The organism is Prauserella flavalba (genome assembly GCF_003202235.1).
Classification (GTDB): Bacteria; Actinomycetota; Actinomycetes; order Mycobacteriales; family Pseudonocardiaceae; genus Prauserella_A; species Prauserella_A flavalba.
The window spans coordinates 1-224,830 of sequence record NZ_MASU01000013.1; the positions used below are offsets into that span (position 1 = coordinate 1).

Below are 224,830 nucleotides of genomic sequence, written 5' to 3' on the forward strand. Positions count from 1 at the left end.
GGTGGTCGAGCCGAACTCGCGGGCCGCCGCCTTAGCGCGCTCGTAGTGCCCCCCTTCTGTGGGCGTTCCGGTCGAGCGACATCCAGCCGGCCAGCGTGGACGCTTCCACGAGGACCTGCGCCAGCGCCTCCCGCTGACCTCGGGCCGTGCTGTAGCTGAGGAGGCCCTCGAGCTACTTGATCAGGCTGTGGAGCTGATCCAGCAGAGTGATCCCTCCGACCTGCCGGTCGCCGCGTCGGACGTAGTCGACCTGCTGACGAAACGCCTCTACAGCGCCCGCGTCGACGCTGCGCCAGCGCCAGCCGTGACCGCAGCTTGGCGACCTCGTCGGCTTCGTCGTCATCCGGGAAGCCGAGCTCACCGTTCGTCCGGCCGTACACGTCGCGAAACAGCCGTCGGTATGGCTCGCTGACCTGCTCGTGGCTCACCCAGCGCGTCGGCCCGCCGAATCAGCAGCGTGATGACGTCCGCGGCTTTGTACTCGATCAGGTCCCGAAATGAATACGATCTTGCATTCAAATTCGCTGCGGACTGTTGACTCGCTCGGAGAGCGTATGCAACTCTGCATGCAAAATTTGGACGGGAGCACGGCATGAAGGTTCGAAGGATCAGCGTTGTCCTGGCCGCCGGTGCGCTACTGGCGAGTATGACCGCGTGCGGAGGCGGTAACGCGGGCAACAACAACCTCTGGCTCATGGGCACCGCGCCCACCGGTGGCACCTTCTACGCGGTCGGTGCCGCGATGGCGGAGGTGTCCAACAAGGCCGTTGACGACCTGCGGATCACCGCGCAGGTGTCTGCAGGGTCGTCCGAGGAAAACATCGAGCTGTTGAACCGAGGCGAAATCGAGCTCGGCTTCGTCGACGCCGGGACACTCGCGGAGTACGCGGAAAGCGGCGCGGACACCAGCAAGCTGCGGGTTCTGTTCAACGCCTATCCGAGTGTCATGCACTGGGTGGTCAGCGGCGATTCGGCGGTCAAGAGCCCCGCCGACCTCAAGGGACAGTCGGTCGCGACCGGCAACCCGAAGTCCGGTATGGAGGCCAACAACCGCGACCTGCTGCAGGCGGGCTGGGACCTGACGTTCGACGACATTGAGCCCAAGCCGATGCACGTCGAGCCGGGCCTTCAGGCACTGGTCGACGGAAACGTCGAGGCGGTCAACATCCCCTCCGCGGTTCCGCTGTCGTCGGTCGCGCAGTTCGCGAACCAGCATGCCGTCCGACTGCTCGACCTGTCCGAAGCCGACATCGCCAAGATCCACGAGAAGCGGCCGTTCTGGACGCCGTACACGATCCCGGGCGGCACGTACAAGGGAACCGACAAGGACAGCCACACGCTCGCGCTGGGTTCCTATCTCGTTACCCGCAACGACGTCGACGAGCAGAAGCTGCGCGCGTTCGTGAACGCCGTCTTCGCGGGGAGGGACACAATCACCCACACCGTTCCGATCGACCGGCTGCTCGCCCCGGGTGATGCCAGGACCGGGTTCGACTTCCTGCGCTCGATCGGTGTGGAGCCCTCGCCCGCCGCAGACGTGATCCCCCAATGACCGGCACGGACACCGCCGACGTGGCGGCGGGGGAGCTGGACGCGAACTCGCTCCCCAGGATCCGGCAGGGCGGCATCGCCTCCGTGGTGGCCGTGCTCGCCCTAGCCATGTCGGTCTTCCAGTTGGTGACCGTGGACTACCGGTTCGTCAGCCAGCACGGCAAGTTCATCATCCACGTCGGATTCGCGCTCGCCATCGTCCTGATCTGGAAGGGTATCGGGCTCACCCGCTCGGGTCGGACCAGACCTGCGCGGTGGTCGGTGATCGCCGGCGTCGGGGCAGCGGTCGTCGTCGCGGCGATCTCGGCCGTCGCGGTCGGCTCCTACTACGAGCAGTCCGCGCTCGCCGGTACCGACAAGCCGCTGTGGGTACTGGCCGCCAGCGCGTTCATGCTGTTGGCGCTCTACATCGCCAGTGCGCGGATCGTCGGGATCCTGATGCCGACGATCGCGCTGATCTTCTTCCTGTACGCGCACTTCGCCTACGCGTTCCCCGGCTTCCTGCAGGCCCGCGGGATCGACTTCGACCGCCTCCTCGACCGGCTGTTCCTCACCGCGGAGGGCATCTACAGCCCGGTCACCGGCGTGTCCGCCACGTTCATCTTCATCTTCATCTTGTTCGGGGCGGTCCTGAAACATTCCGGCGCCACCGACTTCTACGCGCGGCTCGCGAGCGCGGCGTTCGGGCGCACCCGCGGGGGCGCGGCCAAGGTCGCGGTCGTCGCCAGCGCCGCCTTCGCCATGGTGCCCGGGTCCTCGATCGCGAACACCGCGTCGACCGGCCAGTTCACCATCCCGATGATGAAGCGGTCCGGCTTCAAGCCCAAGTTCGCCGCGGGCGTCGAGTCGGTGGCGGCGATGGGCGGCGAGGTCACCCCGCCGTTCATGGCCGGCCTGGTCTTCATCGTGGCGTCGATGCTCGGTGTCGGGTGGGGCGAGATCGTGATCGCGGCCATCCCGATCGCCATCCTGCTGTACCTGTCGCTGTTCATGTCCGTGCACCTCGAGGCGCTACGGTCCGGCATCGGCGGAGCCGAGGAGGGCGACCGGGTGCGGGTGCGGGACGTGGCGAAGACCGGCTGGTTCTACCTGCTTCCGCCGCTGGTTCTGCTCGCCCTGCTCCTCCTGCAGTTCCCGCCGGAGCGCGCCGGGCTGCTCTCGGTGCTGTCGGTGCCGGTCATCCTGTTCTTCACCAAGCGCCGGATGTCCTGGAAGTCGTTGCTGTCCGCGGGGGTCGACGGCGGTCTGATGGGCGGGTCGATCGCCGTCATCATCGTCGTCGCGTCGGTCATCGGCGGCATCATCAACTTCACCGGGCTCGGGCTCACGTTCTCCAGCGGCCTGATCGACCTGGCGGGCGGCAGCCTCATCGCGATGATCTTCATCGGACTCGCCGCGGCGATCATCCTGGGTATCGGTCTTCCGGTCGTCACCTCGTACGTGATCATGGCCGTGATGGTCGCGCCCGCGCTCGTGGAGCTGGGCGCCCCGGAGCTCGGCGCGCATCTGTTCGTGCTGTACGGCGCGATGCTCTCGCAGATCTCACCACCGGTCGCACCGACGGTCGTGGTGGCGTCGACCATCGCCGGCTCAGGCTTCTGGGAGTCGTCGTGGGTGGCGATGCGGCTCGCGGTGTCGAAGTTCCTGCTGCCGATCATGCTCATCACGGTCCCGGGCATGCTGATGGACGGCAGCTTCCTGGACGTCACCACGGCGATCCTGCGGGCGATCCCCGTGGTGGGCCTTGCCGTCATCGCGATTCAGGGCTTCGGCCGCAAGAACGACAACAGCGGTGCGGCGCTGCTGTGGCGGGTGGTCGCCGGGGTCGGCAGCGTCCTGCTGATGTTCCCGAACACCGTCACCGACATTCTCGGCGTCGCTTGCACGGTCGCCGTCGTCCTCGCCTGGGTCGCATTGGCGCGCGCGGCACGGAAGGCGCGTCTGGCGGCCGTGACCCTCGAAGAGGAGACCGTATGACGCCCGCCAACGACACCGTGCGGCTCCTCGCCGCCTCCGGGCAGCTCGGCTACGGCATTCCGGTGCCCGCCTTCGAGGCGGGGGTCGCCGAACGGCCGGACATGATCGGCGCCGACATGGGCTCGATCGACCCTGGCCCGCACTACCTCGGGTCGGGCAAGGTCGCGGCCGGAGAGTCTGGCATCGTCCACGACCTCGCCCTCGTGCTCGGCGCCGCCCGGTCGGCCGGTGTTCCGGCGCTCATCGGCAACGCCGGCACGGCTGGACGCGACGACCAGCTCGCCCACGTCCTTGACCTGGCCGACCGTGTCCTCGCCGACCAGGGCCGGACCGCCCGGGTCGTCACGATGCGGACACAGGTCGACCGGGAACTGCTGCGGGAGCGCCTTCGGGCCGGACGGGTGCGGAGCCTGCCGCACGTACCGCCGCTCACCGAGGAGGTCCTTGACGCCACCGAGGTCGTCGTCGGTCAGGTAGGCCCCGAGCGGTGGCTGGACGCGCTCGAGTTCGAGCCCGACGTCGTCCTTTCCGGACGCAGCCTCGACACGGCGATCTTCTCGGCCTACGCGATGCGGCACGGGATCGACCGGGCGACGGCTACGCATGCCGCGAAGATCCTGGAGTGCACGTCACTCGCGGCAGCGCGGCCAGGGCGGGACGCCTCGCTCGGGGTGCTCCGGCCGGGCGCGTTCGACTTCCGCTCCTGTGGAGAGAACCGGCCATGCACACCACGCAGCGTCGCCGCACACGCCTTCTACGAGCAGTCCGATCCCAGCCGCATCGTCGAGCCGGGCGGGCATGTGGATCTCCGCGATGCGCGCTACGAGCAGCTTCCTGACGACGCTGTGCGGGTGTCAGGGTCGACGTGGGTGCCGGCTGACGGCTACGCGGTGAAGATCGAAGGCGCGCGCCGTCGCGGCTGGCGGGCTCTTTCGGTCGCCGGCGTGCTGGACCCGTGCGTTTTCGCCCGCCGCGCCGAGATCGACGAGGAGGTGCGTGCGGCCGTGCGGCGGGTGACCTCGGGCGCGCAGCTGCGCATCGTCTGGAGTGGAGGGACGGCCGCGCAGGACGGTGTGGCCTACCCGGCTTCGGTGCTGCTCGACGTTGTCGCATCCACTGAGGACGAGGCGATGTCGGCCGCTGGTGCCGCGAAGCAGTATCTCCTGCACGCCTCGTATGAGGGGTTGCTGAACAACGGGGGCAACGTGGCCTTCCCGTTCTCGCCGGAGGTCGTGTCCGTCGGACCGGCCTACGAGTTCAGCGTCTATCACCTGCTGGAGCTGAACCACGTGTCCGAGGTCGGGGTCCTCGACACCGTGACAATCGGAAAGGGACAGTCCACATGACCAACGAATTGGACGAGATCGGGCTGGGTATCGCCTGGACCAGGCTCGTCTCGGTTGTCGACGAGGCCGCGACCGTACTCAAGCGCTCGTCGTTCTCCACCGTCGTGCGTGAGTCCAACGACTTCGCCTGCGCGCTGTTGTCGCCGTCCGGGGACGCGATCGCCGAGAACACCATCGGCGTCCCGTCGTTCTCCGGGATCATGGGAAGGGTCACCAAGGGCCTGATCGAGTACGTCGGCGACGAGCCGTTCCGGCCCGGCGACCTCTTCCTCACCAACGACCCGTGGATGAACACCGGCCATCTGCCGGACACGACGGTCCTCATGCCACTGTTCCGCGACGGGCGCCACATTGGGTTCGCCGTGAACGCCGCACACAAGACCGATATCGGCGGCGCCGGTTACGTCGCCACCGGGCGGGACGTCTTCGAGGAGGGACTGCGCCTTCCCTACGTGCGGATCGCGACCGCGGGCGTGCGCAACCCCGACATCCGCGCGATCGTCGAGGCGAACACCCGCCTGCCTGAGCAGGTCTGGGGCGACATCGAGGCACAGATCGCGGCGTGCGTACGCACGAGCGAGGGCGTCAACGGGCTGCTGTCGGACCTGGACCTCGATTCGCTCGACCACATCGGCCGCCGCATCCAAGCCCGCGCGCGGGCGCGGATGATCGAGGCGATGCGGGTGGTGCCGGAGGGCGTCGTGTCCCGTGGCGAGGTCACCGCCGACGGCTACGGCGACGACCCGGTGCGCATCGTGGCGACGATTGAGCGGGTTGGGGACGCCTTGCGGATCGATCTCACGGAAAGCTCGCCGCAGAGCCCCATCGGCATCAACTCCACCTACGGTTACTGCTTCGCCTTCGCTTGCTACGCCGTGAAGTGCGCCGTCGACCCCGAGACGCCGAAGAACGAGGGTTCGTACACGCCCATCGAGGTCGTCACCCGGCCAGGCACGATCGTCGACGCCACGTTCCCGGCCGCGGTGAACGCGCGCTCGATGAGCGGGCATCTCGTTGCCGCCGCCGTGATGAACGCGCTCGCCGGCGTTGTCCCGGACCTCGTGATCGCCGAGGCGGGGTCGTGCCCGGGGCTGCGCGCGACGGTCAGTGGCACCAGCGCCGAGGGCGAGCCGTACGTGCAAATGCTGTTCCACAACGGCGGGATGGGGGCGACAGCCCGTGAGGACGGGCTGCCGACGACCGGCTTCCCGACCAACGCGGGCGGCACGTCCACCGAGACCATCGAGGCGAACGCGCCGGTTCTCTATCACGTGCGGGAGCTCCTGCCCGACAGCGGCGGGGCCGGCGCGCGGCGCGGTGGCCTCGGCCAGCAGGTGGAGCTCGAGGTGCTCGACGAGAACGGCGTCGAGCTGCGCACGCAGTTCGACCGGGTCGCCCACCCCGCGCAGGGCCTCCTCGGAGGGGCGCCGGGCGCGCAGTCGCGGCTCCGTCTCAATGGGACGGACGAGATTCCGGCGAAGGGCCGGATGCGGCTGGTGAAAGGCGACCGGGTGAGCCTGACGTTCGCGGGCGGCGGCGGCTTCGGCAGCCCCAGTGACCGCGACCCCGCCGATATCGCTCGCGACGTCGAGCTGGGTTACGTGACCCCCGCGAGCGCCGCGAAGGATTACGGATTCGAGACCGCTGCGGCGGGACAGGAGAATTGACATGCTGCTCGCGGGTGTTGACATCGGTGGCACGTTCACAGACGTAGTCCTCCTCGACACGGAGACCGGCACCGTCGTCACGGCCAAGGTGCTCAGCACCCCTGACGATCTCGTCCGGGGTGTTGTCGAGGGCGTGTTGTCGGCGTGTGAGACAGCTGGGCGCGCACCGGGTGATGTCGACTCGATCCTGCATGGGACGACCGTGATCACCAACGCGCTCATCGAGCGCCGTGGTCGGCCTACGGCGCTGCTCACGAACACGGGTTTCCGTGATGTCGCCGAGATGGGGACGGAGATCCGTTACGACGTGTTCGACCTGCACCTGCGGACGCCTGAGCCGCTGACGCCGCGTAACCGGCGGCTCGGAATCGGCGGTCGCTTGCTGGCCGACGGTACCGAGCTCACCCCCGTCGACGAGGCCGAGATCGCCCGCAAGGCACGCGAGGCGGTCGACGCCGGTGCCGAGGCGATCGCCGTGAGTCTGCTGCACTCCTACGCCAACGGCGCCCACGAGGAAACCGTCAGCGAGGTCGTCCGCCGCGAGCTCGGTACTGACTTCCCGGTGACCACGTCGCACGACGTCGCGCCGGAGATCGGTGAGTTCGAGCGCACCAGCACCGTCAGCGCGAACGCCTACGTGATGCCGCTCGCGTCGGACTACCTCGGCCGCCTCGCGGGCGAGCTGGCCGCGACCGGCCTCACGCCGGAACCGCACATCATGACGTCCAACGGTGGGTTCGTCGACGTCCCGGAGGCCTGCCGTCGCCCCGTCGCACTCGTCGAGTCGGGGCCGGCGGGAGGCGCGATCGCCGCGGGTTATCTCGCCAATCTGTCTGAAGTGGACAACGTGTTGTCCTTCGACATGGGTGGTACCACAGCCAAGCTGTGCTTCCTGCAGGAGCGCCGGCCGCGGATGGCGTACACGTTCGAGGCCGCCCGATTGGAGCGGTTCAAGCCCGGGTCCGGGTTGCCCCTGTCGATCACGGTGCTTGAGATGATCGAGATTGGCGCGGGCGGCGGCTCGATCGCGCACGTCGACGCGATGGGCCTGCTGGCGGTGGGCCCTCAGAGCGCGGGCGCGCAGCCCGGGCCGGCCTGCTACGGGCGGGGAGGCGAGGAACCGACGGTCACCGATGCCGACGTGTTCACCGGGCTCATCGGCGCCGACGCGAAGCTCGGCGGTCACCTCAGCCTCGATCGAGAGCTCTCCCGGGCCGCGATCGACCGGCTGGCGAGCGAGGTCGGCGGCGACCTGGATGCCGCGCGGACGGCCGAGGGGATCCTCAACCAGGTCATCGAGTCCATGGCGCAGGCGGCGCGACTGCACGCGGCGGAGCGCAACATCGATCTGCGCGCGTTCGACATGGTCGCATTCGGCGGCGCGGGGCCGACGCACGCGTACTTCCTCGCCAAGCGCCTCGGCGTGCCGCGCGTGCACTTCCCGGCCGGCGCGGGCGTGTTGTCGGCGTACGGGTTCACCGTCGCGGAGTCGCGAGTGGACCTCGTGCGCACATCTACCGGCCAGCTGTCCACACTGGACTGGGAGCGGCAGCGCCAGGTGCTCGCGGAACTGCGCGAGGAGGCCGAGAGCCGGCTCTCCCGGCTCGCCACCGGCCTCGGGCCGCACGAGCAGGTCATCGAACTCGTCGCCGACATGAAGCTTCGCGGGCAGGGCTTCGTGCTGAACGTTCCGGTGTCGTTGTCGGCTGTCGCCGACGGCGACAGCGAGCGGGTGAGGGCTTCGTTCGGAGAGACCTACGCCGCGGCCTACGGTGTTGCCGCCCCGGACGGGGAGATCGAGCTGGTCAGCTGGCGGCTCACGCTGCGCACCCGGTCCAAGTCGAACGGCGCCCAGCACGGCTGGGAGGTGCGGCTCGACGAGGCGGCCCCGAACCGGACCCGACGGGTCACCATGCCGTCGTTCGACATGGACGGGGAGATCCCGGTCGTGCGGCGCGACGACCTGCCAGACGGTGACGGGATGGCTGGCCCCTTGCTGGTCGAGGACCAGAACACCTCGATCGTCGTCGGTCCCGACGCGACCGTCGCTCGCCGCTCGTCCGGCGACCTCGTGATGACGATCCGCTCATGAGCACACCGTGCAGAACAATCCAGCCTGCACTGGGCGACGACGACCGGCCCGGTCGATCCTGCGAGGGGGATTCGTGAGTCAAGTGGACATTCCGGTGGACAACACGAGCAGCGTCGATCTCGCCGGGTTCGTGCGGCCGGCGTCGGTGCGGCTCGTCGGCCGGTTTGACCGGGGTGACAAGCCGCTGGTGAAGATGGCGCGTTATCTGCGCCAACATGGTTTCACCGGACCGGTCGAGGTTGTCACGGACCGCCGCGACGACGCACTGGCCGGCCACCTGAGTGTGATCGCGACAGACCTCGTCACCTCGCCCGCCGCTGAGCTCGCGGTCGTCGCCGTGCGTGCGCCGCTGGTGGCCGAGACCATCGACCAGCTCGGGTCGGCCGGCCACCGCCGCGCGGTCATCCTCTCGTCGGGCTTCGGCGAGTCCGGGGGCGCCGATCTGGAGGCCGAGGTGCTGGTCGCGGCCCGCCGATGGGGGATGCGCGTCGTCGGCCCGAACTGCCAGGGGATCTGGAGTCGGGTCGACGGGTTCGCCGGGTCGTTCAGCGACTACCTCGAGGCTGCATCGTCCGAACGGTACGGTCGGACGGCGGTCGTGTCACAGAGCGGGGCGGTGGCGTACTCGCTGGCGTCCCTGCTGGACCGAACAGGCAATCCGGCGGCGATGGTGATCAGCACAGGCAACGAGGCCGACCTCGACTGGGCCGAACTCACCGCGCACGCGATCTCCCACCCGCAGGTCGACACGGTGCTCGCCTACCTGGAGCAGATCGAGTCGATCGACCAACTACGCCGTGCCAACGACGCCGTCCTCGCCGCCGGTGGCCGATTCGCGCTGCTGAAGGGCGGTCGGACACAGCTCGGGACGAAGGCGGCGGCGTCGCACACCGCCGCGCTCGCGTCGAACGGCGCGGTCCTCGAGCACATCTGCCGGGACCTCGGCATCGACCTGGCCCGCGACCTGCACGAGCTGGTGGCGGTCGCGTCACTGCCGCCCGCGGCGGACCGGCGCCGGGTCGCCGTGTTGTCGACGTCCGGCGGTACCGGGGTCGTCGCCGCCGATCTTCTCGGCGACGAACGGATTACGGTGCCGGAGTTCTCCCTCGCCACCCGGCAGGCGCTCGACGGTCTCCTCGGCCCGACGGCGGCGACGGCCAACCCGGTCGACGTCACCGCTGCGGCCGCGACGGACCCGGGCCTCATTCCCCGGGCGTGGGGCCTGCTCATGGATTCCGGCGAGGTCGACGTGGTCCTCGTGATCATCACGATGGTCACCGGCGCGAAGCTGGAGGAAACCGTCACGGGCCTCACCCGCGCGATGGCGGCTCGGCCGGACGCGGCGGCGCCGATGGTGGTGCTCTTCGCCCCGCCGCCACTGCGCGGAACGGCCGGTGAGCTGTTGCGTGAGGCGGCGATCGTCACGTTCGACACGCTCGCCTCCGCCGTCTCGGCGCTGGCCACGCCGCGCCTTGGCGACCCGCGCCCCGCCGCGGAGCTGGCCTCCTCGGCCACCCCGCACGAGGGTGGCCCGACGGCCGAGGTGCTCACCGACGTCGCGCTGCTGGCGGACTTCGCGGCGCTGGGGCTCCCGGTCGTACCGCGTGCCGAGGTGCCGGCCGAGTCGTTGCCGGGCCCGGACATCGGGCCGGGGCCGTTCGTGCTCAAGCTCATCACCGACGATCTGCACAAGGCGGCCGCCGGAAACATCGATGTCGGTCCGATCGTGCGGGACGACCTCGCCGCGGCGGCGGGCCGGCTCATCGGTGACCGGTTCGGCGACCACCCACCGCGGGTGCAGGTTCAGCGATACCTGCACGCGGCACTGGAGGTGTTCGTCGGATTCCACCGCGACCGCACGTTCGGCGCGGTCGCGACGATCGGCCTCGGCGGGCGACTCGCTGAACCGCTGAAAGCGGTCCGCCACTGGACCCTGCCGATCGCGCCGGACGACTTGGCGCGGGGGCTGCGTGCGACCCTGCTCGGCGAGCTGCTCGACACGCTGCCCGGGGACGCGACCGGCGAGCTGGTACGGGTGGTGTCGGCCCTGGCCGGGTACTTCCTCGACCGGCCGGGTCTCACCGAGCTCGACGTCAACCCGGTGCTGTTCGACGTCCGCGGCGAGCCGTGGCTCATCGACGCCGCTGGGCTGGAGATCGCGTCGGAAGGGAAGAACTGATGGGAACCGTGGTCACGGGTGCGGCCGGTGACGACGTCCACGTCATCGGGATCCGGCTCGTCGAGATGGGGTTGCGGCACGCTGGGCATGACGTCGTGAGCCTGGGCGCGCTGGTTGCTCCAGCCGAGTTCGTCGACGCGGCGCGGGAGTCGAAAGCCGACGCTGTCTTCGCCTCATCGCTCAACGGGCATGCGCAGTTCTCGCTCGCGGGACTGCGCGACGCGCTGGTCGAGGCCGGTATGGGGCACGTCCTGCTGTACGGGGGCGGGCAGCTCACGATCGGCCGTCCGCCCTGGGAGGAAGTCGTGGCGCTGTTCGTCGACCGCCTCGGGTTCGACCGCATCTACGACTCCGATGTCCCGATCGAGCAGGTCCTCAGCGACCTGGAGCAGGACCTCGCTCTGCGGGGTGAGTCCAGGTGACCGCCACACCAGAAGGGCTGTCCGACCGCGCCACCGTACTTGCCCAGTATCCGCCGGCCGCCGAGCAGCTGGACCTTGCAGAGATAGCCGATTTCGTCGTGGCGGAGCCGGCGCACCGCAGGGTGGCCCAGGTCCGCGCCGAGGCCAGGCGCTCTGGCCGGGTGCTTCTTGAGCCACTCGCCGGATTCGGCGGGGTGAAGCAGCACACCGATGCGCTGACCGTGCTGCGGGACAAGGGAACCGCCGACATACTCCCGACGCAGGTGGACAGTCAGACGCGCAACCTCAAGTTCGACGAGGTGGCCACCATGCTCGCCGAGCACGGCGACGGACCGCTACCGCTCAACGGCTATCCGATCGTCAACCACCCACTCACCGTGACCCGGGACCTCGTATCCACTGTGGATAGGCCGATCGAGCTGCGGATCGGGTCGACGGACCCTCGGCTTGCCGCCGAGATGGCGTTCGCGGCCGGCATTTCAAGTATCACGGCCGGGCCGCTGTACTACCTTGTCCACTACTCCTCGGCGGTGACCGTCGAGCAGTCGGTCGCCAACTGGGGCTACGTGTTCTCGCTGGCGTCCTGGTATGCGCGTCAGGGTGCGCCCGTCGGCCTGCAGGTCCACGGCCTGGGCAACTCCACGCCGTTCCCCGCGTCGCTGCTGGGCGCGGGTGCCGTGCTGGAATGCCTGATCGCGGCCGCGCGCGGCTGTCGGCATTTCGCCGTCGACTCCCGGCTGATGGGTAACCTCCGCCAGGACGTTGCGAGCCTGCGCGCCATCCGGGACGCCGTCGAGCACTACCTCGCCCAGGCCGGTGTGGACGACGCGGTGGTGACGATGGTGCGCAAGACGTGGGCAGGCCGCTACCCGGCCGACGAGGCCCGCGCCTTCGGGCTGATCTCCTACACCGCCGTGTCGGGCATGCTCTCCGGTGCTGACGAGTTCATCAGCAACTCAGTGCAGGAGGGCGTCGGGATCCCCGATCCCGAGGCGAACGCCGCCTCGCTGCGGGCGATTCGCCACGTGGTGGACCTGCTCGGCCCTCAGCCGGAGCTGACTCGCGAGGACGAGGGGGTGGAGCGCGAGTACGCGCTGATCACCGCCGAGCTACACGCGATCGTCGACGCGGTTCTCGATCTCGGCGAGGGAAACCCGGGCCGCGGTTCGGCGCGGGCGCTGGAGCTGGGCGTACTCGACGTGCCGTTCGCGGCGAGCCGGACCTGCCGCGGCGAGGTCGTCACCGCGCGCGATTCCGAGGGCGCCGTGCGGTTCGTCGACTTTGGCCGGCTGCCGATCCCCGACTGGTGCCGGAAGTTCCACAGCGACGCGATGGAGCGGCGGCTCGCACGCACGGCCAAGTCGGTCTACGACGTCGTCGTCAGCGACATCTTCTCGATCAGCAACGGCCCTCTCGTGGAGGTGGCGGAGTGACCACGGTGCCCAGCACGACCTACCGGCCGATCATGGTGCGCAGCAAGAACGCCGGGCCGTTCACGCTCACGATCGACGTGATGTTCGACGACCCCGCCGACGCCGTCCGCCTCCACGCCGACCTGACGTCCGGGACGCTCGAGCCCGCGCTCGGCCCCGTCGCGGGCGAGGACGTGCGGGTGTATCTGGACGAGACGGCCGCGGCCGTGAAGCTCTCCGTCGGGCGCGCGCTCCCGGCCGGTTCGGCGGGTGACCTCGACCTCTACGGCTGCCAGCAACATGTCGGGGTCCTCGCCGCGTTGGGTGTCCCGCTGCCATGACCGTGGTTCTCGCGGATATCGGCAGCACGTTCACCAAGGTCCGCGCCTACGACACCGGCGGCGACCTGGTGTGGGGCGATCAGGTGCCGACCGCCGCGCCGGACCTCGGCCTGAGGCTGGGCGACCTCGCGTCCTCGGCCGGCATCGACATCCGCGGCCGCGTCCCGGCGTGCTCAAGCGCGGCCGGCGGTCTGCGGATCGTGGCGCTGGGCCTCACCCAGACGTTCACCCGAAAAGCCGCGCGCACCGCTGCCCTCGGCGCGGGCGGGCGGATCGTCGGCGACTACAGCTTTCCGCTGACCGACACCGATGTCGTGGATCTGGAGGAGTGCGCAGCCGATGTCATCCTGCTCACCGGCGGGAGCGACGGCGGGGACGCCGACGCGGCGGTGGGTTTCGCCGAGGCGCTGGCGGAGGTCCGCCGCCCGCTGGCGGTGGTGGTGGCGTGTAACCGGCAGGTCGCCCGCCGTTGCTCCGAGACGCTCACCCGCGCCGGCCACCGCGCCGAGGTGGTCGACAACATCATGCCTGACGTCGGCACGCTCAACGCCGAACCGGTGCGCGCGGCTGTCCGCCGGATCTTCCTGGACACCGTGATCGGGCGGGTGACCGGGGAGAAGACCCGCGCGTTCGAGGTGCGCCAGCCGACCCCGGCAGCCGTGCTCGGCGCGGCGCGGCTGCTGTCCCACACCGACGACCGAGGCGCGCTCGTGGTTGACGTCGGCGGTGCGACGACCGACGTCCACTCCGTCCTCGCGCCCGGGCAGGTCGCGACCCCGTCGGCGGGAATGAGGATGGCTGAGCAGTCGACCCGCACGGTCGAGGCCGACCTGGGCATGCGGGAGAGCGCCGAAGCGGCGCGGGAGGCGGCGCGTCGTGCGGGCCTCGACGAGCCCACCGGCCTGGATGAGCACCTCGCCCAGCGGGTGCGCGACGTCACGCTCATCGACCCGCGCGGCCAGGTCGACCGGTGGCTGGCCACGACCTGCGCCACACTCGCGCTCCAGCGTCACGTCGGGCACCTGGTCCTGCTGCCGTCGGTCGGCGGCGGCGTCGAGGCCCACGCCGTCGGTCGCGACCTGCGCGATGCCGGCCGGGTCGTGGCGACCGGCGGAGTGCTCAGCCGCGACGACGGCACCACGATGGCGGCTGCGCTTGCGGGCCCACCGGACCTACTGCTGCCTCGCCGTGCGGTCGTGTCAACCGACGCGAACTACGAACTGGCGACGATCGGCGTACTCGCCAGCGTCGACGCGGCACTGGCCGCCAAAGCGATGACCCGGCTCGTGCGCGATTGGGACGCGCAGATTTGACCACTGAACAGAGAGAGGCGTTCGATGAGTCACCTGACCGCGGAACAGATGCAGCTGAGGGAAAGTGCAGGCGCGGTGGCTGACCGCTACTACGCCGACAAGGCGCTGGAATGGGACGCGGCCGCCACCCACCTGCCCGATGAGGAACGCCGCCGACTCGGTGAGCTCGGTTACCTCGGCATCGCCATCGGCGAGCAGTGGGGCGGCAGCGGCGGCAGCCTGATGGACGCGCTGGTAGTCGTCGAGGAGGTCGCCAAGCGGTGCTCACTCCCGGCGTTCCAGATCTTCGAGGCCAACACCGGACCCGCGCGCGTCGTCGAGCTGTACGGCACCGAGGAACAGCGTGCGCGCTACCTGCCCGAGATCGTCGCCGGCCAGGCCACCATGGCCATCTCGATCAGCGAACCCAACGCGGGCAGCGCCGCGACCGACATGCTGACCCGCGGCAAGGTCGACGGCGACACGATCGTCATCAACGGGCAGAAGAGGTGGTGCTCCGGCGCGGGCGCCGCGGAGTACTACCTCGTGTACCTCCGCCTGTCCGACGAGCGCGGCGCGGCCGGCATCGGCGCGGTGATCGTCCCGAAGGACGCGCCAGGCCTGACGTTCGGACCGCGGGAACAGCTGATGGGCTTCCGCGGCGTGCCATCCGCGGACATGTTCTTCGACAACGTGCGCGTGCCGGCATCCGATGTGGTGGTGCCCGCGGGCGGGTTCTCCCGGCTGTTCGGCGCGTTCTCGATCGAGCGGCTCGGCAACGCGACGATGAGCCTGTCGCTCGCGCAGGCCGCGCTCGACCGGACGGCCGCCTACGTCCAGGAGCGACAGCAGTTCGGCCGGGATATCGTGGAGTTCCAGGCGGTACAGACCCAGCTGGCGGACATGGTGATGCAGGTCGAGGCGGCGCGGCTGTTGATCTGGCGGGCGGCGATGTCGGCGAATCCGCTGCCGGACGTCGGGCAGGTGTCGGTCGCGAAGTGCTTCGCCAACGAGATGGCCAAGCGCGTGACCGCGACCGCGATGGAGCTCCACGGTGGCTACGGCTACCACCGCGAATATCACGTCGAGCGGTACATGCGTGACGCGGCCGGCTGGGCGATCGCTGGCGGGACGCCGGCGATCCAGCGGACGAGGATCGCGTCGGAGTACCTGGGCCGACGGTTCGGGCAACGCCGATGAGGCCGGGTATGCCATCGTGTATGCGGTTCGCTGTGTGCGGTGGCGGATGAGGGAGTGAACATGAGGTCCGACGGAGTGGCTGCGGCACTCGGGTACCTGCGCGACGGGATCGTCGCGGGACGGTTCACGCCCGGCGAGAAGCTCAACCAGGAGGACATCGCTCAGGCGCTGGGCATGAGCCGCATCCCGGTCCGCGAGGCGCTCGGGATCCTCGCCGCCGAGGGTGCGGTCGAGTACGTCAAGAACCGCGGCTACACGGTCCCGAAGATCAGCGTCGAGCTGCTCGACGAGATCTACCGCATGCGCACCCTCCTCGAGAGCGACCTGTTACGTCACATCCACCAGCCATCCCCGGAGGAGATCCGGGACCTCAACGACATCAACGACCGCATGCGCGAGGCCGCGGACTCGGGGAATCTGGCGGACTTCGTACCCCTGAACCGCCGATTCCACTTCGCGGTCTTCGAACTCGGCGACGCGCCCCTGATGACCAAGATGATCGACCGTTTGTGGACGCTGTCGGAGTCCTATCGCGCTCTGTACCTCTACGACTCTCGCAACGCCGCCCGCTCATGGCACGAGCACCGCGAACTGATCGAGGCCCTCGAGTCGATGGACCTCGAGCGCTGCGTCAGCATCTCGGACGCCCACCGCCGCTCCGCCCAGGATCACGTTCGCGGCTTCCTCCTTGCCCGCCAGTCCCCGGCGCACTCCATTCCCTGACCGCCGCGAGGCAGGGCTCTCGGGCATCCGGCTCCGATGTGGATGGTAGGGCCGGCGCGACGGGGGTCGCCGCCATGGCAGAACGTTTGCTGGTCCAGCGTAGGCGCTCGACTTCTCCCCGTTCTGGTGGTGTCCTGCTCGCCGCGAACGCGCCGTCGGCGGTCGCGATCGCGTCCGCGAGCAGGTCCTGTCGTTCTGCGACGCGATGGTCGGTGCCCTGCTGGTCGCCCGAGTGACTGCTCACACCAGAAACGGCCCGAGATCCTCGAGGTGCGGTTCGCCCCGGCCACGATCGGCGCGGTATTCGTGCCCTCCTACGTGGCCAACACGCGTAAACCTGGTTCAGGAAGCGTCGTGGGCTGCCCGGACGTGCAGCGGGTCATTGTCACTGGGGCCGAACCGATCGGGGACGCGGCCGCGGTGCGCGGCAAACCCTGCATCCCTGACCTCCGCACGTAGTTCCAGGCGCAGGGCCGGGGTCTCGAGGCCCAGAACCAGGCAGCACCGTCGCATGCGGGCGTAGCTGAGGGGAGCGCGGGGCCGAGGCGTTGGCGGGCGACCATCGGCAAGGACCACGAGGTGCGGACGGCCGTGAAGCCACCCGTTCCGCCTCCGGTTCAGGCGCCTCGATCAGCTCGGTACGGGCGTGCTCGCGCAGCCCTGACATGCATCGCGTACCGGCTGCGCATCTCGTTCGTTATGAGCGGCTAATGGGGGAACCATTGACAGGCTTTGTGGCGGGGGTTACGTTCGGAACAAATTTCTGGACTACGAAAATTCGAAGGACGACATGGCCGAAGCACTAGTTGACGCACTGATGCAGGTGCTCACACCGATGTCGCTGTTGATGATGGTCATCGGCGTCGCTCTTGGGTTCGTTGTCGGCATCCTGCCCGGGTTGGGCGGTGCGGTGACGCTGGCGCTGCTGTTGCCGTTCACGTTCGACATGGACCCGGTGCCGGCCTTCGCGCTCCTGCTCGGAATGTACGTTGTGGCCGCGACGGCAGGAGACATCACCTCGGTACTCTTCGGAATCCCGGGAGAGGCGTCATCGGCAGCGGTCGTGCTCGACGGGTACCCGATGACCCGGCGCGGCCGGGCAGGTCGTGCCCTGGGCGCCGTGCTGACCAGCTCTGGAATGGGCGCACTGTTCGGCGCGCTGGTGCTGGTACTGCTGATCCCGGTCATCCGGCCGGTCATCATGAACATCGCGGAGCCGGAGTTCTTCGCTCTTGCCGTGTTGGGCCTGACCTTCGTGGTGACCCTGTCGTCGGGCAAGATGCTCAAAGGAGCCCTCGCCTGCATCGTGGGGCTGCTGGTTTCGCTGGTCGGGCTGGATCCGTTCACCAGTCAGCAGCGATTCACCTTCGGGTCGATGGATCTCTGGGACGGCATCAGCATCGTGCCGGTCGTGATCGGGCTCTTCGGTGGCGCCGAGGTGCTGCAGCTCATGATGCAGAAGAGGAGCGTCGCCTCGAGGCAGGCGGGAACCCCGGCTGTCTCCGGCGTCGGGGCAGGGATCCGCGACGCGCTGAAGCGGTGGCCGTTGGCGACACGTTCCGGAGCCATCGGCAGTGGGCTGAGCCTGGTGCCCGGGATGGGTGGCTCGGTGGCTCAGTTCGTGGCCTACGGTCACGCCAAGTCCGTGTCGAAGAAGCCTGAGGAGTTCGGCAAGGGATCGGTCGAGGGAGTCATCGCCGCCGGTGCGACCGGGGTGGCCAAAGACTGCGGTTCGCTGATCCCGACTGTCGCGTTCGGCATCCCTGGATCGGCGTCGAGTGCCGTACTTCTGAGCGCATTCCTGATCCTCGGGCTCGATCCGGGCAAAGAGATGCTCACCACCGAACTCGACGTGACGATGTCGTTCGTCTGGATCGCTTTGTTCGCGACCGTGATCGCGATTGGAGTAGCGCTCGCCTTGGTTCGCCCGCTGGCGAAGCTGACCCACATCTCCGGACCGTTGCTGGTCCCGTTCCTGATGCTGTTGCTCTCGATCGGTGCCTTCGCGGAGAACAACGCCTGGACCGATGTCTTCCTGATGCTCGTCTTCGTCGCTATTGGTGTCGCCTGCATTCGATGGGACTGGCCGCGAGTGCCCCTGCTGCTCGGGTTCGTACTCGGCGCGGTCTTGGAGAGCAACCTGTTTCTCTCCGGCCAGCTCTTCGGCGCCGGCTGGATCACCCGGCCGGTGGTGATCGGAGTCGGTGTCGTGATCGCCGCGGTGCTCGTGATGCATTTCGTTCGTGAAGCGCGCACTCGGCAGCGGAAGACCTCCGTGAAGAAGGCAGTGGCCGAGACAGCAGAGCGCGATCCGGCAGACCCCGTGCTGACCACGACCGCGCCCGGGGAGAGCCCGGACGTGTCCGAGGGAGACAAGCGATGAGGACGAACCCGGTTACTCCGACCGTCACCGCCGCGCGGCCTCGACGCGTTCTGGTCGCCGATCTGGTCGGTGGCCTGCTGATGGTGGGCATCATGGTGGGCGCCTATGTGATGACCCGCTCGCTCTCGCCGCAGGCGGCCGAGTTCCCGGCCGCGATCAGCATCGCCGGTGCCGCACTGGGGGTGGTGCTTGTCATCCGGGCGCTGATCGGTACCCGGGAGGCTCCGCACGACCACTCCGAGACGGAAGACGACGACCTCGACTACGTCTTCCACACTGCGAGCACAATGCAATGGCTGGCGACGCTCGCATGGTTCATCGCCTTCTTCGCGTCGCTCTACGTCCTTGGCCTGTACGCCACCTCGATGCTGTTCACCGTGCTCTACCTGCGCTTCCAAGACAAACGTTCCTGGGTCTTCTCGGGTATCTACGCAGTCATCCTCACCGGCGTGCTGTACCTCGCCTTCAATGTCCTGCTCGTCCAGCCGGTCCCGGCCGGTTACTTCGGGCTGGCCTGACCCGTCCGCGGCCCCACGGGCCTACCTACCGAGAGATGATGAGATGAACAAACTCCGCATCGCGGCGTTCGCCGTTGCCGTCGCATTGGCATTGACGGGCTGTCAGGGCCCGGGTATCAGCGGTGGCGAGAGCCAGGCCTCTGGCAACTTCGAAGGCGAGACCATTGATCTCGTCGTGCCTTTCGAGACAGGCGGCGGCTACGACCAGTACGCTCGGCAGCTCGCGCCTGCATTGGAGAAGGAACTCGGCGCTACCGTCAACGTGATCAACAAGCCCGGCGCTGGCGGGCTGCTCGCGATCAATGAGCTGATGCGGGCGAAGCCGGACGGGACCACGATCGAGATCCTGAACATGACGGGCGTCGTGGGTAGCGCACTCGCCGAGGCCGAGGGTGTGGAATTTGACCCGGCCAAGTTCAGCTACATCGGCCGACTCGCCTCCGAGCCGGATGTCGTGATCACGGCGGCGGACGGCGACATCAAGTCGTACGAGGACCTGAAGGCGGCTGCCGACGATGGCGGTGTGAAGTTCGGCGCCACCGGGCCGGGTTCGAACGAGTACGTCGATCCGGTCGTGTTGGAGACCGGATTCGGGATCAAGAACGAAATCGTCACCGGCTTCAATGGCTCTGGTGCGGCAGCGCTCTCGCTGGTCCAGGGGAACTTCGACGCCTACTCGCGCTCGTTGAGCAGTCAGCAGCCGACGATCGACGCCGGTGATGGCCGACCGATCCTGGTACTGGGCCGTCAGCCGGTCAAGGCGTTCCCGGAGGTGCCGACCCTGATCGACGTCGCCGACGACGCGAAGAGCAAGAAGCTCGCGGAGTTCCACGCCGACGTGCTCGAGAGCGGACGGACGCTGGCTGCTCCGCCGAACATGGATGAGAACCGCCTGGCGGAGCTGCGCAAGGCCTTCGACGCGGTGGTCCAGAACAAGGACTACATAGCTGCGGCCGAGAAGGCTGGGCGTCCGATCGCCTACACCGCTGGTGTCGATGTCCAGAAGTCCGTCGAGGGTCTGATGGACGCGCCGCAGGACTACATCAACATCATCAAGAAGGCCTACGAAGGCTGATCAAGCTGGATCGAGCCGGCTGGCACCCCCTGCACGCAAGGTGGCCCAGGCAGGTACCTGGGCCACCTTGCGTTCGCTGGGGCGAGATCTACCCGTCGTGGAGGGCGTTCCCGAGGTCCTCGGCGGTCTTGCGCAGCACCGAGACCGTGTAGTCCCGGCGTTCGGGTGGCATGCGGTTTTCTGGGGCGGAGGCGTTGATGGCCGCGACTGTGAAGCCGCGCTGGTTGCGTACCTCTGTAGCGAGCGAGATGACGCCGTCGTCACGATGGTTGAACGCGTAGCCGGAGGAGCGCACGGCTGTGAGCTGGTGTTCGAGATCTTCGAGGTCGATCTCCGGTATTTCCTCATCCTTGGCGAGTGTGGCTCCGGTCAGCGCTGCCCGGAGTTGGTCGGCGGTGAGGCCGGCCAGGATGGCCTTGCCGGTGGCGGTCTGGTGAGCCGGAAAGAGCTGACCGGTGCGATCGGCGACGCGCAGTGGCTGGCTCGACTCCACGCCGGCGATATATCGGATGTGCCCGCCTTCGAGTTGGGCGAGCTGGACGGTCTCGTCCAGGGTGCGTGCCAACTGGTGCAGGAACGGCTGTGCCAATGAGCGCAGGTCGAGACTGCGTACGGCGCCGTAGCCGATCTCGAGCAGAGCTGGGCCGGCGGTGTAGGCGCCGTGGCCGCCGGGGTGGCGGACGAAGTCGTAGTGCGTCAGCATCGCGAGCAGGCGGTGTGCGGTGGAGTGGGCGACACCGAGTTCGCTGGACACGTCGGAGAGTCGCACTTGCTGTCGATCTCGAAACATCAAGAGCAGACGGAGTGCGTTGTCGACCGAGGAGATCGGATACGACGGCTTCTTCTTCCGGTCGGATCCGCGCGCACTGGCTGCGCTCGACGCTGCTGCATCCGGGCTGCTCGTTTCGTTCATAGGAAAGTCTTTCTGCTGTGCGACCGAGCTATCATAACGCCAGATGCGACGAAAGCCCCGGTGCACCGAGTGTCGGTGCACCGGGGCTGGTCGTTTGCCCGGCTGGGTCAGATGAAGATCGAGAGGTTCTTGGCCAGCAGAACCGACTGGTCGAGGAGAAGCGTGCGACGCACGACCTTCCAGTCGTCGCCGGCTCGGCGCAGGACGTCGCGTCGGCGACCGACGAGAATGTCGGTCTCGTCGGAGACTCGGTTTCGATAGACCAGGAATCGCCCGGAGATCTCGACCTCGGGTAGGTCCACGCGGGTGAGGCGGAGGTTGGTCAGCAGGTGGGAGACGCGGGAGACGGGTTCCTCGGCCCAGTGCACACCGGTCATCAGCTGCGTCACCCGGAACTCGACGGTTGATTTGGGCTCGTCGAACCAGCAGACCTCGGCGCCGAGCTTGGTGTTCTCGTTGTCCGCGACATCAGCGAACGGGACGTTCATCCGCAGGGGCACGGAGTAGCGGTAGTCGTCGTCGAGCAGTTCGAGCCACTCGGTGTAGCGCCGCTCGTCGAGCAGGTCGGCCTCGCGGTAGAGGAAGTCGCTGACGTCGGCCAGTAGCTCACGCAGTTGCGGCTTGGAGAGCCCGGACTCGTTGACGAGTTGCGGCTTCCCCTGCTCATGGGTCAGCGTGCTCATGCCTGCCCTTCCAGCTCCGCGGCGCTCTTGGCCTGCCGCTCCTTGATCCGGTCGATGCGCTCGTCCACCTGGGCGCGTTCTGTGAGCTCTTGCTGGCTCAGGTTGTCGACGTACTCCGCCCAGCGTCGGTAGAACGCTCGGGCGTTGACCTCGCCGGCGATGGCGTGGTCGGAGTGCACGGCCCGGTCGAGTTCGCTGGGCTGCTCGCGGTCCAGCCCCTGCTGGTAGTTGTACGGGTAGCGCCGGGCGACCACGCCGCGGCTGGCGTTGGTGGCGTAATCCCAGTTCTCCATGTCGTCCTGTTCGGTCATGCCCGCGGGGCCGCCGTAGCGCATGTAGTACTGCCGCAGCCATTCGCGGACGAAGTCCGGGGCGTCCTTGTCGACGAGGAACCAGCGCCAGACCTCGGTCTCGGTCGGGCTGATTGGATGCGCGACCAGGATCGACCGTGGGAAGCCTGCCGCGAACGACATGTTCGGGAACATCGTGGCCGGACCACGTCCACCCAGCGGGCGACCTTCGGCTCGGAGCTTCTCGGCACGCTTGTTCCACGCGTGCTCGAAGTATTCGGTCAGCTCAGGCTCGGCGAACTCCGGATAGGGGAGCTCGTAGTCGAGGTTGTCCGACGCGCCGTGGCCGAGACGGAAGGACGTCTTCATCCGGCCCTTGGAGAAGCCGCCCTGGTTCTGCCGCTCGCCGTGGCGCCGCTTGCCCTTCCCGCCGGGGCCGATGCCGACGGCCTCAACCGACGCATGCGTGGACGCGCCGTGGTAGGTGTCGCCGAGGAAGTTCTCGGATACGAACTTCCAATTCGACTTGATCCTCCACTTGAGGACGCCGTGGAAGACCTCGGTGCCTCCCTCAGTACCGTCGAAGGCGTCGGCGAGGTTGTCCAGCCACCAGTGAAAGTCGCCGACGTAATCGAGGAAGTCGGGGGCTTGCTCGTCCCAGGTAGCGAAGACCAGGCCCTTGTAGTTGTGCACCCGCGGGCAGCGGACCAGGCCCCACTTGGCCTTCTCCAGCTGCCCCTGGTAGGCGGACTTCAGGTGCGGGACGCCGTGGAGGTCGCCCGGGACGTCGACCAGTGAGCCGTCGATGCTGTACGACCAGGCGTGGTACGGGCAGGTGAACTGCATCGTGTTGCCCTCGTCGTACCGGCACACCTTCATGCCACGGTGGCGGCACGAGTTGAGCAGGACGTAGATCTCGCCCCTGTCGTCGCGGGTCAGCAGAACCGGGTCCGAGCCCATCCACGAGCTGAAGTAGTCGCCCGGGTTGGGAACTTGCGAGGCGTGTCCGACGAAGAGCCAGGCGCGTGGGAAGAGGTTTTCCAGTTCCTGCTTGTGGATGGCTTCGTCGACGAAGATCTCACGGCTGATCTCACCGGCGGTGATGTCGATCAGGTCACTGACCCGTTGTGACGGGAGGGACTGGTCGATCGTCATGGAAGTCCTTTCTTGGGTGTCCGCGCGAGGGGATGGCGACTCAGGCGGAAACGGGTTTGGCGCGGTCGGCGAGATCACGGAGCTTGGTGAGGACCTCGGCTACCGGGGTGCCGGTCCGCCAGGCGGACCGGCAGGCCGCGATCGCCCTCGGCCAGCCGAACGTGACGGCTGCGGCAAGTCGACCTTCGTACGCATAAAGAGCTGCCGTCCGCTCGATACCCCCGGCTTCGAAGTGGTGGAGCGACACGGAGGTGCTCTCATGGGGGCGGCCGACCATCTGGATCTTCGTGCCGAACTGGTCGGACCAGAAGTACGGTGCCTTGAGTGGCTCGGGCGTCGCCACCGGGTCGACGATCTGGCGAGCTACCACGTGAGCCTGTTCGACCGCATTGGTCCAGTGCTCGACGCGGTAATGCTTGTTAGTTCCTGGGTCGACCTGACGTGCCACGTCACCGATGGCGTAAACGCCTTCGGCGTGCGGGCCGAACCCGCTCGCGAGGACGGCACAGCCGGCGTCGACGAAGACGCCGTCGCCGATCTTGAGGCCCGAATTCTCCAGCCACTCGCTGTTGGGAGTCGCCCCGATGCCGAGGACAACGGTCGCTGCCTCGAGTACACGCCCGTCGACCAGCCGGACCAGCGTCTGATCGCCGGACTTCTCGATCGCGTTCACACTGGCTTGTGTGACCAGGTCAACGCCGTTGGAGCGGTGCAGATCGGTGACCAGGCCGCCGACCTCGCGGCCAAACACCCGTGCGAACGGCGAGGCCAACGCCTCGGTCATGGTGACCTCGGCACCGAGGTTGCGGAGCGAGGAGGCGACCTCAGCACCGATGAAGCCGGCGCCGACGACCACGACCGGGCCGAGGGCTGCCCGGGCCGCAAGTGCACGGGAGTCACGCATCTCGCGGACGGTGTAGACACTGTCGAGGTCAGTGAGGCCCGGAGCCAATGATCGCGGGCGAACGCCTGTCGCGATGACCAGCGCGTCGTAGTCCAACTCGTCGCCGTCGGAGAGGCTCACCACCATCGAGTCGATGTCGATGCTCTCCGCGCGGGTCCCGAGCTTCGCCCGGGTGTTGATGGCTTCCCATCCGCCGTCGCCAAGGAGGGAGATCTCTTCCTCGGTCTGGGTCCCGAGCAGCAGTTGCTTCGACAGCGGCGGCTTGTCGTAAGGCTGCTCACTCTCCTCGCCGACGACCGTGACGTCGCCCTCAAAGCCGAGTCGGCGTAGCTCCTGGGCCGTCCGGACGCCACCGACCGAGGCCCCGACGATGACGACGTGGTCGCTCAACGCACGTCCTCCAGCCAGATGGCGGCTACCGGGCAGCTGCGGATCGCCTCGTCCGCGGTGTCCCGCTCTTCCTGGGTGACGTGCTCCTCGCGAACCACGACCAGCCCGTCGTCGTCCAGGTCGAAATGCCTCTCGTCGATGGCAACGCAGTTGCCGTACCCCTGACATTTGGCCAGGTCACTCGCCACTCTCATCGGTTCTTGCTCCCATATCGTGTAATGGAGGTACCATTACACTATGAGTGCCGACCGGGAGCGTCAACCGTCGCGATTCGAGAACGCGTATGTCGGCCTCGCAGGGGCGCTCTTCACCTTCGCGATGGGGTTGTCGGCCGTGGCGATCCCGCTCTTCGCTCTGTCCGCCGGCTACAGCGCTGGTCAGGTTGGGCTTCTCGTTGCCCTGTCGGCCTGCGCGCAGCTGGGCATCAGGGCGGGCATGGGCGCACTGATGCGCCATGTCGCTCCCAAGCACTTCGTCAGTGCCGCAGGCGTGCTCATATCGCTCTCGTGTCTGGTGCTCGTGGTCTCGACAGGGTGGTGGGCTTTTGCCTGCTCCCAGCTCGCCCAGGGTGCGGCTCGGGGCTTCTTCTGGACGGGGGCGCAGACACATGTCGTGCGCACCAGCCATTCGTCGGTGGCCGCGATCGCGCGGATCAACCTGACCTCCGGGATCGGACAGATTCTCGGTCCGCTGCTTGCGGGGCCCGCGATTCAGCACCTTTCAGTCGCGTGGACCCTGTCGTGCGCGGGAATCGCCGGCGCGCTCGCGGTGCTGCCTTCGTCGCTCATGGTCTGCCTGCCGCCCCTTCGCCCGGCAAAGAAACGCCGGGCGGCGCGGAGCGCGTGGCGACGGTCGGGGGTCGGGCTCGCGAGCTGGGCCGGTGCCTCCGCGGGCGGTTGGCGCGCGATGATGAACTCCTACGTACCCGTCGTCCTCGCAGAGGCCGGGCATGCCGCTTCCGCGATCGGCGTCGTAGTGGCGGTGGCCAACAGCATGTCGATCGCGGGTGGCGCGGGTGCTGGGTGGATCAGGGCTCGCAGGCTGAGGCTCGCGCTCGTTGCCGGCATGATGACAACCGGGGTCGGCCTCGCGATGTTCGGTCTCCTCGGCGGCGATCTGGTGGCTGCTGCCACCGCGCTTGCGGTATCGGGGATTGGTGCTGGTCTCCTGCAAACCGTCGGTCCTGCCCTCGCGAGTGAGACGGTGAACCCCGAGGAGCGCGGCGAGGCGATCGCGACGGCAGGTACCTACCGTGCTGCCGCGCTGTTGATCACACCCCTGGGCGTCGCCGCGCTGCTCACCATGATGGCGACCTCCGCCGCGGTCGCGCTCACAGGGCTCGTCATGGTGAGCGCGACGGTCCTCAATCGCAGGGGCAACGAGACATCCGATTAGAATCGACCGAGACTGAAGGAGTGGCGTGCCAGTAGAGTTCGACGTCACCGACGAGGGTGGTTCGATCGTGTTCGAGCCGGTGGCTAACGTGCGCATGTCCGCGACCATCGTGGAGCAGATTCGCAGCCGGATCCGATCTGGGGACCTACCTGTCGGTGCTCGTCTTCCATCGGAGCGCGCCCTGTGTGATCAGTTCGAAGTGAGCCGGAGAACCATCCGCGAGGCGCTCCGAATGCTCGAGGCCACCGGCCACATCACGATCAAGCTCGGCAAGGACGGCGGCGCCTTCGTCAAGGCGCCGTCGACCTCGTTGATTGGCGAAGGGCTCACCGACCTGATCAACAGGGCGGCGATCACCTCCTCGGAAGTCACCGAGGTCCGTACCATCATGGAACTGGCCTTCCTGCCCGTGATCTGCGAGCGCGCGTCGGACGCCGACATTGCGGAGCTCCGTGCCATGTGCGACGAGCACGAGGCCGCACGCAAGGACGGGTCCTACACGGTGGAGATGTCGCTCCAGTTCCACCGCGCCCTGGCCGGATGCGCCCACAACTCGGCCACCACCCTGCTGCTCGACGCGCTGCGCGACCCGATCCTGCAGTCCCTGCAGGAGGCCCATCACGTGGGCACCTCGGGTGTCGAGGAGCACCGGCGCATCGTCGACGCCATCGCGGCCCGCGATCTCGACCGTGCGGTCGCTGAGTTGCGCCAGCATCTGGACCGCACGGTCCGGGCCACAGCACCGTCCGAACGGTAAGAGATCGATCAGGTGTGCCTTGCTACCTGCATGGCCCACGTGTACCTTCCGAGGTAGAAAATTTTTCTGCAGAGCAGGACGGTGCTGTGGAGTTTACGATCGTCGGTCTTGGCCGGATGGGGTCGTCGCTGGCACGCGCCCTTGTACAGGCCGGTGTGAGTGTCAACGGCTTCGACACGCTGCCCAGCGTTCGTGAGCACGCTCATCGGCTCGGCGTCAAGGTCTTCGATCAGCTCGCCGAAGCGGCCGCGCGGAGCGATGTCGTCGTCACCTCGCTTCCCACCGTGGCGGCCGTCCGCGAGGTGGTTCTCGAGCTCGGACGGCTGTTGCCTGCCGGAGCGTGTGTCATAGAGACATCCACGTGTGCGCCGGCCTTCGCCCAGGAGGCGACCGCCAGCTTGGGGCAGCGGGGAGTCCGTTTCGTCGACTGCCCGGTCAGCGGCAAACCTCCGGCCATGACGATGCTCGTAGGCGGTGCGCCCGGTGCCCTTGGGGACGCGGAGAACGTGCTCTCGGCCGCCGCCGGCACGATCGTCCACCTCGGCACGTCAGGCGCTGGCTATGGTGCCAAACTCCTGCAGCAGTACATCAAGTACGCACGGTTCCTCGTTGCGGCCGAGGCACTGACCTTTGCCGCGCACCAAGGTCTCGATGTTCCCGAGACGATTCGAGCTCTCGCCGCAAGTACCGGCGCCCGTTCCGGTCTCGCCACTGCCGAGGAGTACTTCCTTGACGACGCGGAAGCCATCGCATCCCACGCTCCTGTGGCGACCATCGCCAAGGACATGGAACTGACCCGAGGCATGTTCCGTGATGCGGGCTTTGACAGTCCCTCCTTCGCCGCGCTCGCGGAGTTCTTCCTTGCGGCCAACACCAGTGCCGTGAGCGATCGTCCGTATCCCGAGGTGATCGAGCTTCTGTCCGGATTCCGTTTCGTAGAGGGGGATTGATGCCGAGCAAGGCTGAACTGACGGTCGACCGGAGCGCGCAGCTCCGTTCAAAGCAGCATGAGATTGCGACCGCCTGCCGGATCGCGGCGTACCGAGGCCTGTGTGAAGACGTGCTCGGTCACATCAGTAGTCGTCACGACGGTGGGCTCTTGGTGCGATGCCGCGGCCGGGAGGAAAGCGGGCTGCTCTTCACGCGGCCTGACGACGTCCTCATGACTGACGGCGACGGCCGCCTCGCTGAGGCCGACGACGGCTACTCCGTGCCTAACGAGATCCACATTCACACCGAGATCCTGAATGCACGCCCTGATGTCGATGTCGTCCTGCATGCCCACCCCCCAGCAGTTGTCGCGCTGGACCTGGCAGGCCTCGAGCTCGCTCCCGTGGTAGGGGCATACAACATCCCGGCGAGCCGAATGGCACGGGACGGGATTCCCGTCTATCCGCGCAGCGTCTTGGTCAACACACCTGAACTCGGCCGCGAACTCGTGGCCGCACTGGGACAGAAGAGCGTCTGTGTGCTCCGCGGGCACGGCCTGGTCACGACCGGTGGGACCGTTGCGGAAGCCCTGAGTCGTGCGCTCAACGTCGATGCACTGGCACGGATGATCTTGAAGGCGGCGAGCACTGGCGATGCCCCGGTGAGCTTGCCCGAAGCCGACCTCACACAGCTGCCGAACCTGGGCTCCGGGTTCAACGACGAGCAGATCTGGCGGTTCCAGGCCGCCTGTCTCGCCGCAGCTGGATTGGCCATCCCAGATCCGGACTAGCCTCAGTCCGAGTTCGGGAGTGTCAACGACAGCACGATCTCATCGATCCCAGACAGCCGCCGCTGCCGCTTATCGTATTAGCGAGATGAAATCGAGACCCTGCCGCTGGCCGCGCGCGCCCAACGTCCAAGGCGTCGTCGACGTTCACTATCGCGATCACGGGAGCCACCGGGGGCATAACCTCCGGACTGGTCACCGCGGCCACCAGTTGCCCCGTGTGTGCCCTGCCCGTACTGCCGTTGATCGCCACGGAACGCTGACGCGCAACGGGAGGTTCGCCGCGTCCTCGCTCCCGGTGGCTGATTGCGGCTCTTCCAACACGTCCGCGCCGACACCTCCGGAATCGCCCGTATCCAGCGGCTCCTTGGACGGGACCGTCTGGCCACGCCCGGCCGGCGGCTGCCGCACCGGCCGGTGCCCGCGGATTGAGCTGGTGTGGCTGTCTGCCCGGATTACGCGCCCGAAGCCAGCTCGGTGAACCGCTGCAGGTAGAGCGGCCAGCCACCCTCGGAGGCCACGCCGTCGCGCCCGCGCTCCCAGCCCGGGCCGTGGCGGTCCAGGTGGCGGTGCTCGAGTTCGACCCGGGTCCGGTCCGGTCCTGTGGCGATGAAGCGCACCTCGACCTCGCTGCACCGGTCAGGGTCGGTCTCGATCTGCCAGTGGGGATCGATGTCCCAGCTGATCACAAACCGGTGCGGCGGCTCGAACTCGAGGACCCGCGCCCAGCGGCACACCGACCCGTCTTCGCCGCGGTCGTAGACCGAGCCGCCCACGCGGGTCTCGAACACGGTTTCGGCGATCGGCACCGCCAGCAGGTTGTGCTCACGGGGCTTGATCCCGTCGAACTTCTCGGTGAACACCGCGAAGGCGCGCTCGACCGGGACGGCGACCTCGGTCTCGCGCCGTACGGAGGTTTCAGTGGACGTGCTGGTCATGGTTGCTCCGTTTCCTCTTCCACTAAGCGCTTGAAGTTCTCCAGGGCCTTGCCCCAGAACTGGTCCAGTTCCTCGCGCAGTGTGGCGAGGCCCTGGAGATCGACCTCGTAGATCCGCCGCGTGCCCTGCGGGCGGACCAGCACCAGGCGCGCCTCCTTGAGCACCCGCAGGTGCTGCGACACCGCCGGCCGGCTGATGGGCAGCTCCTCGGCGATCTCGGTGACCGAACAGGGCCGCTCGGCGAGGCGCCGCAGGATCTGCCGCCGACTCGGGTCGCCGAGGGCCGTCCACGCGTCATCTACGTAAGTGGCCACTAACGTAAGTTACGCCTTACGGAATCTGAGAGTCAAGGACACTCTCCAAATCTGCGGGTGCAGCCTTCTCCGAGGTGCAACGCATAGATCAGCGTGTTGTCGATCGCGTGGAGCCCGTCGAACGATCGGGTCAGCTCAACCGGATGCGGCAGAGCGAACATGATCACCATCGTGGTGAGCGAGGCACCCAGCAGAGCGGCTCGCCGGATGGCCTTCGCTCGCGCGATCGGCAGATTCGCCCGCCGTCGCCGCAGGCCTGGGTTAGCGCCCTGCGGCCCGGCTCCCGGCGAGCCGGGCCGCGGAGGACGGTGCTCAGTCCACCGGGACGACGACGTCCAGTAGCGGCGGATACTGCTGGCACCCGAAGACGTCTCCTTCCCCGGGGCTGCCGCTGGGTTGCGGGCGGGCGAAGGTGAACTTGATCGCGTAGGCGGGGTCGAAGTTGACGAAGTCGACGATCCGCTCATCGTCCACGTTGAACAGGGCGCGCACCGTCTCCCTGGTCAGCACGCCGCTGTTCTTCACGTGCTCGTAGTCCTCGCGGGTGTGGAAGATGACGTCGAAGGTGATGCGGTCCGTGCCCGCGTTCTTGCTGCGGATCGTCTTGGCCAGTTCGGCCAGCGTCTTGGTCGGCATGGTCGCTCCTATCGGTGGAGGGCAGGGGCCGGGGCGCCGACCTCGCACAGGTTGAGCTCGAACAGTTCCATCGGGTCCTTCACGGGCACCGTGTGGTTCATCGACCAGATGTACGCGGTGCCGGCCGGAAGCACGTCGTCGACCACGAAGGACGCGGTGCCCGCCGTGCCCGTCACCTCCGGCAGCCGCGCGTAGAAGATCTGCCGGGTCCCCATCAGCGTCACGCTCTCGGCGAGTTCGCTGGTCTCGGCGACGCCCTCGACGACGACGCACAGCTCGTGGGAACGGATCTCGGTGACCGGCTCCAGTTCACCCATCACGCCGTCCTTGCCGAAGACGCGGAAGTTCAGGTGGTAGCTGATGTCCTTGAACTGTGCGGCCACCTCGGCGCGCACGAGGTCGAGAACCGTGTCGATGTTGGCGATGGTGTACGGGTCGCGGATTCCCGCGATGCCGAGGTACTTCTCGCCGAGGCGGCGCGAGCCCTCGATCTTGACCTTCACGTCGCCCTCGATGGGCACGTACCTCTGCCCGGTGATCCGCGTGGTCCTCTCGTCGTACTGCTCGTACACGCAGTTCGACATGTCGAGCAGGCCGCCGGCGAAGTACTCGAAGTACGGGTTCGAGCGCTCGTACATCGCATGCCCGGCGACGCTGGCGACGGTGCAACGCTGATGTGGCGCCATCGCCGTGACCTTGACGTCGTCGTGGGTGATCGTGCCGATGACGCTCTCCTTCGCGCCGTATGGCTCGGCGCAGAACGAGGCGCACTCGAGGACCTTGCCCGCGTAGTAGGCGTGCTCGGGCGGGAATCCCTCGTGGATCGCCGGTGCGGCGAACACGGCGACATCACTGGAACGGCCGCCGATGATGACGTCGGCTCCGGCGGCGAGAGCTTCGAGGAACGGGTGCACACCGGCGACGGCGACCGCGCGCGTGGTGTTCGCCAGTTCCTCGGCCGTGAGGTTCTCCCGGCTGTCCAGACCCTCGAAAACGTCACCGTTGTCCATTCTGGACTTCAGGTCGGCCTTGTCGAGCTCGGAGTAGAAGTAGGCGAGCTTGAACGGTGGGAGCTCGTGTTCGGCCGCGAGATCCTTGATGATTCGCACGAACATGTCCACCCGGCTGTTCGTTCCGCAGTCGCCGGAGGAACCGATGAGCATGGGCACGTTCTGCTCACGCGCGGCGAGCAGCATCAGTTCGAGGTCGTGCTTCTGCCATTCGTACATGCTCACCGAACGGTCCGAGCCGAGCGCCGCGGGGCCGATGTCGTCGCTGCCGGAGTCGCAGCAGTAGTAGTCGGGTCGGGTCGCGGCCGCGAGGCGGAAGCTCTCCTCCTTGGTCGGTGCGAAACCGAGGTGACCGTTGGGGCTGACGATGCGAAGTTCGGACTTCATATGACCTCACTGGATACTGGTTATAACCACTTCGGCCAGCCTGGCACCTGCCTGTGGCGGCTGTCAACCGCGGCGGGTCAGTGGAGGCCGCTCAGGCTGCGATCGACGGCGAACTTGTACCGGTCGCCACGGTAGGAGGCGGTGCGGTACTCGACCGGGCGCTGTTCCTGGGACAGCACGGAGGTCACCCGGAGGATCGGCCAACCCTCGTCGACGCCGAGCAGCTCGCCGAGCTCCCGGTCGGCGACGATCGCCTCGAACGTCTGCGCCAGGCGGTCCGGTTTGGTCCGCTCGGTGTTCCGGTAGAGGTCGAGTGTGGAGAACGGCAACCCGGCCTGCTCGGCCCGCTTCGCCGCCGTGGTCATCTCCTCGCCGACATCGGGCGGGAAGTAGCTGTCGTAGACAACGATCGGCTGGTCGTTGCCCCGGCCGACGAGGCGCAGATGTGCCACGGGCGCGGTCGCGTCGAGCCGCAGGATGCTCGAGAGGGCGAGGTCGCTGACCGTCAGCTCAGCGGTGTGCACGACCGTCGACGCGACCAGGCCGCGCTGGGCGAGCGTCTGCTCGAAGCTGTTCAGGCGATCCAGCGGCTGTTCCATGGTCGGTTGCGCGACGAACGTACCCACGCCGTGGACCCGGTCGAGCAGCCCGGCCTGCTCGGCGATGCCGATCGCGTGCCGGACGGTGATCCGGCTCACGCCGAAGAGCTCGCACAGCTCCCGCTCGGAGGGAAGCTGGCTGCCCGCCGGCCACTCCCGCGAGTCGATCCGCTCGCGGAACATCGCCGCGAGCTGCTCGTACAGGGGCAGGGCACCTCGGCGATCGAGCACGGCGCATCACCAATCCGATGACCAGTAGAGACAATAGGCTCGGCTCAGTCTACCGGCGGGGATGCCGCAACCGCTGGAAATCAGGGCTTCTCAGGACTGGATCCGGCTGCTAGCGTATCCGGCCATCGACATAACCAGTTAATACCACTGGTCACTTTACCCTGTCTCCTCGGAGGCGCTATGCCGGGAGTGTCATGTTCGGACTACCTGTAGCGCTCGTGGTGCTGGTCGCCCTCGTCGCGTTCATCGCCGTGATGTTCCTCGTGTTCAAACGCCCGATGTACGAGAACATGGCCCTAGGGCTGATCCTGCTCGTCGCGCTGACCGGGCAGTGGGCAGAACTGGGCGAGTACCTGATCTTTCCCACCGAGAACAGCCTGTTCTACGTCATCTTCACGTTCATGCTGATCGCCGTGATCTTCGATGCCACCGACGCCGTCGGCCGGATCGTCTACATCATGCTCGCGCTCATCGGCCGGTTCCGGGGCGGTTCCGGCTACGTCGCGACCTTGGCGAGCGCGTTCATGGCCTCACTGTCCGGCAGTGGCCCTGGTAACGCGGCCGCGGTCGGGTCGTTCACGATCCCGATGATGAAGCGGTCGGGGTTCAAGCCGCACACCGCCGCGTCCATCGAGATGTCCGCGAGCATGCTGGGCAACATCATCCCTCCCGCCGGGATCATCTTCCTGTCCTTCGGCGTCGTCGATGGGCTCTTCCCAGGGACGATCAGCCTCAGCGGCTTCCTGCTGGCCTCCTACGCCATCGGCTTCTGGTTCGTGGTGCAGAAGTTCGTCCTGCTGTTTTTCATCTGCAAGGTCACGAAGGTGGAGCCGATCCCGATCGAGGAACGGCCCAAGTTCGCCGAGGCGTGGAAACAGGGCTGGCCCGCCCTGCTCCTGCCGGTGGTGCTGTTCGTCCCGCTGATGATCGACTTCCTGGCGGAGGACTTTCTCATCGCGCGGCTCGGCGAGGACGGCGCCGAGACCTTTTCCGACTCGGTACTGATGTTCACCCCCGGCCTGGCCGCGGCCTACGCACTGATCATCGGCCGGAAGTCCTTGCCGGGCCGGAGGCTACGCCTCGCCCCGATCATGGAGATGTGCCGTGGTTCGCTGCGCACGGTCGTGCCCATCGCCGCGACGGTGTACTTCGCCTACGCGATCTCGGCCGCCTTCAACGGCCTGAAGGCGGAGAAGGAGATCGAGGCCTGGTTTACCGGGCTCGATCTCTCGCTGACCGCGGTGGTCTTGATCGTGCCGTTGGTCTTCGCGGTCCTGGGCATGGTGTTGCCGGGCACGGCGCAGGTGGCGATCCTCGGCGGCTCGCTCGTCACGGTGTTCGCCGCGCTGGGTGGAGATCCGGTCCTGCTGGCCGTGTTGCTGCCCGCGCTGACGGGGGCGCTGGAAGGGATGACACCGCCGCTCGCGCTCGGGCTGTTCGTGACGATGGGCATCGCGAACTCCGAGTTCGGCAAGACGGCCCGGGCGGCGACCGTCTGGATCGTCTGCCACCTACTGATGTCAATGGCACTGCTCGGGGGCCTGTTGCCCATCGCCGGGCTCTGAGAGGAGATCGTCGTGCGGAAGGTACTGAAGAACGGCTACGGAGTGCTCGCGATCGTCGCGCTGAGCATGGCGGTGGTGCTCGCGATCGTTTTCCTGGTGGCGCTGATTGTGGGTGGCGGCGCGGGAACCACTCTCAGCGAGTTCGGAGGCACGCTCGCCGAGTGGAGTATCTACATCGCGGCGCTGGCGATGGTGCCCGGCTTGATCTACGTCTATGTCACCCGTGAGCATTCGCTGACCAGCAGGAAGAAAGAGCCTGCGGTGGAGAGCTGAACTCGGCTCATCGGACCGTCCCGAGCACCGGGACCGGTTCCGATACAGCGCGGATGGACACGGCCCGTGCGGGTCCCTGGTGATCGAGGTGGTCGCGGGGTCGCCGCCACCGCAGCCGCTACATGCTCGTCACCACGGTGTTCGGCTTGATCCTCGCCGTGCTGGACGTTGTGGCTTTGGCGATCACGGGCATCCCTTGCCGGTGCTGTGGCGTGCTCGCGTTCCTGACGAACCACATCCCGAACGTCGGTTTCCTGCTCGGCCTCGTGCCACCCGCAGTGCCGGCGCTGCTCGAGGGAGGCTGGCAGCACGAACACGGTGGTGACGAAGCCGACGACGGGCCGCATCAGCGCGATCACCGCGTGTGCCCCATCGTCGCGAGGGCGCTCGGAACGGGGGTCGCGGTGGTCGTAGCCGGTCCATGGCAACGCCAGTTTCCGGGTAACAGGGAACGGCCACGCTCTCGGTCAATGGTCACGCACACTCCGTGACTGTGTGTAACGAATCGCGGCGTTGACTCTCGGATCGGGGTCACTGACAGCTAGACTTGTGCGCTGCGCTCCCTTCGGGGAGGAGGTCGACGATGACCAACGGATTCGGGACCCGCCGCAGCCGGCGCGAGGTACTCCGCACCGCCGCGATCGCAGCGCTCGGTGCCGCCGTTGCCGGTGCGTGCGCCGCGGAGGAGGAGGCCCCTGGCCCGGGCACCAGGTCCGGTCAGGCCCCCAGGGAGACCTTCCAGCAGCCGAGATCGAAGCTCTCCGGCGAGCTGACGATCTTGCTGTGGAGCCATTTCATCCCCAGCCACGACGTGTGGTTCGACAAGTTCGCGCGAGCCTGGGGCAATCGGGTCGGCGTCAAGGTGAGCGTCGATCACATCGACCTGGCTCAGATCCCCACCCGGATCGCCGCGGAGATGCAGGCGCGTCAGGGACACGACCTCATCCAGTACATCGCGACGCTGTCGCAGTTCGAGCCGAGCGTGCTCGACCAGCGCGACGTCGTCGAGGAGGCCAACAGCCGTTGGGGCGAGCAGCTGGCACTGTGCCGCAAGTCCAGCTACAACCCCGCGACCGACAAGTTCTACGCCTACTCGCCGGGCTGGGTCCCCGACCCCGGCAACTACCGCCGATCGCTGTGGCGGTCGGCCGGGATGGCGGACGGACCCCGGACGTGGGACGACCTGCTCACCGGCGCGGCCGAGATCAAGCGGAGCCAGCAGATCCCGCTGGGCCTCGGCATGTCGCAGGAGATCGACTCCAACATGGTGCTGCGCGCGCTCATGTGGTCCTACGGCGCGTCGGAGCAGGACGAGAACGAGCAGGTCGTGATCAACTCCCCGGAGACTGTGGCCGCCGTGGAGTACATGACCAGGCTCTACAAGCAGGCGATGACGCCCGAGATCTTCTCCTGGAACGCCGCGAGCAACAACCAGGGCCTGGTCGCGGGCAAGCTCTCCTACATCGTGAACTCGATCTCCGCCTGGCGTACCGCACAGGAGTCCAACCCGGCGGTTGCCGACGACACGTTCTTCGTGCCGGCACTGCGTGGGCCGAAGGACGCGCTGGCCGCCCAGCACGTGCTCTACAACTGGATCATCCCCCAGCATGCGAAGGGCGTTGACGCGGCGAAGGAGTTCCTGCTGCACTACACCGCGAACTTCGCCTCCGCGAGCTTCCAGTCCAAGCTCTACGACCTGCCTGCCTGGTCCAAGCTCACGCCCGAGCTGCCGAACTGGCTCGCGAGCGATCCGTTCGGCGCCCAACCCGCCGACAAGCTGAAGCTGCTGAACGAGGCCATCCCGTGGAGCACGAACATCGGCCATCCCGGGCCCGCGAGCACGGCCATCGGCGAGGTGTTCAGCACCTTCGTCATCCCGAACATGTTCGCCAAGGCCGCCCGCGGCGACGCCACGCCTGAGCAGGCGGTCGCCGAGGCGGATCGCCAGATCAAGGCGATCTTCGACAAGTGGCGGGCCGCTGGGCTCGTCGGCGGCTGAGTGCGATGGCGGTCGTCGAGGTCCGCGAGCTGGTGAAGCACTTCGACGGAGGGCGGGTGCACGCCATCGACGGGGTGAGCCTGGCCGCGGCCGGTGGCGAGTACCTCGTGCTGCTCGGTCCTTCCGGTTGCGGGAAGACCACCTTGCTGCGCACCATCGCGGGTCTCGAACAGCCGACGAGCGGCGACGTGCTGATCGGCGGAGACGTGGTGACCGGGTTGCCACCACGTGCGCGACGGATCGCGATGGTGTTCCAGAGCTACGCCCTTTACCCGCACAAAACGGTGCTCGCCAACATCGTCTTCCCGCTCAAGGCCGCGGGAATGGGCAGGCAGGACCGCGACCGTAAGGCTCTCTGGGCTGCCGAGTTGCTGGGCATCGCGCCGCTGCTGGATCGCAAGCCGCGGCAGCTCTCCGGCGGGGAACGGCAACGCGTGGCGCTGGCCAGGGCGATGGTCCGTGACCCTCAGGTTTTCCTGCTCGACGAACCCCTGTCCAATTTGGACGCCAAGCTGCGCGCGAGCGCCCGCGACGAGCTGAAGAGCTTCCAGCAGGAGGTCGGCACCACCACCATCTACGTGACCCACGACCAGGCCGAGGCGATGGGTCTCGGCGACCGGATCGCGGTGCTCACCGACGGAACGGTCCGCCAGGTGGGCCCGCCCAAGGAGATCTATGACGAACCCGCCGACAAGTTCGTCGCGACGTTCATCGGGTCGCCGCCGATGAACCTCGTCGAGCACGACGGGAGCCTGGTGGGGTTCCGGCCCGAGCATCTGCTTCCCGCGGAGAGCCTGCCCGCGACCGGTGTGGTCGAAGTGCCGCTCGCCGTCGACCGCATCGAGTACCTCTCCGGCGACCGCCACGTCTACGGAACCGTCTGGCGAATCGGCGAGCGGTCCAGGGTCGTGGCGCGGATACCGGCCACTGTGGACACGCCGATCGTCTCGGGGGAGACCTACGCGTTCGCCGTGCCGGAGCGCAGGCTTCGCTTCTTCGATGCCGAGTCCGGGCGGCGGCGCGCGCCCGTCGCGCTCGGTGGCTGACATGGCCACCACCGCTGAACAGCCGACCACGCGACCGATCGCGGCGGCGCGGCGGCGCCTCGCCGATCGCGACGGCGTGCTCTCGTGGGCGTTCGTCGTGCCGAGCGTCGTCTACATCGTCGCGCTGGTGGGTCTTCCGTTCGGTCTGGCGATCGCGTTCGCGTTCTCGGACGTGTCGGCGGGCGACCCGTCCTACGATTTCGTCGGCCTGCGCAACTTCCGCAGGGTCGTCGACGATCCGGTGTTCTGGCGGTCCGTGGGCAACACGTTCGTTTTCACCCTGATCTCCATGGCCCTGATCGTGTTGCTGGGCAAGGTGCTCGCGAACATCCTCGTCGCGGATTTCCGGGGGAAGTGGGTGGTCCGGTTCCTCGTGCTGCTGCCCTGGACCACACCGGTGGCACTGTCGTCGATCTCCTGGCTGTGGTTGCTGGACTCGATCTACTCGCCGATCGACTGGGTGCTGCGCCAGTTCGGCGCGCTCGGTCCGGTCGAGAACATGTACTGGCTCGGCCAGCCGGGGCTGTCGATGACCTCGGTGATCGCGGTGCACGTCTGGCGGCTCACGCCACTCGCCGCGGTGATCATGATGGCCGGGCTCATGTCGATCCCGAAGGAGATCGACGAGGCCGCCAGGGTCGACGGCGCCGGGTACTGGCGCAGGATGTTCGAGATCACCATCCCACTCGTCCTGCCCGTCGCGGCGATCGCGGCCCTCTTCGGCGCGATCTTCACGTTCACCGACATGGCGGTGGTCCGCGTGCTCACCCGGGGCGGCCCGAACGATTCGACCCAGGTACTCGCGAGCTGGGCGTTCTATCGCGGCATCGACGGTGGTGACGTCGCGCAGGGGGCCGTGATCGCGCTGTTCCTGTTCCCGCTCCTGCTCGCGGCAGCCGTGCTCATCCTGCGCGCCGTGCGCAAGATCGAGGTGCGCTGATGGCCGCGGCGACGTCGGGACGGCGGTATGCGAGGCGCCACCTCGCCGCCAGGACCGGCTTGTACCTGGCGGCGATCCTTGCCGCCCTGCTCTGTGCCGCGCCGTTCTTGTGGAGCCTGATCACCGCGTTCAAGCAGAACCGCGACCTGTACAACCCCCAGAACAACCCGTTCCTGTTCAACCGGCCTGCCACCTCGGACCACGTGCTGTACCTGTTCACGGACACGGCGTTCCTCACGTTCGTGTGGAACACGGTGCTGGTCGGCGGGCTGGTCGTGCTGATCACGCTCGCGTTGAGCCTGCCCGCCGCGTACTCGCTGGCGAGGCTCGACCGGCCGTGGTCAGGCCGGATGGCGATCGGCATCTTCCTGGTGTACCTGGTGCCGCCGAGCCTGCTGTTCCTGGCGTTGTCGCGCATGGTGGTCGCGGTGGGCCTGCAGGACTCGACGTGGTCGTTGGTGCTGGTCTACCCGACGATCACCATTCCGGTGTCGGTCTGGCTGCTGATGGGCTTCCTCAAGGGCATCCCGAAGGACATCGAAGAGCAGGCGATGGTCGACGGCTACAGCCGCCTGGGCGCGTTCCTGCGCGCGGTGGTCCCGCTGGCGTTCCCCGGCATCGTCGCCGTGATAGTCTTCGCGTTCACGCTCACCGCGAGTGAGTTCATCTACGCGCTCGCGTTCGTCGCGCCGACGGAGGAGATGACGGTGAGTACCGGGGTGCCCACGCAGCTGGTGCGCGGCGATGTCTTCTTCTGGCAGTCCCTGCAAGCGGCGGCCGTGCTGGTCGCCGTCCCGATCGCGCTGGTGTTCAACTGGTTCCTGGACAAGTTCGTCGCCGGTTTCACCATGGGCGCGGTCAAGGAGTGACCCGCCGACGGGAATCGCGAGGTCAGGCGGCGGCGCAGCGGGGGCAGTGCTGTTCCGAGGCCGGTGCCAAGTGGTCGCAGCTCGGGTGGTGGTAGCTCTTCGCGACCCACCGGATTGGCTCGACGGCGCCGAATGCGAGCACGACGAGGCCGACCAGCACCTACCGGCTACGAGTAGGCCCACGCCCACGACGGCGGCGGCGAGGATGCCCAGCGTCAGGAACGTCGACGTGGAGTCCTCCGGCGGGGTCACCCGGCGCAGCGACTTGTCGAGCCGAGCGTCCTCGGCGCGGAGGCTGTGTTCGAGCTCGGCCAGTGCGTGTTGTCCTGCTCACTCAGTGGCATGGCCGGCCGCGCGAGAATGGTGCGCTGAATTGATGTGCTTGAGTTCGGCCTGGTCCGCAGCGGTCGCGGAGGTCCTCAATCAGGACTGCCTTCGCGCCTGGTGCCGCGCGCGCACTTGGTCGACAGCATCTATGTCGCGCAGGCCGCCTATCGCCACATGAAAGAATCCGGCTACGGACGACTCGTCCACACGACGAGTGGCTCCGGGCTCTTCGGGAGTTTCGCCCAACTGAACTATGCCGCCGCCAAGGCCGGTATCGCCGGGATGTCGTGCACCGTCGCGATCGAGGGAGCACGCTACGGCATCCTCTCCAACTGCATCGCGCCGTTGGCCGCTCGTACCGGGACGACGGGCGGCGTCTTCGGAAAGCTGACCGACCGGCTGGCTGGCTCCGGAGAGGTCTTCAGCGCGGGCGGCGGCCGGTTCGCGCGGGTCTTCACCGCCTACACGCCCGGATGGACCGCGCCCTCCGACAACGGGCACACGACTCCCTCGGAGATGGCCGCACACCTGGAGCGCATCCGGGACGGCAGCCGGTTCACCATCCCGGTCAGCGGGGCCGAGGAGGTACACCACCTTGCCCGACTGCTGCGAACAGATTCCTGAGAGGTCAGGCGGACAGACTGGTTCGGCACCGACGGCCGTGGCCTGGCCGGCGAGTGACGCATTGCCTCTGCACGTCCGTGACCGGGCGCGCCGAGCAGCGGCCGTTCGTCGGAGATTCTCGTTCCTGATTGCGGCAGGTCAGTTTCTCCCTTCGCGGACGTCCTTCCCCTGCTCGGCGAACGCCTTGAAATCCTCCATGTGCTGTTGCGACTGCTTGTGGAAGGCGCCGGGCATGAGAAGCCCCATCAGCCGCATCAGCAGGCTGCTGAACCGGTATTCGCTTGCTTGCTCCCAGAGCGTCGTCTCCGGACTGGTTTCGGTCAGCCGATCGCGCACGACGCTCCACATGCCCGCGCCGACGATCTCGCGGTCGAAGTGAACGACGGTCTCTTTCGGGATCCCGTGCAGGTCTGCCGGATCGCGACGTGTGATCGTCTCGGTGCATTCGATCTGCCGCTTCCCCGACTGCATCACGACCCGCGACTTCGTACCGAGCTGCCCGTGCATCCCATGCACCGGCTCATGCAGCACTATGCCTCGCAGCCACTTCGGCAGGTGTGCCGGGTCGGCGAGCAGCTGGGCCACTTGCTCTCGCGGCAGGGCGATCTCGATCGAGTTGGTGTACTTCATGGCGCGCATTCCTTCTAGGGGTGGGACAACATGCTGTTGTGCTGCTTGGCGGCGCAGGCCCCAGGAATGCCGGTCAGCGCACCGCAGCGGGGATGTCAGGCCGGATCGGGTGCGTAGAACTTGGTGGTGGCCTCGACCGCGGCCGCGACGTGCTCAGGTTCGCCACCGGCGGCCAGGTGAGCCTCGCCCCAGGCCGCGGCGCTGCGCCGGATGAACTCGCGCCCTTCGGGCGACTTCTCGACCGCCTCGTGGTCGGTGGTCTCGCCACCGGCCAACAGCCGGGACAGGGCGAGGAGATGCAGGTCCCAGCCAACGCCGCCGGCACCGGGGCCGTAGGTCGGGAAGAGGGGCTCCTCGACGACCGCTGCGTGGATCAGCTCGAATTCGGTATCGCCGGTCGGGCCCGGGACCAGACGCACTTCCACCTCGCTCGTGCCGGGCCACGCGTCGGCGTCCGGCCCGTAGAGCCAGGACACCTTGAGCAGACGCGGCGGCTCGCACCGGAGGATCTCGCCGTGCTCGCCACCCTCCAATTCGAACTTCCCGCCAATCCGCAGCTCCCCGGTGACCGGTTTCAACCAGCGACGCAGCCGCTCAGGGCTGGTAACGGCGTCCCAGACGTCCTCGACCTGCGCTTCGTATCGACGCCGCACCTCGATGGTGTACGCCTCGCCGGCGGGCACCTTGCCCTTGCCCATTGCCCGGCGTGCGGTGGCCAGTTCATCCAAGATGTCTTTCATGTCATGTTCCCTTCGCTGATGGATCGGTCTTGCCCGCATCGGTGCCGGGCTCAGCCGGTCGGCTGGGCTTCCCGCCAGCCGACCTCCGAGCTGCTCGCCTGCCCCGGGCCAGCTCGGTTCCCAGAGCGTCGAGGCGTTGTTCCCACAACCGGCGAAAGCGGTCCAACCACGCGTCAACCTCGCTCAGCGGCGCGGGCTCGACGGCGTAGAACCGGCGAGCGCCCTCAGCCCGCACCGACGCGAACCCGCCGTCACGCAGCACGCGCAGATGCTGTGAGACACCCGGCTGGGAGAGTCCGAACTCGGCCCGGATCACATCCGTAATCGCGCCAGAGGTCTGCTCACCGTCCGCGAGCAGCTCCAGAATGCGCCGGCGTACCGGGTCGCCAAGGATGTCGAACGCGTGCACAAGCCTGGATCATACCAGTCTACACTTATATAAGGCAGTGCTGTAATCCTGTGCTACGTTCGGCTTGGAGTTCGGCTTCGTGCGGAGGATGTGGCGAAGGAGGAAGACTGTCCTAGCTCCGCGAGGGATCGGCACCGGGCGGATTCGGATCCCCGCGTTGTTCACTCGTCGGCGAGCGCGCGCTTCGACCGTGCGGCGACCCGGACGCCATCGCACGGCGACTCGGGTCAACGTGCTGGATGTCGGGTAGGTGGGCGTTTGGGTTCCCGCGGTTGATCCGGTGCCGTAGTTGGCTGGCAAGGGCGTGTTCGTGGAGCGAGACGAGGCGATACACCGAGCGCTGGTTCCCGAGGTGTTGGGCGGCGGCGATCCCGAGTCCGATGGACAGGTGGGTCTTGCCGGTTCCGGCCGGGCCGAGCCTCACCAGTGCTACAGACACGTAGCCGGTTACCGCACAAGGGGGACAGGGGCAGCCGGACCCTGCCACGGTCCGCGTTGGTCAGTTGTAGCTGACCCCGTAGCGGATGTGGATGATGTTCTTTCCCTCGACCACCTGTAACTGAGTGAGCTCGATACCCCGGCGCGTGATGTCGTCCAGGTAGCGGGTACCACTGTGGAGCAGCACAGGGGCGAGGTCGATGCGGATCTCATCAAGGACGCCCAGGTCGAGGCACTGGCGAACGATGTCGGCTCCGGCGACGTTGATGTCTCCCTCGCCCGCGATATCCCGCGCGGCGCGCAACGCGTCGTCGAGGTTGTCGACGAAGGTGAAGGGTGCATCGGGGATCGGCGGCCAGTCCTCGGGCGGCGGGCGGTGGGTTACGACGATCGTCGGTGAGTCGCCGGGCGGCCTCCCGCCCCATCCCTTGGCATCGTCAAAGATTCCTCGTCCGGCGATGAACGCGCCTTCGGTGTCGTTCTGCTGCCAGTAGTCGGCGCTGGCCTGCGACATGTGGAAGGTGAGGCCGTAACCGCGCAGGGGCACCTCGACCTCCCCGTTGTTGTACCAGTCGAACAAGAAACCGACTTGTCCGTTCTCATCGGCAATGAAGCCGTCGAGCGAGGTGGTGAAACTGGAGAAGATCGTGCCCATGTCGAGTCCTTCCCTCAATCATCATAACTTCATATAGTGAAGCACGCTTGATCTAGTGAAGTAAATTGCTAGTCTTGAACCATGTCGAAGCGGGAGTATGGACAGTTCTGCGGGCTGGCGCGTGCGTCCGAGATGCTCGGTCAGCGATGGACGCTGCTGATCCTGCGTGATCTGCTGGTCGGGCCGCGGACGTATTCAGAGCTGGTGGCGGGTCTTCCCGGCATCCCGTCGAATCTGCTTGCTACCCGCCTCAAAGAGCTGGAGGAGAGCGGACTGATCGTCCGTGAGGCGCGCAGCGGCATGGATCGTTCCATCGTCTACGCCGTGACAGGACGCGGCTCCGAGCTCCAACCTGCTCTCGACGCTCTCTCGCGCTGGGGAGCGGCCGACATGCATGAGCCGCGTGAGGGTGAGATCGTCACCGAGGCGTCTCTCGTGTCCGCGCTGCGCTCGGGCATCGAGAACGGCACGACGCCCGAGGGAACGACAATCCGCTACACGATCAGGGCGGGTGCCGCCGTCGCGCAGGCGTCCGTCGGCGATGGGTCGATCGCGGTCGCTCCCGGTGAGAATCCAGACGCCGATCTGGTCATCACGGCGGGACCCGGCTTTCGTGATCTGCTCGCTGGGGCTCTCGACCCGCAGGCAGCCGTCGACCAGGGTTTGGTCACGGTCGAGGGTGACCCTGGCCTGCTTGTCCCGTTCGTCAACGCCTTCGTCGTGCCGTACACGGCCGATACGGCCAGTCGGTGACGCGAGAATCCCACGCTGGCGAGCGGATCAGCGACTGGATTGAGCGTCCCGGCGTGTCCGGTGACGGCCGCCGGTGGCCGAACTCTCGTCCGACTGCGGGGCCGAGTGGATCCGACCGCGACCGAAGCCTGGCAGCTGGCCCGCAAGATACCAGGAGGCTGATCGGAAGAAGCCTCGCAGTCCCTCGCCGACGCCTGGCATGAGATTTGCGGACGGAAACTCGATCCCAGTGCCGGGTATGAGGCTGCCGTCGAGCCCGCCGCAAGCCCTCTGGCGTTCCCGGGCAGGAAGACGACGATCCACCGGGTTCGCGATGAACCCTCCGGCCCGAAGAAGAGCCATCCGCAGCGCTGGCGCTTCACTTTGGTGGAGAAGGACATTCCGACAGGATCGGGCACGTTGTCTTGCCGATGACCAGCCTGCTGCCCGCGACCCGCGACGAGGTGTTGCGGATGCCGACGTCGACGCGCCGCCCAGATGACGAGGTGCCGTGGGGACAGTACGGGATGCTCGCCCCTTCGGCGCATCTGACGCTGCTCGCGGTCGACGACGCAAGTGCAGGGTCCCCGAGGCGATCGCCGATCCGCTAGCCGATGGGCGTGCGCCGTGGGAGCCTGGCGCGCTGGTGATCGATGCTGATGTCGTGCGTGGTTGGCGAGCAAGCTTCCCCAGACATCGGGTCAGGTCGCCGCGTGCTGGGCGACGTCGCGGTTGGTGTGGTCGACCGGACAGGAACGCAGCTGAGAGACGTCCGCCCTGTCTCGCCGGGTGAGATGGCGCCTTGGGCTACACCCGCCTCAGGTGACCAGCAGAAGGTAGGGGCTGCGGCCGGCGTTTGGCGTTCTGAACGACGCCAGGCAAGGCAGCATGTACTGGCCGGGGTCGACCCAGCGGCGTCGGACCCTGAGCGGCCGCTCCACTACGGGCACGTCGCCAGAGGTCGCGGAGCTCCGCTCGGGGAAGGTCATGGCGTGATCTCACTTCTATCCACAGTCGACGGTCGCCATTGCCGGGGTGGATCACAGGCATCCGTTTGGTCATTTGCTCGGGTGTCTTCGGGGACGAGTTCGAGGCCGCCGGTCGCGGCAGCGGTTGGCGCCGGGCCGGAGGTGCCTGATCCCGAGCAGGACGGCGGCCCCGGAGCAGCTGTCACCAGGGTGTTGCGCGCAGATCGGCTATCAGGTCGTCCAATATGGCCTCCTCATGGACAGGCTCGCCGTATCGCGCGTACGCCTCGCGCAGGGACTCCGTCGGCTCTCTACCCGGATCTTGTCCGAGTGTGATGAGATAGGTCGCAGCGTCGAACCGCCAGGGCGTTGCGCTCGGTGCGACGCTGAGAACCTGGTCGGTGATCACGAAACCCGCCTGATCGATGTCCGCGCGATAGTGCAGTTCACAGCCACCGGTGGCGAGCGCTGTCATCAGGTCCAGCGCCGCGCCGGAGGGCATGCCATCCGTGCACACCATCGCGGGGCACCGCGCACCGAGCGCATCCGCGGCAGTCTCGACCACTGTGACGTTCTCGCATACGTACACGGGACCGGGCCGCACGCGCAGTCCACCGGACAGTGACCGGAGGGTGAGCCACAGCGGCTCGCCCGGGACCGCCGCGCACAGCTCGGCGGCGGGCGCCGGTCCGTGCAACGGCAGATTCAGCACGAGCACACGCGACGACACCCCGTCGCACCGAACACCGATCGCCGCCCATGCGGCACGCCACGCCGCCCCCGCGCGCCGCGGCCGGTCGAGGCCGTGGACCGCGGCCGCGAGCCGGGCGACGGCGCGGCCGAGTGGCTGGTCGGCATCGAGGGCGTGCGCGTCGCGCCTGACCGTCGCGGCCAGCTGGGCGAGACGTGTCGCACCATCCGGCCGCGGAAGCGCACGCCACACTGCGGCCACCTGCTCGGCCAGTTCCGCGACCTCGCCAGTTCCCCGAACGGAAAGATCGGCAAGCCACGAGGCGGCATGCTCCTCTCCGATTCCGCACTTTGCCAGCGTCGCGACGACCCGCTGCCGTTCCTGGCCGATCGCGGTGGCACGCGCACGCCGCCGCTCGCTGTCGGGTTCGATCGGGCCGCCGTCCAGTAACTCCACGAAGCCGAGCACGGTGAGGTCGTGCTCCGCGAGTCTGGACGCGAGGTCTTGCAGGCGTGGCGGGCGTCCGGAAACCTCCCACCGCGTACCGAGCATCCGTCCGATCTCACGTCGCTGTTCGGGCGTCAGCCGCAGCGCCGTCAGGCTGCCGGTTTCCGTGTGACGGCCACGGCGGGCCCTGATCCGAACCGCGTCGAGCAGCTTCGCGGGGCCCGGTTCCGCTGCCCAAGACGCGAGTCCTTCAGGAACGGCTGTCATGGCCGCGCGCCCGAGATTCCGAACAGGCCGTCGTCCGCGTCGAGGCCGAAGGAGGGCGCGGGCTCGGCCATCGCGATATCGGTCAGCTCGCCGCCGCACCACAGATGCGGCTGCGCGTCCACCCCTGGCAGGTGCGGCGACCTGGCGAGGTCGTATACGGCGACGGCGGGAACCGTCGGATAGGTGCACCATTCGTCGTGCGCGGTCAGCATGATGTCGAGATCGAAACCGACGGTGAGTCCCATGAAGGACGCCTTGTACTGCGCGTCGACGCCCGTCATCGCCTCATCCAGCCACACCCACCGTGGCGCCTGGGGCCCGGCAGCGTCGAACGCGACCACCGTCGCGGCAAAGAGCGGTTGGGACAGCAGCACGACCTTCTCGCCGCCCGACTTCGCGCCGTGCTGTGCGCGGTCGAACGGACGCCACTGCGCCTGCATTCCCGGCCGGTACTCGAGCGAGATGCGCAACCAGCGACGGTAGTCCAGCGCGATTGAGAGCTGCTCCTTCCAGTCCGTGGCCTGATCGGCCGCGGCTTCGGCGCGTGCCTCGTCGATCCTGCGAGCCAGGAAGTCGCGCACCAGGTCCTGGCGAGCCTGGCTGAGTTGCGCGTAGCCCTGGTTGAGAGCGGTGACCACGTCGCGAGCGTCGGGATCCGCGGGATCGGGCTCGTGGGTGAGCCGCACGGCGTGGCCGTGGCGGGTCGCGTGCGAGCGAAGCCGGTCGTTGATGCCCGCGAACGTTCGTTCGGTGTAGTCGAGGCGGTCTTTGAGGTGCTCGATGAACGTCGAGCCGAGCAGCGTGGCCAGTACCTCCCGCTGCTCGGAGTCGAAGCGATCCTCTTGTCGCCGGACCTGTTCGGCGAGCGAATCGGCCGCGGGGCCGGGTAGCTGCCATCCGGTGTCGCCGTGCGCCATCACGAGGAACCGAGGAATGGTCGCGTCTTCGTCGATGCGCGCGTCGCGGTTTGGCAGTAGCTGTTGTTTCAGCTCGAGCAGTCGTTGGGTGCATTTGCGGGCGGCACGCTCCTCGGCGTGTTCGTCATCGACGGCGGCAACTGCCTTGCGCGCGTCGACCACGGCGTTCCGGCCCGTTTCCACGTTCCGGCGATCCGGTTCGGGCAGGCCGATGGCCGGTGCGAGCCCGGCTTCGTAGACCTCCCACCACGCACCGAGGGCGGCGTCGCGGACCGCTTCCGCTTCGGCGCGGCGCTGTTCGTGCGATTCGAGGATCGACTCCGCCTTGACGGCGGCCTTCTCGGCCTCGCGGACGCTGTCGGTCAGCTTCTCGACGGTATCGGCCAGCTCGTTGCTGGTCGTGTCGAGCCGTTCCTTGCGGGCGAGTAGCTCGGCCGGTCCTTCATCGAGCGCCTCACGTGCCGTCCGGACCTGAACCTCCGCCGCCCGCACCTGGGTGCGCAGCACCTCTGCCCGCCCCTGCGCGGCAGTGACCTTCGCTGCCTGCCGTTCCACCTCTTCGGCCGCGACCTCGGCTTCGTCCCTGCAGCGGCGAGCCGTGTCGACGCGTGCCGCGAGCTCGCGAAGCACGTCCGCGTAGCGGTCCAACGCTTCGCGCAGCTCGTCGAGGCCACGAAGCGGGAACCCATATTCGCCCGCGAACGTGGACAACTCCGTCCAGGCGACGTCCCGTTTCGATTCCTCGCGCTGGTGTTCGCGTTGCGCCTCGGCCAGCCGCAGCACGGCGGCCTCGTGTGCGCGTTGCCGCTCGGTCCACGTCGTCACCGCGGTAGTCACCGGCGCGTCGCGCGGCACCGTTCTCGCTTCCCTGGCCGTCGCATCGATCTGTTCGTCGAGTGAGGCGATCCTCGCCGACAGCTGCTCGATCCGCTCGGCCAGCGCGGCCAGCTCGGCCTCCAGCGCGGCGATCTCCCTGCGCCGAGCCTCGGCGCGTGCGGTGGCGCCGAGAAATGACGCCGGCCTGCTCGGCTCTGCGCGGCCGGCGAGCACACCGATGCTCCACGAGCCGTCGTCGGCGAGCCAGTTGCCGCTGGATGCGGCGGAGCCGCGTCGCCGCCAATCGATCCCGGCCAGCAGTGTGGCGACGACGTCACCACTGATGCCGCCGGTCGGCGTCGGTTCCAGTACGGTCGCGAGTGTGTTTCCGGACGCCGGAGGACCGGCGACCAGCGTGGTGTCGGCGACGACCGTGCCGTCCTGGGTGCGCAGCGTTCCCTCCGGCGACAGCCACGCGTCGAGGAGGCCGGACGCCGCGAGCGCCGCTTCGATCCGATCGAGCTGTGCCGAGGGCAGTTCGTCGCGTGGCTGCACGCAGCGCCACAGCGGCGCACCGCTGTCCGCGTCATCGCCGGGCCGCTCCGTGCGCTGCCACAACGTCGGTTCGGGAGGTGGAAGTTCCTTGCGTGCCTTGACCTTCTCCAGTTCCGCCGTTGTCTTTTCGTGCAGAGCCACGAGTGGGTCACGGGCACGTAGAGCCTCGACCCTGCTCGCTTCGAGGGCCGCCTTGGCGGCCGCGACGTGGTCGCGGATGGCCTGCTCCGGCGAGGCAACTGACGTCGTGAGGTCGGCAACCAGGTCGCACCATTGTTCGGACAGTTCGTCCGAGACCTCCACGACGGTCGTCGTCGCCCATTCCCGAATCCGCTGTCTGAGCGAGTCGACGGCCTCCTCGACGTCCTCGTGCGCGGTTCGCTCGTCGAGACGCGCGCGTTCGGCGCCTTCCTCGCACACACTGACCTTCCGCGCGGTCAACTCCGTGGAATGTAACGCCCTTTGGTGATTGTCGTGCAACGAGCGCATCCTGCCGAAGCGTTCCATGCGGCGCTGCAGATCGGCGCGCAGTGAGGGCACGTCTCGCGCCGGCAGGAACCGTTCGGCGGAGGCGCCGAGCCCGGCGGGCTTCGCAGCCGCCTCGACTGACCCGATGTGCTGATCGATGGCTTCGGCGGCGCGGGTGGCTGCCGCCGAAGCGGCCTCGAACTTCGCCTGCCTACGTTCGAGCTCATCGCGCTCGCTGGCCTCGGTCCGGCCAGCCTCGGTGAGCCGCTCACCGAGCGAATTCAGCTCACGTTGCAACATACCGACCCGGTCGGTCAGTCTTGCGGCGTCTTGGTACGCGGTCGACTCGAGCAGTTCGCGCAGGGCTGTCTCGACGTCATTCCGCTCGGTCGAAGACCTCTTCAGCTCCGCTTCGAGCCGGGCCACGTCGTCCTTGGCGGAGCCGAGTTGCTCGACTGCGGCGTTCTTGTCCTTTGTGGTTCTCTCCAGCCGGCTCCGTGCGGTCGCGAAAGCGTCGGCACGTCTCCGCACGACGATCTTCGCCCACGGCCGCCAAGCGGTTCTGTCGAACGCCGCAACCTGCTTGGCGGCTTCTTTCGTCGCCTCGACGGCCATTCGGAGCCGCTCGAGCCGGTCCCAGCCGTCGGCAAGCTGCTCGACCTCGTTCGTGGCCAGCGGAGGCAGCGCCTCACGGAGCGTCTCGGCGAGCGTGGCCGGATTGAGCCGTTCCCCAAGCTTCGGTTTACGCAGCTGCTTGAGCAGCTCCGTGAGGTTGTCGTACGACGCGGTGTCGAGGTCGAAAAGATCGGCGGCGATGCGGGCACGGTAGGCGGCGGCGCTCTCCGCCACCGTCACGCCCGGGATCTTCTTCAGCTCCTTCTGCTCCATCGGCCGTCCCGCGCGCGTGAGCAGGAGGTCCTTGCCCGGTCGCAGCCTGGTGGTGAACTGCCAGGTGCTGACCGGGCTCGTCCCCGACCCACGCCTGGCCGAAGCGCCGAGCCCGCAGACGTAGAACTCCTGCCCGCCGGTTTCGTCGCGGCGACCGAACTCCACCCACGCGTAACCGAGGCCCGAGTCGGACGGCGGGCGGGGATCGTCGGCGTCACCGGTGGGCAGGAGGTTGAACCTCATCGTGCGGTGCTGAGATCCGAAGGGGTCGAGCACCGACGGCGTGACCTCGCCGCGAAGCAGCATCAGGGTGGTGAGTTCGAGGACCTTCGTCTTGCCCGCGCCGTTGCCGCCTCGCAGCACCAGCCGACCGTCCGCGAACCAGAACTCGGCCGTGTCGTACTCCCAGAGATTCACGATGCCCACTCGCAGGGGCTGCCACCGTTGTCTCACGGGCTCGGGCAGCCCTCCCGTCGCCGCCTGTGCGAGCCAGTCCTGGCCATCCATTGTCGAGGTCATCCCCCGTCCTCGTCGGTCAGTTTCTGCGCGACCGCCTCGATCTTCGGATCGCGGAAACGCGCGGCCGCGGGCATGATGCGCCATCCGCCCCGTCCGGTCGGGCGGATCAGGTCCAGCGCGGCGAGTAGTCGTTCCGCGCGGTCCCGCACGGCCCCCGGTTCCTTCAGCTCTTTTGTCAGCGCCTTCGGGTAGCGAGCACGAAACTCGGCCGCCGCGGCGGACACGGCATCCGCGGACACCTCAGTGCCTGCGCCGTGCTCGCGCAGAAGTATGTCCACAGTGATCAGTGTGGCGAAGTCGGTTGCCCGCAGCTGCGGGAAAGGCAGATCTGTCTGCCGTTCGTCTTGTGCCACCAAGGCGATTCCCTCGGCCCGTTGCTCGGCGACCCAGCCCGTCATCTCCGTGCACCAGGCCAGCACGCGGGAACGTTGGCCGGTCAGGTAGAGCCGCTCTGCGTCGTTGAGATCCTCGTAGAGGCACACGGGCAGCTCGAGCAGGCGCCGGAGCAGACCGAACCGTGCGGCGGCCTCGGGTAGTTCCCCCATGCCGGGCCGGGGATCGACCGCCGCGCGCAGCGCGCGAGGGTCGACCATCCGCAGCAGCAGCTCCCGCTGTACCTCGAAGGCGCCGCCGATCGAGTCCCTACGGTGCGCCCAGCCTTCTCCCTGCTCCTGGCTGGTCGACGACGTGGGCCGCAGCGTCCCGGCCTCCGCCAGCAGCTGCACGGCCTTGACGAACAGCAAGCGGTGCGCGAAGCGGTCGTTGTCGTAGGGCTCCAGTTCGACGTCGGGGTGGTTGCTCAGCGCCTGGACACGCTGTGCGAGGTCGTGGGTTGTCGTGATGTCCTCGGCGTCCTCCGCCGCGGCTGCCGCGAGGATCGCCAGCACGATGACCCGGCGTGTCATTGGCCGGTGCCGGTTGGGCGCCACGACGGTGTCGTCGAGCGGGAGCCGGTAGACGCGTGCGGTGGTGTCGGTGAGGAACAGCCGGTAGTCGAGCCGGGTGGTCAGCCATTCGGCGAGCACGACGCGGTGTCGTCGCACGAGCGGCCACAGGTCCGGGTGCCGTCGCCGGTCGAGCACGGGGTGGCGCAGCAGCCCGACGAATGCCCGTTGCCGCTCGGCTGCCGCCTGCGAGGTCATGCCGGCTCCATCGCGAACAGCCAGTCGGCGGTCACCAGCGTGCCCCCCGGACTGCGAATGGATGCCGTGTCCTCGGCCGATGCCGGAGCTGCCAGCCGGACGCGCCATCGTCCGTCGGCCGTCGTCGACTCCCAGCCCTGTGGACTCGCCGTGCCGCGGCGTGCCGTGCCGACGAGTTCCAGCAGCAGGCTCAGTTCGGCATCGGATACTTCCTGCCAGCTCGCCAGGCGGGTGCCCGACCGCTGCCGCAATGTGGCCTCGGCCTCACGTCGGATGGCCAGCGCTGCGGCCCGTTCGCGGCGGGCCGCGTCCTTGCCCGCGCCGTAGTTGGGGGTCTGGGCGCGCCTGCCGACAGCCGCGCGTGTCCCCTGTTCACGGAATCGCGCGGTCACCGGAGCGGGCGGAGCCACATGCCACGGCACCGCGTGCTCGTCGGCGGCGGCCGCGGGCAGCAGCAGATGCCGCGCGGAGAACACGCCCACTGCGGTATCCCAGATCCGCCACGCCGTCTCGTCGTCCGGAGCGCGTTCGACCGCGGTCGCGAGGCCCAGGAGCTCGGCCTTCCGGGTGATGGCGCCGCCGGTGTCCATCAGGATGCTCATGTTGCGAGCCCATGGTGCGACGAGATCGCGGAGTTGGCGGCGAAGCCGCTTGGCCTGTGCGTCCGGCCCGCGGAACCATGCGCCGAGCGCCTCCCACGTGTGCCGCGCGCGCCGTACTCCCGCCAGGACGATGTCGTTGTCGGCGTCGTCCGCCATCGACGTTCTGACGATCACTGCCCACCCGCTGTCGGTGAGTTCGTTCGCCAGTCGGTCGATCGCGTCGGCGATGGCGGGGCTGTGCACGTCGACCTGTTCGCCCCATGCGCGAACGTAGGCTTGCAGCGTGGTCCAGAGCAGTTCCTGTTTGGCGGGGTCGGGACTACCGGAGAGCGCGTGTGCGAGGGTCCGCTGCCAGGTGCGTGCGGCCTTCGCCATGGCCTGGTGCAGGGTGGAGACCACCTGGAACTCGGTCGCTGCCTTCGAGTAGTCGTCGGTGTGGAGCGCCTGCTCAAGTGCGACGAGGCGCTCGTGGATGGCCCGCGGCGCGAGCGTCAGGTCTCCCGCGTCGTCGTCGGCCTCGCCGATCGCCGCCCAGAACGTGTGCAGATTGGCCGCGAGTGGGGTCAGCTGGTAGCGGTCGCGACGGCGGAGGAAGTCCTCGCCGGTGCGGGCAGGCTGCTGCCAGCGCGTGACGATCTTCCAGCGTTCGAGCTGTTCGAGGCGGTTGTCGAAGTGGATATCGTCGAGGAGTCTGTCACAGACCGCCGGGTCCAGCCGTTCGCGCAGGTGGGCGCGCACCCCGTTCGCGACATCGTCGTAGGAGAGCCCGGTAAGACTGCTGTCCTGCTCGGCGACGAGCACGTCGACGATGACCCTGTACTGGGCGGCGAACCGGGAGGTCAGATACGCGGGCACGAGCTCCTGCCCGGGGAGGTGAGCCGCCCAGGAGTCGTTGCCGGCGCCCTCTGGCAGTTCCGATTCGTCTCCCATGTGTCGCGAGACTACGGTCTATTCCCCTACTGTGGCGATGAGCCGAAAGCGTGTCGGCGGTACCTGAAATCTGATCACGACGTGACACTGGATTTCCAGGTCTCATCGCCACACTCCGTGATCGGATGCGGGGGCGGCTGCTGGCCCCGCTGTCTGACCGGTGGCGCCGCAACCTGAAGCCGCGTCCTCGTTCGTGGTCTGAAACGGCCCTGTCTCGGTGACCAGACGCTTTCCGGTCACGCACCGGCGCCAGGCGGTCACGGTCCCCGGTACAAACGCGGGCATGGCTTCGCGGGATGTGGTGCTCGACGGCCGATCGCTGACCGGTGACCAGGTGATCCAGGTGGCGAGGGGGCGCGCGCCGGTGGTGATCGACGACGCCGGGCGGCACGCCGCCGAGGCGGCGTGGTCCACCGCCGAGCGGCTCGTCACCCGCGGGCCCGTCTACGGGCGTACCACCGGCGTCGGCGCCAACCGTGTCGAGGCCGTCGGTACCGGCGACAGGGAGGGCCACGGTGTCCGGCTGCTGCGCAGCCACGCCGGCGGGGTCGGTGACCTGCTCGCCGAGGAGGAGGTGCGCGCGATGCTCGTCGTGCGCCTCAACCAGCTGCTCGCGGGCGGAGCCGGACTGCGGCCCGGTGTCGCCGACGCGCTCGCGGATGCGCTCAACTCGGGCAGCTATCCGGCTGTGCACGAGTTCGGCGCGATCGGCACCGGCGATCTCACCGCGCTGTCCGAGACCGGGCTGGCGCTGCTTGGCGAACTGCCGTGGCTCGGGCCGCTGCCCGGACCGGAGCCCATCGGCCTCGACTCCGGCGACGCGCTAGCCCTGATCAGCAGCAACGCGCTGACGATCGGGATCGCCGCGCTCGCCTGGCACGAGGCGCGACGGCTGCTGGAGGCAACGCACGCGGTGGCGGCGCTGTCCTTTCTCGCCGTCGACGGCTCACCCGAGGCCTACGCCGAGCGTGTGCACGCGAGCAGGCCGCACGCGGGGCAGGTCGAGGCCGCGGCCCGGATGCGGGCCCTGCTCGGCGCGCCGACGCGCCCGCCCGCGCGCCTGCAGGACCCGTTCGGTTTCCGGTGCTTCCCGCAGATCCACGGACCCGCGCTCGACGCAGCGGCACAACTGTCCACAGTGGTCGGTGTCGAGATCAACGCGGCGGCGGAGAACCCGCTCATCTCCGCCGAGGACGACACCGCCTACCACCACGGTGGGTTCCACTGCGCGTACCTTCGGCACACGCTCGACGGTTTGCGCCTGGCACTGCTGGACACCGCACATCTGTCGACGGCCAGGCTCGCGGCGCTCCTTGACCCCAGGTTCACCGGGCTGCGCCCGTTCCTCGCTCACGGTGAGAGCGGCAGCTCCGGCGTGATGATCCTCGAGTACAGCGCCAACTCCGCGCTCGCGGAGGTGCGGGCGCTCGCCGCGCCCGCCGGGCTCGGCAACGCCGTGGTGTCGCGCGGGCTCGAGGAGCACTCCAGCTTCGCGTTCCAGTCCGCGAGGCAGTCGCTGCGCTCACTGACGGCACTGCGACTCGTGCTCGCGTGTGAGCTGGTCACGGCGGTGCGGGCACTGCGTCAGCGTGATGTCGTCCCGTCGGCCGCCACAACGTTGCGCACCGCCTACGACCTCGCCGCGGGGAAGCTGAGCGCCGAGATGAGCGATCGCAGGCTGAGCGCGGACGTGGAGCTCGCCGCGACGCTGCTGGAAGACCTCGCCGGGCTCTGAGAACCGCGGTTGCTCGCCCCGCCTGCGCGAGAACTCCCGGCAGCCGGTCCCTAAACGGTCAGGCCGTCGAGAATGGCGGCCACCTCCGCTGCCCGGAACACGAACCCGACGTGGGAGGTGTCCAAGGTGTGCACGTCGTAGGGATTGTCCGGCGTGAGCGCGTCGGCTTCGGCGATCAGCCGATCCTGCATGGCGATCGGCAGGGTTCGGTCTTCCGTGAGCCGGATGTAGCTGCGGGCGATCGTGCCCCACGTGTCCGCCTCGACGCGGGCATCGCCGGTCATCACCGCCAACGACTCGTCGGGCTGCAGGATGTTGAGGAAGGCCCGGAATCGCTCATCGGTGATGTCGGCGGCAATCGCCGCCTTCAGGGCGGTGAGCAGTCCAGGGTCGGCCGTGCGGTAATTGGCCCGGCCAACGCCGAGTTCCGCCGGGTCGCCGACGTTCAGCGCGGACAGCGGGCCCATCAGGTTGGTGGCGAACTCGGGTTCTCCGAAGTACTCGATGGGGTTGGCATGCTTGACGCAGGACCAGGCGGAGACGTACACGAGCCGGTCCACCAGGTGCGGGACCACGTTGCCGGCGACGCTGATGGCCGTTCCGCCGAGGCTGGCGCCCACCAGTACCACCGGTCCGTGCTCGGCGACCCGGCGGACGACGTCGACGACTAGGTCGGCGTTGTCCCGCAGGGTGACCGTGGCCAGGGTCGAGGGCTCTGCCGCCCACGCGTCGAGGTCCTGCGGCGCCTGGTAGGCGACCGGGTACTGCGCGTCCAAGCCGTGTCCGGGGAGGTCGACCGCGAGACTGCGGTGACCGAGCAGCGCGAGTTCACGCTGGATCGGGGCCCACATGAACGAACTGGAGCCGGAACCGTGCACCAGCACGAATGTTGGTGCCGAGCCGGTGCGTGAGGTGTTCGAAGACATGAGAAGTCGTCCTGTCGAATCGAACGCGCCGACCGTAGCCGGTGCTGGAAACGGGTGCCGGGAACCGCAGCCCGACCCCGGCTGGTGACACCGGCCGGGGATCGCGCGGGTCTCAGACGTTCTGCGGAAGACGAACCGGGTGCACCATGATCACGACCGTAGCCGAAGCCGGGACTCCACCGCGAGCGGATTGCGGAGCGGTCCACGGGCTTTCCGGGCCGGTCTCCCACCTTGGGCCAGGTCGGAGGGGCGCCGTGCCGGGGAGATCACGCATCACGAACGTGCTGCTCCGTCGAGAAACAGCGAGACGACCGACGCGGCGACGGGTTCGGCGCCGGCGTCCTCGCGGAGGCTGTACCGCAGACCGTTCTCCAGCAATGCGGCGAACGTCCCGAACAACAGCGCGGGATCGACGTCGGCGCGCAGCTGCCCGTCGGCCACCGCGCGGTCCAGCACGGCGCGCACCGGTTGTGCGATGCGCCGTTCGTGCTCGGCCTGTTCCTCCGCGTCCTTGGCGTAGCCGCGGACCAGCGCCGGATAGGAGCCGCCCGCGGCGAGGAAGGCCCGCGCGATTCGGGCGAGCGCCTCCCTCGCGGGAACGCCGTCCAGGCCGGCGTTCCCGAGCCGCCGGCCCAGATCGCCGATCGCGGCCCGTGCGATCGCGCGCTGGAGGTCGTCACGGGTCGGGAAGTGGCGGTAGAGCGTCGCGCGGCTGACCCCGGCTCCGGCTGCTACCTCGGCCATGCTCACGCCTTCGCCGCGGTCGGCGTACAGCCGCGCGGCGAACGCGACGATCGCGGCCGTCGTGTTGTCCGCGCCCCGTGAGGTTCCAGGTGGCATGGCGACACCGTACGGGCGGCCAGGGCGAGTTGACAACAACGTCTCATTAGCGAGACATTTATGTCTCACAGGTGACGACGGACGGAGAGACATGGAGCGTCGAGAACTTGGCCGTACCGGAATCGAGGTCAGCCCCGTGGGGCTCGGCACGCTGCAGTTCGGCTCCCGCGGCCTGACGACCGGCTTCTACCCGGCACTGCCGCCCGAGCGGATCGCCGAGATCGTCCGGGCAGCCGTGGAGGGCGGCATCGACTGGTTCGACACGGCGGAGATGTACGGGCGCGGTGAGTCGGAGCGGCTGCTCGCCTCGTCCCTCACCGAGGCGGGCGTCCGCCCCGGCGACGTGGTGATCGCGTCGAAGTGGACCCCGTGGCTGCGGACGGCGCGGTCGATCTCCCGGACGATCGACGCGCGCCTGCGGGCGCTCGCGCCGTTCCCACTCGACCTGCACCAGATCCACATGCCGCACGGCAGCTTCTCGCGCATCGAGTCCCAGGTGGAGCAGCTGGCCCAGTTGCGGGAGGCGGGGCAGATCGGCGCGGTCGGCGTCAGCAACTTCTCCGCCGCGCACATGGAGCGCGCACACGACGTGCTGCGCAGGCACGGCCTGCGGCTGGCCGCCAACCAGGTGCAGATCAACCTGCTGGCCCGTGACATCGAGACGGACGGGGTGCTCGAGACCGCCGAGCGGCTCGGCGTCACCCTGATCGCGCTCGCACCGCTGCGCACCGGGCTGCTGACGGGGAAGTTCCACAAGCGCCCGGAACTGCTCCGCAACGTGCCGAGGGTGCGACGGCTGATGGCCGCCTACACGCCGAAGACGTTCGCCGCGACGACCCCGCTGATCGACACGATGCGGGAGATCGCGTCCGCACACGGCGCGACCGTCAGCCAGGTCGCGATCGCGTGGATCCTCCAGCGCTACGGCACGCGGGTCGTCGTGATCCCCGGCGCGTCGAAGGTCCACCACGCCCAGGAGAGCGCGGCGGCGATGAGCCTCGAGCTCACCGCAAGGGAGATGACCGCGCTCGATGAACGGTCCAGCGCGGCCATCGCCCGCCTCTGACGGCTCGTCAGCACGCGGGTTCGACGAGCCAGCCCCGGTCGGCGGCCTTGGCGCCCGCCTGGAACCGGCTGCGCGCGCCGAGCCGGCTCATCAGGCCGGACACCAGGCGGCGCACCGTCCGTACCGAGACGCCGAGGCTCGCCGCGGCGGCCTCGTCGGTGTAGCCGGCCGAGAGCAGTGTCAGCATCGCCCGCTCGCGCTCGGTCAGCTCCGCCTCGTCCGGAAGGCCGCCGGGCACGAACGGGACCGCCGAGGGCCAGACCCGCTCGAACAGGGCGACGATCGTGCTCACCACGCTCGGCAGCCGGAACAGCGCGAGGTCCGAGGGCTCACCGGGCAGCACGGCCAGCTCGCCGTCGATCACCACCGCGTCGGCGGGTGCGTCGGCCACCGTGCGCACGTCGGCCCCGGCCAGCGCGAGGGACCCCAGCCGCATGGCCATCGCGGGAATCGTGCGCGCCTCGTCAGGAACGAGCACGCGGTAGCGCACCCCGGGGCGAGGGCTGCCCTTGCCCAGCAGGGGAAGCCGGCCGTGCACCGAGTCGGCGAGGCCGGAGACGACCAGCACCTCGCGCTTCGCCGAGGCCAGCGTCGCCTCGACCCTGGCGCGGGTGGACAGCGGCAGCGTGTTGCGGTGCAGCACGGCGACCCTGGTCGGCTGAGTGGCGATCATGGCGGTTCCTCCCCGTCTGTGGCTCGCCTCCGACCTTCTCGCCACCCGCATGAGGATTCGATGACAAGCCGTCTCGTGGCTCGGGCCCGACCGCAGTGAGGGCCACCTTCACTGCGTTGAGCGCAGGCATGGTGGCCTTCACTGCAGTTGCGGTGGGGCGGGTGCCCCTGTTCTGTCAGGAGGGGGTTGGGCTTGCCTCGATCGCGTTCAGCACGTCGTCGGCGCGCAGCTCTCTCAGCTCGGCGGCGTCCGGGATGCGGCCCAGCCTGCGCAGCCGTCCTGACTGGGCCTTGCGCATCACCTCGAACAGCCGCCGCGCGTCGCGGGCGTTGCCGAAGCCGGGAGCGGCCGAGATCCGCCGGAAGTGCTCGGCGAGCGCGGGGCCGGACTGCGGGTCCAGCTCGTAGTCGCCGGCAGTCACCATCCGGCCGATGATGCCCACCAGCTCGTCCGGCGTGTAGTTCTCGAACTCGATGGTCTTGGCGAACCGCGACGACAGCCCGGGGTTCGCGGCGAGGAACTGCCGCATCTCCGCGGTGTAGCCCGCGACGATCACCGCGATCTCCTCGCGATGGTCCTCCATCAGCTTCACCAGCGTGTCGATGGCTTCCTGGCCGAAGTCGCCGCCGCTGCCGGACTGCCGGGACAGCGTGTACGCCTCGTCGATGAACAGCACCCCGCCGAGGGACTCCTCGAACACCACGGCCGTCTTCTCCGCGGTGTGGCCGATGTACTGGCCGACCAGGTCCCTTCGCGACACCTCGCGGAACCCGCCCTTCGGCAGCACGCCCAGTTCGCGCAGGAGCTTGCCGTAGGTACGCGCGACGGTGGTCTTTCCGGTTCCCGGCGCGCCCGCGAAGATCAGATGGTGGCTCAGCGCGCCGGTGGACAGACCCGCGCGCGAACGCCACGAGTTGACCTGTATCTCGTCGACCAGTGAACGCACCTCGGCCTTGACGCCGGGCAACCCCACCATGCCGTCGAGGTCGGTGAGCAGAGCGTCGAGCGGACTCGATCCACTGAGGACGCTCGCAGGCTCCGTCACGACCTCAGCGGTCGCCGCGGCGTCGAGCCGGATCGCGGGCTCGGCGGTGTTGCCGACGTCGCACGCCTCGATCAGGCCGCCGCAGTTCGGTCCCACGTCGATGCCCACGCCCCGCGCGTCACGCACGGAGGTGCGGCGCAGCACGGGCTCGCTGCGGTGGGCCACCACGATGCCCGCCTGGCCCGTGCGGGAGATCCGGCAGTTCTCCACGGTCGGCCGTGCGTGCTGGTAGACGTAGAGCCCACGTTGCCCGCACCCGCTCACCGTGCACGACCGCAACACGGGGTCGGCGCCGAGGCCGACGATCAGCCCGTCGGCGGCGACGTTGTCGATGGTGACGTTCTCCACCACGCCCGACGTGCCCTCCAGCACGAGCCCGTGCTCGGCCCCGGTGATGGTGACGTCCCTGATCGTCAGCGGGCCGGGTCCCCGCACCGTGACGGCGGGCCCTCGTTCCGCCGTCACGGTGGATCCGGTGAGGGTCAGCTCGGCGTTCTCGGCCTGCACGGCCGCCGTGTCCCCCGCGCGCACGGTGAGCCCGTGCACGGCGAGCCCGCCGCCGCGCGCGAGCAGCACCGGCACGTCGGCGCCGGTGCCGTCGAGCACCACCTCGGCGTCGTCGGCCGCGCGGAGGGTGAGCTCACGGCCCACGAACTCCAGCGTCTCCGCGTAGGTGCCCTCGGCAATGGAGACACACGCGCCGTCGGGTGCGTCGAGCACGGCGTCGCCGATCGTGGCGTAGGCACCATGCCTGCCCGGAGCCACGAGAACGGTGCGCCCGGTCGTGGTCGTCATCGGCCCGCCTCCTCCCTCAGCCAGCCTCGGTCGGCGGCCTTCACACCGGCCTGGAACCGGCTGCGTGCGCCCAGGCGGTTCATCAGGCTCGACACCATGCGGCGCACCGTGCGCACGGAAACGCCGAGTGCGGCGGCCGCCGACTCGTCGGTGCAGCCGTCGGCGAGCAGCGCGAGCAGTTCGCGGTCGCGGGCCGCCGGTGCTCCCGGCTCGGGCGGGTCGCCTGGGATCACCGGCACCGCCGAGGGCCAGAGCCGCTCGATCAGCTCGGTGACCGCCTCGACCACGCTCGGCAGGCCGAGCACGGCGATGTCGCCGGGACCGCCCGGCAGGATCGCGACCGCGCGGTCCACCACCAGCGCCTCGACGGGCACCGCGGGCAGCGTGCGGACCTCCGCGCCCGCCTGGGCGAGCCTTCCGAGCCGCCGTGCGGGCTCGGCCACGGTGCGCGCGTGGTCGGGGAACAACATGCGGTAGCGCACCCCTCGCCGCAGGCCTGTGTGGTCGATCCGGCGGAACGTGGTGACCGGGTCGTCCGACAGTGAGCTGACGACCAGCACCTCCCGCTGCGCCGAGGCGAGCTTCGCCGCCACCCGTGCGTGCCGCGATACCGGCCGGCACGCCGAGTGTCCACGAAGGACGGTGAGGCGGGGCTGCGTCTCGTGACGGTCGAGCGGGGACTGGGTGATCACGGGTTTCCTCCGATCGGCAACGACGCGGCCACGGCCGGGGCGTGCTGGTTGTCCATGCGTTCGAGCCGCAGGCCGGGCAGGTGCATCCGCAGCAGCCGCTCGGCTGCGGCGTCGACCCCGGCGTCGGTGGTGGCCGCGACCCGCAGCACGGCGGCGTGCTCGGGAGCGGTGATCGCGATCGTGCACGCGGTGCCCGGCACGGCGGCCAGCAGCCGGTGCAGCACCTGGATCCTGGCCTGAACGGGGCGGTCTCCGAGCCCGGTCAGCCGGAGACCGACCTGCGTGATCGGCCCGGCCCGCCAGTGGCGGCGCTCCTCGCGGATCATGCCCCGGCCGGGACCGGTGTGGGTGAGCGCCACGAGCGTCGAGAGCAGCTCGGGCTCGGTGAGCGCGGTCGCGCCGAGCCCGGCTCTGCGGAGCTTGCGGTGGAGCCTGCGAACAGTGTTGTTGAGCGCGACGAGCAGGTCGGCGTCGTCGGCGAAGTTCGGCTCCCGCAGCGCCCGCACGGCCAGCCACGCACGGGTGTGGTCGGTCTGCTGTGGACCGCGGTGCAGCACGAGCTGCAGCCGGATCGCGGGCAGCGCGGGGGAGGGCTCGCCGTTGTCCGCGAGCAGCGCACCCGACAGCGCGAGCTGGGCGAGCACGGCCGGTCCGGTGTCGACGGGGCGCAGCACGGCGACGAGTTCCCCGGTGCGGCTCACCACGCCCGCCGACGTCCCAGCGAGCTCGACGGTGCGCGCGCCCGAGCCGGGTGCCAGCGCCCGCAGCAGCAGGTGACCCGCTTCCGTGTCGGGCAGGTCGCGTTGACGCCGCCGCAGCAGCAGCCGCGCCCGCTCGGTCAGCTCGTCGGAGAGCCAGCGCCCCCGGTACCGCAGCCCGGTCCACGCCAGCAGCGTCGCCGAGGTCAGCAGGAGTGCCGTCACCACCGGCCACGGCCTGCCGATCGCGAGGAACGCCAGCACGAGCGCCAGCTGCCAGCACACGATGCGCAGCACCGGCAGGTCGAGCGGCTCCCGTTGCCGTGGACGGTCCTGTGGTGGCTCGGCGGGCAGTCCCGTGTGGACGGGCGACGGTACCGGTGCGGCGGGCCGGGTGTGGTTCCGCTGCCCGGTCTTCGGCCGCGTGGCGGGGCGCGGATGCGCCGCGACGGCCCGTGCGGCGGCGGCGACCGTCGCGACAGGCCGCGCGGCGGCACCCGGTGCGGCCACCGGGCGGGCCTCCGGGGCGACGGACTGCCGTTGCTGCTGCGCGGTCATGGCCGGTGCCCTCACGCCACCCGCACGGCGGGGGTCCCGAGGCCGGGTGCGCAGGTGCGGCAGCGTGCGTAGTGGCGCACGAGCCGGTGACCGGCGTAGCGCTCGCCCGGCAGCGCGTCGAGCAGGCTCACGTCCACGAGTGCCTCCAGGGCGGGTCGCACGGCTTCTGGCGTGCTGCCGAGCGCGCGGGCCGCGGTGGTCAGCTCGAACTCGCCGGGCAGCTCGCCGAGTGCCGACAGCGCCCCGCGCAGGGCCGGGGGCAGTTCCGCGAAGGCGCTCGCCAGCGCGTGCCGGTGCCCGAAGGACAACACCCCGCACGGGCCCGTGCGGAGTTCGCGGGTCAACGCGTGCGGTGTCCACTCGGGACGCGTGTGCAGCTTCGCCGCCACGTCCCGCAGCGCTGCCGGTATCCCGCCGCACCGCCGCACGACGGACGCGGTCACGTCCTCGCGGGCGAACGCGTCCGGTGCCGCCGCGCGGAAGAACGCCGCCGCATCCCGGTCGGCGAGCGGGCGCAGGCCGATCCGGACCGCACCGTCGACGTGCCAGTCCCGGTGCCGGGTGGTGACGAGCGTCAGGCTGGAGTCACCCGAGGGCAGCAGCGGCTCGATCTGGTCGCCGCTTTCGACGTGGTCGAGCACCAGCAGCACGCGGCGTCCGGCCAGCTCGGAGCGCCACAGCGCGGCCAGCTCCTCCGTTGAGCTCCCGGTGCCGGGGGTGCCGATGCCGCGCAGCAGCCGGGCGAGCACGCCGGTCACGTCGCGATAGGCGCGCAGGTCCACGAAGAACTGGCCGTCCGGGAACTCCTCGGCGAGCCCGTGCGCCGCGTGCACCGCGAGCGCGGTCTTGCCGACGCCGGGCAGGCCGTCCACCAGCACCACGCCGCCGCGTGCCCGGCGGATGGTGGCCAGCTCGGCCGAGCGGGCCGTGAAGTGCGCCGGGTCGCGGGGCAGCTCCCGCCGCGGCGCGCACGGCTCGCCGCTCGCCTCCCGGTACGCGGCCGTGAGCGCCCGGCCAGGACGCACTCTCAGCTCGGCGGCGAGCACGTGCCGGGCGCGGTCGTACGCGCGCAACGCCTCCGCGCGCCTGCCCAGCGCGTGCAGCGCGCGCACCAGGCTCGCCCACGGCCCCTCGCGCAGCGGATCGTCCTCGGTGAGCGCCTTCAGGGTGTGCACCGCCTCAGCGGTGCGGCCGAGCGCGAGCTGCGCCTCGGCGAGCTCCTCGCGCAGCTGATGCCGCAGCTCGACGAGCCTGGCAGCCTCGTAGTCGGCGCCCGCCACTCCCTCGAACGGCTGCCCGCGCCACAACCCCAGCGCGGCCTCGAACGCGCCGACCGCGGTGGTCAGCTCGCCCGCTTCCACCGCTGACCGTGCGGCGGCGGCGTGCCCGGCCGCCTGGTGCGCGTCGAGCTCTCCCGGTGCGAGCCGTAGCCGGTAGCGGCCCGGCGCGCTCTCGATCCTCGGCTCGCCGTCGTCGGAGACCAGCACGGGCAGCAGGCGCCGCAGCCGCCACACGTACGTCTTCAGGTTCGCCTCTGCGGAGGCGGGCGGCGCGGCCGCTTCGTGCCATGTCGCGTCGATCAGCTCGGCACCGCTGACCCACGCGTTAGGGTGCAGCAACAGCGTCGCCAGCACGGTCGCGGCCTTGCCGTGGCCGAGCCGGTGTACCTCGCCGTCGCGGCCGTGCACCTCCAACGGCCCCAGAACACGGAAGAGCATGGCAGCAACGATCGCGGCACGAACATGAGGTTCCGATGACAGCGACAGCACGAGTGCTGGTGGTCGAGGACAACGAGGACCTGCGCGTGGCGGTGACCACCGAGCTCGCCGCACACGGGTTCCGGGTCGACGAGGCCGGGGACCTGGCGACGGCCGACGCCGTGCTGACCGGTGCCCACCACGACTGCGTGGTGTTCGACCGGATGCTGCCCGACGGCGACGCGGCGACCTACGTCTACGAGCGCAGGCAGCGGGGCTGGGCGGTGCCCGTCTTGTTCCTGACCGCCCGCGACACCGTCGCCGACCGGGTGGCCGGCTTCGAGCACGGCGGCGACGACTACCTGGTGAAACCGTTCGCGGTCGCCGAGATGACGGCCAGGGTCCTCGTGCTGTGCCGCCGCTCGCAGGACCGGCGGCCGCCGGTCCTGCACCACGCCGACCTCGAGCTCGACAGCGCGCGCAGGCAGGTCCGCAGGGCCGGCGTGCTGCTCACGTTGAGCGACAAGGAGTTCGCCGTCCTGGAGTACCTGATGGTCCGCCCGGAGCAGGCCGTCACCCGCACCGAGCTGATCGAGCACTGCTGGGACACCAGCACCGACCCGATGTCCAACGTGGTCGACGTCGTCGTGCGCAGGCTCAGGGCGAAACTGCGGGAACCGGAGCTGATCCACACGGTGCGCGGTGTCGGGTACCGCCTCGACGGTGGCCGGAGCGGTTCGTGAACGGCTCGGCCGCGGCCCGGCTGCACCGGTTGCGCTGGCTGCTCACCGTGCTGTTCACGGTGCTCAACGCCACCGGGTTGATCGTGCTGGCATGGCTGCTCGTCGACCAGGACCGGGAGCAGGGCGAGCTGCGGATGGACGCCTCGCTGAAGGAGGTCACCGCGGCGGTGTCGCGGCTGGTCCAGTCCAGCGGCGACGGCACCGTCGTCACGGCGTTCATCGGCCAGGACCAGATCGACACGAGCTGCCCCGAGTTCGCCGTGCTGCCAGCCGGGGCCGGTGAGTTCGAGCCGCACTTCAGCAGGCGGGACTGCGCCCCGGTCGACCGCGGTCGCCTCTACGGGCTCGCGGAGGACTCCACCGCGAGCGGGAGGGTGATCCAGGGCTACGTGCCCAGTACCGAGGACGGCCTCGTGCGGGTGGTCACCAAGCCGTTCCTCAACGCCGCGGGTCAGTACGCGGGCGCGATCGTCGCCGTGAGCGACCCGACGGAGGAACTGGACCGGCACAGCGCGTTCGTGTGGTGGGTGATCGGCGGCTGCGCGCTCGCGGTGGCCGCGGTCGGCCTGGCGGGCCACCTGCTGTCCGGTCGCGCGATCCGGCCCGCCGCCACGGCACTCGAACAACAGGAGGTGCTGCTCGCCGAGACCGCCCACGACCTGCGCACCCCCGTCGCGGCACTGCGGGCGCTGGCGGAGACGGCCATGCGCAACCCGGCGGACCGGCCCGACCTGCTGCCGCGCACCGTCCGGCTGGCCGCGCGGATGGGCTCGATCATCGACGACCTGCTCGTGCGCGCCCGGCTCGCCGCCGGGGTGGAGACGCTCGCGATCCAGCCCGTGTGGCTGGACCAGCTCGTCACCGGCGTCGTGCAGGAGACCCCGTCCAACGGGGCACAGGTCACGGTCACCACGGCCCCGTCCGCCGTGTACGCCGACCCGAACCTCGTGCAGCGTGCGGTGGGCAACCTCCTCGACAACGCGCTGCGCTACGGCCGCCAGCCGGGCTCTCCGGCGATCGTGCACATCACCGTCGCGGGCGGCCGGGTGACGGTGGCCGACCACGGTCCCGGGATCGACGCCTCGGTGGCCGAGGAGAGCTTCGACCGGTTCACCAGCGGCGCGGGGTCCAGCGGCCTCGGGCTGTCCATCGTGCGCTGGACGGCGCAGGCACACGGCGGTTACCTGCGGGTTTACAACGCCGAGGAGGGCGGCGCGATCTTCGAGCTGTCCTTCCCGCTCGCCCGCTAGCGGGGGCTGCGCCGTCCGGGTCCGTTGTACCTGATGTTGACCCCGCGTGTACCGGCGTGTCCTATGCTCCCCTCTGTGACTGGGAGGAAGCTGTGGCATCGCCTGCCGATGGCACTGCTGGTCGCCGCCTGCGCCGCCACCGTGACGATCGCGATCTCCGGGGCGGCCCAGTCACCGCGCGGTCTGGACTTCGCGCCCGCGGGGCACTGGGTCGTGAACCCCGAGCTGGACGTGGTGTTCCACGTCAACGGCGCGGCCAAGTCCGTGGACGCGCAGGCGAACCTGCCGATCGATCCCGGTGACCTCGTCTACCAGGGGGAAACCAGCGCGTACGTCGTCGGGCAGGCGCGCATCAGGGAGTTCGGCAAGTCCACTCTGGAGGTCGAGCGCACCATCAACGCGCCGACGGGCGAGCAGCCGGTCGGCGTCGAGGCGCCCGGCGGTCCCTACCTCGTCTACCGCGAGGCGGGCAGCGTGGTGCGCCTCGGCGAGCGGCCCGCCACGATCCGCGCGGGGGAGGGCCTCGGCGACCCGGTGGTGACGCCCGACGGCACGCTATGGCTGCACCGGCAGTCCTCCGGGGTGCTGTGCATGCTGCCCAGGGACGCCGACCAGGTGTCGTGCCCCACCGTGACGCCGCCGGGTCACAGTGGAGAGCTGACCGTCGTGGGCGAGCAGGCCGCGTTCGTCGACACCACGCAGGACACGGTGCGGGCCGTGTCGGACGGGCGGCTCGGCGACCCCGTGAACGTCGGCGTGGACCTGCCCGGCACGGCCCAGGTCGCCACGGCGGACGCGGGCGGGCGCATCCCCATCCTCGACCCCGCCGAGAACAAGCTGCACCTGCTGGACGGCCGCGGCCTCACCACGCCGGGAGCGGACCCGAGGCCCGTGACGGTCGAGCTGCCCGACGGCGAGTACGCCGCCCCTGAGTCGAGCGGTTCCTCGGTGGTGCTGCTCGACCTCGAGGGCAACACCGTGCGGACCTACGGCAACGACGGCAGGCCGCGGGAGGTCACGCCCGTCGCGCCGGAGACCGGGGAGCCGAGGCTGACCCGTGGGCAGGACGCCCGCGTCTACGTCGACGGCGACAAGGGCGGGCACGTCATGGTCGTCGACGACGGCGGCTCGGTGAGCCAGGTGCCGCTCGTCGGCGAGGAGGACCGGGGCGACCGGCCGCCGCAGGGCCCGCCGCCCGAGCGGACCCCCGAGCCCCCGCCCGCGCAGCCGGACCGGCCGAGCCCGCCGCCGTCCCCGCCCGAGGCTCCGGATCCGGGCCCCGTGCTGGCCGAGCCACAACCGCAGGGCGGGCAGGTGGAGCCGCCGCCCGCGCAGCCGCCTGCCGAGCCGCCGCCCCCACCGCCTTCGCCGCCACCATCGCCGCCTCCGGCCCCGGCGACCCCGCCGGGCATCGCGCCCAACGTGACGGCGACCCTGCAGGGCGACGCCGTGCAGGTCACCTGGGGTGCCGCGGCCGACAACGGCGCTCCCGTGACGGCGTACCACGTGTCGTGGCAGCCGGGCGCGGGCGCACAGACCGTGCCGGGCGGCGCGCGCTCGACCGTCCTCACCGGACTGCGGAAGGGCACGAGCCACACGATCACGGTCGTGGCCGAGAACAGCGCAGGGCGCGGACCCGGGGCGAGCACGACGATCGCCATCCCGGGACCGTCGATCACGATCTCGCGCGGCGAGCCCAGCGAGTACGACGGCTGCGGCCCGCCGTGCTACAAGATCCGGGTGGAGGCGACCGGGCTGGAGCCCAACACGTTCTACGACTTCGAGGTCGACTCCAACCATCCAACGTGGAACAACCCCGGCTCCGGCTGGGAAACCGACGAGAACGGCAACGCTGTGTTCGAAAACATCGACTTCGGTGAGCCCGGCTACGAGGTCTGGGTGTTCATCTCGGAGCTGAACGTCGTGTCCAACCGCCTGCTCTGGCCCGAAGGATGAGCGCAAGGGCGGGAGAGGTCGCCAGGCTGATCACCGACAACGTGCAGCAGGTGATCCGCGGCAAGCCGGAGCTGGTGCGCCTCGCCGTGGCCGCGCTGCTCGCCGAGGGGCACCTGCTGATCGAGGACGTGCCCGGCCTCGGCAAGACGACGCTGGCGCGTTGCCTCGCGCGCAGCATCGGCGGTGAGTGGAACCGCATCCAGTTCACGCCCGACCTGCTGCCGGGCGACATCACCGGCGTCACGGTGTACCACCAGAAAGAGGAACGGTTCACGTTCCACCGCGGCGCCGTGTTCGCCAACATCGTGGTGGCCGACGAGGTCAACCGCGGTACGCCGAAGACACAGTCGGCGCTGCTGGAGGTGATGTCGGAGCGGCAGGTGACCGTCGACGCCGTCACGCACGAGGTGCCGCGCCCGTTCCTGGTCGTCGCCACGCAGAACCCGATCGAGATGGAGGGCACCTACCGGCTGCCCGAGGCGCAGCTCGACCGGTTCCTGATGCGGCTGTCGGTGGGCTACCCCGACGTCGCGTCCGAGGTGCTGGTGGTGATGAGCGACTGCGCCGGGGTCAGCGCGGAGGACCTGCCCACGGTGGTCGACATGGCGACACTGCGCACGGCGATCGAGGAGGTCCGCCGTTCGCACATCGACCGCGCCGTCGTGGAATACGCGGCCCGGCTCGCCGCGGCGACGCGCGACCACGCGGCCGTGCGGTTCGGCGCGAGCCCACGGGGCAGCATCGCGCTGGTCCGCACCGGGCAGGCGCTCGCCGCGATGGCCGGGCGCGGGTTCGTCACGCCGGACGACATCAAGGACGTCGCGAAGCCGGTGCTCGCCCACCGCCTGATCCTCACCGCGGAGGCCGAGCTCAACCAGCGTGGCGCCGACGAGATCATCGACGAGGTGCTGGCAGCCACCCCGGCGCCCGCGATCAACGTGGCCGCCAGGTAGCAGCCCGTGCGTCCTACCCGGCGCGGAAGCGTGGTGTTCGTCCTCGCGGTGCTGCTGGTCGCGTTCGGACAGTGGGCGGGCCAGCCGCTGCTGCGCGCGCTGGGCGCGGTGCTGCTGGCCGCGGTGCTCGCCGCCGTCGCGGTGACCGCGCGGCCCGTGCGCGTGGTGGTGACCCGCTCGGTGTACCCGGACCGCGTCGAGCGCGGCAGGCCCGTGCTGGCGCGGCTGCGTGTGCGCAACCCGGCGACCAGACGGCAGGCGCCGTTCCTCGCCACGGACCGGGCGGGCGGTACGGCGCAGACCGTGCGGATCCGCGCGCTCCCCGCGTCGGCGGAGGCGACGTACCACTACGAGCTGACGATCTCCACGCGAGGCAAGGCGACCGTCGGGCCGCTGCTGCTGCACCGCGCCGACCCGTTCGGGCTCGCCACCAACCGGCTGCCCACCGGGGAGACGGCGACGCTGTGGGTACACCCCCGCCAGTACCCCGCGAGGGCACTCGTGGGCGCGCATCCCCGGCACCACCACGAGGGCGCCATCACCGACGACCCGCTGCGCGGCTCGATGGACCTGCGCGACGTGCGCGAGTACGTGCCCGGCGACGAGGTGCGCCACCTGCACTGGAAGGCCACCGCCCGCACGGGACGGCTCATGGTGCGCGACCTGGCCGACCCGCAGCAGCCGAGGTTCACGGTGCTGCTGGACACGCGCCCGGACTCGATGCGCCCGTCCGCGTTCGAGGAGGCCGTCGACCTCACGGCGTCCCTGCTCGGCGCGTCGACGCGGGAGGGCCAGCACAGCAGGCTCGTCACCTCCTCGGGGCTGGACGTGCCGACGCCGGGCGGGAGCCACGCGGCCCGCACGCTGCTCGACGAGCTGTGCCTGGTCCGCCAACGCGGTGACGACGAGTCACTGGTGCCGGCCGCGCTCGCCGCGAGCCGCGGGTTCGGTGGGTGCCTTGTGGTGGTGACGGCGGCGGACGCCGAGGTGACGTCGCTGGCCTGGTTGCGGCGCCGGTACTCCACGATCTTCGTGTTCGCGATCGGCGAGGGAGGCGGGGCCGGGGCGGTCGCCGGTGCGCGCGTGCTCGTCGCCGACGGTGCCGAGCACGGGGTACGGCGGTGGAACGAGGTGATCGGATGAGGCGGGAGCGGGTGCTGCCGACGGCCTGCGCGGTGCTGGCCGCCGTGGTCGCCGGGCTGCTGTTCGCGCCCGTCTTCGGCGTGCCCGCGCTGCTGTCGCCGCTGCTGGTGCCCGCCGCGGCGGTGTTCGCGGTCGCCGTGCTCGCCTCCCGCAGGGAGGCGCTGGTGCCGTGGCGGCCGGTGCTGACGCTGCTCGCGGGCCTGCTCGCGATCGTGGAGACCCTGCTCTTTCCCACCACGGCGGCAGGCATCCCGACCGGCGAGACCGTCCGCGCGCTGGCCTCCGGCGCGACGGACTCGTGGCGGCTCGCGCTGCAGTCGACGTGGCCCGCGCAGCCGGACCCCGCGCTGATGCTGTTCGTGCCGCTGCTGACGCTGCTCGCGGGCGTGCTGGGGGTCGAGCTGCTGCACCGGTGGGGCGCGCTGCCCGCGCTCGTGCCGAGTTTCGCGGTGGTGGTGCTGAGCCAGTTCTACAGCGCGCTGAGCGGGTTCGCGGCGACGGTCGCCGCGCTCGCCTACGCGGCGGCGGCCGGGGCGCTGCTCGCGGCCACGCGGGCCGATCGGGTCGCCGACGACCGGCGCAGGCCCTCCGCCGTGCTGCTCGCGGCACCGGCGGTGACGCTCGCGCTCGCCGGTGCGCTCGTCGGCGGCCTGCTGCTGCCCTCCGCGGAGCCCAGGTACACGTTCCAGGACGAGGAGTTCGCCCCGCTCGCCGAGAGCAGTCTCACCAACCCGCTGGACGAGCTGTCCGCGCGGCTGACGCACCCGGACACGCCGGTGTTCACAGTGGACGGTGACGATGGCGTCGACCGGTGGCCGGTGGTGGTGCTGTCCGAGTTCGACGGCGTCAACTGGACTCCCGGCAACCGGTACCGCAGGCTCGGCGAGACCCTGCCGCCCGGCGAGGAGATCGCCGTGGACGTCGAGCGCAGGAGCGCCGAGATCCGCGACGTGCGGCTCGACGGACCGTGGCTGCCGAGCCAGACGCTGCCAGCGGGCGTCGACGGTGCCGACCCGCTCGTCGAGGAACGACAGGGATCGCTGCTCGTGCCGAGAGCCGGGACACCGGGGGAGTACCGGCTCAGCTGGTGGGAGCCGCAGGTTCCGCGCGACGCCTTCCGGGGCGCCGCCGTCGACCGGTCGCTGGCCGCCGAGCTGGGCGGGGTCGGGCAGGTGCCGCAGGGCATCGTCGAGCTGGCCGACCGGGCCGTCCCGGCGCGGCCGACGTTCCAGACCGCGCTGGCGCTCGAGCGGTTCCTGCGCGAGGAGTACCGCCTGGCCACGGGACAGAACCTGCCGACGGGTCACTCGTGGCCGCAGCTGGAGGAGTTCCTGCTGGACACCCGGCGCGGCACCAGCGAGCAGTTCGCCGCCGCGTACGTCGCGCTGGCCCGCATCAAGGGCATCCCCGCGCGGCTCGTCGTCGGGTTCCGCACCCCCGCCGAGCGCGAGCCCGACGGGAGCTACACCGTGCGCAACGGTGACGCGCTGGCCTGGCCGGAGGTCGCCGTCGAGGGCGTCGGCTGGGTGCGGCTGGACCCGAGCGGCACGGCAGCCGCCCAGGGCGCCGGACCGGGCCGGGGCGTGGCGGCCGCCGCCGACGAGGCACGGGAGGAGCTGCCGCCGTCGGACGACCTGCGCGACGCACCGGTCGCGCCGGAGCCCGCCGCGCTGGAGACCGGCACGACGAGCGGCTGGGCGTCGTTCCCGTTCTGGACCCTGCTCGCGGTACCCGCACTCGCCGCCCTGCTGTGGGTGGTGGGCGTGCCGCTCGCGAAGGCGTTGCGCGCGCGGCGGCGCAGGCGACGGCCCGGCGCGGGAGCCGTGGTCGGCGCCTGGGAAGAGGCGCGCGACCGGCTGCGTGCCTACGGCGTTCCCGTGTCCGCGGGCATGACGGTGCGGGACCTGACGGGCGCCGTGGCGAGCACCGACGGCGCGACGGCGGAGGGTCTGCGCGCGCTCGGGACCACAGTGGACTTCGCGCTGTGGTCCGGAGCCGACCCCGGTCAGGACAGCGGGCGGCACGCGTGGGCAGCCGTCAAGACCGTGCGCAGGGGGCTCGCCCGGCGTGGCCTGCGTGCCCGCATCCGGGCCGCGCTGAACCCGCGCCCGCTCCGCGCGCCGCGCTAGCCGGTGCAGGTGGCCTTGCGGAGCGGTTTGGCCTGTGTCTCGTAGAAGCCGGCGCTGTTCGCGCCCTGGACGCGGAAGCAGTACTTGAGCACCGGGTCGATCTTCAGGCGGTACTCGGTCTGCCGCTGCACGAAGATCGTCTGGTTCTCCTGCCCCTCGGGGGCGACGATCAGCGCGTAGTCGAGCGGCTCGCTGCTGCGCCAGGACAGCTCGACGTAGTCGCCCTTGTCCACGGGGTCGTCGAGCTCGATGCGCACGGGTGGTGCGCTGGGCTCCGCGGGCGCGGTTTCCTCCGCCCGCGGCGGCGCCTCGGGGACGTCGAGCTCCTTCGGCTGGTTCAGCAGCAGGATCACCACCGCGACGGCGAGCACCGACAGCGCCCCGACCACGGCGACGATCAGGCCGGCCCGCGGTCTGCTCGCGGGCCGGTCCTGCGGGCCGTACTGCACGAGCAGCTGACCCCTCGGTAACGGTGGGGGCGGCACGGGCGGCTGCGCGGTGGCGTGGGGCCGGGGATACGGCTGCGCGGTGGGAGGTGCCGGTATCGCGGGGCCGAAGTCGTCGAACGCGGGCTGTGCCTGCGCGGGCCCGATCATGCCGCCGATGCGGGCGGCGACGGTCGCCGCGTCGAGCGGGCGCGCGTCCGGGTTCTTCGCCAGCAGCGCCGAGACGAGCTGGGCGAGCCCTGGCGGCAGGTCACCGCGCTCCAGCGGGGGCACCTCGCTGCTGAGCGCGCGCAGCAGCCGCTCGTCCACCTGCTCGCCGGGCCGCCCCTCGTGCGGCGACGAGCCCGACAGCGCGAAGTACAACACCGCGCCGAGCCCGTACAGGTCGGTCCGCTCGTCCCTCGTGCCGTCCCGCACCGTTTCGGGAGCCAGGAAGCCGACGCCGGCGGTGACGTCGCCGGGGAACGCGCGGCGCAACGTCAGGCCGAAGTCGGCCAGCACCGGCTCCCCCGAGGGCCGGAAGAGCACGTTGCCGGGCGTGACGCCGCCGTGCGCGAGCCCGGCCGCGTGTGCGGTGGCGAGCGCGTTCGCCAGCGCGCCGCCGAGGGCGAGCGCGTCGGGGATGGTGAGTGGTCCGAACGACGCGACGAGCTCAGGCAGCGACTGGGCGCACAGCTCCATCCGCAGTGCGGCGCGGCCGTCGGGCAGCTCCTCGACGCCGTCGGCGACCAGCACGCTCGCCCTGCCGCGCAGCTCCCGCAGCTTGCGCAGCTCGGTCTCCAACTCGCCACGGGTGCGCCGGTCGATGGGCCCGGGGTAGGCCTTCAACGCGAACGCGACACTGCCCTCCGGGTCGACCCCGGCCAGCACCGTGGCGACCGGACCCTCGCCGAGGGGAACCAGGTCGTCGTATCCGGAAAGTGTCGTCATCGCGGTAGTCATTCTGGCGCCATCCCGTCGTGTCCGGTAGCTGCCGGTCCCGTTCCCCTGTCTCGGTCGCGCGCCCATCGTAGGTAGCGACAGATCGAGGACGGGGCACGACGGCCGCATGCTGCCGTCCGCAGGGCAGGGCCGAAGGGACACGCGGATGACGACGACGAACCTCGTGCGGGTGACCATCGACGCACCGGCTCGCCGCATCGACCTGGCGTTGCCGGAGCGCTCGCCGGTCGCCGAGATCCTGCCGGGGTTGCTGCGGCGCGCTGGCGAGAGCCTGCCCGACGACGGCGTCACCGAGGGCGGCTGGCTGCTGCGCCGCGGCGACGGCACGGCGCTGGAGCTGGGGCGTTCGCTCGGCACGTATGGCATCAGGGACGGCGAGGTGCTGCACCTGGTGTCCCGCCGCCTGCACTGGCCCGAGCTGGAGTACGACGACCTCGCCGACACCATCGCGAAGGGCGCTGGGCGTACCGGCCGCCCGTGGGGTCCCGCGCACACGCGGGCCGCGGGGCTGCTGACCGGTGCGTTCGCCGCCCTGCTCGCGCTGCTTGCGGTGGTGCGGGCCGGGCCGCCGTGGTCGACGCCGGCGTGGGCCGCGCTGGGGTTCTGCGCCTTGCTGCTCGCGGCGGGCACGGTGCTGGCTCGTGCGCTGGGCGACGCGGGCGCGGGGGCGGTCGTCGCCGCGCTGGCGCTGCCGTTCGGTTTCTCCGGCGGTGCGCTGCTGCTCGCGGGCGGGCCGCCGCCCGCCGGGTTCGGCGCACCGCACGTGCTCGCGGGCTCCTCGGCGCTGCTCGTGGCCTCGGCCCTCGGCTACCTCGGGGTCGTGGAGCGGGCCGAGGTGTTCATCGGCGGGGTCACCGCGGGCCTGCTGGGGGCGCTCGCGTCGTGGCTCGCGACGCTGGACTCGCTCGACGGCGTGGACGGAGCCGCGGTGGCGGCGGTGGTGGTGCTGCTGTTCTCACCGCTGCTCGGCCCGCTGACGATCCGGCTCGGCCGGGTGCCGATGCCCGTGCTGCCGCGCAGCACCGCCGACCTCGTGCGGGATGACCCGCAGCCGCCGCGGCACGCGGTCTACGCCGCCGTGCTGCGCGCGGACCAACTGCTCACCGGCATGATCGGGGGCGCCACGACCGTCGCCGTGCTGTGCCTGTTCCTCGTGGCGAGCGAGGCGAGCACGTCGGTGATCGTGCTGCTGTCCGTGCTGGCTGTGGGCTTCTGCCTGCGGGCCCGGATCTACCCGGCGCTGCGGCAGCGGGCCCCGCTACTGCTCACCGGGGTGGCGAGCGCGGGCGCGCTCGCGGTGGGGCCCGTGATGGCGGACGCGGGCGGGCTGCTCGCGATCACCGCGCCCGTGCTGCTCGCCGTGGGCGCACTGGCCGTGGCGGCCGGGCTCGGCCACAGCAGGAGGCCGCCCAGCCCGTTCTTCGGCAGGGCGGCCGAGCTGCTGGAGGTGGCGATCGTGCTGGCGTGCGTGCCGGTGCTGTGCGCCCTGCTCGGCCTCTACGGGCTCGTGCGCGGACTCGGGGGCTGACACCGTGGCGTCCAAACGCGACCTGCTGCAGGCGCACCAGTTCCTCGCCCAGCGGGCGATCTCGGCGCTCGTGACGAGGGAGCCCGACCCGGAGCAGCCGCCGTTTCGCCGTCCCGGCGGCGCCGCGATCGGCAGCATCGTGGTGGCCGTGCTGGTGCTGGCCGGGTTCTGGGTGTACGGGCTGATCAACCCCGGCGGCAACACGTCGTGGCGGGACCGGCCCTCGGTGATCGTCGCGAAGGAGACCGGCACGCAGTACGTCTACCTGGACGGCGTGCTGCACCCGGTGGAGAACTACACCTCCGCGCTGCTCGCGCTCGGCGAGCACGCCCAGACCGTGTCGGTGTCGAGCGACTCGCTGGCGGGTGTCCCCCGCGGACCCCGGATCGGCATCGACGACGCGCCCGACACGCTCGTGGCCGAGGACAAGCTGCTCACCGGTGGCTGGAGCCTGTGTTCCCGGCCCGTGCCCGATGCGGCCGGATCCACTGTGGACGAATCGGTGCTGCTGGTGGGCACGGGTGCACAGGGTGGCACGCCGCTCGCCGGTTCCGCGCTGCTCGTCGAGGTGCCTGCCAGCGGTGACCAGTACCTGATCGCGGACGGCTACCGGCACCTGATCCGGCAGTCGGACACGGTCGCCGTCGGTCTCGCGCTGCAGTCGGAACCCAAGGCCAGGACCGGAATGCCGCTGGTGGACGTGCTGCCGTCGGGGGAGCCGATCGCGCCAATCCGGCTCGGCGGCATGGGCGCGCCGTCGTCCGCGGTGCCGGGGCGCGGCGACATCCGTGTGGGTCAGCTGCTCGTCATGGAGACCTCCGGTGGCAGCGAACACTACCTCGCCGAGGCCGATCGGCTCCGGCCCATTTCCCCGCTGCAGTACGACATCCAGCGCGCCGACCCGGAGAGCAGGCGGGCGTACGGTGGCGGGCAGCCGACCGGGATCGCGCTCGGCCCCGCCGAGGTCGCCGAGTCCCGCGTGGCGCCCGCCGAGGAGCCCGGCCCCGGAGCGGCACCCGGCGAGCGGCCCCGGTTCGCCGAAGGAGGCACGATCTGCGCGACGTACGAACCGGGCGCCGTCACCCCCGCGGTGCACGTGGACCCCCGCATCCCCGACCTGCCGACCGTGGCCACGCCCCTGCGCTCGGAGGCCGGGATGCCGCTCGCGGACCGCGTGCACGTCGAGCCGGGCCGGGCCGCGCTGGTGGAGGTGATGCCGAGCGCGGAGGCGTACGCGGGCACGCTCGTGCTGGTGACCGACCAGGGCAGGGCTTACCCGCTCGCGGGCGCCGCGGTGCTGGACGTGCTGGGCTACGGCGGCGCCCAACCCGTGCGGCTGCCGGCGGGGATCGTCAGCCGGGTGCCGATGGGCAGTGGCCTGGACCCCGCCACGGCGCTCGGCGGCTGACCGAAGCCTGGCACCGCGCGCGGTTGGCGGCCATCGGCTCGTCGACCTTGGCCCGGCTCGGCGGATCGGCCATGTGCGTGAGGACACCACGGAGACGCGGCCGACCGTGCCCGCCAGCGTGCTGGAGCCGGTGCTGCCGCAGCGGGCCCGCTTCGACCTGGCCTACGTCGATCTCGAGGCCAGCCCGGACGAGGACGTGCTGCTCGATCTGCGCAGGGGCCGACGCGTTCAGTCGCCGAGGTGCCGGTTGAGGACGTCGGCCTCGGCGCGGAGCCGGTGGGCGTGGTCGTCGCGGCCGAGTCGCTCGTACTCCGCGGCGGCCGTCAGGCGCTCGCTCACATCCCGCTCCAGTGCCGCGCGCACGTCGGCGTCGGTCAGCTCGCGGCGCTGCGCCTCGGCGGCGCCCAGTCCGGCGGCCGCCCCGGCGACGTGCTCGCCGCCGGTGAGCGGTCGGCACGCAAAGCCTGCACGCATGGGCGGGAGCCTGGGCCGGACAGCTGACGTGCGGCAAACGGACTTCCCGTCAGCTCTCGGCCGGTGGGGGCGGCACGAGGAACATCTCGTCGGGCAGGTCGTCGCGGACGGGCTCGGCGGGCGGCAGCACCGCCCGGCGGGGCCGCCAGCGCGTGCGGCGACCGCGGACCAGCACGATCGCGGCCAGCGCGCCCAGTACCGCCGTGGCCACGGTGAGAATCGCGACCAGCCGTGCGTCGGCGGTGCTGCCCTCCCACCAGGCCGCCAGCCGCATCTCACCGGGGTCCGGCACGGGTCGTCGCACCGGCGGCAGCGCGGCGGGCTCCTCAGTGGACAGTCCGTCGGTCAGCGCGCGGTACGGGTTGACCATCCCGGCCCCGTAGGCGGCGCTGCCCCGGCCGCCCGGTGCCGGGGTCGCGGTGGCGAGTATGCGCCGGGTGACCTCCTCGGCGGACAGCTCCGGCCATTTCGAGCGCACCAGCGCGGCGGTCGCCGACACGAACGGCGCCGCGAAGCTCGTGCCGTCGCGGTAGCCGTGCCCGCCCGCGCGCATCGTGGAGAGGACCCCGCCGCCCGGCGCCACCAGGTCCACCTGCGGTCCGATCTGCGAGCTGGGCAGGCGGTTGCCCGCCATGTCCACGGCGCCGACGCCGAGCACCCCGTCGTAGCCCGCCGGGTAGGCGGGGCCGCCGGGCACCGGGCCCTCCTGTGCGTTGCCCGCGGCGGCCACCACGACCACGTCCCTGTTCACGGCGTGCCGGATCGCGTCGCGCACGTAGTGGTTGTCGAGCCCACCCGCGACGGACAGGTTGATCACGTCGGCGCCGTGGTCGGCCGCATACCAGATGCCCCTGGCGAGCACCTCGGGGTCGATGGCCTGCGCGGCGCCGTCGGTGGTGTCGGTCTCGCTGACGCGCACCGGCAGGATCGTGGCGTCCGGCGCGAGCCCGGCGAAGCCGACGCCGGGAGTGGGTGCGGCGGCGATGATCCCGGCGACGCCCGTGCCGTGGGACACGCAGTCGAAGCTGCCCGGCAGGTCGCCGACGAGGAAGAAGTCCTGGCCACGCTGGACCTTCCCCGGCTGCCGCAGCTGCGGATGGTCGGAGTCCACCCCGGAGTCGATCACCGCCACCACCACTCCTGCGCCCGTGCCGTGCCGCCGCACCGCCTGCGCGTCGAGCGTCCGCTGCGCCCACGGCAGCTCGGTGACCACCGGGCTCGCGGGCTCGGTGCGGCCACACGCGCCGGGCGGTGGCGCGGCCGTGGCCACGCCGGGGTTCACGACGACGACGGCCGCCGTGAGCGTGACGGCCGCCAGGATCCTGGCTTTCATGGTGCTACGCGGGCGTTTCCCGGTGATCGGTGCCGGTCAGCCGGTTCACCGAGGTGGTGCCCTGGCTCTCGGCCGCGAGGTAGTCGTGCACGCACCCCATCGCGTCGTCGCACAGCCCGCCGTACGCGCCGGGGATGGCGTCGGCCCTGGCCGTCAGCTGCTCCGCGAGTGGCAGGTACCTCTCCAGGAACGCCTGCGCCAGCGAGTCACCGCCGATCCCGGCCTGCCCCGCCTGGATGGCCCGCTTGTGGTTCTCCCACGCGCTGCCGAAGTCCTCGCCCGCGGCGCGTAGCCGGTTGATGCCCCTCGTCACGGCGTCGGGATCCATGTCGTAGTCGGCCATCACAACTCTCCCTTGATCTTCCTGTCGAGCTGGTGCAAGAAGGGTCCGGTGTGGACGTCGGTCTCCTCGAACTTCGCGTTCGGCGGCAGGAACTGCCGGGTGATGTCGAAAAGCTGCTCCTGCGACCGCGTCACCGCGTCCCTGATCGTGTCCACGATGGAGGCGGCGAGCGCCTTGGAATCGGTGGTGCGGTAGATTCTCGGGTCGAGATACAGCTCGCTCAGCTCGCCGCGCCCCACCACCGTGGCGCTGACGAGACCGTCGGGCGAGTCGGCGGTCGCCTCGATGTCCGCGATGCGCTGCCTGATCTCGAGCAGGTCGTCGCGCAGCCGTTCGTAGTCCGCCTTGCGCGCGGCCGGGTCGATCATCGGCCGAACCATGTGGCCTCCTTCTTCCGCTGTGACTCAGGTGTTCTCGCCGGGCGCCGCTGCCCGGGTGTGCCTGGGGGCCGGGCGCTCGACCGGACCGGGCCGCTCCTCGTCACCGGTCGCGAGCCGGATCGTGCCGAGGAATCGCTGGAAGTCGCCCACGAGTGCCTCGACGTGGTCCTTCGGCGTGGTCAGCACGATCCGCAGCACCGCGCGTGTGTTGCCGTCGCCGATGTCGACCATCGCGAGGAATGCCTGGCAGCGCACGGTTTCCGGGCCGACGAGCAGGATCTGGGCGAGCCCCGGCGAGTCCGGCGTGCCGACCTCGGTCCGGTTCAGCACCTCGACGCTCGCGCCGGACCGGCGCAGCTCGGCGACGGCCTCGTCGGCGAGCTCGGGCAACCCGGTCTCGTCCGCACGGAGCTCACCCGCGGCCGTGATGGTCGCGGCCGACTCGGGGTGCACCGCGGAGACCACGCCGTCGGGCACCTCGGCCTCCCTCGCAGACGGGGCCCGCCAGCCGTCCGGTATCCGGAACTCGAGGGGAAAGGGCATGGTCATGGTGGTCTCCGTCAGAAGTAGTTGGCGTAGGGCGACACGGGGCCCGGGCTGCGGAAGCCCTCCGCGATGGCCGAACCGAGGTCCTTCAGGGTCTGGGTGGCCTTCTGCGGGTCGATCACGAGCTGTCCCTCCAGCTTCCCTCCGATCCCGAGTGCGGCGCCGACCTTGCCGCCGATCACCCACTTGTCGCCCTGTTTGCCCGCGGTGAAGCCGCCTTCGAGCCCGATCCCGGCTCGCGCCTCGGCCTTGCCGCCCGCCCCGAAGCCGCCGTAGTCGGCGAACCCGCCGACGTTCGCCTTGACTCCGGCGAAGGCACCGGCCTCGGCGCCGACGAACCGCCCACCGACATCGAGCGACGCCTCGGCCTCGCCTCCAGCCAGCGCCTCCGCCCTGATTCGTGCGGAGGCGTCGCCGACATCGGTGCGCGTGGCCACCGAGCCTCCTGCGCCCCAGGCCGCCTTGCCCTCGAACCTGCCTGCCTGCGGGGTCGGCGTGTCCAGCCATTCGGTGTACAGCGAACCGTCCTGCGGCAAACCCGTGCTGTGCCAGCCCGTGACCTCGGCCTCGAACTTGGCGGGCATGTCCTTGCCCGCGATCTCGAGGTTGTGCATGCCGGAGTCGACCTTGAACGAGGCGTCCCGCACGGCGTCGTAGTTGCGTTCCAGCTGTCCGTCGCTCAGCCTGCTGCGGTCGATCTGGCTGTCGGTCTTGTTGGCGCCGAAGAGCTTCTCGGGGTTTCGCCCGAACTTCTTGTCGCCCAGCTCGAGGTCGAGCCGGTGGGGCGTCTCCTGTGGCGGTCGCTCGTGCTGGACCGGGCTGACGGTCCAGCCGTCGAAGGCGCCGCGGACCTGTTCCTTCGCCTGCTCGGTCATCGCCTGACCGCGGGCGACGAGGTCGCGCACCACCCGCTCCTCGGCGAAGGCGGCCTCGCCGGGCGGCATTGTCTTGCCCAGGTCGAAGATCGGGCGGCCGTCCTCGATCTCGGCCAGCCGGCCCTCCTTGAGCGCGTCCACCGTCTCCGCGCCCTGCGCGAGGCCGTCACCGAGCTTGGTCATCTCCTCGCCGACCGCCCTGGTTCGTTCTGCCTCGGCGGTCGCCTGCTCGCCGAACTGCTGCCCTGGCTGCCCGCGCCAGTCCGGCTCGGCGGCGTGGGCGACCTTCAGCGCCTCGTCGGCGGCCTGTTGTCCCTGCGTTCCGGTCTGCTTCAGCCCGTCGGCCGCGGCGAGGAGCGCCCTCGGGTCCGTCTCGGGCAACGGCGCCTCGGCGAGCACGCGGTCCTTGAGCTCGTCCCCGCTGGGCTGGCTGCCGTCCTGCGGCGCGGGCCGGTCCTGCTCGTCGGTCGCGGGCTCCGCCGGTGCGGGGGCCTCGCCGTCCCTGGGCGCGGGCTCCCCGGGCCCGGCCTCCGCGGGTGGGGACGCGGCGGGAGGCTCCTCGGCCGGGATCTCCTCCGCCGGTGGCTGCTCGGCGGGAGGCTCCTCGGCGGCTGGTTGCTCCGCCGGGGGCTCCTCGGCCGGTGGTTGCTCGGCCGGTGGTTGCTCGGCCGGTGGCTGTTCCGCGGGAGCCGGTTCGGCCGGTGCCGGTTCCTCCGCCGGGGGCGGCGGGGCGCCACCGGCGTCTCCTGCTTCCTCGGCCATCTCGGTACTCCCTGGACAGTCGATCACCTGAGCCGAACACCAGTGTTGTGGCGGCACACGCGATGCAGCGGCCGGTGACCTGTTCCGGCCAGCGCGCGCTCAGCGCCCGGAATCATCCGGGAACGGGGAAATCCTCGGCGCCCCCGCTGGGCACGAGCCTGCTGTAGTCCCCGTTGAACACCACGAGCTTCCCCTCGCGCACCGCCCGCTCGATCGCCCCTCGGAGGACCTGGTCCGAGACATCGGGACCCAGGCTCTCGGCGAGCTGCCTGCCGATCTGGTTGTTGTACATGTCCATCGCCTCCGCGCGCGCCTCGAACATCGGGTCCTGCCCGGGTTCGTCGGGACGCCGCTCGTGCCCGGTCCCGACCCTCGCGGCCGACTGCTCGCCGAACGCGTTGGTCATCAGCGCGTTCCAGTAGGCGTGCCGGAACGCGTCGCGGTGGTTGTTGCCGGTGCCGCCGCGGCCGCCGAGCGGTCCCTCCTCGCCGTCCGGGTCGGGGAAGACCTGCAGGGGCGCCTTGGAGGCCGTGTCCTCCATCAGCAGGTGCCGCGCCGGGTCGCCGCCCTCCAGGCTCGCCAGCGCTTCGCTCCACGTGAACGTGTGGCCGCCGGCCCGGATCGGCGGGAGCCAGTCGTCCTCCACCTGGTAGTCGCGCAGCAGGTCCTCATCGGACGGTGGGGCCGGGAGGCTCGCGACGGGATCCTCCTGTCCGGCCCGTTCCAGTGCGTGCTGGGCCTCGGTCAGGTTCCCCGCCGCCTGGTGGACGGGATCGCCGATCCCTTCCCACGCCTGCCGGATGTTCGCCTGCGCGGCGGCGTGGTTGCGCCGGGTCGCCTCCGCGGTCGACGCGGTGACCTGCGTTTCGGCGACCTCCCTTTCCCCTTCGGGCAGCAACGCGCGCGCGAGCCGCCAGTCGCCCTCTCCCTGTGTGAGCAGCTCCTCGTCGGCGGCCCTGGCCTGGTCGGCGTAGCCCGCGCTCGCCCTCGCCGCGTCCGCCACCGACGTGGCGAGCTCACCCGCCGCCCTGCCGTCCTCGGCCAGCCCGGCCGCGCGGCGCCCCGCCTCGTCCGCCGGTGCGCCCCTCCAGTCCTGTCCGGTCTCCGCCCACGCCCGCGTGCCCTCCTCGGTGGTGGCGGTGACGCGCTCGCCCGCCTTGTCCAGCTCGTCGGCCACCCCTCGCATCGCCTCGCCCGGCGCGACGGGCGGCTCCTGCGCGTGAACGGCCTCGCGGAACTCGCTCGGCGCATCCTCCTCTGGCGTGGCCTTCCGCTCGGCCGGTTCGCCTTCGGTCCCGGCCTCCGCGGGCGGCGGTGCCGCGTCGCCTTCCGGCTCCGGCTCGCCCTGCGCGGCGTCGCCGGAGGGAGCCTCCTGCTCGGTGGGCGCCTCGGCTGCGGACTGCTCCGAGGGCGCCTCGGGTGCGGGCTGCTCGGCGGGCGCTTCCTGCTCGGCGGGTGCGGCCTCGGGCGCCGGTGCGGCGCCGCCGGGTGCTTCTTCGGCCATCTCGATGCTCCTCGGACACTCAGCCGGTGGTGAACGAGATCGGGGTGCCCTCGGGCAGCTCGTTCAGCTGCCGGGCGATCGGACCACGGATGCGCATGGCGGTCACCGCGTCGCGGACGACGAGGTTGCCGGGCCCGTACTCGCCGCCCAGCACGAACGGCGTGAGCGGCAGCAGCCGCTCGTCGTGACCGAGCGCGCCGTGGGTGTCCTGCCACAGCCTCGCGAGCGGTCCCGCGCCACGCGGGTCCGGATCCTCCAGCAACCACGCGGCCCAGTCGCCGAGACCGGCGCCGATCGGGGTGCGCTCGCCGGTCTCCGGGTCGAAGGACACCACCCGCCGGTCGTCCTCGATGGCGAACTGCACGCCGAGGACGTCCTGCGCGAAGCACAGCAGCCCGTCGGCGAGGTCGCCGTAGGTGTCCTTCCACGTCCCGTGGGCGTTCCACTCCGCCAGCTCAGGGCCGAGCCCGGAGGGTCCGGCGTGAAAGACCTGGACGCCGTAGTCGAACAACGCGAACCCGTTCAACGCCGACAGCAGCTCGGCGAGTTCGCGCGAGAGCCCGTCGCCGAGCTCCACGTCCACGGGTGAGCCGAGCGGGCCCCTGGCACGCTGGAGAAGCCTGGTCAGTGCAGTCCTCATCGGAACGTCCTCAGTTCGATCAGGTCGCCGTTGTCGACGCGGCCGTCGCCGAAGAACGGCAACCCGGTCCCGTCGAGCTGGCGTTGGATGGCGGCGTCACGCCCGTTGATCTGGTTGCCCATCGCCGAACCGGCTGCCCGGTTGTCGGAGAAGGGAATGTACTTCACGCTCTTCTCGCCGGTGGTCTTCGCGACGGCGGGCGGGTACTCGTCGCGGTCGTGGGTCGAGCTTCGCGGAAGCGAGTCGATGGCCTCCTTCCGGCGGCCCGCGGCGCCGTCGCGGTCGACCTCGAACACGCGTCCCATCGGCGTGTGGTTGCTCTGCGGTTGGTGCCCGTGCCAGATGGTCCCGCTCTGTGCCTCGTCGATGTGCTGCGCGGAATGCGGATAGAGCTTGTGAGGGATGTAGACCGTCCGTGCCCGGTCGGTTCCGTCCAGGCCCTGCGCGGCGTCGTACACGCTGTTCCGGAACCCCGCGCCGCTCGTCAGCGCCGCCTGGCCGACGGCATCGCCTGCCGCATCGGCGGTGCCTGCCACTGCGAGGCCCGCCTCCGCCTGTCCCAGCGCCGCGAGCCCGGCACCGACGGCGGAGCCGGCACCATCGATGACGTCGTTGCCGGCTTCGCCGAGGTGCAGAGCGGACTCCACGACGACGTCACCGGCGTCGCGCAGCTGGTCCGTCGCGCTGTCGAGCTCGCCGAACGCCTCGCCGATCTCCGCCCCGGTCTCGGCGAGGTTCTCGACGTCGGTGCCGACGCCTTCCCCGATCGCCGCGCCGATGTCGTTGCCGGTCTCCACCCAGTGGTCGACGTTCTCGGCGACACCCTCGCCGATCTCGGCCCCCACTTCGCCGGGTATCTGCCAGGGGTCGCCCTCGCGGATTCCGTCGCCGATCTCGTCGGAGACCTCGCCGAGCATCTCCGCACCGTTGCCGACCGTGCCGAGCACGCCGTCGACGTACTCGCCGAGGATGTCCCCGCCCGTCTTCAGCTCGCCGCCGAGGGCGTCGCCGACGCCCTCGCCGACCGCCCGCCCGACCGGCCCGCCGATCAGCTCACCCGCCGACTCGGCGACGTCGCTGACGAAGTTCCCCGCGTGCTCGCCGGCCTCGTCGATCAGCTCGTCCGTCTTGTTGCCGATGTCCTTGACGGCGCCGGCCGCGTCGCCGAGCACATCACCGGCGCCGTCGAAGATCCCGTCCCAGATTCCCCGCATGCCCGCCTCCGCGGCGGCGTGCCGCTCCCGGGTCTCCGCCACGGTCGACGAGACGGTCTGCGCCTCGGCGACCTGTCGTTCGCCCTCCGGCAGCAACGCGCGGGCGGTCAGCCAGTCGCCTTCGCCGGTCGCGAGCGACTGCTCGTCGGCCTGCCTGGTCTCGGTGACCAGCTGCGCGCTCTTACCGGCCGCCTCGGACACCGAGTTCGCCAGCTCGCCGGTCGCGCGGTCGCTCTCGGCCAGCTCGGCCGCCCGTTTGCCCGCCTCCGCGGCGGCCGGGTCGTTCCACCCGCTTTCGGTTTCGGCCCAGGCGCGTTCGCTCTCCTCGGCGGCCTTCGTGGCCGTCTCCCCTGTCCTTGCCGCCTCGTCGGCCACGGTGTTCATGCCCTCGGGCGAGCCGACCGGCGGTTCCTGTTCGTGAACCGCGTCCCGGAACTCGTTCGGCGGTCCGTCGCCGCCCTGTTCCTGCTTTGCGGGCTCGGTGGGTTCGGCGGGTTGCTTCGCCTCCTCGCCTCCGGGCTCCGGCTCGCCCGGTGGGGACTCCTCGGCGGGCGGCGCCTCCTCCGGCGCCGCGTCGGGTTCCGGCCCGGCTTCGGGCGCGGACTCCTCGGCGGGTGCGGACTCCCCGGCGGGTGCGGGGTCTGCTGGTGCGGGATCTGCGGCGGGCTCGGCCGCCCCAGGCTCGGCCATCACGGTCTCCTTCGCGCAGCACGCGAATCGCATGTAGACATCCACAATGGCCGAGGAAACGACCCCGGCCCGGTCGTTGTCCCTTTCCTGCCAAGAAAAATGTCCCGGCACGCTCACGCGCACCGGGACATCTCGTGACCGTGGTGGTCACATGCTCGAACCGAGCCGCCCGCAGGATCGCTGCACCGCGGCCATGTTCTCGTGGTTGCAGGTCTGCACGCCCTGGTTCATGGCCTGCATCAGTTCCTGCCCCGCGGCCATCACCTGCTGGCACGCCCTGCTGATCTCGGCGAACTGGCCGCCCGCCTGGTCGAGCCAGTCGGCCTGGGTCATGCCCGATGCCTGGCCCCAGTTGTCGATCGACTGCTGAACGCCGTTGACGCAGCCGTTCATGTTCATCGACAGGCCGTCCAGCGCGCCGAACATCGCGAGTTTACGCATGTTTCAACTCCTTTCCGTCAGCTCAGGAAGTGCGCAGCACCCCGGCGAAGGCGTACGTCGAGCCGGAGGTCGCGCCGCCACTGCCGCCGTCACCGCCGTCGTCGCAGTGCTCGCCGGCGTCGCCGCCGCCCTTGCCGGACGCACCGCCACCGCCACCGGAGTCACCGTCGCCGGAGTCGCCGGAGTCGCCGGAGTCCCCTCCGGAATCGCCGCCACCGAGGTCGCCCAGGTCGCCGAGGTCACCGGCGAGGCCGAGGTCACCCCCGAGCGCACCGCCGAATCCGCCACCGCCACCGAAGCCGCCACCGAACCCGGAGTCACCACCGAATCCGCCGCCGAACCCGAAGCCACCGCCGAAGCCGGAGGCCCCACCGCCCTGCGCGCCGTTGAAGCACGCGGCGCCCTGCTGGTCGGTGTCGATGTAGTCGTTCATGGCGAACTGGGTGTCGCCACCCAGTTTCTCCAGCTTCTGCAGGAGGTTGCGGATCGCCATGTCCCACTTCTTGTGCGCCACGAGCAGCGCCTGGGACTGATCCATGTTCCACTGCGCGGGGATGACGGTGTTGACCTCACCCTCGAGCTTGCTGCGGTGACCCTCGATCTCCTGCACCACCACAGCCGCCATCTGGACCACTCGCGCGAGTGTGTCCGTATTGGCGTCCATCAGACCGCTACCGGTCACAGGATTCTCCTTCCATCCATCCGGCTCGCGCCGGTGAGCGTCCCCGCGAGCCGCCACGACGGATCGACGCCGAACCGGCACACGGGCACGAGCGGACGCTAGCCCGGCGGCAGTGCCCGCCAGGGGTGCGCGGCACGTTCCTGCCAGGTCAGCCCACCGGCGCCGCGACGCCGCGAGAATCGCCGACAGCAGTGCCGGCCGGGAAGGGGATCGTGATGGCCACCGTCGTGGTGCGCAGGCCCGTTCGCAGGCCCGCGCCGGAACAACCGTCCGGGGAGCTGATCCTGGACCCGCCGCCCGAGATCCCGCAGCCCGGCGGTCGACAGTGGACACAGGTGCTGATGGTGATCCCGATGATCGCCATGATGGCCGCGATGATGCTGCTGTTCTCCAGCAGCTTCGGGCAGGGCTCGGGCGTGTTGCGCCTCGTGGTCTTCGGCCTGTTCGGCGTCGGGATGCTGGGGATGCTCGTGGTCTCGCTGATCAACTCCTCGGGGCCGGGCAAACGGGAGATGGGGCAGGAGCGCCGCAGCTACCTCCGCCACCTGGGCAGGTACCGGCTGCGGCTCATCCGGGCGATCCACAAGCAGCGCGACGCACTGGTGTACCTGCATCCTGAGCCCGCCGCGCTGCTGTCGCTCGTCGCGAGCCACCGGCTGTGGGAACGGCGCCCCGTCGACGCCGACTTCGGTGTCGCCCGCATCGGCACCGGGCCGCAGCGGCCCGCGATGACGCTCGTCCCGCCGGAGGCGAAGCCGCTGGAACAGCTGGAGCCGCTGTCCGCGCTCGCGCTGCGGCGGTTCCTCACCACCTACACGGCGATTCCCGGGCTGCCGCTCGCGATGGCGGTCAACGGGTTCAGCCGCGTCTACGTCCGCGGCGACCGCGACCGCTCGGCCGCGCTGGTGCGCGCTCTGCTCGTCCAGCTCGCGTCGCTGCAGTCGCCCGACGACCTGCGCATCACCGCCTGCCCCATGCGCGAAACCCAGGGCGACTGGGAATGGCTCAAGTGGCTGCCCCACGCACTGCACCCGGAGCGGACCGACGCCGTGGGGCCGCTGCGGCTCGTGGCAGGCTCGATCGTTTCGATCGAGGCGATGATCGACGACCTGCTGGGGGAGCGGCGCCGGTTCGACCCCGCCGTGGACCACCGGGACTCGCTGCCGCACGTCGTCGTGGTGCTGGACGGAGGCTCCACCGCGGGTTCGGACACGCTCATGGTGGACGGCGGGCTGGAGGGCGTCACCGTGATCGACCTGCGCACCCCGCCGCCGCGCGCGCTCGACCCGGCGGCGATCGTGCTGGACGTCGGCCCCGACGGCGCGCTCACGAGCGAGACCATCGAGGGCGCCGTGGAACTGGGCTGGGCCGACGAGCTGGACGTGACCTCGGCGGAGGGCATCGCCCGGCAGCTCGCCCCGCTGCGCGCGACAGCGGGCAGGCGCGGCGAGCAGCCGCTGAGCACCGATCTGGATCTCGCCGAGCTGCTGGAGATCGGCGACCCGCGGACGTTCGATCCCGCCGAGACCTGGGTGCGGCGGCCGACCAAGGACCGGCTGCGGATCCGGTTCGGGATGCGGACCGACGGCACGCCCGTCGAGCTGGACCTCAAGGAGTCCGCGCAGGACGGGATGGGCCCGCACGGCCTGCTGATCGGTGCCACCGGGTCCGGCAAGAGCGAGCTGCTGCGCACCATCGTGCTGGCGCTGGCCGTCTCCCACCCGCCGAGCTCGCTGAACTTCGCGCTCATCGACTTCAAGGGCGGCGCCACGTTCGCGACCCTCGACAAGCTCCCGCACACCAGCGCCGTCATCACCAACCTCGCCGACGAGCTGCCGCTGGTGGACCGGATGACCGACGCGATCAACGGCGAACTGTTGCGCAGGCAGGAACTGCTGCGCGCGGCGGGCAACTTCGCGTCGCTGCGCGAGTACGACCGGGCTCGCGCGACCGGCGCCCCGCTGCCCGAGGTGCCCACGCTGCTGGTGATCTGCGACGAGTTCAGCGAGCTACTCTCCGCCAAACCCGACTTCATCGACATGTTCGTGCAGATCGGCCGCGTGGGCCGATCGCTGGGCGTGCACCTGCTGCTGGCGAGCCAGCGCCTCGAGGAGGGCAGGCTGCGCGGACTGGAGACCCACCTGTCGTACCGCATCGGCCTGCGCACGTTCTCGGAGATGGAGAGCCGGACCGTGCTCGGCGTCGGTGACGCCTTCAAGCTCCCGCGCGCACCGGGACACGGATTCCTCAAGACCGACAACGAGTCCATGCTCCGGTTCCGCTCGGCCTACGTCTCCGGCACCTATCACCTGCCGGACGTGCGGCGAGCCGAGCAGGGCGGGGACGGCGCCGTGGAGCTGCTGGAGTACACGACGCGGTACGAGGCGCCCGCCGTCGAGGACGACGACGCGGTCGCGGAGAAGCCCGGCGACGAGGACACGGTGGGGGAGAGCCTGCTCGACATCATCGTGGACCGGATGAAGGGCCGCGGCACCCCCGCCCACCAGGTGTGGCTGCCTCCGCTGGCCGAGCCGCCCACGCTCGACGCGCTGCTGCCGGGCCTGGCCCGCGACGACGAGCGGGGATACGGCTGCGTAGACAAGCGGCTCGCCGGGGCACTGCGCGCCGTGATCGGCGTGCTCGACCGGCCGCTGGACCAGCGCCGCGACCCGCTCGTGCTGGACCTCTCCGGTGGGGCCGGCCACGTGCTCGTGATCGGCGGGCCGCGCTCGGGCAAGAGCACCGCGCTGCGGTCGATCATCACGAGCCTCGCACTGACCCACACGCCGAGAGAGGCGCAGTTCTACTGCCTCGACTTCGGCGGCGGCGCGCTCAGTTCGCTGCGGGGGCTGCCGCACGTCGGCGGTGTCGCGGGCAGGCAGAACGTCGGCGCTGTGCGAAGGACCGTCGCCGAGCTGCGCACCCTGATCGCCCAGCGGGAACGGGCGTTCGCGGAGCGGGAGGTCGACGGCATGCAGTCGTACCGGCGGCTGCGCCGCGAGCACGCGAACGACGATCCGTGGGGCGACGTGTTCCTGGTGATCGACGGCTGGAGCACGCTGCGCAACGAGTTCGAGGACCTGGAGCCGGTGGTCGCCGACATCGCCGCGCGCGGGCTCGCCTACGGCGTGCACGTGGTCGCGTCCGCGTCCCGCATGTTCGACCTGCGCATGAACATCAGGGACCTCTTCGGCAGCAAGCTCGAGCTGCGCATCGGCGACCCGATCGACAGCATGGTCGACCGCGCTTCGGCGATCAAGGTGCCCGAGAACGCACCGGGCCGGGGCGTGACGATGAGCAAGCACCAGCTGCTCATCGCGCTGCCCCGCATCGACGGCGTCGACGATCCCGGCGACCTCGGGCGCGGGGTCCGCGGACTGGTGGACACCGTGTCCACGGCGTGGGAGGGCCCGCCCGCGCCCGCCGTGCGGCTGCTGCCCGCGAAGCTGCCCTACGCACAGCTGGCGCGCGCGCACGACTCCGCGTCGCACCGGCTCGCGGTGGGCATCGCCGAACAGGACTTCGGCCCCGTGCACCTGGACTTCGCCTCCGACGCCCACGTCGTGCTGCTCGGCGACACCGAGGCGGGCAAGACGACGTTCCTCCGCGCGGTCGCACGGGGCATCACCGACAGCTACGAGCCCCGGCAGGCACGGCTGATCATCATCGACCACCGGCGCGGCCTGCTCGGCGACGTCCGCTCGGAGCACCTCATCGGCTACGGCACCGACCGCGACTCGACCACCCGCCTGATGCAGCAGGTCGCCGAGGAGATGAGGGTGCGTCTGCCAGGCCCGAACGTGACACCGGAGCAACTGCGCGAGCGCAGCTGGTGGCGCGGCCCGGAGCTGTTCATCCTCATCGACGACTACGACCTCGTGGTGAGCCAGCTGGACAACCCGTTCCTGCCGATCCTCGACTTCCTGCCGCAGGGACGCGACATCGGCATGCACGTCGTGGTGGCCCGCCGCACCGGGGGCGCGAGCCGAGCGCTGTTCGAACCGTTCATCTCCCGGCTGCGCGACATCGGCTCGCCCGGCCTGCTGATGTCCGGCGACAAGGACGAGGGCCCGCTGCTCGGCGGGCTGAAACCGGAACTCCTGCCACCGGGCAGGGCGTGGCTGGTCGGCAGGCGCAACGCCCCCCGGCTGGTTCAGCTCGCGTGGCTGCCCAAGGACGACGCGTGAACGGAGAGGGCATGTGCGAGACACGACGGGAGCTGCACGGGGACCCGGAGGCGATGCGGCGCTTCGCCGAGCGGCTGCACGCACCCGAGGTGGACGTCGAACCCGCCGGCGTGCCCGCCTGCCAGGGTGGCACGCCGGCGTGCGCGGCGTTCACCACCGCCGACGCACTGTCCACTGTGGCGCTTGCCGATTTCCTGCGTGACACCGCGGAGGCCATCGCGACACTGAAGGCGGCCGCCGCCACCGCCGCCGAGGACTACGAGGCGACCGACCTGGCGGGCGCGCAGGCCGTGCTCGGCGTCGTGATCAGGGAGGTGTGAGCGTGGAGTACGGGAACCTGCCCGGCATGGTGCAGTTCGCGGTCGCCGACGTGGAGGCACACGCGCACCTGCCGAGGGTCGAGCGGGCGAGCCGGATGTGGCGGGCGGTCGCGGACGAGCTGCGGCAGCTCTCCGACGCGCTGCACCACGAGCTCGACTGCCTGCGTCCACAGTGGAAGGACACGACGGGTGCCGGATTCCTCCGTGAGGCCACCCGGCTCAAGGCCGAGGTCGACGAGCTGCTCACGCGGATCACCGAGCACAGGCCGTGGCAGGCACTCGACGACCTCGCCAGGCAGCTGCTGCTCACCCGCGCCAGGGTCACCGACAGCGTGGAGCGGGCGACCGACGCGAGCCACGACGACGCGGCGGCGCACCTCACCGAGCTGGACCGGTACTTCCACGCCGCCGCCGAGGCCGTGCTCCTCGCGGCGAGTGGTGGCTCGTCACCGGCCGCGGACTGCTGCTCGGGGGAGGGCGCTCCAGTGCTCGCGGGCGGGCCCGCTCTGGCGTCGGCGCCCGTTCCGGGCGGCGGTGCGGCGCTGCCGCCCGGCAGCGTGTCGATCCCGGGACTCGTTGCCGTGCCGCCGGGCGCCGGGTACGGCTCGGCCCGCTTGCCTGCGCGAGGATCGCGCTCGCCGGGTGGCCGATCGCTCGACCCGAGCGACATCGCCGGTGGTTCCCTTGGCGACGGCGGAGCGCGCCCCGCCGGGTCCCTTCCGGACACCGGCGGCCCGGACACGCCGTCCCGGATCGAACAGGCCGCGAACCCGGTGCCCATGACGGAGGACCGCGGAACTCCCCAGCCTCCGCAACCGCCCGAGTCGCCCCGTGGCGCGGGTTCCGGGGCACAGGGCGCGGCCGGGCGCATGGTCCCGCCCATGATGATGATGCCGCCGATGATGCCCGGCGCGGGCCGCTCGACGACGGGCAGGCGCTCGGCGCGGTCGCTCGAGGACGGTGAACGGCGCACGCGCACCCCGCAGGCCACGCCCGGTGTCCCGCCCCGGCTGCGTGGCCGTTCGGCGCTGGGCGACCCTGCGGCGATCGGGTTCCGGCCGGTCGCGATGTCCGGGCGCACGACGGCCAAGCCGGAGCCCTCGGTGGCCGAGGCGCTGGACCACGAGGTGTGGCAGGTGGCGAACCCGGGCGCCGCATCGCCGTTGAAGCCGGAAGTGGCGGAGGAACCGAAGCGGGTACGCCGCCCCCGCTTGTGACGGCGAGCGTTTTGCGGTGTCACCGAGCGGGAACCCCGACATGGTCGTCGAAGGAGTCGACCATGAAGCACCGTCAGAACGACTACGAGAGCACCCCGGCCGGTGTGCCAGAGCCCGATCCGCCCGAGGGCGGGCCGAACGAGGACGAGAACACCATCGACCCCGCGGACGTCGCACCGGGGTTCGGAGGCACCGGCAAGACCAGGCCGCGGAGCACGGACAAGGAGGAGCCGGACCGCTGAGCCCGGCTCAGTCCCACCACCTCGCAACCGCCAGTCGCCCGCGCGCGGCACGCAACGCTTCGGCGATCCGGCCGAGCGGGTCTGCGGCGTGCGCACATTCGTCCGGCGCCTCGGCTGCCGTGCGGCAGGCGCCCGGCTGCTGCACGGCCATGCGGCGCGGTATGCCGAGGTTCAGCTGACGGGCTCGGGCTCCGGCAGTGCTTCGCCGGTCTCCAGCAGCGTCTTGAGGCTCGCCACGATCGCGGGCCAGCCCTGGCTGATGCTCTCCAGCACCGTGCTGCCCTCGTCGAAGCCGTCGTGCACGACCGTCAGCCGCACCAGCGGCCCCTGCTGTTCGAGCTCGAAGGTCACCGTGGAGCGGCGTTCGGCGGCGAGGGCCGCCACCTTGTCCTCGGGCATGTCGAAGGTCTTGCCGAACTCGGGCGTGAACGTGTGCCACGTGTAGGAAAGGCGCTCGTACGGCTTCGCCTCCAGCACCACCTGGGCGGGATCGTCGCTGCGCCAGCCGTTCTGCTCCCACGTCATGGGGGAGCCCTCCTGCCAGTCGGTCTCGAAGGTGGCTCCCCAGTAGCGGCGGGTGAAGGCCGGTTCGGTCAGCGCCTGCCACAGGCGTTCCGGCGTGGTGTTGATGTAGGTGGTGTAGACGAACTCGGGCTTGCTCATCGGCTCGGACTCCAATGCGGTCTTGAGGTCCGCGAGCGCCTGCACGCGCCCGCGGTCGAAGCGGTTGATCCAGCGGTCGGCGATGGCGTTGATGGGCTCGGCGTTGAGGTAGTGGCACTTCTCGCGGCCGCGCCACACCGTGGTGACCAGGTTGGCGGCCTCCAGCACGGCCAGGTGCTTGCTGACGGACTGGCGCGCCATCTCCAGCCCCGCGCACAGCTCGCGCAGGGTCTGCCCGTTGCGGGTGTTCAGGCTGTCCAGCAGCAGCCGGCGGCTGGGGTCGGCCAGTGCCTTGAATACCTCGTCCATCGCCGTCCTCGGATATGCAGCCGGTTGGCTGCCTGAAAATATAGGCAGCCAATCGGCTGCATGTCAACGGGGCGTCAGCCGACGAGCGCGTGCGCCGCTTCGGCGCCGGTCGCCGGTTCGGTGTGCACGACGGCGGCCGTCAGTCTCGGCACGGTGTGCACGAGCCGGTGTTCCACCTGGTGTGCGATGCGGTGTGCCTCGGTCACGGTCAGGTCCGGGTCGACGGTGACCGACAGCTCGGCCCGCAGGCTGTGGCCGATCCAGCGCATCCGCACGTCGCCGGCGCCCTGGACGCCGGGAACCTCGGCGGCGGAGTGCTCGACGAGGTCGATGGCCGCCGGGTCGACGGCGTCCAGCAGCCGCCGGAACACCTCCTTCGCCGCGTCCCGCAGGACGAACAGGATCGCGACGGTGATGCACAGGCCGATGATCGGGTCGGCCAGCGGGAAACCGAGCGCGACCCCGGCCGCGCCGAGCACCACGGCGAGTGAGGTGAACCCGTCGGTGCGGGCGTGCAGGCCGTCGGCGACCAGCGCCGCCGAGCCGATCCGCCTGCCGACCGTGATGCGCCAGCGTGCCACGAGTTCGTTGCCGGCGAAGCCGATCACGCCTGCGGCGGCCACCACCCACAGCCCGGTCACCGGCTGCGGATCGACCAGCCGCCGGACCGCTTCGTACCCGGCCAGCACCGCCGACGCGGCGATGATCACCACGACCACCACCCCGGCGAGGTCCTCCGCCCGCCCGAGCCCATAGGTGAACCGCCGGGTCGCCGCCCTGCGTCCGAGCGCGAGGGCGATCCCCACCGGCAGCGCCGTGAGCGCGTCGGCGAAGTTGTGGATCGTGTCGCCGAACAGGGCGACGGAGCCGGTGAACAGCACCACCACGAGCTGTGCGACCGCGGTGCCGAGCAGGGCGAGGAACGACCAGGCCAGGGTGCGGATGCCCTGCGTGCTGGTCTCCAGCGCGTCGTCGAACCGGTCGGCGCTGTCGTGGCTGTGGGGCGTGAGGGCGTGCCGCAACCGTGCCCAGCGTCGCCGGGGAGCGTGGTCGGGGCCATGTCCGTGGCCGGTGGGGTGGTGCGGAGTCGTCATGAGCGCCGCCTTCCTGCTCTGCTTGCCAAACGCCCTGCTGGGCACCATTATGCAAGCATGCGCGCGCATGACAACGCAGTCGACCCCGGAATCGAGGAGGCCCGGCTGCGCGTGGCGGCCGAGGTGCTCGGTCACCTCGCCGACCCGACCCGGCTGCACCTGCTGCGGCTGCTGTCCAGTGAGCAGGACGTCACGAGCCTGACCGCGCAGGTCGCGGCGTCCCGGTCGTCGGTGTCCCAGCATCTCGGCCGGCTCCGGCTCGCCGGGCTCGTGCAGGCGCGCCGGGACGGCCGCCGCATGCTCTACCGGATCACCAGCGACCACCTCGCCGACCTGGTCGCCGAAGCGCTCGGCTTCGCCGACCACGCCGTGCACGGCATCCCGCACCACCACGCCGAGCCGCCGAGTCGGAAGCCGTCGGAGGCAGGGTGACCGCCGGGGCCCCGTCCGCGAGTCGTGCGTTCCCGTTCGCGAGTCGTGCGTTCCGGACCGCGAGTCGTGCGTTCCGGACGGCGAGTCGTGCGTTCCGGACGGCGAGTCGTGCGTTCCGGACGGCGAGTCGTGCGTTCCGGACGGCGAGTCGTGCGTTCCCGACGGCGAGTTGTGCGTTCCCGACGGCGAGTTGTGCGTTCCCGGTCGCGAGTTGTGCGTTCCCGGCTCGGCTCAGCCGCAGCGTTCGCGCAGGGTGACGACGCCGTCGCCCTCCAGTTCCGCGAAGTACGCCGACCGCCCGGCCATCGCCATCGTCAGCGCGAGGGTGGAGCCCGCCACGCGGGGCCCGGTGCCCGTCGTGAACGGTCCGTCGGTCGCCACGAGGTGGAGGCCCCGCACCCGAGTCCTGCCGGGCAGCATCAGGTCGGACCCGCTGTAGAACTCGGCCACCGGCGTCACCGTCGAGACGGCGTACTCGCGCCGGATGCCCAGCGGCCGCCGGATGTCCTCGCCGTGCACGAGGGCCTCGCCGAGCATCGCGACCGCCGGCAGCGGCGGTTTCGTGGTGCTTGCGGTGACCCGCCGGAAACGGGTGAGCGTCTCGGCCGCGTTAGCGCCCAGTTGCTCAGCCAGCCGCATCGCGACCTGGCGGTCGAAGTCGAATCGGCAGCGGACCACACCGGTCAGCCAGCGAAGCGGCCCGAGGCTGGCCCCGGCGGTGAGGTGCGCCAGCACCTCCCGCACCGACAGCCCGGTGCACAGCGACGGTGTCGCCCACCGCTGTTCCGGCAACTCGGCGAGGTCGGCGGCCAAGGCCGAGCGTTCGGCGTGGATGATCGGCCAGAGTGCGGTCATGTCGTCGGATCTCCTCTCGCGGCGGGAATGCCCGGGAGTAGGACTCCACGACCGCGCCAGGATCATCGCACCGGCACGTCCCTCGTCCGCGAGTCCCCCGCTCTGGTTCGCGAGCTGCCCGTTCGCGCGCCGGAGAGTGCGCAACTCACCGTCCGGAACGCAGAACTCGCAGCCGGGAGTGCACGACTCGCGCGCGGGAACGCACGACTCGCGAACGGGAACGCACGACTCGCGGCCGGGAATGCACGACTCGCGAACGGGAGTGCACGACTCGCGCGCCGGCCTGTCCGGGTGGAGGGGGTGGGCGCCCTCCACCCGGCCGGAGAGCGGTTCCGGGCGAGGGGTTTCCGCCCGCGACCCCTTGGAGCGCCGTGATGCCGGTCATACCTTCGGCCCCAGTACGTGCCATCACGGAAAGGGTCAGCCAATGCAGGTCGACGAACTACTCAAGCCGTTTCCCCTCAAGGAGTTCCACCCGATCCCGCGCGCGCTGCTCGGCCCGGGCTCCCACGAGATGATCGGCCCGGAGGCACTGAAGATCGGCATGCGCCGTCCGCTGGTGATGACCTCGGGGCTGCGGGGCACCGAGATCGTGCACAAGATCGTCGAGTCGCTGAAGTACCACGGCCTCGAACCCACCGTGTACGACAAGGTGGAGTCCAACCCCAAGGACTACAACGTGATGGACTCCGTCGCGCTGTACCAGGAGTCGGGCTGCGACGGCTTCGTCTCGATCGGCGGCGGTTCCTCGCACGACGCGTGCAAGGGCGCCCGCATCTCCGTGGCCCACGACGGCCGCAACGTCAACGAGTTCGAGGGCTTCAACAAGTCGGAGAACCCGAAGAACCCGCCGCACATCGCGGTGTCCACCACGGCGGGCACGGGTTCGGAGACGTCGTGGGCCTACGTCATCACCGACACCACCACCGACCCCGCCAACCCGCACAAGTACGTCGCGTTCGACGACCACTCGGTGGTCACGCTCGCGATCGACGATCCCGTGCTCTACTACGACTGCCCCTCGCACTTCACGGCCCAGTGCGGGTTCGACGTGCTGGCGCACGCCTCCGAGCCGTACGTGTCCAGGTTGGACTTCACGCCCTCGCTCGGCAGCGCGCTGTACTCGGCCGAACTGGTGGGCGAGCACCTGCGCACCGCCACGTGGCATGGCGACAACCTGCGCGCCCGCGAGGGCATGATGTACGCGCAGTACACGGCCGCGCAGGCGTTCAACTCCGGCGGGCTCGGCGTGATCCACTCGATCTCCCACGCCGTGAGCGCCTTCTACGACACCCACCACGGCCTGAACAACGCGATCGCGCTGCCGCGCGTGTGGGCGTGGAACCTGCCGGTCGCCTACCAGCGCTACGCGAAGCTCGCTGAGGCGCTGGGCGTGGACACCTCCGGCATGACCGAGGTGCGCGCGGCCGACGCCGCCGTGGCCGCGGCGATCCGGCTGCTGCGCGACGTGGGCATCCCCGAGCGGTTCGTCGACGTCACCCAGGACACGCACCCGAAGAACCGCCTCGGCACGGGACCCACGGAGTTCTACGCCAAGGCCAAGACCATCAAGGGCGACAAGGCCGACGTCGATCGCGTGTCCAACCACGTCCTCGGCGACGCCTGCACACCGGGCAACCCCAAGGAGACGACGTTCGAGACCGTGCGGCCGGTGGTGGACCACTGCTTCAACGGCGACCTCGACGACCTCATCTCCTGATCTCCTCCCAGCCCGTGGGTGTTCCGCGGCGGGTCCGGCCGCCGCGGAACACCCACGTCCCACGATCGAAGGGATTGCCGCGCGTGAGCTCTCGAAACGGGCACCGTCCCCAGCCGTTCGCCTCCGTGGAGGAGGTCACGTCCCGCCTCGGCGACGTCGGCTACCTCGCCGACCGCGCGCTGGCCACCACGGTCTTCCTGCAGGCGCGGCTGGGCAAGCCGCTGCTGCTGGAGGGACCCGCAGGGGTCGGCAAGACCCAGCTCGCCAAGGCGCTGGCCGCCGCGACGGGACGCCCGTTGCTGCGCCTGCAGTGCTACGAGGGCCAGGACGAGACCAAGGCCCTCTACGAGTGGGACTACGGCAAGCAGATGCTCTACACGCAGATCCTGCGGGAGAAGATCGCCCAGATCGTGGCCGACGCCGACGACCTCGCCGGTGCGGTGGAGGCGATCGGCGCGCACGACTCGGTGTTCTTCTCCGAGCGGTTCCTCGCCGAACGGCCGCTGCTGCGCGCGATCCGCTCGCCCGAGCCCGTGGTGCTGCTCGTGGACGAGGTGGACCGGGCCGACGAGGCGCTGGAGGCGGTGCTGCTGGAGATGCTCGCCGAGTACCAGGTGTCGGTGCCCGAGCTCGGCACGTTCACCGCGGAGCACGTGCCCCTGGTGGTGCTGACGTCCAACAACACCAGGGACCTCTCGGCCGCTCTCAAACGCCGCTGCCTGCATCTGTTCCTCGGCTACCCGTCGGCGGAACGGGAGCTGGAGATCATCCGCTCGAAGAGCACGGGGCTGCCCGACGCCGTTTCCGGTCACCTCGTCGACGTGGTGCGCGGCCTGCGGGAGCAGGGGTTGCGCAAGCCGCCGGGCATCTCCGAGGCGATCGACTGGGCCCGCACGCTCGCGCTGCTCGGTGCCACCGAGCCCGATGCCGGGCTGCTGGAGGACACGATCTCGGTGGTGGCCAAGTACGACCGCGACGTGGAGCGCGCCCTGCGCGTGCTGCCCGCGCTCGCGGAGGGGGAGCGGCCCGCGCCCGCACCCGAACCCGGTGGTGCCGACAGCGCCGACGACCCCGGAACGGGTGCGGCGCTGAGGGCCGCGCGGGACACGCCGGGCAGGCACGGCGCCGGCTACTACGGCGAGCGCACCGGCAGCCCGGCGGAGCCTCGGCGGGTGAGCGGCAGCCAGGGGGAGCGCTCGTTCGTCGCCAACCACGGCCGTCGCACGCGGTAGGCGCGGCGATGCTGAGGAGCCTGCACCGGTTCGCGCGGCTGCTGCGGCACGCCGGCCTGCGGGTGTCGTCGCCCGAGATCGTCGACGCCGCCCGGTGCGTCGCCGCGAACGGGATCGTCGCCGACCGCGAACTGTTCCGCGAGGGCCTGCGCTGCTCACTGGTGAAGGACCACCGCGACGGGGAGCTCTTCGACAAGCTGTTCGCCGCCTTCTTCGCGCTGGTGCGCTTCGGTGCCGAGCAGCGGGACGGCGAGGAGCCGAGCGGCCCCGGCGGGAAGCTGCTGGAGGACTTCACGCTCGCGGAAGAGGTGGGCCAGCGCCCGCCGAGGGCCGACATGGAGAGCCCCGACGCCGAGCTCGGTGAGCTGTTCGAGAGGGACAACCTCGTCGAGCGCTACAGCCCGCACCCCGAACTGAACCCGATCGTGCTCGACAACGAGACCGAGGACGAGGTGGTGTTCTCCCAGCAGGACGTGTCCACGATGGACGGTTCCAACGAGGTGCTGCTGGAGATCGACCGCAGCCACGGCGTCGCGCCGGGGAAGCTCGGCAAGGCGCGCGGCACGCCGGTCGACGCGTCGCTGAGCCTCGCCGAGCAGGACGCGCTGCTCGGCTGGCTGGAGGGCTCGGGAGAGGACGAGGGCGACGAGCGGGAGGCAGTCGCGCTGGGCGGGGAACTCGACGAGCGCCTGCTCGAACGGCTGCCCGAGGCGCTGCGCAAGCATCTCGAGCACCTGCTGCGGCTGGAGTACGAGGTCGAGCGGGGTGAGTGGCGTGGTGACGAGACCGGGCACGAGGAGCTGGAGGAGGCACTGCACCGCATCGTGGCCACGCTGCGCGGAGCCGTGACCCACCGCAAGCGGCCCTCGCCGCGCGGGCGCATCGACTCGGCGAGGACCATGCGCCGCAACCTCCGCTACGACGGCGTGCCGTTCCGCCCGGTCACCGTCAGCCAGACCGAGGACAAGCCGAGGCTCGTGGTGCTCGCCGACGTGAGCCTCTCGGTGCGGGCGACGGCCGGGTTCACGCTGCGGCTGCTCTACGGGCTGCACGACCTCTTCGCCAAGGTCCGCTCGTACGCGTTCGTCGCCGAGATCGCCGAGATCAGTGGCCTGTTCGCGGGGCAGCGGATCGAGGACGCGCTCGGCACGCTGTTCCGGGGCGAGGTGATCGACGTCGATGCCAACTCCGACTACGGCGCGGTGTTCGGCACGTTCCTCGCCGAGCACGCGGGTGCCGTGAACCGCAGGACGACCGTGCTGGTGCTCGGCGACGGGCGCGGCAACGGCAACGACTCGAACCTCGGCGCGTTCGCCGAGATCGCGCGCCGGGCTCGGGACGTGCTGTGGCTGACACCGGAGCCGAGGCACTCGTGGGGCCTCGGCGCGTGCGACCTGCCCGCCTACGCCGAGCACTGCGGGCGCGTGCGCGTGGTCCGGGACCTGGCGGGGCTGGAGCGGGCCGCGCGGGACCTGCCGATGGCGGCGCGATGACAGGCGTGCTGCCCGTGCTCGACCCGCTGGCACCGGGCGAGCCGGGGGAGTACCGCGACGAACTGGTGCGCGTGGTGCGCCTCGGTGACGGGCAGCCGAGGACGTCGCTGGGGCCGGTGCTCGCGCGTACCCGCAATTTCCGGTTGCACGACGGGGGATCGCGCGTGGAGGTGAGCCACGTGCTGCGTCGCCCCGACCTCGGCAACGATCTCACCGAGCTGCTCGCGGGCGAGCTGTTCCGGCCGGGCGTGCTCGCGGGGTCCGCGCTGTTCGAACGGATCTTCGTCGGCGTGGTGCGCTCGACCGTGCCCGGGGCGCTGCCCGCGTGGCGGGCCTTCTACGGCAACACGCTGGCGCGCCTGCGTTCCCGTCCGCGCGGGCGCTCGTGGACGGCCGACCTCGCGCCCGTCTACGATCGCGCGGCGGCGCTCGTGCCGCCGGGACGCGTGCTCGATCTGGGTTCCTGCTTCGGGTTCTTCCCGCTGTTGCTGGCCGGTCGCGACGGCTACGAGGTGACCGCGTCGGACCTCGTTCCCGGCAGCATGCGGCTGCTGTCGGCGGTCGCCGCGAGCGAGGGCGTGCCGCTGCGCACGATCGCGTGCGACGCCGCCGCCGTGCCCCTGCCCGACGGCGCGGCCGACACGGTGACCGTGCTGCACCTGCTGGAACACCTCGCGCCCGCCGAGGGTGCGCTGGTGCTCGCCGAGGCGCTGCGGCTCGCCGCGCGGCGGGTGGTGGTGGCGGTGCCGTTCGAGGACGAGCCGAGCACGTGGTACGGCCACGTCCGCCGGTTCGGGCGCGAGGAGCTCGCCGCACTGGGCGAGGGCACCGGCCTGCCGTTCACGGTGAGCGAGCACCACGGCGGCTGGCTCACCGTCCACGTTGCCTAGATGAGCCCCATCTTGCTGGCCTCGTAGACGGCCTCGGCGCGGGTCGAGGCGCCGAGCTTGCGCATGATGTTGCGGACGTGGAACTTCACCGTGGTCTCGGAGATGAACAGCCGCTCGCCCACGACGCGGTTGCTCAGGCCCGTCGCGAGCAGTTCGAGCACACCCTGTTCCCGTTCGGTGAGCGCGGGCTCGTCGGGCGCGGTGCGGATCGAGCGCGCCATCACCGACGCCGAACGCGAGTCGAACGCGCTCTCGTCGCGCGCGACCGTCCGGATCGCCGACACGAGCGCGCTCGTGTCCACGTCCTTGATCACGTAGCCCTTCGCGCCGCGGTGCACGGCCTCCAGCACGTAGGCGTCGTCGAGGAACGTCGTCAGCACGAGCACGCCGATCCCGGGGTGGTTCGCCGTGATCTCGGAGCACAGTTCGAGGCCCTCGGTGTCGGATCCGGTGCCCAGCTTCAGGTCCAGCAACACGATGTCGGGGCGGAGCCGGTCGAGCACCACCCTCGCCTCGGCCGCCGTGGTGGCCTCGCCGACCACGCGCATGTCGTCCTCGCGGTCGAGAATGGACCGCAGGCCCTGCCGCACGATCGCGTGGTCGTCCACCAGCACGATGCTCAGCTGCCCCTGCTCCGCGCGCGGACGCGTCGCCTGCCGGTTCATGGTGCCGCCTTTCCGTTGCGCCGCAAGGGAAGCGGGATGTCGAGCAGGAGCATGATCCCACCCAGCTCGGAGCGCCGGATCGACATCGTGCCGCCCAGTTCCTTCGCCCTGGCCTGCATGTTCGCCAGCCCGCGGTGCACGCCTGCCAGGTCGGTGGCGGCGGTGAGCTTGAGCGTCTTGCGCAGCTGGGCCGGGTCGCCGTCGCCGTCGTCGGAGATCGTGAGCACGATCCGCTCTGGCCGGTAGCGCAGCCGCACGAGCGCCTGCTCGGCCGTGGTGTGCATGACCGTGTTGAACAGCGCCTCCCCGGCCAGGCGCAGCAGCGAGTGCTCCACCTCGCCCGGCAACGGCACCGGCGTGCCGACCACGCGCACCCGCACCTTGAGGTCGCTCGGCAGGTGCACCGACGACAGCCGTTCCAGCAGCACCGGCAGCGAGCCCGGCGGCTCCTCCGACCCGTTGTGCAGCGCGTAGATCGCGGCCCGCAGCCGCTCGACCGCGTGCCTGGTGAGGTCCTTCGCCGCGGTCAGCTGCTCGACCACCTGCTCGTGCCCGCCCTCCGCGGCCAGCTCGGCGCGGCACACCTCCACCGTCATGCCCGCCGAGAGCACGTCCTGCGTGACGCTGTCGTGCAGCTCGCGCGCGATGCGGTGCCGCTCGTCGTCCAGCGCCTGCCGCTGCATGGCCTCGATCAGCCGCTGCTGCGTCTCCGCCAGCTCCCGCGCCTGCCGCTGCGCGGCCTCGGAGAGCATCTCGGTCTTGCCGCGCAGCTTCGTGGCCGCGTGCAGCAGGAACGAGTTGTGCAGCGCCACCGCGGCCTGGTTGGCGAGCACCCGCAGAATCGCCAGGTCCGTGTCGGCCACGTCCACGCCGAAGCCCGGCAGCCCGGCGATGCCGCCCACCGGCTCGCAGTCCAGCGTCATCGGCACCCGCACGATCGGTCCGCCGCCCGCGTCCTCGGCCTCCCACGGCCGCGACCGCAGCACGTGCAGGTGCGGCAGCGCCTCGGCGGGCAGCAGCCGTTCGTCGTCGATCAGCTCGGCGCCGCGCAGCAGCAGGAACCTCGGCCGCGCGGCCTGCAGCGCGCCGTCGGCGACGGCGACCAGCAGCCAGTCGGCATGCAGGTGCTCGGCGGCGGCGTGCACCACGGCCTCGACGAGCCCGCGCGGGCCCTCGGCCGTGCGCACGAGCGCGCGGGAGATCCGGTCCAGCGCGCGCACGGCGTTCTCCAGTCGCTCCGCCGAGCGCACGTACTCGGGATAGAACGAGCGCTTGCCGGAGCGCACGCCGGTGAGCGCACCGAGATCGGCCTCGTTGCGGCCGAAGCCGGTGTGCGGTGAGGACGTCATGGGTTCCTCACAGTGCCTGCCGGAACAGCGTGGTCACGTCCTCGGCGTCGACCTCGCGCGGGTTGGTGGCCAGGCAGGCGTCGTCGAGCGTGGTGCGGGCGAGGGTGGGGATGTCGGCGTCGGTGACGCCCAGGTCCGACAGGCCCCGTGGCACGCCCACGTCGTCGGCGAGCGTGCGGATGAACGAGGCCAGTTCGTCGGCGACCTCGTCGGCGGGCCGGCCCGTGACATCGATGCCGACGGCCGCGGCGAGCGGCACGTAGCGGTGCGGGTCCGCGGCGGCGTTGAACCGGATCGCGTGCGGCAGCAGCACCCCGTTGAGCACGCCGTGCGGGGCGTCGAGCAGCCCGCCGACCTGGTGGCTCATGGCGTGCGTGATGCCGAGGATCGCGTTGGTGAAGGCCATGCCCGCCTCCAGTGCGCCCTGCGCCATCGCGATCCTCGGCTCGGCCCGCTTCGGCTGCACCGTGGTGCCGCGCAGGTTGCTGGTGATGAGGTGCGCGGCGTGCAGCGCGTGGTGGTCGGTGAGCCGGTTGTGCGCGCGGGAGACGTAGGCCTCGACCGCGTGGGTCAGCGCGTCGAGCCCGGTGGCCGCGTTCAGCTCCTCCGGCATCGTGGTGAGCAGGCGGGGGTCGATCACCGAGATGTCGGGCACCAGCGTGCGGCTGATGATGGTGATCTTGGTGTGCCGCGTGGTGTCGGTGACCACGGCGAACTGCGAGACGTCGGCGCCCGTTCCCGACGTCGAGGGCGCCATGACCAGCGGCGGGATGGGCTGCACGACCTTGTCGACACCCGCGAAGCCGAGGATGGTGCCGCCGTTGCCGGACAGGATCGCGACGCCCTTGGCCGCGTCGATGCACGAGCCGCCGCCGACGGCGAGGATCACGTCGCCGCCGCTCTCGGCGTAGTGCTCGTAGGCCGCCGTGATCTCGTGGTCCTTGGGGTTGGGCGTGAGGTCGGAGAACACCACGGGCCGCAGCCCGGCGAGCCGCAGGTGACCCACCGCCTCGGCGGTCCAGCCCGCCTCGACGATCCCGGGGTCGGTGACCAGGAACGGCCTGCGCGCGCCTACGCGCAGCGCGCAGTGACCCAGTTCGGCCAGCGCGTGCGGGCCGAACACGACCTCGGGGACGTGGAACTTCGCGAGCCCGCCGGCGGTGCCGGAGGGGGCGGGTGCGGCGCCGGGGCCTTCCAGTTCGGCGCCGGTGTTCGGTCCGGTGTCCGGCAGCGCCGCCGCCTGCTGTGGCAGCCGGGCCCACTGCCCGAGGTCGTCGGCCAGCCCCGGTGCGGGTCGGGTCAGATGCACGTGAACGCCTCCTCGCATCCAGCCACGCTGCTGAACGCTGACCAGGTTAGTGCCGTTCAGAGGGCGGGCACACCCTCCGACCGCGGTAGGGGTGCCCGTCCGATCGGGTAGGTGCGGGCGCGAGGGAACCTCGCCCCGGGCGAGGGGCGTCGTAACGGGCCGAGATCAACTCCAGAAAGGCTTCTCCGATGACGTACCCACCGCAACCGGGTCAGCCCTACGGTCAGCAGCCGGGTCCCTACGGGCAGGGCGGCTACCCGCGGCAACAGGGCTTCCCGCCGGGTGGAGGCTTCCCACCGCAGCAGCCGTTCCCGCCGCAGGGCCCTCGGCCGCCGAAGCGGAAGACCGGGCTGTGGGTGGGCCTTTCGGCCGCGGTGGTCGTGGTCGCCGCGTTCGTGATCACGGCGTTCGTGGCGCCGGGCTTCCTCGTCGGCGACGACGGCGAGGAGAGTGGCGGTGGCGGGGTCGACGCCGGTTCCAGCCCTGCCGCCAACCTGGTCGAGCAGATCGCGCAGGGCTTCCAGAACAAGGACGAGGACGCGCTCAACCAGCTCGTCTGCTCCGGTTCGGAGACCTCGATCGAGGGCTACACCCGTGAGGCCTCGCTGGTCACGCGGTTCGACCTCACGGGCGCCGTCCAGGAGTCGGGTGACAGCGCCACCGCGAAGGCGCACGTGGTGCTGGAGCACCGGGGCGAGCGCGTGGAGGGCGACGTGTCGCTCGAGGTCGCGCAGGTGAGCGGGTCGTGGTGCTGGCAGGGCATCGAGGAGCTCTAGCTAGGCTCGAATTCGTGACCGACACCTGGGAGCCCGAGACCGCGGGCGTGCTGCGGCTGCCCTCCGGCAGGCTGGTGCGGGGCCGGGGCCTGCGCAGGCCGTTGCCGGCCGGGCCGGAACCCGAGTACGGCGTGTACCTGCTCGGCAAACGGCCGCCCGACGTCACGTGGGAGAGCCGCTGGCTGCGCTGGCCCGACTTCCGGCTGCCCAGCGACCGGGCGCAGGCGCGCGAGGTGCTGCGGGACGCCTGGGAGCGGGCCGAGACCGAGCGTGTGGAGCTGGCGTGCGCGGGCGGCAAGGGCCGCACCGGAACCGCGCTGGCGTGCCTCGCGGTGCTCGACGGCATCCCGGCCGCCGAGGCCGTCGCCTACGTGCGCGCCCACTACGACCCGCACGCCGTCGAGACCCCGTGGCAGAAGCGCTACGTCGCCCGCTTCACCCCGTAGGCCTTCACTGCGGACGGTGGCGGTGGCGATGACTTCTCCGGGTGCCTGTGGTCTACCCGGTAACGGATCCACCACCTCGGAGGTAGGCACATGGCCAAGCTGCTGTACTCGGTGTCGATGTCGCTCGACGGGTTCATCGCCGGGCCCAAGGGCGACATGTCGTGGCTGACCGGGCACCTCGGCCCGAACCCGGAGATCGACGCGCTCATCGGCGACATCGGCGCGCTGCTCGTGGGCAACCGGACGTTCGGCGGCGACGACCCACACCGCGGCGACGCCGAGAAGGAGGGCAAGGCGTTCGGCGGCGGCTGGGACGGCCCCCAGTTCGTGCTCACCCACAACCCGCCCGCTGAGCCGGTGCCGGGCGTGACCTTCGTCAGTGACCTCGACAGCGCCGTGGCGCAGGCCAAGGCCGCCGCCGGGGAGAGGTACGTGAACGTGCTCGGCGCCGACGTCGCCAGGCAGTGCCTCGACGCGGGCGTGCTCGACGAGATCCTCACGATCATCGTCCCCGTGCTGCTCGGCGACGGTGTGCGCCTGTTCGACCGGCCCGGCGGCGACAACGTGCGGCTCGAGCGGATCCACCTCGGTGAGGTGCCGCACGCGACGAACCTGTGGCTACGCGTGGTGCGCTGAGGCTCCGTGCGCGAACGACGCCGACTCCGCGCCCCGTAACGGTTTCGCCTGCCGCGAGAGCCGCTCGACGGCCAGGCGCAGGTCGTCGAGGAACAGGTCGGCGAGGTCGTGGGTCATGCCGTTGCGCACCACCACGCGCAGCACCGCGAGGTCCGTGCGGTGGGCGGGAAACGTGTAGGCGGGCACCAGCCAGCCCGACTCCCTCAGGTGCGCCGAGACGTCGAACACCGAGTAGCCCGTGACGTCGTCGCGCAGCGCGAACACGAACACCGGCAGCTCGTCGCCCTTCGTGAGCAGCCGAAACGGTCCGAGCTCGCCGATGCGCTCCGCGAGCGACGTCGCGACGTCGCGGCAGGTCTGCTGCACCCTGCGGAAACCCTCGAACCCCAGTCGCAGGAACGTGTAGTACTGCGCCACCACCTGCGCGCCTGGCCGGGAGAAGTTCAGCGCGAACGTGGGCATGTCGCCGCCGAGGTAGTTCACGCGGAACACCAGGTCCTCCGGCAGGGCCGCCGCATCGCGCCACACCACCCAGCCGACGCCGGGATACACGAGCCCGTACTTGTGGCCGGAGGTGTTGATCGACGCGACGCGCGGCAGGCGGAAGTCCCACACCAGGCCCGGGTCGCAGAACGGGGCGACCATCGCGCCGGAGGCGCCGTCGACGTGCACGGGAACGTTCCAGCCGCGTTCGGCCTCCAGCCGGTCGAGCGCGGCGCAGATGTCGGCAACGGGCTCGTAACTGCCGTCGAACGTGGAGCCGAGCACGGCGACGACACCGATCGTGTTCTCGTCGCAGTGGGCGGCGGCCTGCTCGGCGTCGAGGTGGAACCGCTCGCCCTGCATCGGCACGAGCCTGGGCTCGACGTCGAAGTAGTTCGCGAACTTCTCCCAGCACACCTGGACGTTGATGCCCATGACGAGGTTCGGCCGGTCGGCAGGTAGCCCGGCCGCGCGCCGCGCATGCTGCCAGCGCCGCTTGAGCGCCAGCCCCGCGAGCATGCACGCCTCGCTGGAGCCCGTGGTGGAGCAGCCGGTCACGTCGTCGGCGGGCGGCGCGTGCCACAGGTCGCCGAGCATGCGCGTGCACCGGTGCTCCAGCGTCGCCGTGCGCGGGTACTCGTCCTTGTCGATCATGTTCTTGTCGAAGCACTCCGCCATCAGCTTCTCGGCGGTGGGCTCCATCCACGTGGTGACGAACGTGGCCAGGTTGAGCCTGGCGTTGCCGTCGAGCATCAGCTCGTCGTGCACGACCTGGTAGGCGACGTCGGGAGCGAGCCCGTCGCCCGGCAGCGTGTTCCTCGGGATGTGCGCGGGCTCGGCCGTGAAGACCGGGTTGACCGCCAGGTGGTTCCTCGTGGAGTCGCCGTTCGCGGAGGGCATGGTCATGTCCGGAAGCTAGGTCCGGAAAGCCCCGCACGCCATCACCCGGCCCGGGGGAACAGTGCGGTTGACCGCACCCAAGGCCACCTCTGTTGCGTTGAGCGCAACAAAGGTGGCCTTGGGGAGCGTTGACTCAGCTGGCTTGGCTGTCGATCGCCCACTGGCCGTTCTGGTCGACGAGGGTGTAGATGTGCTGCTCGGTGGTGGTGCCGCCGCTCGCGTACGTGTAGGTGATCGTGGCGGTGACGGCGTTACCACCCGCCGGGCTCAGGTTCGTGACCTGCACCGAGCTCATCTGCCCCCAGAAGGCCGCGTAGTCGTCGAAGCTCGGGGAGCGCGTGCTCTTGAACCGGTCGGAGAGCCGTGCGTACGCGGCCTCCAGGTTGCCCGGCAGCAGCGCGTAGTAGTCGCGCACGGCGGCCATCCGCTGCTCGTCGGGGTTGCCCTGCGGGGTCGGGGTGGGCGTGGGGGAGCTGGTGCCCGGCGGGGGTGACGACGTCGTCGTGGTCGTGTCCTCGGCCGACGTCGCGGGGTTCGTCGGCGCCGATGTCGCCGGGACCGACGGGCGAGGGGTGTCGCCGCCGGCCTGCTGGTCGTCGCCGCTGAGGAGGAACCACAGCCCGGCGCCGAGCACGGCGAGCACGAGCAAGGCGGCCACGACGACCGCGGCGAGGCGGCGCCGCCGCGGATCGGCGGCGGGAGCGGGCGCGGCGGGCGCGGCCGTGGTGCCCGTGGCGACGGCCGCGAGCGCCTGCCCGGCCTCGGTCATGCCGGGCCGCTCGTCGGGATCGGGGTGCAGCAGCCGCAGCAGCACCGGCGTGAGCGGGCCCGCGTGCCGGGGCGGGTCGATCTCGCCCTGGGACACCCGGTGCAGCAGCGCGATCGCGTTGTCGGGCCTGCCGAACGGCGGGTTGCCCTCCACCGCGTGGTAGAGCGTGGAGCCGAGGGAGAACACGTCGGAGCGCTCGTCGGCGTCGCTGCCCCTGGCCACCTCGGGCGCGAAGTAGGCGGGTGTGCCCGCGACGAGGCCCGTCGCCGTGAGCGTCACGTCCCCGGCCGCGCGGGAGATGCCGAAGTCGGAGATCTTGGCGACGCCGTTGTCGGCGAGCAGCACGTTCGCGGGCTTGACGTCGCGGTGGATGATGCCCGAGCGGTGCGCCGCGGCCAGCGCCTCCGCGACCTGCCTGCCGATCTCGGCGACCTCGGCGGGCGGGAGGCTGCCGCGGGTCGCGAGCAGGTCGGCGAGGCTGGTGGAGGGCAGGTACTCCATCACCAGCCAGGGGTAGCCCTCCTCCTCGACCACGTCGAAGATCGCGATCGCGTTGGGGTGCATGAGCCGCGCGGCGATGCGGCCCTCGCGCATCGCGCGGGCCCGCAGGTCCCCGGCGCCCGCCGCGTCGAGCGCGGTGCGCAGATGCAGCTGTTTGAGCGCGACCGTGCGGTTCAGGCGTTCGTCCTCGCCCTTCCACACCTCACCCATCGCTCCCGCACCGAGGCGTTCCGCCAACCGGTACCGGCCTGCGATCAGTCTTCTGTCGTCGTCACTCAAGGGGCTGCTCCACGACTTCTTCACCGGAGGGGGACGAGACCGCACATCGTATGGCGCGAGATCGTCCGTGCTCCCTTCGGCCCGTTCAGCCCAGCACGACTCCTCCGTCCACGAACAGCGTGTGCCCGGTGACCATCTTCGCGGCCGGGGAGGCGAGGAACGCGACGCCGTCGGCGACCTCCCCGGGTTCGACCATTCGGCCCAACGGGATCGACGCGAGCTTGTCCGTCAGGTACTCCGCGTCGGCGCGGACCTCGGCGTTCATCGCGGTCGGCACGATCGTCGGGCCAACGGCGTTGACGCGGATGCCCTTCGCGGCCCACTCCAGCGCGAGGACGCGTGTGAGGTGCAGGATCCCGGCCTTGCTCACCGCGTAGCCCGCGCAGCCGGGCACGGCGACCTGCCCAGCGGTGGAGGTGAGGTTCACGATGCACGGCGCAGGCGACGCCGTGAGCAGCGGGTAGGCCGCCTGGCACATCCGGAACGTGCCGGAGAGGTTGACCTCGAGCGGATCGTTCCAGTCCTGTTCGGACAGTTCCTCGGCTGGCCCGCGCCCGTTGACCCCGGCGTTGTTGACCAGCACGTCGAGCCCGCCGTGCCGCGCCTCGACCTCCCGCACGAGCGCGCGGCAGCTTTCGGCCGAGCGCACGTCCACGCGGTGCGTGCTCGGCGCGGTGCCCGACTTGCCCGACTCGCCCGCGGCGGCGACCTGGTCGCGGGTGGTGGTCCACGCCGCCGGGTCGGCGAGGTCGGCCATCGCCACGGTCATCCCCGCGGCGGCCAGCCGCTCGGCGATCGCGGCGCCGATGCCCTGCGCGGCCCCGGTGACCAGGGCGATCCGGCCGGTACTCACGCGATCTCGATCGTCACGGGCGCGCCCTCGCGCAGGGCGTTGGAGTACGGGCACAGCGTGTCGGCGGTGGCGACCACCGTGCGCAGCCCGGCGGGGTCGCAGTCGGGCGCCGAGACCTCCAGGCGCACCGCGATGGCGTACCGGCCGTCGGGCTGTTCGCCCAGCGTCACCGAACCGGTCACCGTGCACGCGCCGAGCCGTACGCGTTCGCGCCGGGCCGCGACGGTCATGGCGCTCGCGAAGCACGCCGCGTAGCCCGCGGCGAACAGCTCCTCGGGGTCGGTTCCCGCGCCGGTGCCGCGCTCGGCGGGCCGGGCGAGGGTCAGCTCCAGCGAGCCGGTGCTCGAGCGGGCGGTGCCCGCGCGGCCGCCGGTCGCCTCGACCGTCGCGGTGTAGAGGGGCTTCAGTGACATCGAGGACATGGCTCTCCTTCAGCGGGACAATGCGAGCAGGACGGGTTCCGGGTCGGGCTCGGCGGCCAGTACGGCACCGGCGACCCGGCCCTCGTAGACGGCTTCGAGCGCGGTGCGCGGCGCGTTGGCGTCGCCCGCCACGTGCACGCGGGCCACGTCGGCCAGCTCGTGCAGCAGCGCGTCGGCGGAGGTGGCCGCGCCCGCGTCGACGACGGCGCCGACGCCGGTGATCGGCTCGGTGCCACCCGAGACCGGGTCGGTGAGCACCACCGTGTCGCTGTCCTTCGCGCGCACGGTGCGCAGGAGGTGCACGCGCACGCCGTGGTCGGTGAACCGCTTCGTCAGCGCCAGCCGGGAGTAGGTGGTCACCTGCGCGCTGTACGACGCCGAGGGCGACACCAGGTGCACCCGCGCGCCCCGCGCCGCGAACGCCTCGGCGAGTGAGGCGGCGGCCCAGCTGCCGCAGTCGTCGCGGATCACCACGACGTTCGGCACCGCCTCCTCGCCGCACACGGTCTCCACCGCCTGCCACGTGTCCAGCACCGGTGGCCCGCCGGGCAGCTCGCGGCGGACGGGCACCGAGCCGGTGGCGAGCACGACGTCGTCGGCGCACTCGGCCCGCACCAGCCGGGCGTCGGCGCGCACGCCGGTGCGCACGGTGATCCCGGCCGCCAGCACGTCCCGTTCGAGCTCCCGGGTGAGCAGCCCGAACCGCTCCCGGCCCGGCACCCGGGCGGCGAGCGCGACCTGTCCGCCGAGCCGGTCGGCGGCCTCGACGAGTGTCACGCGCTTGCCCCTGCGGTGCGCCGCGAGCGCCGCCTCCAGCCCGGCGGGACCACCGCCCACGACGAGGACGCTGCCCGCTCGCCGTCTACTGTGGACTCCCGCCCACACGCGCTCGGCGCCGACCTCCGGGTTCACCACGCACGAGATCGGCAGGTTCAGCTCCACCCGCCCGATGCAGCCCTGGTTGCACGCCACGCACGAGCGCGTCTCGTGCTCGCGGCCCTCGGCGGCCTTGCGCACCAGGTGCGGGTCGGCGATGTGCGGGCGCGCGAGCCCCACGAGGTCGGCTTCGCCGGAGGCGATCAGCTCGGCCGCCTCGCCCACGCTGTCGAGGCGGCACACGGCGAGCACGGGCAGTCCCGGCAGCGCGCGGCGGAACATCCCGGCGTGGTGGCGGAACGGCGCGTGCCCGAAGCTCATGTCCGCCATCTGCGTGGCCAGCGACCAGCTGCCGTGGTAGGCGGAATGGCTCACGTGCACGTACGCGAGCGGGAACTCCTCCCGCAGCGCCGCCACGATCTCGATGACGTCGCCGGGTTCGAGGCCGCCGGGCAGGAACTCGTCGGCGCTCACCCGCAGGCCCACGGGCAGCTCCGGCGCGGTCTCGCGCACCGCCGTGAGCACCTCGCGCGTGAGCCGCAGGCGGTTGGCCGCGCTGCCGCCGTAGCCGTCGGTGCGGTGGTTGGTGACGGGGGAGAGGAACTGCTGGAGCAGGTGCCCGTGCCCGGCGTGCACCTCCAGTCCGTCGTAGCCCGCGCGCGACATCCGCGCCGCCGCCGCGCCGAACGCCCGCACCACCGTGCCGATGTCGCGGGTGCTCATGGCGTGCGGGGTGTGCGCGCCGGTCGCCCACGGCAGCGCCGACGCCGACCACGCCGCCGTGCGCGTCGCGTCCCCGTTCGCCTGCCTGCCCGCGTGCATGATCTGCGCGAAGATCGCCGCGCCCTCGGCGTGCACGGCGTCGGCGATCGCCGCGTACGCCGGGATGCTCGCGTCGTCGAAGCAGCCGAGGCTGATGTGCCTGCCCGCGCTGGTCGGGTGCACGCGGATGGCCTCGGTGATGATGAGGCCGACACCGCCGCGGGCTCGTTCGGCGTGGTAGTCGGCGTGCCTCGCGGTGGGCCGGTTCTCGTGGCCGAAGTTGGTGGTATGGCCCGGCACGAAGACCCGGTTGCGCAGCGGCACCCCGCCCAGTTCCACCGGGGAGAGTGCCGCGCGCAGCGGGCCGGTCACGAGTGCTCCGCCGCCACGGCCGGTGCCGCCGGCTCGTTCTTACGCGGATCGGTGGACACGAACAGCAACAGCAGTGCGCTCACCGCCACCAGGCAGCTCATCAGCACGAAGCCACTGGTGAACGTGCCCGTGCGGTCGACGACGAAGCCCATGATCGACGGCGCGATGATGCCGGCGAGCGCGAACGCCGCATCCACGAAACCGGCCGCGCTCGCGGGCTGGTTGGGCGCCGCGTCGATCGAGGCCACGAACCAGATGCCACCGGTGATGAACCCGCAGCCCACGCCGAGCGAGATGAAGATCAGCGCGACGGTGAGGCTCGTCGTGAGGAACACCGGCACCAGCGCGGCGCCGGCCAGCAGCAGCGCGCAGCCGATGATCGTGAGCCTGGTGCGGGCGTTGCCGGTGCGCCGGTAGAGCCGGTCCACCAGCACACCACCCACCAGCGCGCCCACCACACCGGCGGCCCACGGTGCGATGGAGAACGCGCCGACGCTCTCGATGCTCAGGCCGTGTGCGCGCTGCAGGTACTCGGGCAGCCAGTACATGAAGCCCCAGAACATGAAGCCCCACGAGAAGAAGCCGATCGCGACGAGCCACAGGTTGCGGTTGGTGAACAGCCCCCGCCAGTCGACGGCGGCCTTGCTCGCGGGTGCCTCGTCGGCGGCGGTGTGGCCCTGGGCGATGTAGGCCTTCTCGGCGTCGTTGGGGTAGGGGCTCTCGTCCGGCGTGTTGCGCAGCAACCACAGTGCGAGCACCGCCCACACCACGCCGACACCGGCCATCACCCAGAACATGCCGCGCCAGCCCGTGAGCCCGATCAGCTGCGTCAGCAGCGGGCTCGCGATCAGCAGGCTGCCCGACACCGCGACGCCGCCGATGAGCGCGAGCGCGATGCCCTGCTCCTTCTGCGGCAGCCACCGGCTCACCACCCGCGTCGCACCGGGGAACGCCGGAGACTCGCCCGCGCCGAGGATGATGCGCACGAGCAGCAGCCCGGCGAACCCGCCCGCCAGCGGGATCAGCGCCGTGGCGAGCGAGAAGATCACGATCGCCGTCAGCAGCACGCGGCGTGGACCGAACCGGTCGACCAGGAATCCCGACAGGAACGTGAACACCATGTACCCGATGGCGAACGCGCTGGAGATCGCGCCGTACTGGGTTGCCGTGATGCCGAACTCGTCCTGCAGCGGGCGTACGGCGAAGGACACCGCGCTGCGATCGATGTAGTTGATGACGATCAGCGATACGACCAGGCCGATCGTGATCCAGCGGAATCGGGTGGTTGTCATGGGCTCACCTCGTTGTGGTCAGGGTTCTTACGCGCTCACGAGCTGGTCGGTCAGCGCCGAGACGTCCGCCAGTCCGGCGACGCCGTAGGTCAGCTCGGTGATCCGCCGCGCCCGGTCCTCGCTGACCGCGCGCGTGGCGTTGAGCCGGAACTTGGTCGCCAGCTCGTCGGCGGACAGCGGGTTGCCGTTGCCGCCCCGGTTCTCGTCCACCCGCTCCTCGATCTCGGTGCCGTCGTGCAGGCGAACCCGCAGGACGGCGGGGAACTGGTGCGGGAAGATCTCGTCGCAGCGGGCGTCGGGCACGCACGTGACCTTGGCCGCGAGCGCGAGCCGCTCCGGGTCGGCCGCCGCCGCGTCGGTGAAGTCCTCGTGGAACACGCCGAGCCCGCCGCCGCCGAGCAGCGCCGCCGCCACGGTGTAGGGGCCGGAGAACGCCGCGTGGTAGCCGGACTTGGGCAGGATCTTCTCCTCGCGCGGCTCGCCGATCGTGCGCAGCACGGCGGTGGGCGCGCCCAGCTCGATGCTCTCGATCTCGCCGGGCGTCACGCCCCGTTCCCGCAGCCGCAGCGCGGCGTCGATGCCGGCGTGCGTGAAGTGGTTGCAGGGGTAGGGCTTGAAGAAGATGCCGGGCAGCTCCCAGTGCTCGCCGAGCGCGTCGGTGAGCGCGTCGAGGTCCACCTGGTCGCCGCAGAACGCCTGCAGCAGCCCGAACCGGCCCTCCAGCACGGTCGGCGGCCCGGTGATGCCGGTGCGGGCGAGGCCGGCGGCGGTGACGGCCGCGTGTGCCGCCCAGCCGCAGTGCACGCGCTTGACCGTGCCGCCGGTGCGGTTGGCCTCCAGCAGTCCGGCGCCCATGCTCGCGGCGATGCCGAGCGCGTCGGCGATGCCCTCGGAGTCCACATCGGACAGCATCGCGGCGGCGACCGCGCCGCCGAGCGCCCCGCAGATGGCCGTGGCGTGCAGGCCACGCTCGAAGAACACGGAGTTGCCCAGTTCCCGGTCGTAGCCTGCCATGCCCACGCGCACGGCGACCTCCACGCCGACGCCGATCGCGTCGAGCAGTGCTGCGCCGCTCTTGCCGCGGGACTCGGCGACCGCGAGCGCCGCGGGCACCACGGAGGCCGAGGGGTGCAGCACCGAGGGCAGGTGCGTGTCGTCGAAGTCGAGCGAGTGCGCGAGCGTTCCGTTCAGCAGCGCGGCGCTCGGTTCGGGGAGCCTGCCGCCGCCGATCGCGGTCGCGCGGCCCTGCCCGCCCCATTCGGCGACGAGCGTGCCGACCGCCTTCGCGGGCGGCTCGGCGGTGGCGGCGAGGCTGTTGCCGAGCACGTCGAGGACCCGGCGCGCGGCGTCGTCGCGCAGCTCGGCGGGAAGTCCCTTGGCGCGCACCGAGTCCGCCAGCTCGGCGAGGCGCTGGACGAGCGTCGTCATGCGCTCACCGCCGCGAGCGGGCGGATGGGCGAGCCGGTGCCGCCGGTGATGCGCAGGGGAGCGAGCAGGAACGTGAACTCGCCGAGGCCCGCCTCCGCGACGGCCTCCAGGTTGAGGTGCTCCATGATGAAGATCCCGGACTCCACGAGCAGTACCCGGTGCACGGGCAGCACGGCGTGTCCGGCGCCCGCGGGGATCTGCTCGTACGCCGTCGTGTCGGCTCCGGTCGCGACGATCTTGCGTTCGGCCAGCCACTCCGCGGCCTCCACGGTCGCGCCGGGAACGCCGGACTCCTTGCCCATGTACGTGGCCGGGTCGCCGAAGTTGCGCGCCCAGCCGGTGCGGATCAGCGCGACGTCACCCTCGCCGGGCTCGGCGTCGGCGAGCTTCGCGGCGGCCGCCAGGTCGTCGGCCGTCACGCCGTAGCCGGCGGGCAGCGTCGGCACGCCGTGCACGGCGGCGACGTCGAGCAGCACACCGCGCCGCAGCAGGCCGGGCAGGTTCTCGGCGCCGTGCGTGGTGAACACGCCGCCCCGCTGCGCCTCGGCGGCGTCGACCCCGCCGTGCAGCTCACCGCAGTGGCTCACGTGCGACAGCGCGTCGATGTGGGTGCCCACATGCCCGCCGGTGACGATGATCTCGTTGGCGGCCGAGCCGCCGTCGGGACGCTCCATGTCGCCGTGGCGGCGGATGAGCGTCATCCGGAACCCGGGGTGGTTCGGGGAGCACGGCATGCCGGTGAAGAACGGCTGGCCGAGCTCGATCAGCCGGACCCCGCCGGAGACGGCGGCGAGCAGCGGATCCTGAGTGCGTGTCATGACGGGTGGCCTTCCTTGACGTGCTGGTTCTCCCCCGCGATCGCGAGCAGCCACAGCGCCCGCTCCACGATCGCCTTGTCGACAAAGCGTCCGGACGCATCGATCCAGGCCGCCTCGTCGTTCTCGCTCACCGCGTCCACAAGGGACCGTGCCCACGCGACGTCCTCGGCGTCGGGGGCACAGGCCTCGTGGACAACGGGAATCTGTGCCGGATGAATCACGGAGCGCCCGAAGAAGCCCGCGCGCCGCCCCAGCTCGGTGTCGGTGCGCAGGCCGTCGAGGTCGCGCACCGCGGTCCACACGCTCTGCACCGGGCTCGGCAGCCCGGCCGCGCGCGCGGCGACCACGACCCGCGAGCGTGGCCACGCGAGCCCTTCGCCGCCGGTCACCCGCAGGTCCGCGGCGAGGTCGGCCTCGCCCAGCGAGATCCCGGCGACGAGCGGGTGCGCCGTGGCCAGTGCGAAGGCGTTCTCGACGCCGAGTGCCGACTCCAGCACCGGGTAGACGGGCACGCCCAGCGTGTCGGCGACGCGGCGCAGCTCGCCAGGGTCCTCACACTTGGGCAGTCGCACCCCGGCGAGCGCACCCGGCTCGGCGGCGAGCGCGGCGAGATCGGCCGTCCCGTGTGGACTGTTCGTGGCGTTGACCCGGACGTAGGCGCGCCGCCCCTCGGCGAGTGTCGCGACGACGGTGCGCCGTGCCTCGGCCTTCGCGGCAGGCGCGACGGCGTCCTCGAGGTCGAGGATCACGGCGTCGGCGTCGGACGCGAGCGCCTTGGCGATGCGCTCCGGCCGGTCGCCCGGCACGTAGAGCCAGCTCCTGGCGGGGGCCGTCACCGGATCACACCCTTCGCGCGCAGCTCGGCGAGCTGCTCGCCGGTGACGTCGTAGCGGCCGAGCACCTCTTCGGTGTGCGCGCCCACCTTGGCGCCGGTGGAGGTGATGCGGCCGGGGGTCTCGGAAAGCCGGAACAGCACGTTCTGCATCTTCACCGGGCCTAGCTCGTCGTCCATCAGCGTCGCGATCGTGCCGAGCGCGTCGAACTGCGGGTCGACCATGATGTCGGCGGCCGTGTAGATCGGCGCGACGGCGGCCTGCGCCTCCTCGAACGCCTTGATCACCTCGTCGCGGTCGCGCTCGGCGATCCACGAGCCCACGGCCTCGTCGAGCACGTCGGCGTGCCGCGCACGCTCGGCGCCGGTGGCGAACCACGGCTCCTCGATCAGCTCGGGCCGCCCGACCAGGCGCATCACGCGTTCGGCGATCGACTGCGCGCTCGTGGAGATCGCGACCCAGCCGCCGTCGCGCGTGCGGTAGGTGTTGCGCGGAGCGTTGTTGGTCGAGCGGTTCCCGGTGCGCTCCTGCAGCTCGCCGAGCTGGTCGTAGGCGATGATCTGCGGCCCGAGGAGCGTGAGGATCGGCTCGATGATGGCGAGGTCCACCACCTGACCGTGGCCGGTGTGCTCCCTGGCGCGCAGGGCTGTCATCACGGCGAACGCCGTGGTCAGCGCCGCGATGCCGTCGGCGAGGCCGAACGGCGGCAGCGTCGGCGGCCCGTCCGGCTCGCCGGTGATGGCCGCGAAACCGCTCATCGCCTCGGCGAGCGTGCCGAAGCCGGGACGCTTCGAGTACGGGCCGATCTGCCCGAAGCCGGTGACCCGCGCGAGGACGATTCCGGGGTTGATCTTCCGCAGTTCGTCGTAGCCGAGCCCCCAGCGTTCCAGCGTGCCTGGCCGGAAGTTCTCGATCACCACGTCGGCGTCGGCGACCATCCTGCGGAAGATCTCCTGGCCCTCGGGCGAGCCGAGGTAGAGCGTGATCGCCTTCTTGCCCCGGCCGAGCATCTTCCACCAGAGGCCGACGCCGTCGCGTTGCGCGCCGTGGCTGCGCACCGGATCGCCCTTCGGGTGCTCGATCTTGATCACGTCGGCGCCGTAGTCGGCGAGCAGCGTCGCGGCGAGCGGACCGGCGAACAGCGTCGCGGTGTCGAGTACCCGGATCCCGGACAGCGCGTCCGTCATGGGGCGTACCTCCCGTTCCTGGTGTTTCTTCTAGGGGAACAACATTACCGTTGTGTTTCGCCCCTTCGCGCTGGCGCTGGTGTATCAAGTTCGCACTGCTCCCTGCCTCACGTCAAGAGAACAGGGTCGTTGACTCCCGTGGGTGCCGGATGCCACGATGGCCGCAAGCGTTCCGCTCGTTCCTCTGGGAGGAACGACATTCAGAGAGGAAGTTCGCGGGGCATGAGCGAGGCGGTCGATCTGGTCGTCGCGGGTGCGGGCGGCGGGCTCGCCGGTGCGCTGCGCGCCGCCGGGCACGGGCTGAGTGTGCTCGTGGTGGAGGCCAGCGAGCACTTCCGCCGGGGCAACAACACCTCGATGTCCACGGCGATGTTCCCCGGCGCGGGCTCCCGCTGGCAGGCCGAGGCGGGGGTCGAGGACTCCCCGGAACGGTTCGTCGCCGACATCATGGCCAAGACCCGCGGGCAGGCCGACGCGCGGCTCGCACGCACGCTCGCCGACGTGAGCGCTCCGCTCGTGGAGTGGCTGGCCGACTCCGTGGAGCTGCCGCTCACGCTCGTCACCGACTTCACCTACCCCGGTCACGCCGTGCCGCGCTGCCATTCGGTACCGGGACGGCACGGCTCGCTCGTCGTCGACCACCTGGCCCGCCGCGTCACCGAGCACCCGGACATCGAGCTGCTCGCGCCCGCCCGGCTCGTCGAGGTGCCGACCGACGACGAAGGGCACGTCCGTGCCGCCGTCGTGCGCTACCCCGACGGCGCCGAGGAGGAGATCCCCACGCGCGCGGTGCTGCTCGCCACCAACGGCTTCGGGGCCAATGCGGAGCTCGTGCGAACGTACCTGCCGGAGATCGCCGACGCGCTGTACCAGGGCAGCGACCGGTCACTCGGCGACGCGCTGCGGATCGGCGAGAAGCTCGGCGCCGCAGCGGGTTTCCTCGACGCCTACCAGGGCCACGGCGCGGTCGCCGCCGGTGCGGGCACGCTCGTCGGCTGGGCCACGATCGTGCACGGCGGGATCCTCGTCGACCTCGGCGGCCGCCGGTTCGGCAACGAGACGCGCGGCTACTCCGAGTACGCCGCCGAGCTGGCCGCGCGCCCCAGCGGCACCGGCTGGATCGTGCTCGACGAGGTGATCTTCGCCCAGTGCGAGCCCTTCCAGGACTTCCGCGACACCGTCGACTCGGGTGTGGTCGTGTGGGCCGACGACGCGCCCGCGCTCGCCCGCGCGACCGGACTGCCCGAGCGGGAACTGGCCGAGGAGCTGGCGAACGCCGCCGCGATCGCGCGGGGCGAGCGGGCCGACGAGTTCGGCCGCACGAGCTGGGAGCGCCCGCTGACACCGAGATACGCGGCCGTGCGCGTGGTGCCCGCGCTGTTCCACACACAGGGCGGGCTGCTCGTCGACGAGCACGCCGCCGTGGTCGACCACACCGACCGGCCCATCCCCGGCCTCTACGCGGCCGGCGGAGCGGCGGCCGGGATCTCCGGCCACGGCGCCGCGGGTTACCTTGCGGGCAACGGCCTGCTGCCCGCCTTCGGACTGTCCTACCTGGCCGCGGACGACGTGGCCCGCCGGCTGAAGAACACGCAGTGAGGAGCACGCATGGCGACGACTGAACTACTGGTCACCGACGTCCGGGTGGTGCGCCCGGACGACCCCGACAACGCGCGGCCCGAGCTCACCGACATCGCGGTGAACGACGGCAGGATCGTGCGCATCGCACCGGGTCTGCCGCGCGACGACGCGGCCAGTGTCGTCGACGGTCGCGGGCTCCTCGCCTTCCCCGGTGTGGTGGACGCCCACCAGCACTGGGGCATCTACAACGAGCTCGCCACCGACACCGGCACCGAGAGCAGGGCGAGCGCACAGGGCGGCGTCACTACCGCGCTGACCTACATGCGCACCGGGCAGTACTACCTGAACAAGGGCGGCAGCTACCGCGAGTTCTTCCCCGAGGTGCTCTCCGCGGCCCAGGGCAACGCCTACATCGACTACGCGTTCCACCTCGCGCCCATGATGGCCCAGCACATCGAGGAGATCCCGTACCTCGTCGAGGAGCACGGGGTCACGTCGTTCAAGATCTTCATGTTCTACGGCAGCCACGGCCTGCACGGCCGCTCGGCGAGCCAGAGCGACTTCCTGATGATCCCGCCGGACGAGCGCTACGACCTCGCGCACTTCGAGTTCGTCATGCGCGGCGTGCAGAAGGCGCGCGAGGTGCTCACCGAGTACGCGCCGTACCTCTCGCTGTCGCTGCACTGCGAGACCGCGGAGATCATGACCGCGTACACGAAGCTCGTGGAGCAGGACGGTTCACTCTCCGGCCTGCGCGCCTACAGCGCGTCGCGGCCGCCGCACTCCGAGGGGCTCGCGGTGACCATCGCGTCGTACCTCGCGCACGAGACCGGGCTGCCGAACATCAACCTGCTGCACCTGTCGTCGGAGAAGGCGCTCGACGCGGCATTGCGCATGGCGAAGACGTTCCCGCACGTGGACTTCCGGCGCGAGGTCACCGTCGGCCACCTGCTGGCCGATGTGGACACCGCGAGCGGCATCGGCGGCAAGGTGAACCCGCCGCTGCGCGAGCGCGAGGACGTCGAGGCGCTGTGGCGGCACGTGCTCGCGGGCGAGGTCGACTGGATCGTCAGCGACCACGCGTGCTGCCGCGACGAGCTGAAGTTCGGCTCCGACCGCGACGACGTGTTCCTCGCCAAGTCCGGCTTCGGCGGCGCGGAGTACCTGCTGCCCGGCCTGGTCGGTGAGGGCGTGAAGCGGGGCCTGTCGCTGCAGAAGATCGCCAAGCTCACGTCGTGGAACCCGGCGCAGCGCTACGGCCTGCTGGGCAAGGGCACGATCGCGGAGGGCTACGACGCCGACTTCGCGCTCGTCGACCCGGACGCGTCGTGGACGGTGCGCGCGGCCGACTCGGAGTCCACTCAGGAGTACACGCCGTTCGAGGGCTTCGCGATGTCGGCGAAGGTCACCGACACCTTCGTGCGCGGCAACCACGTGTACGCCGACGGCAAGGTCCAGGGCGACCCGGTGGGCAAGTACCTCCACCGAGGCCGTTAGCCGGGTCCGCCCCATGCAGTGAAGGCCACCATGCCTGCGTTGGGCGCAGTGAAGGTGGCCTTCACTGCATGCGGGGGCGCGGGCCCTCAGCGGGTGGCTTCGGCGGCTTGCGGGCCTGCCCAGTTGCGGGCGATCTCCTCGGTGGCGTCGTGCACGAGGCGGCGGTACCGCTCGATCTTCTCGGGCGTGAACCGGTACTCCGGGCCGCAGATGCTGATCGCGCCGTGGACCTCGCCGTCGGGGCCGATGAGCGGGGCCGCGACCGAGCCCGCGCCCGCCTGCCGCTCGCCGAGGGACACGGCGACGCCCTCGGCGGCGATCGTGGTCAGCTCGTCGCGCAGCGCGGCCTCGTCGGTGATGGTCCGCTCGGTGAGCGCGGCCAGCTCGCCCGCGAGCACGGCGTCCCGCCGCCACGGGGGCAGGTTCGCGAGCATCGCCTTGCCCGACGACCCGGCGTGCAGCGGGAACCGCTTCCCGATGTCGACGGTCATCTTGATCTCGGCGCGGCTCTCGAACTGCTCCAGGTACACGCGCTCGTCGCCGACCAGGCCGGAGAGCGTGGTGGTCTCGCCGGTCTCGTCGCGCAGGCGCCGCAGTACGGGAGCGGCGGCGGTCCTGGCGTCGAACCGGCGCAGCGCGCTCGCGCCCAGCGCGACCGCCGCGGGACCGAGCCGGTAGCCGACCACGCCGGGGTCGGTCGCGAGCACCTCGCGTGAGACGAGCGACTGGAGGATGCGGTACACGACGGCCTTGGAGAGCCCGAGTTCACGGCTGATGGTGCTGACGCCGAGGTACTCTGGCCCGCCGGTGAAGAGCAGGAGCACGTCGGCGACCCGCGCGGCCGCCTCGGTTCCGGTGCTGGCCGGCAGTGCGGTGGTCTTGTTCGGCACGGTAGGCGTTTCTGTCAAGGGAATCGGTACCCTCAGTGTTTCAGCTCGTGAGAAAGCCGGTCAAGCTGGCTCACCGGGCTTCCCGGGCATAATGTTCCTCTGGCCGATACGAGGGTGCCGAACGGGCCTCCGCCGATGCGAGGAGAGCCAGCCATCGGATGGAGTCGGCCGGCCAGAGTGGCCAGCGCTCGTCGGGAGAATGGCGTCGAGAGGCCGATGGGGTGCGGCGGTTTCGTGATACTTGATCTTGACCCAGTCACTGTGTGCGTGCGGGCGGAACTGTTGCCGGCCGAACGGCCCGCATGGCGGCAAGGCGCCAAGCGGGTTGGCGACCCCGGTGGTCCTCTTTTGAGGGACGTGTGGACTGGGTGGGGGAGGTCGGCTGACCAGTCCTCTCCGCGGTAAGGGGCGCCCGCCGTGGTGCCTCAGCAGAGCAAGCACAACTTCTCGTGCTCGAGCGGGTTCTCAGTGTGCTGGCGCATGGGGGGAGGGCTCGCCGTGGTGCACGGTGTTGGCGCCGTGCACGATCCAGCGCGGACTTGCGGGGGAAGTGTCAGAGTCAGCCACGACGGGCGGTGCCAAACTGGTAGGCGGACCGGGCACAGCTCGGCGTCGTGCGCTCGAGGAGTGAGAGCTGCGGTCGGCCGGAAACGCGGAAGCCGTCGTCGCGCCCCACGCGGGCCCACGTTCAACCCTCGCGAGCGCCCGGACCTGCCAAGACCGGGCAACTGGTGGCCGCGCACGAGAACCCAGGACCTGCGGTGCGTCAGTAGCTACTCGACAGAACGACGTTTACTACAACTAGACGTAGCAAACGTCGTTCTAAGATGTAGTATTTGACGTATGGACCGAATAGGTGCCCTAGCGCTGCTGGGCGAGTACACCGCACAGCAGTGGGGTCTGGTGACGACGGCCCAGGCTGTCGCGGCAGGGGTGAACACGGTGACTCTGACCCGCCTCGCTGACGCCGGGCATCTCCAGCCAGTTCGGCGTGGGGTCTATGCGCTCGATGCGGCGCCCGAGTCCCGGCTGCGTGAGGAGCAGGCCGTGTGGCTCTGGCTGAACCCGACCGTACCCGCCTGGGAGCGCCCGAAGCTGGATCCGGACGGTGGCGTGCTCTCCCACACTTCCGCGACCATCGCACATGACGTGGGGGACCTGGTGGCCGATGCCGTGGAGCTGACGGTGCCGCGCCGGCGTGGCACACGCGATCCTGCGGTAAAGCTGCATCGCGACGGAGACCTTGCCGAAGACGATGTGGTTCTCGTTGACGGTCTGCCGGTCACGAGCGTGAGTAGAACCGTCATCGATCTTCTCTCGCGGCGTACCGACGCCAGTCACGTCGCGCAGGTCATTCGCGACGGCGTGGAGAAGAACCGGCTCGACCTGGATGAGCTTGCCGCCCGGATGGGTCCGTACGCCCGTCGTTACGGGCTCAAGACCCGGGACGGTGAACGACTCCTCGATCATCTCCTGGCCACGATCGCTACGACCCGTGATCAGGTCACGCAGCGACCGGCAAGACCGGCGGTGGTGTCGTCTGCGGTTCTCGATAGCGGTGTTCAGCGCGCCATCGCGGAGGCTGTGCAGCGGCCCGAGTTCCTGAAGGCGTTCGAGGATGGTCCGCTGACCAGGCAGCTACGGGAGCTCAATCGCAACCTCGTTGAGGCACTGGGACAGACGTCCGTTGCCGGACACTCGTGGGAACTGAGCGACGACGTCGACGACGATGGGTCTCGCCGGCGTTCCGAGCGCCGCGACTCCGACGAGAATGCCTAGATGCCGTACTCGAACCCGAAGGCGCTACAGAGTGCCCTGAACGCCCGTGCCCGCAGCGCGGCCCGCGAGCAGGGTATCCCGGCCAGTCAGCTGGTCAACCGCTTCCTGCTAGCGCGGTTGATGGCGCGCGTGTTCGTGCACGATCCGCAGGGCTGGGTACTCAAAGGCGGCCAGGCACTGCTGGTCCGGTGGCCTGACGCCCGATACTCGCGGGACGTCGATCTCTACCGCACGCACGACAACGGCCTCGACGACGCGGTTCGAGCTCTGCGTGAGGCAGCCAGGGTCGACCTGGACGACTTTCTCCGGTTCGAGTTTCGCGATGTCGAGCGCCAGTGGGAGGAAGCGGCGACCTGCAGGACCCGATTCGATGTCTACTCCGGCACGAAGTCCAGCGGCGCCGTCGCCGTGGACATCGTCGCGAACCTCCGGCCACAGGGGGAGCCGTACCGCAGCCAGCTCGAGCTGCCTTTCGTGATCGATCTCGGTGACCACAGTGCCCCCGAGATCCGGATGTGGCCGCTGGAGGACCACGTGGCGGACAAGATCGCGGCGATGTACGAGCGGCACCGAGGCTACCCGTCCAGCCGGGTCAAGGACCTCGTCGACCTGGTCCTGGTGGCGCTCCGCGCCGAACTCGACGGCGCCACGACACACGCGGCGCTACACGCCGAGGTAGACCGCAGACGCGCGGCTGACGTCGACATCACGCTGCCGCCACAGTTCGAGATCCCCGAGCGTGCAAGCTGGGCGAGCGGATACCAGGCCGCGGTGCGCAGTACGCCGGCGCTCACGAAGCAGTACCCGACGCTCCAGGACTGCGAACCCCTGATGGCCGAACTGGTGACGCCCCTGCTCGGCCCGCGGGCACCGGGCCGGTGGAACCCGGACGAGGGCCGCTGGACCGAGCTGGATGATCGGTGATGGCACTCTCGATGTCGGCGCGACGGTGTCCGCGGTGGAGTCCCAGTGCTCGATTAACGGGATGGTCATAGCCTTCTGTAGGTGTCCTTACGCGGACGAAATGTACGGAGGCGCTGCGCGCCGCTGTGTTGATTCAACGCAGTGAAGGTGGCCTTCACTGCGTGGGCGCGGCTGTGAGGACCCGGCCGGTCCCGGAGCGTGCCGACGCTAGGGTCGCCCCTATGACCGAGTCCTCCCACCTCGACCAGACCAGGACCTTCTACGACGCCCTCGCGGTGGACTACGCCGCGATGTTCAAGGAGGAGCTGGCGGCGAAGCCCTTCCTCAGGGCGATGCTCAACGCGTTCGCCGAACTGGTGCTCGCCGGTGGTGGGGGACGGGTCGCCGACGTCGGCTGCGGGCCCGGTCGCAGCACCGCACACCTGCATGGGCTCGGGCTCGACGTGTTCGGCCTTGACCTCTCCCCGGAGATGATCGCCGTGGCCCGTGCGGAGAACCCGGGGCTGCGCTACGAGGTCGGCTCGATGACCGAACTGGACCTCGCCGACGGCTCGCTCGCCGGTGTCGTCGCCATGTACTCGCTCATCCACACGCCGCTGGAGCGGCTGCCCTCGGTCTTCGCCGAGTTCCACCGCGTGCTCGCGCCGGGAGGGCAGCTGCTGCTGGCGTTCCAGGTCGGCGACGACGTCCGGCTGCTGGAGCGCCCGTTCGGCCGGCCCGTGTCGCTGGGCTTCCAGCGCCTGCGCCCCGAACAGATCGCCGAGCTGCTCGGCGAGGCCGGGTTCGAGGTGCGCGCGCGTTTCCTGCGGGAGCCGGACGAGGACGAGAAGAGCCCGCACGCTCACCTCCTCGCCCGTCGCGCCTGAGGCTGAGGCCGGGCGGTCTCGGCACGCGCCGGGGCACCGGCTCGCGGCCAGGCTCACCGAGCTGCTCACCGAGCTGCTCGCCGCGCCCAAGCTCGTCCGTCGCGGGTGAGGCGGCTCGGCCCCTGACCGGGCAGGGTTCGGTCACGGGCGGTGGCGAGGAGGCGAGCGGCGATGCGCGATGCTCGGCGGCCGTCCTGGAGGAGGCGGATCGCGGCGGCGGTCGCCCTGCTCGCCCTCGTCGCCGTCGTGGTGCTCCCGGTCGTCGCGCTGCTGGACCACCCGTGGCAGCTCGTGGCCGCGGTCGCCCTGTTCGCGCTCACCGTCATGGCCGCCTGGGCCGCGCTCGTGCGCAGGGGAGCGGGCCGGGTGCTGGCCGCGTGCGTCGCCGTGCTCGCGCTGGTCGCCGCGGTGCTGTTGCCGGACGCGTGGTCGTTCGCGCTGCTGGTGGTGGTCGCCGGGCTCGCGGTGCTCTCGACGGCCGCCGCGCGGGTCGCGATCGAGCCTGCCGGTGTCCGGGGCCTGCTCGTGCCCCCGGCCCGGCACGGGGTGCTGCTGATGAACCCGTGGTCCGGGGGCGGCAAGGTCGCGCGGTTCGCCCTCGAAGCCGAGGCGCGGCGACGCGGGATCGTGCCCGTGCTCCTGCGGCGCAGCGACGACCTGAGGGAGCTCGCCGAGCAGGCGGTTCGTGACGGCGCGGACGTGCTCGGCATGGCGGGCGGCGACGGGTCGCAGGCGCTCGTCGCCGACGTCGCGCGGCGGCACGGCCTGCCGTTCGTGTGCGTCCCCGCGGGCACCCGCAACCATTTCGCGCTCGACCTCGGGCTCGACCGCGACGACGTGGCGGGTGCGCTCGACGCCTTCGGCGCCGCCGTCGAGCGGCGGATCGATCTGGCGCTGATCGGCGACCGCGTGTTCGTCAACAACGCCTCGCTCGGCGTGTACGCGGCCGTGGTGCGCTCCGGTGAGTACCGCTCCGCCAAGCTCGGCACCGCGGCGCGGCTGTTGCCCGACCTGATGGGGCCCGGCAAGGAGCCGCCCGACCTGCGGTTCACGATGCCGGACGGGCGGCGGGCCCCGGCCGCGGACGTCGTGCTGGTGTCCAACGGTGCCTACCGCCTCGACCGGCTGGACGGCTTCGGCACCCGAGCCGGGCTCGACGGGGGCGTGCTCGGCGTCGTGACGCTGTCCGTCGACCGCGCGCGTGACCTTCCGGCGCTGCTCGCGGCCGAGGCCGCGGGGCGCCTCGGCGGCTTCCGCGGCTACCGGGCGTGGACGGTGCCCCGGTTCGAGGTCGGCTCCGCCGATCCGCTCGTCGACGTCGGCATCGACGGCGAGGCGGTGCGCCTGGCCCCGCCGCTGGTGTTCCGTTCGCTGCCGGGGGCACTGCGCGTCCGGGTTCCGCGCACCGCACACGGGACCGCCTCCGCGTCGTTGCCGGAGGGCTGGGGCTTCGTCACCGTGCTGGCGCGGATCCTGCTGGCCCGCTGAGCGGGTCTCACGTGCTCGCCGGTGCGGCCTTCTTGGCCCTGCCGCGAGCCGGTTTGTGCTCGGGCTCGGGGGCGGTGGACCACTTGAGCTCCACCTCCAGCTCCACCTCGTCGCCGTCGACCTCCACCTCCATCTCGCAGCGGATCTCGTCGGGGATGTGGATCTTGAGCTTGCTCACGCCGAGCGCGAGCTCGACGTGGCCGCCGCCGTTCTCCATCGCCTCGGCCAGCGCGGCGAGCCTGCGCGCGGCTTCCTGGCGCGTGAGCGATTCGGTGCGCTTGACTTCGACGTCCGACACTGGAGGCTCCGTTCGCCGGTGACTTGATCCGCCCAGTCTCGGCGTGCCCGCGCCGCGGGGCACCGCCCGCGAAGGGTGAGGCGTGCGCGCTCGCCAGGGGCGACGATGCCGGGATGACGACCACGACCACTCCCACGCCGCAGGCGCCCACCCGCGCCGACCGGGCCGCCGAGGGCAAGGCCGCCCGCGCCGCGGCGCCGAGGTCGAGCCACGCCGAGTTCACCCGCGACCCGGTGCGCGTTGACCCGCTCGCCCTGCTGGCGCGCCAGGACGCCACGCGGGTGCCCGAGCTGGTGCCGATCCGGTACGGGCGCATGGCAGTGTCGCCGTTCACTTACTTCCGGGGGGCGGCGCTGCCGATGGCCGCCGACCTCGCCACAACCCCGCGCACCGGGCTGACCGTGCAGGCGTGCGGTGACGCGCACCTGCTCAACTTCGGCATGTTCGCCTCGCCGGAGCGGCGCCTGGTGTTCGACATCAACGACTTCGACGAGACGCTGCCGGGGCCGTGGGAGTGGGACGTCAAACGCCTCGCCACGAGCCTGGAGATCGCCGCGCGCGACAACGGTCACCCGCCGCGCGACCGCCGCGCCGTCGTGCTCGCCTGCGTCGCCGAGTACCGGCGGGCGATGCGCGAGTTCGCCGCGTCGACCGCCCTCGACGTCTGGTACGCCCACGCCGACGTCGAGTCCGTGCGCGCGGCGTACGCGGGCCGGCTCGGTGCCGCGCGTCGCCGCAAGCTCGCCCACAACGTCGCCAAGGCGCGCACCAGGACCAACCTCGGTGCGCTGCGGCGATTCGCCGAAGCGCGGGACGGCGGACTGCGCATCCTCCCGGACCCGCCGCTCATCGTCCCGATCGACGACGTGGCGGGCGAAGGGCAGGACCGCGAGGAGGTGCACAGGCAGCTCACCGGCGTGGTCAAGGCGTACCGGGCCACGCTCGAGCCGGAACGGCGCGCCCTGCTCGACCGCTATCGCATGGTCGACATCGCCCGCAAGGTCGTCGGTGTCGGCAGCGTCGGCACCCGGTGCTGGATGGTGCTGCTGCTCGGCAACGACGAGCACGACCCGCTGTTCCTGCAGGCGAAGGAGTCGGGTGCGTCGGTGCTCGCGGAGTTCACCGCGCCGAGCAGGTTCGGCAACGAGGGACGCAGGGTCGTGGTCGGGCAACGCCTGATGCAGACCGTGAGCGACATCTTCCTCGGCTGGGTCAGGGTCGAGGGTTTCGACGGCAGGACGCGGGATTTCTACCTCCGGCAGCTGCGGGACTGGAAGGGCTCGGCCGAGACGGAGTCGATGAATCCCGCCGTGCTGCGGGTCTACGGCAGGTTGTGCGCGTGGACGCTGGCGAGGGCGCACGCGCGCACCGGCGACGCCGTCGCCATCGGCGCCTACCTCGGGTCGGGTGCCACGTTCGACGAGGCCGTCGCCGACTTCGCCGCCGCCTACGCCGACCAGAACGAGCGGGATCACGCGGCGCTCGTGGCCGCGATCGCCGAAGGGAGGGTGGACGCCGTCGCCGGGCAGTGACCTCACCCGGCGCGGGTGGTGCGCCGCCCGCGCTCGGCGCTCATGCTGGAGGGCGTGACCACGCGCGACACCGGCAGGGCCCACGAGCCGGGCCGCGTCGTGCCGCGACAGCGCAGGCGCCGCCGCCCGTTGCATGCCGCCGACCTGCGTATCGAGGCGTGGGCCCCGACGATGCACGCGTGCTTCGCGGGGGCCGTCGGCGCGCTGGCGGAGAGCATCCTCGGCCCCGGCCGTCCCCCGGTGTCGGCCACGGTGCGTTTCGACGTGCGCGGCGACAATCCGAGCGCGCTGCTCGATGCCGTGCTGCGGCGCGTGATCTCGTTCCTGCCCAGGCACAACGCGATCGCCACGACGGCCGAGGTGGTGCGCACCGAGACCGGGCTGCGCGTGCGCTGCGAGCTGGTCGACGCCGGGGCCGTGGTACTGCCCGGCCCGATTCCCAAGGGTGTGTCACGGGGCAGCGTGCTGTGCGAGCGGACGGACCTCGGCTGGTGGTGTGCGGCGGGGATCGACGTCTGAGGCCGGCGGGGAGAAAATCGGTTGCCGCCGGTGTTTGGATGGTCGGATGGACGTCTCGTTGTTGCTGGCCTTCGTCGCGGCCGCCGCGGTGATCAGCCTCGTCCCCGGCCCGGACATGATGTTCATCATCGCCCACGGGGTCGCGCGCGGGCCGCGTGCGGGCGTGGTCGCGGCACTGGGGATGTCCACGGGACTCGCCGTGCACACCGTGGCAGCGGCGGCGGGGCTGGGCGCGCTGCTGCAGGCGGCGCCCGCCGTGCTCGACGCCGTGCGCCTCGTCGGCGCGGCGTTCCTGTTGTACCTGGCGTGGTCGGCGATCCGCTCGTCCCGGCAGCCGCTGACCGAGTCCGCCGACGCGGTGGCCAAGGGCCGCCCACTGCGCAAGACGTACGCGATGGCCGTGCTGACCAACCTGGCCAACCCCAAGGTGATCCTGTTCTACCTCGCGTTCTTCCCGCAGTTCGTGGTGGCCGACGGCGGGTGGCCGGTGTGGGCGCAGTTCCTCGTACTCGGTGCGGTGTTCATCGTCGTCGGGTTCACGGTCGACGGGTCCGTGGGGCTCGCGACGGGCGCGCTCTCCGCGCTGCTGCTGCGCCGCCCCGCCGTGCGCCGGTGGCTGGACCGGCTCTCGGCCGCCATCTTCGGTGGCCTCGCGGTGCGGCTGGTCACCGACCAGAGTCGTTAGCCGAGCAGGACCCGCAACCCGACCGCCACCATCACCACGGCGATGAACGCGTCGAGGAAACGCCACGCCGTCGGCCGCGAGAACACCGGTGCGAGCAGGCGGGCGCCGAAGCCGAGCGCGAGGAACCACACAACGCTGCCCAGCGCCGCGCCCACGCCGAACCACCACGGGTACGCGGACTGCGTGTTGGCGACCGAACCGAGCAGGATCACGGTGTCCAGGTAGACGCCGGGGTTGAGCCACGTGAACGCGAGGCACGTGCCGACCACGGCGGTACGCGACGAGGCCGGGGCGTCGGGCCCGGTGCGCAGGGCGTTCGGCCGCATCGCGCGTCGCGCGGCGAGCAGGCCGTAGCCGAAGAGGAACGCGGCGCCGCCGATACGGACGAGCTGGATGAGCCACGCCCTGTCCTCCAGCAGCAACCCCGCCCCCGCCACCCCGGCGCCGATCAGCACGACGTCGGACACAGCACAGATCACCACGACCGTGAGCACGTGTTCGCGGCGAAGGCCCTGCTGGAGAACGAAGGTGTTCTGGGCCCCGATCACGACGATCAGGGAGAGACTGAAGACGAGACCCGTGACGGCGGTGGTCACGGCGGCGGAGACGAGCACACCTCGAAGCTAGGTCGCCCCCGTCGTGGCTTCCAGCTAATGATTCTTCAGCACCATTAGAGTTGCTGATGATGCATCTGGATCCCGCCCAGCTGAGGGCGCTTTCGGCGGCCGTGTCGGAGGGCACGTTCGACGCGGCGGCCCGCACGCTGCACGTCACGCCGTCCGCGGTGAGCCAGCGCGTGAAGGCGCTGGAGACCGCGGTGGGCCGCGTGTTGCTGACCCGGACGAAACCGGTGCGTCCCACGCCGTCGGGGGAGACGTTGCTGCGGCTGGCCCGGCAGATCCAGGCGGTGACCGACGACGTCGCGCGTGAGCTCGGTGACGAGGACGTGCCGTCCGGACCGCAGGTGATCCCGCTCGCCGTGAACGCCGACAGCATGGCGACGTGGTTCCTGCCCGCGCTCGCCACGCTCGGCGGTTCGCTCGTGTTCGACCTGCACCGCAGCGACCAGGACCGCACGGCCGACCTGCTGCGGCAGGGCGCGGTGATGGCGGCCGTCACGGCGTCGGCGGAACCGGTGCCGGGATGCGTGATCGAGCGGCTGGGCAGCATGCGCTACCGGCCGATGGCCTCGCCCGCGTTCGCGCGGCGTTGGTTCCCCGACGGGGCGACACCGGCCGAGCTGGCGCACGCACCCGTGGTGGTGTTCGACCGCGACGACGACCTGCAGCACAAGTACCTGCGCCGCCGCACGCGCAGGCGGCTGGATCCGCCGAGGCACTTCGTGCCCGGCTCCACCGACTTCTACGAGGCGGTGCGGCTCGGTCTGGGCTGGGGCATGCTGCCGGACCTGCAGACCGCGCAGGCGGCCGGGGGCGAGTTCACCGACCTCGACCCGCGCGGTCACATCGACGTTCGTCTCCACTGGCAGCAGTGGCGGCTCCGTTCGGTGAGCCTCGACGCGGTGACCGCCGCCGTGCGCGCCGCCGCGGCGACCGCGTTGCGCTGAGGAAACGGTCTCCAATGGCACTTTGGTCGCATTGAACGCAACTTAAGTGCCCTCGGGGGCACGTTGGTCAGGGGCCGTCCGCAGTGGATGGTCGCCAGGCCGGGTGGCCGGCGCCGCAAGGCGCACCGGCGACCCGGCTGACAACGCCCGTCGTCGGATCGCGAACGTCATCGGCGGTCCCCCTGTGGGGAAGCCCGAGCCCTGGCCGCTGTGAGCGGAACTCAGCTGAGGCTGCCTCGGTGGCCGGAAAGGCCGTTGGGGTGGCGATGGCTGTACGTGGACCCGGCGTCGTGGTAGGCGCCGTCCCGGCCGAATGACGGCCGACTGGTTACCTCGGGAACGGGGTGGCTTCGCACGCTGGGCGAGAAACGTTCCCGATACCGGACACACTACGCGCTCCCGTTCGGAAGCGCTGCCGGTTCCGGCAAGTATTTCCCGTGCGATCAGGAACGCTGTCGCTGCGTTCGCCTGCGGCCGTTGTCCCGATGGTGGTCGGGCCGCCGTGCGGGCTCGTCGTCCTGTTCGCTGCGCGCGCTGGCCGGCGGGGCGCGGAAGAGCGAGCGCCGGTCACCGTTCACCTCCGGCCGTTCCGGGGCGAGCTGGTGATAGTCGACGGGCCGCTCCTGCGGCGTGTGGCTGAACACCACCGGTTCGATGTGGGGCAACGATGCTGAGCTCACTGAAGCCTCCTCAGTGTCTGGTCGTGGCACGCAGTGGCGCCCTGACGGTGTGGCGAAGATGCCCGTTCGCCGGAGAAAGCCGCGCGATCCGGGAAAGACGTGGTAGCCGGCCAAGCCGGTGCCTGCGGGGGTCGGGTGGCTCGCGAGGAGCACCGTCCGCGCTCGACAGGTGCGCACGACGGGAAGGCGTGGCAGGTGGTCCAGCGCGGGAAACCGGCCCGTGCGCCGGAGAAGAAATGTGACGACACCGCGGTCGGCAGCGGCCACCGGGAGGAACCCGGCGGGGCGGACGCGGTTCGGCGTCCGGTCGGGAGTGGTGCGTCGGCCACGGAACTCGCCGCGGGAAAGATCAGCCGCACCAGGAACTCTGACCGGGGGTGGAGCTCGCCGCCGGGTAGGCCCGGCGGCGAGCCCTCGGGTGATGTGCTCAGAGAGCGCGAACCCCGGTGGCCTGCGGGCCCTTGGCGCCCTGGCCGACCTCGAAGGCCACGCGCTGGCCTTCCTGCAGCTCACGGAAGCCGCGGCCGTCGATCTCGGAGTAGTGCACGAAGACGTCAGCGCCTCCGCCGTCGACCGCGATGAAGCCGAAGCCCTTCTCGCCGTTGAACCACTTCACGGTTCCCTCTGCCATGATGTCCCCTTCCAGGAGCTGGTGTACCGGCGCTCGCACCGTGCGAGGCCGGGGAGTCGCAGGTGGTGGCCGGCCACCGCTCCAGCTCATGGCAAGACACGCGACACGCCCGCACCGAAATTCCGCGGAGCGTGGAGGAACACGAACAACGCAAAACTTGCGACTAGTGAGTCAACACCGAACCCGGCCGAAATGTTCCGGACCGGCATCGACGTCGCTGGCAACAGTACGCTATCCGGGATCGCTCCGGTAGCCGCCCCGCATCGGGACGGAGACGGGCGCGCTCCCAGGCCGTAGGCTGGGGTGAACCGCGGTCCGGTATCGCCGTCCGGCGCGCACGACGACCGAGGGGAGACGAGTTCGGATGAACCAGCCGAGGTCGGGTCGGCCACAGGCACACGGTGAGTTCGAGCGGGCCAGGGCCGCGGCGGTCCATGCGGACACCGCGTCGCAGGTCCAGGCGGCGCTCACCGTGGCGGGGCACGCCGTGGACGCCGAGGACTGCCGGGAGCTGCTCGCCATGCTGGGCCTGAGCGGCACCGACGGGGCCCGCACGCGCAGAGCGTCCGATACCCAGTCCGTCGCCGACGGCGTGAGCGCGTTCGCGGACGAGCTCTCCGGTTACCTTTCGGCGGTGGCGGGTGCGCTCGGTGTTCCGGCGGACGGTGTCATCTTCGAGGTCAGCGACACGGCGACCGCCTACGTCGCGCTCACGCGGCGGAGCGCGCGGTGGCCGGGCCAGGACCTGATGCTGCTCTGGAGCGAGCTGCGCGGGTGGAGCCTCTCCGTCGAGACCCGGCCTGCCGAGCCCAGTGTCGTGCTGGCCGGGCTCGGTGGGGACCTGGTTCCGGCCCCGCGCGTGGTGGCGGCCTTCGTCGGCGACGTGCTGGCCGGGCGGCGCGCTGAGCCTGTGCGGCCCGTCGTGCCGATGCCGAGGAACCGGGCCGAGCTGGCCGCCCGCATGCGCGAGTACGTCGCTTCCTAGCCGTGGCGCCGCATCAGCTTCGCCAGTGCCGGGCCGCTCGCGGCCGTTCGTGTGACGTCTGCGCGAACGCGTTCCCGCACGGCGGCGGGCATGTCCTGGCTCAGCTTGAACACGCTGCGCGCCGTCCTCACCCGTACCCTGAACGCCACGACGTGTTCGACGAGCGAGGCGAACTTCTCGCGTGACGAAGCCATGTCCCAGGCCGGGTCCCGCTGCGACTCCAGTGCCAGCACCGTCTGCTCCACCACGTCGAGCGTCCCGGCGGTGTCCTGGACGAGCTCCGCGGTGCCGGTGAGGTGCACGGCCGCGTAGTTCCACGTCGGTACCGCCGGGGTGTAGCCGTAGGCGCTCGGGGAGACGTAGCCGTCCGGGCCCGAGAACACGAGGAGCACCTCCCGCCCCGCCAGGTCGCGCCACTGCGGGTTGGCCCTCGCCAGGTGGCCGAGCAGTGTCACGCCCTCCCACGCCGCGGGCGGTTCCTGTCGCTGCGGAAAGATCACCGGCAGGTGGGTGGCGGCCGGTGCGCCCGCACCGGCCGCGCTCACCACCAGCGCGAAGGGGTTGTGCCGCACCAGCTCGATCTCGTCCGCTGTGGACGGTGCGGAGTACCGCGCGAACTCGTGCATCTCACGCTCCGTCGCCGTGGCAGTGACTCCCGCAATGGGAGCCACCCGGTGCGGGCACGTCGAGCGTGGGGTTGCGGTCGAAGAACCCCGCGGGCTTGAGTGTGAAGCCGCAGCGGTCCACCGGCATCACCGGCCAGTCCTCCAGCCGCGGGAAGTGGGTGAGGCCGAAGGTGTGCCACACCACCAGGTCGGCGCCGTCGAGGTCGCGGTCGGCCTTCGTGTACTCGGGCAGGCCGAGGCCGGCCGGGCTCTGGTTCACCAGGTCGCCTGCGGGGAAGCGCTCGTCCTCGTCGTAGCGGGTGACCCACAGGTGCTTGGTCGCGAACGTCGCGCGCCCGTGGATCGCCGACTCCTCGTCGGCCAGCAGCGTCGGCAGGCCCTGAGGGGTGAGCACGTAGCCGGTCTCCTCGCCGAGGCGGTTGCGGCGCCTCGGGTTCACGATGTGCCACACGCGCCCGCGTTCCGGCGCCGCCACCCGCTGCGCCTCGCGTTCGCTGGTGAGCCTGCGCGCGGAGCGCGTGAACGCGTTGCCGAACGGGTTGCCCTCGCCCATCGGCACCCGCGCGACCTCCACCTCCTCGACGGCGTTGACGTCGCCGTCGACGGACATGTCGAGCCGCACGTTGAACAGGTGCTGGTGGTACGGCGCCGCGAGGCCGGGCGCGACCTGCGAGGCGTACGGCGCGATCCGCTCGTCGTAGTGGGCGGTGAACACGATGCCGGTGGCCTTGCACTCCAGCTCGATCGTGCCGTCGACGTAGAGGTACCAGTAGAAGCCGTAGTCGTAGTTGCCGACGGTGACGAAGAACGACACCACGAGCCTGCGCTGCCGGCGGGTCTGCCTGCTGCCGTTGGCCGGGTCGGTGTGCTTCCACAGCACGCCGGCGTCCTCCTCGTGGATGCAGATCGCGTTGGTGATCGTCGTGGGCTCGCCGCTGCCGTCGGCCACGACGGCGTCGACGTAGGTGATGTCGCCGAGGCAGTCGCAGCCGAGCTCCAGCGAGTTGGCGAGCCTGCCGAGCTGGTACTCGCCGGTGTCGAAGTAGTTCTGCCAGAAGCGGATCGGGCCGGGATCGGCGTAGGGCACCACCATCTCGGCCACCGAGGCGCGGTAGACGATGGGCCGCAGCTCGCCGCCGTCGGTGAAGCCGAGCTGGTGCAGCACGAGGCCCTCTCGCATGTCGTAGCCGAGCCGGACCTGCCAGTTCTCCCAGCGCAGCACGCCGTCCTCCAGCGTGAAGCTCGGGCCTTCCGGCTGGGTGATCTCGATGGGCCGCTGGGTGGTCCTCGGCGGTCCGGACACGGCGGGGTCGTCGTAGTCGCCGGACTCCTGCGGGATCGGCACCGCCCCGGTGTCGACGATCTCCATCACCTCGCGCGCGATGAGGTCGACGTAGGCGACGAGCCCGTCCACGGGGTGTGCCCAGACCATTGTGGATGGATCGGGCCGCCAGTGGGCGAGCACCCGCACGAGCCGTCGCCCGCCGTCCGCAATGGACTCGAAGCGGCCGGCCGAGAGCGCGGCGAGGTACACGTGCGCGGGATCCTCGATGCCGCGCTTGCGCAGCGCGGCGCGCCAGCCCTCGTCGGCGGCCATGATCTCGCGGACCACGTCGTGTTCCTCGGCGAGCACCGGAAGCTGGCCGTGTTCACCGCTGACGGGTGTGCGGATGCGCACGGTGCGGTCGGTCAGGCACACCCGTACGTCCTCGGCCGCACCGTCGGCGACATCCAGCAGTAACACCCTGGCAACACGCTCGGCTCCGGTGCCGTCCTTTTCGTACCGGGCGACGGCGGACTTCGCGGGCTCGGCGAGGCCGACATAGGAGAACCGCGTCGTCTCCCGCAGCACGTCGCCTGCTTCGAGGATCTTGCGCACGTCCGTGATCTCGTCCGCGGTCAGCGGCGCGAGCGGGTGTGGTTCCGTCACGTGACTCTCCTGGGATCTCAATCGAATGCCGGAACGTTCCGGCATCGGATCGGAAGGCTAGCCGCCACAGCCTCGCCGGTCAATGATCGGTAAACAGGGGTTGACGGGGAAGGGGCTGCCACCGTTTAATCTCTGCCCATGTCGGAACGTTCCGGCATCACCAGGGCGGCACTGTACCGCGATCACGCCACGTCACCGCCGGAAAGCAGAGGTCCAATGCGGATCCCCAGAATCTTGTGCGCCGTCGCGGCGACCGCCGTGCTCTCGAGCTGTTCCGCGGCGCCCGTCAGCGACAACGCCCCGACGTCCGAGGTGCCCGGTTACCTCGCGGTCGCCGACGAGGCCGTCACCTCGGGCGGCACGCTCGACCTGCAGATGACCGTCGACAACGGCGCCGCGACCGGGCTGGACCCGCAGCTCGCCGACGTCGCGACGTCGTGGCAGCTGATGTCGCTCGTCTACGAGACGCTCGTGACGGTCGGCCCCGACTTCTCCATCGAGCCCGGGCTCGCGGAGAGCTGGGACAACCCGAGCCCCACCGAGTACGTCTTCCACCTGCGGAAGGGCGTCACGTTCTCGAACGGCAGGGCGATGACCGCCGACGACGTCGTGGGCAGCTTCGAGCGCCTGCTCGCGGGCCAGGGCGTGTGGAAGACCCAGATCGGCCCCGTCGAGAAGGTGTCCAAAGTCGACGACCGCACCGTCTCGGTGACACTGTCCAGCCCGTACCAGCCGTTCCTCGCCTCGCTCGCGAACGTCCCCGCCGCCGTGCTGCCGATCAAGGAGATCGAGGACGGCTCCGTGGACATCACCAGGGAGATGCTCGGCACCGGGCCGTTCGTGGTGAAGTCCCACCGGCAGGACGTCTCGTGGCAGTTCACGCGCCGCGACGGCTACTGGGCGCAGGGCAAGCCGTCGGCCGACACCGTCAACATCGCCATCGCGGGGCAGGAGCAGGCCAGGATGGCCGCGCTCCAGAACGGCAGCGCCGACCTGGTGATGCTCGGCAACGTCGACGCGCCGGAACTGCTGAACGGCGTCCGAGGCACGGCCGTGGGCACCCAGGCCACCACCGACTTCTACTACCTGATGCTCAACAGCAACGCGCCGGGCGGGAAGTTCGACGACCCGCGCGTGCGGCAGGCGATCAACATCGCGATGGACCGCAGGGCGATCGCCGACTCCGCGCTCGGCGGCCTCGGCAAGCCCACGGGCGTCACCCCGGCCGGGCTGCCCGGCTCGTGCGACCCCGCGCAGGTGCCCTCCGCGAAGGCCGGCCTCGACCGCGCGCGGCAGTTGCTCAGGGAGGCCGGGGCCGAGAACCTGACCTTCGAGCTCGCGGCCTACTCCACCGCACCCGCGCCGGCGGTCGCGCAGGTGATCCAGCAGAACCTGCAGCGCATCGGCATCACGGTGAACATCGAGCAGCTCGACGAGGGCAGCTGGTCGGGCAAGGTCTACGGCGAGGTGCCCGCGACGTTCGACGCCGCGCTCTCGTGGTTCGCCGGGTACGCCGACGCCGCGATGGTCGGCAAGTGGTGGAACCCCGAGCAGGCCGGGTTCAACGTCGGCTTCATGGAGCCGAACGCGGAGCTGAACACCGCGATCGACAAGGCCATCGCCACACCGGCCGGGCCGGAACGCGACACCGCGCTGCAGCAGCTGTGCGACGCCGTCGACACGGACGCGCAGATGATCCCGCTGGTGACCAGGCCCGCGCTCATCGGCTACCGGTCCGACGCGCTGAGCCCCACGCTGTACGCCACCGAGGGCTACGGCAACGTCTTGCGTGGCATCGCCGACTTCCGGCTGCTCACCAAGTAGCGGGGGAGGGCAAGGGCTGTGCGACTGTTCACGTGGTGGCTGCGCCGGGCGCTGAGTGCGGTCGTCACTCTGTTCCTCGTCTCGATCCTGATCTTCGCCGCCTCCCGGCTCATGCCGGGCGGGTTCGCCGAGGTGGTGCTCGGCCCGTTCGCCACGCCGGAGCAGAAGGCCGAGGTGGCGGCGAAGTACGGGCTCGACGAGAGCATCGTCGTCCAGTACTGGCTGTGGCTCACCACGGCGCTGACCGGTGACTTCGGGATCTCGATGATCAGCGGGGAGCCCGTCACGACCGAGTTCGGGCTGCGGCTGCCGGTGACCGCGCAGCTGACCCTCTTCGGTGTCGTCGCGGCGATCCTGATCGGCGTTCCGCTCGGCGTCTTGACCGCGGTGCGCGCGGGCGGGCGCCGCGGCGGGGCCGCGCTGGGCAGGCTGGCGAGCGGGCTCGGGGTGAGCGTGCCCGAGTTCGTGCTCGGCAGCATCGTGGTGTTCCTGTTCTCGCGTTACGCGCTGGGGCTCACCGTCGGCGGCTACGTGCCGTTCGGCGAGGACCCCGGCGGAAACCTCCGGTCGATGCTGCTGCCCGCCGCGGTGCTGTCGGTGTTCGTGGTCGCCGTGACCGCGCGGACCACGCGGGACGCGGTGCTGAACGTGCTGGTGGAGCCCTACATCACGGCGGCGATCGCGCGCGGCGAGAGTCCCGGGTCCATCGTCGTGCGGCACGTGCTGCGCAACGCGTCGATCCCCGTCGTCACGGTGCTCACCACGGTCACCGCCTACCTGCTCGGCGGTGCGGTGATCATCGAGTACCTGTTCAACCTGCCCGGCGTCGGCACCTACATCGTGCAGGCGGTCGGCAGGCGCGACTACGCGGTGGTGCAGGCGGGCGTGCTGCTGGCGGCCGTGGTGTTCATCGTGATGAACATGCTGACCGACGCCGCGGCAGGCGTGCTCGACCCTCGGTTCGGCTCGGCGGCGAAGGGGCGGAAGCGATGACCGGGTGGCGCAAGGCCGACTGGCTGACCCGCTCGGGCCTGGTGTGCCTGGCCGTGCTGGTGCTCGTCACGGTCGTGGGCACGGTGTTCGGCATCGGCGGGGACCCCGACGCGATGGTGGGGCCGCGCCTCGCCCCGCCGGGCGGTGAGTTCCTGCTCGGGACGGACGAGCTCGGCCGCTCGATGCTGCCGAGGCTGTTCGAGGGCATCGGCACCACGCTGCTGCTGTCGACCGTCGCCGTACTCGTGACGGCCGTGCTGGCGACGCTGCTCGGCGTGGCGGCCGGGTACTACGGCGGATGGCTCGGCGAGGTGGTGCTGCGCCTGGTGGAGGTGCTGTACTCGTTCCCGACGATCGTGCTGGCGATCCTCGTCGCCGCCGTGGTCGGGCCGGGGCAGACCGCCACGATGTGCAGCATCGTCCTCATCACCATCCCGCTGATGACACGGGTCGTGCGCGCGGCGGCGGTGACGGTGTCGGAGCGCGACTACGTGACCTCCGCCGTGATCAGCGGCGCGGGCTGGCCGCGCATCCTCGTGCGGCACCTGCTGCCCAACCTCTCCGGCACCATCGCCGTGCAGGGCACCTACGCGCTCTCGGTGGGCATCCTCGTCGAGGGCGGGCTCAGCTTCCTCGGCTTCGGCGTGCAGCCCCCGCAGTCGTCGCTGGGCGCGCTGATCCAGCAGGGCAGCACGTACCTGCTCACGGCGCCGTGGCTGGTCATCGTTCCCGGGATCGTGCTCATCGTGGCGGTCCTGGCCATCAACGTGTTCGGCGACGGTCTGCGCGACGGTCTCGAACCGAGGGAGGCTCGGTCGCTGGTATGACACCCCTTCTGCAGATCGACGACCTCGTCGTCGACTACGCCTCCGGCGGGCGCACGGTGCGCGCGCTCGACGGCGCCGCCCTCACCGTCGAGGCGGGTGAGACCGTCGGCGTCGTCGGCGAGTCCGGCTCGGGCAAGTCCACGCTCGGCTCGGCGATCGGCGGCCTGCTGCCCGGTGCGGCGAAAGTCGTGAGCGGTGCCGTGCGCGTGGACGGCGACGATGTGAACTCCCTGCGCCCCACACAGTTGCGGGCGCTGCGGCGGGAACGGCTCGGGTACGTCTTCCAGGAGCCCATCGGCTCGCTCGACCCCACCATGCGTGTCGGCAAGCAGGTGGAGCTCGCGCTGCGGGGGCGGGGCACCAAGGCCGACGTGCTGCCCCACCTCGAACGTGTGCGGCTCAGGGACCCCGAGCGCGTGGCGAGGTCCTACCCGCACCAGCTCTCCGGCGGCATGGCGCAGCGCGTCGCCATCGCGCTGGCGATGGCGGGCAAGCCGGAGATCCTGATCGCCGACGAGCCCACGGCCGCGCTGGACAGCCAGATCCGCGAGGAGGTGCTGGGGGTCATCTTCTCGCTCGCGGCCGAGTCCGGGACCACGATCCTGTGGCTCAGCCACGACCTGCCCGCAGTGGCGAAGCGCTGCTCCAGGGTCGTGGTGATGTACGGCGGCCGGGTGGTGGAGTCGGGGTCGGCGGGCGAGGTGCTCGCCGCACCCCGGCACCCCTATACCGCCGCGCTGGTGCGGGCGGTGCCCGGCGAGCTCGCCGAGGGCGAGCGGCTCGTGCCGATCCCCGGCCAGCCGCCCGTGCTCGACGGCCCCTCGGAGGGCTGCGCGTTCGCGCCGCGCTGCCCGGACGCCGACGACGCCTGCGCCGCGAGCAGGCCACCGCTGGTGTCGGTGGAGCAGCGCGACGTACTGTGCCATCTGGCGGAGGAAACGGTGGGTGCGGGCCGATGATCCTGGAACTCGACGACGTGGGCGTCACGTTCACCGGCGGCCCGCCGTGGGCGCGCACGAAGGTGTACGCGATGAAGGGCGTGTCGCTGACCCTCGCCGAGGGCGAGATCCTCGGCCTCGTGGGCGAATCGGGCTCCGGCAAGACCACCACGAGCACGGTGGCGCTCGGGCTGCGCAGACCCACCTCGGGTTCGGCGCTGTTCGAGGGCAAGCCGTTTCCCAAACGGCGCAAGGCACTCGCGGGCCGGATGCAGGCGGTGCTGCAACATCCACAGTGGTCACTCAACCCGCGCATGCGCGTCGGGCACTGCGTGGCCGAGCCGCTGGTGGTGCTCGGCGGCACCACGAAGGACGAGGTCACCGAGCGCGTGCTGGCGACCCTGGGCCAGGTGGGCCTCGACGCGTCGTTCGCGCAGCGCTACCCGCACCAGCTCTCCGGAGGACAGCGCCAGCGCGTGTCGATCGCGCGGGCACTGGTGACCCGGCCGCCGTTCGTCGTCTTCGACGAGGCGGTGAGCGCGCTGGACGTGTCGGTGCAGGCCCAGATCCTCAACCTCGTCAAGGACCTGCGCGCGGAGTTCTCCTTCGCCGCGTTGTTCATCAGCCACGACATCGGCGCCGTCCGCTATGTCGCCGACCGGGTCGCGGTGATGCGCCACGGCGAGGTGGTGGAGACCGCGCCGTCGGCGGTCTTCTTCGGCACCCCGGAACACGAATACTCGAGACAGCTAGTGGAGGCTCTGTGACCACGACCAACGGTGTCGCGAACCGGCTGGCGAAGCCGTCGGCGTACGCGGCGGGCGCGGTGACCAACGACGACGTGCCGCTGACGCCGCGGCCGAGCCCGGGCAGCTCGGTGGTGAGCTTCGATCTGCCCGGCGTGTTCGTCGGCACCGCCGAGTACGCCGAGGGGCCCACGGGCTGCACGGTGATCCACGTGCCCCAGGGCGCGCGCACCGCGGTCGACGCGCGCGGCGGCGCCGTGGGCATGTCCGGCGGGTACGACTTCCACCACGCGATCGTGCTCGCGGGCGGCTCGGTGTACGGGCTGGAGGCCGCGGCGGGCGTGAGCACGGAGCTGTTGCACCGCGCGGAGAACCGCACGCACTGGGCGGCACTCCAGCACGTCTCCGGTGCCGTGATCTATGACTTCTCCACGCGCGACACGGCGATCGCGCCCGACACCGCACTGGGCAGGGCGGCACTGAACAACGCCGTCGAGGGCGAGTTCCCGGTCGGCCGCTGCGGCGCGGGGCGCTCCGCCTCCGTCGGCAAGATCGATTTCTCCCGTGCCGAGTTCGCGGGCCAGGGCGCGGCGTTCGGGCGGTACGGCGAGGCGAAGGTGCTCGTCGCGACCGTGGTCAACGCGGTCGGCGTGGTCGTCGACCGCGACGGCACCGTGGTGCGCGGCAACTACCACGCCGAGACCGGCGAACGCCACGTGCCCGCGTTCGACTACGCCGCCGCGGCGGAGGGCACCGGCGAGGCCCGCACCGCGTCGGGCAACACCACACTGACCGTGGTGGTGACCAACGCCAAGCTCACCGACGTCGCGCTCAAGCAGTTCGCCACCCAGGTGCACAGCTCGATGCACCGGGCCATCCACCCGTTCCACACCGAGCTCGACGGCGACACGCTCTTCGCGCTGACCACCGACGAGGTGGAGCTGAAGGGCGTCAACGCCACCGGATTCGGCGCGCTGGCCTCCGAGGTCGCGTGGGACGCCGTCCTGTCGAGCGTCCGATGAGCACGCCGCTGGTTCCCCACCACGTCAGCAGCGAGACCGGCGCCCGCGCACGCGGCCGGGCACTCGGCGAGGCGTGCCGAGACGGGATCCACGAGACCTTCGCCGGGTACGCGAGCCTGTTCGCCGCGCACGGCCTGCACCCGCACCACGTCCGTGACCACGGCCGCGCGGCGCTCGCCGAGATCGGCGGCTGGGCGCCGTACCTGGCCGAGGAGATCGCGGGCATCGCCGAGGGCAGCGGTCTTTCGGCGTGGAAGATCGGCGCGCTCAACGCCCGCACCGAGATCCTCGCCGCCGCGGCCGTCACCGGTGAGGGCGAGTGCTCCACGTCGGTGGTGCTGCCCGGCGACGGCACCCCGCCGCGCACGGTGCAGACGTGGGACTGGCACGACGTGCTGCGCGACGCGATGCTCGCGTGGACGCTCGAACCCTCGCCGGGGCGCCGGGTCGCGACGTTCACCGAGTACGGCGTGGTCGGCAAGATCGGCGTCAACGACGCGGGGCTCGGGGTGCACTTCAACGTGCTGCGGCACCGGTCCGACAGCGCCGACATCGGCGTGCCGGTGCACGTGGTGGCCCGGCGGGTACTCGACGAGGCGACGACCGTGGAGGACGCCGTGCGCCTCGCGCGCTCGGCCCGGCTCTCGGCATCGACGGTGCTCACCGTCGTCACGCACGATGACGCGCGCTGCCTCGAACTGTCACCGGCAGGCGTCGCGGAAGTCCACCCCGAGGACGGCTTCCTCACGCACGCCAACCACTTCCTCGACCCGGAACTGGCGAAGGGCGAGCGCACGACGGCGGACGTGTCGAGCACGTTCGAACGCGGCACGTGGCTGCGCGAGCGCGCCGCCGCACTGGGGGCGGGCGACGTCACCGAACGCGCGCACGCCCTGTGCTCTCACCGCGAGGACGGCGCGCCGGTGTGCGCGCACGCCGAACAGACGCTGCCCCCGCACCAGCGCTGGGAGAGCCTGGCGACCATCAGCATCGACGTCGCCGACCGGCGGCTGCATGTCCACCGTGGTGGTCCGTGCCGGGTGAGTGAGGGGGCGTGGCTCACCTGCTCCGCCGGGTTGACCGTCGTTCGTTGAGGCCGATGGGCTGGGCGCGTACCGTGCCGCGCGGCGCCTCGCCGGAGAGGATGTCGAACAGCAGCCGCGCGCACGCCGCCCCCGCCTCGCGCGGGCGCAGGTCGATCGCCGTGATCGGTGGGTCGGTGTGGTTGAGCGCCGCACTGTCCACACAGGACGCCAGCAGCAGGTCGTCACCGATGCTCCTGCCCGCCGCGCGGAGCACGGGCAACACCGCCGACGCCGCGCCGTCGGGCGCGCACACCAGCGCGTCCACGGCCTCCTCGGCGTTGAGCAGCGCGCGCACGTTCTCCTGCATCACGGCGGTGGGCGAGCCGAACGCCATCTCGCGCAGCCGCGCGCGCAGGCGGTGCCGCTCGCACCACGCCAGGTAGGCCCGTTGCAGGGTGCGACCCCAGTCGGTGACCGTGCTCGACGCGAGCAACGCGATGTCGCGCGCACCCTGCGCGTGGAGGTGGTCGAGCAGCTCGTCGAGCATCGCGGCGTGGTCGGAGAGCACCACCCCGGCGGGCTCTGCGTCGCCGGTGAACCGCTCACACGTGACCACGGGCACCGACGAGTCGAGCAGCCCGCGCACCACGGTGTCGGTCTCCAGGGGGTCGCCGAGCACGACGCCGTCGACGCGGTGGAACCGGCGGGAGGGCACGTGCTGCGCGGTGAGCAGCGTGACGTCGTAGTCCATCCGCGCGGCCTGGTCGACCACGCCGAAGACGAACGACATGTAGTACTCGGAGCGGGTCAGCACCTCCGGCAGGTGCAGACCGATCGTGCCCGTGCTCGCCATGCGCAGCGAGCGGGCGACGGGGTTCGGCGAGTAGCCGAGCCGGTTGGCGACGGCGACCACGTGCTCGCGGGTCTTCTCCGACACCCGGCCGGAGTTGCGCAGCGCGTCCGATGCCGTCGTCTTCGACACGCCTGCGGCCTTCGCCACCGCGATGAGGTTCACCGGCTCTTGCTCGCGCACACTGGGAACGATAGCCGCTGAACCGCCTTCCGGGCTGGTCGGGGCGCGGATTCCGGTGGCCGCGTCCACAGTGGAAGCTCCACTCACGCCACCCCGCTTGGGTGCGTTACCTTGGCGGGCATGGGCAGGGTGGACGAGGGCGAGGCGGGGGCGCGGGAACCGGGCTGGAACCGGTGGCGACGGCCCCGGCCGGAGCCCGCCATACAGCGTTCCGATGTCCTCGTCACGCTCGCCGTGCTGGCCGGGTCGTGCCTCATGACCGTGCTCGTCAACAGCATGGGCATGCTGGTGTTCGGCGCCCCGCCGTCGCTGGGCGAGCAGCTGGTCTGGGGCGCGGCGCTGTCGCTGCCGCTCGTCGCCCGGCGCCGGTACCCGTCGGCCGTGCTGATCGTGGTGGGCACGCTGTTCATCGCCGCGCAGGTGCGCCAGACCGGCGACAGCCTCATGGCCTCGGTCGCGCTGTTCCTCGCGATCTACAGCACGGGCGCGTGGGAACCCAACCGCACGGCGGCACGCTGGTCGCGCATCGGCGTGATCGTCGCGATGTTCGGGTGGCTCGGCATCGGGCTCGTGGAGTCGATCGCGCAGCCCGACTACGACTTCTCCGCCGCCGCCGGCCCCCTTGACCCGATGCTCGCCTCGGTGCTCTACAACATCGGCTTCAACCTGATGTTCTTCCTCTCCGCCTACTTCTTCGGCAACCTCGCCTGGCTGTCCGCGCGCAGGCGGGACGAGCTGGAGGAACGGGCCGAGCAGCTGCGGCTGTCGCAGCAGCAGAACACCCGTAACGCGATCGTCGCCGAGCGCGTGCGGATCGCCAGGGACCTGCATGACGTGGTCGCCCACCACGTTTCCGTGATGGGCATCCAGGCCGGAGCCGCGCGGCGCGTGCTCGACAAGGACCCCGCGCTGGCCCGCGAGGCGCTGCGGACCGTGGAGGAGACCGCCCGCACCGCCATCGGTGAGCTGCGCGGGCTGCTGGGCGTGCTGCGCTCCGAGCCGGAGAACGGCCAGGAGAGCGCCGAGCCCGACGCACACGCCGCGTCGCCCGGTCTCGACCAGCTGGCCGAGCTGGTGTCGACCGCGGAGTCGGCCGGGCTCCAGGTCACCCACGGCGTCTACGGCGAGGCGAGGCCGGTGCCCGACGGGGTCGCGCTGTCGGCGTACCGGGTGGTGCAGGAGGCGCTCACCAACGTCGTCAAGCACGCGAGCGCCCGCAAGGCCGACGTCCGCGTGCGGTACCTGGAGAGCACGCTGGAGGTGGAGGTGTCCGACGACGGCGTCGGCCGCGCGGGGCAGGGCGCGGTGTCCGGTGGGTTCGGGCTGCTGGGTATGCGGGAGCGGGTGGCCGTGCACGGCGGGCACCTGGAGGCGGGTCGCCGCGAAGGCGGAGGCTACCGGGTGCGGGCCACCCTGCCGACGGGGCCGGTGCAGTCTACTGAGGACAGTGAGGAGCGATCGGCATCGTGACCGAGGGCAACAGGGACGGCGCCGACCGTCCGCTGCGGGTGGTGCTCGCCGACGACCAGGACCTCGTGCGGGCCGGCTTCCGGGTCATCCTCGGGGCGGAGGACGGCATCGAGGTGGTCGGCGAGGCGGGTGACGGGCTCAAGGCCGTGACGCTGGCCGAGGAGCTTCGCCCCGACGTGGTGCTCATGGACGTGCAGATGCCCGGTGTCGACGGCCTGGAGGCCACACGCCGCATCCTCGGCTCGGGGGCCGGGGAGTCGCCGGTGAAGGTCGTGATCCTCACGACGTTCGACCGCGAGGACTACCTCTTCGAGGCGCTGCGGGCGGGTGCGAGCGGGTTCCTGCTGAAGAATGCGTCGCCGGAGGACCTCGTGGAGTCGGTGCGCATCGTCGCCAGGGGCGACGCGCTCCTCTCGCCCGAGGTCACGCGCCGCGTGATCGCCCGGTTCTCCGCCCCGGCGGCACCCGCGCCCGCGCACCGCCCCGCCGAGCTGACCGATCGGGAGTACGAGGTGCTGGTGCTGCTCGCCCGAGGCGCCAGCAACGCCGAGATCGCCGCCGAGCTGTACCTGGGCGAGGCGACCGTGAAGACGCACGTGTCACGTGTGCTCGCCAAGCTCGAGCTGCGCGACCGCACCCACGCCGTCGTCTACGCCTACGAGAACGGGATCGTGGCCCCCGGCGGTGCATAGGCCACCCGCTGGGCACGTCCGCAGTGAAGGCCACCTTGCCTGCGCCCACCCGTCTCCCGCCACCACCCCAACGGAGGTCACCCGCCGGGCGGATGACGGGGTCGGCCTCGCGCCGGACGCGAAAGGCCTACACCTCTCCGTAGGCTCCTCGGCATGTTGACGGTGACGACGATCAGCAGGAGCTTCGGCGACCACCGCGTGCTCGACGACGTGTCGTTCGACGTGCGCCCTGGGCGGATGACCGGGTTCCTCGGCGCCAACGGCTCCGGCAAGACCACCACGATGCGGATCATCCTCGGCGTGCTCGCCGCGCAGGGCGGCACCGTGACGTGGCACGGCAAGCCGGTGACCCAGCCGCTGCGGCAGCGCTTCGGCTACATGCCGGAGGAGCGCGGGCTGTACCCGAAGATGAAGGTCGGGGAGCAGATCTCCTGGTTCGGCAGGCTGCACGGGCTCAGCCAGGCCAAGGCCAACCGCAATACGGAGCGCCTGCTGGAACAGCTCGACCTCGCGCAGCGCGCCAACGACAACCTCGAGGAGCTCTCGCTGGGCAACCAGCAGCGCGCCCAGGTCGCCGCCGCGCTCGTGCACGACCCGGCGTTGCTGATCCTCGACGAGCCGTTCTCCGGGCTCGACCCGATCGCCGTCGACACCGTGCTGCGGGTGCTGCGCGAGCGCGCCGCCGACGGCGTGCCGGTGCTGTTCTCCAGCCACCAGCTCGCGCTCGTCGAGCGGCTGTGCGACGACCTCGTGATCATCTCCGGCGGCCGGATCGCCGCGAGCGGCGGCCGGGAGGAACTGCGCGAGCGGTACGGGACCAAGCGCTGGGAGCTGGTGGTCGACTCCGACGCGGGCTGGCTGCGCGACGTCCCCGGCATCCGCCTCATCAGCCTGGACGGCCCGAAGGCCGTCTTCGAACTGGCCGAGCACACCGCCGACGGCGAACGGGTCGACCAGCGTGTCCTGCGCGCCGCACTGGAACGCGGCGAGGTCCGTGGCTTCACCCCCGTCGTCCCGTCGCTGGACGAGATCTTCAAGGAGGCGATCTGATGACCGCGACCATCGAGCCGCGTTCGGCGGAGGTCGACGACACCGAGGCCCAGGGCACGTCGTTCCTGGCGGCGACGCGGCTCGTCGCCGAGCGGGAGGTCAAGACCTTCCTGCGGTCGAAGGGTTTCTGGATCGGCCTCGCGGTGATCGTGGTCGGCCTGTTCGCGAGCGCCATTCTGCCCTCGGTGTTCGGGGGAGGGCAGCCCAGCGTCGCGGCGGTCGGTCCCGAGGTGACCCGCGCGCTCGCGAACGCGGAGCTGGACGTGCGGGAGGTCGCCGACCGCGCGGCCGCCGAGGACCTCCTCCGCGAGGAGGAGGTGGATGCCGCGGTCATGGCCGACACCACCGGCGAGTCGCCCACCGGGGTGCGGGTGCTCGCGCTGTCCGACCCGCCGACCGACGTCATGGCCCAGCTGGGCACGTCACCGCCGGTGGACCTCCTCGACGCCGCCGACGTCAGCCAGGGCGAGCGGCAGCTCGTGATCATGGTGTTCTCGCTGATGTTCCTCATCTTCGCGATGGGCGGCGCGGCGATCGCCCAGAGTACGGTGACGGAGAAGCAGACGCGGATCGTGGAGATCCTCGTCTCGACGGTGCCGGTGCGGGCGCTGCTGACGGGCAAGATCGTCGGGCACACGCTCCTGACGCTCGGGCAGGTCGTCGTGCTGGCGGTGGCGGCGCCGATCGCGCTGTCGGCCGGCGGGCAGACCGAGCTGCTGCGCGTCGTCGCGCCCGCGCTCGGCTGGTTCGTGCCGTTCCTGGTGCTCGGGTTCGTGTTGCTGGCCGCGATGTGGGCGGTCGCGGGCTCGCTGGTGAGCAGGCAGGAGGACCTCGGTTCGAGCATGAGCCTGGTGATGATCCTGGCGCTCGGCCCGTACTTCGCGGTGATGTTCTTCTCCGACAACGCCACCGTGATGAACGTGCTGTCCTACGTGCCGTTCTCGTCGGCGATCGCGATGCCGGTGCGGATGTTCTCCCAGGACGCCGAGGTCTGGGAGGCCCTGCTGTCGATGGGGTTGCTCGCGGGCTCCGTGACGCTGATCGTGCTGCTCGCCAGCAGGCTCTACGCGGGTTCCCTGCTGCAGACCGGCGGCAAGGTGGCCCTTTCGAAGGCGTGGCGCCAGGCCGACTGACGCCGCCGACGCGCGAGTCGTGCGTTCCCGACCGCGAGTCGCCCGCTCCAGCCCGCGAGTTGTGCGTTCCCGACCGCGAGTTGTGCGTTCCCGTCACGGCGAACGCACAACTCGCGGTCCTGTGTGCACGACTCGCGGTCCTGAACGGGCGACTCGCGGGTCTGGTGGATCAGATCGGCAGGGCGCCGAGGCCGAGGCCCTGGACGATGCCGAGCAGGGCGTCGGGGGTGATCGGCAGGCCGTTGGTGAGGCCGCCGAGCTGACCGGCACCGTTTGCGCCACCGAGGAGGCCGCCGATCTGGTCGGTCCTGGCCTCGGCCACGGCGGGCTGGTCGGCCGCCGGTGCGTCGGCGGCCAGTGCCGGGCCCGCGGTGCCCGCGAGGCTCAGTCCGGCGAAGGCGCCGACGACGAGAGCCCTGCGCAGCGAACGGGAGTTGGTCATGATCTTCCTCCTGTGGGTTCGGAAAAGGGGACGGCCGGACGCTAGGGGCGCCGCCGGTGACGAGCCGGGTGAGTTCATCCGCGCGCGGGACCCACGACCGGGTCCCGTTCGACTTTCTTCACATCCCTGAACTATGTTCGATGGTGCGAAGACCGACGGGAGACGACCGATTTCGATGTCCGACGCGATCTCCGGGGCCGCCACCGACAAGGCGGGCGCGGGCCAGTCCGTGGTGAAGTCGGCCGACCGCGCGCTCGCGATCCTCGAGCTGCTGGCCACGGGCCGCAGGCGGCTGACCGACGTCGCCGAGCTGCTGCGGTTCCCGCTCTCTAGCGTGCACGGGCTCATGGCGACGCTCGTGCACCGCGGCTTCGCCGAGTACGACCCGGCCTCGCGCACGTACGGGCTCGGGCTGAAGGCGTGGACCGTCGGCCAGGGCTACCACGGGCATCGCGACATCGCGGGCCTCGCACTGCCGCTCATGGAACAGCTCGCGCAGGACACCGGCGAGACCGTGCAGCTGGCCCAGCTCGACGGGCTGGAGAACGTCTACATCGCGATCGCCGAGTCGCCGCAGCCCATGAAGCTCGTGTCCGCCGTGGGCGTGCGCCTGCCCGCCTACGCCACGGGGATCGGCAAGGCGCTGCTCGCCGGTCTCGCCGACGACGAGCTGGGCGACCGGCTCGCGGGCGTCACGCTGCGGCGGTTCACCGACCACACGGTCGCGGGCATTCCCGAACTGCTCGCCGAGGTCGAGCAGATCCGCAGGGTCGGCTACGCCACCGACGACCAGGAGTACGTCATCGGCTGCCGCTGCGTCGCCACCACCATCCGGAATCACGCCGGTCAGATCGTGGCCGCGATGTCGGTCTCCGCGCCGACGCCCCGCTGCGGTCCCGACTGGACCGAGACGACGTTCGCCCAGCTCTCGGCTGTGATCGAGAAGCTGGAAGCCCAGCTGCGCCGCTAGCCCGCCGAAACCGGTGTCTTGACACGGGGAGCCCTGTCCACTGAAACTTCACGTCGTTGAAGCTACTTCTTGTATGTGAAGTTGGGAGCACATCGTGGTGCCATCCACCGGCCTCGCGGACCTGGCCGTCCGGCGCGTCACCCGCCGGCTCGTGCCGTTCCTGCTGCTCATGTACGTGCTGTCGTTCCTCGACCGGGTCAACATCGGTTTCGCGAAGGAGGCTTTCCAGGCCGACACCGGGCTCTCCGACGCCGCCTACGCCTTCGGCGCCGGGGTCTTCTTCATCGGCTACGCGCTCGTGGAAGTGCCGAGCAACCTGGCGCTGCACCGCTTCGGCGCCCGCCGCTGGCTCGCCCGGATCATGATCACGTGGGGGCTCATCTCCGCGGCGATGGCCTTCGCCCACACCGAGACCGTCTTCTACCTGCTGCGGTTCCTGCTCGGCGTCGCCGAGGCCGGGTTCTTCCCCGGCGTGATCCTGTACCTGACCTACTGGGTGCCCGAGCGGCACCGGGCACGGGTCAACGGTCTGTTCTACTTCGGCGCGCCCCTCGCGTTCATCTTCGGCGGACCCGTCTCCGGGGCTCTGCTCGAACTCGACGGCCTCGCCGGGATCATCGGCTGGCAGTGGATGTTCCTGGTCGAGGGGCTCGCGGCGTCGATCGTCGGCGTGTGGGCGCTGCGCTACCTCGACGACCGGCCGCGTGACGCGCGCTGGCTGTCCGCCGAGCAGCGGGACGCGCTGGAGACCGAGCTCGCCGCCGAGGAACGCGGGTCCAGGGCACACGGGCCGTCCGGCGTGCTCGCGACGTTGCGCAGCCCGAGGGTGCTGTACCTCGCGCTGATCTACCTACTGATCCAGATGAGCGTCTACGGCGTGTCGTTCTACCTCCCGACCCAGGTCGCGGAGCTGCTCGGCACCGAGGTCGGCGTGACCGTGGGCGTGGTGACCGCGATCCCGTGGCTGTGCGCGATCGCGGCGTCGTTCGGCATCGGCAGGCTCTCCGACCGCACCGGCGACCGGCGCCGCATCGCCGCGGTGACACTCGCCGTGGCCGGCCTCGGCATCGCGGGCTCGGTCGTCGCGGGTACGCCCGCGCTCGCGATGGTGGGGCTGTGTTTCGCCGCGGCCGGGTTCATCGCGGTGCAGCCGGTGTTCTGGACCCTGCCCGCGGGCATCCTCGTCGGCACCGCGGCCGCCACGGGCATCGGGCTGGTCAACGCGCTGGGCTCGCTCGGCGGCTTCCTCGCGCCGAACATCAAGCAGGCGGCGGACACCGGGTTCGACTCGGCACACGCCGGGCTCTACGTCCTCGCGGCGACCACTCTCGTCGGCGCCGTGCTGATCTGGACGACGAAATGGCTGCGACCGGTCACCCCCGCCGCGGGTGCGCCGGTGGCGCGCACGAACAGGGAGAACGCATGAGAGCACTGGTGTTCCACGGTCCCGGGTCCATCGCGGTGGAGGAGCGCCCCGACCCGGTTCCCTCGCAGGGGGAGGTGCTGCTGCGCGTGCTCGCGACCGGCATCTGCGGCTCGGACGTCCACGGCTACACCGGCGAGAACGGCCGCCGTCATCCCGGGCAGGTCATGGGGCACGAGACGGTGGGCACGGTCGAGGCGGGCGACGGCGCGACGCTCGCCGGTGCGGGTCTCGCGATCGGCGAGACCGTGACCGTCAACCCCGTGCTGGGCTGCGGCGACTGCGTGGCGTGCGCCGAGGGCGAGGAGCAGGCGTGCCCGCGGCGCAGGGTCATCGGCGTCGATCCGGGGATCGTCTCCGCGTTCGCCGACCTGCTCGTGGCGCCCGCACGCAACGTCGTGCCGTTGCCGCAGGGCATGCCGAGCGAGCACGGCGCGCTCGTGGAGCCCCTCTCCGTCGGCTACCACGCCGCCAGGCGGGGGCGCTGCACCGAGCGTGACCGGGTGCTCGTGCTCGGCGGCGGGCCCATCGGGCAGGCGTGCGTCCTCGCCGCGACGCGGCTCGGCGCCCGCGGCGTGGTGGTGAGCGAACCCAATCCCGCCAGGGCGAAGCTCGTGCGCGGGCTCGGCGCGACCGTGCTCGACCCGCGCGACGGCGACCTCGCGAGCGCGGCGGCCGACGCACTGGGCGGGCCGGCGACGCTCGTGCTCGACGCCGTGGGTTCCACCCCGTCGCTCGCCGACGCCTTCGCCGCCTCGGCCCGCGGCGCGCGCGTGGTGCTGGTGGGGATGAACCAACCGGAGGTGACGTTGCCCGCGTATGCGATCAGCACCGCGGAGCGCGAGCTGATCGGCGCGTTCTGCTACAACCGCGAGGACTTCGCGTCCACCGCGCGGTGGGCCGCGACCGTACCGGACGCGCTGGAGTCGCTTGTGGACGGATCGGTCGGCTGGCGCGGCGCGCCCGGCGCGTTCGCCGACCTCGCGTCGGGAACCTCGTCCGCCAGCAAGATCCTCGTCCGTCCCGATCAGGAGGAGCAGCAGTGACCACGGCCCGCACGATCCGTTCCGTCCGCGCGTTCACGGTGCGCGGCGGGGGCGCCGACTACCACGACCAGCGCGACGACCACTGGATCGACGACCACATCGCGACCCCCATGTCGAAGTACCCGGAGTACCGGCAGAGCCGCCAGTCGTTCGGCATCAACGTGCTCGGCACCCTCGTGGTGGAGGTCGAGGCCGACGACGGCACGACCGGCTTCGCCGTCACCACCGCGGGCGAGCCCGGCGCGTACATCGTGGAGCGGCACCTCGCGCGGTTCGTGGAGGGCGCACCGGTCACCGCGATCGAGCGCATCTGGGACCAGCTGTACTCGGCGAGCCTCTTCTACGGCCGCAAGGGCCTGGTGCTCAACGTGATCAGCGCCATCGACCTGGCGTTGTGGGATCTGCTCGGCAAGCTGCGCCGGGAGCCCGTGTACGCGCTGATCGGGGGCGCGGTGCGCGACGAGCAGGTGTTCTACGCGACGGGCTCCAGGCCCGACCTGGCGCGCAAGATGGGTTTCATCGGCGGCAAGATGCCGGTGCGGCACGGCCCGGCCGAGGGTGCCGAGGGACTCGCCGCGACCGTCGAGCGGTTCGCCGCCATGCGCGAGGAGGTCGGGCCCGACTTCTGGCTCATGGCCGACTGCTGGATGTCGCTCGACCTCGACTACGCCACGCGGCTCGGGCTCGGCCTGCGTGAGCACGGGCTGCGCTGGATCGAGGAGGCACTGCCGCCCGACGACTACTGGGGCTATGCCGAGCTGCGCAAGCGCCTGCCGCCCGACGTGCTCGTGACCACGGGCGAGCACGAAGCCACGCGCTGGGGCTTCCGGCTGCTGCTGGAAATGGGCTGCTGCGACCTCATCCAGCCCGACGTCAACTGGTGTGGCGGGCTCACCGAGCTACTGAAGATCTCCGCGCTCGCCGACAGCAGGGGTGTGCTCGTGGTGCCGCACGGATCGAGCGTGTACTCGTACCACTTCGCGATCACCAGGCACAACAGCCCGTTCAGCGAGTTCCTGATGATGCATCCGCAGGCCAGCGAGGTGGTGCCGATGTTCAGCCCGCTGCTGCTCGACGAGCCGGTGCCGGTGAACGGGCGGCTGCGCGTGCCGGACACCCCCGGCTTCGGCGTGCGGCTCAACCCGGAGTGCGCACTGGCCCGTCCCTACGAACACTGAGGAGAACGATGAGACTGCTGAGGCTGGGCCCGGCCGGCGCGGAGCGCCCGTGTGTCGCCGCCGACGACGGCACGGTGTACGACCTGAGCCCCGTCACCGCCGACATCGACGGCGCCTTCCTGGCAGGGGACGGCATCGCGCGGGCACGGGCGGCGCTGGCCGAAGGTGCACTGTCTGTTGTGGACGATCCCGGCGACGGGACCGGGCTGCGCGTCGGCTCGCCCATCGCCCGGCCGGGCGCGGTGATCTGCATCGGGCAGAACTACGCCGCGCACGCCGCCGAGTCGGGTTCCGCGCCGCCCGAGGTGCCGATCATCTTCTTCAAGCACCCCAACACGGTGGTCGGCCCCTACGACGACGTGCTCGTGCCGAGGGGAAGTGGGAAGACCGACTGGGAGGTGGAGCTCGGCGTGGTGCTCGGCAGGCCGGCCCGCTATCTCGACACCGTCGAGGAGGCGCTGGCGTGCGTCGCCGGGTACGTGGTGTCCAACGACGTGTCCGAGCGGGCGTTCCAGCTGGAGGACTCGGGCGGGCAATGGTCGAAGGGCAAGTGCTGCGAGACGTTCAACCCGCTGGGGCCGTGGCTGGTGCCCGCCGCAGACGTGGACGATCCGCAGGCGCTGCGGCTGCGTTCGTGGGTCAACGGTGAGCCGAGGCAGAACTCGTCGACGGCGGACATGGTGTTCGGGGTGGGCGAGCTGATCCTGCACCTGTCGCGATACCTCACGCTCGACCCCGGTGACCTGGTGAACACCGGCACCCCTGAGGGTGTCGCCCTGTCGGGGCGGTTTCCGTACCTGCGGGCAGGTGACGAGATGGAACTGGAGATCGAGCGGCTCGGCAGGCAGCGCCAGCGGTTGGGGCAGGGGTAGCGTCGGAGAACGACCCGGATAGGGACTAAGTGCCGTAGCCGGGGGCCGCCGATATTGCGACGATGGCCCCTTTCACAGGATCAAGGAGGATCCCATGGCGTCTCGGCTCAATCCGTACCTCAGCTTCGACGGCACCGCGAAGCAGGCGATGGAGTTCTACCGCGGCGTGTTCGGCGGCGAGCTGGCGTTGAACACGTTCGGCGAGTACGGAGACTCCAGCGCGCCGGAGGCCGACAAGATCATGCACAGCTCGCTCGAGACCCCGAGCGGCTTCACCCTCATGGGTGCCGACACCCCGCCTGGCATGGAGTTCAACCCCGGCAACAACATGACCGTGAGCCTCAGCGGCGACGACGCCGGCGAGCTGCGCGGCTACTGGGAGAAGCTCGCCGACGGCGGCAACGTCACGGTCCCGCTGGAGAAGCAGATGTGGGGCGACGAGTTCGGCATGTGCATCGACAAGTACGGCGTCCCCTGGATGGTCAACATCGGCTCACCCCAGGGCTAGGCGCGCCCCAGCCCCAACTCCGCCCGCAGTGAAGGCCACCTTCACTGCGTTCAACGCAGGCAAGGTGGCCTTCACTGCAGTGGGCAACCCGGTTGACAGCGTCAACTTCGCTCGCTAGGTTGACGCTGTCAACTAGGAGGTGGCCGGATGGCGCGGGCGGTGGTGACCGGGGCGAGCTCCGGAATCGGGGAGATGATCGCGCGCGGGCTCGCGGAACGGGGCCACACCGTCGTGCTCGTGGGCCGCAGCGAGCGGCGCCTCGCCCACGCGCGGGACCGGATCCGGGCCGCCGCGCCCGGCGCCGACCTGCTACTCGAACGCGCCGACCTCTCCCTGCTCGCCGAGGTCCGGGAGCTGGCGAAACGCCTCGCCGACGCACCGGCGCCGGACGTCGTGGTGAGCAACGCCGCGGTGATCGCGCCGCCCGGCGACGTCACCGCCGAGGGGCTGCACCGCGGCCTCGTCACCAACCACCTCGCGCCCTACCTGCTCCTGCGCTCACTGGTCCGCTCGATCGGCGACCGGGCCGCGCGGTTCGTCGTCGTGGGCGCCTCGCCGCGTGGGCTCGCCCGCACGCCTGTGGACCTCGACGACCTCAATGCGCGCGACCCCGCCGCGCTCGGCAGGCCGGCGAGCTTCCGCCCGTTCATCGCCTACGCCCGCACCAAGAACATGAACACGATGTTCGTCTACGCGCTCGCCCGCAGGCTCGCGGGCTCGCGCATCACCGTGAACGGCGCCCACCCCGGGATCATCAGGGACACCGGGCTCGGCCGGGACGCGCGCGGTGCGCTGAAGGTCTTCGGCGCCGTGCTCGGCCCGTTCAGCCCGAGACCGGCGGCGGGCGCGGACACCCCGTGTGGCTCGCGACCTCCGCCGAGGCCGAGGGCGTGAGCGGCCGGTTCTTCGTGCGCCGCAAGGAGGTTCCCACCGCGCCGCACACGACTGACCCCGGCCGGTGCGAGCGGCTCTGGGCGGAGAGCGCGCGGCTCACGTCGCTTCCGGTGTGACGCGGCTCAGCCCAGCAGCGCGGGGCGGGCCCCCACCGGCACGAGCCGCGCCGGACGAAGCCGAGGCCGTAGCCGGTCGACAGCGCGGGTCGGGCATCAGCACGGCGTAGCCCCTCGGGGCTGGTGGCGGTCACTCGGCCTTTCCTGCACCGGTGAAAGCGGGCGGAAAGGCGTTTTCACCAAAGACCGCCGGGAGGTCACCGCCGGTCCACAAGGGACCTCAGGGGAGGTCGAGCTCGCCCGACCTGGCCGACGTGAGCAGGGCGGTCCAGTCCTGCGCCGGCACCGTCAGCATGCCCGCCGCCCGGTTCTTCGTGTCTCTCAGCGCCGTGCCGCACGGGGTGAAGGCGACCTCGACGCAGTCGTTGCCGCCACCGCTGTACGTGCTCGTGCGCCACTCCAACCGGGCGTCGTCGACCTCGGCCATCCGCATCTCCGTGTTCTCGACAGCGTGCTCGCGGATGCAGCAGACATGCAGCGGCCGCAACAACTTTCGAGCGCACGCGTTCCTGGAACCGATCCGCAGGAGTATAGGTCGGCCGGGTCCGGAGTCAACCGTCGCGGCGCACCCTCGCGAGCCACGCGGCCATGTCCGCCGGCTCGCCCGCGGCCAGGCCCAGCCGCTCGGCGTCCTCGGCGCCGACGACGACGCGGTAGCGGTCGGGTCGCAGGTCCTCCAGTACCCAGCCGTCGGTGAAGGCGTCGCGGATCAGCGAGTCGGGGATGCGGGGGCCGAGGCCGGGCTCGGCGTCGGAGAGGGCGAGCACGTGCACGCGGGCGCCCTGCTTGCAGGCGGCGTGCAAACTGCGCACGTAGGTGGCCCGGTCAGCGTCGCCGAACACGTGGAACAGCGCGCTGTCCACCACGGTGTCGTAGCGCCGCTCGGTGCCGAGGTCGAGCACGTCGGCGACGGCGAACCGCGCGGCCACGCCCTTCGCCCCGGCGTTCGCGCGCGCCTGCTCCACCGCGGGTTCCGAGAAGTCCACGCCGAGCACGTCATAACCCAGCCGGGTGAGGTGGATGGTGTGCTCGCCGGCGCCGCAACCGGGGTCGAGCACCCTGCCGGTGATCCAGCCTTCGCGTTCGAGCGCGACGATCGCGGGCTGCGGTTCGCCGATGATCCACGGCGCCCACTTGTCCACGTAGGCGGAGTCGAAGTCGGTACGGGGTACCGATCGCCGCGGTTCTTCCATGCCGGTGGTCATACCCACAAGCTAGTGCTGTCGGCCACTCGCTCACAGGTCCACAACAGACCCGCCGTTCACCACCAACGGAGGTCGCGCGCCTCGTGGCCGTGGGCGACGATCGCCCAGATGATCACCACGTCGAGGGCGATGACGAGCACGCCCCACAGCGGCGCGACGGGCAGGAACGCGAGCTGCGCCACCGCGTTGAGCCCGAGCAGCACGACGGCGACGACCCCGGCCCACGCCTTGCCGGTGAACAGCGCGAGCCCGGTCAGCAGCACCAGCGCGCCGACGGCGAGGTGGATCCAGCCCCATGCGGTCAGGTCGAAGACCAGCAGGCCCTGAGGGCCGACCGCGTAGTAGTCCTCGTTGAGCAGGGCGACCAGCCCGGCGATGACGTTGAACGCGCCGGTCACGATCATCAGCACGGCTGCGAAACCGATCCAGTTCGTCCACACCGTTCGCACCGCGGTCCCGGTCCCGCCGGGGGTCTCGCGGGGCCGCTCGGCAGGCCGGGGCTCCGTCGCGGTGCCGGTGCCCGGGTGCACGTGCTCGGTCATGATCCACTCCAGGTCTCGGGTGCCCTGCACGGCACGGTCGAACGCGGGAGCCCTCCGGCGCTTCGCCCTTCTCGGGTGAGATGTCCCGGCCGGTTCCTGGCTTACCGTGGTGACAGGCGTTCCCTGGAGGTGCGGATGCCGCAGGCGCGGGACGGCGAGGGCCGGCGGCGGGTGCCGCGGGTGAAGGTCAGCGTGCCCGGCCCTCCTCCCGGCCTCGTGTCCCGGCCCCGGTTGCTCGCGCTGCTCGACCACGCCCGTGACACGGCGGCGACGCTCGTGTGCGCACCGGCGGGCTTCGGCAAGACGTGCCTGCTCGCCGACTGGGCGCGCCGGACCGGTTCCGCCGCCACGGCCTGGGTCTCGCTCGACGTCGACGACAACGACGACCGGCGGTTCTGGACCGCCGTGCTGGAGGCGTTCGGCCGGTGTCCCGCCGTGCCGGGGCACAGCGTGCTCCGCTCAGCGGTCGTGCCCGAGCGGTCCGGCGCCGCCCCCGGTTTCCTCGCCGACGTGGGCAACGCGCTCGACGAGCTGCCCGTGCCCGTGTGGCTCGTCCTCGACGACGTGCAGGAGCTCACCGACCCGCGACCGCTGCGCGAGCTCGCGACCCTGCTGCGGCAGCAGCCGTCCGGGCTGCGGCTGGTGCTGTCGAGCCGGTACGACCCGCCGTTGCCGCTGGCCAGGCTGCGCCTGCAGGACCAGCTCACCGAGGTGAGGGCACACGACCTGCGGTTCTCGCCCGAGGAGACGGGGGCGTTGCTGGCGGCCGAGGACGTGCACCTCGACAGCGGGCAGCGGCGGCGCCTCGCCGAGCAGACCGAGGGCTGGCCCGCCGGGTTGCGGTTGGCCGTGATGTCGCTGCGGGACGCCGAGGATCCCGACCGGTTCCTCGCCGGTTTCGCCGAGAACGACCGGGCGATGGCCGAGTATCTCGTGACCGAGGTGCTGTCCCGGTTGCCGGGGTCGCTACGCGACTTCGCGCGCACGATCAGCGTCTGCGAGGAGGTCTCTGCCGGGCTGGCGAACGCGCTGTCGGGCGGAACCGAGGCCGGGCTGCGGCTCGACCTGTTCGAGCGGCGCTACTCGCTCGCCGTCAGGGCCGGGCCGGGCAGGCGCTGGTACCGCCTGCACCCGCTCCTGCGCGCGCACCTGCTGGCCGACCTGCGCAGGCGTACCCCGGACGAGGCGAGACGCCTGCACGGTGCGGCGTCGGACTGGTTCGCGGAGAACGGCAAACCGGTGCCCGCGCTCGTGCACGCCACCAGGGCGTACAGCGCCGGACGCCTGACCACGCTGCTGGGACACCACGCGGTCGAGCTGGTGCTGACCGGCGAGCACGAGCCGCTGCGCCGGGCGCTGGCGGTGCTCGGGGACGAGCGGATCGAACGCAGCGACCTGCTGGCACTCGTCACGGCACTGCTGTGGCTGGAACACGGCGACCTCGGCTCGGCGCAGCGCTATCTCGACTACGTCGACGGATCGCGGGGGCTGGAGCCGCTGCGTGGGCTCGTCCGGTCGCGGCAGGCGCAGCTGCGGGGCGACCCTGGCGGCATCCTGCGCGCGAGCGAGCAGCTCGCCCGTCCGCGTGGTCCGGGGCTCGACGCCCTCGCGCTGCTGCACCGGGGCACCGCGCTGCTCGTCGCCGGGCAGGCGAAGACGGCGGAGGCGCAGGTGCGGGCCGCGCTCGGCGCGGCGAGGGCCAACGGCCAGCTCTACGTCGTGACGCAGTGCCTGACCGTGCTCGCGTCGGTCGCCGCCGCGAAGGGCGACCACCGCGCGCTGGGCAGGCTCGCCGAGGACGCGGACGAGCGCAACGTGGCCCACGGCTGGGAGGACACCGTGCCCGGCGTGACCGCGTGCGTGCTCAGGGCCTACGACGCGCTGCTGCGGGCCGAACCGCGCGAGTGCCTGTATCACGCGGGCCGCGCGGAACGACTCGTGCCGGCCCGCGCCGCGAGCGGGGAGCCGGGCCTGTGCGTGCTCACGCAGACACTGGCGGGTGCCGGTGCGTTCGAGCTGGGCGAGCGTGCGGAAGGGCTTCGCCGGATGGGGGAGGCCCGCGTGGCGTCGGCGGACGAGGGGCTGCCCGCCGCGCAGGTCGCCCTGTGCGCGGTGCTGGAGCAGCGGGCCGCGCTGCAGCTCGGCTGGACCGAGGCCGCGAGGGACGTGCTGCTGTGGTGTGAGGACGCGCTCTCCGGGCACGGGGAGCTGGCGCTGCTACGGGCCCGTGCGCAGCTCGCGCTCGGCCGGTGCGACGCCGCGCGCCAGGCCTTGCGGCCGCTGCTCGACGGCGAGGTGGCACCGGCCGTCCCGTGGTCGGCCGTCGAGGCACGCTTGGTGGAGACCTCTCTCGGACTCCACGAGGGCGACCGGGGCCGCGCGCGCAGGGCATTGGCCGGGGCGCTGACGCTCGCCGAGTCGATGGCCGTGCCGTTCCCGCTCGTGTCGGCGGATCCCGCGGTGATAGAGCTGCTCACCGCGCAGCTGGGCAGACTCGGTGCGGCGGAACGGTTCGCCGCACGAGTGCTCGCCACCCGGGCCGCGCTGCTGAGCCCCGTCCCGGCGTCGGCGCTGCTCACCGAACGCGAGCGGGGCGTGCTGCGGCTGCTGCCGACCCTGCGCTCGTTCGAGGAGATCGCCGAGGACCTCACCGTCTCGCCCAACACCGTGAAGACACACGTGCGGGCCATCTACGCGAAGCTCGGGGTGCGCAGGCGGCGCGACGCCGTCGAGGCCGCCGCCGAGCGCGGGCTGCTGGATCCACAGTGGAGGGTCCACGCGGACGGCGGCTAGCGGGTTGGCCTTTTGCTTGCCGTGGAGGCATTCGGCCCTACTCGATAGGGTCCGATGCCACTGGAAAACGGGCGCCCGCCGAATATTCTGGTCGCGTGGGACCGGACGGTCACAACGGGCGGCCGCGGCCCCGGTACCTTTCCCGGGCGAAAACCGCTGTGCCGCAACTACCCGCCGGCTTCGTCGCCAGGCCCGCGTTGCGTGAACTGCTCGGCCGCGCAGCGGTCACCAGCGTGTGCGCACCGGCGGGTTACGGCAAGACACTGCTGCTCGCCGACTGGGTGCGGGCGGGCAACGAGCGCAGGACGGCGTGGGTCCGGCTCGACGCCGGCGACAACGACCCGGAACGGTTCTGGTCCTCGGTGCTGACCGCGCTCGCGCGATGCGCTGCCGTGCCCGCGAACAGCGCCCTGCGCCGGCCCGTCCCTCCTGGCGGCGATCCCGCGAGCTTCGTCGCCGAGGTGGTGAACGCACTGGACGAGCTGGCCGAACCCGTGTGGCTCGTGCTCGACGACGTGCAGGAGCTCACGGCCGTGTCGACCCTGCACGCGCTCGCGACACTCGTGCGGCACCAGCCGCCCGCGCTGAACCTGGTGTTCGCGGGCCGGTCGGAGCTCCCGTTGCCGCTGCCACGGCTGCGCGTCGAGGGCAGACTCACCGATCTCACGGCGGCCGAGCTGCGGTTCTCCGCGGAGGAGGCCGACACGCTCCTCCGCTCGGCCGGGGTCGCGCTCGACGCCGGGGAACTGGCCGGGCTCGTCGAGCAGACGGGCGGCTGGGTGGCCGGGCTGCGGCTCGCCGCGCGGTCGCTGCCGGCCGCGCCGGACCGCGAGGCGTTCCTGGCCTGCTTCGCGGGCGAGGACACCGCCGTCGCCGACTACCTCGGCGACGAGGTGCTGGGCACGCTCACCGACGACGTGCGGGAGTTCCTGAGCGCCATCAGCGTGTGCGACACGGTGACACCGCCACTCGCCGGGGTCCTGTCCGGGCGGGCCGACGCCGGGCTGCTGCTGGACGAGCTCTCGGGCAGGCGCGCGCTCGTCACGGCGGCGCGGGCACGACAGCAGTCCTACCGCGTGCATCCGTTGCTGCGGGAGCACCTGCGTGCCGGGTTGCGGCGGCAGCGCCCGCAGCGGGCCGTGGCGCTGCACACGGCCGCGGCGCACTGGTACGCCTCGCACGCGCGCCCGCGCGAGGCGATCGACCACGCCGGGCGCGCCGAGGACACCGGGGTGGTGTCGGAACTCCTGCGGGAGGAGGCCGTCGGGCTGCTGCTGCGCGGCGACCGGCGGGCCGTGCTCGACGGGCTCGCCGCGGCCGGCCAGGGCCGCGTGCGTGCCGACGCCTGGCTGAGCCTGGTCGCGGCGCTCGCCGACGTCGAGGCGGGAGACCCGGCCTCGGCGGAGCCGGCGCTCGCCGACAGCGAGGCGGCGTGGCCAGAGCACGCCGGCGCGGAGCTGGAGTCGCTGCGGAGCCTCGTGCTCGCCACCTACGCGCTCGTGTGCGGCCGCGCGCCGGGCGAGGCGGAACCGGGCGGATCACCGGCCACGCGGCCGTGGGCGGCGCTGCTGTCCGGCTGCGGCCTGCTCCACGACGGGGACCTCGCGGGCGCGCGGCGTGGGCTGACGGAGGCCCTGCGGACCGCGCGGGAGCGGGACCTCGGCTACCTCGCGATGCACTGCCACACGGCACTCGGCGCCGTGTCGGCGCTGGAGGGCGACTACGCCGACATGGCGGGCTCGTGTGCGGCGGCCGTGGCGATCGCGGCCGAGCACGGCCGGGACGACTCCCCGCTGCTCGCGCCCGCGCGGTTGCTGCTCGGGTTCGCCGCACTGCTCGGCGCCGACGCCCGTGCCGCCCTGCGGCATGCCGCCGAGGCCGCCGGGGCCGCGGGCGAGCTGCCGCAGGCGAGGCTGCGGTTCCTCATCGACGTGCTCACCGGTGCCGCGCTCACCGACCGGGGCCGCCACGCCGACGGGCTGCGGCTGCTGCACGACGCCCGCGCCGAGCTGGGCGAGGTGACCCTGCTCCCGCAGCCGGCGGTGCTGGCCGCGCTGATGGAGTACCGCGCCGCGCTGCGGCTCGGGCGCGAGGCACACGCCCGCGACGTGCGCACCTGGCTGCTCGCGCGTGTCACCGCGCCCGCCGAACGCGCGCTGCTCGGCGCGTGGTGGCAGGCCACGCACGGGGAGCCCGCCGCCGCGCGCCGCATGGCGGAGGCCGTGGCCGAGGGCGACCGTGGCGTGCTCGGCGACCTCACCAGGGTTGAGGCGCGGCTGCTGGAAACCGCGCTGGCGCTGCGGGCCCGGGAGCGTACGCGCGCGCGGCGGTGCCTCGCCTCGGCGCTCACCCTCGCGGAACCCTCGGGGCTGATCCTGCCCTTCGCGCACGCGGAGCCGACGGTGCGACAGCTGCTCGCCGACCAGCTCGGCGGGTTCGGCTCGGCCGGACCGTTCGCGGAACGGGTGCATCGCGCGCTGGCCGAACGGGAGGGCGTGCACGCAGAGGGGCTGCTGACGGGGCGGGAGCACGTCGTGCTGGCCCGGCTCGGCTCGCACCAGTCGCTGTCGGAGGTCGCGAGCGGGTTGTCGGTGTCGGTGAACACGGTCAAGACCCACGTCCGCGCGATCTACGGCAAGCTCGGTGTCAACAACCGGCGGGCCGCGGTGGTCGCCGCCCGCGAGCTCGGCCTCACGTGACCCCGGCGGCGAGGCGGAAGCCGATGTTGCCCGCACTGGTGCCGGGGGAGCAGGAGCCGCGTGCCGCGCAGCGGGAGCGCCAGCAGTAGGAGCCGTGGCACAGGTAGGAGCCGCCGCGTATCGCGCGGTGCCCTGGCCGGGTGGAGCCGAAGCGATTGACGCACCACTCCCAGACGTTGCCCGTCATGTTGTGCAGGCCGAGGCCGTTGGGCGGGTACGCCGTGACCGGCGCGGTACCGACGAAGCCGTCCTCGCCCGTATCGTGGCGGGGAAACCGGCCCTGGAAGACGTTCATCCGGTGCTCGCCGCGCGGGGTGAGCTCGTCGCCCCACGGGTAACGCGCGCCGTCGAGCCCGCCGCGCGCGGCGTACTCCCACTCCAGCTCGGTGGGCAGCCTGCCGCCCGCCCACCGGCAGTACGCGCGGGCGTCGGCCCACGACACGTGCACGACCGGGTGCGTGCCCCTCCCGGCGAGGCCGGAACCGGGACCTTCCGGCCTTCGCCACGACGCGCCGGGCACCCGCCGCCACCACGGTGCAGGAGGGAACGGCAACGTCGGCGGGTGATACGGGGGCAGCAGGCCGGCGAACACGAACGACCAGCCCTCCCGCTCGGCGGTGGTCAGGTGGCCGGTCTCGGCGACGAACGCGGCGAAGTCGTCGTTGCTGACGGCGTGGGCGGCGATCCGGAACGCCGGGACCCGGCGCGCGCGTCGCGGGCCCTCCCGGTCGGCGGGGTAGCGGTGCTCGTTCGACCCCATCGTGTAGGTGCCCGCCGGCACGGAAACGAGCCCGCCCGCGCGGCGGGTCGGGACTGGCTCGGCCATGCCGCGATCGTCGGCCGCCACGCGCCCGGACACCTTCACCCACCACGGATGGGCTCGTCGTGCCCTTGGGGCCCATCGTGCTCGGGGGTCCTGCGTTGCACGGCGATGCGCACCGCGTTCACCACGAGCTTGGCGACCACACCGACCGCGACGAGCCCCACTACCATCTGCGCCGTGGTGAGCAGCCGCGCGAGCTCGCTGACCGGGGCGATGTCGCCGAAGCCGACGGTGGCGAAGACGGTGACCGTGAAGTACAGCGCGTCGCTGTGGTCGAGCGGTTCGGTGAAGCTGGCGGGCCACTCGGTGGAGATCACCACATAGACCGACGCGAACACCAGCAGCAGCAACGGCAGGCTGACCGCGATCGTCTGCACGCCGCGCACCACCGGCATCGGTGCGGAGAGGATGCCGCGGATCTGCCACGTGACCAGCGCGGCGAAAGCCCCGAGCCCGAGCGCGAATCGCAGCCAGGTGCCCGCATCCGGCGTGGCGTTGAGCGGGGCGAGGTAGTAGACCGTGACGAGCGCGGCCACGGCGCACGTCGAGCGCAGCAGCGCCAGCGTGGCCTGGCGCCCGCGTTCCGACCGCGCTCGGCTCATGGCGGCTCCGTGGCTTCCGGGCATGGGCACGTACCGGGTGCGGCGCCCGACCGCTCGCACCCGGTACCCCTCCCCGCTGTGCCACCCGGCTCTCCACCTGCGCCGGGAGACGTTGCCACGGAACCATTCCCGCCCCGCCGCTGTCGTCACCCGCTTCGGGTGAACCGGTGTCAGCCCGGTACGTTGTCGCGTTCCAGCTCCCGGCCGTGCACGACGATCGCGTAGATCACGAGCACGTTGACGGCGATGACGATGAGCGACCAGACCGGGTAGGCGGCGATGAAGGCGAGGTTGAGGATCGCGCTGAGCCCGGCGAGGATCACGCCGACGACGCGGGCGATCTTGTTGCCGGTCATCAGCCCGAGCGCGGTGAGCACGGCGACGACGCCGAAGCCCAGGTGCACCCAGCCCCACGCGTCGTAGTCGACGTTCACGACGAGCCCGTCGGCTCCGACGAGGTAGTAGCCGTCGTCGAAGATCGCGACGAGACCCTCGATCGCCTGGAAGAACCCCACCAGCAACAGCATCACGCCGGCGAAGATGATCCAGCCGGTCCAGCCGCTCCAGCCGCCGCGAGTGACTCCCCTAGTGGTGTGCGTGTATTCGGCCATGACCTTCTCCCGTCTGCGAGCGGCCGTCTTGCCTCTCATCGTCACGCGGGGGACCGCTCGTGCCTCATCCGCGAAGGATGAACATGCTCGCCCGCCGCGGGTGATGCCGCGCGCGCCCGGATGGGCGGACAGTGCGGGTTCCGGCCCGGCTCGTGGCCGGTGGACCTCGAGGAGGCAGGGAGATGGGCACCTTCACGGTGTGGAAGTTCGACTCGGCCGACGGCGCCGCCGACGCGCTCGCGCTCCTGGAGCGGATGCAGAAGGAGCAGCTGATCCAGATCAACGACGCGGCCTACGTCTACTGGCCCGAGGACGCGAAGAAGCCGAAGACGAAGCAGCTGCACCATCTCGCGGGCATGGGCGCGCTCGGAGGGAGCTTCTGGGGCCTGCTGTTCGGCCTGATCTTCTTCGTGCCGTTGCTGGGCCTCGCGGTCGGTGCCGCCGTGGGCGCGCTCACCGCGGCGATGACCGACGTCGGCATCGACGACGACTTCATCCGCAAGGTGCGCGAGGACGTCACACCGGGTACGTCGGCGTTGTTCGTGATGTCGTCGCACGCGGTGGTGGACAAGGTGCTGGAGGAGTTCCGCAACACCGGTGCCACGCTGATCTCCACGAACCTGTCCACCGACCAGGAGACCCGCCTGCGCGCGGCGTTCGCCGAGACCGAGCTCGTCTAGCTGTCGTGACCCGGGAGGTTGTTGACGGCGCGCCTGCTTGAACGTGGGAGGACCTCCTGGCGGAGTGGATGTGTCTGGCATTCACCCGCAGGAGGTCCTCGATGGCTCACGCTAATGCCCGTACCAATGTGTTCGCTCGTCGCCTGATCGTTGAGCGTGTCGCTGCCGGGTGGCCGGCCGCGCACGTGGCCGAGCAGCTGGGGGTGTCGCGCGCGACGGTGTACAAGTGGGTGCGCCGTTACGCCGAGGGTGGCGACGCCGCGTTGGGTGATCGTTCGTCGCGGCCGCGGCGGATGCCCACTCGCACCCCGAAATGGGTCGAGCAGCGGGTGTTGGCCGCGCGGCGACGCCGCCGTCGCGGCGCGGTCGCGCTCGCCTCCGAGCTCGGTCTCAACCCGTCGACGGTCGGACGGATCCTGGCCCGCCACGCCGTGCCGCACCTGGCCGCGATCGACCCGATTACCGGCGAGCCGGTACGCGGTTCGCGGTGCAGCCCCCACCGCTATGAACACCGCACACCCGGGTCAATGATCCACGTGGACGTGAAGAAACTGGGCCGGATCCCGGCCGGTGGCGGGTGGCGACTGCACGGGCGCGAGGCGAAGGTATCGGTCGCGAACCGCCACAAGAAGACCAAGATCGGCTACGACTACGTCCACACCGCGATCGATGACCACACCCGCCTGGCCTACAGCGAGGTCCTCGCCGACGAGAAAGACCACACCTGTGCGGCCTTCCTGCACCGCGCGCTGGCCTGGTTCGCCGCCCACAACATCCGCGTGCGCCGCGTCCTGACCGACAACGCCCTGGTCTACCGGCGCGGCACCGACTGGGGCTGGGTCTGCACGGCCTGGAGCATCAAACGCCGCTTCACCAAACCCGGCTGCCCCTGGACCAACGGCAAAGCCGAACGCTTCAACCGCACCCTGCTCAACGAATGGGCCTACGCCCGACCCTGGACCAGCAACACGTCCCGCCGTCGCGGCCTTGACCGATTCCTCCACCACTACAACACTCAACGCGGCCACTCCGCCCTCGGCGGCCGACCACCCATCAGCAGGCTCGCCGCCTGACAACAACGTGTCAGGTCACGACATCTAGCCGGGCGCCGCATGCCGCACAGGGCCGAGAAGTCCTGTGCGGCAACGATCCGTCCGTCCTCGTGGCGGTGCGGTCCACTCCGGGTGACCCGTGCCTCTCCGGTTGTCCGCCTGATCGTGTGATCGCGGAGGGTTCTGATTTCGATACCCTCGGTGAGGTTCTCGCTCGATCCGTGTGGAGGTTCTTCCGGTGAGGTTTTCCCTTCGTTCCGCCGTTCTCGTCGCCTGCGCCCTGCTGGCCGGCCTGTTCCTGTCGGCTCCGGCCGCGAGTGCGGACACGCCGGAGCCGGCCCCCGCGCTCGTGCACGCCTCGACACAGAACGCCTGCAAGCTCAACGTCAGAGCCGGGACCGACGTCGGTTCCCCGGCGCTGACGACGCTGACGTGCGCCAACTACACGACGTGCGTCAACGCGTCCTCCTCGGACCAGCCGTGTGGGCCGTACCTCCAGGGCGGGGTCTACACCTGTGTAGGCGCCAACGGCTCGCAGGTCACGGACAACCGCTGGGCCGAGGTCGCCTGGCGTGCGCCGGAGCGCTCGTACGTGGCGGTGGCGTGCGCCGCTTTCCGGTTGTAGCGCCGGATCCGCGTGCTAGCGTGGATGGCGGTCGTGTTCTTCACGGCCCCGGACGAGCGCGTCGTACCCGGTCATGCCAAGACGGCGCAGTGATGTAGTCGGTATCGCATTACTGCGGAGGGATCGTCATGGCGTGGCTCGCGCTCATCGTGTCCGGTCTGTTCGAGACGGTGTGGGCCGCGGCGCTCAGTGCGTCGCGCGGCCTGTCCAAACCCGTGCCCAGCATCGTGTTCGCCGTCGCGCTCGTGATCAGCATGGCCGGCCTCGGCTACGCGCTGCGGACGTTGCCGGTGGGCACCGGGTACGCGGTGTGGGTCGGCGTCGGCGCGGTCGGCACGGCCGTGTACGGCATGGTCGCGATGGGTGACCCCGTTTCGGCGGGCCGGATCACGTGCCTGGTGCTGATCGTCGCCGGGGTCGCCGGGTTGAAGATCCTCCACTGAGGACGGTCTCAGATCCCCAGGTGCAGCCGGAGTGCGTCGTCGACGGCCCGCACGAGCTGCGGGCTGAGGCGGCCGAGTTTCGCGCCCAGCCGTTGCACGGCGATCGAGCGCACCTGCTCGGCCTGTGCCTTGGAGTCGCGTTCGAGCCCGGCCTCGCCCGCGCGCAGCAGCACCTGGAACGGGTAGACACGAGTGGTGTTGGAGGTGACCGGCACGACGGTGACCACGCCGCGCCGCAGCCGCTCCGCGGTCGAGTTGGCGCCGTCGTTGCTGACGATCACCACGGGCCTGCGCTTGTTGGTCTCCGCGCCGAGGGCCGGGTCGAGGTCGGCGAGGTAGAGGTCGCCCCTGCGCATCAGCGGGGCAGACCGTCGGCGGTCGTGGGCTCCCAGGCGGCCGCCTCGCCCGCCTCCTCCCACTCGGCCCACGCGTCGGCGTAGGCGTCGCCGAGCTGAGCGGCGCGCAGCAGGTCGACGGCCCGGTGCAGCGCCGCGGAGCGCGAGCCGATGTCGTGCTCGCGGGCGTAGCTGTCGAGGAACTCGACGTCCTCGGCAGGCAGGCTGACACTCATTTTCATACCTCGATGCTACCCCCGGTAGGAAAAGGGTGGCAAGAACGGCCGGTTAGTCTCGCGAAGGGGCGGGGTAACCGCGATCATGTCCCGCGACGACCAACCACTCGATCTCGGCGAGACGGAGCTGTCGGCTCAGGACGAGCGGCGCGTCCGCCGTGAGCACGACCTCGACCGCCCCGACGTCTTCGACGAGCGCAACGCCGTCGAGGAACGAGCCGCCGAGCGCGCCGAACTGTGGCCTGAGGAGGCCGCGGCGGGCAGCGCCGACCCCGAGGCACAGGCGCGTGAGGTGCTGCGCGACTCGGACCTGCGCACCGAGGTCCCCGAATCGGCCCCGGACACCTTCATCGAGCGCCGCAAACCCGACGAGACGACGTAGCCCCGCGCCGTCGACTGCAGTGAAGGTGGCCTTCACTGCAGCCCGCTCGGTTCACTGCGGAGGGGTGACCAGGTAGCTACGCGGCCGCGTTGGCGTCGTAGTCGTCGTTCACCGACACGACCCTGCGGCCGGCCGCGTCGAGCAGGGACGCCGCGATCGCCGCGCGGTAGCCGGACTTGCAGTGCACCCAGACCTCGCCCTCGGGCACCTCGTCGATGCGCTCCAGCAGCTCGTGCAGCGGGATGTGGACGGCGCCCTCCAGGTGCCCCTCGTCCCATTCCTGGCGGCGCCGTACGTCGAGAACCACCACCGGGCGATGGTGGCGCACCTGGGCGAGGTCGGCGAAGCAGCCGGTGGGGAACGAACGCAGCTCGTCGTCACCCGCCCACTCTCGGACGCCGCCCGTGGCCGCGGCCTCCAAACGATCGATGCCGATGCGCGCCAGCTCGCGCTGCGCCTCGGCCACCTGCTCGCGCGTCTCCCCGAGCAGCGTCACCGCGCTGCCCCACGGCAGCAGCCAGCCGAGGTAGGTCGCGAAGCTGCCGTCGATGCCGAAGTTGAGCGTGCCCGCGACGTGCCCGGCCGCGAAGGCCGTCCGGTGCCGCAGGTCCACCACCCACTCGCCCGCGTCGATGCGCGAGCGCAGTTCGGCGGCGTCGGCCCGCTGCGGCGGGGTCAGGTCGGCCGCGTCAGGGCCCGCGATGTTGACCGGCCCCATGTGCGCGTAGTACGCGGGGTAGACGTCCAGCCCCGCGAGCAGCGTGCGCACATAGGACTCCTGGTCGTCGGTCAGCGCGGGGTTGACGCGTTTCTCCCTGCCGATCGTGGACGCCTCGCCCGACGTGGGCGTGGACGAGCAGAAGCTGCCGAAGCCGTGCGTGGGGTACACGCGCGTCTCGTCGGGCAGCTCTGCCGCGAGCCGCCGCACGGACGTGTACTGCGCGTGCACCAGCGTGCCGGTGTGGGCGGGGCCGAGCAGGTCGGGCCTTCCGGTGGAGCCGAACAGCAGCGAACCGCCGGTGAACACGGAAGGCGTCTCGCCGGGGGAGGTGAGCGCGTACGCGAGGTGCGTGAACGTGTGCCCTGGCGTCGCCAGCGCCCGCACGTGCAGCGCCGGGCTCACCTCCACCACGTCGCCGTCGCTGATCGGCTCGCGTTCGAACGACACCGGGTCGTCGGCGTTGACGTGGTAGGCGGCGCCCGTGACGCGGGCGAGCGCGAAGCCACCCGTCACGTAGTCGTTGTGGATGTGGGTCTCGAAGACGTGGGTCAGACGGACCCCGCGGTCCTCGAGCAGCGTGAGCATCCGGTCGATGTCGCGCTGCGGGTCGACGGCGAACGCCACCTCGCCGTCGTGCACCAGGTAGCTGCGGTCACCCAGCGTGGGGGTGTCGACAGCGATGATCTCCATCTCGTGCTCCCTCCTCATCCGCCTTTCTAGCCCGAGCGGCGCCGCTGTGCCAGGGCCGGAGGTCTCCGGTTTCCCGCTGAACGAAAGCGGGTATGAGGACGAGATGTCTCTCGGCCCGGTCCCCTCCGAGGGGCGGTCGCCTTGGCCCTGACCGTCGTGCTGGCGGTGCTCGCCGCGCTCGCCAACGCCACCGCCTCCGTCCTGCAGCGCAAGGGCGCGCGGCGGCAGTCGCGAGGGCACTCGATGTCGGTGGGCATGCTGTGGAACCTCGCGCACGACCCGGCCTGGCTGGCGGGCGTCGCCACGATCCTCACCGGTTTCGTGCTGCAGGCCGCCGCGCTGGCGACCGGCCCGATCACCCTCATCCAGCCCCTGCTGGTCACGGAGCTGGGACTCACGCTCGTGCTGTCGAGCCTCCTGCTGCACACGCGCCTGCGCGCGAGGGAGTGGTCCGCGGTGGCCGGCATGAGCGCGGGCATCGCATTGCTGCTGGTCTGCCTGCGGCCGAGCAGCGGGAAGGTCAACGACGTTCCTGTCACCTCGTGGCTGCTGGGAGCCGGGGTGACGCTCGCCGTCATCGCGACGCTCGTCGCGATCGGCTACCGGCACCGGGGCACCCGCAGGGCCGCCTACCTCGGCGTCGCGAGCGGCATGTACTTCGGCTTCCTCGCGGCACTGGTCTCCGGGATGGCGGCCGCCTTCGCCGACGGCATCGACGGGGTGTTCGGCGCGTGGCAGACCTACGCCGTCCTCGTCGCGGGGCCGAGCGGGTTCCTGCTGTTGCAGAACACGTTGCGCGCGGGCAGCCTCGTGGCTTCGCAGCCGGGGCTGACGCTGGCGAACCCGCTCGTGTCCATCGGCTGGGGCGTGGCCGTGTTCGGCGAGCACGTGCAGGGCGGTGGCTGGATCGCGGGCCAGGTGTTCGGAGCCGCGTTCATCGCGGCGTGCACGCTGCTGCTGGTGCGCTCGCCGCTGCTGCAGGGCGAGTCAGGGGAGCCGGGTGAGTCCGAAGTAGACGAAAAGGCGGAGTCGCCCGGCCTGCCCGCGCAGCCGACCTAACCGGCCCGGCTCGCGACGCACAGCACCGACTGTCCGAACGGCACCCGCACGCGCTTCTCGATGGCCCTGGTGACGGGTACCACGAACCGGTCGTACGCGGCCACGAGCCTGCGGTCGGGGGCACCGGCGCCGCCCTTGCGCACCGCCGCCCACCACGCGAACGCGCCGAGGAAGTTCACCGGGCGCGCCACCCGCACGGTGAGGCCCGCGTCGTGTGCCGCGGCCGAGACGGTGTCGGGCGTGTAACGGCGGAAGTGGCCGACCTTGCGGTCGAAGTCGCCGTACAGCTGCTGGTAGCCGGGTACGAAGAGGATGATGTTGCCGTTGTCGGTCACCGACTTCGCCAGGCACCGCAAGGCATCCACGTCGGCCTCGATGTGCTCCAGCACGTTGATCGCCACCAGTGACTCCACCGGTTCCGGCAACACCGACGCGCCGTCGATGTCGAACTGCTGCACCTCGACCTCACCCCGATGGGCGAACCGCTGCTTCATCTGCTGCACGGCTTCGGGGTCGACGTCGGTCACGACGTAGCGGTCCAGACCGGTGAAGCCGTCGGCGAACTCACCGATCCCGGCGCCGACCTCCAGCACCGAGCGGCCACAGTGTGGCCGGATGAGTTCTCGCTGGTAGGCGAGGTACCGCGGCTTACCGTTGTCGCTTTCGAGGCTGCGGCCGGTCGCCGCGTTGAAAGCGCCCTGTCCCTGCTCGTCGTTTGTCACGCGACCTCCCTCTCGTGCGAGCCCTCGCAAGAGGCGGGAAGCGGGTGACTGAGACGCAACCGTTCCGGCAACGACGACAACCTGCCCCGCAAGCAGGGCGATTTGTGGGTTTTATTCGGATTTCTCGCCAGCGTAGACGACGTTGTAGACCGACGAAAGGTGCCAATGGTACCCGGCGTGTCGCCAGAGTGATCGACCCGGTGCACACTGTACTCGTGACGCGGCCGACGATCGTTCTCGTACACAGCCCGCTGGTCGGACCGTCCACGTGGACGGAGGCCGCGAGACCCTTGCGGGACAAGGGGTTCGACGTCGTGGTCCCTTCCCTCGCCACCGTTGTGGACGGTGAGCCGCCGTTCTACCCCCGGCTCGCCGAGGCGGTCGCCGAGCAGACAGGGGACCGGCCGGTGGTGCTCGTCGGGCACAGCGGAGCGGGCGCGCTGCTGCCCGCGATCGCCGACGCGTTGCCGGGCGAGGTGCGGGCGGCCGTGTTCGTCGACGCGGTCCTGCCGCACCCAGGGCGGGACTGGTTCGCCGCCGCGCCGCCGGAGCTGGGCACGCGGCTCGAAAGCCTCGCCGTGGCAGGGCGGCTCCCGCCGTGGCACGAATGGTTCCCACCCGGCGCGCTGACGGCCCTGTTCCCCGACGCCGAGACGTACCGGCGCTTCGTCGCGGAACTACCGACGGTGCCGCTGGCCTACTTCGCCGAGCGCGCCCCCGAGGCGGAGCGCTGGCCGCCACCCGCGTGCGGGTACGTGCGGCTCAGCGAGCCCTACGATGCCGTGGCCGACGAGTGCGAGCGCCTCGGCTGGCCGGTGCACCGCGTGGCCGCCGACCACCTGGCGATGCTCACGCGGCCCGGGCTCGTGGCAGGGCTGGTCGCGAGGCTCGTCGCCGAGCTCACCGGCGAATGACGGCACGACGACGGCTCCCCGCGCGAAAATGCGAGGGGAGCCGTTGTCGAAGAATGCGGCCGACGCGCACGGTCGCCTCTCGGCGAAAGGCACGACGCGGCTCCAGCCGAACGGTATTCCGCGAAGGCAACAGGGGTGAGGCCCGGGGGACACTGTGCGCATCGACCAGCTTTTCCAACGTCGGCGACATCGCCGATGTTCCCGTTTTCCGGTGAGCAGGCTCACCGGAGAATCACGCCGCGCGTGGCTGGCCTGCCGCGCGGTTCCGGCGCACGAGAGCGCGACGCTCGCGCTCGGTCGTGCCACCGAAGATCCCGTAGTCCAGACCACTCTCCAGTGCGTACGTCAGGCACTCCGCACGCACGGGACAGCGCGCGCAGATCGCCTTCGCCTGCTCGGTCTGCTGGGCACCCGGACCCATATCGGAAACCGGGAAGAACAGCTCGGGATCCTCGTCACGGCAGGCGGCACGCTCCGACCACTCGAAAATGTCCACGGTTGTGCCGCCCTCCTTTCCAGCGGGGATTCGCCTGCCCCCCAAATCGGGCAAGCATGTGTTCAACGCCGGCCTGCCGGAAGCTATTCCGGGCTCAGCGGCGTTTCGGCACGGCGACCCGGGTGAGGTCCTCCGCCACCACGATCTTGCCGTCGAATACCTCGGCGGCTTCGTCGTGAAACCTGCTCGGATCGGTGTAGCGCTGCGAGAAATGGGTGAGTACGAGGGTCCGCACCCCGCATTCGGCGGCCACGCGCCCGGCCTGCCCCGCCGTGAGGTGCCCGTACGTGCTCGCCAGCGCGGCGTCCTCGCCGAGAAACGTCGACTCGATCACCAGCAGGTCGGCGCCCTCGGCGAGCGCGAACACACCGTCACAGAGCCGGGTGTCCATCACGAACGCGAACCGCTGACCCGGCCGGTGGACACTCACCTCCGCCAGCGAGACACCACGCAGGCTCCCGGTGCGCTGCAGCTCACCGACCTCCGGCCCGCCGATGCCGTGCCGAGCCAGCAACTCCGGCACCATGCGCCTGCCGTCGGGTTCCACGAGCTGGTAGCCGAACGCCTCGACGGGGTGGTCGAGCCTGCGAACCCGGAGCCTGCCGAACGGCCCGGTCGCGAGTGTGCCCTCGGCCTCGATGGGCTCCTCCAGCAACTCCGCCACCTCGTGGAACACGCTCGCGTAGCGCAGCCTCGCGAAGAAGTCCCGCCCCGACGCGGGGTAGTGGGCGCGCACGGGCCCGCGGACGCCGTCGAGCGAGAGCCGCTGCACGATGCCGGGCACGCCGAGGCAGTGGTCACCGTGGAAGTGGGTGAGGCAGATCCGGGTGATCGCGCTCGCGGGAACGCCCGCGAACAGCAGCTGGCGCTGGGTCCCCTCGCCGGGGTCGAACAGCAAACCCTCGGAGTCCCAGCGCAGCAGGTAACCGTTGTGGTTACGGGTACGGGACGGCGCCTGGCTGCCCGTACCCAGCACCACGAGTTCGCGGACCGACACGAGCCGACCCTATGCCGGTCCCGCGCCGGTCAGGTGTTGGCCGGTGCGGCGCTGATCGTGCCGAGCGCGGAGTTCGGGTCCCGCTCCATCGCGGCGTCGCCGATCGACAGCATGCCGACGGGCCTGCCGTCCTCCAGCACCGCGATGCGGCGCACGGCGTGCTCGCGCATCCTGGCGATGGCGTTGCCCGCCTCCTCGTTCGGCGAGGCCGTCACCAGCCGTTCACTGCACACCTCGCGCAGGCTGCAACCGGACAGGTCCGCACGATCGGCAAGCCCGCGCACCACGATGTCGCGGTCGGTCACGATCCCGCACACCTCGGCGCCGTCGAGTACGAGCACGCTGCCGATCTCCTGGTTCCGCATCATCCTGGCGGCCTCGTGCACCGGCGTGTCACCGGAGAGCGTCACGGGATGGTCGGTCATGAGCTCGCGTACCAGCTGAGCCACGGTTCCTCCTCACTCGTGTTCTCTCGTCCTGCACCCATCGCCTACCCGCCGCCTCCCGCGTCCTATGCATCTCACTGGCCAGGAATTCGCGGAGGGCACATACTGGAAACCGTGACCACGCCGCCTACGGCGTCCTTTTCGGACTGGGTACTGCACGTCGACCTCGACCAGTTCATCGCGGCGGTCGAGATCGCCCGGCATCCCGAGTTGAAGGGCAAACCCGTGGTCGTCGGGGGTCAGGGTGACCCCACGCAGCGCGCCGTGGTGGCCACCGCCTCCTACGAGGCCCGCGAGTTCGGCGTGCACTCCGGGATGCCCCTGCGCACGGCGGCCAAGCGCTGCCCCGAAGCGGTGTTCCTGCCTTCGGACCCGCCCGCGTACGAGGCCGTCTCCGAGCGCGTCATGGCCGCGCTGCGCGAGCTCCCGGTGGTGGTCGAGGTGATGGGCTGGGATGAGGCGTTCCTCGGCGTCTCGGCGGACGACCCCGAGTCGTTCGCCGCCGAGGTCCAGCGCGCCGTCCGCGACGAGACCGGGCTGTCGTGCTCGGTGGGCATCGGTGACAACAAGGCCCGCGCCAAGATCGCCACCGGGTTCGCCAAGCCGGCGGGAATCTACCGGCTCACCAGCGAGAACTGGGTGCCGGTGATGGCGCACCGGCCCCCGGACGCACTGTGGGGCATCGGCGGGCGGACCACGAAGAAGCTCGCCGAGCTGGGCATCACCACGGTCGGAGAGCTGGCCGCCGCCGACCCGGAGCAGCTGGCCGCCCGCTTCGGCCCCACGATGGGCCCCTACTTCCGGATCCTCGCGCACGGCGCCGGCGACCGGGAGGTCACGGCGACGCCGTACGTCGCCCGCTCGCGCAGCAGGGAGACGACGTTCCAGGAGAACCTCACCGACCTCGCCGAGATCGAGCGGAAGGTGCGTGAGCTGGCTCGCAGGGTCGCCGAGGACGTGCTGGCCGAGGGCAGGCCCGCGGCCCGCGTGGGCGTCAAGGTGCGGTTCGCGCCGTTCATCACCCAGACGAGAAGCGTTACCCTGGAGCACCGGACCAGCGATGCCGCCGAACTCGAACGTGCCGCGCTGACCGTGCTGAACCGGTTCGAGCTGGGCAGGCCCGTCCGGCTGCTCGGCGTCCGTGCCGACTTCGACCGCGCGTGAACCTGATCACACCGGATGTCGTCCCGTGGCGGGCCGACGGCGAGGCTCGTGCGGAAATGTCGGGTGGTACGGATACCGTGCACTACGGTGGTTCGCTGGTCGGGCCGCACTTCCGGCACGATCCGGCGTTTCGAGATCTGGGAGAGAGCACCCTGTGACTGCTTCTGCTGAGACCCTCTACGGGGCCGACGACCTGACCCACCTCGAGGGGCTGGAAGCGGTTCGGAAGCGGCCCGGCATGTACATCGGGTCCACCGACAGCCGCGGCGTCAACCACCTCTTCACCGAGATCGTCGACAACTCCACCGACGAGGGTGTGGCGGGGCACGCCACCAGAGTCGTGGTCACGCTGCACGCCGACGGCAGCGTCGAGGTGGAGGACGACGGTCGCGGCATCCCCACGGGCGTGCACGCCAAGTCGGGGCTCTCCGGTGTCGAGCTCGTGCTCACGCGCCTGCACGCGGGCGGCAAGTTCGGCGGGTCCGGCTACAAGACCTCGGGCGGCCTGCACGGCGTCGGCGCCTCCGCCGTCAACGCGCTGTCGCTGCGGCTCGACGTCACCGTCAAACGCGCGGGCAAGGTCCACGAGGTGTCCTTCGCCCGCGGCGTCGCCGGCATTTTCGACGGCAACGGCCCGAAGGCGAAGTTCACGCCGCAGTCCGGGCTGCGCCTGGCGCGGAAGATGAAGCGCGGCGAGTCCACCGGCACCACCATCCGGTACTGGCACGACGCCCGCTACTTCGAGACCGGCGCCGCTCTCGACGTCGAGGCCGTGCGCATGAAGCTGCGCAACACCGCGTTCCTCGTGCCCGGCGTCACCTACGTCCTGCGTACCGCCACCGACGGTGCCATCAACGAGGAGACGTTCCACTACCCCAACGGTCTCACCGACATGGTCGAGTTCCTCGCTCCCGCCGGTGACAAGGCGGTGTGCGGCACGCTCGTCATCACCGGCGACGGCACGTACAAGGAGAACGCCGCGGACGAGAACGGCGTGATGAAGTCCAATGTGGAACGCCACGCCGAGGTGGAGATCGCGCTGCGCTGGGGAACCGGCTACGAGCGCACCGTCGAGTGCTTCACCAACACGATCCGCAACGTCCACGGCGGAACCCACCGCAAGGGCTTCGACCGCGCGATGGTGAAGGCACTGCAGGAGGCCATCTCCAAGACGCGCGGGCTGCTCAAGCCCAAGGAGGACATGCCGACGCTCGACGACGTCAGCGAGGGCATGACCGCCGTGATCCACGTGCGCATCCCCGAGCCGCAGTTCACGTCGCAGACCAAGGACGAGCTGTCCACCGCCGGCATCACCAGGGTGCTGCAGGGCATCGTGGAGAAGCACGTCAAGGCGTGGACCGAGAACCGCAAGACCAAGGCCGAGGCCAAGGTCGTGCTCCAGAAGATCGTCGACGCCTCGCGCGTGCGGCTCGCGCAGAAGCAGCAGAAGGACGCGGCCAGGCGCAAGACCGCGCTCGAAGGCGCCGCCATGCCTCCGAAGCTCGTCGACTGCCGCACCACCGGCGTCGCCCGCAGCGAGCTGTTCCTCGTCGAGGGCGACAGCGCGCTCGGCTCCGCCCGGCAGGCCCGCGTCTCCGAGTACCAGGCGCTGCTACCGCTGCGCGGCAAGATCCTCAACGTGCAGAAGGCCGGCCTCGGCGACGCACTCAAGAACGCCGAGATCTCCTCCATCGTGCAGGTGCTCGGCGCGGGCACCGGCCGCACGTTCGACATCTCCACCATGCGCTACGGCCGCGTGATCCTGATGGCCGACGCCGACGTGGACGGCTCCCACATCCGGACGCTGCTGATCACGCTCTTCGCGCGGTACATGCGCCCGGTGATCGAGGACGGCAGGCTCTACGCCGCGATGCCGCCGCTGCACAAGGTGGTCACCAAGGGGCGCAAGGAAGAGACGCACTACACGTTCACCGAGCGGGAGATGCAGGCCAAGGTCGCCGAACTGGAGAAGGCCGGCCGGACCGTCAAGAAGCCCGTGCCCCGCTTCAAGGGCCTCGGCGAGATGGACGCCGACGAGCTCTGGGAGACCACGATGAACCCCGCGACGCGCTCCGTGCGCCGCATCACGCTCGACGACGCCGAGGCCGCGGAGGCCGCGCTCGAGCTCCTGATGGGCGAGAAGGTGGAGCCCCGGCGCAACTGGCTCATCTCGTCGGCCGCCCGCGTGGACCAGGCCGCGATCGACATCTGAGGATAGGTAGAAACCGATGGCACGCCGCAAAGGCACGATCACCCGGGTCGATCCGGCCGCGTTCGACCAGGCCGGTGCGAACGTCTACGACAACTCCGTGAAGACCGAGATCGAGGACTCCTACCTGGAGTACGCGTACTCGGTCATCCACTCGCGCGCGCTGCCCGACGCGCGCGACGGCCTCAAGCCCGTGCACCGCCGGATCCTGTTCTCCATGAACGAGAACGGCTACCGGCCCACCCACGCGTACGTGAAGAGCTCGCGCGTGGTCGGCGACGTGATGGGCCGCTACCACCCGCACGGCGACACCGCGATCTACGACGCGATGGTGCGGCTGGCACAGGACTTCTCGATGAACGTGCCCCTCATCGACGGGCACGGAAACTTCGGCTCCCCCGACGACGGGCCCGCGGCCTCGCGGTACACCGAGGCGCGCATGTCGCCGGAGGCGATGCTGCTCACCGGCGAGCTCGGCGAGGAGACCGTCGACTTCCGGCTCAACTACGACGGTTCGCTCGAGGAGCCGTCCGTGCTGCCGGCGGCGTTCCCGAACCTGCTGGTCAACGGCACGTCGGGCATCGCGGTCGGCATGGCGACCAACATGATCCCGCACAACCTGAGCGAGGTCATCGCCGCGGCGCGCTGGCTGATCACGCACCCGAACGCGTCGCTCGACAAGCTCATGGAGTTCGTCCCCGGCCCCGACCTGCCGACCGGCGGGATGCTGCTGGGCCTCGACGAGGTGCGCAAGGCCTACGAGACCGGCCGCGGCGTGGTCCGCATGCGCGCGAAGGTCGAGACGGGCCCGATCCAGGGCAGCAGGCGCCAGGGCATCACGGTCACCGAGCTGCCCTACGGCGTCGGACCGGAGAAGGTGATCGAGAAGATCACCGAGGAGATCAACAAGTCCAAGCGCCTCACCGGCATCGCCGACGTCAAGGACCTCACCGACCGCGAGAACGGCACGCGGCTCGTGATCGAGTGCAAGGTGGGCGTCAACCCGCAGGCGCTGCTGGCCGACCTGTACCGGCTGACACCGCTGGAGCAGTCGTTCGGCATCAACAACCTCGTGCTCGTGGACGGCCAGCCGCGGACGCTGGGGCTCAAGCAGCTGCTGGAGGTCTTCCTCTCGCACCGGTACGAGGTCGTCACGCGGCGGACGCGGTACCGCAAGCGCAAGCGCGAGGAGCGGCTGCACCTGGTCGAAGGCCTGCTCAAGGCCCTGCTCGACATCGACAAGGTCATCCGCCTGATCCGGCAGAGCGACAACGCGCAGGCCGCCAAGGAAGGCCTGATGAAGCGGTTCAAGCTCTCCGAGATCCAGGCCACCTACATCCTCGATACGCCACTGCGCAGGCTCACCAAGTACGACAAGATCGAGCTGGAGGAGGAGCAGGACAAGCTGCGCGAGGAGATCGCGGAGCTGTCCCGCATCCTCGACGACGAGTCGGTGCTCAGGAAGGTCGTCTCGCAGGAGCTCGCCAAGATCGCCAAGGACTTCCCGACGGAGCGGCGCACGGCATTGATCGACGGTGACCTCAAGGAGGTGCTCGCCGCGTCGAAGCCGGCCGGTCCGCTGGAGGTCGCCGACGACCCGTGCCAGGTGATCCTCTCGGCGACGGGGCTCGTGGCCAGGACCGCCGCCGAGTCCGAGGAGGCGATCGAGAGCAGGCGGCGCAGCGGGCGGGTGAAGCACGACGCCGTGTCGGCGGTCGTGCACACCACCGCGCGCGGCCAGGTGCTGCTGGTGACCAGCGCGGGGCGCGCGTTCAAGGTCGACGTGCTGCCGTTGCCGGTGCTGCCCGAGCAGGTCGGCACCGTGTCGCTGCGGGGCGGGATGGCCGCGCGCGAGCTGGTGCCGCTGGAGAAGGGCGAGCGCGTGGTGGGCATCGCGCCGCTGGGGGAGAAGGCGGCCGGTTCGCCGGGGCTCGCGCTCGGTACCCGGCGTGGCGTGGTGAAGGTGTGCGCGCCGGAGTGGCCGGTGCGCTCCGACGAGTTCGACGTGATCGGGCTCAAGGACGGCGACGAGGTGGTCGGCGCCGTGTGGCTCACCGACGGCGAGGAGACGCTGGCGTTCCTGTCGTCGGCGGCGTCGCTGCTGCGGTTCTCGGCGTCGCTCGTGCGGCCGCAGGGCCTCAAGGGCGGCGGCATGGCGGGCATCAACCTCGGTGCCGATGCCGAGGTTGTGTTCTTCGGCGCGATCCGGACCGACGACGAGGAGCACGGCGAGCCGATGGTCGTGACGGCGACCGGGCAGAGCGTGAAGATGACCCCGTTCTCGGAGTACCCCTCGAAGGGCAGGGCGACCGCGGGCGTCCGGGCGCACCGGTTCCTGAAGGGCGAGCAGGGGCTCACGGTCGCGTGGATCGGACCGCGCCCGGCGGGAGCCATGAAGAACGGCGACCCGGTGGAGCTGCCGGAGGTCGACGTGCGCCGAGACGGCTCCGGGGCGTCGCACCCCGGCCCCGACGTGGTGGGCCACCTGGTGGAACGCGGCTGACGCCGCGCGAGTCCCCGCCCAGACCCGCGAGTCGTGCGCTCCTGCACGCGAGTCGTGCGCCCAGGACCGCGAGTCGTGCGCTCCTGCACGCGAGTTGTGCACCCCTGCACGCGAGTTGTGCACTCAGGCTCGCGAGTTGCCCGTTCGGACTCGTGAGTTGCCCGCTCGGTACGCCGGTCGTGGGCCCGGAGTGCACGACTCGCGGTCGGGAGTGCACGACTCGCGGCCCGGAGTGCACGACTCGCGGGCTGGCGCGTCAGGCGAGGACGTCGGCTTGCCAGGCGGCGTGGTCCGTCCACGCCTGGAGGGTCGCCCCGCTCTCGAAACGGCGCCGTTCGCCGGTGAGCGGGTCCGTGAACTCCAGCACCTTGGCCAGCAGCTGGAGTGGGCGGCTGAAATCGTTCAGCGGCGTCTCGCGGTGTACCGGGTAGAAGGTGTCGCCGAGGATGGGTGTCCCGAGCGAGGACATGTGCACCCGCAGCTGGTGGGTTCGCCCGGTCCGGGGCCGCAGCCGGTACCTGCCGAGCCCGTCCCGGCGCTCCAGCAGCTCCACCCACGTCTCCGCGTTCGGCTCGCCGGGCACCTCCCGCGCCGTCATGACGCCGCGTTCCTTGACGATCCGGCTACGCACCGTGCGCGGCAGCTCCAGCGCGGGATCGTACGGCGCGATCGCCTCGTACTCCTTGCCCACCAGCCGGTCGCGGAACAGCGTCTGGTACGGACCGCGCAGCTCCCGCCGGGCCACGAACATCACCAGACCCGCCGTGACGCGGTCGAGCCGGTGCGCCGGGCTCAGCTCCGGCAGCCCGAGATCACGCCGCAGCCGCACGAGCGCGGTCTCCAGCACGTGCTTGCCGCGCGGAATGGTGGCCATGAAGTGCGGCTTGTCCACCACCACGAGGTGGTCGTCCCGGTGCACGACGCCGATCTCGAAGGGCACCGGCACCTCGTCGGGCAGGTCGCGGTGAAACCAGATGAAGGAACCGGGGACGTACGGCGTCTCCAGCGTGATCGGCCCGTCGAGCCCGACGATCCGCCGTTCCCGCAGCATCTCGTCGATCCGCCGCGGGTCCAGCCGGTGCAGGCGCTCGACGAGGTGGTCACGCACGGTGGCCCAGGTGCCCTCGGTGGGCAGCCTGAGCCGTGCGGCATCGAGTCCGTGCCGGGGCGGCAGCGGCGAAGCGGGGCGTTTCATCGGCCTCCACTGTAGCCGCCGCCGCGATCGTCACCCCCGGCCGCGGACCATCCACTGGTACTGCAGCCACACCTCGGCGGGCGAGACCGACCGGTCGAGGAACATCAGGCTGTCGAAGCGGCAGTTGCAGGGATTGCGTTCCAGCGTGTTCTGCGGGAAGCTGCCGCCGATTTTGATGCCCCCCGGGTCGGTCGCGGACGCGCGGTCGGGCTCGGGCTCGCCCTCGACGCCCCACGGGTCGCCGGACACGGTGTAGAAGCCGTCCACGGGCTTTCCGTTGCGGTACAACGCCATCGTGCCGTTGTCGAAGTCGAACGTCGCGGCGAGGTGCACCCATTCGCCCTTCGGCAACAGCTTCTGCCAGTCCTCGCTGGCCGCGAACGTCTGCGAGCTGCCGGAGTCGGCACGCCTGCCCAATGCGACGAGCCGCAGCTCACCGTCCACATTGATCAGCTCGAGCAGTGCGCGGACGCCGTGCCCGTCGGAGTTGCCGGACAGGATCCCGGCCAGGCCGACGGCGTTGTAGTAGTCGTCGGGATCGGGCGTGGTGGAGTTGAGGTTCGGGTTCGTGCCGGTCACCTTGAACCAGCCCATCACGGTGGTGCCGGTGACGCCGCTGAACGCGCTCAGCGTCGGAACGCCGTCGGCCGAGTACACCCCGGCCTTCCAGTCGTCGTTGCCGTCGACCTCGGGGTTCACCTGCTGTGTCTGGAGTGCGCGCCCGCTGCCGGGAAACGCGCTGTCGCGCACGCGCATGTCGGCGCCGCCGTTGACGAGGTCGAGCGGGGTGTCCGAGAAGCCGCGGTCCCGTTCCTGCGTGGCGTTTCCGGCCACGGGGTGGTCGAAGTCGTAGTAGGCGGCCAGGTTCGGTGCCAGCGTGGGGAAGACCGCCCCGTGGCCGGGTGGGGACGCCTGCACGCCGGGAGCCGCGATCGACGTGCACACGAGCGCGGTCGCGAGCACACCCAGCGTCCGGATCGCCGGTTTCCGCGCACGCCAGCGGTTTCCCCTTGACATCGCCATCTGCTCACCTCGTCGTGATCCATGAACTGAAAGCGCTTTCAGCGCTCACAGATCCAGAAGCTTACAAGCTGCGCTTCGGCGAAACCAGCCCCGACTCGTAGGCGAACACCACGAGCTGCGCCCGATCCCGGGCGTGCAGCTTGGTCATCGCCCTGCTGACGTGGGTCTTCGCGGTGGTCGGGCTGATCACCATGTGCTGGGCGATCTCGTCGTTAGACAGGCCGCGCGCGACGAGCGCGACCACCTCGCGCTCGCGGTTGGTGAGCCGCTCCATGCTCTTGCCGATGTCCGGTTCCGGCAACCGCGACACGAACTCGGCGATGAGCCTGCGCGTGATCGACGGCGCGAGCAGCGCGTCGCCGCGCGCCGCGACGCGCACGGAGTGCAGCAAGTCCGCCGGGTCGATGTCCTTCACGAGAAACCCGCTCGCACCGGCCCGCAGGGCGTTGAACACGTACTCGTCGAAGCCGTAGTTGGTCAGCATCACCACGTGCACGCCGTCGAGCCGGGGGTCGGCGACGATCCGCCGCGTGGCCTCGATGCCGTCGAGCACGGGCATCTGGATGTCGATGAGCGCGACGTCGGGCACGGTCTCCGCGGCGAGCTCGGCGCCGTGTGCGCCGTCCGCGGCCTCGCCCACCACCTCGATGTCGTCCTCGGCCTCCAGCAGCGCGCGGAAGCCACCGCGGATGAGCGCCTGGTCGTCGACGAGCAGTACCCGGATCACACGCGCTCCCGTACCGGGAAGACGGCCTCCACCGTGAACCCGCCCTCCGGCCCCGGCTCCGCGCGAAGGCGCCCGCCGAGCGCGGTGACCCGTTCCCGCATGCCGATCAGCCCGACGCCGGGGATCGCCGCTCCCCGACCGCCCGCGCCGTCGTCGTCGACCCGCACGGTCAACTCGTCCGCGCCGTAGCCGATCGTGACCGTCGCCGTGGCCTCGCCGGCGTGCCGCGCGACGTTGGTGAGCGCCTCCTGCACGATCCGGTACGCGGCCCGGTCGACGTCGCGGGGCAGTGGGTGCGGCTCGCCCTCGACGGTCACCGTGGCCGGCACCGCGGCGCGGCGTACCAGGTGGTCGAGCCGGGCGAGACCGGTTCCGGTGTTCTCGTCGTCGGCGCGCAGCACCTCCAGCGTCGCGCGCAGCTCCCTGGTCGCCTCGCGGCTCGCGTCCTGCACGGCCACCAGCGCGTCGGGTACGTCCTCGCCGCGCTTCCTCGCCAGGTGCACGGCGACGTCGGCCTGCACCTTGATGATCGAGATCTGGTGGGTGAGCGAGTCGTGCAGCTCACGGGCGATGCGGAGCCGTTCCTCCCCGGCCCTGCGCAGCGCCGTCTCCTCGCGGGTGCGCTCGGCCTCGGCCGCCCGCTCACGGGCCTGCTCCAGGTACGCGCGCCGATGCCGCGTCACCTCGCCGAGCACGAGTGCCGCGACGAACCAGCCGACGGGCAGGATCGCCTCCTGGATCGCCTGCCCGGCCGCCGTCCCGTCGTCGGTGCCGGCGAGGTTGGTCGCCACCGCGAACACCGTCAGCGGCGCGGTGACGGCCAGCGCCAGCACGCGGTGTCCCACGGCGGTGACGGTGTAGACGGCGACGAGCACGGGCACCGTCGCGATCGGCCCCGGTTCGACGCCCGCCGTGTAGGCCAGCCCGCACCCGAGACTGATCGCGAGCACCACGCGCGGAGCCCGGTTGCGGAACGCGATCACGAGCGAACCCACCAGCAGCACGGCGTAGTCGAGTGCGGCCGGCTCCGCGGGGCCGGCGACGGCGTCGAGCACCGCGAGCGCGGTGATCCCGGCCGCCAGCGCGGTGTCGAAGGGATCGAGCAGGTCCCAGACGTGTGCCATGTCCGAACACTAGCCGCAGAACACGCCGATTCCGTTCTCCAGCGGGAGTACTTCCCGGGGAGTAGGCGCGCTGCGGAAACGCTTCGCACGACCGACGCGGGCAGGGCGCGACGGCGGAAGCATCGTCGGCATGCAGACCATCGTGAACCTCGAACAAGCCAGGGCGTGGAACGGCGCCGAGGGCAGGCACTGGGCCGACCATGCCGACCGCTACAACGCCGTCAACGCCGGAATCAACGATCCGCTCTTCGCCGCGGCGGCGATCGGCGCGGAGGACCGGGTGCTCGACCTCGGATGCGGCACCGGGCAGACCACCAGGATCGCCGCGGGCCTCGCGAACGCCGGCAGCGCGTTCGGCATCGACCTCTCCTCACCGATGCTCGAACGGGCGCGGGAGGCGGCCCGCGCCGAGGGCATCGAGAACGTGACCTTCGAGCAGGGTGATGCCCAGGTGTACCCGTTTCCCGAGTGCGGGTTCGACGTGGCCATCAGCCGGGCGGCGGTGATGTTCTTCGCCGACCCGGTGGCGGCGTTCACCAACATCGGCAGCGCGTTGCGACCGGGCGGGCGGCTCGCCTTCGCGGCGCTGGGCGACCTGACCGGGAGCGACCTCGGGGACCTTTACGCCACGGTGTTCGGGCGGTATCTCCCGGAGCGCTACGGCGAGCCGGGTGAGGCGGGTCCCGCGTCGCTGGCAGATCCCGGGCGGGTCACCGGCGTGCTCACGGCCGCGGGGTTCACCCGCGTGACGGCGACCCCGCTGAGCGTGCCGATGCGCTTCGGCGCCGACGCCGTCGACGCGGCGGAGTTCCTGCTCTCCTTCGGCCCGATGCCGCACTTCCTGCGGGCGGTCGGCGAGGCGGAGCGGGTGGGCGTGCGCGCGGCCCTGCTCATCGAGCTCGGGAGGCACGAGCGCGCCGACGGGGTGTCGCTGTCCTGCTCGACACTGCTGGTGAAGGCGGTGCGGCCATGATGTTCGTGGAGGTGTTCGCACCCGAGGGCTTGCTGACCGGCGAGCAACGCGACCGGCTCGCCGACGACCTCGTGAACGAGGTGGTGAAGGCCGACTCCGCGCCGCCCGAGGTGCTGGAGGCGCAGCGCGCGATCTCGCACGTCGTCTTCCACGAGGTCGGCGCCTGGTACACCGGGGGCCGCCGCGCGGAGCACCGGTTGCTCGTGCGCGTGAGCGTCCCGGAGGGCTGGCGCGAGGACATGAGCCCGTACCTCGTCGAGACCTACGGCAGGCTGCTGGCCGATCCCGGGGCGATGGTGCACGTCGTCGGCGTGCCCGAGGGTGGCATCGGTCTCGGCGGCCAGGTGCTGCGTGCCAATGACATCGTGCGGCTGATCACCAGGCCGTTTCGCGAGTCGGGCGCGCCGAGGGCCGAGCCGCCGCCGGGCTCCGGGCTCGACCCGGTGTGCGGCATGTTCGTCCCGTTCGAGCACGCGGCCGGGGTCGCCGAGGGCGACGGCACCAGGTACGCCTTCTGCAGCAAGGGCTGCCACGAGGTATTCGCTGAGGAGCAGACCCGATCGCGGTGAAGGCCACCCCGACCGCAGTGAAGGCCACCTTCACTGCGTTCAACGCAGTGAAGGTGGCCTTCACTGCGGATGGGTGAGGCGCGTGCTAACTTGGCCGAGTGACAAAGTTAGGCGATCGACCAAGTTCGCCGCGCGGGCGGCGCCGGAGGCAGCAGCTGGTCGAGGCCGGCGTCGAGCTGCTCGGCGAGGGCGGCTGGTCCGCGGTCACGACGCGCGCGGTCGCCGAGCGCGGTGGTACCAACCAAGGGCTGATCCACTACCACTTCGGCGGCCTGCCGGGGTTGCGCGCGGAGATCGCGCGGCGGGCGGGCGAGCTGGTGATCGCGCCCGTCGTCGACGGCGTGCTCGCCGCACGCGACACGCGCGAGATGCTCGACGTGCTGCGCGAGGCCGTGCCCGCGATCACCGCAGACGAGCGCATCGTCTGCCTCAGTGTCCAGCTGATCGCGGGCGCGGTCAGCGAACCCGCACTGGGCGAGCTCTTCCGCGATGGGATGCGCGAGGCACGCGCCCGCGTCGACGAGCACCTGCGTGAGCTGCACCCGCGGCTGTCCGAACAGGACCGCGAGGGCGCCGCGGTGTTGCTGGCCGCGCTCGTCGACGGCCTCGTCCTGCACGTGCTGCTCGACCGGGAGCTGCCGGTCGAGTCCGCGCTGACAACGCTGGGGCGGCTCGCCGCCGCCGTGGAAGGGGAGGACTGACCGCATGGAGATCATCGCCCAGCCAGCGCCGCCCAGGGGGCTGACCAGGCTGCTGTATCGCTTGCCGAACAAGCTGTACCGGGCGGGGTTCGGCAGGCTGGTGCCCGCCCGCCTGCTCTACCTGGTCCACATCGGACGGAAGTCGGGCAGGCGGAGGACCGTGGTACTCGAGGTGGTCGGGCGCAGGGGCGGCTCCTATGTCGTGTGTTCCGGGTTCGGGCCCTCGGCCGACTGGTACCGCAATGTGCTGGCGACGCCGGAGGTGGACATCCAGGTGCGAGGCACTCGGTCGCGGGCGAAGGCCGTGGTGCTCGACGCGGAGGAGGGCGCCGAGATCATGGCGGAGTACGGCGCGCGGCACCCCCGGCTCGGCCGGAACCTGGCGCGGTACATGGGTTTCGCGGTGGACGGTAGCGAGGCCGACTTCCGCGAGGTGGGTCGTCGCCGCCCGTTCGTGCGCCTCGACCCCCGGTAACCCGTTCATGCGGAGGAGGCCACACCCCGGCCGCAGTGAAGGTCACCCACTCGGGTGGGTCTGGGCTCAGGGGCGCTTGGCGGCGAGGGCCAGGGCGTCGCGGGCGGCGTCGGCGTCGGTGATGAGGGTCGACACCATGCCCGAGCGCAGTACCGCGTCGATCGCCTCGGCCTTCGGCCTCGTGTAGCCCAGCGCGATCACCTCGGGCACCTGGCGCAGCTCCTCGTGGCTGATCGCCAGCACGTGGTGGGCGAGCCCGGTGGAAAGCGCGTTGCCGTCGGCGTCGAACAGCCTCGCCGCGACCTCGGCCTTGGCGCCCCGCTTGCTGATCGCATCGCGCTCGGCGGGGGAGAGCGAGTCGTACACGGTCGACTCGTTCTCCTGCCACGCGCCGATGCTGACCACGGCCTTGGTGAGGTTGCGGAACTGCCCGAACGTCTCCGCGATGCCCGGCTGCCTGCGCAGCGTCTCCGTGGTCCGCCGGTCGGGCAGCACGAGCGGCGCGAAGATCGGGTAGGCCTCGCCGCCGGACACCCGCGCGAGCCTGCTCACGGTCTCCACCGACCGGTCCCGCATGTCCATGCCGGCCTGCACTCCGCACAGCTGCACGATCGGGCAGCGCGGCAGCGTGTCGATCTGCTCGGTCATCACGTTCACCGAGCGCGCCCACGACAGCCCGATCACGTCGTCCCTGGTCGCAGTCTCCGCCAGCAAGCGGGCCGCGAGCGCACCGATTCGCCTGCGCAGCTCCGGCCGCGTCTCGCGGTGTTTCGCTCGTTCGAGCACCAGAGCCTGTTCGAGGCCGTAGGCGGAGCGCAGCTCGTCGCACAGCCCGGGGTCGAGTGGCGCCGGGAGGTCGAACTCCACCCTTACCAGGCCCGTCTCCCTTGCGGTGTCGAGTATGCGGGCGACCTTGAACCTGCTGAGCCCGAAGGCTTCCGCGATCTCCAGCTTCGACTCGCCCCGGACGTAGAAGCGGTGGGCGATCGAGGCCGCCTGAACCGAGTCAGAGAGGCCGAGAGGCCGACGTCGTGCGCTCATCTGAGCACTATAGCGCGAAATTGAGCCGAAAGGTTGACGTAACACCAGGGGGAGTCTTTCAATGCCAGGCACATGCACTGTGGTTAATAGTTCGTAAAGTGCTCAGATGAGCAAGGAAAGTGGGTGGCATGCGCGCCGCGATCGTCGACCAGCCGGGGTCCATCAGAGTCGGGGACGTGCCGGATCCGAAACCGGGTGAGCGGCAGGTCGTGGTGAAGGTGGGCGCGTGCGGGATCTGCGGGACCGACCTGCACATCGCCGACGGGCACTTCCCGCCGACGCCCTACCCGATCGTGCCCGGCCACGAGTTCGCGGGCGAGATCGTGGAACTCGGCGCCGACGTGCCAGGGGGCTGGCGGGTAGGCGACCGCGTCGCCGTCGACCCCTCGCTGTTCTGCGGCTACTGCACCCCGTGCCGCTCGGGGCACGGCAACCTGTGCGCCAACTGGGGAGCGACGGGTGACACCGTCGACGGCGCCTTCGCCGAGTACGTCGCCGTGCCGTCCGCCAACTGCTACCGGCTGCCCGACGCGCTGACCTACCAGCAGGGCGCGCTCGTGGAGCCCGTCTCGTGCGCGGTGCACGGCGTGCGCAGGGTCGGCGTCGAGGCCGGGGAGCGCTTCCTCGTGATGGGCGCCGGCACGATGGGCCTGATCATGCAGCAGCTGCTCCAGCGTGCGGGCGCGCGCGTCACCGTCGTCGACCGCAACGCCGCCCGCCTGCCCAGGGCCACCCAGCTCGGCGCCGAGGCCGTGGTCACCGATGTCGCCGAGCTGAACGGCGAGAAGTTCGACGCCGCCGCCGACTGCACCGGTGTGGTGCTCGCCATCGAGGCCGCTTTCGACTCGCTGCGCAGGGGAGGCCGCCTGCTCGTCTTCGGCGTCGCGCCCGAGGAGGCGCGCGTGGCACTGTCGCCGTTTCGCATCTACAACGACGAGATCACCGTCGTCGGCTCGATGGCCGTGCTCAACAGCTTCGGTGCCGCACTCGACCTCGTCGCCGCCGGTGCGATCGACACCGCCGCGCTGCTCACCGACACGCTGCCGCTCGAGCGGTACCCGGACGCGCTCGCGCTCATGCGCAGCGGTTCCGGACTGAAGGTGCAGGTTGTTCCAGGAGGTATCCCAGGAGGCAGCAACGATGCGTAACGCCTTCGGCAGGCGGCGGCGTGGCCGGCTGTCAGCGGTCCTGTTGTCCGCACTACTGCTGGTCACCGGTTGCGCCGGGGCGGGAGCCATCGGCGCGGGCACGCAGACACTGGTGATCGCGATCGTCGCCAACCCGCAGATGAACGACGCCATCGCGCTCTCCGACCGGTTCGAGCGCGAGCACCCCGGCATCGAGCTGAAGTTCGTGTCCCTGCCGGAGAACCAGGCCCGCGCGAAGATCACAGCCTCCACGGCGACGCAGGGCGGCGAGTTCGACGTGGTGATGATCAGCAACTACGAGACGCCGCAGTGGGCTGCCAACGGCTGGCTGGAGAACCTGCAGCCCTACATCGACGCCAGCGAGGGCTACGACGCCGGCGACTTCATCCCGAGCATCCGCCAGTCGCTGTCCCACGAGGGCTCGATGTACGCGGTGCCGTTCTACGGCGAGTCGTCGTTCCTGGCCTACCGCAAGGACCTCTTCGAGCAGGCGGGCATCACGATGCCGAAGAACCCCACGTGGCAGCAGATCGCCGACTTCGCGGCGAGGCTGCACGACCCGGCGAACGGCGTCGCCGGGATCTGCCTGCGCGGCAAGCCGGGCTGGGGCGAGAGCCTCGCGCCGTTCACCACCGTGGTGAACACGTTCGGCGGCCGCTGGTTCGACCGCGACTGGAACGCCCAGCTCACGTCGCCGGAGTTCAAGGCGGCGGCGAACTTCTACGTGAACCTCGTGCGCGAGCACGGCGAGACGGGTGCCTCCAGCGCCGGGTTCTCCGAATGCGGCACGCGCTACGGCCAGGGCCAGGCCGCGATGTGGTACGACGCGACGGTGATGGCCGGTACCAACGAGGACCCGGCCAGCAGCACGGTCGCGGGCAAGTCCGGCTACGTCGCCGCACCGGTGGAGAAGACCGACGCGAGCGGCTGGCTCTACACGTGGTCGCTGGCGATGCCGAAGGTCACCGAGAACAAGCAGGCCGCATGGGACTTCATGCGGTGGATGACCGACAAGCGGTTCGTGCAGACGGTGGGCGAGGAGTTCGGCTGGAACCGCGTGCCGCCGGGCTGCCGCCAGTCCACCTACGACATTCCCGAGTACCGGGAGGCCGCGAAGGCCTACGCACAGCCGACCCTGGACGGCATCCGTGATGCCAGCCAGGACAAGACGATGACCGAACCGGTGCCCTACCCGGGAATCCAGTTCGTCGGCATCCCCGAGTTCCAGGACCTGGGCACCCGGGTGAGCCAGCAGCTCTCCGCGGCGATCGCGGGACAGAAGTCGGTCGACGAGGCGCTGGAGCAGGCACAGGAGTACGCCGAGACGGTCGGCCAGGCCTACCGGGAGACCCAATGACGACGACCGAGGTCGCTCCTGCCCGGGCCGGTGAGAGCACCGGGCAGCCGAAACCACGCAGGCACGCAAACCCGTGGAAGCGCAGGGCCCCGCTGCTGCCCGCCCTGCTCTTCACGATCGCGGTGACGCAGATTCCCTTCCTGGTCACGGTGTTCTACTCGTTCCAGTCGTGGAACCTCGTGCGCCCCGGCTCGCAGCACTTCGTCGGCTTCCAGAACTACGTCGACGTGTTCGCCGACAGCACGTTCCGCGGCGCGATGCTCAACACCGTCGTGCTCACGGTGGTGTGCGTGTTCGTCTCGATGGCGTTAGGGCTGGGGCTCGCGCTGCTGCTCGACCGCAAGTTCACGGGACGGGGTGTGGTGCGCACGCTCATCATCACGCCGTTCCTCATCCTTCCGGCGGCCGGTGCGCTGCTGTGGAAGACGACGATGTTCGACCCGGTGTACGGGCTGCTCAACTTCGTGCTCGGCACCGACATCGACTGGCTCTCGGAGTTCCCGCTCGGGTCGGTGATGGCCCAGGTGGTGTGGCAGTGGACGCCGTTCATGACGCTGCTGATCCTCGCCGGGCTGCAGGCGCAGTCGAAGGAGGTGCTGGAGGCCGCGCAGGTCGACGGCGCCGGGCGGTGGCGCACGTTCGCCTCGATCACGTTGCCGCAGCTGAGCCGCTACCTCCAGCTGGCGGCGCTGCTGGGCGCGATCTACATCGTCAACTCGTTCGACGCGATCTACCTGATGACACAGGGCGGTCCCGGCACGGCGAGCACCAACCTGCCCTTCTACATCTACCAGCGGGCGTTCGAGGGCTTCGACGTCGGCCAGTCCTCGGCGATGGGCGTGATCGTGGTGATCCTGACGCTGATCGTGGCCACGTTCACCCTGCGCCTGATGTTCCGGACCTTCGACGTGAGCGGGGGTGTGAAATGAGGCTCGGCCGCATCTCGCTGACCGCGTTCACCTGGCTGATCGCGATCCTGTTCGTCTTTCCCGTCATCTGGATGGTGCTGACGTCGTTCAAGACGGAGGCCGACGCCTACACCGATCCGCCGAGGCTGTTCTTCTCTCCGACGCTGGAGCAGTTCGCGGGCGTGTTCGAGCGCGGGTTCCTGCCCTATCTCGCCAACTCGGCGTTCGTGACGGTGGTGTCGACGCTCGCCGTGCTGGTGCTGGCGATCCCGGCGGCCTACGCGTTGTCGATCGCGCCGGTGAAGGGCACGAGCAACGTGCTCGGCTTCTTCCTGTCCACGAAGATGCTGCCGATCGTGGCGGCGATCATCCCGCTCTACGTGATCTCGCAGAACGTGCAGCTGCTGGACAACGTGTGGGCGCTGAACATCCTCTACACGGCGATGAACCTGCCGCTGGCGGTGTGGATGATGCGCTCGTTCTTCCTCGAGGTGCCGAAGGAGATGATCGAGGCCGCGCGCGTCGACGGCGCGAAGCTGCCCATGCTGCTCTACAAGGTGGTGCTGCCCGTCGTGGCGCCCGGCATCGCGGCGACCGCGCTGATCTGCGTGATCTTCTCGTGGACGGAGTTCTTCTACGCCGTCAACCTCACCGCCGCGCGGGCGGGCACCGTGCCGGTGTTCCTGTCCGGCTTCATCACCAGCGAGGGCCTGTACTGGGCGCAGCTGTCGGCCGCGGCGCTGCTCGCCTCGCTGCCCGTGATGATCATCGGCTGGATCGCGCAGAACCACCTCGTCCGCGGCCTCTCGATGGGCGCGGTCAAGTAAAGGATTCTTGTGTTGCTCACAGCCACCACCCGGAGTGATAAGGGTGTCACTCTGGGTGTGCTGGCCCTGTCGCGACTCGGCGCCAAGGTGCGTGAGCGGGGTGAGATCCACGTCGTCGATCCCGAGACGACGTTGTCGATCACCCGAAGCTCGCAACCGCAGTGACGCCGTGTGGCGGAACGGCTACGATGTCCAGCGTCCCGCACATGGTGAGGAGAGCGAGTCTTCAATGTCCTCCGACAGCGCAGCAGTCGACTCCGAGATCGTCGTTCTGGACAACGGGGTGCCGACAGCCGCCCGTGTCTACGACGTCATGCTCAACGGCAAGGACAACTACGCCATCGACCGGCAGGTCGCCGAGGCGAGTCTGTCGGTGATGCCGGAGCTCAAGGAGATCGCACTGCACAACAGGGCGATCCTGCACCGCGTGGTGCGCCACCTTGCCGCCGAGCAGGGCATCACGCAGTTCCTGGACCTCGGTTCCGGGCTGCCCACGGTGCGCAACACGCACGAGGTCGCCCAGGAGGCGAACCCCGACGCGAAGGTCGTCTACGTCGACATCGACCCGATCGTGCTCGCGCACGGCAGGGCGTTGCTGCAGGACAACGAGAACACACGCGTCGTCACCGCCGACCTCCGCAAGCCGAAGGAGGTGCTCGCGCATCCCGACGTGCAGGAGCTGATCGACTTCAGCAAGCCGGTGTGCGTGATGCTCGTGGGCATCCTGCACCACCTCGCCGACGACGAGGACCCGAAGGGCATCGTGCAGGCCCTGCGGGACGCCGTGGTGCCCGGTTCGTACTTCTTCATCACGAACTTCACGCGCCTGTCCGACTCGCCGGAGAGCGAGGAGCTGGAGAAGGTCCTGCTCTCGCAGCTGGGCACCGGCCGCGTCCGGACCCCGGCCGAGCTGGAGGAGTTCTTCGAGGGCCTGGAGATCCTGCCGCCCGGCATCGTGCCGCTGCCGCTGTGGCGCCCGGACGAGATCGTCACCGACGCGACGACGATCGGCGTCCGCTTCATGACCGGCGGGGTCGCGAAGAAGAACTGACCCGATGCCTGCGGGGTCAACCGTGGTGGGGCCAACGCAGTGAAGGCCACCATGACTGCGCTCAACGCAGTGAAGGTGGCCTTCACTGCGTTCAACGCAGGCAAGGTGGCCTTCACTGCCTGACGGCGGGCTCACGGGATCCGCACGGCCGGGGCGGGTCCGAGGTGGCGGCGCAGGAGCGTCGAGGCGGCCCGCAGCTCGCCCGCCAGCACCAGCTCGGCGATCTCGATGTGCTCGGTGACGGCGTGCTCCACCCGGTGGTCGAGCAGGCCGTAGTGCAGCCGCGCGTGCCGCGCCCTGCCCTGCACGGTGACCAGCGTGGCCACCAGCTCGGCGTTGCCGGCCGAGCCGAGCAGGGTGGCGTGGAAGCGGTCGTCGTGCACCACGAACTCCGCGGGCGTGGGCGCAGGCCCCGCCCGCAGCGCGTACCAGCGTTCCAGCTCTGCGGTCAGCACGGCCGGATCGTGGCGCAGCGACGGCTCCTCCAGGCAGCGCTCGAGCCCGCGCAGCTCCACCGCGACGGTCACCTCGTGCAGCTCCCTCACCGTCGCGAGGCTGGGCACGACCAGGCTGTAGCCGTACTCGTCGCGCCGCACGAGCCCGTCGGCGACGAGCCGGGTCAGCGCTTCGCGCACCGGGGTCCGGGACACCCCGAGGCGCTTGGCGAGCCTCGCCTCGCTGAGCCTGCCCGCGTCGCCACCGAGCACCTCCTCGCGCAGCCGCACGTACACCTGTTCCCCCAGCGGGGTTCCCCTGGACATCGTCAGATGGCCATCGCGGCCCGGACCTTCTCGCGGGCACCGGTGCCGCCGTCGCCGGACGACGTGACCCGCCCCGCCTCCAGCACGTAGTACCGGCCGGCCGCGGCGAGCGCGAAGCCCACGTGCTGCTCCACCAGCAGCACCGACAGCCCGCCCTTCGAGGTCAGGGTCAGGATCGTCTCCTCGATCTCGGCCACCACCGACGGCTGGATGCCCTCGGTGGGCTCGTCCAGGATCAGCACCCTCGGCTCGGTGATCAGGGCCCGCGCGATCGCGAGCTGCTGGCGCTGCCCGCCCGAGAGCAGGCCAGCCCTCCGCGACAGCAGCCCCGACAACGCGGGGAACAGGTCGAGCGCCTCGGCGACGAGCCGCTTGCCCTCCCGCCGCGTGTCGGCCACGAGCTGCAGGTTCTCGGCCGTGGTCAGCTGCGGGAAGCACTGCTGGCCCTGCGGCACGTAGCCGAGGCCGCGCCTGACCCGCTCGCTGGGGCGCAGCCGGGTGACGTCCTCGCCGTCGAGCAGGATCCGCCCCGACCGCACCCTGAGCAGCCCGGCGGCCGCGCGCAGCAGGGTCGTCTTCCCGGCCCCGTTGTGGCCCAGCACGGCGGCTACCCCGTCGCGGGGCACCTCGACGGTCGCCCCGTGCACGACCGTGGCCCGGCCGTAGCCGACGTGGACGTCGATCAGTTCCAGCATCACTCGCCCTCCTGCTCGGCCACCGCGGCCAGCGCCTTCCTGGTGGCCGCCTCGCCGAGGTAGACCTCCTGCACCCCCTCGTCGGCCTGCACCTGCGCGACGGTGCCCTCGGACAGCACCTTGCCCGCGTGCAGCACCGTCACGGAGTCGGCGAACGTGCGCATGAAGTCCATGTCGTGCTCGACGACCACCACGGTGCGCTCGGCACCCACCCGGCGCAGCAGCTCGCCGGTCTGCTCCCGTTCCTCGCCGCTCATCCCGGCCACCGGCTCGTCGAGCAGCAGCACCCGCGAGTTCTGCACCAGCAGCATGCCGATCTCCAGCCACTGCTTCTGGCCGTGCGCGAGCACGCCCGCCTTCTCGTCGCGCCGCGCGCTGAGCCCGACGGTCTCCAGCGCCTCGGCGACCGCGTCCGGTACCGCCGAGCGCGCCCGCAGGAGCGTGAGCGGGCCGCGCCCGGCGCCGGCGGCGATGTCGAGGTTCTGCAGCACGGTCAGCTCCTCGAACACGCTCGCCGTCTGGAACGTGCGGCCGATGCCGAGCCGGGCGATCCGGTGCACCTTCCTGCCCAGCAGCTCCGTGCGGCCGAAGCGGACCGACCCGGTCGCGGGCGCCAGACCCGTGATCGCGTCGACGAGCGTGGTCTTGCCCGCGCCGTTGGGTCCGATGAGGAACCGCAGGTCGCCCTGCAGCACCGTCATGGACACCCCGTCGACGGCGAGGAAGCCGTCGAAGCTCACGCGGACGTCGGACAGTTCGAGGTAGTCGGCGTTCATGCCGGTGCCCCTTCCTTGGCCACCACGGGAGCGGGTTCGATGGCTTTCCGCCTGCGCAGCAGCCCGCCCACCGAGGCGAGGCCGCCGGGCAGGAACGCCACCACGAACACGAACAGCGCGCCCTGGAAGTAGGTCCAGAACGACGGGAAACTCTCCGAGAACGTCGTCTGCGCCCACGCCACGGCGATCGCCCCGAGCGCGGGCCCGAACAGCGTGGTGCGGCCACCGATCGCCACCCCGATGAGGAACGCGATCGAGGGCACCACGCCGACGTTCGCGGGCGAGATGATGCCGACGATCGGCACGAACAGCGCACCCGCGACCCCGGCCATCGCGGCCGCGAGCACATAGGCGACGGTCTTGACGGTCGCCGGGTCGTAGCCGAGGAAGCGCACGCGTTCCTCCTGGTCGCGCACGGCCACCAGCAGCTCGCCGTAGCGGGACCGGTAGAGCTGCCACACGATGAGCAGCACCACGAGCAGGGTCACCGCGGCGAGGTAGAACAGCATCCGCTTGTTCACCGGGTCGAACAGGTTGAAGCCGAAGAACGAGCGGAACCCGTTGAGCCCGTTGGTGCCGCCGATCGTGGCCTGCTGGCCGATGAGCAGGATCGCGAACGCCGCCGCGAGCGCCTGCGACAGGATCGCGAAGTACGCGCCGCGCACGCGGCGCCGGAAGATCGCGGTGCCCAGCACCAACGCCACCAGAGCGGGGATCGCGATGACTGACACCAGCGTCACGACCGGCGAGCGGAACGGCTCCCACCAGCCCGGCACCTCGCCGGAGCCGTACAGCTGCATGAAGTCGGGGACACCGCCGGGCCCGGCGTCGTCGAGCTTCATGTGCATCGCCATCACGTAGGCGCCGAGTCCGAAGAACACGCCCTGGCCGAGCGTGAGCATGCCGCCGCGGCCCCACGCGAGCCCGATGCCGACGGCGACGATCGCGTAGCACACGAACCGGCCGAGCAGCGAGAGCCGGAAGTCCGACAGCACGGCGGGCGCGAGCACGAGCAGGGCGAGCGCACCGACGACGAAGCCGAGCAGCACGCCGGTGTTGCCCTTGAGACGGGCAGGTATCGCGCTCATACGAGGCTCCTCGTCCGGACACTGAAGATGCCCTGGGGCCGGATCTGCAGGAAGACGACGATCACCACGAACACGAGCACCTTCGCGATGCTCGCCGTGGTGGAGTACTCGAACGCGGCCTGCAGCACGCCGAGGGCGAACGCGGCGATCACGCTGCCCTTGATCTGCCCGATGCCGCCCGCGACCACCACGAGGAACGCGTCGACGATGTAGTTGGTGCCGAGCGTCGGGCCGGTGGAGCCGAGCAGGGTCAGCGCGACGCCCGCGACGCCGGCGAGGCCGGAGCCGATGAAGAACGTGAGCCGGTCGGTGGACCTGGTGGAGATGCCGACCGTTTCGGCGAGGTCCCGGTTCTGCACGACGCCCCGGATGCGCCTGCCGAGCGGGGTCGTCCTGAGCACCACGCCGAGCCCGACCACGGCCGCGATCGATAGGGCGAGGATGAACAGGCGCGCCGAGGGCACCTGCGTCACGCCGAGGTCGACGCTGCCCGACAGCCAGCCGGGTGCGCGGACCTCGACGTTCGGGGCGCCGAAGATGTCGCGCGCTAGCTGTTGCAGGATCAGCGCGACGCCCCACGTCACGAGCAGTGTGTCGAGTGGACGGTGGTACATGCGGCGCAGCAGCGTGGCCTCGAGCGCCACACCCATCAGCCCGCCGACGAGGAAACCGAGCGGGATGGAGACGAACAGCGAGACACCGGCGTCGGAGATGGCGCCCTGCACGACGTAGGCGGTGTAGGCGCCGGCCATGATGAACTCACCGTGCGCCATGTTGATCACGCCCATCTGCCCGAACGTGAGCGCGAGCCCGAGCGCGGCCAGCAGCAGCACGGAACCGAGTGAGAGGCCGGCGAAGAGCTGGTTGACCAAAGCTTCCACGACAAGGGATCCCTTCGACGGTGGGGCGTGGGCGACACGAGCGCCCACGCCCCGGCCGGAACACCGGTCAGCTCGCGGAAAGGCCCTCGGCCCAGGCGTAGCCCTCCAGGTAGGGGTCCGGCTCGATCGGCTTGCCCGAGCTCCACACGGTGTGGATCAGCCCGTCCCGCTCGATGCGGCCGATCAGCGCAGTCTTGGCGATGTGGTGGTTCTCGCCGTTGACGGTGACCGTGCCCTCGGGAGCGTCGAAGGTGATGCCGCCCGCCGCCTTCGTGACGTCGTCGGTGGCGAAGGACTCGGCCTTCTCCACCATCGCCTTCCACAGGAACAGCGACGTGTACGCGGCCTCCATCGGGTCGGACGTCACGCGGTTGTCGCCGTACTTCGCCTTGAACGCGTCGACGAACGCGGCGTTCGCCGGGGTGTCCACGGTCTGGTAGTAGTTCCACGACGTCAGCTGGCCCGCGAGGTTGTCGAGCCCGATGCCGCTGATCTCCTCCTCGGCGATCGACACCGACACCACCGGCATCGCCTCCGCGGTGAGCCCCGCGTTGCGGTACTCCTTGAAGAACGCGACGTTCGAGTCGCCGTTGAGGGTGTTGAACACGGCGTCGGCGCCCGCGGCCTTGACCTTGTTGGTGATCGTGGAGAAGTCGGTGTGGCCGAGCGGGGCGTACTCCTCGCCCTTGATCTCGATGCCGTTCGCCTTCGCGTAGGCCTTGATGATCTTGTTGGCGGTGCGCGGGAAGACGTAGTCGGAGCCGACCAGGAACACTGACTTCGTGCCCTGCTCCTTGAGGTAGTCGAGCGCGGGCACGATCTGCTGGTTGGTGGTGGCGCCGGTGTAGAAGATGTTCGGCGACGACTCGAGGCCCTCGTACTGCACGGGGTAGAACAGCAGCGAGTTCGCGCCCTCGAAGACCGGCAGCATCGCCTTGCGCGACGACGACGTCCAGCCGCCGAACACGGCCGCCACGCAGTCGGAGCTGATGAGCTTGCCCGCCTTCTCGGCGAAGACGGTGGGCTCGGACGCGCCGTCCTCGCTCACCACGTCGAGCTGCTTGCCGAGCACGCCGCCGTCGGCGTTGATCTGCTCGGCGGCCAGTTGCAGCGCGTCGTGGACGGTCTTCTCGCTGATCGCCATCGTGCCGGACAGCGAGTTGAGGAAGCCGACCTTGACCGAGTCGCCCGACGTGTCGACGCACGACGCGGCGGCCTGGCCGCCCGACTCGTCGTCGACGCGGCTGCCGCAGGCCGTCAGCACCATCGCCGCCGTCACCGCGAGGGAGGCCGCCCGCAGCAGGCGGCCCCTCGTCCGTTGTGTGCTCAAAGCGTTGCCTTTCCGGGTGGGGGACCGGGCCGGACCCGGGATACGACCGGGATCCCGCCCGGTATCCACGCGTCCGGCGGCACACGCTAGGGAGCGACTGTTTCGCGAAAACGCGGGCGACGTAACCGGTTGATCACCGGACGCCGCCCGCGTGTCGCGATTGCTTGACGCGCCTTTTACCTCGCGCGGCCGCTGAGCTTGTCGCGGATCCGGTCGATCAGGCCCGCGCCCGGGTCGAGGATGCGGTTGGCAGGCGGCTTCTGGGGCGACTGCGGGTGCGGCCTCGTCGGCGCCTTCGCCTTGGCCCGCAACACCTTCTCGCCCAGTTCCCGCAGTTCTTCCTCACTGCACGCGGCGCGCAGCCTGGGCAGCAGGTCGTTCTCCTCGTCCTCGACGTGGTGGCGGATCGAGTCCATGAGGTTGCTGAGCAACCGGTCGAACTTCGGGTCGGTGGCGTCCATGTCCTCCAGCTGCTTCATCAGCAGCTCGGCCTCGGAGTGCTCCTCGATCTCGTGGTCGGCCAGCTCGTCGCCGTTCTCCAGGTGCTTGCGCGCGGCCGGGTACATGTACTGCTCCTCCGCGACCGAGTGCCGGACCAGCTCGGCGATGACGTGGTCGGTGAGCTCCCTGCGCCGCTTCGGATCGGCCGTCCCGTCCTCCAGCTCGGCGAACACCTGCTCGACCTCGCGGTGGTCGTTGGTGATCACGCTGATCAGGTCGTCGGTCATGGCTGGCTCCTCTTCGCTGTGTGTCCGGCAGGCGGCGGAATACCCTCGCCGGCGCAGGGGAAACGGCTCACGTGCGGTGCTCGGCGATCGTGACCAGCACGGCCCGCACGGCGGCCACCACCGGCACGGCGAACAGCACGCCCGCGATACCGCCCTCGGTGCCGCCGATCACCAGCGCCACGAGCACCACGGCCGGGTGCAGCTTCGAGAGGTTGCCCTGCAGCACGGGCTGGAGGACGTGCCCCTCCAGCTGCTGCACCGCGAGCACGACGCCGAGGATGATGAGCGCGGCCACGCCACCGTTGCTGACCAGCGTCACGGCGACCGCGAGGATCCCGGACACGACGGCACCCACGTAGGGGATGAACCCGCCGAGGAACACCAGTGCCGCCAGCGGCACCGTGAGCGGGACGCCCACCACGGCGAGACCGATCCCGATGCCGATCGCGTCGATGAGCGCGACGAGCGCCGTCACCCACACGTAGGTCACGACACTGCGGTAGGCCTTGCGCCCCGCGTCGTCGATGATCGCGCGCGTCGGGGTGCGGAACGGCCGCAGCAGGAACTCCCACATCCTGGGGCCGTCGTACAGGAACATCACGAGCAGCACGGTGGACAGCAGCAGGCCGATGGCGATCGCGCTGACCGTGTTGAACGCGCCCAGCGCCTGCGCGATCACGGCCTGCTCGTTGCCCCCGAGCCACTCCTGCACCCGATCGGTCAGCCCACCCTCGAACTTGAGCGGCCCCCGGCGCAGCCAGTCCTCGACCTGGGAGACGCTCTCGGTGACCTGCCGGCGCAGCTCGTCGAGGTTGTTGAGGATGGAGATGACGACGAAGGCCACGATGCCGCCCGCCACGGCCAGCCCGGCGATCAGCGAGGTCACCACGGCGAGGCCCCGCGGCCAGCCGTGCCTGCTCAGGAACGCGACGAGCGGCTGGAGGAACGCCGACAGCAGCAATGCGACCGAGACGGGGATGAGCACGTAGCTGAGGTGCAGGACGACGTTGCGCAGCGCCCACAGCGCGAGGAAGAGCAGCAGCAGTTCGGCCGACACGATGGCCGCGCGGCGCAGCATGCCCGCGTTCAGCCGGACGCGGGGGTTCGACATGCGCTGCGGGTATCCATTCGCGTGCACCCGGAAACGGAGGTCGTTTTGCGGCCCGTGCCGTGGGGTAGCCAATGAGCCCGAACGCGCTGAGCGACGGCCCGTGTCCGTGAGTGAGCCCAGGAGCCGACCATGTTGAGCCATTACGAACGGCAGGAGCTGGAACGGATCGAGCAGAGGTTCGAGCACGACGATCCCGAGCTGGCGAGCGCGCTCGGTTCCTGTGCGCGGCCCCACGGCATGCTCAGCCTGCCGAAGCTCGCCCGCCTGGGTCTGGACCTGTTCGCCGGCTTCCTCGTGCTGCTGGGCGCGTTGACGCTGAACTTCGGGCTCGTGTTCGTGGGCGCGCTGCTGCTGGTGTGCGCCGCGTGCGCCCACCTCAAGGGCTGGAACCCGGCAGACCCGCCTGCCTCTTATCGCCGCGTGGAGTGATGCTCAGCCGCAGTGAAGGCGGTCGCCCTGGGGCTAGTCCGTCCAGGTGTTGCCGGTGATGCGCTCGTAGGCCTCGGTGTAGCGCGCGCGGGTGGCCTCGACGATCTCGGGCGGCACCTCGGGCCCCGGTGGCGTGCGGTCCCAGCCGGAGCTGGTGGCCCAGTCGCGCACGAACTGCTTGTCGAACGCGTGCTGCGGCCTGCCCGGCTCCCACTCGTCCGCCGGCCAGAACCGGGACGAGTCGGACGTGAGCACCTCGTCGGCCAGGGTCAGCATGCCGTCGGCGTCCCGGCCGAACTCCAGCTTCGTGTCGGCCACCAGGATGCCCCGCGTCTCGGCGTGCTCGGCGCCCCTGCGGTAGATCTCCAGCGTCAGCTCACGCAGCCGCTCGGCGGTCTCCCTGCCCTCCTGGTTCACCACGTCGTCGAAGGTGATGAACTCGTCGTGGCCGACGTCGGCCTTCGTGGTGGGCGTGAAGATCGGTTCCGGGAGCTTGCTGCCCTCCTCGAGGCCCGGCGGCAGCTCGACACCGGAGACCGTGCCGTACTTCTGGTACTCCTTGAGCCCCAGCCCGGCGAGGTAGCCGCGCGCGATGCACTCGACCTTCACCATCTGCAGCGGCTTGCACCGGATGGCCCTGCGGGCGAACTCGGGCGGCACGTCGGTGCCCGAGAGCACGTGGTTGGGCACGACGTCGCCGAAGCGCTCGAACCACCACAGCGACAGCTGGGTGAGCAGCGCGCCCTTGCCGGGGATCGGCGTGGGAAGCGTCACGTCGTACACCGAGACCCGGTCGGAGGCGACCAGGAGGATGTCCCCGCCGTCCTCGTAGAGATCCCTGACCTTGCCCGCATGGATGTGCTTCACGCGGCTCAGCATACGTACGGGTTGGACCGGCCCTGTTCGGGTAGCCACTGGCGGACGGTGACGCGGAGCGAGGAGGCGACATGCCCGAGACGGTCGGTGACCAGGTGGTGCGGCGCTTGCGGGAGTGGGGTGTCGAGCATGTGTTCGGCTACCCGGGCGACGGCATCAACGGGATCGTCACCGCCTTCGGCAAGGCGGACAACCAGCCCCGGTTCGTGCAGTCGAGGCACGAGGAGATGTCGGCGTTCCAGGCCGTCGGCTACGCCAAGTTCAGCGGCGAGGTCGGCGTGTGCCTCGCGACCTCGGGGCCGGGCGCGATCCACCTGCTCAACGGGCTCTACGACGCCAAGTGCGACCACGTGCCCGTGGTCGCGCTCGTCGGGCAGACGGCGCGCACCGCGATGGGCGGCAGCTACCAGCAGGAGGTGGACCTGCAGGCGCTGTACAAGGACGTCGCCGCGGCCTACCTCGTGGAGGTCAACGTCGCCGAGCAGCTGCCGAACGCGCTCGACCGGGCCTTCCGCACCGCGCGGGCGCGGCAGGCACCCACCGCCGTGATCATCCCGGCCGACCTGCAGGAGCAGGACTACAGCCCGCCGCAGCACGCGTTCAAGCAGGTGCCCTCCAGCCCGCCCAGTTCGCCGCACGCGGTGCTCGTGCCGCCCGAGGACGAGCTGGCGAGCGCCGCCGAGGTACTCAACGCGGGGGAGAAGGTGGCGATCCTCGTCGGCCAGGGCGCGCGCAACGCCGCCGACGAGGTCAAGCACGTCGCGGAGCTGACCGGTGCGGGCGTGGCGAAGGCGTTGCTGGGCAAGGACGTCCTGCCCGACGACCTCCCGTACGTCACCGGCTCGATCGGCCTGCTCGGCACGCGGCCGACGTACGAGCTGATGCAGGAGTGCGACACGCTGCTGATCGTCGGTTCGAACATGCCGTACAGCCAGTTCCTGCCCGAGTTCGGCCAGGCGAGGGCGGTGCAGATCGACGTCGACGCCAGCGTGATCGGCATGCGCTACCCGACCGAGGCGAACCTCCTCGGCGAGGCGAAGGGCACGCTGCGCGCGCTGATTCCGTTGCTGCGGGCCAAGGAGGACCGGTCGTGGCGGCGGGACATCGAGCGGAACGTGGCCGCGTGGTGGGACACGATGGAGCAGCAGGCGATGCTCGAGGCCAAGCCCGTGAACCCGCAGCGCGTCGTGCACGAGCTGTCGGCGCGGATCCCGGAGGACGCGATCGTGACGGCCGACTCCGGCTCTTCGACCAACTGGTATGCCCGCAACCTGCGCATCCGCGGCCGCATGCGCGCCTCGCTCTCCGGAACGCTCGCCACGATGGGGCCCGGTGTGCCGTACGCGATCGGCGCGAAGTTCGCCTGCCCGGAGCGTCCCGTGGTCGCGCTCGTCGGTGACGGCGCGATGCAGATGAACGGCATGGCGGAGCTCATCACCATCGCCAGGTACCGGAACCTGTGGGCGGACCCGAGGCTCGTGGTGTGCGTGTTCCACAACGACGACCTCAACCAGGTCACGTGGGAGCTGCGGGCGATGGGCGGCGCGCCGAAGTTCGAGGAGTCCCAGTCGCTGCCCGACGTGTCGTACGCGGGTTTCGCCCGCAGCCTCGGTTTCGAGGGCATCGCGGTGGACGATCCGGGCGAGCTGGGCCCTGCCTGGGACCGGGCGCTCGCGGCGGACGGCCCGGTGGTGCTGGATGTACGTTGCGACCCCGAGGTGCCGCCGATCCCGCCGCACGCGACGTTCGAGCAGATGAAGTCGACGGCGGAGGCGCTGCTGAAGGGCGACCCCAACGCCTGGCACGTACTGGTGCAGGGAGCCAAGACGAAGATGCAGGAGTTCGTCCCGGGCAAGCGCTGACCGACGCACGGTGCCGCGCTGTAGCGCGCTACCAGTTTCCCTTGTCCAGCAAGCGAAAAGTGACGCCTTGGGGCAGAATGTCGCCGCCAGCCCGGCCACCATCGAGCGGCCGTTCGCAGTAGAATCTGGTGCCCTGTGCGGCGGAAGATCACGAGGTTCGGACCGTGCCTTGCCCCGAGGAGGCGTACTGAGAGTGGTTACTCCTGTCGAAACCACAGGCCAGAACGGGTCGGTGCGGCCGAACATCGCGCGCATCAGGGATTTCTGGCTGGAGGGCTCGCACAACACCCCGGACGACCGCAAGCTCGCGCAGGCCATCGAACTGTGCGCGCCGCACATCCCGTACCTCGTGCGTGCCCAGCGTTCGCTGATCCGCCGTCTCGTCGCCTACCTGGTGGAGCAGGGCATCACGCAGTTCCTCGACCTCGGCTCCGGTCTGCCAACGAACGGTCATGTGCACCACGTGGCGCAGGCCCTGAACTCTGCCACTCGGGTGTTGTACGTCGACGCAGACCCCACCCTGGCGGACGACAGCCGAATGTTGATCGACGGCAACGACAACGCGGCCTTCCTCGTCGCCGATGTGCGCGAGCCGCGGCAGATCTTCGATGCACCGGAGTTCACCCGACTCATCGACCTCCGTGAGCCGGTCGCCGTCCTCATGATCGAACTGCTTCTCCACCTGCCCGATGAGGACGACCCGGCCGGCGTCGTCGCCCACTACGCCGACGTCATGGCTCCCGGAAGCCACCTCGCGCTGTCTCACTTCTGCGAGGACGAGCAGTTGCTGGAAGGCTTCCAGATGTTCGATCGCATGATGCTCGGCGACCGGCCGGTGGTGAACCTTCGTTCGCCCCAGGCGCTCACCGGCTTCTTCGGCGACCTCGAACTCGTCGACCCGGGGGTCGTGCCGGTGCCGATGTGGCGTCCGGAATCCGAGGAGGACGCGGACCGCAATCCCGAGCAGGTCCAGATGTACGTTGGCGTCGCCCGCAAGCGCTGACCGGTCACGCCAGTAGCGGGAGAGCCGCGACCACCAGATCGCCGACCATGACCAGCGGCATCGAGCGCTTGCGCATCCGTACCGAACTCGCTGTAAGACCGCGGTGAACGCGGCGTAGCAGTCCTAATGCGGCCACGAGAAAGACGACGTGTGCCGCGGCGGCGAGCATGCTCGCCGCCGCACCGTAGCCGAGGAACATTCCCCAGGCCAGGAGGATCGCCCCCGCGGCCATGATCGCGCAGGCGAACGCGAGCGCGCGGACGGCCCCGTACCGCACGCCCGGAGTCGCCATGCCGGTTGCCGCATCCGCGCCGATGTCGGGGACCGACCACCAGGTCATCCGTCCGATCGCGAGCACGGTGAGCCCTGCGAAGACCAGAGCCACCGGGGCGCTCATCTCCGCGCCCACGGCGCCGTAGGACAGTACGCAGGGCAGGCCGACGACGGCAGTACAGAAGGCAATCACCCCGAGAAAACCGCGGCGCTTCCAGCGAAGCGGTTCCACGTTGTAGGCGACCTGCAATCCGATCATCGCGACCGCCATCGCGGTGGGGATACATCGGCCGGTCCACACCGACACCACGGCGCAGAGCGCGAGCGCCACGGCGAACTCGAAGCTCACCCACCGGGTTCCCCGTACCTTGCCGAGCCGGCGTGCGGCGTGCGCCAGACTGCCTCGCTCGGGATGTCGTTCGTCGGTGCTGATGTCGGCTGTCGAGTTCAGTGCGAGGCCACCGGCGATGAGCAGGAAGTTCGCGGCGATCGCGAGCAGTACCGGCGCCTGGAACAGCTGGCTCGCCGCGGTCACCGCGAAGCAGGCGCCCCAGCTCGACTGGCAGACATCATTGACCCAGAACGGAAACTCCAGCCGGTGTACGGCCACGACGTCCCGCGCGGTCAGTTCCGACATGCGGTCACCTTCATGCGCAGCTTCGTCGCTGGCGCCATAGCGTGTCCGCGGAGCTGGAGGACCGCGGCCTCCGGGTTGACACAGTGCCACTCGCGCCTGCGAAGCAGCGCCGCGGTGATCATCCTGGTCTCGAGCTGCCCGAGCTGGTTGCCGAGACAGTGCCTGCTGCCCCCACCGAACGGAAGGTAGTGCTGTGGCGGGACACGTCTGCTGAGGAACCGGCCCGGGTCGAAGCGCAGCGGATCGGGGAAGTAGTCCGGTCGTCGGTGAGCCAGGTAGATGCTCGTGGTGACGACGCTTCCCGGTGGGAGCGACCGCCCGAGTATCTCGCCACCTTCGGGTAGCTTCCGGTTCTCGGCCACCGTCACGGGAGGAGCCAGTCGCAACGCTTCTTGAATCACCGCCTGCAGCAGCGGAACCTGGGCCGGCTCGGGTGCGTCGTCGGAAACCGCGGCCAGTTCGGTGCGGAGATCGTGGCGCAGGTTCTCGTCGCGATCGATCCAGTAGAGCGTCCAGGCGGTCGCCGCCGCGGTGGTCTCGTGCCCGGCGAAGAGAAGCGAGACGATCTGGTCCCGCAGCTCGTGATCGTCGACCTGACCGAGGAGCCCTTCCTGTGAGAGCAGCAAGGCCGCAAGCGTTCGCGGCTCCGTTTCAGCGTTGGCCTTCGCCTTGTCGACGAGCTGCCGGTCCAGTTCGGCGCTCGACCGCGGTAGTCCACCGAGAAGAAAGCGGTAGGCGAGGGTACGTCCGCGCGCTCCGAGCGCGCGCTCGATCCAGTCGGCGAACTGCTTCAGCAGGCCCTCGGCTCCGTCGCCGAGGACGAGCCTTCCCATGACACGCAGTGCGACCTGCCGGGTCCACTCCGGAATGGATACCACCTGGCCGGGTCTCAAAGCGTCGACGGCCTCGTGCACGGTGTGTGCGATCAGGTCTCGATAGGAGTGAAGGCGGCGTCCGCGCAACGGCGGGCCGAGCAGGCGCCGGTAGGAGGAGTGCCGGGGTCCGTCGACCCACAGCAGGGAGTCCTTTCCGAACAACGGCATGAGACTACGGCTGCCGGGGTGCTCGAGCCCGGGGTCCGAGTGGAAGATCCAGTCGATCGCCTCGGGGTGCCACACCAGGAGCTTCGGGCGCGGTTCGCCGGCCAGTTCGAGGAAGCCTTCCTCGCGGTGTGCCTGGGAGTCGAGAAAGGACAGCGTGCGCAGTGCCATGCGCAGCTCGGTACGGTTCATCACACGCCGACTCGGTCCTCGGCGAGCTGCGCCGCGACGGCCGGGACGGTGTGTGCCAGGTGCAGCGCCGCGATGATCTCCACCTCCACGATCCGCAGCGGCGTGTAGAGGTCCTTGTCGTGCCACAGTGGGAGATGGGCGGTGTCGCCGTCGGTGGTGAGCAGGTGCGCCGCGCCCCTCGCCGCGGCGCGGGCCGTGGCCTCGGTGGTGGGAACTCCTTGGTGCAGCAGGGTTTTCACCGCGTAGGCGGTCTCCTCACGAGTACCCCTCCAGCGGCCCCACGAGCCGTCCTTTCGCTGCGTCGCCAGCAGCCAGTCGACGGCGCGGCGCACGGCCTTGCTCCCGTCCGCACCCCCGTACTCGGCGAGCGCCGTCGCGCAGCACGCCGTGGCGTAGAACGGCGACGCGTGCCATTTGTCGTGCCAGCTGCCGTCGGTGTTCTGCTGCTCGCTCAGCCAGCGCGTGAGCGTCCTCGCCGCCGCGACGTAGCGTTCGCGGCCGGGCAGGTCCGGGGTGAGCGAGGCACCGATCGCCTGCAGCGCATGGGCGTTCGCGCTCGTCGACGGCGTGCGCTCCTCGGGGAAGCACCGGAAGTGGTCGTCGGCTTCGTAGTGCCACAGGCATTCCGGCGACCGGGGGCTGCCCAGCAGGGCCAGCGCGTAGAGCGCGGTGGCGGTGTCGTCGACGTCGGGAGGGAGCCCGGCACCGCCGGCCGCTCCCTCGGGCGAGAAGGCGGCGTGCAGGTCGTCCACGAGTTCACGGGGAACCCGGACGTCGAGGCCCGCGGAGACGAGTGTGGACAGCACCCAGGAGCGTTCGAACAGGGCGAGCGGCGCGGCCACGGGAACACCGCCGCCCGCGTCCTGCACCGCGCGCAGGTACCGCACGCCCGGATGGGCACCGGCGCCCGCGGCCTCGTCGCCGAGCCAGGTCGCGGTGGCCGAGGGGGAGCAGCCCACGATGGCGCCCCTCACGAGTTCCACCGAGTCTGCCCCGCGCGCGACCGGTCCGATGATCTCCAGCGAGTGCAGCAGCTTCTCCGGCAGCGCGTGTCCCTGTGCGACAGCGGCGCGTAGCTGTTCCAGCAGCTGGGGACGGGTGCCCTCCGGCAGCGGCAGCGGTGCGTCACCCCGCCGCGTGAGGTGAGCGTTCACCTCGGCCACGAGGCCGGGCACCATCAGCTCGACCGCGACCGTGTCGGGCAGAACGGTGTTGGGGCGCAACCGATCGGCGAGCGCGCGCACCCCGCGGTCGGCGGCCCGCGCGACCTCGGGGTGCGCGCCGGGCCTGTGCGCCTCCGTCAGCAACGCGTGGGTCGCGCTCAGCGTGGGCACGATGTCGTAGTCACCCGGCCCGCCCCAGCGGCCGTCGCCGTGCTGTTCCCGCAGCAGGAACCGGACCCGTTCCGGGTGCCCGGGAAGGGAAGGGGTGAGCGCCACGAGTCTGCCTGTCTCGTAGACCGACGGTGAGAACCGGCCCCACGGGTCGGCGGCCATGTCGGCCACCAGCGCTGTCACCGTCTCGTTCGCGTTCGCCAGCCAGGAACCGCGTGAGCTCATGGGCACTCCTCGACGGTCAGCGCGGTTGAGTTGTCGGGCCACTCGGTAACCGGTTGAAAACTCAAAGTAGCACTTTGAAACGAGGTGTCACACCGCTGTGCTCCGAACGGAGCAGTGTGGTGCTGGTCAACCGGGCACACTGAACTGCTTGGACGCACCGGTGAAACTCCGGATGCCGCCGATCAGGTTCCTGGCCTCCCCGTGATAGCTAATGCGGTAGGTGCCCTCGCTGCCAGGGGGCACTTCCCAGCCGATGGTGACGTGCGAGGCCGCGATGCCGTGCCTGGTCCAGCGCAGCGTCGTGCTCCAGTCGCCGTCGTCGGCCACCCGCACCCAGCGGTTTCCGTTCCACCGCTGCACTTCCAGGTACGTGCCGCCGCGACGCAGGTCGTTGCCGGGGTGCGCACCGGCGAACACCACCTCGACGCGCTCGCCGGGGCCGTACGACGCCAGGGGCTGGGTGAGCACGTCCCCGAACCGCCTGCCCAGCGGCGGCGCGTCGGCGACGATGGGCGGTTGCAGGGAGAGCTGCCGTCCCGAAAGGTCGGCGGGCGCGGGATCGGACGGCGCGGGCCTGCCGTCGCGCATCGCCTCCGCGAGCCCCGAGGCGGTCTGCTGCAACGCGGGCAGCTGCCAGCGGCCGAACAGCGTGCTGCCGCCCTCGTAGTGCTGCGCGTCGTACTCCTCCGGTGTGGTGACGTAGTGGAAGTAGGCGTTGCTGTACCCCGCGACGAGCACGTCGCGCACGTCGGCGCCCACGATGTCGGCGACGGTCCTGCGCAGCCGCAGCCCGGCCGCGATGGTGACCTCGCCGGGCACGCCGATCAGGTACAGCCCGCCGACGCGCACCAGCTGCACCGGAACCGTCTCCTGCACCCACGGGTACACCGCGTTCATCGCGCCGATCGGCACCGCGATGCCCTTGGGTGCCTGGCACTGCTTCAGCTCGGGGGAGGCGGTGTAGAGCACGGAGTGCGACACCGTGTCCCACAGGGGGTTCTCGCCTTCGGCGAAGAGCGGGAACGCGGGGCCGTCCTCGGTGCTGCCCGCGGCCATCGCCGCGCCGACCGCGGGGTCACACGTGCGATGGTGCTCGCCGTCGCCGGTGAACTCAGGACGCACGTCCACATCGGACATGTCGACGTAGGTGAGCCGGGAGTCGACGCCCCCGCTCAACGCGGCGCCGTCGCGGGCGAGCTGTCCTGCCGCGGCCTCGTACTGCCGCTGCCCGATCTCCTTGGTGCGGGCGAAGTCCTCCGGCGTCGTCGGCGGCGTGAGGTCCAGGTTGGGCGACATGTCACCGGCGTTGGTCTGCGCGAACGCCGACACGAAGTCCGGTGTGGTGTCCGCGAGGTAGTCGACGTGCTCGACCTCGCGTTCCCAGTGGTAGGCCGCGTATCCCTTGTTGTCGGCGCTGATCAGCCGGTTGTCGCCGGACATGCTGGTGTTGTGCGTGGCGAACCAGTTGACGGCGCCGACGGCACGCCCGTCGCGTTCGATGCGCAGCAGTGAGGTCTGCGGGTCGATCGCGGCGGGGAAGAACTCCCTGTCCTCGGCGGGGTTGCGGTCGAACGCGGCGCGGGACCGGTTCACGCTCGCGTCGGTGAGCTCGGAGTGGGTGAGCGTGAGGGACGCGGGCGCGAGGTCGCCGTGTGCGCGCTCGATCGACTCCACGATGCCGTCGGTGATCGCGTCGAACGTCTTCTCGTGGAAGCCGAGCGTGGTGAGGTTGTAGAGCAGGTGGTGGGAGTAGCCGCCGGGGCCCGCGTGGGTGTGCGTGCCGGTGAGCAGAACGTTCTGTTCGGTGTAGAGGTCGCCATAGCGCTCGGCGAGCCTGCGCAGCACGGCCTGGTGCACGCTGCCGAAGATCATCGGCGAGTCCACCACCACGAGCACCACGCGTTCGCCGCTCGCCGGGTCGGCGATCACGAACGCCCGCGAGCGCAGCCGGTTGTGCAGGCCCTGCGCCTGCTGGTCGGTGCGGCCGTAGCCCATCATGCCGACCTCGGCGATCTCGCCGGTCGCGTCGGCGATGCCGCGCCCGACCAGGTACGGCTCGGCGGACGCGGGCGCGGCCGGTGCGGGCGTGGGCGCGGCGATCAGGCACGCGCCGGTGAGCAGGGCGGCCGCGAGCGCGGGGGCCCTCATGAGGCGAGCACGTCGGCGGGGACGGAGTAGCCGCGCACCCGTTGCGGGTGGTCGCCCACCGGGATGCGGGCGAGTTCGCGCGGGTTGTCGAACGACACCACGGAGATGTCGTCACTGTCGCTGTTGGACAGGAAGCAGTACCGCCCGTCGGGCGAGGTCGCCGCCCAGTACGGCTTCCTGCCGGTCGGCACGATCGCGTCCACGGTCAGCGCGGGCACCGAGAGGATCGCCGCGTAGTCGGAGATGGTGCCGGCGTCGCAGATCTTGGTGTGGTCGTCGTTGGTCGCGAGTCCGTGGTGCGCGGAGTCCAGCGGGTACTCGTCACGGCGCAGCTGCTTCGCCTCCTCCGACAGCGGAAGGTGCACGGTGCGCGTGGTGCGCTCCTCTTCGAGGTCGTACTCGATGAACCCGTTGTGGAAGGACAGTTGCGCGTACATCGTGCGATTGTCCGGCAGCACGACGAACGGGCGGATGCCGACACCGAAGTCGATGACCTTGCGGACCTCGAGCGTCCGCGCGTCGGCGATCGTGAGCCAGCGCCTGCCCTTGGCGGCGTCGAGCAGCGGGGCGTCGGGCGCGACGACGTTGCCGATCGTCGCGTTGTAGATCGTGGAACCGTCCTCGGAGAACCGGTTCTCGTGCGGGAAGTCGCCGCTCGCGATGCGGCCCGTGATCGCGCCCGTCGCGGTGTCGACGGCGTTGACGACGTTGGCCGTGGTGGCCGAGACCAGCAGGGTGCGCCCGTCGGGCGAGAGTGCCATGTGGTCGGAGCGGTAGCCGTCGACCCTGGTGAACCACAGCTGTTCGCCAGTGGCGACGTCGAACGCCGACACGTCACCGAGGCTGGGCCGCGACACGTACATCGTCCTGCCGTCGGGAGAGACCATGATGTCGTCGACAAGCTGGTCGTGCCCCTCGCCCGCGGTCTGCCTGATCACGAGCATCGCGACGAGCCGGTCGGGTGTCATCTCCCGTTTGCGCTGCTCGAAGTCGGGCACGACGTCGATGCGCTGGTACTTCTCGAAGGTCCGCGCGTCCACCAGGTCGACGGTGCCGTCCCAGTTGTTGCCGACGAACATCACGTCCCGTGGCGGCGCGGCGTGTGCCGCCGGAGTGAACGTCACGGTCAGCAGAGCCGCCGCCACGAGTGAACCGAGCCGTACCCACCGCTTGGCCATAACCTACCTACCCCGTAGTAGATATGAAGGTGATTCACGATTGTGGAGGCTCCGGACATCGAGCGCAACCCGGACGTAGGGTCGCGGCGTGGGTAGCGATGACGTCGCTCGGTACTGGCGACACCCTGGAGTGGCCGGAGTGGACCTGCTCCGCGCGCGGTTCGTCCGGCACGCCTTCGCCAGGCACAGCCACGAGACGTTCGCGATCGGCGTGATCGAGTCGGGAGCCGAGGAGCTGCGCATCGGCTCGACCGTCGAGCGGGTCACCGCGGGCGGCACCGTGCTGCTCAACCCCGAGGTCGTGCACACCGGCGCACCCGCTGACGCCGACGGCTGGACCTACCGCGTGCTGTACCTGCCGGTGGCCGAGCTCGCCTCGCTGACCGGTACCCGCGGCACTCCGGTGTTCGCCGAGCAGCTCACCTACGACCGCGATACGGCGGCAGCCGTGCTCACCGCGCACCGGGCCGCCGAATCACCCGACCGGCTCACCGCCGGCACCCTCCTGGACCAGCTGCTCGCCCGGCTGTGGCACGCCCACGGCAGCCGCACCCCGGCCGCCGCCCCACGGCCCGCGGGCCGGAGAGACGCCGAACGTGCCAGGCAGGCGCTGCTGGAGCGGATGGCCGAACCGCCGCCGCTCGCGGAGCTGGCGGCCGAATTCGGCACCAGCCGGTTCGCGTTGCTGCGCGCGTTCAGGGCCCGGTTCGGGCTGCCCCCGCACACCTACCTGAACCAGCACCGCGTCCGCACCGCGCGGAGCCTGCTCGCGCGCGGCGTTCCGCCCGCCGAGGCGGCCGTGACGGTCGGCTTCGTGGACCAAGCCCACCTGTCCCGGCACTTCACGCGGATCGTCGGCGTCCCGCCCGGCGCCTACGCGCGGGCGCACGAACGTACAAGCCCGGATCGCCCGCCCCGCCTAGCGTGACGGTCATGGAACCCTCCCGCGAGGACGTCGCCGCGATGATGGCGGCGGCCACGTCGTTCGTCACCGAGTTCTACGAAGGACTCCCGCACGCACCCGCGTCCCACGTGAGCGACGGGGACGTGCCCGCGCTGCTGGAACCACCCGGGGAGGGGCCGGGCGAGCTGGGCGGGCTCCTTGCGACGTTCCGCGACGCCGCCGCCCACGCCGTCGAGACCGCGGGCCCCGGCTACCTCGCCTACTTTCCCGCGGGCGGGCTGTTCAGCTCCGCGCTCGCCGAGCTGCTCGCGAACACCGTCAACCGCTACACCGGCGTCAGCTCCACCGCGCCCGCACTCGTGGCGATGGAGCAGGGGGTGCTGCGCTGGCTGTGCGCGGAGTTCGGTTTCCCCGAGGGCTCCGGCGGCATCGTCACCACCGGGGCGTCGATGGCGACGCTGTCGGCACTCGTCGCCGCGCGCGAACGGCTACTCGGCGGACCCTCGCCCGCTGGGCGGATCTACGTCACCGAGCACACCCACCACTGCGTCGCGAAGGCCGCACACCTCGCCGGGTTCACGCCGGACCAGGTACGCACGGTGCCCACCTCGGACGGACTGCGCATGGACCCCGCCGCCGCGGCGGAGGCGATCGCGGGCGACCGCGCGGACGGCCACACGCCGTTCCTGCTCGTCGGCACGGCGGGGTCCACGAGCACCGGCACGGTCGACCCGCTCGCCGCACTGGCCGAGGTCGCCGGGCGGGATGGGCTGTGGTTCCACGTCGACGCTGCGTACGGCGGGGGCTTCCAGCTCACCGAGCGGGGCCGCGCGAAGCTCGCGGGGATCGAGCTGGCCGACTCGGTGACGCTCGATCCGCACAAGACGATGTTCCTGCCCTACGGCACTGGGGTGCTGCTCGTGCGTGCCGTGCGCGACCTGCGGACGGCGCATTCCGCCGACGCCGACTACCTGCAGGACCTGCGCCGCGACCCGCTGCTGCCCGACTACGCCGACCTGGGCCCCGAGCTGACACGTGAGTTCCGCGGTCTGCGGCTGTGGCTGCCGCTGCACCTGCACGGCGTCGCCGCGTTCCGCTCCGCGCTCGACGAGAAGCTCGACCTCGCGGAGTGGGCGCACCGCGAGCTGCTCGAGTTCGCCGAGGTGCCGACGGAGCCGGACCTCACCGTGCTCACCTTCCGCGTGCCCGGCGGCGACGACGACGCCAACCGCCGGGCACTGGAGCGCATCAACGTCGGCAGGCGGATCTTCCTGTCCAGCACCAGAATCGGCGGCCGGTTCACGCCGAGGCTATGCGTGCTGAGCCTGCGCACGCACCGCCCGCACGTCGAGGAGGCGGTGCGCATCGTCCGCGACGCCGTGCTCAGTGCCGCCCGAGGAACTCCAGCAGCAGCGCCGTGAACGCCTCGGGAACCTCCTCCGGCACCCAGTGCGTGACGTCCTCCAGCATCTGGAACTCGTACGGCCCCGTGACCCACTTCTCGGTGTCGAGCGCGGCCGTCGACCCGAACGCGACGTCCTCGGTGCCCCACACGTACAGCGCGGGAACGCCGACCTTGCCGATCCGCTCCGCCGGCCTGCCCGCGCGGTACCAGTTCAGCGCGGCCGTGAGCGCGCCCGGTTCGGAGAGCCTGCGGAGGTAGTCCTCGACCCGGTCCCTCGGCACCTTCCACTCGTACATGCGCCGCAGCGCCTCGGCGTTGCCCGCGAGCATGCGCTTCTCGGTGTCGCGGCTGCGCCAGTCGCGCATGTACTGCGAGCGCGTGGCCTGGTCCTCGTCATTGCGCAGCGCGTCGGCGAGCGCGCCGGGGTGCGGCGTGGCCACCGACGTGAGGCTGCGCAGCCGTTCGGGGTGCTTGTCGGCCGTCCACCACGCCACGGCGCCGCCCCAGTCGTGCCCCACGAGGTCGAATCGGCCCCAGCCGAGCGCGTCGGCCATCGCGACGACGTCGTCGACGAGGTGCTCGATCGCGTAGTCGGCGACGTCCTCGGGCCGCACGCCGGGGGAGTAGCCGCGCTGGTCGGGCGCCACCGCGCGGTAGCCCTCACGGCCGAGCACGGCCACCTGGTGCTCCCACTGCACCGCCGCCTCGGGGAAGCCGTGCAGCAGCAGGACCGGGCGCCCGTCCTCGGGCCCCGCGGCGAGCGCGTCGAACGAACCGGCGGGCGTGGGGATGCTCAGGTACTCGCTCACCGGGGCGAGACTAGTCACCCGCAACACGTGAGGCGCGCGGGACGCGCGGCCGGGATCCTGGCGGGATGACGGTACGACGCTGGGTTCCCGGCTCGCTGCTCGCCGCGGTGCTGGTACTCGGTGCCTGCGGCGGCGACGGCGGCTCGGACACCGGCCCGCCCGCGACCACGCAGACACCGGCCACGACGCAACCGACGCGCCCGGCGGACGCGTGTGAGGGCGTGGTCTCCGCCGGGCAGGACGTCGTGTCCACCGCGGGCCGGTTCCTCTCCGGCTCGGCGACGGCCAACGACGTGAGGGCGTCGGTGTCGGCGCTGTCCGGCGAGATCGACTCAGTGAGGAACACCGTGGGCCCCGAGGCACGCGCCCACCTCGACGAGGCCAAGAGCGCCCTCGACCGGCTGGGCACGGCGCTCACGGCCCAGCCTCCCGACGTTTCCGGCGTCCGCTCGGCCGCGAACGACGCGCTCACCGCGCTGAAGCAGGCGGCCACGGTGTGCCGGAGCGGCTCGGCGACGCCCAGCTCGTGAGGCTCAGCCCTGCTTCGCCGCGGGCTGGTCGAGGAACTGGATCACGCCGAGGCAGAACACCAGCACGAGCGCGATGACCAGCACCGTCAGCCCGCTCGGGCGGTTGAGCAGCACGAAGACCAGCACCGCGATCCCCACGGCGGCGCCGCGCAAAGCCGCCCGGTAGGTGTGCACCCACGGGCCTACCCGGCCGGTGCGCAGACCCGCTCGCGCGCCACCCCGGCGCAGCCATCCGATGAGCCCGCTGAGTCCCTGGCGCAGCTTCACGGCGATGGGCGAAGGGCCGGTGAGGAACGCGCCGAGCGCGAACACGACGCCCACGGCGAAGAGCGTGCGCAGTCCGCCCCGCAGGAACCGGACCACCGTGTCATAGGAGTCCCCGGCCGCGGCGACCGACCGCTCCGGCACGCTGCCGACGAGGACGCCACGGATCACGAGCAGCGCTCCGGCGAGCACCAGCATCGCCACGGCGATCCCGATCCCCGTCTGGACGAGCGCTCTTCGCCGGTCGCGCGCGAGGTACACCGCCGCCGCGAGCACGAGCACGGTGATCCACGGCAGCCACGTGGCGAGCCGGTCGAGCAGGGTGTACGTGGTCTGGGCCCGTTCGAGCGTGCTTGCTTCCGTCACGGCGATGGTGGGGTGGACGTCCGGGATGCGGCCGGCGACGGTGAAGCCGCTCGCCACCAGCTGCCGCTTCACCTCGGTGACGAGCGGAGCGAGGTCGAGCCGCACCTCGCCGCCGCTCACCACGACGTTGGAAGCCTCCCCCGACAGGACGGCGTGCATGCGTGCGTGGCCGGCCCGGATCACGCGGTCCCACAGCTCGGCGGCACCCGGGCTCGCCACCACGTCACCGATGCGGTCGTGCACGAAGCCGCGCACGCTCGACTCCAGCGGCCCGGTGAGGGCCCGCAACGGTGCCACGGCCTGGTCCGGAACTCCCTGCTGCGCAAGGGCATCCACCGCGCGCGTGGCGAGTGCCTCGACGTCGACGTGCGTGAAGACGGTGTCGGTGAGGCGGTCGGTGATCGCCGTCCGCACCGACTGCTCGCGGATGAGTGGACTCATCGTCGCCACGAACCGGTCGGTGTTCGCGACCTGGTTGTGCACCCACACGGTCACCAGCGACACCAGCACCAGCAGGCAGCCGAGCACACCCAGCAGCCCGGCGCCGATCCCGCGCCACGGCACGGGGCCTCGCGGCTTTCGCGCGCGCAGCGCATCGACCTCAGAACGGAGGCGCTCCAGTTCCGCACGCTCGTCGGTGGTCAACGGCGCGGTGGTGCTCTCGGCAGGCCCGGACATGTGGCGGTCTCCCTCCAGGAGACTCCGTCCAGCTTCGAGCGGTCGGCGGCTGCCCGGCTCACCCGCGGCGGGTGGTCTGAGGACATCTCACCCGCTGCGGGTGAGTCGCACGGCGAGGTCATGGCGATAGATCGGTCACGCTCGGCGATGCCGGCCAGGAGGAGGCGCCATGTTGCTGGCACAGGATGGTTCGGACTACCCGTTCCTCGACTTGATGTGGACCATGATCGTCTTTTTCGCGTGGGTGATCTGGTTCTGGCTGCTCATCACGATTCTCGGAGACCTGTTCCGCAGGGCCGACATCTCCGGCTGGGGCAAGGCGGGCTGGACGCTGCTCGTCGTGTTCCTGCCGTTCCTCGGTGTGCTGCTGTACCTGGTGGTGCACGGCAAGCAGATGGGCGAGCGCAGGCGGGCCGAGGCCCAGGAGGCGCAGCAACACTTCGACGACTACGTCCGCTCCGTCGCGACGCCGCAACCGCGCGCGACCGAGCAGATCGCCAAGGCGAAGGAACTGCTCGACCGCGGCGCCATCGACGACACCGAGTACGAGGCCCTGAAACGCAAGGCCCTCGCCACGTAGGCCCAACCGCAGTGAAGGCCACCTTCACTGCGTTGAACGCAGGCAAGGTGGCCTTCACTGCGGTCGGGCAGCCCCGGATCACACGCCCCAGTCTGGGCGCAGGGGCATCGCGGCGTCACCGTTCACGGCCACCTTCACGCCCAGCACCTGCTGCAGCTCGATCTTGTGCCGCTCGAAGCCCAGCCGCGACGCGGCCATGTACAGGGCCCACACGCGCGCCCTGCGTACGCCCGCCTCCTGCACCGCCTCCGACCAGTTCGCGTCGAGGTTGGCGCACCAGGCCGCGAGCGTGCGCGCGTAGTGCTCGCGCAGGTTCTCCGAGTGCCGCACCTCGAACCCGTGGTCCTGCATGGCCGAGATGATCGTGCCGACGCCCTCCAGCTCGCCGTCGGGGAACACGTAGCGGTCGATGAACGGCCCCGTGTGCGTGGGTTCCCTCGTGGTCGGCCGCGTGATGCAGTGGTTCAGCAGTCGCCCGCCGTCGCGCAGTTTCGAGTGCAGGAACCGGAAGTACGACGGCAGGTTGCGGGCCCCGATGTGCTCGGTGAGCCCGATCGACGACACCGCGTCGAATCCACCCTCGGCCACGTCGCGGTAGTCGAGGTGCCGTACCTCGGCCCGGTCGGCGAGCCCGCGCGCCACGATGTGCTTCTGCCCCCACTGCGCCTGCTCCCGCGAGAGCGTGACCCCGATCGCCCGCACGCCGTAGTGCTCCGCCGCGTGCGCCACCATGCCGCCCCAGCCGCAGCCGACGTCGAGCAGGCGCATTCCCGGTTCGAGGGCGAGCTTGCGGCACACCAGGTCGAACTTGTGGAACTGCGCCTCCTCCAGCGTCGCGCCCTCCTCGGGGTAACACGCGCAGGTGTAGGCCATCGAAGGACCGAGCACCAGCTCGTAGAAGTGGTTGGACACGTCGTAGTGCTGCGAGATCGCCGCGCTGTCGCGGGACTTCGAGTGCCGCAGCCCGCGTAGCCCGCGCTTGACCCTGCTGGGCGCCTCCTCGGCGGGCACCGGCACCGAACGCAGGTAGCGGGTCCCGAGCCTGCGCATGATCCACAGCTTGTCGCGGACGCTGAGCCCGTCGATCACGGCGGTCAGCGCGCGCAGCACGGTGTAGAGGTCCCCGTGCACGTCGAGGTGCCCGGTGACGTAGGCGCGGGCGAGGCCGAGCTCGCCGGGTGCGGAGAAGACGTAGCTCAGCGCCGTCGGCGAGCGCACGTCGATCCGGTGGGGCGAGTCCGGGTCGCCGACCACGCTGCCGTCGTAGAGCGTGATCGCCACGTGCTCGCCCGCGGTGAGGAGCCGTCCGAACACCTCACCGAGTTCTCCCTGTGCCATTGCTGCTTTCACCTCGCTCTAACGCACTTGTCGTACAGGTCGAGCAACCTCCGTGCGGGGTCGTACCGTTCCTTCAGCGCGTGGTAGGCCTTGCCGTTGTAGAGCCGCCAGAACGTGTCCTCGTCGTAGAAGCTCTCGGAGTACAGGGACTTCCGCCCGCCGAGCTCGGTCACGGTCCGCTCGATGAGCCGGTTGTGGGTGCCGTCCGGCTCGCCCGGCTCCAGCGGAACCGTTGCCCAGAAACCGAAGTTGACGTAAAGCGTGTTCGGGTCCAGTTCGTACAGTGGCCAGGTGCGGTCCGCGTCCCGTTGCCGCAGCGGGCACACCCACACCGGGCTGATCGGGATCTCGCGGTGGAAGAAGCCGAGGAACTCCGCGGCCCGGTCCACGGGCACCTCGATGTCCTGGACCACCGACTCGCGTTCCGGCTTGCCCAGCGCCCGCTCGAACCGGGAGAGCAGGCCGTGCCGCCGTTCGAACGACACCACCTTCCAGTACACGTCGGACCGCAGGAGCTTCGGTCCCGCCAGGAGGCGGACGAGCCGGTTCTGCGCCCCCAGCGCGCGTGAGCACCAGAACCAGTCGGTGTCCCAGCGCCACAGGTAGTCGCGCACGGGAAGGTGGTCGACGGTGCGTTCCCTGATGGACTTGTAGTAGATGTCGAGCCACGTGTAGTCGCTGGTCCCGGGCGCCTCGCCGGTGAACGTCGCGAGCGTCAGGTACAGCTCGTCCTTGCCGAAGATCGTGCCGTCGACGAAGTCGGCCTCCCGCTCGCGGCACGCGCGTTCCAGCGCGGCGAAGTACCGCGCCGGATCGGTGTAGCGGACATGTTCGAGCCGGACGTAGGGCCGCACCGGTTCCAGCTCGATGCGCAGGCGCAGCGCGTAGCCGAGCGTGCCGTAGGAGTTGGGGAAGCCGAAGAACAGGTCCCGGTGCTCGTTGTCGGGCCTGACGAGCACGATCTCGCCGTCGCCGGTGAGCAGGTCCATCTCCAGCACCGACTCGTGCGGCATGCCGTTGCGGAACGACGACGACTCGATGCCCAGCCCGGTGACGGCGCCGCCGAGCGTGATGGTCTTGAGCTGCGGTACGACCAGTGGCATCAGCCCGTGCGGCAGCGTCGCGTCCACGAGCTGCTCGTAGGTGACCATGCCCTCGACGTCGGCCGTGCGCGCCACCGGATCCACCGACAGCACGTGTGTGAAGCCGGAGACATCCAGGCCGGACGAGGTGTCCGAGCGCGGCCGGAACAGGTTCGACGTGCGTTTCGCCAGCCGTACCGGGGCGCCCTCGGGCATTGCGGCGAGCTGCTCCCGCAGCCGCGCCACCCTCGCCTCGTACCCCGCAGTGGTGACCGTGCTCCCGCTTCCCCCGCTGCTGCGCACCATGAACCCCATGATCGCGCTGTACCGGGCGCCCTGCCAGGGTCCGGCACCGGTTTCACTACGGTCAGGGGAAAACGCAGGTCAAGTGGGTTGACCCAAATGGCCTATTCGCGGTAAAGGGACGGTCAAGCCCCCGGCTTGCGGGCGACTCCGCCGAGCACCCGCGACTCCGACGGCACGGCGGCGAACAGGGTCGCCTCGTCGGGATGCCACGCCGGCGCGTACACCAGCCCCGGCTCGATGAGCTCCCAGCCGCCGAAGAACCGGGCGAACTCGGCGGTCGTGCGCAGCTGACCGGGGTTGGTCGTGTTCTCGTAGTAGTCCACGAGGTCGGCCAGCGCCTGCCGCTCCTGCTCGCTCACCGGGTTCTCGTTGGTCATCTGCGACAGCACGAGCAGCGAGCCCGGTGGCAGCAGGTCGCGGTAGAACGCCAGCAGCGAGTCCGGACCCTGCTCGTCCTTGATGAAGTGCAGCACGGCGTTGACCAGCAGCGCGACGGGTTCGGAGTGGTCGATCAGCCCGGTGTCGCGCACCCGCTCCCACAGTTGCGCCGGCTGCAGCAGGTCACCGGCGATCGCCTGGTGCCGGTCCGGGTCGGCGGTGTCGGCGAGCAGCAGCGTCGAGTGCGCGAGCGCGATGGGCTCGTTGTCGACGTAGACCACGCGGGTGTCGTGCTCCGGCCGCGCCTCGTCGGCCACGTCGTGCACGTTGCCCTCGGTGGGCAGTCCGGAGCCGATGTCCACGAACTGCCGGATGCCCAGCTCGGTGCAGCGACGCACGGCGCGGCCGAGGAACTGCCTGCTCGTTTTGCAGTACTCGCCGATGAGCGGCACCCGCTCGCGGACCTGCTCGGCGAACGCACGGTCGATCGCGTAGTTCGTGGACCCGCCGAGGAAGTAGTCGTAGACCCTGGCCGCGGACGGCCGGTCCAGACTGCCCTCGACGGCCTTGAGCGCGTCGTCGTGCCCCGTGCTCATGTGTGCGAACCCCCGAAAACTCCCTGGCCGACCGTCAGCACGCCCTTCGGGTCGTACCGTTTCTTGGCGGCCTCCAGCTTCTCCCACTCGTCCCCGAAGTGGTCCTTCCAGTCCTTCTCCGTCATCGGCAGTGTGTTGGCCGGGTAGACCGTGCCGCCGAGCGCCTTGACCCGCTCGTACAGGCCGGCGTTGAGCTGGATCATCCTCGCCACGCCCGCCGGGTCGTACGGCTTGCCCGTGCGCAGCAGCGCGAACAGCCACACGAGGTCGCTCGACGGGACCCGGACCAGCGGTGTCGCCAGCTTCTCCCGGCACACCGGGTAGAGCATCACGAGGCCGGAGTCGCCGAGGTCCTCGCCGCCCGTCTCGGCGAGCGTGTCGGCCACGATGGTCTCCACCTCGTCGTCGGGCACGAACACGTTGAGCCACGGGTGCGGGTGAAACCAGCTGCCCTCCTCGCGCAGGATCGCCTCGCCCTCGGCCATCCGGTCGAGGAACTCCAGGTAGGTCGACTCCTCCACCTCGGCGGTCTCGCGCGAGAACGACAGGTCGCCGAGCAGCGCCTCCTCGTCGGGCTGGTCGGGCAGCGAGAAGTACGACGTGGCCTCCAGCAGGTACCGCCACTCGCGGGTCTCGTCGTCGAGCAGCAGCTGGCCCTCGACGTAGTCGAAACGGCCGTCGGTGACCGTGGTGCGCTGGTCGGCGAGGAAGTCGCCGAGCGTGTCGTAGTACAGCTTCCAGCGGCGGGCGCGCTGCTTCGCGGGCTGCAGCCGGAGCGTGGCACGCGTGACGATCCCGCACTGGCCGAGCCCGGCGCGCACGGCGTCGAACAGCTCGCCGTTCTCCTCGGCCGAGCAGTGCACGAGCTCGCCCTCGCCGGTGACGACCTCGAGTTCGGTGACCGTGTCGGTCTGCATGCCGTGGTGGTGGGTCGCGCCGCCGATGCCGCCGACGGCGAGCGTGCCGCCGACCGTGAGCTCCAGGTAGTCGGTGAGCACCGGCGGGGTCAGCCCGCGCGGCAGGCTCGCGCCGAGCACCTGCTGCCAGCGGGCTCCCGCGTCGACCACCAGCCGGTTGCCGGTGCCGGCGTGCACGGTGGCGAGGCTCGTCATGTCGAGCACGATGCCGCCCGCGGCCTGGCCCTGCCCGAACGGCGAATGACCGGCCCCTCTCGCCGCGACCGGAACGCCTCTGTCCGCGGCGAACGCGACGACCGCCGCGACGTCCGCCTGGCTCGCCGGGCGGACCACGACGCGGGGCCGCGCCTGGACGATGTGCCCCCAGTCCTGTGCCGCCGCGGCCAGGCTCGCGTCGTCGTCGAGGACGTCCCCGTCGAGGGCGGGCAGGTCGGCGAGATCGAACGGTTCCGGCATCTGCCGGACTCTAGCGGCTACCTTGGCGGGTATGGCAGGAGACGTGCTCCCGGCCGAAGGCAGCCCGTTCGGGGAGCGGGTCCGCCGCAGGTTACGGGAGGAACGGGTCGTCTGGCTCACCACGGTCGGCGCCGACGGCACGCCGCAGCCCAACCCCGTGTGGTTCCTGTGGGACGGCGACGACGTGCTGGTCTACAACCGCGTCGACGCCCACCGGCTCGCCCACATCCGCCGGAATCCGAGGGTCGGCCTGCACTTCGACAGCGACGGCTCCGGTGGCGACATCGTCGTGCTGAAAGGCACCGCGCGGATCGACGAGAACGCCCCCTCGGCCGCCGAAACGCCCGCCTACAGCGAGAAGTACGCCAAGGGCATGGTGACCGTCAGCGGCGGGGCCGAGCCCTTCAGCGCCGAGTACCCGGTGCCGCTGCTGATCCGCCTCGAACGCGTGCGCGGCTACTGAGCGCAACCGCAGTGAAGGCCACCTTCACTGCGTTCAACGCAGTGAAGGTGGCCTTCACTGCGAATGGGGAGCGCCCCAGGTCTCGCGCAGGCCGTGGAGCAGGGCGCGGATGGCCGACGCCGGGTCGAAGTCGGGGTCCGGGTTGACGCACTGGTGTGCGAGCAGGCCGTCGAGCAGGGACATGACCGTCCACAGGTCCCGTTCGGGCCGCGGTGACCCGAGCGCGCGCAACCACTCCGCGGCCCACGACTCGATCCGTCCCTGCTGCACCGCGACCTCCTCGCGCAGACCGTCGTGGAACGCCGCCTCGGCGAGCAGGGCGTGCCGCGCGAGCGTGACCACCCGCGCCGGTCCGGCGAGCTCCAGTGCGAGCCCGCCCACCACGTCGGCGAAGACGTCGATCTCCACCGCGCCGCTCAGTTCCGCCGCGACGCGTTCCCAGCTGCGGGTCTCCAGCTCCCGCAGGCGTTCCAGCACCCCGGCCAGCAGCGCGTCCCGCGTGCGGAAGTGGTTGGACGCCGTGCCGGAGGGCACCCCGGCCTCCGCGTCGACGGCGCGATGGGTCAGCTGCCGCGTGCCCTGCGTGCCGAGCACCCGGATCGCCGCGTCCAGGACCTGTTCCCGCCTGCCTGTCATCACGAGGACAGTAACGGGGCGTCGCTCACGACCGCGTCGAGGAACGCCTCCGCGGCGGGGGAGAGCGGCCGGTGCGGCACCCTGACCACCGCGATCCGCCTTTCCACGGCCGGTTCGGCGAGCGGCCGGTGCGCCA

Annotated in this window: 213 protein-coding genes, 1 pseudogene and 1 riboswitch (1 of these 215 cut by a window edge); of the genes and pseudogenes, 110 read left to right on the plus strand and 104 right to left on the minus strand. The window is 70.8% G+C overall.

Annotation, left to right across the window (positions count from 1 at the left end; translation table 11 throughout):
* Positions 1-172: 172 nt before the first annotated feature.
* Positions 173-343: a hypothetical protein gene (locus BA062_RS40690; protein ID WP_245960027.1), complete on the minus strand. Its 171-nt coding sequence runs from the start codon at positions 341-343 to the stop codon at positions 173-175.
* A 249-nt stretch (positions 344-592) separates the two neighbouring features.
* Between BA062_RS40690 and BA062_RS27285 the strand changes: the two genes are divergently transcribed.
* The 15 genes from BA062_RS27285 (at position 593) to BA062_RS27355 (ending at position 20,178) form a co-directional block, all read left to right on the plus strand.
* Positions 593-1,552, plus strand: coding sequence for a TAXI family TRAP transporter solute-binding subunit (locus BA062_RS27285; protein WP_110341616.1), 960 nt, complete (start codon positions 593-595; stop codon positions 1,550-1,552).
* Positions 1,549-3,528, plus strand: coding sequence for a TRAP transporter permease (locus tag BA062_RS27290; protein ID WP_110341618.1), 1,980 nt, complete (start codon positions 1,549-1,551; stop codon positions 3,526-3,528). The genes BA062_RS27285 and BA062_RS27290 overlap by 4 nt, the downstream gene beginning before the upstream one ends.
* The gene (locus tag BA062_RS27295) at positions 3,525-4,874 is read left to right on the plus strand and encodes an acyclic terpene utilization AtuA family protein (protein WP_110341620.1); all 1,350 of its coding nucleotides are present in this window, start codon (positions 3,525-3,527) and stop codon (positions 4,872-4,874) included. The genes BA062_RS27290 and BA062_RS27295 overlap by 4 nt, the downstream gene beginning before the upstream one ends.
* The gene (locus BA062_RS27300) at positions 4,871-6,541 is read left to right on the plus strand and encodes a hydantoinase B/oxoprolinase family protein (RefSeq protein WP_110341622.1); all 1,671 of its coding nucleotides are present in this window, start codon (positions 4,871-4,873) and stop codon (positions 6,539-6,541) included. The genes BA062_RS27295 and BA062_RS27300 overlap by 4 nt, the downstream gene beginning before the upstream one ends.
* A 1-nt stretch (position 6,542) precedes the next feature.
* Positions 6,543-8,633 (plus strand): hydantoinase/oxoprolinase family protein, encoded by a 2,091-nt coding sequence (locus tag BA062_RS27305; RefSeq protein WP_110341624.1) that lies wholly within the window; start codon positions 6,543-6,545, stop codon positions 8,631-8,633.
* Between the two features lie 73 nt (positions 8,634-8,706).
* Entirely contained in the window at positions 8,707-10,812 is a 2,106-nt protein-coding gene (locus tag BA062_RS27310) for an acetate--CoA ligase family protein (RefSeq protein WP_146240094.1), read from the plus strand.
* Positions 10,812-11,234, plus strand: coding sequence for a methylaspartate mutase subunit S (gene glmS, locus BA062_RS27315; protein ID WP_110341628.1), 423 nt, complete (start codon positions 10,812-10,814; stop codon positions 11,232-11,234). The genes BA062_RS27310 and glmS overlap by 1 nt, the downstream gene beginning before the upstream one ends.
* Entirely contained in the window at positions 11,231-12,667 is a 1,437-nt protein-coding gene (locus BA062_RS27320) for a hypothetical protein (protein WP_110341630.1), read from the plus strand. Before glmS ends, BA062_RS27320 begins: the two co-directional genes overlap by 4 nt.
* Positions 12,664-12,987, plus strand: coding sequence for a DUF4387 family protein (locus BA062_RS27325; protein ID WP_110341632.1), 324 nt, complete (start codon positions 12,664-12,666; stop codon positions 12,985-12,987). The genes BA062_RS27320 and BA062_RS27325 overlap by 4 nt, the downstream gene beginning before the upstream one ends.
* Entirely contained in the window at positions 12,984-14,300 is a 1,317-nt protein-coding gene (locus BA062_RS27330; RefSeq protein WP_110341634.1) for a glutamate mutase L, read from the plus strand. Before BA062_RS27325 ends, BA062_RS27330 begins: the two co-directional genes overlap by 4 nt.
* 48 nt (positions 14,301-14,348) lie before the next feature.
* Positions 14,349-15,479 carry an acyl-CoA dehydrogenase family protein gene (locus tag BA062_RS27335; protein ID WP_281271671.1) on the plus strand — a complete coding sequence of 377 codons (1,131 nt, stop codon included), beginning with the start codon at positions 14,349-14,351 and terminating at the stop codon, positions 15,477-15,479.
* A 60-nt stretch (positions 15,480-15,539) separates the two neighbouring features.
* The gene (locus tag BA062_RS27340; protein WP_146240095.1) at positions 15,540-16,202 is read left to right on the plus strand and encodes a GntR family transcriptional regulator; all 663 of its coding nucleotides are present in this window, start codon (positions 15,540-15,542) and stop codon (positions 16,200-16,202) included.
* Positions 16,203-16,992: 790 nt separating this feature from the next.
* On the plus strand, positions 16,993-18,585 hold the full coding sequence (locus tag BA062_RS27345; RefSeq protein ID WP_110341640.1) for a tripartite tricarboxylate transporter permease: 1,593 nt from the start codon (positions 16,993-16,995) through the stop codon (positions 18,583-18,585).
* Positions 18,582-19,103, plus strand: coding sequence for a tripartite tricarboxylate transporter TctB family protein (locus tag BA062_RS27350; protein ID WP_110341642.1), 522 nt, complete (start codon positions 18,582-18,584; stop codon positions 19,101-19,103). Before BA062_RS27345 ends, BA062_RS27350 begins: the two co-directional genes overlap by 4 nt.
* Positions 19,104-19,146: 43 nt before the next feature.
* Positions 19,147-20,178 (plus strand): Bug family tripartite tricarboxylate transporter substrate binding protein, encoded by a 1,032-nt coding sequence (locus tag BA062_RS27355; RefSeq protein ID WP_110341644.1) that lies wholly within the window; start codon positions 19,147-19,149, stop codon positions 20,176-20,178.
* 88 nt (positions 20,179-20,266) lie between these two features.
* On the opposite strand, the gene BA062_RS27360 is transcribed toward BA062_RS27355, so the two are convergent.
* From BA062_RS27360 to BA062_RS39970, 5 genes are all read right to left on the minus strand, one after another.
* On the minus strand, positions 20,267-21,091 hold the full coding sequence (locus BA062_RS27360; RefSeq protein ID WP_110341646.1) for an IclR family transcriptional regulator: 825 nt from the start codon (positions 21,089-21,091) through the stop codon (positions 20,267-20,269).
* Between the two features lie 107 nt (positions 21,092-21,198).
* Entirely contained in the window at positions 21,199-21,774 is a 576-nt protein-coding gene (locus BA062_RS27365) for a 3-phenylpropionate/cinnamic acid dioxygenase subunit beta (protein ID WP_110341648.1), read from the minus strand.
* A complete protein-coding gene (locus BA062_RS27370; protein ID WP_110341650.1) occupies positions 21,771-23,219 on the minus strand; it encodes an aromatic ring-hydroxylating oxygenase subunit alpha in 1,449 nt (482 codons plus the stop codon). The genes BA062_RS27365 and BA062_RS27370 overlap by 4 nt, the downstream gene beginning before the upstream one ends.
* Positions 23,220-23,259: 40 nt before the next feature.
* Positions 23,260-24,513, minus strand: a complete 1,254-nt coding sequence (locus BA062_RS27375) for an NAD(P)/FAD-dependent oxidoreductase (protein WP_168214116.1) — start codon at positions 24,511-24,513, stop codon at positions 23,260-23,262.
* Positions 24,510-24,707: a ferredoxin gene (locus BA062_RS39970; RefSeq protein ID WP_168214117.1), complete on the minus strand. Its 198-nt coding sequence runs from the start codon at positions 24,705-24,707 to the stop codon at positions 24,510-24,512. Before BA062_RS39970 ends, BA062_RS27375 begins: the two co-directional genes overlap by 4 nt.
* Before the next feature lie 43 nt (positions 24,708-24,750).
* Between BA062_RS39970 and BA062_RS27380 the strand changes: the two genes are divergently transcribed.
* From BA062_RS27380 to phtC, 4 genes are all read left to right on the plus strand, one after another.
* The gene (locus BA062_RS27380; protein ID WP_110341654.1) at positions 24,751-25,908 is read left to right on the plus strand and encodes an MFS transporter; all 1,158 of its coding nucleotides are present in this window, start codon (positions 24,751-24,753) and stop codon (positions 25,906-25,908) included.
* Between the two features lie 25 nt (positions 25,909-25,933).
* Complete coding sequence (locus BA062_RS27385; protein WP_210407013.1) at positions 25,934-26,665, plus strand: FadR/GntR family transcriptional regulator; 732 nt, start codon at positions 25,934-25,936, stop codon at positions 26,663-26,665.
* Between the two features lie 86 nt (positions 26,666-26,751).
* A complete protein-coding gene (locus BA062_RS27390; protein WP_110341656.1) occupies positions 26,752-27,615 on the plus strand; it encodes an NAD(P)-dependent oxidoreductase in 864 nt (287 codons plus the stop codon).
* Positions 27,615-28,385 (plus strand): 3,4-dihydroxyphthalate decarboxylase, encoded by a 771-nt coding sequence (gene phtC, locus BA062_RS27395; RefSeq protein ID WP_110341659.1) that lies wholly within the window; start codon positions 27,615-27,617, stop codon positions 28,383-28,385. Before BA062_RS27390 ends, phtC begins: the two co-directional genes overlap by 1 nt.
* Positions 28,386-28,837: 452 nt before the next feature.
* Here phtC and BA062_RS27400 read toward each other — a convergent pair whose 3' ends face one another.
* The 5 genes from BA062_RS27400 to BA062_RS27420 form a co-directional block, all read right to left on the minus strand.
* Positions 28,838-29,320, minus strand: coding sequence for an SRPBCC family protein (locus BA062_RS27400; RefSeq protein ID WP_110341661.1), 483 nt, complete (start codon positions 29,318-29,320; stop codon positions 28,838-28,840).
* Positions 29,317-29,634, minus strand: a complete 318-nt coding sequence (locus BA062_RS27405) for an ArsR/SmtB family transcription factor (protein ID WP_110341663.1) — start codon at positions 29,632-29,634, stop codon at positions 29,317-29,319. Before BA062_RS27405 ends, BA062_RS27400 begins: the two co-directional genes overlap by 4 nt.
* A 312-nt stretch (positions 29,635-29,946) precedes the next feature.
* Positions 29,947-30,270, minus strand: coding sequence for a DUF4387 domain-containing protein (locus tag BA062_RS27410; RefSeq protein WP_110341665.1), 324 nt, complete (start codon positions 30,268-30,270; stop codon positions 29,947-29,949).
* A gap of 8 nt (positions 30,271-30,278) precedes the next feature.
* Positions 30,279-31,667, minus strand: coding sequence for an acyclic terpene utilization AtuA family protein (locus tag BA062_RS27415; RefSeq protein ID WP_110341667.1), 1,389 nt, complete (start codon positions 31,665-31,667; stop codon positions 30,279-30,281).
* 77 nt (positions 31,668-31,744) lie between these two features.
* The gene (locus tag BA062_RS27420; RefSeq protein WP_110341669.1) at positions 31,745-32,497 is read right to left on the minus strand and encodes a GntR family transcriptional regulator; all 753 of its coding nucleotides are present in this window, start codon (positions 32,495-32,497) and stop codon (positions 31,745-31,747) included.
* 194 nt (positions 32,498-32,691) lie between these two features.
* Between BA062_RS27420 and BA062_RS27425 the strand changes: the two genes are divergently transcribed.
* The 7 genes from BA062_RS27425 (at position 32,692) to BA062_RS27455 (ending at position 39,189) form a co-directional block, all read left to right on the plus strand.
* Positions 32,692-34,062, plus strand: a complete 1,371-nt coding sequence (locus tag BA062_RS27425; protein WP_110341671.1) for a TRAP transporter large permease subunit — start codon at positions 32,692-32,694, stop codon at positions 34,060-34,062.
* A 12-nt stretch (positions 34,063-34,074) separates the two neighbouring features.
* The gene (locus tag BA062_RS27430; protein ID WP_110341673.1) at positions 34,075-34,335 is read left to right on the plus strand and encodes a hypothetical protein; all 261 of its coding nucleotides are present in this window, start codon (positions 34,075-34,077) and stop codon (positions 34,333-34,335) included.
* A 122-nt stretch (positions 34,336-34,457) separates the two neighbouring features.
* On the plus strand, positions 34,458-34,826 hold the full coding sequence (locus tag BA062_RS41220; protein WP_110341675.1) for a hypothetical protein: 369 nt from the start codon (positions 34,458-34,460) through the stop codon (positions 34,824-34,826).
* Positions 34,827-34,918: 92 nt separating this feature from the next.
* Positions 34,919-36,334, plus strand: a complete 1,416-nt coding sequence (locus tag BA062_RS27440; protein ID WP_110341677.1) for an ABC transporter substrate-binding protein — start codon at positions 34,919-34,921, stop codon at positions 36,332-36,334.
* 5 nt (positions 36,335-36,339) lie between these two features.
* Positions 36,340-37,380 carry an ABC transporter ATP-binding protein gene (locus BA062_RS27445; RefSeq protein WP_110342594.1) on the plus strand — a complete coding sequence of 347 codons (1,041 nt, stop codon included), beginning with the start codon at positions 36,340-36,342 and terminating at the stop codon, positions 37,378-37,380.
* A gap of 1 nt (position 37,381) precedes the next feature.
* Complete coding sequence (locus BA062_RS27450) at positions 37,382-38,320, plus strand: carbohydrate ABC transporter permease (RefSeq protein WP_110342595.1); 939 nt, start codon at positions 37,382-37,384, stop codon at positions 38,318-38,320.
* The gene (locus BA062_RS27455; protein ID WP_110341679.1) at positions 38,320-39,189 is read left to right on the plus strand and encodes a carbohydrate ABC transporter permease; all 870 of its coding nucleotides are present in this window, start codon (positions 38,320-38,322) and stop codon (positions 39,187-39,189) included. Before BA062_RS27450 ends, BA062_RS27455 begins: the two co-directional genes overlap by 1 nt.
* A 210-nt stretch (positions 39,190-39,399) precedes the next feature.
* On the opposite strand, the pseudogene BA062_RS40700 reads toward BA062_RS27455, so the two are convergent.
* Positions 39,400-39,504, minus strand: a pseudogene (locus BA062_RS40700) (DUF3040 domain-containing protein); the annotation flags it as partial.
* A 63-nt stretch (positions 39,505-39,567) separates the two neighbouring features.
* Between BA062_RS40700 and BA062_RS27465 the strand changes: the two are divergent.
* The gene (locus tag BA062_RS27465) at positions 39,568-40,140 is read left to right on the plus strand and encodes an SDR family NAD(P)-dependent oxidoreductase (protein ID WP_146240096.1); all 573 of its coding nucleotides are present in this window, start codon (positions 39,568-39,570) and stop codon (positions 40,138-40,140) included.
* 138 nt (positions 40,141-40,278) lie between these two features.
* Here the strand turns inward: BA062_RS27465 and BA062_RS27470 are convergent, their stop codons facing one another.
* From BA062_RS27470 to BA062_RS27490, 4 genes are all read right to left on the minus strand, one after another.
* Entirely contained in the window at positions 40,279-40,770 is a 492-nt protein-coding gene (locus BA062_RS27470) for an SRPBCC family protein (RefSeq protein WP_110341683.1), read from the minus strand.
* A 95-nt stretch (positions 40,771-40,865) separates the two neighbouring features.
* Positions 40,866-41,510 (minus strand): SRPBCC domain-containing protein, encoded by a 645-nt coding sequence (locus tag BA062_RS27475; protein ID WP_245960030.1) that lies wholly within the window; start codon positions 41,508-41,510, stop codon positions 40,866-40,868.
* Position 41,511: 1 nt separating this feature from the next.
* Complete coding sequence (locus BA062_RS27480; protein WP_110341685.1) at positions 41,512-41,919, minus strand: ArsR/SmtB family transcription factor; 408 nt, start codon at positions 41,917-41,919, stop codon at positions 41,512-41,514.
* A gap of 499 nt (positions 41,920-42,418) precedes the next feature.
* A complete protein-coding gene (locus BA062_RS27490) occupies positions 42,419-43,012 on the minus strand; it encodes a dihydrofolate reductase family protein (RefSeq protein ID WP_110341687.1) in 594 nt (197 codons plus the stop codon).
* A gap of 81 nt (positions 43,013-43,093) precedes the next feature.
* Between BA062_RS27490 and BA062_RS27495 the strand changes: the two genes are divergently transcribed.
* Entirely contained in the window at positions 43,094-43,765 is a 672-nt protein-coding gene (locus BA062_RS27495; protein ID WP_110341689.1) for a winged helix-turn-helix transcriptional regulator, read from the plus strand.
* Between the two features lie 410 nt (positions 43,766-44,175).
* Complete coding sequence (locus BA062_RS27500; RefSeq protein ID WP_110341691.1) at positions 44,176-44,355, plus strand: hypothetical protein; 180 nt, start codon at positions 44,176-44,178, stop codon at positions 44,353-44,355.
* A gap of 559 nt (positions 44,356-44,914) precedes the next feature.
* On the opposite strand, the gene BA062_RS27505 is transcribed toward BA062_RS27500, so the two are convergent.
* Genes BA062_RS27505 through BA062_RS27520 form a run of 4 tightly spaced genes read right to left on the minus strand, consistent with a single transcriptional unit; the run spans position 44,915 to position 52,954 of the window.
* A complete protein-coding gene (locus BA062_RS27505; protein ID WP_110341693.1) occupies positions 44,915-46,117 on the minus strand; it encodes a DUF2399 domain-containing protein in 1,203 nt (400 codons plus the stop codon).
* The gene (locus BA062_RS27510) at positions 46,114-50,364 is read right to left on the minus strand and encodes a TIGR02680 family protein (protein ID WP_342768962.1); all 4,251 of its coding nucleotides are present in this window, start codon (positions 50,362-50,364) and stop codon (positions 46,114-46,116) included. Before BA062_RS27510 ends, BA062_RS27505 begins: the two co-directional genes overlap by 4 nt.
* A complete protein-coding gene (locus BA062_RS27515; RefSeq protein ID WP_110341697.1) occupies positions 50,277-51,422 on the minus strand; it encodes a DUF2398 family protein in 1,146 nt (381 codons plus the stop codon). Before BA062_RS27515 ends, BA062_RS27510 begins: the two co-directional genes overlap by 88 nt.
* The gene (locus tag BA062_RS27520) at positions 51,419-52,954 is read right to left on the minus strand and encodes a DUF2397 domain-containing protein (RefSeq protein WP_110341699.1); all 1,536 of its coding nucleotides are present in this window, start codon (positions 52,952-52,954) and stop codon (positions 51,419-51,421) included. Before BA062_RS27520 ends, BA062_RS27515 begins: the two co-directional genes overlap by 4 nt.
* Positions 52,955-53,237: 283 nt before the next feature.
* Here BA062_RS27520 and BA062_RS27525 point away from each other — a divergent pair, with 283 nt between their 5' ends.
* Positions 53,238-54,689, plus strand: a complete 1,452-nt coding sequence (locus tag BA062_RS27525) for an aromatic amino acid ammonia-lyase (protein WP_110341701.1) — start codon at positions 53,238-53,240, stop codon at positions 54,687-54,689.
* Between the two features lie 50 nt (positions 54,690-54,739).
* On the opposite strand, the gene BA062_RS27530 is transcribed toward BA062_RS27525, so the two are convergent.
* Together BA062_RS27530 and BA062_RS27535 are read right to left on the minus strand one after the other, a co-directional pair.
* Positions 54,740-55,615: an alpha/beta hydrolase gene (locus BA062_RS27530; RefSeq protein WP_110341703.1), complete on the minus strand. Its 876-nt coding sequence runs from the start codon at positions 55,613-55,615 to the stop codon at positions 54,740-54,742.
* A gap of 273 nt (positions 55,616-55,888) precedes the next feature.
* Positions 55,889-56,455 (minus strand): TetR/AcrR family transcriptional regulator, encoded by a 567-nt coding sequence (locus BA062_RS27535; RefSeq protein ID WP_168214118.1) that lies wholly within the window; start codon positions 56,453-56,455, stop codon positions 55,889-55,891.
* Between the two features lie 91 nt (positions 56,456-56,546).
* Here BA062_RS27535 and BA062_RS27540 point away from each other — a divergent pair, with 91 nt between their 5' ends.
* Positions 56,547-57,521, plus strand: coding sequence for an aldo/keto reductase (locus BA062_RS27540; protein WP_110341707.1), 975 nt, complete (start codon positions 56,547-56,549; stop codon positions 57,519-57,521).
* Between the two features lie 7 nt (positions 57,522-57,528).
* On the opposite strand, the gene BA062_RS27545 is transcribed toward BA062_RS27540, so the two are convergent.
* The 5 genes from BA062_RS27545 to BA062_RS27565 form a co-directional block, all read right to left on the minus strand.
* Complete coding sequence (locus BA062_RS27545; RefSeq protein ID WP_245960033.1) at positions 57,529-58,194, minus strand: helix-turn-helix transcriptional regulator; 666 nt, start codon at positions 58,192-58,194, stop codon at positions 57,529-57,531.
* 175 nt (positions 58,195-58,369) lie between these two features.
* Positions 58,370-60,034, minus strand: coding sequence for a right-handed parallel beta-helix repeat-containing protein (locus BA062_RS27550; protein ID WP_110341711.1), 1,665 nt, complete (start codon positions 60,032-60,034; stop codon positions 58,370-58,372).
* Positions 60,031-60,726: a helix-turn-helix transcriptional regulator gene (locus BA062_RS27555; RefSeq protein WP_245960034.1), complete on the minus strand. Its 696-nt coding sequence runs from the start codon at positions 60,724-60,726 to the stop codon at positions 60,031-60,033. The genes BA062_RS27550 and BA062_RS27555 overlap by 4 nt, the downstream gene beginning before the upstream one ends.
* Positions 60,723-61,982, minus strand: coding sequence for a type VII secretion protein EccE (locus tag BA062_RS27560; RefSeq protein WP_245960035.1), 1,260 nt, complete (start codon positions 61,980-61,982; stop codon positions 60,723-60,725). Before BA062_RS27560 ends, BA062_RS27555 begins: the two co-directional genes overlap by 4 nt.
* Positions 61,983-61,993: 11 nt before the next feature.
* Positions 61,994-63,700: an AfsR/SARP family transcriptional regulator gene (locus BA062_RS27565; protein ID WP_110341713.1), complete on the minus strand. Its 1,707-nt coding sequence runs from the start codon at positions 63,698-63,700 to the stop codon at positions 61,994-61,996.
* 35 nt (positions 63,701-63,735) lie between these two features.
* On the opposite strand from BA062_RS27565, the gene BA062_RS27570 reads away from it, so the two are divergent.
* The 6 genes from BA062_RS27570 to BA062_RS27595 all read left to right on the plus strand — a co-directional run bounded on the left by BA062_RS27570 (position 63,736) and on the right by BA062_RS27595 (position 71,853).
* Positions 63,736-64,422, plus strand: a complete 687-nt coding sequence (locus BA062_RS27570; RefSeq protein ID WP_210407015.1) for a response regulator transcription factor — start codon at positions 63,736-63,738, stop codon at positions 64,420-64,422.
* Positions 64,419-65,672: a sensor histidine kinase gene (locus BA062_RS27575; protein ID WP_110341715.1), complete on the plus strand. Its 1,254-nt coding sequence runs from the start codon at positions 64,419-64,421 to the stop codon at positions 65,670-65,672. The genes BA062_RS27570 and BA062_RS27575 overlap by 4 nt, the downstream gene beginning before the upstream one ends.
* A 75-nt stretch (positions 65,673-65,747) precedes the next feature.
* Positions 65,748-67,628: a fibronectin type III domain-containing protein gene (locus BA062_RS41075; protein ID WP_281271664.1), complete on the plus strand. Its 1,881-nt coding sequence runs from the start codon at positions 65,748-65,750 to the stop codon at positions 67,626-67,628.
* On the plus strand, positions 67,625-68,581 hold the full coding sequence (locus BA062_RS27585) for an AAA family ATPase (protein WP_110341719.1): 957 nt from the start codon (positions 67,625-67,627) through the stop codon (positions 68,579-68,581). Before BA062_RS41075 ends, BA062_RS27585 begins: the two co-directional genes overlap by 4 nt.
* Positions 68,582-68,614: 33 nt before the next feature.
* Positions 68,615-69,724 (plus strand): DUF58 domain-containing protein, encoded by a 1,110-nt coding sequence (locus tag BA062_RS27590; protein WP_245960036.1) that lies wholly within the window; start codon positions 68,615-68,617, stop codon positions 69,722-69,724.
* Positions 69,721-71,853: a transglutaminase TgpA family protein gene (locus tag BA062_RS27595; RefSeq protein WP_110341723.1), complete on the plus strand. Its 2,133-nt coding sequence runs from the start codon at positions 69,721-69,723 to the stop codon at positions 71,851-71,853. The genes BA062_RS27590 and BA062_RS27595 overlap by 4 nt, the downstream gene beginning before the upstream one ends.
* Here BA062_RS27595 and BA062_RS27600 read toward each other — a convergent pair.
* Positions 71,850-73,229 (minus strand): serine/threonine protein kinase, encoded by a 1,380-nt coding sequence (locus BA062_RS27600; RefSeq protein ID WP_110341725.1) that lies wholly within the window; start codon positions 73,227-73,229, stop codon positions 71,850-71,852. The genes BA062_RS27595 and BA062_RS27600 overlap by 4 nt on opposite strands.
* Before the next feature lie 157 nt (positions 73,230-73,386).
* On the opposite strand from BA062_RS27600, the gene eccD reads away from it, so the two are divergent.
* Together eccD and eccB are read left to right on the plus strand one after the other, a co-directional pair.
* Positions 73,387-74,769, plus strand: coding sequence for a type VII secretion integral membrane protein EccD (gene eccD, locus BA062_RS27605; protein ID WP_110341727.1), 1,383 nt, complete (start codon positions 73,387-73,389; stop codon positions 74,767-74,769).
* 4 nt (positions 74,770-74,773) lie between these two features.
* Positions 74,774-76,177: a type VII secretion protein EccB gene (gene eccB, locus BA062_RS27610; protein ID WP_110341729.1), complete on the plus strand. Its 1,404-nt coding sequence runs from the start codon at positions 74,774-74,776 to the stop codon at positions 76,175-76,177.
* A 228-nt stretch (positions 76,178-76,405) separates the two neighbouring features.
* Here eccB and BA062_RS27615 read toward each other — a convergent pair whose 3' ends face one another.
* From BA062_RS27615 to BA062_RS40710, 11 genes are all read right to left on the minus strand, one after another.
* Entirely contained in the window at positions 76,406-76,651 is a 246-nt protein-coding gene (locus BA062_RS27615; RefSeq protein ID WP_110341731.1) for a GatB/YqeY domain-containing protein, read from the minus strand.
* Between the two features lie 49 nt (positions 76,652-76,700).
* Positions 76,701-77,984 (minus strand): type VII secretion-associated serine protease mycosin, encoded by a 1,284-nt coding sequence (mycP, locus tag BA062_RS27620; RefSeq protein WP_110341733.1) that lies wholly within the window; start codon positions 77,982-77,984, stop codon positions 76,701-76,703.
* A 4-nt stretch (positions 77,985-77,988) separates the two neighbouring features.
* Positions 77,989-78,327 (minus strand): hypothetical protein, encoded by a 339-nt coding sequence (locus BA062_RS27625; protein WP_110341735.1) that lies wholly within the window; start codon positions 78,325-78,327, stop codon positions 77,989-77,991.
* Positions 78,327-78,707, minus strand: a complete 381-nt coding sequence (locus BA062_RS27630) for a YbaB/EbfC family nucleoid-associated protein (RefSeq protein ID WP_110341737.1) — start codon at positions 78,705-78,707, stop codon at positions 78,327-78,329. The genes BA062_RS27625 and BA062_RS27630 overlap by 1 nt, the downstream gene beginning before the upstream one ends.
* A gap of 24 nt (positions 78,708-78,731) precedes the next feature.
* Complete coding sequence (locus BA062_RS27635; RefSeq protein WP_110341739.1) at positions 78,732-79,256, minus strand: hypothetical protein; 525 nt, start codon at positions 79,254-79,256, stop codon at positions 78,732-78,734.
* An 11-nt stretch (positions 79,257-79,267) separates the two neighbouring features.
* Entirely contained in the window at positions 79,268-80,890 is a 1,623-nt protein-coding gene (locus tag BA062_RS40320; protein WP_210407016.1) for a WXG100-like domain-containing protein, read from the minus strand.
* Positions 80,891-81,002: 112 nt separating this feature from the next.
* On the minus strand, positions 81,003-82,394 hold the full coding sequence (locus BA062_RS27645; protein WP_110341740.1) for a DUF6973 domain-containing protein: 1,392 nt from the start codon (positions 82,392-82,394) through the stop codon (positions 81,003-81,005).
* A gap of 19 nt (positions 82,395-82,413) precedes the next feature.
* Positions 82,414-83,034, minus strand: coding sequence for a DUF2625 family protein (locus BA062_RS27650; RefSeq protein ID WP_110341742.1), 621 nt, complete (start codon positions 83,032-83,034; stop codon positions 82,414-82,416).
* Positions 83,031-84,938: a hypothetical protein gene (locus BA062_RS27655; RefSeq protein WP_146240097.1), complete on the minus strand. Its 1,908-nt coding sequence runs from the start codon at positions 84,936-84,938 to the stop codon at positions 83,031-83,033. Before BA062_RS27655 ends, BA062_RS27650 begins: the two co-directional genes overlap by 4 nt.
* Positions 84,939-85,085: 147 nt before the next feature.
* Positions 85,086-85,379 carry a hypothetical protein gene (locus tag BA062_RS27660; RefSeq protein ID WP_110341746.1) on the minus strand — a complete coding sequence of 98 codons (294 nt, stop codon included), beginning with the start codon at positions 85,377-85,379 and terminating at the stop codon, positions 85,086-85,088.
* 22 nt (positions 85,380-85,401) lie between these two features.
* Positions 85,402-86,061: a hypothetical protein gene (locus BA062_RS40710; RefSeq protein WP_245960037.1), complete on the minus strand. Its 660-nt coding sequence runs from the start codon at positions 86,059-86,061 to the stop codon at positions 85,402-85,404.
* Positions 86,062-86,276: 215 nt separating this feature from the next.
* Here BA062_RS40710 and eccCa point away from each other — a divergent pair, with 215 nt between their 5' ends.
* The 4 genes from eccCa to BA062_RS27685 all read left to right on the plus strand — a co-directional run bounded on the left by eccCa (position 86,277) and on the right by BA062_RS27685 (position 92,027).
* Positions 86,277-90,248: a type VII secretion protein EccCa gene (gene eccCa / locus BA062_RS27670; protein ID WP_110341748.1), complete on the plus strand. Its 3,972-nt coding sequence runs from the start codon at positions 86,277-86,279 to the stop codon at positions 90,246-90,248.
* Positions 90,249-90,259: 11 nt separating this feature from the next.
* Positions 90,260-90,568: a hypothetical protein gene (locus BA062_RS27675; protein ID WP_110342600.1), complete on the plus strand. Its 309-nt coding sequence runs from the start codon at positions 90,260-90,262 to the stop codon at positions 90,566-90,568.
* Between the two features lie 2 nt (positions 90,569-90,570).
* Positions 90,571-91,785 carry a TraB/GumN family protein gene (locus tag BA062_RS27680; RefSeq protein ID WP_110341750.1) on the plus strand — a complete coding sequence of 405 codons (1,215 nt, stop codon included), beginning with the start codon at positions 90,571-90,573 and terminating at the stop codon, positions 91,783-91,785.
* Positions 91,786-91,847: 62 nt separating this feature from the next.
* Complete coding sequence (locus BA062_RS27685; RefSeq protein WP_110341752.1) at positions 91,848-92,027, plus strand: hypothetical protein; 180 nt, start codon at positions 91,848-91,850, stop codon at positions 92,025-92,027.
* Positions 92,028-92,198: 171 nt separating this feature from the next.
* Here the strand turns inward: BA062_RS27685 and BA062_RS27690 are convergent, their stop codons facing one another.
* A complete protein-coding gene (locus BA062_RS27690; RefSeq protein WP_110341754.1) occupies positions 92,199-92,999 on the minus strand; it encodes an ArsR/SmtB family transcription factor in 801 nt (266 codons plus the stop codon).
* Between the two features lie 74 nt (positions 93,000-93,073).
* Complete coding sequence (locus BA062_RS27695) at positions 93,074-94,093, minus strand: cation diffusion facilitator family transporter (protein ID WP_110341756.1); 1,020 nt, start codon at positions 94,091-94,093, stop codon at positions 93,074-93,076.
* A 57-nt stretch (positions 94,094-94,150) separates the two neighbouring features.
* Here BA062_RS27695 and BA062_RS27700 point away from each other — a divergent pair, with 57 nt between their 5' ends.
* Complete coding sequence (locus tag BA062_RS27700) at positions 94,151-94,525, plus strand: ArsR/SmtB family transcription factor (protein ID WP_110341758.1); 375 nt, start codon at positions 94,151-94,153, stop codon at positions 94,523-94,525.
* 231 nt (positions 94,526-94,756) lie between these two features.
* Here BA062_RS27700 and BA062_RS27710 read toward each other — a convergent pair whose 3' ends face one another.
* Positions 94,757-95,380, minus strand: a complete 624-nt coding sequence (locus BA062_RS27710; protein ID WP_110341760.1) for a maleylpyruvate isomerase family mycothiol-dependent enzyme — start codon at positions 95,378-95,380, stop codon at positions 94,757-94,759.
* Positions 95,381-95,807: 427 nt separating this feature from the next.
* Between BA062_RS27710 and mdo the strand changes: the two genes are divergently transcribed.
* The 4 genes from mdo (at position 95,808) to mftM (ending at position 100,715) form a co-directional block, all read left to right on the plus strand.
* Complete coding sequence (mdo, locus tag BA062_RS27715) at positions 95,808-97,100, plus strand: NDMA-dependent methanol dehydrogenase (protein WP_110341762.1); 1,293 nt, start codon at positions 95,808-95,810, stop codon at positions 97,098-97,100.
* An 83-nt stretch (positions 97,101-97,183) separates the two neighbouring features.
* Positions 97,184-98,332, plus strand: coding sequence for an AAA family ATPase (locus BA062_RS27720; protein ID WP_210407017.1), 1,149 nt, complete (start codon positions 97,184-97,186; stop codon positions 98,330-98,332).
* Between the two features lie 8 nt (positions 98,333-98,340).
* Complete coding sequence (locus tag BA062_RS27725) at positions 98,341-99,825, plus strand: VWA domain-containing protein (protein ID WP_110341766.1); 1,485 nt, start codon at positions 98,341-98,343, stop codon at positions 99,823-99,825.
* A complete protein-coding gene (gene mftM, locus BA062_RS27730; protein WP_110341768.1) occupies positions 99,822-100,715 on the plus strand; it encodes a mycofactocin oligosaccharide methyltransferase MftM in 894 nt (297 codons plus the stop codon). Before BA062_RS27725 ends, mftM begins: the two co-directional genes overlap by 4 nt.
* Here the strand turns inward: mftM and BA062_RS27735 are convergent.
* From BA062_RS27735 to BA062_RS27745, 3 genes are read right to left on the minus strand one after another with little or no spacing between them, the layout of a single operon-like run.
* Positions 100,712-101,380 carry a MadR family response regulator transcription factor gene (locus BA062_RS27735; protein ID WP_110341770.1) on the minus strand — a complete coding sequence of 223 codons (669 nt, stop codon included), beginning with the start codon at positions 101,378-101,380 and terminating at the stop codon, positions 100,712-100,714. The two genes, mftM and BA062_RS27735, sit on opposite strands and share 4 nt — an antisense overlap.
* A complete protein-coding gene (locus tag BA062_RS27740) occupies positions 101,377-102,729 on the minus strand; it encodes a MadS family sensor histidine kinase (protein WP_110341772.1) in 1,353 nt (450 codons plus the stop codon). Before BA062_RS27740 ends, BA062_RS27735 begins: the two co-directional genes overlap by 4 nt.
* A gap of 7 nt (positions 102,730-102,736) precedes the next feature.
* A complete protein-coding gene (locus BA062_RS27745) occupies positions 102,737-103,927 on the minus strand; it encodes an iron-containing alcohol dehydrogenase (protein WP_245960081.1) in 1,191 nt (396 codons plus the stop codon).
* 299 nt (positions 103,928-104,226) lie between these two features.
* On the opposite strand from BA062_RS27745, the gene BA062_RS27750 reads away from it, so the two are divergent.
* The 3 genes from BA062_RS27750 (at position 104,227) to BA062_RS27760 (ending at position 105,896) form a co-directional block, all read left to right on the plus strand.
* Entirely contained in the window at positions 104,227-104,814 is a 588-nt protein-coding gene (locus tag BA062_RS27750) for a hypothetical protein (RefSeq protein ID WP_110341776.1), read from the plus strand.
* Positions 104,815-104,828: 14 nt separating this feature from the next.
* Complete coding sequence (locus BA062_RS27755) at positions 104,829-105,260, plus strand: protein-tyrosine phosphatase family protein (protein ID WP_110341778.1); 432 nt, start codon at positions 104,829-104,831, stop codon at positions 105,258-105,260.
* Positions 105,261-105,350: 90 nt separating this feature from the next.
* A complete protein-coding gene (locus BA062_RS27760) occupies positions 105,351-105,896 on the plus strand; it encodes a dihydrofolate reductase family protein (protein ID WP_110341780.1) in 546 nt (181 codons plus the stop codon).
* Here the strand turns inward: BA062_RS27760 and gad are convergent.
* The 10 genes from gad to BA062_RS27810 form a co-directional block, all read right to left on the minus strand.
* Entirely contained in the window at positions 105,879-107,285 is a 1,407-nt protein-coding gene (gad, locus tag BA062_RS27765) for a glutamate decarboxylase (protein ID WP_425452958.1), read from the minus strand. The two genes, BA062_RS27760 and gad, sit on opposite strands and share 18 nt — an antisense overlap.
* Positions 107,286-107,412: 127 nt before the next feature.
* Entirely contained in the window at positions 107,413-108,828 is a 1,416-nt protein-coding gene (locus tag BA062_RS27770) for a serine/threonine-protein kinase (protein ID WP_146240098.1), read from the minus strand.
* A gap of 85 nt (positions 108,829-108,913) precedes the next feature.
* Complete coding sequence (locus tag BA062_RS27775) at positions 108,914-109,681, minus strand: SDR family NAD(P)-dependent oxidoreductase (protein WP_110341782.1); 768 nt, start codon at positions 109,679-109,681, stop codon at positions 108,914-108,916.
* Positions 109,678-110,094, minus strand: coding sequence for an Ohr family peroxiredoxin (locus tag BA062_RS27780; RefSeq protein WP_110342603.1), 417 nt, complete (start codon positions 110,092-110,094; stop codon positions 109,678-109,680). The genes BA062_RS27775 and BA062_RS27780 overlap by 4 nt, the downstream gene beginning before the upstream one ends.
* Before the next feature lie 18 nt (positions 110,095-110,112).
* A complete protein-coding gene (locus BA062_RS27785; protein ID WP_110341784.1) occupies positions 110,113-112,113 on the minus strand; it encodes an oxidoreductase in 2,001 nt (666 codons plus the stop codon).
* On the minus strand, positions 112,110-113,405 hold the full coding sequence (locus tag BA062_RS27790; protein WP_110341786.1) for an MFS transporter: 1,296 nt from the start codon (positions 113,403-113,405) through the stop codon (positions 112,110-112,112). Before BA062_RS27790 ends, BA062_RS27785 begins: the two co-directional genes overlap by 4 nt.
* Positions 113,406-113,432: 27 nt before the next feature.
* Entirely contained in the window at positions 113,433-114,833 is a 1,401-nt protein-coding gene (locus tag BA062_RS27795) for an MmgE/PrpD family protein (protein ID WP_110341788.1), read from the minus strand.
* A complete protein-coding gene (locus BA062_RS27800) occupies positions 114,830-115,651 on the minus strand; it encodes a cyclase family protein (protein ID WP_110341790.1) in 822 nt (273 codons plus the stop codon). The genes BA062_RS27795 and BA062_RS27800 overlap by 4 nt, the downstream gene beginning before the upstream one ends.
* Positions 115,648-116,487, minus strand: coding sequence for an HpcH/HpaI aldolase/citrate lyase family protein (locus BA062_RS27805; RefSeq protein ID WP_110341792.1), 840 nt, complete (start codon positions 116,485-116,487; stop codon positions 115,648-115,650). The genes BA062_RS27800 and BA062_RS27805 overlap by 4 nt, the downstream gene beginning before the upstream one ends.
* Positions 116,484-117,671: a CaiB/BaiF CoA transferase family protein gene (locus tag BA062_RS27810; RefSeq protein WP_110341794.1), complete on the minus strand. Its 1,188-nt coding sequence runs from the start codon at positions 117,669-117,671 to the stop codon at positions 116,484-116,486. Before BA062_RS27810 ends, BA062_RS27805 begins: the two co-directional genes overlap by 4 nt.
* 222 nt (positions 117,672-117,893) lie before the next feature.
* On the opposite strand from BA062_RS27810, the gene BA062_RS27815 reads away from it, so the two are divergent.
* Complete coding sequence (locus tag BA062_RS27815) at positions 117,894-119,270, plus strand: FAD-dependent oxidoreductase (RefSeq protein WP_110341796.1); 1,377 nt, start codon at positions 117,894-117,896, stop codon at positions 119,268-119,270.
* 9 nt (positions 119,271-119,279) lie between these two features.
* The gene (locus BA062_RS27820) at positions 119,280-120,749 is read left to right on the plus strand and encodes a dihydroorotase (protein ID WP_110341798.1); all 1,470 of its coding nucleotides are present in this window, start codon (positions 119,280-119,282) and stop codon (positions 120,747-120,749) included.
* Positions 120,750-120,835: 86 nt separating this feature from the next.
* Here BA062_RS27820 and BA062_RS27825 read toward each other — a convergent pair whose 3' ends face one another.
* Positions 120,836-121,657, minus strand: coding sequence for an IclR family transcriptional regulator (locus BA062_RS27825; protein WP_110341800.1), 822 nt, complete (start codon positions 121,655-121,657; stop codon positions 120,836-120,838).
* Positions 121,658-122,482: 825 nt separating this feature from the next.
* Between BA062_RS27825 and BA062_RS27830 the strand changes: the two genes are divergently transcribed.
* From BA062_RS27830 to BA062_RS27845, 4 genes are all read left to right on the plus strand, one after another.
* Positions 122,483-123,418, plus strand: coding sequence for a type IV toxin-antitoxin system AbiEi family antitoxin domain-containing protein (locus BA062_RS27830; RefSeq protein ID WP_110341802.1), 936 nt, complete (start codon positions 122,483-122,485; stop codon positions 123,416-123,418).
* Positions 123,419-124,342, plus strand: a complete 924-nt coding sequence (locus tag BA062_RS27835) for a nucleotidyl transferase AbiEii/AbiGii toxin family protein (RefSeq protein WP_110341803.1) — start codon at positions 123,419-123,421, stop codon at positions 124,340-124,342.
* Between the two features lie 221 nt (positions 124,343-124,563).
* Positions 124,564-125,208 carry a class I SAM-dependent DNA methyltransferase gene (locus BA062_RS27840; RefSeq protein ID WP_110341805.1) on the plus strand — a complete coding sequence of 215 codons (645 nt, stop codon included), beginning with the start codon at positions 124,564-124,566 and terminating at the stop codon, positions 125,206-125,208.
* Positions 125,209-125,379: 171 nt separating this feature from the next.
* Positions 125,380-126,696 carry a diacylglycerol/lipid kinase family protein gene (locus BA062_RS27845; protein ID WP_110341807.1) on the plus strand — a complete coding sequence of 439 codons (1,317 nt, stop codon included), beginning with the start codon at positions 125,380-125,382 and terminating at the stop codon, positions 126,694-126,696.
* Positions 126,697-126,703: 7 nt separating this feature from the next.
* Here BA062_RS27845 and BA062_RS27850 read toward each other — a convergent pair whose 3' ends face one another.
* On the minus strand, positions 126,704-126,994 hold the full coding sequence (locus tag BA062_RS27850) for an amphi-Trp domain-containing protein (RefSeq protein WP_168214119.1): 291 nt from the start codon (positions 126,992-126,994) through the stop codon (positions 126,704-126,706).
* Between the two features lie 113 nt (positions 126,995-127,107).
* Here BA062_RS27850 and BA062_RS27855 point away from each other — a divergent pair, with 113 nt between their 5' ends.
* From BA062_RS27855 to BA062_RS27865, 3 genes are read left to right on the plus strand one after another with little or no spacing between them, the layout of a single operon-like run.
* Positions 127,108-128,526 (plus strand): DUF2252 domain-containing protein, encoded by a 1,419-nt coding sequence (locus BA062_RS27855; RefSeq protein ID WP_110341811.1) that lies wholly within the window; start codon positions 127,108-127,110, stop codon positions 128,524-128,526.
* 54 nt (positions 128,527-128,580) lie between these two features.
* Positions 128,581-129,045: an archease gene (locus BA062_RS27860; RefSeq protein WP_168214120.1), complete on the plus strand. Its 465-nt coding sequence runs from the start codon at positions 128,581-128,583 to the stop codon at positions 129,043-129,045.
* 46 nt (positions 129,046-129,091) lie between these two features.
* Positions 129,092-129,730, plus strand: a complete 639-nt coding sequence (locus BA062_RS27865) for a LysE family translocator (RefSeq protein ID WP_110341815.1) — start codon at positions 129,092-129,094, stop codon at positions 129,728-129,730.
* Here BA062_RS27865 and BA062_RS27870 read toward each other — a convergent pair.
* On the minus strand, positions 129,727-130,344 hold the full coding sequence (locus BA062_RS27870; protein WP_245960038.1) for a LysE/ArgO family amino acid transporter: 618 nt from the start codon (positions 130,342-130,344) through the stop codon (positions 129,727-129,729). The genes BA062_RS27865 and BA062_RS27870 overlap by 4 nt on opposite strands.
* A 68-nt stretch (positions 130,345-130,412) precedes the next feature.
* On the opposite strand from BA062_RS27870, the gene BA062_RS27875 reads away from it, so the two are divergent.
* A complete protein-coding gene (locus tag BA062_RS27875) occupies positions 130,413-131,297 on the plus strand; it encodes a LysR family transcriptional regulator ArgP (protein ID WP_210407019.1) in 885 nt (294 codons plus the stop codon).
* A 443-nt stretch (positions 131,298-131,740) separates the two neighbouring features.
* Here BA062_RS27875 and BA062_RS27880 read toward each other — a convergent pair whose 3' ends face one another.
* Both BA062_RS27880 and BA062_RS27885 read right to left on the minus strand, forming a co-directional pair.
* The gene (locus BA062_RS27880; RefSeq protein ID WP_146240099.1) at positions 131,741-131,977 is read right to left on the minus strand and encodes a hypothetical protein; all 237 of its coding nucleotides are present in this window, start codon (positions 131,975-131,977) and stop codon (positions 131,741-131,743) included.
* A 427-nt stretch (positions 131,978-132,404) separates the two neighbouring features.
* Positions 132,405-132,608: a cold-shock protein gene (locus BA062_RS27885; protein ID WP_110341819.1), complete on the minus strand. Its 204-nt coding sequence runs from the start codon at positions 132,606-132,608 to the stop codon at positions 132,405-132,407.
* Between the two features lie 364 nt (positions 132,609-132,972).
* Here BA062_RS27885 and BA062_RS27890 point away from each other — a divergent pair, with 364 nt between their 5' ends.
* Positions 132,973-133,593, plus strand: a complete 621-nt coding sequence (locus tag BA062_RS27890) for a DUF6292 family protein (protein WP_245960039.1) — start codon at positions 132,973-132,975, stop codon at positions 133,591-133,593.
* Here BA062_RS27890 and BA062_RS27895 read toward each other — a convergent pair.
* A complete protein-coding gene (locus BA062_RS27895; RefSeq protein ID WP_110341821.1) occupies positions 133,590-134,219 on the minus strand; it encodes an FMN-binding negative transcriptional regulator in 630 nt (209 codons plus the stop codon). The two genes, BA062_RS27890 and BA062_RS27895, sit on opposite strands and share 4 nt — an antisense overlap.
* Position 134,220: 1 nt before the next feature.
* Positions 134,221-136,194 (minus strand): primary-amine oxidase, encoded by a 1,974-nt coding sequence (locus tag BA062_RS27900; protein ID WP_110341823.1) that lies wholly within the window; start codon positions 136,192-136,194, stop codon positions 134,221-134,223.
* Between the two features lie 171 nt (positions 136,195-136,365).
* On the opposite strand from BA062_RS27900, the gene BA062_RS27905 reads away from it, so the two are divergent.
* Genes BA062_RS27905 through BA062_RS27935 form a run of 7 tightly spaced genes read left to right on the plus strand, consistent with a single transcriptional unit; the run spans position 136,366 to position 143,593 of the window.
* Positions 136,366-137,973: an ABC transporter substrate-binding protein gene (locus tag BA062_RS27905; RefSeq protein ID WP_110341825.1), complete on the plus strand. Its 1,608-nt coding sequence runs from the start codon at positions 136,366-136,368 to the stop codon at positions 137,971-137,973.
* An 18-nt stretch (positions 137,974-137,991) separates the two neighbouring features.
* Entirely contained in the window at positions 137,992-138,966 is a 975-nt protein-coding gene (locus BA062_RS27910; protein WP_110341827.1) for an ABC transporter permease, read from the plus strand.
* On the plus strand, positions 138,963-139,793 hold the full coding sequence (locus BA062_RS27915) for an ABC transporter permease (protein WP_110341829.1): 831 nt from the start codon (positions 138,963-138,965) through the stop codon (positions 139,791-139,793). The genes BA062_RS27910 and BA062_RS27915 overlap by 4 nt, the downstream gene beginning before the upstream one ends.
* Entirely contained in the window at positions 139,790-140,752 is a 963-nt protein-coding gene (locus BA062_RS27920) for an ABC transporter ATP-binding protein (RefSeq protein ID WP_110341831.1), read from the plus strand. Before BA062_RS27915 ends, BA062_RS27920 begins: the two co-directional genes overlap by 4 nt.
* A complete protein-coding gene (locus tag BA062_RS27925; protein ID WP_110341833.1) occupies positions 140,749-141,498 on the plus strand; it encodes an ABC transporter ATP-binding protein in 750 nt (249 codons plus the stop codon). The genes BA062_RS27920 and BA062_RS27925 overlap by 4 nt, the downstream gene beginning before the upstream one ends.
* Complete coding sequence (locus BA062_RS27930) at positions 141,495-142,499, plus strand: P1 family peptidase (protein WP_110341835.1); 1,005 nt, start codon at positions 141,495-141,497, stop codon at positions 142,497-142,499. Before BA062_RS27925 ends, BA062_RS27930 begins: the two co-directional genes overlap by 4 nt.
* Positions 142,496-143,593, plus strand: a complete 1,098-nt coding sequence (locus tag BA062_RS27935) for a C45 family autoproteolytic acyltransferase/hydrolase (RefSeq protein WP_110341837.1) — start codon at positions 142,496-142,498, stop codon at positions 143,591-143,593. The genes BA062_RS27930 and BA062_RS27935 overlap by 4 nt, the downstream gene beginning before the upstream one ends.
* On the opposite strand, the gene BA062_RS27940 is transcribed toward BA062_RS27935, so the two are convergent.
* On the minus strand, positions 143,559-144,557 hold the full coding sequence (locus BA062_RS27940; RefSeq protein WP_110341839.1) for a LacI family DNA-binding transcriptional regulator: 999 nt from the start codon (positions 144,555-144,557) through the stop codon (positions 143,559-143,561). The genes BA062_RS27935 and BA062_RS27940 overlap by 35 nt on opposite strands.
* A gap of 120 nt (positions 144,558-144,677) precedes the next feature.
* On the opposite strand from BA062_RS27940, the gene BA062_RS27945 reads away from it, so the two are divergent.
* From BA062_RS27945 to BA062_RS27960, 4 genes are all read left to right on the plus strand, one after another.
* Complete coding sequence (locus tag BA062_RS27945) at positions 144,678-146,027, plus strand: sensor histidine kinase (protein WP_110341841.1); 1,350 nt, start codon at positions 144,678-144,680, stop codon at positions 146,025-146,027.
* Positions 146,024-146,719 carry a response regulator gene (locus tag BA062_RS27950; protein ID WP_245960041.1) on the plus strand — a complete coding sequence of 232 codons (696 nt, stop codon included), beginning with the start codon at positions 146,024-146,026 and terminating at the stop codon, positions 146,717-146,719. The genes BA062_RS27945 and BA062_RS27950 overlap by 4 nt, the downstream gene beginning before the upstream one ends.
* Before the next feature lie 153 nt (positions 146,720-146,872).
* Entirely contained in the window at positions 146,873-147,769 is an 897-nt protein-coding gene (locus BA062_RS27955; RefSeq protein WP_110341845.1) for an ABC transporter ATP-binding protein, read from the plus strand.
* Positions 147,769-148,902: an ABC transporter permease gene (locus BA062_RS27960; protein WP_110341847.1), complete on the plus strand. Its 1,134-nt coding sequence runs from the start codon at positions 147,769-147,771 to the stop codon at positions 148,900-148,902. Before BA062_RS27955 ends, BA062_RS27960 begins: the two co-directional genes overlap by 1 nt.
* A gap of 169 nt (positions 148,903-149,071) precedes the next feature.
* Here the strand turns inward: BA062_RS27960 and BA062_RS27965 are convergent, their stop codons facing one another.
* Entirely contained in the window at positions 149,072-149,344 is a 273-nt protein-coding gene (locus BA062_RS27965) for a hypothetical protein (RefSeq protein WP_110341849.1), read from the minus strand.
* Between the two features lie 175 nt (positions 149,345-149,519).
* Between BA062_RS27965 and BA062_RS27970 the strand changes: the two genes are divergently transcribed.
* From BA062_RS27970 to BA062_RS40325, 8 genes are all read left to right on the plus strand, one after another.
* On the plus strand, positions 149,520-150,314 hold the full coding sequence (locus BA062_RS27970) for an IclR family transcriptional regulator (protein WP_110341851.1): 795 nt from the start codon (positions 149,520-149,522) through the stop codon (positions 150,312-150,314).
* A 94-nt stretch (positions 150,315-150,408) separates the two neighbouring features.
* Positions 150,409-151,740, plus strand: coding sequence for an MFS transporter (locus tag BA062_RS27975; RefSeq protein ID WP_245960042.1), 1,332 nt, complete (start codon positions 150,409-150,411; stop codon positions 151,738-151,740).
* Entirely contained in the window at positions 151,737-152,783 is a 1,047-nt protein-coding gene (locus BA062_RS27980; RefSeq protein WP_110341853.1) for a zinc-dependent alcohol dehydrogenase, read from the plus strand. Before BA062_RS27975 ends, BA062_RS27980 begins: the two co-directional genes overlap by 4 nt.
* A complete protein-coding gene (gene rhmD / locus BA062_RS27985; protein WP_110341855.1) occupies positions 152,780-153,961 on the plus strand; it encodes an L-rhamnonate dehydratase in 1,182 nt (393 codons plus the stop codon). Before BA062_RS27980 ends, rhmD begins: the two co-directional genes overlap by 4 nt.
* Positions 153,962-153,969: 8 nt before the next feature.
* A complete protein-coding gene (locus BA062_RS27990; protein WP_110341856.1) occupies positions 153,970-154,833 on the plus strand; it encodes a fumarylacetoacetate hydrolase family protein in 864 nt (287 codons plus the stop codon).
* A 94-nt stretch (positions 154,834-154,927) separates the two neighbouring features.
* On the plus strand, positions 154,928-155,341 hold the full coding sequence (locus tag BA062_RS27995) for a VOC family protein (RefSeq protein ID WP_110341858.1): 414 nt from the start codon (positions 154,928-154,930) through the stop codon (positions 155,339-155,341).
* 147 nt (positions 155,342-155,488) lie between these two features.
* Positions 155,489-156,235, plus strand: coding sequence for an SDR family NAD(P)-dependent oxidoreductase (locus BA062_RS28000; protein ID WP_210407020.1), 747 nt, complete (start codon positions 155,489-155,491; stop codon positions 156,233-156,235).
* Complete coding sequence (locus BA062_RS40325; RefSeq protein WP_210407021.1) at positions 156,199-156,351, plus strand: hypothetical protein; 153 nt, start codon at positions 156,199-156,201, stop codon at positions 156,349-156,351. Before BA062_RS28000 ends, BA062_RS40325 begins: the two co-directional genes overlap by 37 nt.
* 220 nt (positions 156,352-156,571) lie before the next feature.
* Here BA062_RS40325 and BA062_RS28005 read toward each other — a convergent pair whose 3' ends face one another.
* The 3 genes from BA062_RS28005 to BA062_RS28015 form a co-directional block, all read right to left on the minus strand.
* Positions 156,572-156,778 (minus strand): DUF397 domain-containing protein, encoded by a 207-nt coding sequence (locus BA062_RS28005; protein WP_110342608.1) that lies wholly within the window; start codon positions 156,776-156,778, stop codon positions 156,572-156,574.
* A 124-nt stretch (positions 156,779-156,902) separates the two neighbouring features.
* The gene (locus BA062_RS28010; protein WP_245960043.1) at positions 156,903-157,556 is read right to left on the minus strand and encodes an SAM-dependent methyltransferase; all 654 of its coding nucleotides are present in this window, start codon (positions 157,554-157,556) and stop codon (positions 156,903-156,905) included.
* 56 nt (positions 157,557-157,612) lie between these two features.
* On the minus strand, positions 157,613-158,098 hold the full coding sequence (locus BA062_RS28015; RefSeq protein WP_110341860.1) for a DUF7144 family membrane protein: 486 nt from the start codon (positions 158,096-158,098) through the stop codon (positions 157,613-157,615).
* Between the two features lie 135 nt (positions 158,099-158,233).
* Between BA062_RS28015 and BA062_RS28020 the strand changes: the two genes are divergently transcribed.
* Both BA062_RS28020 and BA062_RS28025 read left to right on the plus strand, forming a co-directional pair.
* Positions 158,234-160,891, plus strand: coding sequence for a winged helix-turn-helix domain-containing protein (locus BA062_RS28020; RefSeq protein WP_110341862.1), 2,658 nt, complete (start codon positions 158,234-158,236; stop codon positions 160,889-160,891).
* 95 nt (positions 160,892-160,986) lie between these two features.
* The gene (locus tag BA062_RS28025) at positions 160,987-163,590 is read left to right on the plus strand and encodes a winged helix-turn-helix domain-containing protein (RefSeq protein ID WP_146240100.1); all 2,604 of its coding nucleotides are present in this window, start codon (positions 160,987-160,989) and stop codon (positions 163,588-163,590) included.
* Here BA062_RS28025 and BA062_RS28030 read toward each other — a convergent pair.
* The 3 genes from BA062_RS28030 to BA062_RS28040 all read right to left on the minus strand — a co-directional run bounded on the left by BA062_RS28030 (position 163,583) and on the right by BA062_RS28040 (position 165,626).
* Positions 163,583-164,416, minus strand: coding sequence for a formylglycine-generating enzyme family protein (locus BA062_RS28030; protein ID WP_110342610.1), 834 nt, complete (start codon positions 164,414-164,416; stop codon positions 163,583-163,585). The genes BA062_RS28025 and BA062_RS28030 overlap by 8 nt on opposite strands.
* 35 nt (positions 164,417-164,451) lie before the next feature.
* Positions 164,452-165,015 carry a potassium channel family protein gene (locus tag BA062_RS28035; RefSeq protein WP_110341866.1) on the minus strand — a complete coding sequence of 188 codons (564 nt, stop codon included), beginning with the start codon at positions 165,013-165,015 and terminating at the stop codon, positions 164,452-164,454.
* A 170-nt stretch (positions 165,016-165,185) separates the two neighbouring features.
* A complete protein-coding gene (locus tag BA062_RS28040) occupies positions 165,186-165,626 on the minus strand; it encodes a DUF7144 family membrane protein (protein ID WP_110341868.1) in 441 nt (146 codons plus the stop codon).
* A 182-nt stretch (positions 165,627-165,808) separates the two neighbouring features.
* On the opposite strand from BA062_RS28040, the gene BA062_RS28045 reads away from it, so the two are divergent.
* The 4 genes from BA062_RS28045 to BA062_RS28060 all read left to right on the plus strand — a co-directional run bounded on the left by BA062_RS28045 (position 165,809) and on the right by BA062_RS28060 (position 168,426).
* Positions 165,809-166,306, plus strand: coding sequence for a DUF1269 domain-containing protein (locus tag BA062_RS28045; RefSeq protein ID WP_110341870.1), 498 nt, complete (start codon positions 165,809-165,811; stop codon positions 166,304-166,306).
* Positions 166,307-166,407: 101 nt separating this feature from the next.
* Positions 166,408-167,379, plus strand: coding sequence for an IS481 family transposase (locus BA062_RS28050; RefSeq protein ID WP_110340084.1), 972 nt, complete (start codon positions 166,408-166,410; stop codon positions 167,377-167,379).
* A gap of 217 nt (positions 167,380-167,596) precedes the next feature.
* A complete protein-coding gene (locus tag BA062_RS28055) occupies positions 167,597-167,983 on the plus strand; it encodes a hypothetical protein (RefSeq protein ID WP_245960044.1) in 387 nt (128 codons plus the stop codon).
* Between the two features lie 26 nt (positions 167,984-168,009).
* Positions 168,010-168,074, plus strand: a riboswitch (guanidine-III (ykkC-III) riboswitch).
* Positions 168,075-168,111: 37 nt separating this feature from the next.
* Positions 168,112-168,426, plus strand: coding sequence for a DMT family transporter (locus BA062_RS28060; protein WP_110341872.1), 315 nt, complete (start codon positions 168,112-168,114; stop codon positions 168,424-168,426).
* An 8-nt stretch (positions 168,427-168,434) separates the two neighbouring features.
* Here BA062_RS28060 and BA062_RS28065 read toward each other — a convergent pair whose 3' ends face one another.
* Positions 168,435-168,782 carry a type II toxin-antitoxin system PemK/MazF family toxin gene (locus BA062_RS28065; RefSeq protein WP_110341874.1) on the minus strand — a complete coding sequence of 116 codons (348 nt, stop codon included), beginning with the start codon at positions 168,780-168,782 and terminating at the stop codon, positions 168,435-168,437.
* On the minus strand, positions 168,782-169,003 hold the full coding sequence (locus BA062_RS28070; protein ID WP_110341876.1) for a ribbon-helix-helix domain-containing protein: 222 nt from the start codon (positions 169,001-169,003) through the stop codon (positions 168,782-168,784). The genes BA062_RS28065 and BA062_RS28070 overlap by 1 nt, the downstream gene beginning before the upstream one ends.
* 79 nt (positions 169,004-169,082) lie before the next feature.
* Here BA062_RS28070 and BA062_RS28075 point away from each other — a divergent pair, with 79 nt between their 5' ends.
* A complete protein-coding gene (locus tag BA062_RS28075; RefSeq protein WP_110341878.1) occupies positions 169,083-169,379 on the plus strand; it encodes a hypothetical protein in 297 nt (98 codons plus the stop codon).
* Positions 169,380-169,455: 76 nt separating this feature from the next.
* Here BA062_RS28075 and BA062_RS28080 read toward each other — a convergent pair whose 3' ends face one another.
* Positions 169,456-170,790 carry an MBL fold metallo-hydrolase gene (locus BA062_RS28080; RefSeq protein WP_110341880.1) on the minus strand — a complete coding sequence of 445 codons (1,335 nt, stop codon included), beginning with the start codon at positions 170,788-170,790 and terminating at the stop codon, positions 169,456-169,458.
* Between the two features lie 141 nt (positions 170,791-170,931).
* Here BA062_RS28080 and BA062_RS28085 point away from each other — a divergent pair, with 141 nt between their 5' ends.
* Entirely contained in the window at positions 170,932-171,849 is a 918-nt protein-coding gene (locus BA062_RS28085; RefSeq protein WP_110341882.1) for a DMT family transporter, read from the plus strand.
* On the opposite strand, the gene BA062_RS28090 is transcribed toward BA062_RS28085, so the two are convergent.
* Positions 171,846-172,571, minus strand: a complete 726-nt coding sequence (locus BA062_RS28090; RefSeq protein ID WP_110341884.1) for a class I SAM-dependent methyltransferase — start codon at positions 172,569-172,571, stop codon at positions 171,846-171,848. The genes BA062_RS28085 and BA062_RS28090 overlap by 4 nt on opposite strands.
* A gap of 215 nt (positions 172,572-172,786) precedes the next feature.
* Between BA062_RS28090 and BA062_RS28095 the strand changes: the two genes are divergently transcribed.
* Complete coding sequence (locus BA062_RS28095) at positions 172,787-173,485, plus strand: alpha/beta hydrolase (protein WP_245960045.1); 699 nt, start codon at positions 172,787-172,789, stop codon at positions 173,483-173,485.
* A gap of 232 nt (positions 173,486-173,717) precedes the next feature.
* On the opposite strand, the gene BA062_RS28100 is transcribed toward BA062_RS28095, so the two are convergent.
* The 3 genes from BA062_RS28100 to BA062_RS28110 form a co-directional block, all read right to left on the minus strand.
* Positions 173,718-173,981 (minus strand): WhiB family transcriptional regulator, encoded by a 264-nt coding sequence (locus BA062_RS28100; RefSeq protein ID WP_110341886.1) that lies wholly within the window; start codon positions 173,979-173,981, stop codon positions 173,718-173,720.
* A gap of 94 nt (positions 173,982-174,075) precedes the next feature.
* Positions 174,076-174,978 carry a ribonuclease Z gene (locus tag BA062_RS28105; protein ID WP_110341888.1) on the minus strand — a complete coding sequence of 301 codons (903 nt, stop codon included), beginning with the start codon at positions 174,976-174,978 and terminating at the stop codon, positions 174,076-174,078.
* 29 nt (positions 174,979-175,007) lie between these two features.
* On the minus strand, positions 175,008-175,427 hold the full coding sequence (locus tag BA062_RS28110) for a CBS domain-containing protein (RefSeq protein ID WP_110342613.1): 420 nt from the start codon (positions 175,425-175,427) through the stop codon (positions 175,008-175,010).
* Positions 175,428-175,538: 111 nt separating this feature from the next.
* On the opposite strand from BA062_RS28110, the gene BA062_RS28115 reads away from it, so the two are divergent.
* From BA062_RS28115 to BA062_RS28125, 3 genes are all read left to right on the plus strand, one after another.
* Positions 175,539-176,588, plus strand: a complete 1,050-nt coding sequence (locus BA062_RS28115; protein ID WP_245960046.1) for a DNA polymerase IV — start codon at positions 175,539-175,541, stop codon at positions 176,586-176,588.
* A gap of 154 nt (positions 176,589-176,742) precedes the next feature.
* A complete protein-coding gene (locus BA062_RS28120) occupies positions 176,743-178,800 on the plus strand; it encodes a DNA gyrase/topoisomerase IV subunit B (RefSeq protein WP_110341892.1) in 2,058 nt (685 codons plus the stop codon).
* A gap of 16 nt (positions 178,801-178,816) precedes the next feature.
* A complete protein-coding gene (locus tag BA062_RS28125) occupies positions 178,817-181,300 on the plus strand; it encodes a DNA gyrase/topoisomerase IV subunit A (protein WP_110341893.1) in 2,484 nt (827 codons plus the stop codon).
* A gap of 256 nt (positions 181,301-181,556) precedes the next feature.
* Here the strand turns inward: BA062_RS28125 and BA062_RS28135 are convergent, their stop codons facing one another.
* From BA062_RS28135 to BA062_RS28150, 4 genes are all read right to left on the minus strand, one after another.
* On the minus strand, positions 181,557-182,495 hold the full coding sequence (locus BA062_RS28135) for an RluA family pseudouridine synthase (RefSeq protein WP_110341895.1): 939 nt from the start codon (positions 182,493-182,495) through the stop codon (positions 181,557-181,559).
* Between the two features lie 30 nt (positions 182,496-182,525).
* Complete coding sequence (locus BA062_RS28140; protein WP_245960047.1) at positions 182,526-183,518, minus strand: LamG domain-containing protein; 993 nt, start codon at positions 183,516-183,518, stop codon at positions 182,526-182,528.
* A gap of 61 nt (positions 183,519-183,579) precedes the next feature.
* Positions 183,580-184,245, minus strand: coding sequence for a response regulator (locus tag BA062_RS28145; RefSeq protein ID WP_110341897.1), 666 nt, complete (start codon positions 184,243-184,245; stop codon positions 183,580-183,582).
* Positions 184,242-185,369 carry a sensor histidine kinase gene (locus BA062_RS28150; protein WP_110341899.1) on the minus strand — a complete coding sequence of 376 codons (1,128 nt, stop codon included), beginning with the start codon at positions 185,367-185,369 and terminating at the stop codon, positions 184,242-184,244. Before BA062_RS28150 ends, BA062_RS28145 begins: the two co-directional genes overlap by 4 nt.
* A 130-nt stretch (positions 185,370-185,499) precedes the next feature.
* Between BA062_RS28150 and BA062_RS28155 the strand changes: the two genes are divergently transcribed.
* The 4 genes from BA062_RS28155 (at position 185,500) to BA062_RS28170 (ending at position 188,087) form a co-directional block, all read left to right on the plus strand.
* Entirely contained in the window at positions 185,500-186,342 is an 843-nt protein-coding gene (locus tag BA062_RS28155) for a class I SAM-dependent methyltransferase (protein WP_110341901.1), read from the plus strand.
* Positions 186,339-186,911, plus strand: a complete 573-nt coding sequence (locus tag BA062_RS28160) for an eL24 family ribosomal protein (RefSeq protein WP_110341903.1) — start codon at positions 186,339-186,341, stop codon at positions 186,909-186,911. The genes BA062_RS28155 and BA062_RS28160 overlap by 4 nt, the downstream gene beginning before the upstream one ends.
* 98 nt (positions 186,912-187,009) lie before the next feature.
* On the plus strand, positions 187,010-187,612 hold the full coding sequence (locus BA062_RS28165; protein WP_110341905.1) for a TetR/AcrR family transcriptional regulator: 603 nt from the start codon (positions 187,010-187,012) through the stop codon (positions 187,610-187,612).
* A 4-nt stretch (positions 187,613-187,616) separates the two neighbouring features.
* Complete coding sequence (locus BA062_RS28170) at positions 187,617-188,087, plus strand: nitroreductase family deazaflavin-dependent oxidoreductase (RefSeq protein WP_110341907.1); 471 nt, start codon at positions 187,617-187,619, stop codon at positions 188,085-188,087.
* A gap of 66 nt (positions 188,088-188,153) precedes the next feature.
* Here the strand turns inward: BA062_RS28170 and BA062_RS28175 are convergent, their stop codons facing one another.
* Positions 188,154-189,128 (minus strand): sugar-binding transcriptional regulator, encoded by a 975-nt coding sequence (locus tag BA062_RS28175; RefSeq protein WP_110341909.1) that lies wholly within the window; start codon positions 189,126-189,128, stop codon positions 188,154-188,156.
* Positions 189,129-189,256: 128 nt separating this feature from the next.
* Between BA062_RS28175 and BA062_RS28180 the strand changes: the two genes are divergently transcribed.
* The 5 genes from BA062_RS28180 (at position 189,257) to BA062_RS28200 (ending at position 194,419) form a co-directional block, all read left to right on the plus strand.
* Positions 189,257-190,276: a zinc-dependent alcohol dehydrogenase family protein gene (locus BA062_RS28180; RefSeq protein ID WP_110341911.1), complete on the plus strand. Its 1,020-nt coding sequence runs from the start codon at positions 189,257-189,259 to the stop codon at positions 190,274-190,276.
* Entirely contained in the window at positions 190,269-191,633 is a 1,365-nt protein-coding gene (locus BA062_RS28185) for an ABC transporter substrate-binding protein (protein ID WP_110341913.1), read from the plus strand. The genes BA062_RS28180 and BA062_RS28185 overlap by 8 nt, the downstream gene beginning before the upstream one ends.
* Positions 191,630-192,562 (plus strand): carbohydrate ABC transporter permease, encoded by a 933-nt coding sequence (locus BA062_RS28190; protein ID WP_110341915.1) that lies wholly within the window; start codon positions 191,630-191,632, stop codon positions 192,560-192,562. The genes BA062_RS28185 and BA062_RS28190 overlap by 4 nt, the downstream gene beginning before the upstream one ends.
* Entirely contained in the window at positions 192,559-193,368 is an 810-nt protein-coding gene (locus BA062_RS28195; RefSeq protein WP_110341917.1) for a carbohydrate ABC transporter permease, read from the plus strand. Before BA062_RS28190 ends, BA062_RS28195 begins: the two co-directional genes overlap by 4 nt.
* A gap of 229 nt (positions 193,369-193,597) precedes the next feature.
* Positions 193,598-194,419: an SAM-dependent methyltransferase gene (locus BA062_RS28200; protein WP_110341919.1), complete on the plus strand. Its 822-nt coding sequence runs from the start codon at positions 193,598-193,600 to the stop codon at positions 194,417-194,419.
* A 131-nt stretch (positions 194,420-194,550) separates the two neighbouring features.
* On the opposite strand, the gene BA062_RS28205 is transcribed toward BA062_RS28200, so the two are convergent.
* From BA062_RS28205 to BA062_RS28240, 8 genes are all read right to left on the minus strand, one after another.
* Positions 194,551-195,180 (minus strand): GntR family transcriptional regulator, encoded by a 630-nt coding sequence (locus tag BA062_RS28205; protein WP_110341921.1) that lies wholly within the window; start codon positions 195,178-195,180, stop codon positions 194,551-194,553.
* A 2-nt stretch (positions 195,181-195,182) separates the two neighbouring features.
* Positions 195,183-195,875 (minus strand): urea ABC transporter ATP-binding subunit UrtE, encoded by a 693-nt coding sequence (gene urtE / locus BA062_RS28210; RefSeq protein WP_110342615.1) that lies wholly within the window; start codon positions 195,873-195,875, stop codon positions 195,183-195,185.
* Positions 195,875-196,651: an urea ABC transporter ATP-binding protein UrtD gene (gene urtD, locus BA062_RS28215; protein WP_110341923.1), complete on the minus strand. Its 777-nt coding sequence runs from the start codon at positions 196,649-196,651 to the stop codon at positions 195,875-195,877. The genes urtE and urtD overlap by 1 nt, the downstream gene beginning before the upstream one ends.
* On the minus strand, positions 196,648-197,739 hold the full coding sequence (gene urtC / locus BA062_RS28220) for an urea ABC transporter permease subunit UrtC (protein ID WP_110341925.1): 1,092 nt from the start codon (positions 197,737-197,739) through the stop codon (positions 196,648-196,650). Before urtC ends, urtD begins: the two co-directional genes overlap by 4 nt.
* Positions 197,736-198,620: an urea ABC transporter permease subunit UrtB gene (gene urtB, locus BA062_RS28225; RefSeq protein ID WP_110341927.1), complete on the minus strand. Its 885-nt coding sequence runs from the start codon at positions 198,618-198,620 to the stop codon at positions 197,736-197,738. Before urtB ends, urtC begins: the two co-directional genes overlap by 4 nt.
* Positions 198,621-198,687: 67 nt before the next feature.
* Complete coding sequence (gene urtA, locus BA062_RS28230) at positions 198,688-199,950, minus strand: urea ABC transporter substrate-binding protein (protein WP_245960048.1); 1,263 nt, start codon at positions 199,948-199,950, stop codon at positions 198,688-198,690.
* A gap of 176 nt (positions 199,951-200,126) precedes the next feature.
* Positions 200,127-200,678: a hemerythrin domain-containing protein gene (locus BA062_RS28235; protein ID WP_110341929.1), complete on the minus strand. Its 552-nt coding sequence runs from the start codon at positions 200,676-200,678 to the stop codon at positions 200,127-200,129.
* A gap of 67 nt (positions 200,679-200,745) precedes the next feature.
* Positions 200,746-201,789: an AI-2E family transporter gene (locus tag BA062_RS28240; RefSeq protein WP_110341931.1), complete on the minus strand. Its 1,044-nt coding sequence runs from the start codon at positions 201,787-201,789 to the stop codon at positions 200,746-200,748.
* 129 nt (positions 201,790-201,918) lie between these two features.
* Between BA062_RS28240 and BA062_RS28245 the strand changes: the two genes are divergently transcribed.
* Entirely contained in the window at positions 201,919-202,218 is a 300-nt protein-coding gene (locus tag BA062_RS28245) for a DUF3040 domain-containing protein (protein ID WP_110341933.1), read from the plus strand.
* 33 nt (positions 202,219-202,251) lie between these two features.
* On the opposite strand, the gene BA062_RS28250 is transcribed toward BA062_RS28245, so the two are convergent.
* A complete protein-coding gene (locus tag BA062_RS28250; RefSeq protein WP_110342617.1) occupies positions 202,252-203,094 on the minus strand; it encodes a phosphoribosylaminoimidazolesuccinocarboxamide synthase in 843 nt (280 codons plus the stop codon).
* Positions 203,095-203,165: 71 nt separating this feature from the next.
* On the opposite strand from BA062_RS28250, the gene BA062_RS28255 reads away from it, so the two are divergent.
* Complete coding sequence (locus tag BA062_RS28255) at positions 203,166-204,956, plus strand: thiamine pyrophosphate-requiring protein (RefSeq protein ID WP_110341935.1); 1,791 nt, start codon at positions 203,166-203,168, stop codon at positions 204,954-204,956.
* Positions 204,957-205,188: 232 nt separating this feature from the next.
* Positions 205,189-205,959 (plus strand): SAM-dependent methyltransferase, encoded by a 771-nt coding sequence (locus tag BA062_RS28260; RefSeq protein ID WP_245960049.1) that lies wholly within the window; start codon positions 205,189-205,191, stop codon positions 205,957-205,959.
* Positions 205,960-205,963: 4 nt separating this feature from the next.
* Here BA062_RS28260 and BA062_RS28265 read toward each other — a convergent pair whose 3' ends face one another.
* The 5 genes from BA062_RS28265 to BA062_RS28285 form a co-directional block, all read right to left on the minus strand.
* The gene (locus BA062_RS28265) at positions 205,964-206,869 is read right to left on the minus strand and encodes a UbiA prenyltransferase family protein (RefSeq protein ID WP_110341939.1); all 906 of its coding nucleotides are present in this window, start codon (positions 206,867-206,869) and stop codon (positions 205,964-205,966) included.
* Complete coding sequence (locus tag BA062_RS28270; RefSeq protein ID WP_110341941.1) at positions 206,857-208,101, minus strand: cytochrome P450; 1,245 nt, start codon at positions 208,099-208,101, stop codon at positions 206,857-206,859. The genes BA062_RS28265 and BA062_RS28270 overlap by 13 nt, the downstream gene beginning before the upstream one ends.
* Complete coding sequence (locus BA062_RS28275; protein WP_110341943.1) at positions 208,101-209,660, minus strand: prenyltransferase/squalene oxidase repeat-containing protein; 1,560 nt, start codon at positions 209,658-209,660, stop codon at positions 208,101-208,103. The genes BA062_RS28270 and BA062_RS28275 overlap by 1 nt, the downstream gene beginning before the upstream one ends.
* A gap of 126 nt (positions 209,661-209,786) precedes the next feature.
* Positions 209,787-211,808, minus strand: a complete 2,022-nt coding sequence (locus tag BA062_RS28280; protein ID WP_110341945.1) for a neutral/alkaline ceramidase — start codon at positions 211,806-211,808, stop codon at positions 209,787-209,789.
* The gene (locus BA062_RS28285) at positions 211,805-212,986 is read right to left on the minus strand and encodes a YncE family protein (protein ID WP_110341947.1); all 1,182 of its coding nucleotides are present in this window, start codon (positions 212,984-212,986) and stop codon (positions 211,805-211,807) included. Before BA062_RS28285 ends, BA062_RS28280 begins: the two co-directional genes overlap by 4 nt.
* An 88-nt stretch (positions 212,987-213,074) precedes the next feature.
* Between BA062_RS28285 and BA062_RS28290 the strand changes: the two genes are divergently transcribed.
* Together BA062_RS28290 and BA062_RS28295 are read left to right on the plus strand one after the other, a co-directional pair.
* Positions 213,075-213,914, plus strand: coding sequence for an AraC family transcriptional regulator (locus tag BA062_RS28290; RefSeq protein ID WP_110341949.1), 840 nt, complete (start codon positions 213,075-213,077; stop codon positions 213,912-213,914).
* A 5-nt stretch (positions 213,915-213,919) separates the two neighbouring features.
* The gene (locus tag BA062_RS28295) at positions 213,920-215,311 is read left to right on the plus strand and encodes a pyridoxal phosphate-dependent decarboxylase family protein (protein ID WP_110342618.1); all 1,392 of its coding nucleotides are present in this window, start codon (positions 213,920-213,922) and stop codon (positions 215,309-215,311) included.
* On the opposite strand, the gene BA062_RS28300 is transcribed toward BA062_RS28295, so the two are convergent.
* Positions 215,274-216,104 (minus strand): alpha/beta fold hydrolase, encoded by an 831-nt coding sequence (locus tag BA062_RS28300; protein ID WP_110341951.1) that lies wholly within the window; start codon positions 216,102-216,104, stop codon positions 215,274-215,276. The genes BA062_RS28295 and BA062_RS28300 overlap by 38 nt on opposite strands.
* Positions 216,105-216,169: 65 nt before the next feature.
* Here BA062_RS28300 and BA062_RS28305 point away from each other — a divergent pair, with 65 nt between their 5' ends.
* Complete coding sequence (locus BA062_RS28305) at positions 216,170-216,634, plus strand: hypothetical protein (protein WP_110341954.1); 465 nt, start codon at positions 216,170-216,172, stop codon at positions 216,632-216,634.
* Between the two features lie 3 nt (positions 216,635-216,637).
* Here BA062_RS28305 and BA062_RS28310 read toward each other — a convergent pair whose 3' ends face one another.
* Positions 216,638-217,942: a hypothetical protein gene (locus BA062_RS28310; RefSeq protein WP_110341956.1), complete on the minus strand. Its 1,305-nt coding sequence runs from the start codon at positions 217,940-217,942 to the stop codon at positions 216,638-216,640.
* Between the two features lie 169 nt (positions 217,943-218,111).
* Between BA062_RS28310 and BA062_RS28315 the strand changes: the two genes are divergently transcribed.
* A complete protein-coding gene (locus tag BA062_RS28315) occupies positions 218,112-218,522 on the plus strand; it encodes an SHOCT domain-containing protein (protein ID WP_110341958.1) in 411 nt (136 codons plus the stop codon).
* 78 nt (positions 218,523-218,600) lie between these two features.
* Here BA062_RS28315 and BA062_RS28320 read toward each other — a convergent pair whose 3' ends face one another.
* From BA062_RS28320 to BA062_RS28335, 4 genes are all read right to left on the minus strand, one after another.
* Positions 218,601-219,860 carry an SAM-dependent methyltransferase gene (locus tag BA062_RS28320; RefSeq protein ID WP_110341960.1) on the minus strand — a complete coding sequence of 420 codons (1,260 nt, stop codon included), beginning with the start codon at positions 219,858-219,860 and terminating at the stop codon, positions 218,601-218,603.
* 8 nt (positions 219,861-219,868) lie between these two features.
* Positions 219,869-221,248, minus strand: coding sequence for an FAD-binding oxidoreductase (locus BA062_RS28325; RefSeq protein ID WP_110342619.1), 1,380 nt, complete (start codon positions 221,246-221,248; stop codon positions 219,869-219,871).
* Between the two features lie 122 nt (positions 221,249-221,370).
* Positions 221,371-222,222, minus strand: coding sequence for an SAM-dependent methyltransferase (locus BA062_RS28330; protein WP_110341962.1), 852 nt, complete (start codon positions 222,220-222,222; stop codon positions 221,371-221,373).
* Positions 222,219-223,595 (minus strand): FAD-binding protein, encoded by a 1,377-nt coding sequence (locus BA062_RS28335; protein ID WP_110341963.1) that lies wholly within the window; start codon positions 223,593-223,595, stop codon positions 222,219-222,221. The genes BA062_RS28330 and BA062_RS28335 overlap by 4 nt, the downstream gene beginning before the upstream one ends.
* A 31-nt stretch (positions 223,596-223,626) precedes the next feature.
* Between BA062_RS28335 and BA062_RS28340 the strand changes: the two genes are divergently transcribed.
* Entirely contained in the window at positions 223,627-224,058 is a 432-nt protein-coding gene (locus tag BA062_RS28340; RefSeq protein ID WP_110341965.1) for a TIGR03667 family PPOX class F420-dependent oxidoreductase, read from the plus strand.
* Between the two features lie 54 nt (positions 224,059-224,112).
* On the opposite strand, the gene BA062_RS28345 is transcribed toward BA062_RS28340, so the two are convergent.
* Positions 224,113-224,694, minus strand: a complete 582-nt coding sequence (locus tag BA062_RS28345) for a TetR/AcrR family transcriptional regulator (protein WP_110341967.1) — start codon at positions 224,692-224,694, stop codon at positions 224,113-224,115.
* A protein-coding gene (locus BA062_RS28350) for a LysR family transcriptional regulator (RefSeq protein ID WP_110341969.1) crosses the window boundary here: on the minus strand, positions 224,694-224,830 show its 3' portion. Its footprint extends 778 nt past the window's final position; only the last 137 of its 915 coding nucleotides appear in the window; the start codon falls outside the window, past its right edge; its stop codon occupies positions 224,694-224,696. The genes BA062_RS28345 and BA062_RS28350 overlap by 1 nt, the downstream gene beginning before the upstream one ends.

Coding starts and splice junctions, on each gene's coding strand:
- BA062_RS40690 (WP_245960027.1), bottom strand. CDS start 343: ATGACGACGAAGCCGACGAGGTCGCCAAGCTGCGGTCACGGCTGGCGC.
- BA062_RS27285 (WP_110341616.1), top strand. CDS start 593: ATGAAGGTTCGAAGGATCAGCGTTGTCCTGGCCGCCGGTGCGCTACTG.
- BA062_RS27290 (WP_110341618.1), top strand. CDS start 1,549: ATGACCGGCACGGACACCGCCGACGTGGCGGCGGGGGAGCTGGACGCG.
- BA062_RS27295 (WP_110341620.1), top strand. CDS start 3,525: ATGACGCCCGCCAACGACACCGTGCGGCTCCTCGCCGCCTCCGGGCAG.
- BA062_RS27300 (WP_110341622.1), top strand. CDS start 4,871: ATGACCAACGAATTGGACGAGATCGGGCTGGGTATCGCCTGGACCAGG.
- BA062_RS27305 (WP_110341624.1), top strand. CDS start 6,543: ATGCTGCTCGCGGGTGTTGACATCGGTGGCACGTTCACAGACGTAGTC.
- glmS (WP_110341628.1), top strand. CDS start 10,812: ATGGGAACCGTGGTCACGGGTGCGGCCGGTGACGACGTCCACGTCATC.
- BA062_RS27330 (WP_110341634.1), top strand. CDS start 12,984: ATGACCGTGGTTCTCGCGGATATCGGCAGCACGTTCACCAAGGTCCGC.
- BA062_RS27335 (WP_281271671.1), top strand. CDS start 14,349: ATGCAGCTGAGGGAAAGTGCAGGCGCGGTGGCTGACCGCTACTACGCC.
- BA062_RS27340 (WP_146240095.1), top strand. CDS start 15,540: ATGAGGTCCGACGGAGTGGCTGCGGCACTCGGGTACCTGCGCGACGGG.
- BA062_RS27345 (WP_110341640.1), top strand. CDS start 16,993: ATGGCCGAAGCACTAGTTGACGCACTGATGCAGGTGCTCACACCGATG.
- BA062_RS27350 (WP_110341642.1), top strand. CDS start 18,582: ATGAGGACGAACCCGGTTACTCCGACCGTCACCGCCGCGCGGCCTCGA.
- BA062_RS27355 (WP_110341644.1), top strand. CDS start 19,147: ATGAACAAACTCCGCATCGCGGCGTTCGCCGTTGCCGTCGCATTGGCA.
- BA062_RS27360 (WP_110341646.1), bottom strand. CDS start 21,091: ATGAACGAAACGAGCAGCCCGGATGCAGCAGCGTCGAGCGCAGCCAGT.
- BA062_RS27365 (WP_110341648.1), bottom strand. CDS start 21,774: ATGAGCACGCTGACCCATGAGCAGGGGAAGCCGCAACTCGTCAACGAG.
- BA062_RS27370 (WP_110341650.1), bottom strand. CDS start 23,219: ATGACGATCGACCAGTCCCTCCCGTCACAACGGGTCAGTGACCTGATC.
- BA062_RS39970 (WP_168214117.1), bottom strand. CDS start 24,707: ATGAGAGTGGCGAGTGACCTGGCCAAATGTCAGGGGTACGGCAACTGC.
- BA062_RS27380 (WP_110341654.1), top strand. CDS start 24,751: ATGAGTGCCGACCGGGAGCGTCAACCGTCGCGATTCGAGAACGCGTAT.
- phtC (WP_110341659.1), top strand. CDS start 27,615: ATGCCGAGCAAGGCTGAACTGACGGTCGACCGGAGCGCGCAGCTCCGT.
- BA062_RS27400 (WP_110341661.1), bottom strand. CDS start 29,320: ATGACCAGCACGTCCACTGAAACCTCCGTACGGCGCGAGACCGAGGTC.
- BA062_RS27410 (WP_110341665.1), bottom strand. CDS start 30,270: ATGCCGACCAAGACGCTGGCCGAACTGGCCAAGACGATCCGCAGCAAG.
- BA062_RS27415 (WP_110341667.1), bottom strand. CDS start 31,667: ATGAAGTCCGAACTTCGCATCGTCAGCCCCAACGGTCACCTCGGTTTC.
- BA062_RS27425 (WP_110341671.1), top strand. CDS start 32,692: ATGTTCGGACTACCTGTAGCGCTCGTGGTGCTGGTCGCCCTCGTCGCG.
- BA062_RS41220 (WP_110341675.1), top strand. CDS start 34,458: ATGCTCGTCACCACGGTGTTCGGCTTGATCCTCGCCGTGCTGGACGTT.
- BA062_RS27440 (WP_110341677.1), top strand. CDS start 34,919: ATGACCAACGGATTCGGGACCCGCCGCAGCCGGCGCGAGGTACTCCGC.
- BA062_RS27445 (WP_110342594.1), top strand. CDS start 36,340: ATGGCGGTCGTCGAGGTCCGCGAGCTGGTGAAGCACTTCGACGGAGGG.
- BA062_RS27450 (WP_110342595.1), top strand. CDS start 37,382: ATGGCCACCACCGCTGAACAGCCGACCACGCGACCGATCGCGGCGGCG.
- BA062_RS27455 (WP_110341679.1), top strand. CDS start 38,320: ATGGCCGCGGCGACGTCGGGACGGCGGTATGCGAGGCGCCACCTCGCC.
- BA062_RS27470 (WP_110341683.1), bottom strand. CDS start 40,770: ATGAAGTACACCAACTCGATCGAGATCGCCCTGCCGCGAGAGCAAGTG.
- BA062_RS27475 (WP_245960030.1), bottom strand. CDS start 41,510: ATGAAAGACATCTTGGATGAACTGGCCACCGCACGCCGGGCAATGGGC.
- BA062_RS27490 (WP_110341687.1), bottom strand. CDS start 43,012: ATGGGCACGATCTTCTCCAGTTTCACCACCTCGCTCGACGGCTTCATT.
- BA062_RS27495 (WP_110341689.1), top strand. CDS start 43,094: ATGTCGAAGCGGGAGTATGGACAGTTCTGCGGGCTGGCGCGTGCGTCC.
- BA062_RS27500 (WP_110341691.1), top strand. CDS start 44,176: ATGACCAGCCTGCTGCCCGCGACCCGCGACGAGGTGTTGCGGATGCCG.
- BA062_RS27505 (WP_110341693.1), bottom strand. CDS start 46,117: ATGACAGCCGTTCCTGAAGGACTCGCGTCTTGGGCAGCGGAACCGGGC.
- BA062_RS27510 (WP_342768962.1), bottom strand. CDS start 50,364: ATGGCGCATCATGCCCGCGGCCGCGCGTTTCCGCGATCCGAAGATCGA.
- BA062_RS27515 (WP_110341697.1), bottom strand. CDS start 51,422: ATGACCTCGCAGGCGGCAGCCGAGCGGCAACGGGCATTCGTCGGGCTG.
- BA062_RS27520 (WP_110341699.1), bottom strand. CDS start 52,954: ATGGGAGACGAATCGGAACTGCCAGAGGGCGCCGGCAACGACTCCTGG.
- BA062_RS27525 (WP_110341701.1), top strand. CDS start 53,238: ATGGCTTCGCGGGATGTGGTGCTCGACGGCCGATCGCTGACCGGTGAC.
- BA062_RS27530 (WP_110341703.1), bottom strand. CDS start 55,615: ATGTCTTCGAACACCTCACGCACCGGCTCGGCACCAACATTCGTGCTG.
- BA062_RS27535 (WP_168214118.1), bottom strand. CDS start 56,455: ATGCCACCTGGAACCTCACGGGGCGCGGACAACACGACGGCCGCGATC.
- BA062_RS27540 (WP_110341707.1), top strand. CDS start 56,547: ATGGAGCGTCGAGAACTTGGCCGTACCGGAATCGAGGTCAGCCCCGTG.
- BA062_RS27545 (WP_245960033.1), bottom strand. CDS start 58,194: ATGATCGCCACTCAGCCGACCAGGGTCGCCGTGCTGCACCGCAACACG.
- BA062_RS27550 (WP_110341711.1), bottom strand. CDS start 60,034: ATGACGACCACGACCGGGCGCACCGTTCTCGTGGCTCCGGGCAGGCAT.
- BA062_RS27560 (WP_245960035.1), bottom strand. CDS start 61,982: ATGACCGCGCAGCAGCAACGGCAGTCCGTCGCCCCGGAGGCCCGCCCG.
- BA062_RS27565 (WP_110341713.1), bottom strand. CDS start 63,700: ATGCTCTTCCGTGTTCTGGGGCCGTTGGAGGTGCACGGCCGCGACGGC.
- BA062_RS27570 (WP_210407015.1), top strand. CDS start 63,736: ATGACAGCGACAGCACGAGTGCTGGTGGTCGAGGACAACGAGGACCTG.
- BA062_RS27585 (WP_110341719.1), top strand. CDS start 67,625: ATGAGCGCAAGGGCGGGAGAGGTCGCCAGGCTGATCACCGACAACGTG.
- BA062_RS27595 (WP_110341723.1), top strand. CDS start 69,721: ATGAGGCGGGAGCGGGTGCTGCCGACGGCCTGCGCGGTGCTGGCCGCC.
- BA062_RS27600 (WP_110341725.1), bottom strand. CDS start 73,229: ATGACGACACTTTCCGGATACGACGACCTGGTTCCCCTCGGCGAGGGT.
- eccD (WP_110341727.1), top strand. CDS start 73,387: ATGACGACGACGAACCTCGTGCGGGTGACCATCGACGCACCGGCTCGC.
- BA062_RS27615 (WP_110341731.1), bottom strand. CDS start 76,651: ATGCGTGCAGGCTTTGCGTGCCGACCGCTCACCGGCGGCGAGCACGTC.
- mycP (WP_110341733.1), bottom strand. CDS start 77,984: ATGAAAGCCAGGATCCTGGCGGCCGTCACGCTCACGGCGGCCGTCGTC.
- BA062_RS27625 (WP_110341735.1), bottom strand. CDS start 78,327: ATGGCCGACTACGACATGGATCCCGACGCCGTGACGAGGGGCATCAAC.
- BA062_RS27630 (WP_110341737.1), bottom strand. CDS start 78,707: ATGGTTCGGCCGATGATCGACCCGGCCGCGCGCAAGGCGGACTACGAA.
- BA062_RS27635 (WP_110341739.1), bottom strand. CDS start 79,256: ATGACCATGCCCTTTCCCCTCGAGTTCCGGATACCGGACGGCTGGCGG.
- BA062_RS40320 (WP_210407016.1), bottom strand. CDS start 80,890: ATGGCCGAGGAAGCAGGAGACGCCGGTGGCGCCCCGCCGCCCCCGGCG.
- BA062_RS27645 (WP_110341740.1), bottom strand. CDS start 82,394: ATGGCCGAAGAAGCACCCGGCGGCGCCGCACCGGCGCCCGAGGCCGCA.
- BA062_RS27650 (WP_110341742.1), bottom strand. CDS start 83,034: ATGAGGACTGCACTGACCAGGCTTCTCCAGCGTGCCAGGGGCCCGCTC.
- BA062_RS27655 (WP_146240097.1), bottom strand. CDS start 84,938: ATGGCCGAGCCTGGGGCGGCCGAGCCCGCCGCAGATCCCGCACCAGCA.
- BA062_RS27660 (WP_110341746.1), bottom strand. CDS start 85,379: ATGCGTAAACTCGCGATGTTCGGCGCGCTGGACGGCCTGTCGATGAAC.
- eccCa (WP_110341748.1), top strand. CDS start 86,277: ATGGCCACCGTCGTGGTGCGCAGGCCCGTTCGCAGGCCCGCGCCGGAA.
- BA062_RS27675 (WP_110342600.1), top strand. CDS start 90,260: ATGTGCGAGACACGACGGGAGCTGCACGGGGACCCGGAGGCGATGCGG.
- BA062_RS27685 (WP_110341752.1), top strand. CDS start 91,848: ATGAAGCACCGTCAGAACGACTACGAGAGCACCCCGGCCGGTGTGCCA.
- BA062_RS27690 (WP_110341754.1), bottom strand. CDS start 92,999: ATGGACGAGGTATTCAAGGCACTGGCCGACCCCAGCCGCCGGCTGCTG.
- BA062_RS27695 (WP_110341756.1), bottom strand. CDS start 94,093: ATGACGACTCCGCACCACCCCACCGGCCACGGACATGGCCCCGACCAC.
- BA062_RS27700 (WP_110341758.1), top strand. CDS start 94,151: ATGCGCGCGCATGACAACGCAGTCGACCCCGGAATCGAGGAGGCCCGG.
- BA062_RS27710 (WP_110341760.1), bottom strand. CDS start 95,380: ATGACCGCACTCTGGCCGATCATCCACGCCGAACGCTCGGCCTTGGCC.
- mdo (WP_110341762.1), top strand. CDS start 95,808: ATGCAGGTCGACGAACTACTCAAGCCGTTTCCCCTCAAGGAGTTCCAC.
- BA062_RS27725 (WP_110341766.1), top strand. CDS start 98,341: ATGCTGAGGAGCCTGCACCGGTTCGCGCGGCTGCTGCGGCACGCCGGC.
- mftM (WP_110341768.1), top strand. CDS start 99,822: ATGACAGGCGTGCTGCCCGTGCTCGACCCGCTGGCACCGGGCGAGCCG.
- BA062_RS27735 (WP_110341770.1), bottom strand. CDS start 101,380: ATGAACCGGCAGGCGACGCGTCCGCGCGCGGAGCAGGGGCAGCTGAGC.
- BA062_RS27740 (WP_110341772.1), bottom strand. CDS start 102,729: ATGACGTCCTCACCGCACACCGGCTTCGGCCGCAACGAGGCCGATCTC.
- BA062_RS27750 (WP_110341776.1), top strand. CDS start 104,227: ATGACGTACCCACCGCAACCGGGTCAGCCCTACGGTCAGCAGCCGGGT.
- BA062_RS27760 (WP_110341780.1), top strand. CDS start 105,351: ATGGCCAAGCTGCTGTACTCGGTGTCGATGTCGCTCGACGGGTTCATC.
- gad (WP_425452958.1), bottom strand. CDS start 107,285: ATGACCATGCCCTCCGCGAACGGCGACTCCACGAGGAACCACCTGGCG.
- BA062_RS27780 (WP_110342603.1), bottom strand. CDS start 110,094: ATGTCACTGAAGCCCCTCTACACCGCGACGGTCGAGGCGACCGGCGGC.
- BA062_RS27790 (WP_110341786.1), bottom strand. CDS start 113,405: ATGACAACCACCCGATTCCGCTGGATCACGATCGGCCTGGTCGTATCG.
- BA062_RS27795 (WP_110341788.1), bottom strand. CDS start 114,833: ATGACGACGCTCGTCCAGCGCCTCGCCGAGCTGGCGGACTCGGTGCGC.
- BA062_RS27800 (WP_110341790.1), bottom strand. CDS start 115,651: ATGACACGCACTCAGGATCCGCTGCTCGCCGCCGTCTCCGGCGGGGTC.
- BA062_RS27810 (WP_110341794.1), bottom strand. CDS start 117,671: ATGACGGACGCGCTGTCCGGGATCCGGGTACTCGACACCGCGACGCTG.
- BA062_RS27815 (WP_110341796.1), top strand. CDS start 117,894: ATGAGCGAGGCGGTCGATCTGGTCGTCGCGGGTGCGGGCGGCGGGCTC.
- BA062_RS27820 (WP_110341798.1), top strand. CDS start 119,280: ATGGCGACGACTGAACTACTGGTCACCGACGTCCGGGTGGTGCGCCCG.
- BA062_RS27830 (WP_110341802.1), top strand. CDS start 122,483: ATGGACCGAATAGGTGCCCTAGCGCTGCTGGGCGAGTACACCGCACAG.
- BA062_RS27835 (WP_110341803.1), top strand. CDS start 123,419: ATGCCGTACTCGAACCCGAAGGCGCTACAGAGTGCCCTGAACGCCCGT.
- BA062_RS27840 (WP_110341805.1), top strand. CDS start 124,564: ATGACCGAGTCCTCCCACCTCGACCAGACCAGGACCTTCTACGACGCC.
- BA062_RS27845 (WP_110341807.1), top strand. CDS start 125,380: ATGCGCGATGCTCGGCGGCCGTCCTGGAGGAGGCGGATCGCGGCGGCG.
- BA062_RS27855 (WP_110341811.1), top strand. CDS start 127,108: ATGACGACCACGACCACTCCCACGCCGCAGGCGCCCACCCGCGCCGAC.
- BA062_RS27865 (WP_110341815.1), top strand. CDS start 129,092: ATGGACGTCTCGTTGTTGCTGGCCTTCGTCGCGGCCGCCGCGGTGATC.
- BA062_RS27875 (WP_210407019.1), top strand. CDS start 130,413: ATGATGCATCTGGATCCCGCCCAGCTGAGGGCGCTTTCGGCGGCCGTG.
- BA062_RS27885 (WP_110341819.1), bottom strand. CDS start 132,608: ATGGCAGAGGGAACCGTGAAGTGGTTCAACGGCGAGAAGGGCTTCGGC.
- BA062_RS27890 (WP_245960039.1), top strand. CDS start 132,973: ATGAACCAGCCGAGGTCGGGTCGGCCACAGGCACACGGTGAGTTCGAG.
- BA062_RS27895 (WP_110341821.1), bottom strand. CDS start 134,219: ATGCACGAGTTCGCGCGGTACTCCGCACCGTCCACAGCGGACGAGATC.
- BA062_RS27900 (WP_110341823.1), bottom strand. CDS start 136,194: ATGCCGGAACGTTCCGGCATTCGATTGAGATCCCAGGAGAGTCACGTG.
- BA062_RS27905 (WP_110341825.1), top strand. CDS start 136,366: ATGCGGATCCCCAGAATCTTGTGCGCCGTCGCGGCGACCGCCGTGCTC.
- BA062_RS27915 (WP_110341829.1), top strand. CDS start 138,963: ATGACCGGGTGGCGCAAGGCCGACTGGCTGACCCGCTCGGGCCTGGTG.
- BA062_RS27920 (WP_110341831.1), top strand. CDS start 139,790: ATGACACCCCTTCTGCAGATCGACGACCTCGTCGTCGACTACGCCTCC.
- BA062_RS27925 (WP_110341833.1), top strand. CDS start 140,749: ATGATCCTGGAACTCGACGACGTGGGCGTCACGTTCACCGGCGGCCCG.
- BA062_RS27935 (WP_110341837.1), top strand. CDS start 142,496: ATGAGCACGCCGCTGGTTCCCCACCACGTCAGCAGCGAGACCGGCGCC.
- BA062_RS27945 (WP_110341841.1), top strand. CDS start 144,678: ATGGGCAGGGTGGACGAGGGCGAGGCGGGGGCGCGGGAACCGGGCTGG.
- BA062_RS27955 (WP_110341845.1), top strand. CDS start 146,873: ATGTTGACGGTGACGACGATCAGCAGGAGCTTCGGCGACCACCGCGTG.
- BA062_RS27960 (WP_110341847.1), top strand. CDS start 147,769: ATGACCGCGACCATCGAGCCGCGTTCGGCGGAGGTCGACGACACCGAG.
- BA062_RS27965 (WP_110341849.1), bottom strand. CDS start 149,344: ATGACCAACTCCCGTTCGCTGCGCAGGGCTCTCGTCGTCGGCGCCTTC.
- BA062_RS27970 (WP_110341851.1), top strand. CDS start 149,520: ATGTCCGACGCGATCTCCGGGGCCGCCACCGACAAGGCGGGCGCGGGC.
- BA062_RS27980 (WP_110341853.1), top strand. CDS start 151,737: ATGAGAGCACTGGTGTTCCACGGTCCCGGGTCCATCGCGGTGGAGGAG.
- BA062_RS27990 (WP_110341856.1), top strand. CDS start 153,970: ATGAGACTGCTGAGGCTGGGCCCGGCCGGCGCGGAGCGCCCGTGTGTC.
- BA062_RS27995 (WP_110341858.1), top strand. CDS start 154,928: ATGGCGTCTCGGCTCAATCCGTACCTCAGCTTCGACGGCACCGCGAAG.
- BA062_RS28000 (WP_210407020.1), top strand. CDS start 155,489: ATGGCGCGGGCGGTGGTGACCGGGGCGAGCTCCGGAATCGGGGAGATG.
- BA062_RS28005 (WP_110342608.1), bottom strand. CDS start 156,778: ATGGCCGAGGTCGACGACGCCCGGTTGGAGTGGCGCACGAGCACGTAC.
- BA062_RS28010 (WP_245960043.1), bottom strand. CDS start 157,556: ATGACCACCGGCATGGAAGAACCGCGGCGATCGGTACCCCGTACCGAC.
- BA062_RS28015 (WP_110341860.1), bottom strand. CDS start 158,098: ATGACCGAGCACGTGCACCCGGGCACCGGCACCGCGACGGAGCCCCGG.
- BA062_RS28020 (WP_110341862.1), top strand. CDS start 158,234: ATGCCGCAGGCGCGGGACGGCGAGGGCCGGCGGCGGGTGCCGCGGGTG.
- BA062_RS28030 (WP_110342610.1), bottom strand. CDS start 164,416: ATGGCCGAGCCAGTCCCGACCCGCCGCGCGGGCGGGCTCGTTTCCGTG.
- BA062_RS28035 (WP_110341866.1), bottom strand. CDS start 165,015: ATGAGCCGAGCGCGGTCGGAACGCGGGCGCCAGGCCACGCTGGCGCTG.
- BA062_RS28040 (WP_110341868.1), bottom strand. CDS start 165,626: ATGGCCGAATACACGCACACCACTAGGGGAGTCACTCGCGGCGGCTGG.
- BA062_RS28045 (WP_110341870.1), top strand. CDS start 165,809: ATGGGCACCTTCACGGTGTGGAAGTTCGACTCGGCCGACGGCGCCGCC.
- BA062_RS28050 (WP_110340084.1), top strand. CDS start 166,408: ATGGCTCACGCTAATGCCCGTACCAATGTGTTCGCTCGTCGCCTGATC.
- BA062_RS28060 (WP_110341872.1), top strand. CDS start 168,112: ATGGCGTGGCTCGCGCTCATCGTGTCCGGTCTGTTCGAGACGGTGTGG.
- BA062_RS28065 (WP_110341874.1), bottom strand. CDS start 168,782: ATGCGCAGGGGCGACCTCTACCTCGCCGACCTCGACCCGGCCCTCGGC.
- BA062_RS28070 (WP_110341876.1), bottom strand. CDS start 169,003: ATGAAAATGAGTGTCAGCCTGCCTGCCGAGGACGTCGAGTTCCTCGAC.
- BA062_RS28075 (WP_110341878.1), top strand. CDS start 169,083: ATGTCCCGCGACGACCAACCACTCGATCTCGGCGAGACGGAGCTGTCG.
- BA062_RS28080 (WP_110341880.1), bottom strand. CDS start 170,790: ATGGAGATCATCGCTGTCGACACCCCCACGCTGGGTGACCGCAGCTAC.
- BA062_RS28125 (WP_110341893.1), top strand. CDS start 178,817: ATGGCACGCCGCAAAGGCACGATCACCCGGGTCGATCCGGCCGCGTTC.
- BA062_RS28135 (WP_110341895.1), bottom strand. CDS start 182,495: ATGAAACGCCCCGCTTCGCCGCTGCCGCCCCGGCACGGACTCGATGCC.
- BA062_RS28140 (WP_245960047.1), bottom strand. CDS start 183,518: ATGGCGATGTCAAGGGGAAACCGCTGGCGTGCGCGGAAACCGGCGATC.
- BA062_RS28150 (WP_110341899.1), bottom strand. CDS start 185,369: ATGGCACACGTCTGGGACCTGCTCGATCCCTTCGACACCGCGCTGGCG.
- BA062_RS28155 (WP_110341901.1), top strand. CDS start 185,500: ATGCAGACCATCGTGAACCTCGAACAAGCCAGGGCGTGGAACGGCGCC.
- BA062_RS28160 (WP_110341903.1), top strand. CDS start 186,339: ATGATGTTCGTGGAGGTGTTCGCACCCGAGGGCTTGCTGACCGGCGAG.
- BA062_RS28170 (WP_110341907.1), top strand. CDS start 187,617: ATGGAGATCATCGCCCAGCCAGCGCCGCCCAGGGGGCTGACCAGGCTG.
- BA062_RS28175 (WP_110341909.1), bottom strand. CDS start 189,128: ATGAGCGCACGACGTCGGCCTCTCGGCCTCTCTGACTCGGTTCAGGCG.
- BA062_RS28180 (WP_110341911.1), top strand. CDS start 189,257: ATGCGCGCCGCGATCGTCGACCAGCCGGGGTCCATCAGAGTCGGGGAC.
- BA062_RS28185 (WP_110341913.1), top strand. CDS start 190,269: ATGCGTAACGCCTTCGGCAGGCGGCGGCGTGGCCGGCTGTCAGCGGTC.
- BA062_RS28190 (WP_110341915.1), top strand. CDS start 191,630: ATGACGACGACCGAGGTCGCTCCTGCCCGGGCCGGTGAGAGCACCGGG.
- BA062_RS28195 (WP_110341917.1), top strand. CDS start 192,559: ATGAGGCTCGGCCGCATCTCGCTGACCGCGTTCACCTGGCTGATCGCG.
- BA062_RS28200 (WP_110341919.1), top strand. CDS start 193,598: ATGTCCTCCGACAGCGCAGCAGTCGACTCCGAGATCGTCGTTCTGGAC.
- BA062_RS28205 (WP_110341921.1), bottom strand. CDS start 195,180: ATGTCCAGGGGAACCCCGCTGGGGGAACAGGTGTACGTGCGGCTGCGC.
- urtE (WP_110342615.1), bottom strand. CDS start 195,875: ATGCTGGAACTGATCGACGTCCACGTCGGCTACGGCCGGGCCACGGTC.
- urtD (WP_110341923.1), bottom strand. CDS start 196,651: ATGAACGCCGACTACCTCGAACTGTCCGACGTCCGCGTGAGCTTCGAC.
- urtC (WP_110341925.1), bottom strand. CDS start 197,739: ATGAGCGCGATACCTGCCCGTCTCAAGGGCAACACCGGCGTGCTGCTC.
- BA062_RS28235 (WP_110341929.1), bottom strand. CDS start 200,678: ATGACCGACGACCTGATCAGCGTGATCACCAACGACCACCGCGAGGTC.
- BA062_RS28240 (WP_110341931.1), bottom strand. CDS start 201,789: ATGTCGAACCCCCGCGTCCGGCTGAACGCGGGCATGCTGCGCCGCGCG.
- BA062_RS28245 (WP_110341933.1), top strand. CDS start 201,919: ATGTTGAGCCATTACGAACGGCAGGAGCTGGAACGGATCGAGCAGAGG.
- BA062_RS28255 (WP_110341935.1), top strand. CDS start 203,166: ATGCCCGAGACGGTCGGTGACCAGGTGGTGCGGCGCTTGCGGGAGTGG.
- BA062_RS28265 (WP_110341939.1), bottom strand. CDS start 206,869: ATGTCGGAACTGACCGCGCGGGACGTCGTGGCCGTACACCGGCTGGAG.
- BA062_RS28270 (WP_110341941.1), bottom strand. CDS start 208,101: ATGAACCGTACCGAGCTGCGCATGGCACTGCGCACGCTGTCCTTTCTC.
- BA062_RS28275 (WP_110341943.1), bottom strand. CDS start 209,660: ATGAGCTCACGCGGTTCCTGGCTGGCGAACGCGAACGAGACGGTGACA.
- BA062_RS28280 (WP_110341945.1), bottom strand. CDS start 211,808: ATGAGGGCCCCCGCGCTCGCGGCCGCCCTGCTCACCGGCGCGTGCCTG.
- BA062_RS28285 (WP_110341947.1), bottom strand. CDS start 212,986: ATGGCCAAGCGGTGGGTACGGCTCGGTTCACTCGTGGCGGCGGCTCTG.
- BA062_RS28295 (WP_110342618.1), top strand. CDS start 213,920: ATGGAACCCTCCCGCGAGGACGTCGCCGCGATGATGGCGGCGGCCACG.
- BA062_RS28305 (WP_110341954.1), top strand. CDS start 216,170: ATGACGGTACGACGCTGGGTTCCCGGCTCGCTGCTCGCCGCGGTGCTG.
- BA062_RS28310 (WP_110341956.1), bottom strand. CDS start 217,942: ATGTCCGGGCCTGCCGAGAGCACCACCGCGCCGTTGACCACCGACGAG.
- BA062_RS28315 (WP_110341958.1), top strand. CDS start 218,112: ATGTTGCTGGCACAGGATGGTTCGGACTACCCGTTCCTCGACTTGATG.
- BA062_RS28320 (WP_110341960.1), bottom strand. CDS start 219,860: ATGGCACAGGGAGAACTCGGTGAGGTGTTCGGACGGCTCCTCACCGCG.
- BA062_RS28325 (WP_110342619.1), bottom strand. CDS start 221,248: ATGGTGCGCAGCAGCGGGGGAAGCGGGAGCACGGTCACCACTGCGGGG.
- BA062_RS28330 (WP_110341962.1), bottom strand. CDS start 222,222: ATGAGCACGGGGCACGACGACGCGCTCAAGGCCGTCGAGGGCAGTCTG.
- BA062_RS28335 (WP_110341963.1), bottom strand. CDS start 223,595: ATGCCGGAACCGTTCGATCTCGCCGACCTGCCCGCCCTCGACGGGGAC.
- BA062_RS28340 (WP_110341965.1), top strand. CDS start 223,627: ATGGCAGGAGACGTGCTCCCGGCCGAAGGCAGCCCGTTCGGGGAGCGG.
- BA062_RS28345 (WP_110341967.1), bottom strand. CDS start 224,694: ATGACAGGCAGGCGGGAACAGGTCCTGGACGCGGCGATCCGGGTGCTC.